This is a genomic window from Collinsella stercoris DSM 13279, from assembly GCF_020735465.1.
Taxonomy (GTDB): Bacteria; Actinomycetota; Coriobacteriia; order Coriobacteriales; family Coriobacteriaceae; genus Collinsella; species Collinsella stercoris.
The window spans coordinates 286,358-517,043 of sequence record NZ_CP085935.1; the positions used below are offsets into that span (position 1 = coordinate 286,358).

The 230,686-nt window shown below is 63.6% G+C and carries 186 protein-coding genes, 3 tRNA genes, 1 other RNA gene and 3 pseudogenes (2 of these 193 cut by a window edge); 134 read left to right on the top strand and 59 right to left on the bottom strand.

Annotation, left to right across the window (positions count from 1 at the left end; translation table 11 throughout):
- Positions 1-323, top strand: the 3' portion of a protein-coding gene (locus LK434_RS01250) for an RrF2 family transcriptional regulator (protein ID WP_040361935.1). The gene continues 118 nt to the left of window position 1, outside the view; the window shows 323 of its 441 coding nt (coding positions 119-441); its start codon lies beyond the left edge, outside the window; its stop codon occupies positions 321-323.
- 169 nt (positions 324-492) lie between these two features.
- Here the strand turns inward: LK434_RS01250 and LK434_RS01255 are convergent, their stop codons facing one another.
- A complete protein-coding gene (locus LK434_RS01255) occupies positions 493-858 on the bottom strand; it encodes a phage holin family protein (protein WP_006722048.1) in 366 nt (121 codons plus the stop codon).
- 158 nt (positions 859-1,016) lie between these two features.
- Here LK434_RS01255 and LK434_RS01260 point away from each other — a divergent pair, with 158 nt between their 5' ends.
- From LK434_RS01260 to ruvB, 12 genes are all read left to right on the top strand, one after another.
- Entirely contained in the window at positions 1,017-2,207 is a 1,191-nt protein-coding gene (locus LK434_RS01260; protein WP_227917780.1) for an FAD:protein FMN transferase, read from the top strand.
- 200 nt (positions 2,208-2,407) lie between these two features.
- On the top strand, positions 2,408-2,707 hold the full coding sequence (locus tag LK434_RS01265) for a YerC/YecD family TrpR-related protein (protein WP_040361930.1): 300 nt from the start codon (positions 2,408-2,410) through the stop codon (positions 2,705-2,707).
- Between the two features lie 374 nt (positions 2,708-3,081).
- Entirely contained in the window at positions 3,082-6,267 is a 3,186-nt protein-coding gene (locus LK434_RS01270; RefSeq protein WP_227917781.1) for a PD-(D/E)XK nuclease family protein, read from the top strand.
- On the top strand, positions 6,268-9,861 hold the full coding sequence (locus LK434_RS01275; RefSeq protein WP_006722041.1) for a UvrD-helicase domain-containing protein: 3,594 nt from the start codon (positions 6,268-6,270) through the stop codon (positions 9,859-9,861).
- 124 nt (positions 9,862-9,985) lie between these two features.
- Entirely contained in the window at positions 9,986-10,276 is a 291-nt protein-coding gene (locus LK434_RS01280; RefSeq protein WP_006722040.1) for a nucleotidyltransferase family protein, read from the top strand.
- Positions 10,260-10,679 carry an HI0074 family nucleotidyltransferase substrate-binding subunit gene (locus LK434_RS01285; protein ID WP_006722039.1) on the top strand — a complete coding sequence of 140 codons (420 nt, stop codon included), beginning with the start codon at positions 10,260-10,262 and terminating at the stop codon, positions 10,677-10,679. Before LK434_RS01280 ends, LK434_RS01285 begins: the two co-directional genes overlap by 17 nt.
- Positions 10,680-10,862: 183 nt before the next feature.
- Positions 10,863-14,666, top strand: a complete 3,804-nt coding sequence (gene dnaE / locus LK434_RS01290; protein WP_006722038.1) for a DNA polymerase III subunit alpha — start codon at positions 10,863-10,865, stop codon at positions 14,664-14,666.
- A 266-nt stretch (positions 14,667-14,932) separates the two neighbouring features.
- Positions 14,933-15,298, top strand: coding sequence for a desulfoferrodoxin family protein (locus LK434_RS01295; RefSeq protein WP_006722037.1), 366 nt, complete (start codon positions 14,933-14,935; stop codon positions 15,296-15,298).
- A 202-nt stretch (positions 15,299-15,500) separates the two neighbouring features.
- The gene (locus LK434_RS01300) at positions 15,501-17,483 is read left to right on the top strand and encodes a hypothetical protein (protein WP_006722036.1); all 1,983 of its coding nucleotides are present in this window, start codon (positions 15,501-15,503) and stop codon (positions 17,481-17,483) included.
- Positions 17,484-17,562: 79 nt separating this feature from the next.
- Entirely contained in the window at positions 17,563-18,087 is a 525-nt protein-coding gene (ruvC, locus tag LK434_RS01305; RefSeq protein WP_006722035.1) for a crossover junction endodeoxyribonuclease RuvC, read from the top strand.
- On the top strand, positions 18,084-18,710 hold the full coding sequence (ruvA, locus tag LK434_RS01310; RefSeq protein ID WP_006722034.1) for a Holliday junction branch migration protein RuvA: 627 nt from the start codon (positions 18,084-18,086) through the stop codon (positions 18,708-18,710). Before ruvC ends, ruvA begins: the two co-directional genes overlap by 4 nt.
- A complete protein-coding gene (gene ruvB / locus LK434_RS01315) occupies positions 18,710-19,777 on the top strand; it encodes a Holliday junction branch migration DNA helicase RuvB (RefSeq protein WP_040361887.1) in 1,068 nt (355 codons plus the stop codon). Before ruvA ends, ruvB begins: the two co-directional genes overlap by 1 nt.
- Positions 19,778-19,780: 3 nt before the next feature.
- Here the strand turns inward: ruvB and brxL are convergent, their stop codons facing one another.
- The 3 genes from brxL to LK434_RS01330 are packed head-to-tail and all read right to left on the bottom strand — an operon-like array spanning position 19,781 to position 25,581.
- A complete protein-coding gene (gene brxL / locus LK434_RS01320; RefSeq protein WP_006722032.1) occupies positions 19,781-21,964 on the bottom strand; it encodes a BREX system Lon protease-like protein BrxL in 2,184 nt (727 codons plus the stop codon).
- A 3-nt stretch (positions 21,965-21,967) separates the two neighbouring features.
- Positions 21,968-24,562: a BREX-1 system phosphatase PglZ type A gene (pglZ, locus tag LK434_RS01325; RefSeq protein ID WP_006722031.1), complete on the bottom strand. Its 2,595-nt coding sequence runs from the start codon at positions 24,560-24,562 to the stop codon at positions 21,968-21,970.
- Positions 24,563-24,606: 44 nt separating this feature from the next.
- Positions 24,607-25,581, bottom strand: a complete 975-nt coding sequence (locus tag LK434_RS01330; RefSeq protein ID WP_006722030.1) for a BREX-1 system adenine-specific DNA-methyltransferase PglX — start codon at positions 25,579-25,581, stop codon at positions 24,607-24,609.
- Positions 25,582-25,767: 186 nt separating this feature from the next.
- Between LK434_RS01330 and LK434_RS01335 the strand changes: the two genes are divergently transcribed.
- Together LK434_RS01335 and LK434_RS01340 are read left to right on the top strand one after the other, a co-directional pair.
- Positions 25,768-26,439: a DUF3800 domain-containing protein gene (locus LK434_RS01335; RefSeq protein WP_006722029.1), complete on the top strand. Its 672-nt coding sequence runs from the start codon at positions 25,768-25,770 to the stop codon at positions 26,437-26,439.
- A gap of 2 nt (positions 26,440-26,441) precedes the next feature.
- Complete coding sequence (locus LK434_RS01340) at positions 26,442-26,651, top strand: hypothetical protein (protein ID WP_006722028.1); 210 nt, start codon at positions 26,442-26,444, stop codon at positions 26,649-26,651.
- A gap of 339 nt (positions 26,652-26,990) precedes the next feature.
- Here the strand turns inward: LK434_RS01340 and LK434_RS01345 are convergent, their stop codons facing one another.
- Positions 26,991-27,353, bottom strand: a complete 363-nt coding sequence (locus tag LK434_RS01345; RefSeq protein WP_148334674.1) for a hypothetical protein — start codon at positions 27,351-27,353, stop codon at positions 26,991-26,993.
- A gap of 58 nt (positions 27,354-27,411) precedes the next feature.
- Between LK434_RS01345 and LK434_RS01350 the strand changes: the two genes are divergently transcribed.
- A complete protein-coding gene (locus tag LK434_RS01350) occupies positions 27,412-28,113 on the top strand; it encodes an IS1595 family transposase (protein WP_227917782.1) in 702 nt (233 codons plus the stop codon).
- Here LK434_RS01350 and pglX read toward each other — a convergent pair.
- From pglX to LK434_RS01370, 4 genes are all read right to left on the bottom strand, one after another.
- Positions 28,076-30,751 (bottom strand): BREX-1 system adenine-specific DNA-methyltransferase PglX, encoded by a 2,676-nt coding sequence (gene pglX, locus LK434_RS01355; protein ID WP_227917783.1) that lies wholly within the window; start codon positions 30,749-30,751, stop codon positions 28,076-28,078. The genes LK434_RS01350 and pglX overlap by 38 nt on opposite strands.
- A gap of 9 nt (positions 30,752-30,760) precedes the next feature.
- Positions 30,761-34,315 (bottom strand): BREX system P-loop protein BrxC, encoded by a 3,555-nt coding sequence (gene brxC / locus LK434_RS01360; protein WP_006722026.1) that lies wholly within the window; start codon positions 34,313-34,315, stop codon positions 30,761-30,763.
- A gap of 74 nt (positions 34,316-34,389) precedes the next feature.
- Positions 34,390-34,992, bottom strand: coding sequence for a DUF1788 domain-containing protein (locus LK434_RS01365; RefSeq protein ID WP_006722025.1), 603 nt, complete (start codon positions 34,990-34,992; stop codon positions 34,390-34,392).
- Between the two features lie 11 nt (positions 34,993-35,003).
- Positions 35,004-35,630: a DUF1819 family protein gene (locus LK434_RS01370; protein ID WP_040361884.1), complete on the bottom strand. Its 627-nt coding sequence runs from the start codon at positions 35,628-35,630 to the stop codon at positions 35,004-35,006.
- A 454-nt stretch (positions 35,631-36,084) separates the two neighbouring features.
- Here LK434_RS01370 and LK434_RS01375 point away from each other — a divergent pair, with 454 nt between their 5' ends.
- From LK434_RS01375 to LK434_RS01395, 5 genes are all read left to right on the top strand, one after another.
- Positions 36,085-37,752 (top strand): formate--tetrahydrofolate ligase, encoded by a 1,668-nt coding sequence (locus LK434_RS01375; protein ID WP_006722022.1) that lies wholly within the window; start codon positions 36,085-36,087, stop codon positions 37,750-37,752.
- Between the two features lie 8 nt (positions 37,753-37,760).
- On the top strand, positions 37,761-38,621 hold the full coding sequence (gene folD, locus LK434_RS01380; protein WP_006722021.1) for a bifunctional methylenetetrahydrofolate dehydrogenase/methenyltetrahydrofolate cyclohydrolase FolD: 861 nt from the start codon (positions 37,761-37,763) through the stop codon (positions 38,619-38,621).
- Between the two features lie 174 nt (positions 38,622-38,795).
- Complete coding sequence (locus LK434_RS01385) at positions 38,796-40,448, top strand: C69 family dipeptidase (RefSeq protein ID WP_006722020.1); 1,653 nt, start codon at positions 38,796-38,798, stop codon at positions 40,446-40,448.
- Between the two features lie 140 nt (positions 40,449-40,588).
- Entirely contained in the window at positions 40,589-41,047 is a 459-nt protein-coding gene (locus LK434_RS01390; RefSeq protein ID WP_006722019.1) for a hypothetical protein, read from the top strand.
- A 15-nt stretch (positions 41,048-41,062) separates the two neighbouring features.
- The gene (locus tag LK434_RS01395; RefSeq protein WP_006722018.1) at positions 41,063-42,856 is read left to right on the top strand and encodes an ABC1 kinase family protein; all 1,794 of its coding nucleotides are present in this window, start codon (positions 41,063-41,065) and stop codon (positions 42,854-42,856) included.
- Between the two features lie 345 nt (positions 42,857-43,201).
- Here the strand turns inward: LK434_RS01395 and LK434_RS01400 are convergent, their stop codons facing one another.
- The 3 genes from LK434_RS01400 to LK434_RS01410 form a co-directional block, all read right to left on the bottom strand.
- On the bottom strand, positions 43,202-44,047 hold the full coding sequence (locus tag LK434_RS01400; RefSeq protein ID WP_006722017.1) for a methyltransferase domain-containing protein: 846 nt from the start codon (positions 44,045-44,047) through the stop codon (positions 43,202-43,204).
- A 3-nt stretch (positions 44,048-44,050) separates the two neighbouring features.
- Positions 44,051-44,587, bottom strand: coding sequence for a GNAT family N-acetyltransferase (locus tag LK434_RS01405; protein ID WP_006722016.1), 537 nt, complete (start codon positions 44,585-44,587; stop codon positions 44,051-44,053).
- Between the two features lie 340 nt (positions 44,588-44,927).
- Positions 44,928-47,093 carry a class I tRNA ligase family protein gene (locus LK434_RS01410; protein WP_006722014.1) on the bottom strand — a complete coding sequence of 722 codons (2,166 nt, stop codon included), beginning with the start codon at positions 47,091-47,093 and terminating at the stop codon, positions 44,928-44,930.
- A 177-nt stretch (positions 47,094-47,270) separates the two neighbouring features.
- On the opposite strand from LK434_RS01410, the gene LK434_RS01415 reads away from it, so the two are divergent.
- From LK434_RS01415 to LK434_RS01435, 5 genes and pseudogenes are all read left to right on the top strand, one after another.
- On the top strand, positions 47,271-48,278 hold the full coding sequence (locus LK434_RS01415) for a DUF3267 domain-containing protein (RefSeq protein WP_050755023.1): 1,008 nt from the start codon (positions 47,271-47,273) through the stop codon (positions 48,276-48,278).
- Positions 48,275-48,871 carry an epoxyqueuosine reductase QueH gene (locus LK434_RS01420; protein WP_006722012.1) on the top strand — a complete coding sequence of 199 codons (597 nt, stop codon included), beginning with the start codon at positions 48,275-48,277 and terminating at the stop codon, positions 48,869-48,871. Before LK434_RS01415 ends, LK434_RS01420 begins: the two co-directional genes overlap by 4 nt.
- Positions 48,872-48,933: 62 nt before the next feature.
- Positions 48,934-50,160, top strand: coding sequence for a tRNA preQ1(34) S-adenosylmethionine ribosyltransferase-isomerase QueA (gene queA / locus LK434_RS01425; protein ID WP_040361879.1), 1,227 nt, complete (start codon positions 48,934-48,936; stop codon positions 50,158-50,160).
- Between the two features lie 746 nt (positions 50,161-50,906).
- Positions 50,907-52,153, top strand: a pseudogene (gene glyA / locus LK434_RS01430) (serine hydroxymethyltransferase).
- 408 nt (positions 52,154-52,561) lie between these two features.
- Positions 52,562-54,007: an MDR family MFS transporter gene (locus LK434_RS01435; protein WP_006722007.1), complete on the top strand. Its 1,446-nt coding sequence runs from the start codon at positions 52,562-52,564 to the stop codon at positions 54,005-54,007.
- 358 nt (positions 54,008-54,365) lie between these two features.
- Here LK434_RS01435 and LK434_RS01440 read toward each other — a convergent pair whose 3' ends face one another.
- From LK434_RS01440 to LK434_RS01455, 4 genes are all read right to left on the bottom strand, one after another.
- Positions 54,366-56,270, bottom strand: a complete 1,905-nt coding sequence (locus LK434_RS01440; protein WP_006722006.1) for a heavy metal translocating P-type ATPase — start codon at positions 56,268-56,270, stop codon at positions 54,366-54,368.
- A 125-nt stretch (positions 56,271-56,395) separates the two neighbouring features.
- The gene (locus LK434_RS01445; RefSeq protein WP_006722005.1) at positions 56,396-56,614 is read right to left on the bottom strand and encodes a cation transporter; all 219 of its coding nucleotides are present in this window, start codon (positions 56,612-56,614) and stop codon (positions 56,396-56,398) included.
- Between the two features lie 159 nt (positions 56,615-56,773).
- Positions 56,774-57,172, bottom strand: a complete 399-nt coding sequence (locus LK434_RS01450; protein ID WP_006722004.1) for an ArsR/SmtB family transcription factor — start codon at positions 57,170-57,172, stop codon at positions 56,774-56,776.
- A 476-nt stretch (positions 57,173-57,648) separates the two neighbouring features.
- Positions 57,649-58,614, bottom strand: coding sequence for a 3'-5' exonuclease (locus LK434_RS01455; protein WP_006722002.1), 966 nt, complete (start codon positions 58,612-58,614; stop codon positions 57,649-57,651).
- Positions 58,615-58,943: 329 nt separating this feature from the next.
- Between LK434_RS01455 and ucpA the strand changes: the two genes are divergently transcribed.
- Positions 58,944-59,741: an SDR family oxidoreductase UcpA gene (ucpA, locus tag LK434_RS01460; protein ID WP_040361876.1), complete on the top strand. Its 798-nt coding sequence runs from the start codon at positions 58,944-58,946 to the stop codon at positions 59,739-59,741.
- A 241-nt stretch (positions 59,742-59,982) separates the two neighbouring features.
- Positions 59,983-61,077 carry a putative manganese transporter gene (locus LK434_RS01465; protein WP_006722000.1) on the top strand — a complete coding sequence of 365 codons (1,095 nt, stop codon included), beginning with the start codon at positions 59,983-59,985 and terminating at the stop codon, positions 61,075-61,077.
- A gap of 20 nt (positions 61,078-61,097) precedes the next feature.
- Here the strand turns inward: LK434_RS01465 and LK434_RS01470 are convergent, their stop codons facing one another.
- Complete coding sequence (locus LK434_RS01470) at positions 61,098-61,610, bottom strand: YaiI/YqxD family protein (RefSeq protein ID WP_040361875.1); 513 nt, start codon at positions 61,608-61,610, stop codon at positions 61,098-61,100.
- Positions 61,611-62,011: 401 nt separating this feature from the next.
- Between LK434_RS01470 and LK434_RS01475 the strand changes: the two genes are divergently transcribed.
- The gene (locus tag LK434_RS01475) at positions 62,012-62,725 is read left to right on the top strand and encodes a DUF1287 domain-containing protein (protein ID WP_040361920.1); all 714 of its coding nucleotides are present in this window, start codon (positions 62,012-62,014) and stop codon (positions 62,723-62,725) included.
- A 127-nt stretch (positions 62,726-62,852) separates the two neighbouring features.
- On the opposite strand, the gene LK434_RS01480 is transcribed toward LK434_RS01475, so the two are convergent.
- Both LK434_RS01480 and LK434_RS01485 read right to left on the bottom strand, forming a co-directional pair.
- Positions 62,853-63,620: a MerR family transcriptional regulator gene (locus LK434_RS01480; protein WP_006721996.1), complete on the bottom strand. Its 768-nt coding sequence runs from the start codon at positions 63,618-63,620 to the stop codon at positions 62,853-62,855.
- Positions 63,621-63,796: 176 nt separating this feature from the next.
- The gene (locus LK434_RS01485) at positions 63,797-64,405 is read right to left on the bottom strand and encodes an HdeD family acid-resistance protein (RefSeq protein WP_006721994.1); all 609 of its coding nucleotides are present in this window, start codon (positions 64,403-64,405) and stop codon (positions 63,797-63,799) included.
- A 276-nt stretch (positions 64,406-64,681) separates the two neighbouring features.
- Here LK434_RS01485 and LK434_RS01490 point away from each other — a divergent pair, with 276 nt between their 5' ends.
- Positions 64,682-65,383: an IS1595 family transposase gene (locus LK434_RS01490; protein WP_227917784.1), complete on the top strand. Its 702-nt coding sequence runs from the start codon at positions 64,682-64,684 to the stop codon at positions 65,381-65,383.
- 242 nt (positions 65,384-65,625) lie between these two features.
- Here LK434_RS01490 and LK434_RS01495 read toward each other — a convergent pair whose 3' ends face one another.
- From LK434_RS01495 to LK434_RS01505, 3 genes are read right to left on the bottom strand one after another with little or no spacing between them, the layout of a single operon-like run.
- Positions 65,626-66,045: a TipAS antibiotic-recognition domain-containing protein gene (locus tag LK434_RS01495; protein ID WP_006721991.1), complete on the bottom strand. Its 420-nt coding sequence runs from the start codon at positions 66,043-66,045 to the stop codon at positions 65,626-65,628.
- Between the two features lie 59 nt (positions 66,046-66,104).
- Positions 66,105-66,809, bottom strand: coding sequence for a response regulator (locus LK434_RS01500; RefSeq protein WP_227917785.1), 705 nt, complete (start codon positions 66,807-66,809; stop codon positions 66,105-66,107).
- Positions 66,802-69,537 carry a sensor histidine kinase gene (locus tag LK434_RS01505; protein WP_227917786.1) on the bottom strand — a complete coding sequence of 912 codons (2,736 nt, stop codon included), beginning with the start codon at positions 69,535-69,537 and terminating at the stop codon, positions 66,802-66,804. The genes LK434_RS01500 and LK434_RS01505 overlap by 8 nt, the downstream gene beginning before the upstream one ends.
- A 565-nt stretch (positions 69,538-70,102) precedes the next feature.
- Between LK434_RS01505 and kdpA the strand changes: the two genes are divergently transcribed.
- The 7 genes from kdpA (at position 70,103) to LK434_RS01540 (ending at position 80,019) form a co-directional block, all read left to right on the top strand.
- Positions 70,103-71,926, top strand: a complete 1,824-nt coding sequence (gene kdpA / locus LK434_RS01510) for a potassium-transporting ATPase subunit KdpA (RefSeq protein ID WP_006721664.1) — start codon at positions 70,103-70,105, stop codon at positions 71,924-71,926.
- Between the two features lie 16 nt (positions 71,927-71,942).
- A complete protein-coding gene (gene kdpB / locus LK434_RS01515) occupies positions 71,943-73,997 on the top strand; it encodes a potassium-transporting ATPase subunit KdpB (RefSeq protein ID WP_227917787.1) in 2,055 nt (684 codons plus the stop codon).
- A 12-nt stretch (positions 73,998-74,009) separates the two neighbouring features.
- A complete protein-coding gene (gene kdpC / locus LK434_RS01520) occupies positions 74,010-74,600 on the top strand; it encodes a potassium-transporting ATPase subunit KdpC (RefSeq protein ID WP_006721667.1) in 591 nt (196 codons plus the stop codon).
- Between the two features lie 184 nt (positions 74,601-74,784).
- A complete protein-coding gene (locus tag LK434_RS01525; protein WP_006721659.1) occupies positions 74,785-75,840 on the top strand; it encodes a helix-turn-helix domain-containing protein in 1,056 nt (351 codons plus the stop codon).
- Between the two features lie 171 nt (positions 75,841-76,011).
- Positions 76,012-77,397 carry an FtsX-like permease family protein gene (locus LK434_RS01530; RefSeq protein WP_227917788.1) on the top strand — a complete coding sequence of 462 codons (1,386 nt, stop codon included), beginning with the start codon at positions 76,012-76,014 and terminating at the stop codon, positions 77,395-77,397.
- A 41-nt stretch (positions 77,398-77,438) separates the two neighbouring features.
- A complete protein-coding gene (locus LK434_RS01535) occupies positions 77,439-78,158 on the top strand; it encodes a metallophosphoesterase family protein (protein ID WP_227917789.1) in 720 nt (239 codons plus the stop codon).
- A gap of 223 nt (positions 78,159-78,381) precedes the next feature.
- On the top strand, positions 78,382-80,019 hold the full coding sequence (locus LK434_RS01540; protein ID WP_006721654.1) for a CTP synthase: 1,638 nt from the start codon (positions 78,382-78,384) through the stop codon (positions 80,017-80,019).
- Between the two features lie 261 nt (positions 80,020-80,280).
- Here LK434_RS01540 and LK434_RS01545 read toward each other — a convergent pair whose 3' ends face one another.
- The 4 genes from LK434_RS01545 to LK434_RS01560 all read right to left on the bottom strand — a co-directional run bounded on the left by LK434_RS01545 (position 80,281) and on the right by LK434_RS01560 (position 85,302).
- On the bottom strand, positions 80,281-80,901 hold the full coding sequence (locus LK434_RS01545) for a helix-turn-helix transcriptional regulator (protein WP_006721653.1): 621 nt from the start codon (positions 80,899-80,901) through the stop codon (positions 80,281-80,283).
- Positions 80,902-81,743: 842 nt separating this feature from the next.
- Positions 81,744-82,937, bottom strand: a complete 1,194-nt coding sequence (locus tag LK434_RS01550) for an ABC transporter permease (protein ID WP_006721650.1) — start codon at positions 82,935-82,937, stop codon at positions 81,744-81,746.
- On the bottom strand, positions 82,924-84,306 hold the full coding sequence (locus tag LK434_RS01555) for an ABC transporter permease (RefSeq protein WP_006721649.1): 1,383 nt from the start codon (positions 84,304-84,306) through the stop codon (positions 82,924-82,926). Before LK434_RS01555 ends, LK434_RS01550 begins: the two co-directional genes overlap by 14 nt.
- Positions 84,307-84,315: 9 nt before the next feature.
- Positions 84,316-85,302 carry an ABC transporter ATP-binding protein gene (locus LK434_RS01560; protein ID WP_006721648.1) on the bottom strand — a complete coding sequence of 329 codons (987 nt, stop codon included), beginning with the start codon at positions 85,300-85,302 and terminating at the stop codon, positions 84,316-84,318.
- Positions 85,303-85,464: 162 nt separating this feature from the next.
- Between LK434_RS01560 and LK434_RS01565 the strand changes: the two genes are divergently transcribed.
- The 3 genes from LK434_RS01565 to LK434_RS01575 all read left to right on the top strand — a co-directional run bounded on the left by LK434_RS01565 (position 85,465) and on the right by LK434_RS01575 (position 87,804).
- A complete protein-coding gene (locus LK434_RS01565; RefSeq protein WP_006721646.1) occupies positions 85,465-86,388 on the top strand; it encodes a helix-turn-helix transcriptional regulator in 924 nt (307 codons plus the stop codon).
- Positions 86,389-86,668: 280 nt separating this feature from the next.
- Positions 86,669-86,995: a hypothetical protein gene (locus LK434_RS01570; RefSeq protein ID WP_227917790.1), complete on the top strand. Its 327-nt coding sequence runs from the start codon at positions 86,669-86,671 to the stop codon at positions 86,993-86,995.
- 398 nt (positions 86,996-87,393) lie between these two features.
- A complete protein-coding gene (locus LK434_RS01575; protein WP_040361376.1) occupies positions 87,394-87,804 on the top strand; it encodes a helix-turn-helix domain-containing protein in 411 nt (136 codons plus the stop codon).
- Between the two features lie 142 nt (positions 87,805-87,946).
- Here the strand turns inward: LK434_RS01575 and LK434_RS01580 are convergent, their stop codons facing one another.
- From LK434_RS01580 to LK434_RS01600, 5 genes are all read right to left on the bottom strand, one after another.
- Positions 87,947-88,900 (bottom strand): DUF4097 family beta strand repeat-containing protein, encoded by a 954-nt coding sequence (locus LK434_RS01580; protein ID WP_006721640.1) that lies wholly within the window; start codon positions 88,898-88,900, stop codon positions 87,947-87,949.
- A complete protein-coding gene (locus LK434_RS01585) occupies positions 88,893-89,696 on the bottom strand; it encodes a DUF1700 domain-containing protein (RefSeq protein WP_006721639.1) in 804 nt (267 codons plus the stop codon). Before LK434_RS01585 ends, LK434_RS01580 begins: the two co-directional genes overlap by 8 nt.
- Complete coding sequence (locus LK434_RS01590; protein WP_006721638.1) at positions 89,693-90,007, bottom strand: PadR family transcriptional regulator; 315 nt, start codon at positions 90,005-90,007, stop codon at positions 89,693-89,695. Before LK434_RS01590 ends, LK434_RS01585 begins: the two co-directional genes overlap by 4 nt.
- A gap of 272 nt (positions 90,008-90,279) precedes the next feature.
- Positions 90,280-91,482, bottom strand: coding sequence for a DUF4179 domain-containing protein (locus tag LK434_RS01595; protein ID WP_006721637.1), 1,203 nt, complete (start codon positions 91,480-91,482; stop codon positions 90,280-90,282).
- Complete coding sequence (locus LK434_RS01600; RefSeq protein ID WP_227917791.1) at positions 91,466-92,140, bottom strand: RNA polymerase sigma factor; 675 nt, start codon at positions 92,138-92,140, stop codon at positions 91,466-91,468. The genes LK434_RS01595 and LK434_RS01600 overlap by 17 nt, the downstream gene beginning before the upstream one ends.
- 188 nt (positions 92,141-92,328) lie before the next feature.
- Here LK434_RS01600 and LK434_RS01605 point away from each other — a divergent pair, with 188 nt between their 5' ends.
- Both LK434_RS01605 and LK434_RS01610 read left to right on the top strand, forming a co-directional pair.
- Positions 92,329-93,234 (top strand): hypothetical protein, encoded by a 906-nt coding sequence (locus tag LK434_RS01605; RefSeq protein ID WP_040361373.1) that lies wholly within the window; start codon positions 92,329-92,331, stop codon positions 93,232-93,234.
- Positions 93,231-93,551: a hypothetical protein gene (locus LK434_RS01610; protein WP_006721634.1), complete on the top strand. Its 321-nt coding sequence runs from the start codon at positions 93,231-93,233 to the stop codon at positions 93,549-93,551. The genes LK434_RS01605 and LK434_RS01610 overlap by 4 nt, the downstream gene beginning before the upstream one ends.
- Positions 93,552-93,585: 34 nt before the next feature.
- On the opposite strand, the gene LK434_RS01615 is transcribed toward LK434_RS01610, so the two are convergent.
- Positions 93,586-94,020: a hypothetical protein gene (locus LK434_RS01615; RefSeq protein ID WP_006721633.1), complete on the bottom strand. Its 435-nt coding sequence runs from the start codon at positions 94,018-94,020 to the stop codon at positions 93,586-93,588.
- A 184-nt stretch (positions 94,021-94,204) separates the two neighbouring features.
- On the opposite strand from LK434_RS01615, the gene LK434_RS01620 reads away from it, so the two are divergent.
- The 6 genes from LK434_RS01620 to LK434_RS01645 all read left to right on the top strand — a co-directional run bounded on the left by LK434_RS01620 (position 94,205) and on the right by LK434_RS01645 (position 100,822).
- On the top strand, positions 94,205-94,981 hold the full coding sequence (locus LK434_RS01620) for a class I SAM-dependent methyltransferase (RefSeq protein ID WP_006721632.1): 777 nt from the start codon (positions 94,205-94,207) through the stop codon (positions 94,979-94,981).
- Positions 94,982-95,072: 91 nt separating this feature from the next.
- Positions 95,073-95,705 carry a GyrI-like domain-containing protein gene (locus LK434_RS01625; protein ID WP_006721631.1) on the top strand — a complete coding sequence of 211 codons (633 nt, stop codon included), beginning with the start codon at positions 95,073-95,075 and terminating at the stop codon, positions 95,703-95,705.
- A gap of 185 nt (positions 95,706-95,890) precedes the next feature.
- A complete protein-coding gene (locus LK434_RS01630; RefSeq protein WP_040361371.1) occupies positions 95,891-96,778 on the top strand; it encodes an AraC family transcriptional regulator in 888 nt (295 codons plus the stop codon).
- A gap of 72 nt (positions 96,779-96,850) precedes the next feature.
- Entirely contained in the window at positions 96,851-98,206 is a 1,356-nt protein-coding gene (locus tag LK434_RS01635) for an MFS transporter (protein WP_148334635.1), read from the top strand.
- 710 nt (positions 98,207-98,916) lie between these two features.
- On the top strand, positions 98,917-100,167 hold the full coding sequence (locus tag LK434_RS01640) for an IS256 family transposase (RefSeq protein ID WP_227917792.1): 1,251 nt from the start codon (positions 98,917-98,919) through the stop codon (positions 100,165-100,167).
- Positions 100,168-100,390: 223 nt separating this feature from the next.
- Complete coding sequence (locus LK434_RS01645; protein WP_006721625.1) at positions 100,391-100,822, top strand: YjdF family protein; 432 nt, start codon at positions 100,391-100,393, stop codon at positions 100,820-100,822.
- A 17-nt stretch (positions 100,823-100,839) separates the two neighbouring features.
- Here the strand turns inward: LK434_RS01645 and LK434_RS01650 are convergent, their stop codons facing one another.
- The 3 genes from LK434_RS01650 to LK434_RS01660 all read right to left on the bottom strand — a co-directional run bounded on the left by LK434_RS01650 (position 100,840) and on the right by LK434_RS01660 (position 101,930).
- Positions 100,840-101,046: a helix-turn-helix transcriptional regulator gene (locus LK434_RS01650; protein WP_006721624.1), complete on the bottom strand. Its 207-nt coding sequence runs from the start codon at positions 101,044-101,046 to the stop codon at positions 100,840-100,842.
- Between the two features lie 7 nt (positions 101,047-101,053).
- A complete protein-coding gene (locus tag LK434_RS01655) occupies positions 101,054-101,374 on the bottom strand; it encodes a DUF6442 family protein (protein ID WP_006721623.1) in 321 nt (106 codons plus the stop codon).
- A 97-nt stretch (positions 101,375-101,471) separates the two neighbouring features.
- Positions 101,472-101,930: a zinc ribbon domain-containing protein gene (locus tag LK434_RS01660; protein WP_006721622.1), complete on the bottom strand. Its 459-nt coding sequence runs from the start codon at positions 101,928-101,930 to the stop codon at positions 101,472-101,474.
- Between the two features lie 303 nt (positions 101,931-102,233).
- Between LK434_RS01660 and LK434_RS01665 the strand changes: the two genes are divergently transcribed.
- The 3 genes from LK434_RS01665 to LK434_RS01675 all read left to right on the top strand — a co-directional run bounded on the left by LK434_RS01665 (position 102,234) and on the right by LK434_RS01675 (position 103,407).
- A complete protein-coding gene (locus LK434_RS01665) occupies positions 102,234-102,545 on the top strand; it encodes a helix-turn-helix domain-containing protein (RefSeq protein ID WP_006721621.1) in 312 nt (103 codons plus the stop codon).
- 300 nt (positions 102,546-102,845) lie between these two features.
- A complete protein-coding gene (locus LK434_RS01670; protein ID WP_006721620.1) occupies positions 102,846-103,112 on the top strand; it encodes a hypothetical protein in 267 nt (88 codons plus the stop codon).
- A complete protein-coding gene (locus tag LK434_RS01675; RefSeq protein WP_006721619.1) occupies positions 103,102-103,407 on the top strand; it encodes a type II toxin-antitoxin system RelE/ParE family toxin in 306 nt (101 codons plus the stop codon). The genes LK434_RS01670 and LK434_RS01675 overlap by 11 nt, the downstream gene beginning before the upstream one ends.
- Positions 103,408-103,595: 188 nt before the next feature.
- Here LK434_RS01675 and LK434_RS01680 read toward each other — a convergent pair whose 3' ends face one another.
- Both LK434_RS01680 and LK434_RS01685 read right to left on the bottom strand, forming a co-directional pair.
- Complete coding sequence (locus LK434_RS01680; RefSeq protein WP_006721618.1) at positions 103,596-104,216, bottom strand: helix-turn-helix transcriptional regulator; 621 nt, start codon at positions 104,214-104,216, stop codon at positions 103,596-103,598.
- Between the two features lie 224 nt (positions 104,217-104,440).
- Entirely contained in the window at positions 104,441-104,662 is a 222-nt protein-coding gene (locus tag LK434_RS01685) for a hypothetical protein (protein WP_148334628.1), read from the bottom strand.
- A 462-nt stretch (positions 104,663-105,124) separates the two neighbouring features.
- Between LK434_RS01685 and LK434_RS01690 the strand changes: the two genes are divergently transcribed.
- On the top strand, positions 105,125-106,231 hold the full coding sequence (locus LK434_RS01690) for a hypothetical protein (protein ID WP_006721616.1): 1,107 nt from the start codon (positions 105,125-105,127) through the stop codon (positions 106,229-106,231).
- Between the two features lie 716 nt (positions 106,232-106,947).
- Here the strand turns inward: LK434_RS01690 and LK434_RS01695 are convergent.
- From LK434_RS01695 to LK434_RS01705, 3 genes are all read right to left on the bottom strand, one after another.
- Positions 106,948-107,778 carry an HAD-IIB family hydrolase gene (locus tag LK434_RS01695; RefSeq protein ID WP_227917793.1) on the bottom strand — a complete coding sequence of 277 codons (831 nt, stop codon included), beginning with the start codon at positions 107,776-107,778 and terminating at the stop codon, positions 106,948-106,950.
- 143 nt (positions 107,779-107,921) lie between these two features.
- The gene (trpS, locus tag LK434_RS01700; protein ID WP_040361369.1) at positions 107,922-108,971 is read right to left on the bottom strand and encodes a tryptophan--tRNA ligase; all 1,050 of its coding nucleotides are present in this window, start codon (positions 108,969-108,971) and stop codon (positions 107,922-107,924) included.
- A gap of 175 nt (positions 108,972-109,146) precedes the next feature.
- A complete protein-coding gene (locus tag LK434_RS01705) occupies positions 109,147-110,391 on the bottom strand; it encodes an MraY family glycosyltransferase (RefSeq protein ID WP_232212178.1) in 1,245 nt (414 codons plus the stop codon).
- 293 nt (positions 110,392-110,684) lie between these two features.
- Here LK434_RS01705 and LK434_RS01710 point away from each other — a divergent pair, with 293 nt between their 5' ends.
- From LK434_RS01710 to LK434_RS01850, 29 genes and pseudogenes are all read left to right on the top strand, one after another.
- Positions 110,685-112,172 carry a YfcC family protein gene (locus tag LK434_RS01710; RefSeq protein WP_006721612.1) on the top strand — a complete coding sequence of 496 codons (1,488 nt, stop codon included), beginning with the start codon at positions 110,685-110,687 and terminating at the stop codon, positions 112,170-112,172.
- Between the two features lie 625 nt (positions 112,173-112,797).
- The gene (gene arcA / locus LK434_RS01715; RefSeq protein ID WP_006721609.1) at positions 112,798-114,039 is read left to right on the top strand and encodes an arginine deiminase; all 1,242 of its coding nucleotides are present in this window, start codon (positions 112,798-112,800) and stop codon (positions 114,037-114,039) included.
- Positions 114,040-114,293: 254 nt separating this feature from the next.
- The gene (gene argF / locus LK434_RS01720; protein ID WP_006721607.1) at positions 114,294-115,289 is read left to right on the top strand and encodes an ornithine carbamoyltransferase; all 996 of its coding nucleotides are present in this window, start codon (positions 114,294-114,296) and stop codon (positions 115,287-115,289) included.
- Positions 115,290-115,424: 135 nt separating this feature from the next.
- Positions 115,425-116,909, top strand: a complete 1,485-nt coding sequence (locus LK434_RS01725; protein ID WP_006721606.1) for a YfcC family protein — start codon at positions 115,425-115,427, stop codon at positions 116,907-116,909.
- 422 nt (positions 116,910-117,331) lie between these two features.
- A complete protein-coding gene (locus LK434_RS01730; protein WP_006721605.1) occupies positions 117,332-118,456 on the top strand; it encodes an aminotransferase in 1,125 nt (374 codons plus the stop codon).
- Positions 118,457-118,556: 100 nt separating this feature from the next.
- Positions 118,557-119,315, top strand: a pseudogene (locus LK434_RS01735) (DDE-type integrase/transposase/recombinase); the annotation flags it as partial.
- Between the two features lie 144 nt (positions 119,316-119,459).
- A complete protein-coding gene (locus LK434_RS01740) occupies positions 119,460-120,941 on the top strand; it encodes a DUF1846 domain-containing protein (protein ID WP_040361620.1) in 1,482 nt (493 codons plus the stop codon).
- Between the two features lie 2 nt (positions 120,942-120,943).
- Positions 120,944-121,852, top strand: a complete 909-nt coding sequence (locus LK434_RS01745; protein ID WP_006721602.1) for a site-specific tyrosine recombinase — start codon at positions 120,944-120,946, stop codon at positions 121,850-121,852.
- A gap of 513 nt (positions 121,853-122,365) precedes the next feature.
- Positions 122,366-122,800, top strand: a complete 435-nt coding sequence (locus LK434_RS01750) for a division/cell wall cluster transcriptional repressor MraZ (protein WP_006721601.1) — start codon at positions 122,366-122,368, stop codon at positions 122,798-122,800.
- Positions 122,801-122,813: 13 nt separating this feature from the next.
- Positions 122,814-123,791, top strand: a complete 978-nt coding sequence (rsmH, locus tag LK434_RS01755; protein WP_083784235.1) for a 16S rRNA (cytosine(1402)-N(4))-methyltransferase RsmH — start codon at positions 122,814-122,816, stop codon at positions 123,789-123,791.
- 75 nt (positions 123,792-123,866) lie between these two features.
- The gene (locus LK434_RS01760; protein ID WP_040361364.1) at positions 123,867-124,346 is read left to right on the top strand and encodes an FtsB/FtsL family cell division protein; all 480 of its coding nucleotides are present in this window, start codon (positions 123,867-123,869) and stop codon (positions 124,344-124,346) included.
- Between the two features lie 18 nt (positions 124,347-124,364).
- Positions 124,365-126,266 (top strand): peptidoglycan D,D-transpeptidase FtsI family protein, encoded by a 1,902-nt coding sequence (locus tag LK434_RS01765; RefSeq protein ID WP_317134233.1) that lies wholly within the window; start codon positions 124,365-124,367, stop codon positions 126,264-126,266.
- An 87-nt stretch (positions 126,267-126,353) separates the two neighbouring features.
- Positions 126,354-127,802 (top strand): UDP-N-acetylmuramoyl-tripeptide--D-alanyl-D-alanine ligase, encoded by a 1,449-nt coding sequence (locus LK434_RS01770; RefSeq protein ID WP_006721597.1) that lies wholly within the window; start codon positions 126,354-126,356, stop codon positions 127,800-127,802.
- The gene (mraY, locus tag LK434_RS01775) at positions 127,792-128,823 is read left to right on the top strand and encodes a phospho-N-acetylmuramoyl-pentapeptide-transferase (RefSeq protein ID WP_006721596.1); all 1,032 of its coding nucleotides are present in this window, start codon (positions 127,792-127,794) and stop codon (positions 128,821-128,823) included. The genes LK434_RS01770 and mraY overlap by 11 nt, the downstream gene beginning before the upstream one ends.
- A 9-nt stretch (positions 128,824-128,832) precedes the next feature.
- Positions 128,833-130,230, top strand: coding sequence for a UDP-N-acetylmuramoyl-L-alanine--D-glutamate ligase (murD, locus tag LK434_RS01780; RefSeq protein ID WP_227917794.1), 1,398 nt, complete (start codon positions 128,833-128,835; stop codon positions 130,228-130,230).
- Between the two features lie 6 nt (positions 130,231-130,236).
- Positions 130,237-132,144 carry a putative lipid II flippase FtsW gene (ftsW, locus tag LK434_RS01785; RefSeq protein WP_227917795.1) on the top strand — a complete coding sequence of 636 codons (1,908 nt, stop codon included), beginning with the start codon at positions 130,237-130,239 and terminating at the stop codon, positions 132,142-132,144.
- On the top strand, positions 132,134-133,270 hold the full coding sequence (locus tag LK434_RS01790; RefSeq protein ID WP_227917796.1) for a UDP-N-acetylglucosamine--N-acetylmuramyl-(pentapeptide) pyrophosphoryl-undecaprenol N-acetylglucosamine transferase: 1,137 nt from the start codon (positions 132,134-132,136) through the stop codon (positions 133,268-133,270). The genes ftsW and LK434_RS01790 overlap by 11 nt, the downstream gene beginning before the upstream one ends.
- Complete coding sequence (locus LK434_RS01795) at positions 133,263-133,640, top strand: hypothetical protein (RefSeq protein ID WP_006721591.1); 378 nt, start codon at positions 133,263-133,265, stop codon at positions 133,638-133,640. The genes LK434_RS01790 and LK434_RS01795 overlap by 8 nt, the downstream gene beginning before the upstream one ends.
- 271 nt (positions 133,641-133,911) lie before the next feature.
- A complete protein-coding gene (murC, locus tag LK434_RS01800) occupies positions 133,912-135,336 on the top strand; it encodes a UDP-N-acetylmuramate--L-alanine ligase (protein ID WP_006721590.1) in 1,425 nt (474 codons plus the stop codon).
- Positions 135,337-135,339: 3 nt separating this feature from the next.
- The gene (gene murB, locus LK434_RS01805) at positions 135,340-136,251 is read left to right on the top strand and encodes a UDP-N-acetylmuramate dehydrogenase (RefSeq protein WP_006721589.1); all 912 of its coding nucleotides are present in this window, start codon (positions 135,340-135,342) and stop codon (positions 136,249-136,251) included.
- Positions 136,252-136,546: 295 nt separating this feature from the next.
- Positions 136,547-137,716 carry a cell division protein FtsQ/DivIB gene (locus LK434_RS01810; protein WP_227917797.1) on the top strand — a complete coding sequence of 390 codons (1,170 nt, stop codon included), beginning with the start codon at positions 136,547-136,549 and terminating at the stop codon, positions 137,714-137,716.
- 329 nt (positions 137,717-138,045) lie between these two features.
- Positions 138,046-139,176, top strand: a complete 1,131-nt coding sequence (gene ftsZ / locus LK434_RS01815; RefSeq protein WP_006721586.1) for a cell division protein FtsZ — start codon at positions 138,046-138,048, stop codon at positions 139,174-139,176.
- 299 nt (positions 139,177-139,475) lie between these two features.
- Complete coding sequence (locus tag LK434_RS01820) at positions 139,476-140,258, top strand: polyphenol oxidase family protein (RefSeq protein WP_316245547.1); 783 nt, start codon at positions 139,476-139,478, stop codon at positions 140,256-140,258.
- A 297-nt stretch (positions 140,259-140,555) separates the two neighbouring features.
- Positions 140,556-141,383: a phosphate signaling complex PhoU family protein gene (locus tag LK434_RS01825; RefSeq protein ID WP_040361359.1), complete on the top strand. Its 828-nt coding sequence runs from the start codon at positions 140,556-140,558 to the stop codon at positions 141,381-141,383.
- A 94-nt stretch (positions 141,384-141,477) separates the two neighbouring features.
- Positions 141,478-142,314 (top strand): phosphate signaling complex PhoU family protein, encoded by an 837-nt coding sequence (locus LK434_RS01830; protein WP_006721583.1) that lies wholly within the window; start codon positions 141,478-141,480, stop codon positions 142,312-142,314.
- A gap of 162 nt (positions 142,315-142,476) precedes the next feature.
- Positions 142,477-143,214, top strand: coding sequence for a YggS family pyridoxal phosphate-dependent enzyme (locus LK434_RS01835; RefSeq protein WP_040361358.1), 738 nt, complete (start codon positions 142,477-142,479; stop codon positions 143,212-143,214).
- 39 nt (positions 143,215-143,253) lie between these two features.
- Positions 143,254-143,994, top strand: coding sequence for a cell division protein SepF (gene sepF, locus LK434_RS01840; RefSeq protein ID WP_006721580.1), 741 nt, complete (start codon positions 143,254-143,256; stop codon positions 143,992-143,994).
- Between the two features lie 12 nt (positions 143,995-144,006).
- Positions 144,007-144,285, top strand: coding sequence for a YggT family protein (locus tag LK434_RS01845; protein WP_006721579.1), 279 nt, complete (start codon positions 144,007-144,009; stop codon positions 144,283-144,285).
- A 60-nt stretch (positions 144,286-144,345) separates the two neighbouring features.
- A complete protein-coding gene (locus LK434_RS01850) occupies positions 144,346-145,011 on the top strand; it encodes a DivIVA domain-containing protein (protein WP_006721578.1) in 666 nt (221 codons plus the stop codon).
- Positions 145,012-145,553: 542 nt separating this feature from the next.
- Here LK434_RS01850 and LK434_RS01855 read toward each other — a convergent pair.
- From LK434_RS01855 to rnpB, 3 genes are all read right to left on the bottom strand, one after another.
- Entirely contained in the window at positions 145,554-146,177 is a 624-nt protein-coding gene (locus LK434_RS01855; protein WP_006721576.1) for a DUF47 domain-containing protein, read from the bottom strand.
- A gap of 45 nt (positions 146,178-146,222) precedes the next feature.
- Positions 146,223-147,272: an inorganic phosphate transporter gene (locus LK434_RS01860; RefSeq protein ID WP_040361609.1), complete on the bottom strand. Its 1,050-nt coding sequence runs from the start codon at positions 147,270-147,272 to the stop codon at positions 146,223-146,225.
- A 188-nt stretch (positions 147,273-147,460) separates the two neighbouring features.
- Positions 147,461-147,826, bottom strand: an RNA gene (gene rnpB, locus LK434_RS01865) — RNase P RNA component class A.
- Positions 147,827-148,365: 539 nt separating this feature from the next.
- Between rnpB and LK434_RS01870 the strand changes: the two genes are divergently transcribed.
- Positions 148,366-149,004: an IMPACT family protein gene (locus tag LK434_RS01870; protein WP_006721574.1), complete on the top strand. Its 639-nt coding sequence runs from the start codon at positions 148,366-148,368 to the stop codon at positions 149,002-149,004.
- Between the two features lie 926 nt (positions 149,005-149,930).
- Here LK434_RS01870 and LK434_RS01875 read toward each other — a convergent pair.
- Entirely contained in the window at positions 149,931-150,371 is a 441-nt protein-coding gene (locus tag LK434_RS01875) for a C-GCAxxG-C-C family protein (protein ID WP_006721572.1), read from the bottom strand.
- A 96-nt stretch (positions 150,372-150,467) separates the two neighbouring features.
- On the opposite strand from LK434_RS01875, the gene LK434_RS01880 reads away from it, so the two are divergent.
- The 7 genes and pseudogenes from LK434_RS01880 to LK434_RS01910 all read left to right on the top strand — a co-directional run.
- The gene (locus LK434_RS01880; RefSeq protein WP_006721571.1) at positions 150,468-151,748 is read left to right on the top strand and encodes an O-acetylhomoserine aminocarboxypropyltransferase/cysteine synthase family protein; all 1,281 of its coding nucleotides are present in this window, start codon (positions 150,468-150,470) and stop codon (positions 151,746-151,748) included.
- A gap of 12 nt (positions 151,749-151,760) precedes the next feature.
- The gene (locus tag LK434_RS01885; protein ID WP_006721570.1) at positions 151,761-152,684 is read left to right on the top strand and encodes a TIGR02452 family protein; all 924 of its coding nucleotides are present in this window, start codon (positions 151,761-151,763) and stop codon (positions 152,682-152,684) included.
- 78 nt (positions 152,685-152,762) lie between these two features.
- On the top strand, positions 152,763-153,296 hold the full coding sequence (locus tag LK434_RS01890) for a nitroreductase family protein (RefSeq protein ID WP_006721569.1): 534 nt from the start codon (positions 152,763-152,765) through the stop codon (positions 153,294-153,296).
- Between the two features lie 179 nt (positions 153,297-153,475).
- Positions 153,476-154,447, top strand: coding sequence for an alpha/beta fold hydrolase (locus LK434_RS01895; RefSeq protein WP_006721568.1), 972 nt, complete (start codon positions 153,476-153,478; stop codon positions 154,445-154,447).
- A 55-nt stretch (positions 154,448-154,502) separates the two neighbouring features.
- Complete coding sequence (locus LK434_RS01900; protein WP_040361354.1) at positions 154,503-155,081, top strand: xanthine phosphoribosyltransferase; 579 nt, start codon at positions 154,503-154,505, stop codon at positions 155,079-155,081.
- 363 nt (positions 155,082-155,444) lie between these two features.
- On the top strand, positions 155,445-155,636 hold the full coding sequence (locus tag LK434_RS01905; RefSeq protein WP_148334624.1) for a hypothetical protein: 192 nt from the start codon (positions 155,445-155,447) through the stop codon (positions 155,634-155,636).
- A gap of 73 nt (positions 155,637-155,709) precedes the next feature.
- A pseudogene (locus LK434_RS01910) lies at positions 155,710-156,018 on the top strand (peptide chain release factor-like protein); the annotation flags it as partial.
- 28 nt (positions 156,019-156,046) lie between these two features.
- Here the strand turns inward: LK434_RS01910 and LK434_RS01915 are convergent.
- From LK434_RS01915 to LK434_RS01925, 3 genes are all read right to left on the bottom strand, one after another.
- Entirely contained in the window at positions 156,047-156,310 is a 264-nt protein-coding gene (locus tag LK434_RS01915) for a hypothetical protein (RefSeq protein ID WP_006721562.1), read from the bottom strand.
- A gap of 259 nt (positions 156,311-156,569) precedes the next feature.
- The gene (locus tag LK434_RS01920; protein WP_006721561.1) at positions 156,570-157,589 is read right to left on the bottom strand and encodes a diacylglycerol/lipid kinase family protein; all 1,020 of its coding nucleotides are present in this window, start codon (positions 157,587-157,589) and stop codon (positions 156,570-156,572) included.
- Entirely contained in the window at positions 157,590-158,963 is a 1,374-nt protein-coding gene (locus LK434_RS01925) for a chloride channel protein (RefSeq protein WP_006721560.1), read from the bottom strand.
- A 283-nt stretch (positions 158,964-159,246) separates the two neighbouring features.
- Between LK434_RS01925 and LK434_RS01930 the strand changes: the two genes are divergently transcribed.
- The 13 genes from LK434_RS01930 to LK434_RS01990 all read left to right on the top strand — a co-directional run bounded on the left by LK434_RS01930 (position 159,247) and on the right by LK434_RS01990 (position 172,409).
- A complete protein-coding gene (locus LK434_RS01930; protein WP_227917798.1) occupies positions 159,247-160,527 on the top strand; it encodes a molybdopterin molybdotransferase MoeA in 1,281 nt (426 codons plus the stop codon).
- Positions 160,528-160,710: 183 nt separating this feature from the next.
- On the top strand, positions 160,711-161,217 hold the full coding sequence (locus LK434_RS01935) for a MogA/MoaB family molybdenum cofactor biosynthesis protein (RefSeq protein WP_006721556.1): 507 nt from the start codon (positions 160,711-160,713) through the stop codon (positions 161,215-161,217).
- Positions 161,218-161,343: 126 nt separating this feature from the next.
- The gene (gene modA / locus LK434_RS01940) at positions 161,344-162,243 is read left to right on the top strand and encodes a molybdate ABC transporter substrate-binding protein (RefSeq protein ID WP_006721554.1); all 900 of its coding nucleotides are present in this window, start codon (positions 161,344-161,346) and stop codon (positions 162,241-162,243) included.
- Positions 162,244-162,246: 3 nt separating this feature from the next.
- Positions 162,247-163,968, top strand: coding sequence for a molybdate ABC transporter permease subunit (gene modB / locus LK434_RS01945; protein WP_006721553.1), 1,722 nt, complete (start codon positions 162,247-162,249; stop codon positions 163,966-163,968).
- Between the two features lie 7 nt (positions 163,969-163,975).
- Positions 163,976-165,076, top strand: a complete 1,101-nt coding sequence (locus tag LK434_RS01950; RefSeq protein ID WP_006721552.1) for a sulfate/molybdate ABC transporter ATP-binding protein — start codon at positions 163,976-163,978, stop codon at positions 165,074-165,076.
- Between the two features lie 237 nt (positions 165,077-165,313).
- A tRNA-Pro gene (locus LK434_RS01955) sits at positions 165,314-165,390 on the top strand.
- A gap of 6 nt (positions 165,391-165,396) precedes the next feature.
- Positions 165,397-165,470 (top strand) — tRNA-Gly (locus LK434_RS01960).
- Between the two features lie 959 nt (positions 165,471-166,429).
- The gene (gdhA, locus tag LK434_RS01965) at positions 166,430-167,785 is read left to right on the top strand and encodes an NADP-specific glutamate dehydrogenase (protein WP_006721548.1); all 1,356 of its coding nucleotides are present in this window, start codon (positions 166,430-166,432) and stop codon (positions 167,783-167,785) included.
- 120 nt (positions 167,786-167,905) lie between these two features.
- Positions 167,906-167,990, top strand: a tRNA-Leu gene (locus LK434_RS01970).
- Positions 167,991-168,063: 73 nt separating this feature from the next.
- Positions 168,064-169,359: a trigger factor gene (gene tig / locus LK434_RS01975; protein ID WP_006721547.1), complete on the top strand. Its 1,296-nt coding sequence runs from the start codon at positions 168,064-168,066 to the stop codon at positions 169,357-169,359.
- A 225-nt stretch (positions 169,360-169,584) separates the two neighbouring features.
- Positions 169,585-170,205: an ATP-dependent Clp protease proteolytic subunit gene (locus LK434_RS01980; protein ID WP_006721545.1), complete on the top strand. Its 621-nt coding sequence runs from the start codon at positions 169,585-169,587 to the stop codon at positions 170,203-170,205.
- Positions 170,205-171,620 carry an ATP-dependent Clp protease ATP-binding subunit ClpX gene (gene clpX / locus LK434_RS01985; protein ID WP_006721544.1) on the top strand — a complete coding sequence of 472 codons (1,416 nt, stop codon included), beginning with the start codon at positions 170,205-170,207 and terminating at the stop codon, positions 171,618-171,620. The genes LK434_RS01980 and clpX overlap by 1 nt, the downstream gene beginning before the upstream one ends.
- A gap of 45 nt (positions 171,621-171,665) precedes the next feature.
- Positions 171,666-172,409, top strand: a complete 744-nt coding sequence (locus LK434_RS01990) for a GntR family transcriptional regulator (protein WP_050754989.1) — start codon at positions 171,666-171,668, stop codon at positions 172,407-172,409.
- A 92-nt stretch (positions 172,410-172,501) separates the two neighbouring features.
- Here LK434_RS01990 and LK434_RS01995 read toward each other — a convergent pair whose 3' ends face one another.
- The 5 genes from LK434_RS01995 to LK434_RS02015 all read right to left on the bottom strand — a co-directional run bounded on the left by LK434_RS01995 (position 172,502) and on the right by LK434_RS02015 (position 176,972).
- The gene (locus LK434_RS01995; protein ID WP_083784232.1) at positions 172,502-173,980 is read right to left on the bottom strand and encodes an arylsulfatase; all 1,479 of its coding nucleotides are present in this window, start codon (positions 173,978-173,980) and stop codon (positions 172,502-172,504) included.
- A gap of 86 nt (positions 173,981-174,066) precedes the next feature.
- Positions 174,067-174,924, bottom strand: a complete 858-nt coding sequence (locus LK434_RS02000) for a PTS system mannose/fructose/sorbose family transporter subunit IID (protein WP_227917799.1) — start codon at positions 174,922-174,924, stop codon at positions 174,067-174,069.
- On the bottom strand, positions 174,914-175,783 hold the full coding sequence (locus LK434_RS02005; protein WP_006721540.1) for a PTS mannose/fructose/sorbose/N-acetylgalactosamine transporter subunit IIC: 870 nt from the start codon (positions 175,781-175,783) through the stop codon (positions 174,914-174,916). The genes LK434_RS02000 and LK434_RS02005 overlap by 11 nt, the downstream gene beginning before the upstream one ends.
- 395 nt (positions 175,784-176,178) lie before the next feature.
- On the bottom strand, positions 176,179-176,661 hold the full coding sequence (locus LK434_RS02010; protein ID WP_006721539.1) for a PIN domain-containing protein: 483 nt from the start codon (positions 176,659-176,661) through the stop codon (positions 176,179-176,181).
- Entirely contained in the window at positions 176,661-176,972 is a 312-nt protein-coding gene (locus tag LK434_RS02015; protein ID WP_040361350.1) for a type II toxin-antitoxin system RelB/DinJ family antitoxin, read from the bottom strand. Before LK434_RS02015 ends, LK434_RS02010 begins: the two co-directional genes overlap by 1 nt.
- A gap of 172 nt (positions 176,973-177,144) precedes the next feature.
- Between LK434_RS02015 and LK434_RS02020 the strand changes: the two genes are divergently transcribed.
- From LK434_RS02020 to LK434_RS02035, 4 genes are all read left to right on the top strand, one after another.
- The gene (locus LK434_RS02020; protein ID WP_006721536.1) at positions 177,145-179,859 is read left to right on the top strand and encodes a valine--tRNA ligase; all 2,715 of its coding nucleotides are present in this window, start codon (positions 177,145-177,147) and stop codon (positions 179,857-179,859) included.
- Positions 179,860-179,940: 81 nt separating this feature from the next.
- The gene (locus LK434_RS02025) at positions 179,941-180,750 is read left to right on the top strand and encodes a formate/nitrite transporter family protein (RefSeq protein WP_040361348.1); all 810 of its coding nucleotides are present in this window, start codon (positions 179,941-179,943) and stop codon (positions 180,748-180,750) included.
- 9 nt (positions 180,751-180,759) lie between these two features.
- On the top strand, positions 180,760-182,130 hold the full coding sequence (locus tag LK434_RS02030) for a bifunctional folylpolyglutamate synthase/dihydrofolate synthase (RefSeq protein ID WP_006721534.1): 1,371 nt from the start codon (positions 180,760-180,762) through the stop codon (positions 182,128-182,130).
- 212 nt (positions 182,131-182,342) lie between these two features.
- The gene (locus LK434_RS02035) at positions 182,343-183,143 is read left to right on the top strand and encodes a sulfite exporter TauE/SafE family protein (protein ID WP_006721533.1); all 801 of its coding nucleotides are present in this window, start codon (positions 182,343-182,345) and stop codon (positions 183,141-183,143) included.
- A gap of 310 nt (positions 183,144-183,453) precedes the next feature.
- On the opposite strand, the gene LK434_RS02040 is transcribed toward LK434_RS02035, so the two are convergent.
- Positions 183,454-184,542: a radical SAM/SPASM domain-containing protein gene (locus LK434_RS02040; protein WP_006721531.1), complete on the bottom strand. Its 1,089-nt coding sequence runs from the start codon at positions 184,540-184,542 to the stop codon at positions 183,454-183,456.
- A 116-nt stretch (positions 184,543-184,658) separates the two neighbouring features.
- Between LK434_RS02040 and LK434_RS02045 the strand changes: the two genes are divergently transcribed.
- From LK434_RS02045 to LK434_RS02080, 8 genes are all read left to right on the top strand, one after another.
- Positions 184,659-185,426, top strand: coding sequence for a MurR/RpiR family transcriptional regulator (locus LK434_RS02045; protein ID WP_040361344.1), 768 nt, complete (start codon positions 184,659-184,661; stop codon positions 185,424-185,426).
- A 201-nt stretch (positions 185,427-185,627) separates the two neighbouring features.
- On the top strand, positions 185,628-186,905 hold the full coding sequence (locus LK434_RS02050; protein WP_227917800.1) for a PTS sugar transporter subunit IIC: 1,278 nt from the start codon (positions 185,628-185,630) through the stop codon (positions 186,903-186,905).
- 6 nt (positions 186,906-186,911) lie between these two features.
- Positions 186,912-188,402 (top strand): sulfatase-like hydrolase/transferase, encoded by a 1,491-nt coding sequence (locus LK434_RS02055; RefSeq protein ID WP_006721528.1) that lies wholly within the window; start codon positions 186,912-186,914, stop codon positions 188,400-188,402.
- Positions 188,403-188,410: 8 nt separating this feature from the next.
- A complete protein-coding gene (locus tag LK434_RS02060) occupies positions 188,411-188,743 on the top strand; it encodes a PTS lactose/cellobiose transporter subunit IIA (RefSeq protein WP_006721527.1) in 333 nt (110 codons plus the stop codon).
- Positions 188,736-189,038, top strand: coding sequence for a PTS sugar transporter subunit IIB (locus tag LK434_RS02065; RefSeq protein ID WP_006721526.1), 303 nt, complete (start codon positions 188,736-188,738; stop codon positions 189,036-189,038). Before LK434_RS02060 ends, LK434_RS02065 begins: the two co-directional genes overlap by 8 nt.
- A gap of 328 nt (positions 189,039-189,366) precedes the next feature.
- Complete coding sequence (locus LK434_RS02070; protein ID WP_040361342.1) at positions 189,367-190,200, top strand: PRD domain-containing protein; 834 nt, start codon at positions 189,367-189,369, stop codon at positions 190,198-190,200.
- A gap of 15 nt (positions 190,201-190,215) precedes the next feature.
- Complete coding sequence (locus LK434_RS02075) at positions 190,216-192,141, top strand: beta-glucoside-specific PTS transporter subunit IIABC (RefSeq protein WP_006721524.1); 1,926 nt, start codon at positions 190,216-190,218, stop codon at positions 192,139-192,141.
- A gap of 78 nt (positions 192,142-192,219) precedes the next feature.
- Positions 192,220-193,683, top strand: coding sequence for a sulfatase (locus tag LK434_RS02080; RefSeq protein ID WP_006721523.1), 1,464 nt, complete (start codon positions 192,220-192,222; stop codon positions 193,681-193,683).
- A 529-nt stretch (positions 193,684-194,212) separates the two neighbouring features.
- On the opposite strand, the gene LK434_RS02085 is transcribed toward LK434_RS02080, so the two are convergent.
- The 5 genes from LK434_RS02085 to LK434_RS02105 form a co-directional block, all read right to left on the bottom strand.
- On the bottom strand, positions 194,213-195,379 hold the full coding sequence (locus tag LK434_RS02085) for a septal ring lytic transglycosylase RlpA family protein (protein WP_006721521.1): 1,167 nt from the start codon (positions 195,377-195,379) through the stop codon (positions 194,213-194,215).
- A gap of 468 nt (positions 195,380-195,847) precedes the next feature.
- Entirely contained in the window at positions 195,848-196,513 is a 666-nt protein-coding gene (locus tag LK434_RS02090) for a DUF1667 domain-containing protein (protein WP_006721520.1), read from the bottom strand.
- A gap of 3 nt (positions 196,514-196,516) precedes the next feature.
- A complete protein-coding gene (locus tag LK434_RS02095) occupies positions 196,517-198,103 on the bottom strand; it encodes an NAD(P)/FAD-dependent oxidoreductase (protein ID WP_006721519.1) in 1,587 nt (528 codons plus the stop codon).
- Complete coding sequence (locus tag LK434_RS02100) at positions 198,104-199,594, bottom strand: NAD(P)/FAD-dependent oxidoreductase (RefSeq protein ID WP_006721518.1); 1,491 nt, start codon at positions 199,592-199,594, stop codon at positions 198,104-198,106.
- Positions 199,595-200,052: 458 nt separating this feature from the next.
- Positions 200,053-200,691, bottom strand: a complete 639-nt coding sequence (locus tag LK434_RS02105) for a PDDEXK family nuclease (protein WP_148334622.1) — start codon at positions 200,689-200,691, stop codon at positions 200,053-200,055.
- A gap of 951 nt (positions 200,692-201,642) precedes the next feature.
- On the opposite strand from LK434_RS02105, the gene LK434_RS02110 reads away from it, so the two are divergent.
- The 8 genes from LK434_RS02110 (at position 201,643) to LK434_RS02145 (ending at position 212,134) form a co-directional block, all read left to right on the top strand.
- Positions 201,643-202,482: a PRD domain-containing protein gene (locus LK434_RS02110; RefSeq protein ID WP_006721516.1), complete on the top strand. Its 840-nt coding sequence runs from the start codon at positions 201,643-201,645 to the stop codon at positions 202,480-202,482.
- A gap of 38 nt (positions 202,483-202,520) precedes the next feature.
- Positions 202,521-203,897 (top strand): PTS transporter subunit EIIC, encoded by a 1,377-nt coding sequence (locus LK434_RS02115; protein ID WP_006721515.1) that lies wholly within the window; start codon positions 202,521-202,523, stop codon positions 203,895-203,897.
- A gap of 4 nt (positions 203,898-203,901) precedes the next feature.
- On the top strand, positions 203,902-205,344 hold the full coding sequence (locus LK434_RS02120; RefSeq protein WP_269546201.1) for a glycoside hydrolase family 1 protein: 1,443 nt from the start codon (positions 203,902-203,904) through the stop codon (positions 205,342-205,344).
- A 451-nt stretch (positions 205,345-205,795) separates the two neighbouring features.
- Positions 205,796-207,229, top strand: coding sequence for a UPF0236 family transposase-like protein (locus LK434_RS02125; protein WP_227917801.1), 1,434 nt, complete (start codon positions 205,796-205,798; stop codon positions 207,227-207,229).
- Positions 207,230-207,307: 78 nt separating this feature from the next.
- Positions 207,308-207,739, top strand: a complete 432-nt coding sequence (locus LK434_RS02130) for a double zinc ribbon domain-containing protein (protein ID WP_006721510.1) — start codon at positions 207,308-207,310, stop codon at positions 207,737-207,739.
- A 167-nt stretch (positions 207,740-207,906) separates the two neighbouring features.
- Entirely contained in the window at positions 207,907-209,670 is a 1,764-nt protein-coding gene (gene thrS / locus LK434_RS02135) for a threonine--tRNA ligase (RefSeq protein ID WP_006721509.1), read from the top strand.
- 468 nt (positions 209,671-210,138) lie between these two features.
- Positions 210,139-210,963: a PLP-dependent transferase gene (locus tag LK434_RS02140; RefSeq protein WP_006721507.1), complete on the top strand. Its 825-nt coding sequence runs from the start codon at positions 210,139-210,141 to the stop codon at positions 210,961-210,963.
- 595 nt (positions 210,964-211,558) lie between these two features.
- Positions 211,559-212,134, top strand: a complete 576-nt coding sequence (locus tag LK434_RS02145; RefSeq protein WP_006721505.1) for a manganese efflux pump MntP — start codon at positions 211,559-211,561, stop codon at positions 212,132-212,134.
- Positions 212,135-212,233: 99 nt separating this feature from the next.
- Here the strand turns inward: LK434_RS02145 and LK434_RS02150 are convergent, their stop codons facing one another.
- Positions 212,234-212,566, bottom strand: coding sequence for a winged helix-turn-helix domain-containing protein (locus LK434_RS02150; protein WP_006721504.1), 333 nt, complete (start codon positions 212,564-212,566; stop codon positions 212,234-212,236).
- Positions 212,567-212,913: 347 nt separating this feature from the next.
- Here LK434_RS02150 and LK434_RS02155 point away from each other — a divergent pair, with 347 nt between their 5' ends.
- From LK434_RS02155 to dnaG, 12 genes are all read left to right on the top strand, one after another.
- Positions 212,914-214,425 carry an IMP dehydrogenase gene (locus tag LK434_RS02155; protein WP_006721501.1) on the top strand — a complete coding sequence of 504 codons (1,512 nt, stop codon included), beginning with the start codon at positions 212,914-212,916 and terminating at the stop codon, positions 214,423-214,425.
- Between the two features lie 260 nt (positions 214,426-214,685).
- Positions 214,686-215,837, top strand: a complete 1,152-nt coding sequence (locus LK434_RS02160; protein WP_227917802.1) for an LEM-3-like GIY-YIG domain-containing protein — start codon at positions 214,686-214,688, stop codon at positions 215,835-215,837.
- A gap of 223 nt (positions 215,838-216,060) precedes the next feature.
- Positions 216,061-217,137 (top strand): hypothetical protein, encoded by a 1,077-nt coding sequence (locus tag LK434_RS02165; protein ID WP_227917803.1) that lies wholly within the window; start codon positions 216,061-216,063, stop codon positions 217,135-217,137.
- 662 nt (positions 217,138-217,799) lie between these two features.
- Positions 217,800-220,388, top strand: a complete 2,589-nt coding sequence (gene leuS, locus LK434_RS02170) for a leucine--tRNA ligase (RefSeq protein WP_006721498.1) — start codon at positions 217,800-217,802, stop codon at positions 220,386-220,388.
- 137 nt (positions 220,389-220,525) lie between these two features.
- The gene (locus tag LK434_RS02175; RefSeq protein ID WP_006721497.1) at positions 220,526-221,020 is read left to right on the top strand and encodes a ribosome maturation factor RimP; all 495 of its coding nucleotides are present in this window, start codon (positions 220,526-220,528) and stop codon (positions 221,018-221,020) included.
- A 2-nt stretch (positions 221,021-221,022) separates the two neighbouring features.
- Entirely contained in the window at positions 221,023-222,306 is a 1,284-nt protein-coding gene (nusA, locus tag LK434_RS02180) for a transcription termination factor NusA (RefSeq protein WP_006721496.1), read from the top strand.
- 80 nt (positions 222,307-222,386) lie between these two features.
- A complete protein-coding gene (infB, locus tag LK434_RS02185) occupies positions 222,387-225,080 on the top strand; it encodes a translation initiation factor IF-2 (protein WP_227917804.1) in 2,694 nt (897 codons plus the stop codon).
- A gap of 365 nt (positions 225,081-225,445) precedes the next feature.
- On the top strand, positions 225,446-225,865 hold the full coding sequence (rbfA, locus tag LK434_RS02190) for a 30S ribosome-binding factor RbfA (RefSeq protein WP_006721492.1): 420 nt from the start codon (positions 225,446-225,448) through the stop codon (positions 225,863-225,865).
- A gap of 37 nt (positions 225,866-225,902) precedes the next feature.
- Entirely contained in the window at positions 225,903-226,871 is a 969-nt protein-coding gene (locus tag LK434_RS02195) for a DHH family phosphoesterase (protein WP_006721491.1), read from the top strand.
- Between the two features lie 87 nt (positions 226,872-226,958).
- Positions 226,959-227,909 (top strand): tRNA pseudouridine(55) synthase TruB, encoded by a 951-nt coding sequence (gene truB / locus LK434_RS02200; protein ID WP_006721490.1) that lies wholly within the window; start codon positions 226,959-226,961, stop codon positions 227,907-227,909.
- Positions 227,906-228,994 (top strand): riboflavin biosynthesis protein RibF, encoded by a 1,089-nt coding sequence (gene ribF / locus LK434_RS02205; RefSeq protein WP_227917805.1) that lies wholly within the window; start codon positions 227,906-227,908, stop codon positions 228,992-228,994. The genes truB and ribF overlap by 4 nt, the downstream gene beginning before the upstream one ends.
- A protein-coding gene (dnaG, locus tag LK434_RS02210) for a DNA primase (protein ID WP_227917806.1) crosses the window boundary here: on the top strand, positions 228,991-230,686 show its 5' portion. The gene runs 410 nt beyond the window's last position; 1,696 of the gene's 2,106 nt are visible here — the first part of the coding sequence; the start codon lies at positions 228,991-228,993; its stop codon lies off the right edge, out of view. Before ribF ends, dnaG begins: the two co-directional genes overlap by 4 nt.

Sequence of the window (230,686 nt, forward strand, 5' to 3'; positions counted from 1 at the left end):
AATATCTTGAGAACATCCTCTCCACGTTGGTGCGCCATGGCATGCTTTCCGGCCTGCGAGGGAAGGGCGGCGGGTATTGCCTGACGCGCGAGCCCGAGGAGTTCACGTTGGGCGAGATCCTGCGTCTGACCGAGGGGTCGCTTTCGCCTGTTTCCTGCCTGAACGGCCCGCACAACACCTGCGAGCGGGCGGCGACATGCCGGACGGTCCGCGTGTGGACGGAGCTCGACCGCATGATCCAGGAGTATCTCGATGGCGTCACCATCGCCGATCTGATGTGTGAGGACGTTCTTGCAAAGGACAAGGGTCCTCAGCAGGCGTAGCTCAAGGACGAAGGTCCCCGGTCAGTGTGTCGCGGTCAGCGTGTCGCGCGATATGCGGTCCTGCGTGCCGCGTGCCTGCGCGTCTATGCGTCTGTACGTTTGCTGTTCGCGGCTCTGCTGGTCGAGGCCCCATCGGTCGGGGTCCCGTGGGCCGAGGTGTGGCGGCATGCTAGTCGCTCGTGGCCACGCCCAAGATGGTGCACATGATGCTCACGATGATGCTACCCATGAGGGCCGCGCCAAAGCCGCTGATGGAAATGCCGGAGCCGAGCAGGTTGACCGAGAGCCAGCTGGCGAGCTCGAGCATGAAGCTGTTCACCACCAGTTGGAAGAGCCCCACGGTAAGGCAGGTGAGCGGCAGCGAAATGACCGTGATGAGGGGCTTGACCAGCGAATTGACCAAGCCGAGGAACAGCCCGACAAAGGCGAAGCTCAGCCAGGGGTCCGCCGGGCCGAACGGGGCGATGCCGGGGACGATGAACGTCGCGATGGCGATTGCGATGGCGGTCAAAAGCCAGTTGAGGAAAAAGCGCATGACGGGCCTTTCGGTTCACATGTCCTTTGCGTGGCGCCGTGCCGCGTGGGCTGGGCGGGGTCGCACGCTAAGATGGTACAGGGAGCGGCCGGGGTTCTCGGCCGTTCAGGTCATTCTACCCAAAGGCCGGTCATTTCCAACGAGGGCGCGGGGGCGGTATGCAGCACTACACATATGGAAACATCGAGGACGCCGAGCCGTATGCCGGTGAGGATGGGTCGCGCGTCATCTCGTTCTTCATCTTCAACACCGACGTGCATCTCCATGCCTATCCTTTGGGGAGAGACGCGGCGGGGCCAGATGGCCCTGGTGCGCGCGGCGTCGCGGGCGCGGCCGACGCGGCTGCGGCGGGCGGCGACATGGCTGCGGCGGGCGCGGTCACGGCGGCGGGCGGCGACATGTGTGCGGGTGGAGATGCATCGAATCCCACCGAGCGCGCGGCCGATCTCGACGCGGCCTTGCTCGCCTGTCGCGACCGGTGCCGGTATTTCGAGCTCCGCCTCTCCCGAACGCGCGAAGATTCGGATGTGTCGCGCGCCCACGCCGCCTCTCCGCGTCCGGTCGAGGTGGCGCCCGAGACCGCCGAGCTCGTGGACGTCGCGCGTGCGTATTGCGCCGCGAGCCGCGGGTGCTTTGACATAACCATGGGCACCGTCACACGCTTATGGGATTTTCACGAGGGGGTCGTGCCGAGCTCCTTGGAGCTCGCCCGCGCCTTGCCGCATGTGGGGGTCGACAACATCGAGGTCGATCGCGCTGGCGAGGTGCCGACGCTTGCGATAGCGGATCCCGCATGTGTGCTGGACCTGGGCGGTGTCGCCAAGGGATACATCGCCGACGACCTCGCCGGGCTGCTGGAGCGCCACGGCGTGGGGCGATTTGTGATCAACCTGGGTGGCAACGTGGTGGTGCGGGGCGGCAGACCGGGCGATGGGGCCTCGCGTCCCCCCGTGCGCGCGGGCGACCCATGGAAGATTGGCGTGGTCAATCCGCGCAATCCTGCCCACTATCGCGCGATTGTGGACATCGCCGACGGGTCGGTGGTGACGAGCGGCCTGCACGAGCGGCGGTTCTCGCGCGGCGGGCGCACGTACCACCACATCCTGAGCCCGCAAGACGGCATGCCGGCACGTACCGATGTGGCGAGCGCCACCATCATCGCGAGTCGCTCGCTCGATTGCGATGGCTACTCGACGACGGCGCTCATGCTCGGCATGGACGAGGGGCTCGCGTTTGCGGAGGGGCTGGAAGGCGTCGAGGCGGTGCTGATAGGCGAGGATGATGAGGTGCGCTGGACCTCGGGTATCGCCGAGCGCCTCTCCCTGGTCCCCACCCTCCCACGCTGGTAACCTCAAAAAAGGGACTGTCCCCAATTTGAGGTGTGTCCCTCATTTGAGGTGGGGCTGGCTGGTGGGTATGGAGTACTTTAGCGTGATGGTGTGTTAAACTCTACTACGGTGGTGCGTGCGCTGCCGTTTGTATAAAATCGGCGCTTAAGGGAATACGGGCGCCGTTTCTTGTGTGAACCTAGGGATGTATGGTGGTTACCGTGAATATAGAAAAGATGTTCGAGCGCCCCGACGTCGATCAGCTCGTCGAGGCCTTTCAGCTGGTGGACGGTGCGGACGAGATCCGGGCCTTCCTCACCGATCTGTGCACGCCGCGCGAGATCTGCGATTTTGCCCAGCGCCTGCAGGTCGCCCGGTATTTGGACGAGGGAGAGCCCTATGTTGAGGTGCAGGCTCGCACCGGCGCCTCATCGACCACGGTGAGCCGCGTGTCCAAGGCCCTCAACGGCGAATACGGCGGGTATCGCAGTGTGCTCGTCAAGCTCGGGGGCACCGAATAGCGAGGGCGAGCAGGGGCGGCCGCGCCGAGGGCGCGCTGCGTTCGTCACCGCAACGTGTATGCAGGGCGGTCGGCCGTGGTGCCGGCCGCTTTTTCGTGTCCAAACAGGCGCCGTTCGGTCGCCGGGCCGTTGTTCGACGTGTGTACGGGGACATGCGCGCGCAAGTTCGATGCGCGGGCGCCGGACATGTACGCGACCGTCCGCACGTGCCTGACCCGTCGGATGTCGCACGTGGCATCACGCATTCGCCTGGCCCGTCGGATGTCGCGCACGGCATCACGTGCGCGCCTCCGCGCCATGTGTTTGACACCTGTTGTCCGGACGGGCGTGTAGGATAATTCCCACAGGAGATTTGACGCGAGAAGCGAGGCGCTATGGCGGGGTCCATTCACATTACGCATGCGGGGACGGAGCTGCTTCCGGCGGAGGTCGAGCTCGTGCGCTCGATGGCGCGGCGGCATGGGCGCGCCACCTTGCTGGTGCCGAGCTTTGCCGAGATGGAGGTCTGCCGGCAAGGCCTGGCGAACGCCGGGGCGGGAACGTCCGTCGATGTGCTCACGCCCGCTGCCTGGGTTGAGGGCTTGTGGCGCTTGCTGGGCGATGGTTCCCGTCTGGTGACCTCGACCGACCGCCTTCTGCTGTGCTCGTATGTGCTCGGATCGACGATCGACGCCGGGGAGGGGGACAGTTGCCCCGTCGCGCTGACGGACAATCCGGGTACGGTGCACATGCTTGCCGAGGCGGCACGGACCTGCCTGCCCGCAGCCTGCCGTGCAGACGAGCGTGTTCGCGCAGCCCTCTCGGATTCCGAGCGCCGCGTGCTCGGGATGCTCGCATGCTATGAGGGCGCCCTGCGTTCCCGGGATCTCAGTGAGCCCGCGTCGGCGGCGTTCGAGCTGGCGAGCCAATTCGAGACGCGCGTGCCGCCCTGCGCGCGCGCCGTCGCGGTGCGCGGGGTCGCGGAGCTGCCCGAGCACCTGCTGCGCCTGCTGGGCGCCATCGCGCAGGAGGGTGAGGTCGCGATGCTGCTGAACGGGCGCCAACGCTCGCTTGCCCGCGACCTCGCAAAGCGTTTTGCGTGGCGCTGCGCCGAACTCGATGGAGCGGGCCCCCGCATGCCGGACCTTGCGTTTGCCGAGGTGAGCGGTCCTACGGCGCGTGCCTCCTCCTACGTGCGACTGCTTGACGGCATGATGGTCGGTTCTGCGGGCGCGGCCCCTCGCGAGGGCGCCTCGCCGGCTCCCGGCAATGCTGCACCGCGCGTTGGATCGTCGTGCCCAGACGCGCCGGGCGCTCCCGCCAAGCCCGCGGCGCTCGCCGCGGCGGAGACCTCGCCCGACTCTGAACGTTTTGCCGCCCCCGCCGAGCTCGCCATCGGCGCTCCGGATGCGATCGGGTTGTTCCGCACGCTTGCCCCGCGCCTCGCCGTCCGGGGAGTCGCGGCGAGCACCGAGGCGTTCGTGCCGTTTACCGAGACGCGCGCGGGCGAGGAGTTCTTCATGCTCATCGACTTCCTCGATCGCCTGAACGGGCGCGAGGTGAGCTCGTGGTGGCCGGCCCCGGAGATCGTCGACTGGCTGCGCTCGCCCTTTTCGGGCACGGGCGGCAATCCGTTCGTCGCGCTCTCGCTTGACACCTACCTGCGCAAGACGCGCTCAATCGACAAGGAACGCCTGTTCGCCGAGCTGGATAGCAGGCAGAGCCGCGAGGCCAACCGCGAGCGCAAGGCCGCCCAGGCCCAGGAGCGCGCGGCGCGCCCCGTGGTATTCAAGGCGGTCATCGACGCGCTCGACGCCGGGGCGTACGTGCGCGCGTTGACGCTCATGCGCGATGCGTGCTCCGCCGCCGCGCCGTTTTTGTTTGGCGAGGAGGGGCAGGCGGCTCAGCAGATCGAGTTCGCGGCCCTTCAGCGCGCCATCGAGGTGCTCGAGCGCGCGGCCGAGCTTGGCGTGCGTCCCGAGCGCGCGCTGGTTGCCCTGCGCGCCGCGAAGGTCTTTGCTTCCATCGCGACGCAGGTGGGAGAGGGTGCGCCGCGCGCGGCGGTGCGTATCGCGCGCGTCGAATCCGTCGCCTGTAGCGAGGCGGGTTCGTATGCGGCGGTCCTGGTGGCCGACGCCGGCGCCGATGCTTACCCGCTCGCCGTGCGGGAGACCCCCGCGTCCGTGCTCGCGGAAAAGCTGGGGTGCGAAGGCGCGAGCCTGTCGCCGGCGGAGCGCCAGCGCGATCAGTTCGCCCGCGCGCTTCAGGCCGCCGGCCATGCGGCCGCGCTCGCCTACGTGGGGCGCGACAACGCATCCGAGGAGTTGTACCCCGCGCTCGCGTACGCCGAGTTGCGTGCGGCCGCCCGCGAGGCGGGGGCCGCGACGGACGTGGCCGGCCTGCCGGGCGAGGGGGAGCTGTTTGCCAACGCCGACGCGGCGGGAGGCGTGGGCGCGCACATCGATGACGTGCCGCGTCTGCCCGAGCACGCCTTGCCGCGGGAATTGCGTCCGTACGTGCTGCTGCCTCAGCGCTGCATCAACGGGCGGCCCCTCACCCGCACGCTTTCCGCCTCCCAGGTGGAGAACTACCTCGCCTGCCCGTATCGCTGGTTCGTGAACAGCCGCGTGGTCACGCGCCGGCTGGATGTGGAGTTCGGCCCCATCGAGCGCGGTAACTTTTCCCACGACGTCATGCAGCGCTTTTACGAGCGCCTGGCGGAGTGCGGCCTGGTCCGCGTGCGCCCCCAGACGGTCGACGCGTGCATCGAGCAGATGGACATCGCCTTTGACGAGGTTCGCGCGGACCACCTGCGCGGCAAGTACACGCACGGCAAGTACGCCGCCGAGGAGCGTCCCCGCGCCATCCGCGGCGCGCTCGTGCCGCTCGACGAGCTCGAGCGCATGCGCGTGGACGCCATGCGCGAGCAGTTCCACGAGGTGGTGCGCCACGAGGCCGACCTGCTGCCCATCTACGAGCCCGCGCGCTTCGAGTACTCCTTCGACAAGCAGGGCGTTACGTACGCCGGCAGGCCCTTGGGCGGCCGCATCGACCGTATCGACGTGGCGCCCGATGCGGGCAGTGGCAAGCGGTTCGTGGTCATCGACTACAAGACGGGCGCGAACGTCGATGCGATGGCGTGCCCCGATCCGACCATGCAGCTGGACGAGGGCGAGCAGCTCGCCGCCGACTGGCTGCCCGGGCGTGACCGCGACAAGGCCCCCAAGGTGCAGACGCTCATGTACGCCACGGCGCTCGAGCGCATGACGGGCGGCTCGGCCCAGGGCGCGGTGTACTACGGCCTGCGTGGGCCGAGTATCGCAGGCGCGGTCTCGAGCGCGCTGACGGAGTGCGAGCCCTCGGCGTTTCCGCTCGACAAGAAGGCGTGCCCCTATCCGGGCGTGAAGGGCCGCTCACGCGTCAAGCGCGATGGGGACATGGAGTTCCCCGAGCTGCTTGAGCGCGTCGAGCGGGGCATCGCGCGCGAGCTCGACGCCCTGGAGTCCGGCGCGATCGCCCCGCGTCCCGCATCCGATTCCTGCTCGTTTTGTCCGCTCACCATGTGCGAAAAGAGGCGTTAAATGGCCGCGATCAAACTGGATGCCAAACAGGAGCGCATCGTCAAGACGCTCGAGGGGCCGCTCTTCGTCTCCGCGGGCGCGGGGTCGGGCAAGACGTTCACCCTCACGCAGAGGATCATGTACGCGCTGCGCCCCGGGTCGAAGCCTCAGGGTCAATGGGCCGACCCGCAGGTGCCGGAGCCGTTTTTGGATAGCATCGACCAGGTGCTCGCCATCACGTTCACCGAGAAGGCCGCCGAGGAGCTCAAGGAGCGCATCCGCGCCGCGCTGATCGACGAGGGGATGGATGCGGAGGCCGCCAAGGTCGACAACGCCTGGATCTCGACCATCCACGGCATGTGCTCGCGCATCATCCGGGCCCATGCGCTCGACCTCGGCCTCGACCCCGCGTTCGGCGTGGCGGAGTACGCCGAGGACCTCAAGCGCGCCGCCGTCGAGCACGTGCTGCGCCGCGCGATCGCCGAGGACGCGACGGGCGCCGGCGCGTATGACGACCTGCTCGCGGTCTTTGCCCTGGAGAACGAGAGCGGCTCCTACAGCGCCCGGAGCCTCATGGCGATTCTGTTCAAGGTGCTCTCCGCCGCGTCTGCCTCGGTGGGCGGCCTGGGCGCGTTTTGCCAGGTGCGGCCGGCCCCCTCGCATGTCGCGCTCATGGAGGCGTACCGCGAGATCGCGCTCGCCCCCAGCTACGCCAACGCCGAGGCTGCCCAGCGCGCCCTCGACGCGCTTGACGCCTATGTGGGCTCCGCGCGCGACATGGAGGCGCTGCGCACGTGCTTCGCCTCCTGCGACGCGCTCTCCCTGCGCGGGCGCGGTATGGGCAAGGACGAGAAGGCCGCCGTCGCCGAGGTGCGCCGCGAACGGACCCTGTTCTTTGCGGAGAGCTACCTGGGCATGAAGGGCGACGCGCTGTCCCAGCTGATGGACCTCGCTGCCGACGTCCAGGCGGAGTACGAGGCCCTCAAGGCGGAGAAGTCGCTGCTCGACAACGACGACCTGCTCACCCGCGCCTACGATGCGCTCAAGGACAACCCGCTCGTGCGCGACGAGTTCGCGGGCAAGTTCAAGATGGTGATGGTGGACGAGTTCCAGGACACCGCGCAGCAGCAGGTAGAGCTGGTGCGCCTGCTGTGCAGCGCGGACGGCCGCGAGCTGTGCACCGTGGGCGATGCCCAGCAGTCCATCTACCGGTTCCGCGGGGCGGACGTCTCGGTCTTTCGCCGCAAGAAGAAGGAGGTCGAGCTGTCTGGCAAAGGTGTGAGCTGCAGCCTCGACGTGAACTTCCGCAGCCATGCGGACATCTTGGCCTATGCGGACAAGATCTTCGAGGGAGGGGAGGGCAACCCGCTCGGGCGCGACTTTTTGCATCTCGATTCCTGCGGCGAGGCGACGCGCAAGGGCGCCCGCGCACTCGTGGATCCCACGACCGCGCGCCGGCAGGCGGTGCTCGTCGCGGGCGGTAGCTCGCAGGAGCGCGCGCAGCACAAGGCTCGGGCCATTGCGGAGCGCTTCGCGCGGTTGCGTGCGCGCGAGGGGTTCGCGCCGGGGGACATGGTCATCCTCATGAAGCGCCTGACCGACGCCGACGTGTACGCCCGCGCGGTCCGCGCCGCGGGCATGCCGTGCGTGGTCGCGGGGGGCACCTCGGTGTTTCGCCAGGCCCCCGAGGTGGGCGCCATCACGGCGCTGCTCGCCTTCCTGGCCAATCCCGACGACGGGCAAAAGGGCCTGATGCCGCTGCTCACCTCGCCCATGTTCTGCCTGGGTGCCACGGAGCTGCTCGCCCTGGCGACGCACATCGATCCGCAGGCGGGCATCGTCGACTCGCGGACGCTCACCGGCCAGGTGTTCCTCTCCGGTGAGATCATGGAGGAATTCGGCGAGTTGCCGCTGCTCACGCGTGCTCGCGAGGTGCTCGGGCGCGCCGTGCGACGCGTCGGCAACGACCGCGTGGCGGATATCGTGCGCGACGTGGTGAACGAGTCGGGATGGCTGTTCCGGCTGGAGCGCAGCGGCCAGGCGCAGGACCGCGCCGTCGCCGCCAACGTGCTCAAGGCTCTCGACATCGTGGAGCGCGAGAGCGCCGGCCGCGCGTTCGCCCCGCGTCTGGTGGCGCGCGCGTACGAGAGCCACATCGCGCACATCAAGGAGTCGCCGGCGGCGCTCAACGGCGCCGACGAGGACGCCGTGCGCATCATGACGGTGCATGCGTCCAAGGGCTTGGAGTTCCCCGTGGTCGCCGTGGCGGAGTGCGACGGCATCTCGAATGACGGCGACGCGCTGCAGGCGGTCGAGCGCGAGGGGCGCACCTATTGGTCCGCGCTGCCCAACCGCTTTGACCTTGCAGGGGACGCGGACATGCTCACGGTGCCGGAGCTCGATGAGGACAATGTCACGCACGAGGTGCCCGAGCGCGCCGCCGAGGCTTTTGCGTACATGAAGCGCGAGAACCGGCTGTTCGACTATGAGGAGGCGGCGCGCCTGCTGTACGTGGCAATCACCCGCGCCCGGGAGGTGGCGATCATCGCCTTTGGCGTCCGCTTTGCCACGGAGCTCGTTCCCGAGCACCCCACTTCGCTGGTGGGCGAGGTCCTGAGCCGCATCCTGCCCGTCGACCAGGGCAACGACGGCCTGCCCGACTTGGGCGCGGGTCGTTTGGACTTCTCCGATTCCAAGGAGGGTGATTTCCAGCTCATAGCGCTCTCCGAGCTCAACTACCCCGCCAAGAAGGGCGTGCACCGTACGTATTCCATCGAGGAGTTCGGACCAGATGCGGGCGTGGATGCGAATGGCGCAGCGCCGGAGGACGGTGGCCTTTCTGCAGGCGGCGAGGGTGCGGGGCCTCGCCACGTCGCCATCGTGACGCCCGCCGCGGTTGACTACCGCCTGGTGCCCGCCGAGCGCTCCTCGCGCGCGTCGTACAGCTACTCCTCGATTTCGCGTGAGCTGCACGCCGAGGCGGAGGACCGCGATGTGGCTGTGCGCACCCCGCAGGGGGAGGGCGCCGACGTCGCGGATTCCGGCTCGCGCGAGCCCGGTTCTTCACAGGCGGCTCACGCGGGCGACGCCACCGATGCCACGAATCTGGGTTCGGTGGTGCACGATGCGTGCCAGTGGATGATCGAGACGGGCTCTGACGAGGTTCCCGTGGAGCGGGTCGACGCCTTGTGCCGGTATTGGGGCTGCACGTCCGAGCAGCGCGTGCGCATCGATGCGGCGATCGAACGTTGGCGCGGCTCGAAGGTGCGCGCCGAGGTTCTGAGGTGGCCGTGCGTGCGCGCCGAGGTTCCGTTCTACAGCCGCGGCATGGAGGAGCTCGGCGACCGGTTCGGCGCATATGCCGAGGGCGCCATCGACCTGCTGTGCACCGATCCGTCAGATTCCGGCCATGCGTTGGTGATCGACTACAAGACGGGTGGACATGCGGACGAGACGCCCGAGCAGCTGCGCGAAAAGCACGCGCTGCAGGCCCGGGTGTACGTCGACGTCCTGCACAAGCAGGGCTACGGCCACGTGACGCTCAAGTTCGTGCGCGTCGAGCAACCCGACCCGGCGGACCCCACCCAGCCCCAAGTGGTGACCTACAACCTCTAACCGCACCTCAATTTAGGGACAGCCCCTAAATTGAGGTCGGGCATGAGCGTGGTGTGACTGCATGTGGTTACAATGGTCGTGCGTCCGTCAAGACGGCGCGATGCCGTGAGGATGGGGGCGAACGATGGTCGCAGTTGAAGATATATACGAGCAGATGCGCGCCATCGCCAAGGAGGAGGGCGCCGAGCGCCTCGTGCTCTTTGGCTCGCGAGCGCGAGGGACGAATTTCCCCAAGAGCGATTTCGATATCGCCGTCGGCGGCTGCCCATCGTTCAATCGCCTGGCCGATCGCTTCGAGAACGAGCTGTGGACGTTGCTCGATGTGGATGTGGTCAATTTGGATGCCGGTATTTCGCCCGAGCTGCGAGCGGAAATCGAGCGTGACGGGAAGGTCCTCTATGAGAAAGTACGATAACTTCGCGTCGGCTCTCAAGACGCTTGCGCTGTCAGGTTGCCAAGACCTCGAAAACGAGTTCGTCCAAGGCGGCATCATCGCGAAGTTTTCCCTTCAGTTCGAGTTGAGCTGGAAGCTCATGAAGGAGCTTTTGAGGTACGAGGGCGACCGCGTTGCGGACATGGGGTCCCCGCGTGAAATCATCAAGGCTGCCTACCGGTACTACGACTGCATGGACGAGCAAATATGGTTGCAGATGCTCCGTGACCGCAACGATACGACGCATATATACGATGCGGCGCTTGCGAGTCGCTTGGTCCAGGTCGTTATCGAGACGTACATTCCCGAGTTCCAGAAATTCGATGCGGAAGTGCGCGAACGGTACGGCGCGCTCATCGGCGAAGGCGAACCGAACACGCTGTGAGCCTTTGAACGAGTCATGTGCGCACACGCGTTCTGTCCGCACGCTCGGTTAGAATCGTTAGCGTTCGAAAGGACCCCGTTCCGGTGCCCGTCCCAAACCTCAATTTAGGGACTGTCCCTAAATTGAGGTTTGGGACGGGCCGGGGTTGCGTACTCTTAGCACATCAAATGGGAGATTCAGCACATGGCATTCGTTCACCTGCACAACCACACCGTCTACTCCATGCTGGACGGCGCCACGCGCATCAAAGACATGGTCCAGCGCGCTGTCGACCTGGGGCAGCCCGCTGTGGCCATCACCGACCACGGTTACATGTACGGCGTACCCGAGCTCGGCCTCGCCTGCGACGCCGTGAACCACGGCACGCCCGAGTACAAGGTCTGGAGCCACGACAAGTCATTCCTCGAGAAGGGCCGTCGCGACGAGCTCGAGTGCCCGGATAAGGACGCCGACCCGCGCGGTTACGAGCAGCACATGAAGGACCTGGCGATGTGGGACGCCCAGGGCAACATCGACGAGCTCAAGCCTCCACTGGTCATCAAGCCCATCTTCGGTTGCGAGGTGTATTTCACCCCCGATGACACGCTTGCGCGCGACCGCAAGCCCGAGCTCTATCATATGGTTCTCTTCGCCCAGAACGAGAAGGGCTACGTCAACCTCATGCAGACGGTCTCCGAGGCCGCCGTGCAGGGTTTCTACTACAAGCCGCGCGTGACGCTGGACAACCTGCGTCGTCATCGCGAGGGCCTCATCGCCAGCTCCGCTTGCATCGCCGGCATCATCCCCAAGTGCATTGACCGCGGCGAGATGGATAAGGCCATCGAGTGGGCCGAGACCTTCCGCGACACGTTCGAGCCGGGCAATTTCTACATCGAGATTCAGGAGCACGGCATCACCACCGACTCCGGCATCACCGACGAGGAGCTCTCCAAGACCCTCATCGAGATCGCCCGCCAGGTGGGGGTCAAGGTCATCGCCACCAACGACTTCCATTACCTCACGCGCGACGACGCGCCCGTCCAGGACGTTATCATGTGCATCGGCACCGGCTCCAAGATCGACGACCCCAACCGCATCCGCATGGAGGGTTCGGAGTTCTACATGAAGACCGAGGACGAGATGCGCGCGCTGTTCCCGTACTGCCCCGAGGCGTGCGACAACACGCTCGAGATCGCCGAGAAGTGCAACGTCGAGCTCGACTGGGACAGCATCATCCTGCCCAACTACCCGCTGCTCGACCCGGGCGAGACGCACGAGAGCCAGTTCAGGCGCGAGTGCGAGGAGGGCCTGGCAAAGCGCTACGGCGCGGACTGGGACGGCAAGGAGATCGGCGGCGTCGACATCCGCGAGCGCTTTGAGTTCGAGTACAAGGTCATCTGCGACAAGGGCTTTGCCGCTTACTTCCTCATCGTCGCCGAGTACGTGCGCTGGGCCAAGCAAAACGGCATCGGCGTCGGCCCGGGCCGTGGATCGGCCGCGGGCGCGCTCGTCGCGTACGCTATGGACATCACCACCTTCGACCCGCTATCGAACGGCCTCATGTTCGAGAGGTTCCTCTCTCCCGAACGTACCGAGATGCCCGATATCGATATGGACTTCGACGATGAGCGGCGCCTGGAGGTGGTGGAGCACGTCCGCCAGCTCTACGGCCCCGAGAAGGTCACGCACGTCATCACCTACTCGACCATCAAGGCCAAGCAGGCCATCAACGACGCCGCGCGCGTGCTCGACTACCCCGTCTACATGGGCCAGCGCCTTTCCAAGATGGTGCCGGGCGACCCGGGCGTCAAGCTCAAGCAGGTCCTCGAGAAGATCCCCGGCAAGGAGGACATGTACAACCCCGACCTGGTCGAGGCCTATCAGAAGGACGAGGACGCCCGTCGCATCATCGACACGGCGCTGTCCATCGAGGGCCTTACCCGTGGCGAGGGTGTGCACGCCTGCGCCGTGCTCATCTGCCGTGACGCGGTGAACGAGCACGTGCCCACCAAGCTCGACACCAAGGGCGGCGTGGAGATCACCCAGTACGAAGGCCATACGGTGGCCGACATGGGCCTGCTCAAGATGGACTTCCTGGGCCTGCGCACCCTCACGGTCATCTCCAAGGCAAAGGCCAACATCAAGAAGAACTTCGGCATCGACATCGACGTGGACGCGATTCCCTTCGACGACCCCAAGATCTTCGAGCTCATGAGCTCCGGCCGCACCGCCGGCGTGTTCCAGGTCGAGTCCGCCGGCATGACGGCCACCATCAAGAACATGAAGCCCACCGAGTACAAGCATGTGGTCGCTCTGATCGCCCTGTACCGCCCGGGCCCCCTGGGCGCCGGCATGGTCACGAGCTACATCAATCGCATGAACGGCAAGGAGCCGGCGGTCTCGTACGACCCGCGCCTCGACGGCATCTTGGGCGAGACCTACGGCACCATGGTCTACCAGGAGCAGGTCATGCTCATCTCGGTCGAGATGTGCGGCTTCTCCAAGGGCGAGTCCGACTCGCGCATCCGCAAGCCCGTGGCCAAGAAGAAGATCAAGATGTTGACCGACCAGGTCTTCAAGTGGTCGGACGGCGAGGACGAGACCATCTACGACCACTGGATGAACGGCGCCGAGAAGAACGGCTACAAGCGCGAGGTCGCCCAGAAGATCTGGGACGACGTTCTGGAGTTCGCGTCCTACGCGTTCAACAAGTCGCACTCGGCCGGCTACGCCATCTTGGTCATGCAGACCGCCTGGCTCAAGGCCCATTACCCCAACGAGTACATGGCGGCCGTGCTCACCTCCTACACGGGCAAGACCGACAAGATCGTGCACTACGTCTCGGCCTGCCGTCACGACGGCATCGCCGTGCTGCCGCCTGACATCAACGAGAGCGGTACCGAGTTCACGGCGACTGCCGAGGGCGTGCGCTTTGGCCTTGCCGGCATCCGCGGCGTGGGCGAGGGCGTGACCGAGGCCATCATCGCCGAGCGCGAGAAGGGCGGGCCCTTCAAGAACCTGCACGACTTCGTGGAGCGCGTGGACGCCAGCCAGGCGAACCGCCGCGTGATCGAGGCGCTCATCAAGGGTGGTGCCTTCGACTCGACCGGGTATCCGCGCCGCCAGCTCATGCATTTTGTGGATCGCGACAACCCCGAGAACATCATCGACGCCGCGGTGAAGCGTCAAAAGGACCGCGCCGCGGGCCAGACCTCGCTGTTCGATGTGTTCGGCGATGTCGAGGGCTCCGGTTTCGAGGTCATCGTTCCCGAGCCCGACGGTCAGGAGTGGGACCGCCACATGAAGCTCTCCTTCGAGAAGGAGGTGCTGGGCATCTACGTCTCCGACCACCCGCTGCGCCCGTACGAGTACGCGCTCGCCAAGGCGCGCGAGTTCACCTTGTCGCAGATCGACACGGGCTTTGAGACGATGGGTCCTGCCGGCAACGCGGTGAACCAGGAGATTCCCGAGGGCAAGCCGTACTGGTGGGCCGGCATGGTGTCGAGCGTGAGCAAGCGCGTGACCAAGAACGGCGACCCCATGGCCATCGTGACGCTCGAGGACATGGAAGGCGAGGCGACGGTCGTCATCTTCCCCAAGACGTACAAGCAGTGCGAGGGGTATCTGTACGGCGAGGTCGACCCCGAGACGGGCGCGCAGCTTTCCGACGCGTTCATTCGCGTGAAGGGCAAGCTCGAGCGCTCCGACCGCGGCGATCAGATCATCGCGCAGGAGATCGAGCCGCTCGTGCTGAACGAGGAGAGCAATCGCCCCAAGGTGTTCGAGGTCATGATCCCCAGCTCGCGGTTCTCGCAGTCGAACATGGCGCGCTTGGCCACGGTGCTCAACACCAACCCCGGCGGCGACCGCGTCGAGCTCTTCATCGAGCAGGCCGACGGTCAGACGATGCGCGCCGAGATCCCCACGCGCGTCAACGCGCGCTCCATTCCGCTCATCGCCGAGGTCAAGGGCATCGTGGGCAACAAGGGCCGCGTGACCGTGATCTAGCGTGTCCGCCGTCGGGTGCCGGTGCCGCCCGCGCCGGGGCGTATCATCCCGTGCTCGGACAGTCCTGGCTCGCACGAAGGCCCCACAGGGGCCTTCGGCTCGTGCGGAACTGCGCGCGGGACGATACGTCCCGGCCCGGGCGGTACCGGCACTCGGCTGCACGCTTATCCAGCCAAGGTCGGCGGAGCCCCGCGTTACGACAGCGCTGAATTGGGCATACTGATGCTTAGTTGTATCTGCAACGAAGTCTGAAAGGATTGATTGATATGGCAACGTTTTTCAAGAATGACGAGACGGGCAAGTTCCTCGCCGCCGTCGACGCCGACATGGTGGCTCCGGCCGGTTACACCGAGGTCGCCGCCAATTCTGTGGACGCCGCAACCGAAAAGCACGTCCCCGTCATCGACCTGCAGCGCGACGGTCATGTGCTCAACGTGACCGTGGGCGAGGTCGAGCACCCCATGGAGCCCGAGCACTACATCGAGTGGATCGCGCTCGAGGCGGCCGGTCGCCTGGAGATCCATTACCTCAAGCCCGGCCAGGCTCCCACCACCTTCTTCGCCGGTGGCGCCAAGACCGGCATCGCCTACGCCTACTGCAACCTCCACGGCCTGTGGAAGGCCGAGTTCTAAGGCGCGCACCTTCCATTCTTAGCGCAAGACAGGGGCCTGACTCCCGCAACGCGCCGCCGTCGCTGCAGGCGGCGACATGCTGTTGGGGTCGGGCCCCTGTTGCATGGAGGGGCGCCGTGTTGCGAGGGGGTATACTCGAACGACGATGCACCGACTCCATGGTTCGGCTGCGGTACGCGATCAAGAAGGCTGGGACCCATCGATGAAACTCGCCCTTGCTCAGATAGACGCACGTCTTGGCGATTTTGACGGAATTTGCTCGCGCGTGGAGCGGCAGCTGCATGTCGCGCACGATGCGGGGGCCGACCTGCTCTGCCTGCCGGCGCCGCTCTTGTGCGGGGTGACGCCCGGGGCGCTTGTCGAGAGCGGCGACTTTGAGCACGACATGCTCAAGAGCCTTCATCGCATTTCGAAGGTTGCCGAGGAGCTGGGCATCGCGTGCCTGATGCCGGCGGTCCTGTCGCTCGAGGCGGGGCAGCTGTTCGAGGTGTTCCTGCTCAGGGGCGGGCGCGTCGTTCCCTTGCGCCTCACGATGGTGCGCCACGGCGAGTCCATGCCCGTCTCTCCTTGGAGCCCTCCCGTATTCGAGGTCTCGGGTACCAGGATCGCCGTGACGTTCGACGTCGCGCGGGATATGGGCGCGATTCCAAACGGCTGCGATCTGGTCCTGTATTGCGCCGTCAACGGGTTCGACGTGACCAACGAGCAGACGGCCGGCGTCGCCGCCGTGCCCGGTGGGGCCTTTAGATCGGAGGTCGAGCGCGCCGGCGTGTGGCTTGCCTGCATGGAGCCCGTGGGCGGGTTCGATGACGCCGTGTACACCGGCGGCTCCTTTGTGATGGACGACGGCGGTCGCGTGGTGGCGCAGGCACCGTGCTTTGAGGAGGTGCTGCTCATTCAAGACGTCCGACGCGGGATGATGGTCGATGCGCTGGAGATGCACGAGGTGCCCTCCTTTAGGCGCGATAGGTGGCTGTGGGAGGCCCTGCGGTTGCACCTGCGCGACGCCGTCGAGGCGAACGGGTCCAGGCGCGTTCTGGTCCCGCTTCGGGGCGATCTGCCGAGCAGTCTGCTCGCGGCGTTGGCCGTCGATGCGCTCGGCTCCCGCAACGTGCTCGGCCTTCTGGTGGGGCATGAGGATGCCCTCACCGCCGCGGATGAGGCTCTCGAGACCGAACGCGCCGCATGCGCGCGCGAGGTCGCCTCGTCCCTTCACATGCGCCTGGTCGAGCGGGCCGCGCCGAGCTCGGCGCTTCTGGCCGACAGCGACAGGCCCGCTCGCGTCTCGCCATCGCTGCGGGCCGGCATCGACGCGCTGCTGGTGGCCGATACGTCCCGTGAGCTCGCGGCGATGCCCCTCGCCCCGCTTACCAAAACCGATTACGCCTTGCGTGCCAACGCGATCGCCGCTTCGCCAGCGGGCGCTTTGTCGCCCTTCGGCGACGTGTACCTGTCGGGCCTCGAGTGGCTCGCCAAGGCGCGCGCGTGCGCCTCGGGCACGATGCCCGAGCGCTTGGTGGGGCTCGACGCCGTCAAATCGGCCTATGCGGAGGTGATACGCGACGCCATCGCCCAGCTCGACGTGGATGACGTGTTGGGGCAGCGCGCGTGTCGGCTTTTGCAGACGGTCGAGCCCGCTGTGCTCGACGCGACCCTCGAGGCGCACGTCGATCGCAACGCCGACATCGACGACCTTCCGCTTTCGGGGGTTTCGCCCGAGGCGTCCGCTCTGTTCCTCATGCTCGTACGCCAAAACGAGCGCGGTCGGCGCATGCTGCCACCGGCGCCCATCGTCTCCGCCCGGGGATTCGCGGAGCGCCTGTGGCCCATGCAGCTGGCCTGGTCGGACATGGGCCTGCGGGGCGAGGAGCGTTTGCATGCGGCCGATTTGGCCGATGCGGAGTTCCATCGGTTGGAGCGGAAGGGGTCCGAGCGCACCGAACAGGCCCGCGGCGAGATCCTGGGCATGCTCGGCGAGATGCTGGGGCTGACTCCCGAGCAGCAGGCGGAGCTGATGAGCGATGAGGGCCAGGAGCGGATGCGCGAGGAGATGCGCGAGATGGAGGGCGATCTTCGCGAGCTGTTTCGGCGCATGGCCGAGGCGGATGGCGGGCAGTCTGCCCCGGGCGGCCCGGACGCGGGCATGGGGCCGCACGCCGGCTTCACATTCTTTTCCGTGAACTGACGCGAGCGCAGATTCGCGCCGCCGTCCGTCCGGTCTCGTGATATAGTAGAACAAACGTTCGAATTTCGAGAGGGGGCGTATGGTCATTTTGGGGATCGACCCCGGTCTGGCGCATACGGGCTGGGGCATCGTCGAGGAGCGTCACGGCGAGGTCCGCTGTCGTGCCTACGGCTGCATCGAGACCTCTGCGGGTTCGGACCTCGCCGCCCGCCTGCGGCGCATCGCCAACGAGCTCACGACGGTCGTCGACAGGTATCATCCTCAGGAGGCTGCCGTTGAGGGCATCTACTTCGGTGCGAACGTCCGCTCGGCGATTCCCACGGCGCATGCGCGCGGGGCGGCGCTCGTCGCCTGCTCCCTGTGCAGCGTGGAGGTGGGAGAGTACACGCCCATGCAGATCAAGCAGGCCGTGGTGGGTACGGGGTCGGCGGACAAGGCCCAGGTGACGTATATGGTTCGGACCCTGCTGCACCTCGACCACGACCCCAAGCCCGATCACGCGGCAGACGCGCTCGCGTGCGCGGTCTGCCATGCGCACCTGCGCCGTACCCATGCGCTCACCAACGGAGCATACGCCCAGCAGAAGGGAAACCCGTACGCATGATTTCTCAGCTTCACGGCACGGTGGCCGAGGCAACGCCGAGCATGGCGGTCATCGATGTCAACGGTGTAGGTTTCGAGCTCGGCATATCGGGCACGACCGCCGCGGGACTGCCGCAGGTGGGCGGTAAGGTCCTTTTGTACACGCGCATGGTCGTGCGCGAGGACTCGTGCACGCTCTTTGGGTTCGCCAGCAAGGACGAGCGCACGATGTTCGATAAATTGGTGGCGGTGAGCGGCGTGGGGGCGAAGCTCGCCTTGGCGATCCTCACCACGTTCAGCGTCCCCCAGCTGTATGCCGTCGTCATGGCCGAGGACGACAAGGGCATGGCGACGGTCCCCGGCGTGGGCAAGAAGACCGCGCAGCGTTTGATCCTGGAGCTCAAGGGCGCTTTTTCCAAGGACAGGAGTCTTGCGGGATCGGCCGTCGCGGCCTCCATTCCGCTGCCGCTCGATGTCGCCCGGCCGGTTGCGCCCAATGCCATGGACGACGCGAGCGCGGCGCTGCTCTCCATGGGTTTCACGCCCGCAGAGGTCTCCCTCGCGTTGTCCGGGTATGACGGCGCGGACATGCGCGTCGAGGATCTTTTGGCAGCCGCCCTCAAGCGCCTGGGAATGGATGCATGATGTGGGAAGTAGACGAATCGACCGACCTGTGGGCGGATGCACCCGCGGCACGTGGATCGCATGGGGACAACGAACGGTTTGTGACGGGGGAGCTGACCTCGGACGACCTTGACGTCGAGCGGAGCCTGCGCCCGCAGCGACTCGACGATTATTGCGGTCAGGACCATATCAAGCAGAGCCTCAAGATCCTTATCGAGGCCGCTCAGAGCCGTGGGGAGAGCCTCGACCACGTGATCTTTTCCGGTCCCCCCGGCTTGGGAAAAACCACGCTCGCGACGGTGGTCGCCAACGAGATGGGGGCCCAGATCAAGACGACCTCCGGTCCCGCCATCGCGCGGACGGGGGATCTCGCCGCGATCTTGACGAACCTGCAGCCGGGCGACGTGCTGTTCATCGACGAGATCCACCGGCTCAACCGTCAGGTCGAGGAGATCCTCTATCCGGCGATGGAGGACTTCTCGCTCGACATCGTGATCGGCAAGGGGCCCGCCGCGCGTTCCATCCGCCTGGACATCCCGCACTTCACGCTCGTGGGGGCAACCACGCGCTCGGGCATGCTCACCGGCCCTCTGCGCGACCGCTTTGGCATATCGTTCAGGCTCGACTACTACGGTATCGAGGACCTTGCCGATATCGTGTGCCGCTCCGCCGCCATACTCGGCGTGGAGATCGACCGCGAGTCCGCCAAGGAGGTGGCCTCGCGTTCGCGTGGCACGCCGCGTCTCGCCAACCGCCTGCTCAAGCGCGTCCGGGATTACGCCCAAGTGAAGGGTGAGGGCTCCATCGAGCTGGGCATCGCGCAGGAGGCCATGGCGTTCTTCGAGATCGACGAGCTGGGCCTCGACTGGATGGACATCCGCATTCTCGAGACGCTGTGCAAGACGTTCCGTGGCCGTGCCGTGGGCCTGTCTACCTTGGCGAGTGCTACGGGGGAAGACGCCAACACGCTGGAAGATGTCTACGAGCCCTATCTGTTGCAGTGCGGCCTCATTGTCCGTACGCCCCAGGGCCGCATGGCAACGCCCGCGGCCTTTGAGCATCTTGGAATGGAGCCGGCGGCGCGGTAGGCCTTACAGTCCAAGGGCTCGCCGCGCCGCAGCCACGGCGTCGCCGGTCTCGTAGAACTCGGGGCTCACGGCTCCGATCAGCTCGGGGGCGACGCCCTGCAGGTCCGCGATGGAGCTCATCGGCAGCAGGATGCGCTTGGCGCCTGCGTTCTTCGCGACGCGCAGGACATCCGCTAAGTTGCTGATGGGCTCCAGTGACCCAGAGAGGCGCAGGATGCCGGGAATCACCAGTCCCGCTATCACGGGGCGTCCCGATGCGGCGGAGCACAGACCGATGAACTCGGCCAGCGACACCTCCGCAGAGGGTCCCTTCGCCTGCAGGTCGTTGCAGAAGAGCAGATAATCCCTGCTTGTCACGTGCATGCCGGCTGCCAGCCACGGAGCGCAGTTCTTGAATTGCTCGAACGCGGCATTCAGCGCATCACGCACCTCGCGGTTCGGCCCAACGCCCTCCATCCTAAACGCGGCGTTGCCGCTCACGGCCTTGTTTTCGAGCTTGTATATGGCCATCTCGTCGGCAACCGAGCGACCCACGCCAAAGACGTGGCCTGCCTGCGGCGTGGTGTCGGGAATGAGCGCGTCGTCGGTTTGTTCCAGCACGCCAACTACGTGCATCTCCACGGGGTTCTCCACATCCGTATATCCCAGCTTCACATCGATGAACTCGATGCCCGCCATGGTCTTGAGCTGTTCTTTAACGCGTCTGCGCCCCTCGATGGCGTATTCCAGCAGCATGCGCACGTCCTCACGATCCATTTTGCCGTCGGGGAAAATGAGCTTGGCGAGCCCGCTAAAGGTCTTGCGCACCCCGATCTCGTCGCGGCGGTTGAAATCGCTGTTCAGGCGGAAGTATCGGTCGATGTGGTGCGTGAAGTCGCGCCTGCGCATGGCGTGGAGGAATTCGCCCAGGCAATCGGTGATGAGGCTGTAGCGCTCGCAGATGAGGTCCGAGCGCATCTTGGGCACCTCCCAGCCGGGTAGGTAGCAGTGGATGCGGTCGAAGAACGCGCTGTCGTTGTTGAACTCGGGCGGGAACGGGTCGAACAGGTGTGTGGTCTTGAGCACGTTTGCCACGGAGTCGTTGATGTTGCCCTCGAACACCATGGACGCCTCGGCGTTAAACGACTCGGTGCCGCGGCCGAAGGTGCCGTTCGCCATGTAGCCCTTCATGATCTGGATGGCGTTTTGATCGCGAAAGTTCATGCCCGCGACCTCGTCGAACGCGATGCAATCCCAATGCCCCACCAGCCCGATGCGCTGCCCCGCGCGCGCCGCGTTGTTGGCGAAGAGCTTTGCCGTGGTGGTCTGCCCGCCGGAGAGCAGGTAGGAGTAGGGCGAGACCTCGGTGTAGATGTGGGACTTGCCCGTCCCGCGGGGCCCCAGCTCGCACAGGTTGTAGTTGAGCTCCACAAGCGGCACCATGCGCGTGAGGAAGTGCATGCGCTCGCGCGGCGTGAGGGCGGACGGTTCATATCCGGCCGAGCGGAGCAGCAGCGCAATCCACTCGTCGGTGCTGAACGCCTCTCGATGGCTCACGAACTCGGGCAGGTCGAGGCTGGGCATCTGGATGGGTGTGAGGCTCGCGATTTTGAAAGGGGAGTCCTCGGGCCCGCGCTTGCCCTTGCCCGAGGTTCGCCCTTTGCGCGCCCGCCCGCGCTGTTCGGCGGGGTCATCGCCGAAGATATCGGCAAGCGGGTCCTCCGCGATGTCCTCGGGCCGCAGGTATTGGATGCGCATGATGCACCATATGCCACCCGTGAGGATCTTTGTGTGCTGGCGGACGTATTCGTCGGGCATGACGAACGGCTCGATGTTGAGATTGGTGAACTGCGCGATGTAGAGATCGCGGTATTCGTCCAGGCGGGCGCTCACCTTATCGATCACGGTGTATTGCCCCAGCTCGCGGATGCGGCTCTTGATCTTCTCGCTTTCCTCGGGGCGAACGTAGTTCTCGGCGAGGATTTTTCGGATACGCGCCATGCCATCGGCGATCGCCGCCTCGTCATCGGTGGCGCAATACATGCCCAGCAGGTACTCCAGCACGTACGTGGGGATGCCCGCGCTGCGCTTCATGAGGGAGGTGAGGTCCTTGCGCACGATCTTGCCGGGGAAATGCTCGATGATCTTGCGGTCGAGCTCATCTGCTTCATATGCGGGCACGCCGCAGGTGCCGAAACTTGAATCCATGGGTTACCATCCAAAATCAAACGAAGGGGCGAAGGCAATTCGCATGCGCAGCTCGCGCAAGGTGTCCACGGTGCCGATGTCGCAGTTGCGCGCGTAGAGGAAATACGGCTCCTGCTCGCTCACGGTTACACCTGGTTTGATATTGAGCGTGATGGGGATGACGCGCTCATCTGCGGAGTCTTGCGTGCGGTCGGCTGCGACATGCGCGATGTCGGTTACGGGTTCGCGCGATGCGTTCCCCACGAACACGTCGTACGAGGCGGGGAGAACCTTGCCGCCCACGGGCTTGTCTTGCAGCAGGTCCAGCTTGAAGATGCTGTTCGAGATCGTGTCGACGGTGGTGATGAGCGAGAGCGTTGCCTGTTCGCTTTCCACATAACCCTTGCTGCCCGCTCGCTTGTTGGTGAACGTGAGCACGGGCACGCAGAGCTCCTGCAGGGAGATGCCTCCGTGCACGTAATTCTCGCCCGCGCCTGCCCGGGCGATGCGCGTGCAGCGCCGAGGCGCGAAGCCCTTGAGCTTGCCTTCCGCGTGCGGCAGGGCGATGGGCATGAGGACGTCGGAGCGCGCGCTGCCCTCGGCGATGGCGTAGCGGCGCCCGACGACGATCGTGTCTCCGTCGATCTCGGCCGCGACGGTGTGCTCCGAGGTGCTGAGCGGCTCGTCGGTATAGAGAAAGCCGTGGTCGGCGGTGACGACGACCTGGCTTGCGATTCGCTCGCGACAGATGAGCTGCACCAAGCCGAAGATCTCCTTCACCGTATCGTCGCAGGCTGAGAACACCTTGCGCTCGGTGGGTGCTTTGTCGCCCATCGCATCGATGATGTTGTGATAGACGTAGACGACCTGCGCGTCCTTGACGAGGTCCTTGCGTTGGCTCGCGCTCATCTCGTTGACGAGTGAGTCGTAGGTGATGGCGACGGCGTGCGGGTCGCTGCGGCGCAGTTGCTCTTGGCGCGCGGCGGTCGTAGCCACCTCCGAGCCGTCGAGCAGCACGCGCAGCCGCCCGGGCTCGCTCGCATCCATGGTGAGGTGTCCGCAGGGCAGCAGCGACGCCATGCCGCACGAGGTTATGCTGGGGAATGTGGCCTGCATGGAAGCGAGCTCGCATGTCCCCTTGGTGTTTTGCTCGAGCGTTTCCGCCAGCTCCGCGGCGACTTCGTAGCGCAAGGCATCAGAGACGATGACGCAGGCGCGCTTGCCCGCACGAACAATCGGCTCGACGGAGCTCATGAAGAAATCGATTTGACGTGGGATGCCGTCAACATAGCCGTTTCGAGACAGCCCGTCCTCGGCGGCGTCCTCCCACCGGCGCGAAATGCCGGCGAAAAACCAGTTCTTGTAGAGGTTCTCGATCTGATCGCTGCATGCGCGGAAGTCCTCGTCGAGCCCGTATGGTGCACTGATGAGGGCGCGCCCGAGTGCGAGGTGCATCTGGCGGTACCACGTGTCGAGGCGGTATAGCTCGCCGGTGTAGAGGCCCCAGACACGCTCTGCAGAAAGAGCGTCGATGCCGCCCGGGTGCTCATTGCGGAACCGCTGCATGCGCGCGGCCGCCTCAAGCCCGTCATAGCAAAGGGAGAACTCCCGATACCAGGCCGTGCTGTGGCGTGCTTGGGCGAGTGCGAGCGCAGCGGGTGCGTTTTCGGGCGACGCTGCGACGTCATGGAACAGGTGGCGCAAGATGAGCGCATCGATGCAGGGGAACACATCGATATCGCCTAGGTTTTCGAGTGGCACCTGGGCGAGCATCTGCTCGACGGGCGCGACCTCCTCCACGAGCTGCGCGAGCTCGAACAGGGAGTCCCGCTCGGCGCTCTGACACCAGCCACGCACGATATCCTGACAGAGCGCGGTGCTGCCCGAGGTCACGTCTGCGGGCAGCACCGAGGCGGCGTCGTTGGGCAAAGCGCCGGCGAGTGCACACAGGAGCACGTGCCGCCCGAGCGCGATGAAGTCGCTCGCGTCGCCTGTATAGCCAATCCATGCGGAGATTGCCGCCTGGAACTCGTCGGTGCAGCCCATGCGCTCAACCTGGGCGAGCGCCTCGGCTCCATCCGATGCCAGCGCCGCGATGAGGTATGCGCGTACGATGGCCTGCGCGTCGGGAGAGGGCGCGTCGAGCGCGATGGCCATGAGGCCGCAGGCGAGCTGCTGCGGCTGCTCAAAAGAGGCGCTTAAGCGCGTGAGTTTGCGCAGCACGGTCTTTTTTGCGAGCTGCGCCTTGTGGGCGGCCAGCACCTCGCGCATCTCGTGGGTGTCGACTGCGTTGAGTTCACGCAGCTGCATGGAGGTGTAGTCGGCGGCGAAGCTGGTGGAGCGAGCCTCAACGTCGGCGAGCCAGTCGCCCTCCAGGCGGCGGGGGCGCGGTCGGTAGAGCAGGATGCGATGGCCCGCGAGGTCGCCGTTCAGCGTGCGCTTGAGCGAGAACAGCTCGTGCTCCTCCTCGCGCATCACGTCGACGCCCGGCAGATCGAGCGCGTCGAGGGATTCGGCAAACGCGCCATCCGGGTCGTGCCACACCACGACGGTGCCAGCCGATGCGTCTTGTTCGTCAAAGAGCCTGATTAGCTCCTGCTGTATATCGGATAGCTTCATGTCTCACTCATCCATGTCGTTGGGGAACCGGCCAAAGAGCATGGCTACTTGACCTTTGCGAGTACGTCTTGGAAGGTGGCGTAATTGGTCTTCACGCCGTCGTCCAGGTCGATGGCGATCATTTGGTCGGCGAAGCGGTGGATCTTCTCCTCATACGCGATGAGCTCAGTTTCCTGGTCGCGCAGCTGCTTGAGCTTCTTGTTGAGCGCTGCCTTGCGGCGCGGCTCGCAGTGGATGAGCTCCTCCTCGGCGTCTGCGATGCGCCCGCGTAGGCGCTCCTGCTGCGGGTGGACGTAGTCGGTGCGGATGCAGGCCATGAGGTCGGGACGGTAGCGGTGCATATAGAAGAGCGCCTTGAAGCTGTTCTTCTTACCGGCGTCGAGCAGCCAGTAGATGGGGCGCTTCTTGTAGGTGGAGCAGTGGTCGGCGTAGAACTCCTTGAGGAAGTACGCTCGGATCACCTCGAGCGGGGCCGCCTTGGCGGCGGGGGAGAGGGCGTCGGCGATGAAGGCGAGGTTATCGTTGAGCGTCTCGGCGCCGTAGACGGTGCGGACGAAGTCCACCAGGCGCGCCACGATGTCGTCCTTGAAGTACTCGTCGTCGGTGATGGGTAGCACGTTGTCGGCGTCGGGCATGAAGGTCACATGTGTCGGGTCGGGCATCTTGGCGAGGTAGTCCTCCACCGTGTCGCCCGCGTCGGCCAGCACCAGGCCCTCGACGTCGAGCGAGTAGCGGCCGAACATGCAGCCCACGGCGTAGGAGATGAGCGAGATGATCTCGTCGCGCTTGGTCCGCACGTAGCGGTTGCCCTTGAACGATTCCGGGACATCTTCGGCGGTGTCGAAGATGCGCGCCACCGAGACGTACTTGTCCTCGACCTCGATGGGCACCTCGCCCTCCATGTCGTAGATCTTGGCGAAGATGCGGTTGAGCTCCTCCTCGTTAGCCCGAAGCTGATCAAATCGGGCGTTGACCTCGGCTTTGTGCGCCTCGTACTTGTCGCGGATGAGGGTTGCCATGTTAAGCTGCCTTTCTATATGGAGAACAAATGTTCGTATCAATAGTGTAGAACATGTGTTCTACTTTGGGTAGAATTGAATAGACGTTCCGGTTCGTGGTATAAATACGACAGGTTTCCACATAAGGAGATCTGCCAAGGGCCGGGGGATACCCCCCGGCATTTTTTGTTTAGGGGCGATCTCCGTATGTATGAGCTTTCTGTTTTCGTTGATGAGTCCGGAAACATGGGAGAGGATTCCAGGTACTACCTTCTGACGCTCCTGTTCCATGACCAATCCGACGACATCTCTGGCATTGTCGCCTCCTATGAGCGCTCGCTTGCGAACAGGGGGCTCAAGGACATTCCGATGCATTTCGCTCCGCTCATCAGAGGTAATGGCCCATATGAGGGACTCGATACCCCTGGGCGCAATGGTCTTCTGATGAGCTTTACCGTCTTTTGTTCTATAGCTCCCGTTCGCTACACAACGTTTTTGTATCGCAAGGACCAGTTTGAGGACGCGGCGGCGCTTAGGGTCAAGATGAAGCGTGACCTGATTGCCTTTCTTTTCGAGCATCTCGCGTGGCTGCAGGGCTATGACCGCATCAAGATTTACTACGACGATGGACAGCGCATCATCACGCACGTGCTCCACCATGCGTTTGAGTATGCCGTGAGTAGGCAGACGATCATGTATAAGGAGGCAAGTCCTACGGACTATCGCCTTGCTCAGATGGCAGATTTTATCTGCGGGGTTGAGCTTGCGGCAGCAAAGTACCGGACTGGAGAAATTGGTCCATCTGAAACCAGATTTTTGGGTCAGTGGTGCGACTTCAAAAGGACCTTTCTCAGGAAAATACGAAAGAAGGCGATGTAGGTATGTTTCCAGATTTTGACTCGCTGCCTGTGGTGCAAGCCAAGGACGACGCGCTATCGCGAGACTATAAAGAGGCCGGAGGACCGTTCTTCGTACGGGTTCCATCTGGTGAGTTCTTCCTTGTGATGAGCGAGGAAGACTACAAGAACATTGACTCTTGGCGCGACGAAGCGCTTGAATCCCTACGCGATTATTTCGAGAAAGCAGATTAGCGCCCGGCTGTATCAATGTGGCATAATTGAGTGGGGTCCTTCGAAAGAAGCCAAGTGCCGGGGACGTTTTCCCCGGCTTTTTTTCGGGTTTATCGGCTCCCCAATGCACCCGTGTGACGCAATCGACAGCAAAGGCTTGGCCGCATGCTGGGGTGAGGCACGTCTGCCCTGCGCACAGTTTTGGCAGAGTGGGCTCTCGGGGCTCTGTTTTCGATTGGCGGTAGGATGCCTCCCGGATGGGCAACGCCATCAGCGCCTTGGTAGGACCCGCGATGCAGCACGTTGCTCGCGCGTTCTGCGATTTATACTTAGCAGGTGAGGCGACGACAGCTCGGATGGTCATGAAGTAATCCCTTTGAAGAAGAAAGAGCGCTCGTCTTCGGAATATGCAATTGAGTAGTAGGAGGGTGCAGAACTACTTGCAGTTCCTTTTATCATTATGGTTTGCTTGCAGAGCCATGAGATAATTCCGATGCCATTTAACTTGCTGCCAGGAATTACTAGATTGCATCTGTATGCCTCGTTTTTGTGACAGTATTCTTCGTTGTAGGGGGAATATGTCCACGCTCCTGAGAGGGTATCCGCCTCTCCAGAAATGGGATCTTTTTTCGTTTTTAGGTACAGTTGAGGAATTCCATCGAGGATATCGTCATCTCGACGGTGATCTCTGCTGCCATGGGAAGTCTTGACATCAATGGTCACGGTATATGATTTAGGGGCTTGCCTAGTTTAGGGGCCGGAAAGGCTCTAGAATTAGGCCATGAGCAGCAAGAAGGCACCGAAGAACAAGTACGTCAAAAACTCGCACCTCTCGGAGCGCAAGTTCAGGGAGCTGCTGAGGCTCTTCTGCGCCGATGTCACGGCGCTCTCGGCGGCCTCCCTGACGGGCCTCAACCGCAACACGGTCAACCGCTACTACGGCATGCTCCGCGTCCGGATCGCCGAGATTTGCGAGGCCGACAGCCCCTTCGATGGCGAGGTGGAGGCCGACGAGAGCTACTTCGGGGCCAGGCGGGTGAGGGGCGTCCGGGGGCGCGGGGCGCGCGGCAAGACCATCGTCTTCGGGCTGCTCAAGCGCGGCGGCAGGGTCTACACGCGGATCGTGCCGGACGTCACCAGAAGGACGTTGATGCAGGTCATCGAGGGGAAGGTGTCCAAGGACTCGACCATGTACACCGACGGGTTCGCGTCCTACGACGGCCTGGTGGACTGGGGCTACCGCCACCACTACCGCGTGCGCCACCGCGAGAACGAGTTCGTCGAGAGGGGCAACCCGGGAAACCACATCAACGGCATCGAGAGCTTCTGGGGCTACGCCAAGAACAGGCTGGTAAAATACCAGGGGATACCCAAGGAGGACTTCTACCTCCATCTGAAGGAATGCGAGTTCAGGTTCAACATGCGGGGGCGGGACATGTACAAGTTCATGCTTCGAGAGCTCCGCGAGAGGCCCCTAAACTAGGCAAGCCCCATGATTTATCCCCCGGATTCTCAGTAATTTTGGCAGAAACCGGCATGAGGTGGTAAGACAGTCCGGCCTTAGGGTGTGGGGCAGCCTCAGCATCGGAGTTAGGAATAAGGGGGCTGCGCTTGAAATCCCAAGCAGCTTCCCTGTCGTTCCAATCAAGTTGGCTGAGGTCAATGCAATCATACGCAAGAGGCATGACTAACTTAATAGAGGAGTCTTCCTCGATGATAGGGTATTGTGCAATCTGGCCGGGTTGAAAATCAAGGCTTGCAGACATGAAGCGAGCAACGTACATGGATGTTGAGCTATTAAGAAATGCAGTACGCCATATTAAATCAGAGTGATTTCCGAAGGCGCCGGGCCCAGTCATGTCAAACAGGTAGCCAGGTTTTTTGTATCGAACGGCGAGCATGCCACTTGATACGCGGCTCCATGAGGTCATTTCTTGAAAACGAAGGGATTCTTTTACCATTACCGCGCCGCATGAGTTGATGTATCGCCCGCTGTCTTTCCAATCGACAACGTATTCGTCATTGCCCGACCATTTTCTATAGATGCCTCCCTTGTTGTAGGGGGCCCATCGACGTTGTGAAGATCCCTTAGAGAAATCGTCAGGGGTTCCAACTAATTCGTTGCTCGGTTCCCACCAATATCTGAGAAAGCGTTCGTTATTGCAGGTTGCCATTCCAAGATGGGTTGGAGTGTCATTACCAAGAGGCTCGCCGTATTCGAAAACTCGACGCACGGCGTCGCTAGCCCAGTAGGCGATGGGGGAGCCGGGGATGTCGTGGAAGGTCGAGGCATCGGCGCGGTAGAACCAGCCGCAGTCGGGGTTCTGGATGGCCTCGAGCGTCTTTGGCCCCTGAACCGCAGCCCCGACAAAATCGGACAGTCGTACATAGCCGCCCATGTAGCCGTCGACATGTGAGTTGTGGAACGTGAATGTACAGATGGGAACGGTCGCCCCTGAGAAGCCCGAGTACTCGAGCTGGACGAGTGATGTGAGGGTCTTCTCGTCGATCATCACGTTACGCAGTTTCTCGTAGCTGCCGATGAACATCCAGACGAAGGGTGACATGATGCCCGCTTCGCCATGAGTGGCGCAGAGGCTGCCGATGCGGGAGATGAATGCGGCGAACAGATCGCTCTTGAAATCGGGGTAGTTCTTCTTCATCCACTTGCTCATGAACGGGTTGAAGCTGCTCGATCCCATGTAGGGCGGGTTTGCCACGACGACATCGAAGGTGCGGGAGAGGGTCTCGCAGAGCTCTGCCGCCCGCTCGATGCCAGCCTGCGTGTGGGAGACGAACAGGTCGCCTGAGAGGCCCCGCATGAGCTCGCTCTTGAGGGCACCCAGGTCTTCGGGCGAGGGCGCGAGCAGGCTGCCGACCTCGCCCAGGTGCGCCAAGGCCTCGATGAGCTTGGGGCGCTGGCGCAACGCGCTCGCGGGGTCGAGGGCGTCGACGTCGATGTCGACGCCGCCCAGCACGCGGACGTCCGCCTTCACGCCGCGCGTGAAGAACCGGCGGTCGTGCTCGCGGGCGCACATGGCGAGCACCAGGCTCGCGATCTGGGCGGCGCGCTCGTCGATCTCCATGCCGGAGAGGTTCTTCGTGAGGATGAGCCGCGGGACATCGCGCTCGCGGTACCCGCGCTCGGCGTACATCCTGAAAAGCAGCTCGAAGGCGTAGACCAGGATGTGGCCGCTTCCGCACGCCGGATCGCAGAAGGTGATGTCCTCGGGCCCCTCGATGTGGATGAAGTCCTCGTGTCCCGCATCGGGCTCGATGTAGTACGCCATGCCCTCGCGCAGGCGGCTGCCGGGGTTGTTCAGCATCCACAGGCGCCCGAGTGAGTTCTCCACCATGTAGCGCACGATCCAGTCGGGCGTGAACAGCTGCGTGGCGGGTGCCAGGTCCTCCACCGCGGCCTTGCGCTTGGATTTGAAGAAGTCATCCTTGAGCTCGGAGTTGTAGAACTGGTACATCCAGCCCAGGACCTCGACGTCGTCCCACGCCTCCTCGGGAATATCCGCAACCAGGTGGAACAGCACGTCGTGCTCGCCGTGGGCCAGCAGGTTGTCGGGCAGGGTGAGGGCGTCGGCGTCGTCCACGTGGCCGAACACGGTGGGCAGGCAGTCGGCGAGCTCGTTCATCTGCGCCACGAGGATGCGGCGGAAGAGCGCCTCGTCGTCGCCTGCGGTGATGAGGTCGAGCACCTCCGCGAGCTCGAGCCCGGGCAGGTCGAGCTCGCTCGCCATGCGCAGGCACTCGGGTTCAAACGCCCCGCTGCCCGCGGAAAGCATGCGCACGTTGTTGCTCAGGTACCCGTGCAGCTCCATGAAGCGGATGGCGGCGAAGCGGTTGAACCAGCTGTACGCCTGCTGTTCGCAAAACGCGGCGTAGCCCTTGCCGCCGCGTTCCTCGTTCAGGCGCTCGATGCGCTCGAACAGCGCGGCGCGCTGCGTCTTCTCGGAAGGGGTCAGCACGGTGCCGCCAATTACGTCCGCATCGGCGGGGTGGGCGGCGCGCCCGGCGTCGTCCAGCGCGTAGCGCACACAGCGCAAGTGCACGGCGTCGATGAGCTCGATGCGAGCCCAGGGGCAGAACTTCTCGAGTGCCTTGGTGTCCATGGAGTCCTCCTATTTGAGCGAGATGGCGTCGTTGCCGGCGAGCTGTTCGAGCAGGTACGCGCGGGCATTCTCCAAATACGCGTCGATGTCCTCTTTGCTTGATAGGTTGCTTTTGGGCTTGAATGCCAGTGCGCGACGCACCTCTTTGACCCTGCGTTCCGGGCGCCTGGGTGTAGGGTGCTCGGTGGCGACTGTGACACCCTCGCATGCGGGGCCCGGGCGATGAATGCGCTCATGCTCCTCATCGAGCTTTTGGAACAGGCTCGTCTGGTCGGAGCCGAGCCGGGAGGCCAGGGCGTCGAGCTGCGTGAGGGTGTCTGCGCGGCTGATGGCCTCGCGGCGTGCGAGTTCGGTCTGCTCGATCAGGCTGAGGGACACGTCGAGTTCCCGCCCGTGCTCGTGGATGCTCGCAAAGATGTCCTGAGCCTGCGTGCTCACGTCCGCGCGCTTGGACTCGAGCAGCTCGGCGTGCGCGCTTTCGATCGCCTGCATGGCCGGGCCGAGGTCGGTGATCTGCCTATACGGCCGCTCGCTGCCCAGGATGCGCTCGATATCCCCGATCGCCTTGGTCGCCTCCTCGTGGGCGGCAAGGTAACTGCGGTCTTGATCGAGGCGCTTGAGCAGGTTGGAGGCGTTGTCGTAGATGCGCTGCATATCGGGGAAGAACCCGTCGACGTCCTCCAAGTCCTCGCCTGCGTCACGCAGAGCGTTTTCCTCCTTGGCGATGGCGCGCAGCAAATCGCCGGAGTCCCCGCGAATGGCGAGCAGCTCATTGATGAGGGCTGCGGCGTCTGCCACCGTGCCATAGCCCGGGTAGTTGGGATTGCGGTTGTACGCTCCGGTGATGAGGCCGTTTAGACCATTCAGGCGCTCCTGCAGGGCGCTGCGGCAGGCGGCGGCAAGCGGTTCCTCCTCGGTGGGGAGGTCGTGAACGCGGCAGAGCGTCTCGATCGCGCGACGGGCACGGGTCATATCTCCCGCCGAGGCGCGCACGCGCATCTCAACCACAGTGCGCTGCGTCATGCTCAGCTTGCGCAGATAGTCGATCATCTTGGCGTCGTGCGCGTCCACGACCTGCCCGGCGTAGCTTACGCGCGCCTCGCCGGCGGTGATGAGCTCGGCGACCACGGCGGCGATGTCGCGCTCGCGCCATCCATAGGGGGCCGCCTGGTAGCGCTTCTGCAGGTCGTCCATGGACACGCTCACCGCGCGCATGGCCTGGGCGCCAAGGAACGTGCGCACGTCGTCGATGGCGCGCTTGTTGGGCTCGATGCCCTCGAGCGCGGGTGCGGCACCGTTCAGGATCTGCCTGATCTGGGCATCGTCGTCGTAATTGCGGTCGATGTAGCCGAGTTTGGTGTAGACGGCATCCACCAGCTTTGCCGTGCATTGCTCGATGAGCTTCTTGGCGGAGTTGGTGCCCGTGATGGTGACCTGGGACCCGCCGGCGTAGAACTCGCCGCGGCGCACCGCCTCCTCCATGAGCGCCTGCGCCTTGGTCTCGAGTGCGGTGCGCTCCTGCTGCTTGGCGCGGATCACGTCCTGCTGGTTGGCGGGCAGGTTGGCGATGATGGTCGCGCTCGCGAACTGCTGGATGCGCGCCGCCTCCATAAGGCAGCTGTAAAAATCGACCTCGCTGGAGAGCAGCACGATCGCCTCACCGCGGCTCGAGCGCAAGATGAGCTCGTCGCGGCCGGGGGCGTCGTTGCCGTCCATGCGGGCGAGCACGCGCAGGGTGAGGCCGGCCGCGTTGTTCACACGGGTCTCGTCCAGCCATTCCGCCACGGGGAAGTTGTTCTTGCCCACGGTGATCTTGGGCGTCTCGAAAATCTGGCCGAACACAATCTCGGCGGCCTTCTTGGTGAGCTTTGCCGCGTCCACCTGCGTGCGGGCGATCTGGCGCGCGATTTCCTGCTCGTCGTCGGTGAGGAACAGGTAGCACTCGCCGTTGCGCGTGATGTAGTTCTCGCGCTCCAGGCGCTCGAGCGCGGCCTGCACCCGCTCGCGCACCTCGGCGCGGTTGGCGCGCAGGTCGTCTGCCATGAGGGTGGCGATGTTGTCCACGTTGCCCGGCATCTCCTGGCTCACCCATTTGATGAGGAACAGCAGCTTGAGCACGGCGACGTCGTATTCCTCAAGGCCGGCGCCGTCGCGCGCGGCGGCCGCGGCGCGGTCGATCACGCGGCGATGGTAGCCCTCGAGGAAGGACTGCACGGTGTTGTAGAACATCCATAAGGGCGCCAGGGCGTGCTCGTCGCGGTCCTCGAGCGCCTGGGCGACTTCCTGGAAGCCCGAGAGCATGGAGCGCTCGGCGCTCAGGTGCTTGCCCGAGCTGCCCTGGTTGCGCAGGCCGTTGATGACGTCCTGCATGAGCTTGAACTGGTAGTTCACGAACGGGAACGCGTCCGCGAAGCTCTCCGCGCCGTCATAGCCGCCCAGGTCGTTGCGCGCCCCCTTGAAGGTGAACAGGTTTTTGAGCACGGTGGCGTTCTTGCCGTACTCAACGGTAAGCAGGTCGTGCGCGTGCTCGTTCTTGGAGAGAATGCGCCGGCGGATGACCTCGCCCGCGCCGGTGCTCGAAAGCGACAGGCGGGTGTTGAACCGTCCCTGGATCTTGGAGAAGTCCTGCCCCGCCACGGTGGTGATCTCGTCGATGGCCTCTTGGCTCGTCACGACCACCCACACGCGGCCGGCGCACTGCGCGCCCAAGTCCTCGACGATGGTCTGGAGGTTGAGCATGAGGCTCGTGTCGGTGCCGATGTATTGGCCCACCTCGTCCACCATGAACAACAGGCGAAACTCGCCGCCTTCCTGCTCGGCGCGCTCGGTCACGTATTGGTTGATCTGGCGCACGAGCCAATCGATGGTGAATTCGAACTCCTCGGTGTTGTTGAACCAGCGCTCCGCGGCTTCGCGACTCATGGCGCCCGCCTGCTCGAGCGCGTCGATGACGGCGTCGCTGTTGAGGTCGTAGGCGTCGCGCTCGTCGAGCCATTCGGTGCCCGTGATCTTGCGATACGCGGCGCGGAACGCCTCGGTCTTGCCCTTCTGGTCGATGTCGCGTTCCAGTCGCGCGAGCTTGAGATCCTCGCCGTAGAACCCGAGGTGCTCGAAGAACACGCGGGCGAAGATGCGCAGGATGGCGGTCTTGTCCTTGTTGGATGGCCCCTTGGAGTCGATGTTGAACAGGATGGTCTCGGTGGGGACGTCCACGGCGCGTCGCGCCTTGACCTCGATCATGGGGTCTTCGAAGCGCGGCGCGATGATGTCGATGGCCGCGCGCCCGTTTGCCGTCTGCCCCGAGAGCAGGTACGAGAGCATCTTGAGGAAGTGCGATTTACCGGAGCCGAAGAAGCCCGAGATCCATACGCCGATCTTGTCGGTGGGGGCGTCGAGCGCGCGCTCGTAGGCATCGAAGAACGTTGAGAAGTGCCCGCGCAGCTCGTTGGTCACCACGTATTCGGCGAGCTCCTGCTCGATGACCTCCTCGTCGTTCTGCTCGATCTTGATGACGCCGTTGATGTTGCGGTCGATGTCGCGTTCGAACATGTCCTGGATGCGCATGGGGTGTCCTTTCTGGAGAGTGCCTGACCTGACGGAGTGGCGAGGGTTCACAGGGATGATGAGTCTAGAGGGGGTTATAAAATGTTGAACGCTCGGTAGTAGTTGCCGTCGTTTATCGAGCCGAAGAGCCTGAGCGTCTGCCCGTCGTACACGCCCGGGTAGAACAGGACGACGGGGATGTGCGAGAAGATGGGCTGCGCGCACTCGAGAATCTGGTGCGCCCGCGTGATGGGGTAGGCGCGCCCCACGCCCGAGATGAGCAGCACGTCGCGGCCCGGCTGCGGCTCGCCGTACTCCGCCGCGAGGCGCTCGCGCATGTGATCGACGAGCTTTGCCGGCGAGGCGATGGCCTGCAGGCGCGCGAGCAGGGCGTCAGATCCGCGCTTGCGCTCGAAGGCGGGGAGTTTCTCCATGAGCCCGCGCCGCTCGCACAGATCGCAGATCAGCTCCCACAAGTCGACGTGGATGATGCGCACGGGCTCGAGGCGGGCGGGGTCCTCGCTCAAAAGGTCGCGCAGGCGCGCGCGGACCTCCGGCTCGTCGGCGGCGTCGTAGGGAAAGACGTGGAAGGGGACCTCGTTGCCCAGCCCGCGGCAGGCGAGGAACTCTGGGTCGCGGAGTTTGGACCGGATGACCTCGAAGCTCTGGGCGAGGGTGGGGGAGTTTGTTGCGTTCATGCGGGCTCCTCCTATCGCGTGAGGCCGAACGCGGGCAGGATGCCGGCGTCGCCGTTCTCGCGTATGAGGTTTTCCAGGTCGTAGTCGAGCAGAAGCGTGCTCAGCTGCTCCGTCTTGCGGTCGTACATCCCGCATTGCTCAAGGCATTGCGCGAGCACCTGCCGGATCTTGTTGAGGGTGGCGGGGCTCCAGGTGGCGACGCGCTCATCTTGGGCGCGCAGGCCCTCGAGGAACGCGGCGATCTCCGCCTTTCCCAGGCGCATGTCGAGCATGGAGAATTTGCCCGCCACGGCGCAGGTCATGAAGTCCCAAACCAGGCGGTTGTCGCACATGAGGGCGTAGAGGTTCGCCTGCCTGAGCTGCTCGGTGGTGCCGCGCGCGATGAGGTGGGTCAGGCGGTCGCGCCGATCCGGGTCGCTCGAGAGCGCGTCGAGCCTGCGCGCGCAGGCACGCGCGATGGAGCCGACCTCGCGCTCGGTGGGGTATTGGAACAGGTTGTTTTCGAGGATATGCGCGGCGAGGACGCGGGTGTCGAGGAGCGCAGGGTCCTCGAGGCGCAGGCGCGCGACCGTGCGGGTCTCGTCGACGAGCCACTGCTCGCGCGTGATGGAGCCGCGGTAGGTGATGGGGGCACTCATGGGCGGCCCCCGCTCGTGCATGCCGCGCCGCGGGCGCGAAGGGTCTTGCCTGCGGGAGGCGTGCCGCCCGCCGCCGTGCTAGTTAGGCGTGCTGGGGGGGGGTTCTCAGAAACGAGGTATCAAACGTTCGCATGATGATGGTCACGCTGCGCACCCCAATCGTTGGTCGTCGGCATACATGGGTATCAGTGTAGCCCAAACGGCATTCGCATCGGCCCCACTGCTCGGAGCAAGAGGCTAACGGTTCGTCCGGACAAAATATCGACCTTCATCCCCGATGCCCTCCATGCGGATGACAAATATTGCACCCGTCCCCAGATTAACCATGGCAAGAACGGGGACGGGTGCAATATTTGTCATGCGAACAATTGGTTGACGGTTTGCAGGCTGCGGCGGGGCCTTCTGCGCACGTGCTATTCTGGATTGGTTATTCCTCAACACGAAGGGACTCGCTATGTTGACCGATATCGAGATCGCGCATTCCGTCGAGCCGTGGCCGATCCAGCAGGTGGCCGAGGCCGCCGGCGTGGATGCCAAGCACCTGATCCCCTACGGTTTCGACAAGGCGAAGGTCGACTACTCGCTGCTCAATGAGCCTTCCGATCACGAGGCCAAACTCGTCCTCGTCACCGCAATCAACCCCACGCCTGCCGGCGAGGGCAAGACTACGACCACCATCGGCCTCGCCGACGCGCTTCGCCGTCGCGGCGTGAAGAGCGCCGTCGCCCTGCGCGAGCCCTCGCTCGGTCCGGTGTTTGGCGTCAAGGGTGGCGCCGCGGGCGGCGGGTATGCACAGGTCATCCCGATGGAAGACATCAACCTGCACTTCACCGGCGATTTCCACGCCATCGGCGCCGCCAACAACCTGCTCGCGGCAATGCTGGACAACCACATCCAGCAGGGCAACGCGTTGGGCATCGACGTCAAGCGCATCACGTGGAAGCGCGCGGTCGACATGAACGACCGCCAGCTCCGTCACGTGATCGACGGCATCGGCGGCAAGGCCCAGGGCGTTCCGCGCGAGGACGGCTTCGACATCACCGTCGCCTCCGAGGTCATGGCCATCCTTTGCCTGTCCACCTCCATCTCCGACCTCAAGCAGCGCCTGGGTGAGATCGTGGTCGGGTACACCTACGCCGGCGAGCCGGTGCGCGCCCGCCAGCTCAAGGCCCAGGGTGCCATGGCCGCGCTGCTCAAGGACGCTCTCAAGCCCAACCTGGTGCAGACGCTCGAGCACACGCCCGCCTTCGTCCACGGAGGCCCGTTCGCGAACATCGCCCACGGGTGCAATTCCGTCATGGCGACCCGCATGGCCATGCGTTTTGGCGATGTGGCCATTACCGAGGCGGGCTTTGGCGCCGACCTGGGTGCGGAGAAGTTCCTCGATATCAAGTGCCGCATGACGGGCATCCGTCCGAGCGCCGTCGTGGTCGTCGCTACCGCACGCGCGCTCAAGTACAACGGAGGCGTCACAAAGGCCGATCTCAACGAGGAGAACCTCGAGGCGCTCAAGGCCGGCATGCCCAACCTGCTCCGTCATGTGGATAACATCCAGAGCGTCTACGGCCTGCCCTGCGTGGTCGCCATCAATCGCTTCCCCTCCGACACCCAGGCGGAGCTCGACCTGATCGCCTCCGAGTGCGAGAAGCTCGGCGTGAACGTCCGTTTGTCCGAGGTATGGGCCAAGGGCGGCGAGGGCGCGCTCGAGCTGGCCGACGAGGTCATGCGCCTGGTCGAGGAGCCGAGCGACCTGCGTTTTGCGTACGAGGACGGCGCGGATATCGCCGATGCCCTGGAGGCGGTTGCGACCAAGGTGTACCGTGCCGATGGCGTCGATTTCACTCCGGCCGCCAAGCGTCAGCTGGCCGAGCTGCGCGCCAACGGCTTTGGCAATCTGCCCGTCTGCGTGGCGAAGACCCAGTACTCCTTCACGGATCAGGACAAGCTGCTCGGTGCGCCCGAGGGGTTCCGCATCACCGTCCGCGAACTCAAGGTGAGCGCCGGCGCGCATTTCGTGGTCGCGCTCACGGGCAACGTGCTCACCATGCCGGGGCTTCCCAAGGTGCCCGCAGCCGAGAATATCGATGTGGATGACGACGGCGTCATCACCGGCCTCTTCTAAGGATCTCTATGGCATTGCGTATCGATGGAAAACGTCTGGCCGCCGATGTGCGTGCTCGCGCCGCGGCGGAGGTTGCGGAGCTTGCCGCCCGGGGGATTCCCTGCGGGCTCGCCGTGGTGTTGGTGGGAGACGACCAGGGCTCCGCAACCTACGTCCGCGCCAAGTTGCGCGACTGCGAGCAGTGCGGCATACCGTCGCGCGACTTCAAGCTTCCCGAGCAGACGACGCAAGACGAGCTCATGGAGCTCGTGCGCACGCTGAATGACGACCCGGGCATCGCCGGCATCCTCGTCCAGATGCCCTTGCCGCGCCACCTGGACGCGGAGGCGGTCGTCGCCGCGATCGACCCCACCAAGGACGTCGACGGTTTCCACCCCGAGAACCTCGGCAGGCTCGTTCGCGGCCTGCCGGGCCTGCGGCCCTGCACCCCCGCGGGCATCATGGAGATGCTCGACGCGTACGGCATCGACGTCTCGGGGAAGAACGCCGTCATCGTGGGACGGTCCTCCATCGTTGGCAAGCCCATGTCCCTCATGCTGCTCGCCCAAAACGCGACGATCTCCGTGGCGCACTCGCACACCGATCCGCGAGAGCTCGCCCGCATCTGCCAGAGCGCGGACATTCTCGTAGCCGCTTGCGGCATCCCCAAGATGATCAAGGGTCCGTGGATCAAGCCCGGCGCCGCGGTCATCGACGTCGGAATGGATCGCGATGAGGACGGCAAGCTGTGCGGCGATGTCGATTTCGACTCGGCGGAGCTCGTCGCCGGCGCCATCACGCCCGTTCCCGGCGGCGTCGGGCCCATGACGCGCGCGATGCTCATGAGCAACGTCGTCATGGCGGCAAAAATGCAGCATGGGCTGATGTAGCGGTCCCCGGGCGATCCCGGCGGCGGGCGTTCGAGTAGTCGGCAACCGCTCTTTGCCCCAGCCGCTCGCCGCGGCTTGCTCGCGACCGCGCGCCGCGCCGGTTCGCCTCGCGTCTTGAGTCCGCTCGGCTGGGTACACTGCCCTTAATGGATATTCGTCTTCAAAGGAGGATGCATGGCCTGCACGACGATATTGGTGGGAAAGAACGCGAGCTACGACGGGTCGACGATCGTGGCGCGCAACGAGGACTCGCCGAACGGTCAATTCGAGCCGAAGAAGATGCAGGTGGTGCATCCCGAGGATCAGCCGAAGACCTACACGAGCGTGTTGTCGCACGTGACGTTCGAGTTGCCCGACAACCCCATGCGCTATTCGAGCGTTCCCGATGCCCTGTCCGGTCATGGCATCTGGGCTGCCGCCGGCTTCAACACGGCGAACGTGGGCATGAGCGCGACGGAGACCATCACGAGCAACGAGCGCGTGCTCGGTGCCGACCCGCTTGTGGAGTACGTTCCCGCCAAGGGCGTCGAGGGCGAGGAGGGCTACGTCCCTGCCATTCCCGGCGGCCTGGGCGAGGAGGACTTCGTGACGGTGGTCCTGCCGTACGTGCGCACCGCGCGCGAGGGCGTGCAGCGCCTTGGCGCCCTGCTCGAGCAGTACGGCACCTACGAGATGAACGGCATCGCGTTCTCCGACGAGGACGAGATCTGGTGGCTCGAGACCATCGGCGGCCACCATTGGATCGCCAAGCGCGTGCCCGACGATGCCTACGTGACCATGCCCAACCAGCTCGGTATCGACTATTTCGACCTGCTGGATGCCGAGGGCGAGCAGGTCGAGCACATGGCGAGTCCCGATTTGCGCCAGTGGATGGCCGAGAACCACCTGAACCTCACCAACACGAGCCGTCTCGAGCCCGAGGACATCTTGGACGAGGAGTTCTTCGACGACGACCTCGACGATATGGATGAGGAGGAGGCCGATGCGTACGAGGAGTACATGGCCGACCTCATGGATCTCATCGCGGACGTGCGCGAGGGCATGCTCTCGGGTGAGATCTTCAACCCGCGCGAGGCCTTTGGCTCCCATTCCGACTCCGACCACGTGTACAACACGCCGCGCGCGTGGTATATGCAGCGCTGCCTCAACCCGCATGACGGCTGGGACGGGGAGGACGCCGCATTCGGCCCGGAGGATGACGATATCCCGTGGAGCCGTGTACCCGAGCGCAAGGTGACCATCGAGGACGTCAAATACGTGCTCTCCGCCCACTATCAGGGAACGGCATTCGATTGCTACGGCTCCAAGGGCACCGCGGCCAGCCGCAACGCCTATCGACCCATCGGCATCAACCGCAACAGCCAGCTCGCGGTGCTGCAGATTCGCCCGTACGTGCCCGAGCCCCTGCGCTGCATCCAGTGGATGGCGTTCGGCTCCAATGTGTTCAATGCGCTTGTGGGGCTCTACGCCAACGTCGATGCGTTCCCCGAGTACCTCTCCAACACCACCGACCGCGTGACCACCGAGAACTTCTATTGGGCCAACCGCGTCATCGCGGCACTTGCCGACGCGCGCTTCCATGAGACGGGCGCCAAGGTCGAGTCCTATCAGGAGAAGATCGGCGCGCTCGGCCATAAGATGTTGCGCGAAACGGATCGAGCGGTCGCGGGCCTTGCCGAGGCGGATATCCCCGCGGCGCTTGCCAAGGCCAACGACGACCTGTGTGCCGAGCTCAAGGACCAGACGGAAAAGCTGCTCGCAAGCGTGCTCTACACCACGAGCTGCGCCATGAGGAACGGCTTTGCCATGTCCGACAACGAGCGGTAGTCGTTGCCGGACGAACGAGGGGCTTACGGCGCGGGCGACTGCTGCCATTTTGCTGCGCCGCGCGCCGCTTGCACCCACGCGGGTACAAGGGGTTCATCGAGGGGCGCCCACGGCGCCGCATAAGAACAAGGAGGGTCAGCATGACCACAAAATTCGAAGAGCTCGTCAACGGCATGGTGAATGTCAGCTTTGGCGCCGCGGCGATGACGGCGGAGCGCGGCAAGGAGATCCTGGACGGCCTGAATGCCCGCGGTGAAGAGGTCCTGCGCGACCTCAACGCTCGCGGCGAGCAGGTTCGCCACGACCGTCAGACTCCTGATTTCGCGCGTTCCATGTCCGATATCTTCGAGCAGGCCGGGGGAACGTTCTCCGAGGTGACCGAGCGCTTGAGCGAGCAGGGTGCCACGGCCGCCGAGCGCGTGCTCGATGAGCTCATCCTGGCGCGCGTGCGCCTGCTCACCAAGACGGAGCGCGTCAACTTCATGGCCCATGTTCGCGATCTGGTCGATTCCGTCGACGATGACACGGTGACCGTCGAGGTTGAGGATGCGGTCGTGGTGGATGCGGAGCCCACCACCGATGAGGCTCAGGGCGAGTAGGGACGAACGGCACGCATGACGAACGAAACGGAGCAGGAACGGGTATCGCGCGGAACCACCGCGTCCAAGGCGGCATCACGGCCCTTGAGCCCTGAGGACACGGTGAACCTGGAGGGCGTCGAAGAGGCCCTGCGCACGTCGTGGCGCGCCCCGCGAGCCGTCGACCTGTTCCCTGAGGAGCCTGAGGCCATGGCGCCCTCCGAGGAATTCAAGCTGTCCTCGGAGGGGCGCCGCAAGCGCATAGGGGAGATCTTCAATATCGCGCGGAGGTACGAGGCGTGGCACAATATCACGCCCCGGCGCTTGCGTTGCATGCTCGAGGATCTCGGTCCCATGTTCGTCAAGATGGGCCAGATCCTGGCGAATCGTTCGGAGATTTTGCCGCAGGAGTATTGCGATGAGCTGCGACGCCTGCGCTCCGATGTCGAACCGGTTCCGTTTGCCGTGGTGAACGAGTGCCTGGTCGCCGAGTATGGCAGGCCGCTCAACGAGATCTTCTCCCATATCGACCGCAAGCCCCTGGGCAGCGCCTCGCTCGCCCAGGTGCATCGCGCCACGCTCGTGACCGGCGAGGACGTCGCCATCAAGGTGCAGCGCCCCGGAGCCCAGCAGGTTATGGCGCAGGACATCGACATCATGCGCTCGATCGTGCGCCATGCATCGCGCTTTGTCAAAACCGATCAGTTCATCGACCTCAAGGGCGTGGTGGAGGAGCTGTGGCAATCGTTTCGCGAGGAGACGAACTTCCTCATGGAGGCGCGCAACCTCGACGACTTCCACCGGTTCCACGAGGGTTCCTCGTCCATCTCGTGCCCGCGGTCGTATTTGCCGTATTGCACCGAGCACATCGTGGTCATGGACTACGTCGACGGCATTTCCATCGCCGATCCCGAGGCCCTCGAAGAAGCGGGGTACAACCTTAAGAAGGTCGGCGCCGCCATCGTGGACGACTACGCCACGCAGGTTCTCGACGACGGCTTTTTCCATGCCGACCCTCATGCGGGCAATATCATCGTCAAGGACGGAGTGGTGTACTTCATCGACCTCGGCATGGTGGGGCGCATGTCCAGCCACGACCGCGGCATCGTGAAGGACATGGTGTACGCCGTCGCATCGGGTGATGTCCCCAAGCTCAAGGACTCCCTCATGCGCTTCGCCGTGACGCGCGGCGACTCGTCCGAGCTCGATCACTCGACGTTCCTCACCGACCTCGACTTCATCATCGCGGATTTCGCCTGCCTCGACTTGGGCGACTTGGACATCGGCGAGTTCCTCACCTCGCTCATCAACTTGGCGCGTAAAAACGATGTCGAGCTGCCGAGCGTGGTGACTATGTTCGCGCGCGGCATGGTAACGCTCGAGGGCCTGCTCACCGAGTACATGCCCGATGTGAACATGATCGAGATCATCACCGACCACATCAAGCATGAGAAGAGCTCATATCAACGGGCGCGCGAGGCGTCCAAGGAGCTTGCCGGCGCGTCATATCGTGCGCTCAAGGGGCATTTGGAAATGGCAGAGCAGCTGGGCCTGGCGTCGCGGATGCTCACGCGCGGGCAGCTCAAGATGAATATGCAGGTGCTCGGCAGCGAGCAGGTCCTGCGCCATGTGGGCGGCATCGTGGACCGTCTGTCCATGTCGATCGTCATCGCCGGCCTGTTCATCGGTTCCTCGGTGGTGTATTACGCCAAGATCGAGCCGGTCATCTTTGGCATCCCGGTTATCGGGTTCTTGGGGTATGCGAGCGCCCTGTTCCTGGCGCTTGGGCTGGGACGTGAGATTTGGCGCAACGGGCACGGGAAGAAGTGATACGCGGGGCTGTAGCTCGCCCGATCCGGGTGTGAGGTCCGGCGCTCGGACAGTCCTGCTCGCACGAAGAGCCCGCGTCTTCGACCCAACAAATGGGTGCGGTGCATGGAGCTTGCGGTGGGTCTCACATCCGGTTCGGCCGTCCGAGATGGCGGGTATAAAGGCCCATGCGAGTTCCGCATGAGCCGAAGGCCCCAGTGGGGCCTTCGTGCGAGCAGGACTGCCCGAGCAGGGGTCTTTATACCCGCCCTCTCGGACTGCGGTAACCGGGTTGACGAAGGGGTGCTTGGGTGGCTGAGCGCCTTTCATGTCCCTTGCGGTTGCGTTGTTGAAGGCGCTGCAGGGCTACTGCTTTAGTGGACGTGCGGTGAGGATCTCGGCGTCTACGGTTATGTGGGTGAGGACATCGAGGTCGAGAGAGTGGGCGTCCATGCCAAAGGTCACGGGACTCATACGGGCGAGGTCGCGTGCGAGTTCACGCGTGACGGCGCTTGTTTGAGTCGTTCGCGTGCGTCCGGCGAGGTCCATGTGACGCGTGAGATGCTCGGCGACGCCGTGGTCCTGCACGTCGACGTGAGAGAGGTTGCACCCGGCGAGTTGACGGAGCTCATGCATGTGACCAGGCGCGGGAACGACCTTTACCAGTGCGCCGTTCGGCTTGAGAACGCGCTGGAACTCGGCGTAATTTGCGGGCGTGAAGACGTTCAGGATGACGTCCACGGAATGGTCTTGCATCGGCATGTTCGCCAAGTCTGCCACAAGCCAGCGCTCGGCACCGCCACCGCGGGCGGCGCAACGGACGGCGTCCTTGGCGATGTCGATGCCGATGCACGTGCCGCCCAGCCTCGAAGCGACGGCTTTGAGGTGGGAGCCCTCTCCGCACCCCGCATCGATGATAACGTGGTTCTCTGACAGGTTGAGATCCTCAAGTGCGTGGATGAGCGCCTCGTTCAGGGCGCGGTAGTACCCGGCCTCCATGACGCGCTGGCGACTCGCGAAGAACGCCTCGTCGTATCCCTTGAGAGCTCCTTGCTGGGGGATGAGGTTGAGAAAGCCCTTAGACGAGATCGCGAAGTCGTGGCCGCGCGTGCAGCGCACGGAGCACGCCGTTGCATGCAGGGGTTCACCGCAAAGCGGGCAGCGCAGCAGACGGGCGATGTCCAGGTGTTTTTGAATGCCGGGGCGCGCCATGGTCTACAGCAGCTTCTCGAACGCGACGCGCAGCGGGTCCGCCTCTCCCTCGTAGGGGAGCGCGATGACGCCGCAGCGCTGGTAGCCGAGCTTCTGCGCAAGCCCCTGCAGCGGAAGGTTGCGCTCGTGCGTGTCGATGCGCATGCTCTTGGCGCCGTGCTCGCGCGCGATACGCTCGCACTCCTCGAACATGAAGGACATGACGCCCTGATGCGCCGCGGCTTTGCTCACCGCGCAGCGATGAATCACACCGTACGTCGGGGAGCTCGATGAGGAATCGGTGAGCCATGCGCCGTCGATCGCGTCGTAGGTCTCATCGCCGGTAAAGGAAAGCGCCAATGTGCCCACGAGGGCTCCATCGGCAGACTCGGCAACGTAGGCCGCACCGTGCTCGATGTCCTCCGTGATGTCGATGCGGTTGGGGTATTCCCCCTGCCATTGCGGGATGTCGAGCTCCGCAAGCGCGGCCTTGCCGTCGGTCAGGCATGTCTCGGCGGCAGCGACGTCCGCTTTTGTTGTGGGGCGAACAACCAGCTTCATACGATGCTCCCATTTCTGTCGCGATCTACATGCTGTAAACGCGTATACTCTCTTGTAGTACGCGAAGTGTGCCCATCGCCCTCATCCAAAAGGAAGGGGGTGGTCGTAGTGTCTGAAGCGATTGTACTTCTCGCGATCGTTACCATCCTGGTGATTGTCGCTAAAGCCTCATTGTCTTCTTGCATAAAAAGACTCCGGGCCGCCCTGCCAGACGACCCGGAGTCTGAGTGCGAGACGCTTAGCGTTTCCACCGGCCCCTGTTGTTAGCGTTAAAGAGGGTGAGCCTCGCGTACTGTCACCACATCATAGCACATCGCCGTTCATGCCATTGGGCGGTCTGTTAGAACTGCGACGGGTGCTTATCGAAGAAGTCGAAGCGCGGCGGCAGTGCCTTGACGGCATGTTCGCCCGGCTGCTCGCCCAGCTCGACCACGAGCTCGTCGTTCGTCTTGAAGATGTTGTCCCAGCTAAAGAACACCTCGGGCGTGATGGCAAAGTGCTCGCAGATCTTCTCGCAGCCCGTCGGCACGATGCCGTGCATGAGGACGGTGGCCGCGCGCAGCTGGTGGAACGCGTCGACAAGCGCCTGCGTCATGGCTGCGTCTGCCTCGGCGCCCTCGGCGTTCTTGGCGGCCTTGGAGGCGTCGCTCCAGCGCTTGTTGGCGGCGCGCAGGAACTCGTCGCAAACGCCGAGGGCGTGGTGCAGCTCAAAGGTGTGCATGGCCTGCTCGAACGCGATGATGGCCTGCTCAGTTTCGGCAACGACGGCCTCGCTCGGGGCACCGGTGGGAATGCGGCCGGTGCGGTAAGCGGCCTCGTCGCCCTCCTTGACGGCCACGCCGTAGAAGCACGAGCGCGCCAGGCGGTTGAACACGCCGGTGAGCAGCGCACCCTCCTTGAGGGCAGGGTCGATCACGCGCTTATCGTTGCGGGCGAGGACGGGATTGCCGTCCTTGTCCTTGCCGGTCACGCGCGTGTCGAACGCCTTGGGCGAGAAGCTCACCGGCTTTTCGCCCAAACCGAGCGACAGCCAGTGGGCGCGTAGCTGCTCGGGCGTGTAGTGCTCGAGCATCTCGTGCGCGAGCGGCGGCGGCGTCTGGGAGCTGGAGCTCGCCTTTTTGCCCATGTAGAGGATGTGGTAGTTGGCCGCCACGCAGGACTGCTGCATGTTCCAGTCGAGCGCCTCCCACATGCCGGTCTGCGCGATGCAGTAGAAGTAGATGTTGTCCTGACCGATGAACTGGTAGACGCGGGCGTCCTCGCTCGCCCACCAGTCGCGCCAGTCGAGGCTCGCATGCGTGTAGGCGGGCTCATCCATGATCATGGCCGGGGCGTCGCCCGTGAGCTCGGCATCCTCGACGGCAGTCGGGGCGAGTTCGGAGGGGTCCGCGCCCTCGTTCTCGAGCTTGGCGGCGTCGCGCGCGAGCACGGCGCGGGTGAAGCTGATGGGCGCCCACAGGCTCTCCGGCCACACCCAAGCCGTGAGGTCGCGGCAGCCCTCGACCTCGGGCAGCGGCACGCCCCATTCGACGTTGCCGGAAATGCGGAACGGCACGAGCGCCTTGCCGGAGCGGAAGCGCACGCCGGCGCGGTTGAGGACCTCATGCGCCTCGTCGCGCTCACGCCAAGTGGGGAAGACCACCGTGAAGGAGCCTTTGTTGCCCTCGGCCTCGATGACCTCATGGGTGGGGAGCTCGGAGCGCACCGCCTCGAACTCATCGCGGAACTTGACCTGGATGAACAGACGCGGGGCGTCGAGCCATTCCTGCATGGTCTTGGAGACCACGGAGCGGACCGTGGGGTCGGTGGCGAGGCGTTCGGTGTGCTCGCGCATGAACTCCGTGTAGGAGGGCAGGTCGAAGTACAGGTTGTCGACGGGCACGAGCTCGGGGGTCTCGCCCGTGAGCGCGCTCTTGGGGGCGATGAGCTCCTCGGGCTCGAACTGGTGACCGAGGTCGCACTCGTCGGCGTAGGCCTTCTCGGACTTGCAGCCTTGGATGGGGCAGCGGCCGAGCACCTGGCGGCCGTTCAGGAACTGGCCGGCGGCCGGGTCAAAGAACTGTTTGGTGGTGAGCTTGGTGAGCTTGCCCTGCTCGTGGAGGCGCTCGACGATCTCGGCGGTCACGCGCTCATGGATGTGCACGGCGGGCTCCAGGGCGCTGCCGGCGTACAGGTCGCAGGACACGCCGAAGCTCGCCAGGTCGGTCTCCTGGCTGTCGTGGTTCTCGCGGACGTAATCGGAGATGTGCTTGTCATAGCCGTCCGTCTCGCGGCGCTTGCGGAAGCCCTCCATGATGGGGGAGCCGTAGCAGTCCGTGCCCGAGACGAAGATCACGTTCTCGCGGCCCAGGCGGTCGCGCAGGAAGCGGGCGTAGAAGTCCGCAGGCACGAACACGCCGCCGACGTGGCCGAAGTGCAGGCCCTTGTTGCCGTAGGGCATGCCTGCGGTGACGACGGCGCGGCGGGGCCAAGAGGGGCGGTCGGCGCGGGTGAGCTGTGCTGTCATAGCTATCCTTCTTTCGGCTGCGATCCCAGTCGTTGATGCGTGTGTTGCGGCGGGCGGGTCGGTGCCATCGTGAGGCGGTTTCCGGCACCCGCTGTCCAAATGTAACCTCACATTATCGCACAGGTGTCCGCTCGAGACGCTACACTTGGGTGCATGAGAAAAATAGGGGACATACACGTGTTTGAGGACGAGCCGTTCTTGCGTTTTGCGCGCAGGGCCTCGGGCCTCGTTGTGCTTGGCGGGGTGCTCGCGGCGGCGCTGTGGGGCGCGGCCATGAGCGCGCTGCACGCCGTGGCGGGCGCACCCGTCGTGCCCTTTGAGCTGGGGGCCATGTTTGGCGAGTGGGGCAATCGCCTCTTGGGGGTCGAAGGGGGTCAGGGCTTCACCGTGTGGTGGTGGGTCCTGCTCGTCGCCGTGTCGGCGGCGTCGTTCGCGCTCCACGAATTGGTGCACGCGTTCTTCTTTAAGCAGTACGCGCCTCCCGGCACGCGCGTGACGTTCGGCTCCAATCTGGGGATGGGAATGCTGTACGCGAGCGCGGAGGGCGTCGTGTACGGGCGCGTCCAGTATCTGACGATCGCGCTCGCCCCGAGCGTCGTGGTGACCTTGCTGCTCATGGCGGTGGGCCTGGGGCTCAGGTGGCCGCTTTGGACCATCCTCGTGGTCGTTGTGCACCTTTCCGGATGTACGGGCGACTGGGGGTATGTGCGGGCGATCGTTCGCAATCCGGCCATCGCCTTTTGCGAAGACACGTCCTATGGCGTGGCGTTCTATGCGGAAGGGCGCGCCGATGCGGATCGCGGGCCCGGCGCGCACCTCGATCTCGTCGACGGCGGCGCGACCGTCGCGCCCCTCGGTCCCACCGGCGATTGCAGGCCCGCCGGGCACGTCGGTTGCTCCATCGATGACTGCGGTCCACAATCCGCGAGCGAGCGCGGATGTGCCTTGGGGCTTGATCGCGCCGGCGCCGCCGGGGCTGTCGACGTTGCTGCCATCGATCCCGCTGATTCCGTTTGCGCTGCCACTGATGCTGCGTCCGCCACCGGCGCTGCCGATGTTGACGCCACCGCCGATGCCACCGCCGCAAACGTCGGCGCTACCGCCGCCGCTGCCGGCGCCGCCGATCCTTCCGCATCGTGCGGCGCTCACGGCTTTACCGTTGTTGAAGGAGGACGTCGCCCATGACGCCATTGTTGCTGCATGCGTGCTGCGCCCCGTGCTCGCTCGAGCCGGTGCGGCTGCTGGTCGAGGAGGGCTTTGCACCCACCATCTGCTGGACCAATCCGAACATCCAGCCCGTTGCCGAGCATGATCGCCGCCTGGAGGAGCTGCGCCGCTGGACGGCGGACATGCACCTGCCCCTCATCGAGGCGGGCGACGATCGCGCCCGTTGGGACGCTGCCGTGGCGCCGCTTGGGGCCGATCGCGAGCGGCGATGTCGAGCCTGCTACGCGCTTCGCCTTGCCGAGGCGTGCCGCGTGGCCGAGCGCGAGGGCTTCTCCCATATCGCCACCACGCTCGCCGTCTCGCCCTACCAGCTGTTCGACACATGCAACGACGTGTTGGAGAGGCTCGCGGCGGCCCATGGCCTCACGCCCGTCGTGCGCGATTTTCGCCCGTGGTATCCGCAGGCCACGCAGCGCTCCCGCGAGCTCGGCATGTACCGGCAGAATTACTGCGGCTGTCGCTTCTCCGCGGCGGAGGCGGCGCTCGACCGCGCTCGATTGCGCGAGGAGCGCAAGGCGGCAAAAGAGGCCGCCCGCAAGTCGAAGGCATAGCCTCCACGGGGCTGCGCTATCATGGACGGCGGCTGTTCTGCGTTGATATGAAAGGTGGCACCATGCGCACCGACGATTTCGATTACAACCTGCCCGACGAGCTGATCGCCCAGGCGCCCGCGGAGCCCCGCGATTCGTGTCGGCTGCTCGTGCTCAATCGCGAGCTCGAGGGCGGCCCCGCCCGTGCCGTGGACGCCGTCGCGCTGGCGCACGGCGGATCGGTCGAGCATCGCCATTTTTACGACATCATCGATTACCTGGAGCCCGGCGACCTGCTCGTGGCCAACCAGACGCGCGTCATGCCCGCCCGCCTGATCGGCAAAAAGCCCACGGGCGGCGTCGCCGAGACGCTGTTGCTCCGTCGCCGCGAGGACATCGACGCCCTCGGGCACGTGTGGGAGTGCCTGGTGAATCCCGGCAAGCGCCTCAAGCCGGGCAATGTGGTCGAGTATCGCGCCGGCGGCTTGTTGGCCCCCGAGGGCTCGCCGGTGGTCCTGCGCGCCGAGATCGTCGACTTTGTGGACGACTCCAAGGGCGGACGCCTCGTGCGCTTCGAGCCCGTGGGCGCCAACGAGCAGGGCGAGCCCCGCACGCTCGACGAGGCCATTCACGCCGCCGGCCATGTGCCGCTGCCTCCGTACATCACCGGGTACGAGGGCGATCCCGAGAAGTACCAGACCGTGTACGCCATGAGCGAGGAGCACTCCGCCGCCGCCCCCACCGCTGGCCTGCACTTCACGCCCGAGCTGATCGAGCGCATCAAGGCCAAGGGCTGCGGTTGGGCGACCGTCGAGCTGGAGGTGGGCATCGACACCTTCCGCCTGGTGGAGGAGGACGATCCCACCGAGCACGTCATGCACACCGAGCGCTATCACGTGCCGGCGGAGGTCGTCGAGGCCGTGCATGCCGCCAAGGCCGCCGGTCGCCGCGTGATCGCCGTGGGCACCACCGCCGTGCGCTCGCTCGAGAGCGCGTGGGACGCGAATGCCGCGGCGAGCGTGCCCCCCGTGACCGCCCGTGGGTTCGAGGGCCGCGAGGACGGTGCCGATATGTGCGGTGCGGGCGACATCGTGACTCGCGAGGACGCGACCACCAATCTCTATCTCATGCCGGGATCGACCTATCACGTGGTCGATGCGCTCATCACGAACTTCCACGTCCCGCGCTCCACGCTCATGATGCTCGTCTCCGCGCTTGCCACCCGCGACCAGGTGATCGACGCCTATGAGGAGGCCGTGCGCGAGCGCTATCGCTTCTTTAGCTTTGGCGACGCGATGCTGATCGAGTAGCCTCGCCGCGTGGCATGCGCCGATCTATGGGCGATTGCCATCCGGTGTCGCAGCGCGGTGCAGCTGTCCCCATGGCGGCGCGTGCTGCGTCCTGTCGACCGAATGCTACCGTCTGCCGGATAAAACATGCCGTCTACCGGATAGTGGCATGCCACGTGCCAGACCAGTGCGCATGCGGGCATAAGCGGGATGTACTAAAAGAGTCGCAACGTTACCGCGACCGAGACGGGAGGTGTGTCCGATGGGTTGTGAGGATATAGCAGCGTTCGGGCCCGCCGCTTGCGATACCGAGATCGGTTAGATGCGCAAACGAGCGAGTACTCCGTTGTAGTTCCACCGGTTGGTTGGTAAGACGATCGTTGAGGGAACGCACCGGCGGGCTCGATGAATTGGATAGCCCCATCCCAGCGGAAAGAGAAAGTGGGCGAGTCCACCGTAGGATTTGAAAAGGCGGCGGCATCGCGAGGAGCGGTGCCGCCGCCTTTGTTGCTTTTGAGGTGCCGGGCATCGCGCGCGTTGGCCATGGGGCACGGGTGAATAAGGGTTGTAGGGGCTGGGGAACGTTGGCGGTTATGGGCGCAGGAGTCATGGGGTGAATGCGCCCTTGCTGGTCGATTGGGCGTCTCGACGCCCCGCCCGCCGAAGGCGGGGAATCTGACAGGTCTCTTTCGGGTGCGCTAGCCTTGTCAGCAAAAGATGGCTTACAGGTGCCATTTACAGAATGGAGCCCCATGACCGATACGCCCATGAACCACCTCGCTGCTTCCGACCCGGCTGTCGCCTCTGCCATAGCCGGGGAGCTCGCCCGTCAGCGTGACACCATCGAGCTCATCGCCTCCGAAAACTTCACGAGTCCCGCGGTGCTCGAAGCCGTGGGCAGCGTGCTCACGAACAAGTATGCAGAGGGCTACCCTCGTCGTCGCTACTACGGCGGGTGCGAGCGCGTCGATGTGGTCGAGGACCTTGCCCGCCAGCGCGCGTGCGAGCTGTTCGGGTGTCGCTTTGCGAACGTGCAGCCGCATTCGGGGGCAAATGCCAACCTCGCCGCCTACGCCGCCCTCGTCGAGCCGGGAGACACGATCCTGGGCATGAGCTTGGATCAGGGCGGTCATCTCACGCACGGCATCCCGGTCAACTTCTCGGGCAAGCTGTACCGCTTTGTGCCCTACGGCCTTGACCTTGAGACCGAGGTCATCGACTGCGAGGCCGTCGAGCGCCTCGCCCGTGCGGAGCGCCCCGCGCTGATCGTCGCGGGCGCCTCGGCGTACCCGCGCGTCATCGACTTTGAGCGCATGGCCGCCATCGCCACGGCGTGGGCGCGCGTTTCATGGTGGACATGGCCCATATCGCCGGCCTGGTGGCCACGGGGGCCCACCCTTCGCCCGTGCCGCATGCGGACGTCGTGACCTCCACGAGCCATAAGACGCTGCGCGGCCCGCGCAGCGGGTTCATCCTCACCGACGATGAGGATCTTGCCCGCGCCATCGACAAGGCGGTGTTTCCGGGGACACAGGGCGGGCCGCTCATGCACGTGATCGCGGGCAAGGCGGTGGCGTTTGGGGAGGCGCTGACCCCGAGCTTCTCCGTGTACATCGACCGTGTGGTCGAGAACGCGGCGGCGCTGGGCGATGGCCTGGTCGAGGGCGGCTTGCGCTTGGTGTCGGGCGGAACGGACAACCATCTGTGCCTGGTCGACCTCACCCCCGCGGACGTGACGGGCAAAGATGCTGAGCGCCTGCTTGACGAGGTCGGCCTCACGGTGAACAAGAACGCGATTCCCGGCGAGCCCCGCTCCCCGTTCGTGACGAGCGGTATTCGCGTGGGATCCGCGGCGGGCACCACGCGTGGCTTTTCCGCCGAGGAGTTCCGCGAGATCGGCGGGCTTATCGCGCAGGTTGTGTTCCATGCGGATGACGAGGCGGTCGGCGCTCGCGTGCGCGCGCGTGTCGAGGAGCTGCTCGCCGCGCACCCGCTCTATCCCGAGCTCGGCTGACGTCTCGAGCGAATCGACATGTTCATCTGGAGTGTGTCGATTCGCTCCTGTCAAGAAAAATTCTGTTGACGTTGCCATTTTGACGGCTGTATGGTTTATAACATGTTCAATCACTGCCGACATATCTTTTGGCTTGTGGTGCGTCGCGACCTCCATGCGTTCCGCGGGGAGGCCGTGCGGCCGGGTGCCACGCCCACCATGCGGTCGTGTTCGCTGATTTGATGCGAGCGCCGGTGATGTCCGGCTGGCGGGGGCATCGCGCCTCGTCGCATCTGGGGCTTTAAACCCTGTACCCATAGTAAGAATCCAATTAAACGCAGATCGCCATCGCGTGCACCGCCTTTGCCCGGTGCACGCGACGGCGTGTGCACCGCGCGCATCGCCGCGGGGGAGAGGAGTGCGCCGCATATGTCGCAAGCTGTATCAAAACCGCGCGTCGAGAGGGACGCGGTGGTCATCGTGGGGGTCATCACCCTCGGCGCGTTCGTGTCGCTGTTCAACCAGACCGTCATGGCGCCGGCGTTGCCCGCGCTCATGCGCGAGTTCGAGGTCACGGCCGGCACCGCTCAATGGGTGACGACCATCTACATGCTCATCTCGGGCATCATGGTGCCGATCTCGGGGTACTTCATGGACAAATACCCCACGCGCAAGCTGTTCTTCTTGTCCATGGGCCTGTTCGTGGCGGGAACGGTGCTGTGCGCCCTGTGCCCGAGCTACTGGTTCCTCATCGCCGGTCGCGTGGCGCAGGCTGCGGGCGCGGGCATTCTCATGCCGCTCGTGGGTACCGTCCCGCTGCTGGTGTTCCCGGTCGAGCTGCGCGGCACGGCCATGGGCGTGGCCGGCATCGTCATGGCGGCGGGTCCCGCCGTGGGCCCGGTGCTCGGCGGGCTGGTGATCGACGCATGGGGCTGGCGCCCGATGTTCCTGATCATCGCCGCCCTGGCGTTCGCGATCATGGCGCTTGGCATCCCGCTCATGAAAAACGTGGGAACGTTGAAGGACCCCAAGCTCGATATCGTCTCGGTGGTGCTTTCCACCATCGCCTTCGGCGGCCTGCTGTTCGGCTTTTCCAGCGCGTCTGACGCCGGTTGGACGAGCCCGATGGTCATCGTACCCGCGCTGGTGGGCGTCGTTGCGCTCGTCATGTTCGTGCGCCGTCAGCTCGCGCTCGAGGTCCCCATGCTCGAGCTGCGCTGCCTCAAGACCCGCAACTTCCTCATCGCCGCGCTCATGGTGACGCTCATCAACGCCGCCGTCGCCGCGACGAATGTCATCCTGCCGCTGCTCGTGCAAAACGGCATGGGCGCCTCGGCCACCACGACCGGCATGGTCATGCTGCCCGCGTCGATTGCCGGCATCGTGCTGTCGCCCATTTCGGGCATGCTGTTCGACCGCATGGGGCCGCGCCTCGTGACGGTGGGCGGCATGGTTGTCATCGCCGGCTCGCTTCTGGGCTTTGGTTTTATGGGCGCCGGCCTCACGGTCGGTCTTGCGGCGACGCTCTGCGCCCTGCAGGCGTGCGGTCAGGGCCTGGCGAACATGCCGGTGAACACCTGGGGTGTCAACGCCCTGCCCGACGAGTTGATCGCGCACGGCAACGCCATCGCGAACACGGGCCGTCAGGTGTTCGGGGCGATTTCCACCGCGCTGCTCGTGACCGTGATGTCCAGCGTCCAGGCCAGCGCGCTCGCCGGCGGTGCCAGCGCCGCCGAGGCGACGGTCGCGGGCGTCGGCGCCGCATACTTTGGCTGCGCTGTCGTGGCGATCGTGGGCTTGGTCGTCGCCGTGCTCTTCGTTTTCGAGAACAAGCGCGGTACCGCCGCTCCCGCCAAGGTGAGCAAGGTTAAATAGGCGCGCATATAATAAATAGCCGAGCGTGCAAAAAAGCCGAGCGTGCAACGATAGACGCGCGCACAACAACAGCTGGCTGCGAACGCACAATGGCAAAAGGCAGGGGCTCGTTCCGCTAGGAACGGCCCCTGCCTCCTTTTAAGTGAGCCTATCAAGTGCGGGCTTTGAGCTCTCGACAAAGTGAGCTGTGCTCTCCCAACATTCGAGTCGCGACTCGATTTTCACGGCCAAAGGCCCGTGCAACAACGTCTGGCCCCGGGACCCCCGCGGGCTGTATGTCCCGAGCGATTTCTGAGCGAAGCGAAGCTGAGCGAGGGATATACAGCCCGCGGGGGTCCCGGGGCCAACCCGGCGTTCGTTACACCCTTTTCACATCCATGGCGCGCATGGCGTTCAGAATCGCGATGACCGCCACACCCACATCACCAAAGACCGCGAGCCACATGCCCGCGATGCCGAATGCGGCGAGCACGAGAATGAGCACCTTGACGCCGATGGCGAACACGATGTTCTGCCACACGATGGCCATCGTCCGTCGAGCCAGGCGAACGGCGCGGGCGATGTTGCTCGGCTTGTCGTCCATGAGCACCACGTCGGCGGCCTCGATGGCGGCGTCCGATCCCATCGCGCCCATGGCGATGCCCACATCGGCGCGGGTGAGTACGGGCGCGTCGTTGATGCCGTCGCCCACAAAGGCAAGGTTGCCGCGCGCGGTGTCGAGCAGCTCCTCGACCTTGCCGACCTTGTCCTGGGGCAGCAGCTGCGCCTCGACCTCGTCGATGCCGAGCTCGCGTGCGACTGCCTGGGCCACCTCGGCACGGTCACCGGTGAGCATGACGCAGCGTTCGACACCTGCGGCGTGCAGGTCCCTGATGGCGCTTGCGGCATCGTCTTTCACCGTGTCGGCGATGACGATGTGCCCCAAGTAGCGGCCATCGGCTGCCACATGCAAGATCGTGCCGGTAAGCTCGCACGCGTCGCAGGTGATCCCGTGCGCTGCCATGAGCTTCGCGTTTCCCACACAGACCGTGCGCCCCTGGACGGTGGCGACGACGCCGTGCCCGGATTCCTCGCGCGCGTCCTCGACGTCCGCTTGGTCGATCCGCCCGGTGTACGCCTGCTTGATCGAGACGGCGATGGGGTGGTCGGAAAAGGCCTCCGCGTGGGCGGCGAGCGCCAGCAGCTCCTCTGCGCTCGTGCCATCTTGCGGGTGGATGCCCGTCACGCTGAACGTGCCCGAGGTGAGGGTGCCCGTCTTGTCAAAGACCACGGTATCCACCTCGGCCAGCGCCTCAAGGTAGTTAGAGCCCTTGACGAGCACGCCGATCTTGGATGCCCCGCCGATACCCCCAAAGAACGACAGCGGAACGCTGATGACGAGGGCGCACGGGCAGCTCACCACCAAAAACGTCAGGCCGCGCAAGATCCAATCGGACCACGCGCCCATACCGGCGAGCGGCGGGATGACGGCGAGCGCGACGGCCGCCAACGTGACGACGGGGGTGTAGACGCGGGCGAAGCGCGTGATGAAGTTCTCCGTGTGGGCCTTCTTCTCGCTCGCGTTTTCAACGAGCTCCAGGATGCGGCTGACGGTCGACTCGCCAAAGGGCTTGGTGGTGCGCACGCGCAGGACGCCCGTCATGTTCACGCAGCCCGAGATGACCTCAGCGCCCACCTCGACATGGCGCGGGACGGACTCGCCGGTGAGGGCGGCGGTGTCGAGCTGTGAAGTGCCATCGACGATTACGCCGTCGATGGGCACGCGCTCGCCGGGCTTGATCACGATCTCGTCGCCCACGGCGACCTCGTCCGGGCCCACCTGCACGAGTTCGCCGTCCCGCTCGACGTTGGCGTAATCGGGCGCGATGTCCATCATCGCGGCGATGGATTTGCGGCTCTTGCCCACGGCGTAGCTCTGGAACAGCTCGCCCACCTGGTAAAAGAGCATAACGGCGGCGCCCTCTGCCATATGGGGCTCGGCCCCGGGGAACGCGACCATGGCGAACGCGCCGATGGTCGCGACCGTCATGAGGAAGCTCTCATCAAACGCATCGCCGCGGCGGATGTTGCGCCAGGCTTTGAGCAGGACGTCGTGGCCGGCGATGAGGTAGGGGATAAGGTAGAGGGCGAAGCTCGCATACAGCGCACCCGGCTCGCCGAAGATCGCGGCGAGTACGCCGAGCTCCTCGAGCGCCATCACGGCAAAGAAGATGGCGAGTGCGATGAGGATGCGCTTGAGCCATTTTTTCTGTTTCTTGTTCATGGGAATACTCCTGTGGCGATGCCGCCAGCATACGGGAAATCGGGCTTGCGCAGAGGACGTTATGACCCGCCGCTTTCCTGCGCGCCTGTTTGAGGGCGGACCGGGCCTACGCGCGCGACTGGTTTCTAGACGAGGATCTCGCAGTCGGGCTCGATGCTCGCGGTGAGCTTGACCACGGCGTCGAGGACGGTGTCGAAGTCGGCGTCATCGGCAACGAGGGTGAGCTTTTGGGTGAGGAAGTTGATCTTGGCGTCTTCCACGCCGTCGAGCTTTTTGATGGCGTCCTCGAGTTTGCCGGCGCACACGGCGCAGTCGATCTCGTCGAGCTTGAAAACCTTACGCATGATTGCTGTCCTTTCGGTTCGACCTCAAATGAGGGACTTCAAATGAGGAGCAGGCACCAATTTGAGGTGGGTTGGGGGCGGGGTGGTGTAGGCCATCGGTTGATGTAGCCTCGGAGCCAACCTCAAATCGGTGCCTGTCCCCAATTTGAGGTTGGAGGGCTACTCGCAGATGTGAGTGAGGCCTTGGTCCAGGATGGTCAGGACGTGGTCGTCCGCCAGCGAATAGTGGATATTGCGGCCGTCGCGGCGGAATTTGACCAAGTGCGCCTGCTTAAGGATGCGCAGCTGATGCGACACGGCCGACTGAGACGTGCCCGTTGCTTCGGCGATCTCGTTGACGCTGCGTTCGACGTCTATGAGCGCGTACAAGATCTTGATGCGCGTGGTGTCGGAGAACACCTTGAACAGGTCGGCGAGGTCGTAGAGCAGCTCTTCTTCGGGAAGCGCGTCCGCGGTGTCGTCGAAAGAGCCTTGCTGAGCGGGAGCCTTCGAATCGCTCGGATTATCATGGGCTGCGAAGTCGTCTGAACTGCCTCCCATTTCTTGGACATGAGACATGGGAGGCAATTCACCGCCTGAAGGGGCCTTCATGCTGGGTTTATTGTCTAATGAATCCATGTTTCCTCCTCTCATATGAACACATGCTCATATATCAACTAAGCATTATTATATGAACGTATGCTCATATGTCAACAGGTAAGGTGACATTGCTTTCCGCCAAAGCCCTCTCAGGCTATTCCTGTCATGTTTTCGATTCCGGATCCGCGAAGCTTCTGCGTTTCTGCCGGCATGGCAAGCCATAAGGGCGTCTAATAATAAAATGTGTGGGGTTTAGCGTGGAGGGGTTGAGTAGACGTACGTTTCGCGCAATCGCCAGCTGGGAAAACGTTTGATTCTGCGGCGGGCTACTCGGATCTTTCGAATAAACCCCACACATTTTGATGAATAAGCCCCCAGAACCAGAAATCGGTGCTGGGGGCGCATGGGCGCGCCGAGTTGTGGGTGAATGAAAGCCGCGTTGGAGGGCGCGGTGCCTACTCCTTGAACATGTTCTTGCCGTTAAACTCCGCCTGAACGGTGCGGAGCATGAGGTCGGTGTCGTCGAGGCCCAGGTGCAGCTCGTTCTCGTCCGCGGCGAGCGTACCGCGGCGGCGCGCCCAGTTCTGCAGGCTCGCGGGGGCGCTTTCGCGCGGCAGCGCGCGGACCTCGCCGTCGATGGAGCGGCAGATGTGGCGCGAGTCGATCACGATGATTTTGCCCGCGCGGCGCGCCTCGGCGTAGCCGGGCAGGTGCAGCATGAACCAGCTGTCTTCAAAAGCGGCGTTGTGGGCCATGATGGGGTAGCGCTTCATGAGCTTGAGCAGCTCTTTTTGCAGCTTGACGTCCTGGCGGAAGGGCGTTTTGCCCTCAAGGTCGGACCACTGGATGTGGTGGATGTCGGCCAGCGGCACGCCGGTCTCGCGGTACATCTCGGGGATGCCGCAGTAGAAGGCCCGCGGGTCGCGCGGGACCGCGTCGCTCTTCAGGTCCATGAGCTCCCAGCCCACGTTGATGATGTAGCCGCGCTCTGGCGCGCGGCCGGTGGTCTCGATGTCGATGCCCAGCACGGTGCCCTTGATGGGCTTGCGGACGTAGGCGACGGAGTAGGCGTCGCGGTCGCCGCGGACCTCGCGCGCCACGCCGGCGGCGGTACGGCCCTGCATCTTTGCGATGCCGGCGCACAGGTCGGCGTCGGAGAGGTTGCGGGCGAGCAGCGGGCTGGACAGGTTGCGCAGTCGGCCCTCGCCGATCTGGTCGCAAAGCTCGCGGTTTTGGTCGGCGATGGTGAGGACGACGTCGAAATCGAAGCCCGGCTCATCGGTGGCGCGCCACTCGTCGAGCAGCGCCTTCATGGCCTCCTCGCCTCGCTGGCGCTCGGACTCCATGGCGTCGTAGTCGCCGTAGATGAACATGGGGATGAAGGGCTGCATCGAGTATTCGAGGGCCTGTTGGACGTTCATATGGTCTGTGCTCCTATCGTGGTGCGCTGCACTCCGTGCGCGGGGCCGTGACGCCCGCGGCGGGCCCGCGGGGAATGCGCGGCGGTCGAAGATTCCGCTCAAGAGTATAGAGGGTCATCGAAGGGTCGAAGTGTTTAGGGTGTGAAACTTTTAGGCCGGCGGACTGCCGGTGCCGCGCGTGCCCGGTTGCCCGCGGCGCCTTGCCGCTCGCCCGCCGATCCCATGGGGCCGCGCGGTCGGGTCTTCGGAGGGGCTCGGCGGCGCCCGCGCGCCGGCGGTACAATCGAGGGGTAGGCACCCACAAGCTGTCGAAGAAAAGGAGACTGCAGATGGCTAAATTGGATGGAAAAGTCGCGCTGATCACCGGCGCCGCCGCGGGCCTGGGCGAGGGAATCGCCATGGCTTATGCCAAGTACGGCGCAAAGCTCATCATGGTCGACCTGTCCCCCTCGGTGGAGGAGACCGCCGCGAGGCTGCGTGAGGAGTACGGTTCCGAGATTATCACCGTGGTGGCAAACGTGGCCGACCGAGCCCAGATGGACGAGGCCGCGGCGAAGGGCGTCGAGGCCTTTGGCGAGATCAACGTCGCCTGCTGCAACGCGGGTGTGTGTCGTCTCGCCCCGTTCGAGGAGATGGACGACGCCACGCGCGACTTCCACATCGACGTGAACATCAAGGGCGTGTGGAACACCTGCAAGGCCGTGGTTCCCTACATGCTCAAGCAGGGCGGCGGCAACATCGTGATCGCGTCCTCCGTCACGGGCGACATCGTGGCGGACGCTGGCGAGGCGGCCTACGCCATGACCAAGGCCGCGCTCGTGGGTCTCACCAAGTGCCTGGCGGTGGAGTACGCCGATCGCAATATCCGTGTGAACTGCTCGCAGCTGGGCTACGCCCGCACCCCGATGGTCGAGAAGATGGCGCTCGAGTCCAACCCCGACGACCCCGAGTCCGCCATCGCCGACATCGCCGTGGGCGTGCCTATGAAGCGTCTCGCCAACCCCATCGAGGTGGGTGAGCTTTTCGCATTCCTCGGCAGCGATGAGTCCAGCTATCTCACCGGCTCGCAGATCGTCATCGACGGCGGCAGTACCCTGCCCGAGACGATGTCTATCGGCACCAACTAGTGCCTAGCGGCTGAACGGCGAACCACCGAGTGCAACTGTCGCCCGATTGCGCGGTGCTGCGGTCGGGCAGATTTTTTATAGTTGTGAAGTGCTGTCTGTCGTTATGAGTTATCCAAAGGAAACTATTGGTATACTGGTTCACCCGCATATCGCGTGTTTGCCAGGTGGCGCACGGGGTATGTAAACAGCTACCCTCGGGGCGTCGGGTCCCGTTGGATGTTCCCGTTGAGGAGAGTCGTTCGTGGATCTGCTACTGCATTTCTTTGAGCATGCGCTCGAGGACACCCTCGCGCTCGTGCCGTTTCTGTTTGTGACCTACATCGCGCTCGAAGCGCTCGAACATGCCGCGGGTGCCCGCGCGAACGCGGTTGTGCGCCGAGCGGGCGCCGCCGGCCCAGTTGTCGGTGCGCTGTTGGGCGTGGTTCCGCAGTGTGGCTTCTCGGCCATGGCGGCTACGCTCTACGCTGGACGCGTGGCGACGCTCGGTACGCTCGTGGCGGTGTTTCTCTCCACGTCCGACGAGATGCTGCCCATGTTGGTTGCCGAGCGTGTCGAGCCGGGTCTGTTGCTCCGCGTATTGGGGCTGAAGGTGCTGGTCGCGCTCATCACGGGCGTGCTTGCCGACTTCGCTATCCGTGCGCTGCGCAGGAACGTCCGCGTGCATGCGTTTTTGTGCCGCACCGTGCTTTCCGTGCACCGCGACGGCGTGGAGGCTGACGTGGTGGACCAGATGGCCGAGGGCGGGGAGACCGCCGAGCACATCTGCCGTTTGTGCGAACAGGATCATTGCGGCTGCGGCCACGATCACTCGCATACGCATGGAGGCGAGCACGGCCATGAGCACGGCAATGATCGCGGCCATGAGCACGCCGACGAACATGTTGCGGGTTGTGACCATGGCCACGGCCACGACCACAGCCACGCCGGCGGGCGCTTCGGAATCGTCGGGTCAATCGTGATGAGCGCCGTCTCGCATACCGTGCAGGTGAGTCTCTTCATTTTCCTGGTGACGTTCGCGCTGGTGCTCGTTCTGGAAACGGTGGGTGAGGACGCGTTGGCCGCGTTCCTTTCGGGCAACCAGCTACTCGCGGTATTCGCCTCGGCGCTGGTGGGCCTGGTGCCCAACTGCTCGGCGAGCGTGGTGATCACGCAACTGTATTTGGAAGGTGTGTTGGGCTTCGCACCCCTCATGGCGGGCCTGCTCACATCTGCCGGCGTGGGCTACCTGGTGCTGTTCCGCACCAACCGCCATCCGCGCGAGAACACCGTGATCGTGGTCGGGTTGTTCTTGGTTGCATGCGTTTGGGGTCTGGTGTTTGCCGCGCTGGGGTTGTAGCGCTGGGGTTGTAGCGCGATTTAGCTTTCGAGAGCCTCGCGCAGGAGCTGGGCGAGGTTGCGCTGGAAGCGCTCGCGGTCGTCGTCGGTGAAGGCTGCCGGTCCCTGCGTACGACCGCCCGCGCGGCGGACCTTTTTCTCCTCGTGGCGGATGAACAGCTGCATGTCGATGGTTGCCTTGTTGTAGACGTGCCCGCGCACGCCGATGGCCGCGGCGCCGCGGCCGAGCACCATGCTGGCAAGGCCGATGTCCTGCGTGACCACCACGTCGCCGGGCTCCAGGCGCTCGATGATGGCGAAGTCCGCGCTGTCGGCGCCGCAGGAGACGTCGAGCGTCTCGGCCCAAAAGCCGGGGTGCGTGGCGTCGCGCCCGCGGGTGTGTTCGGCGTCGCGCGGGTCGTCGCGGCGGATGCGCCGTGCGAGGTTCTGTGTGGAGTTGCCGGCTATGAGCACGGGGATGCGTGCCGAGCGCGCGCAGGCGAGGGCCTCGCGCGTGACGGGGCATGCGTCGGCGTCGATGATGAGGGTGGGCATGGGGAAGATCCTAACGTTATGAAGCGGCAAATGATCAAAACCTGATTCCACCTGTATCATAATCTGCCGCGTGGGATCCGTGTGAGGTGCTACATCGAGGACAACGGAATTAGAACCCATCGCATGGGCGGCGCGGTGTGCCAAACGTACGACTTCGCCCGGGGACGCTGGGTCCACAGCACAGAGATCATGGATGTGTTCATCGGTGAGCCATGGGCCGACGAGGTGAGCGAAGCCGAGGCAAATAGCGTCACTCCGCGTGTCGCAGCAGAATCTATTCCCTGCGATAATGATATCGATTCGTCCGGACAAAAATCGATGCCGGCGGCTAGGGGCGAGCGTCAAAGTCACATAGGGACCCTGAGCGCCGCCGCATAACGGGGAAGGATGGAGGGATGGAAATGGGTGCGAGGAGAAGCGGGTCGCGCATTTCCATCGTCGTGCTCGCAATACTTGCGTTCACGTTAATCGCCGCCGGTGCGGTGCTTATCGCGACGGGGCGCCTTTGCATCACATCTTCGCATCGCCCCGCCGATCGCTACGAAGGGGTCTCCGGGATGAACGGCGTTGACGTTGACGGTGCGGACGCCGACGCCGATGGCATTGCCGACAACGACGATGTCCTTGCCGCTGCCCTCGCCTACATCCAGACCCGCCCGCACTACAAGAGCGTCTATTACCCTTCGGGCTATCCCGATGACGAGCACGGCGTCTGCACCGATGTGGTTGCCATCGCGTGCCGGGAGGCGGGCCACGACCTTCAGGCGCTCGTTGCGGCCGACGTTGCGCAGCGTCCAGAGGCCTATGATATCGAGATTCCGGATCCGGCGATCGATTTCCGCCGCACGCCCAATCTCAAGGTCTTTTTCGACGCCCATGCGCAGCGCCTCACGTCCGACGCGTGCAACATTTCTGAATGGCGCGGTGGGGACATAGTGCTGTATGAGGGGCACATCGGGATTGTCTCCGACCGTCGCAATGAGCGCGGCGTTCCGTATCTCATTCATCATTCCGGGCCGTTTCAGTTGCGCTATGAGGAAGACAGGCTGCAAAGCTATGGACACATCGTCGGGCATTATCGCCTGGATCCCACATGCCTCGCGCTGCTGTCATAGGGCGTAGATTCGCATGATTCCGTTACCCGGCTTGGGCAGCTCTTCAAAGGTGGTGCCGCAGTGAAAATCAAGGGTCTCATTTTTTCGACATCGATGGGACGCTTACGCGCGGTGTGAATTCGGCCCGCTATCGCGCGTGCGCGGTTATCGCATCCCGCAGCCAAGCGGCGCAGCCGGCGACGTTGCCATCGTAATAGGTGGTGAAGCGCTCATCTGCGACGTACATCTCCGCGAGACCCCTGTGCGCTTCGGGCGTGTAGAAGTTCCAGGTGAATCCGAGCCACTCTCGGTGGAGGCGATAGATGCGTTCTCCCTCGTCGCCTGTGGGGTCGGCATTCGCGCTTACGGCCGCTTCGAGCGATTCGTTGATTGCGCGCCCCAGCTCCTGGAAGCGCTCGAACTCGTTTTCGCTCAGGTTGAGCATCTTGCGGTTTGCCTCGTCCGCGGCGGTGTCGCCCCAGCGCTCACGCACCTCGGCACCGTGCTTGCGCTCGTTTTGCTCCACGAGGTCGCGCTTCATGCCCTCGAACTTTGCCTTATCGTCCATGGGGACTCCCTTCTCGATGTGCTCGATTGTGTTCTCGACGGTGCGGATGAGGGCATCGAGTCGCTCTCGTTCGGCCCTGAGTGTTTCGAGGTGGCGCGCGAGCGTTCGCCGGCGCTCATCTTCCGTTGCGCTCAAGGCGCTTGGAATCTCCGCCACGCTCATTCCCATGTGGCGCAAGAGCAGGATTTCCTGCAAGCGGTCGAGATCCGCAGGGGTGTAGCGGCGATATCCGTTGGCTGTTCGCGCGGGTACGAGCAGTCCCGCCTCTTCGTAGTATCTGAGCGTTCGGGTCGAGATCCCCGCGATGTCGGAGACCTCTCCGATGCCATAGCCCCTGTTCGCGCTCACATGCCCCTCCCGTTCCGTTTCGCTCGTAGGATAAACCTTCTCGTAGCGTGAAGGTCAAGAGGTCGTTTTTGGGAGTTCAGGGAGACAAAACCGCCCGGGCCTTTTGCGGGTCCCGGGCGGCGAGTATCGGTGTTGGATTGCGGGCGATGCGCAAACGGGGCGCGTCGCGAACGCCGCTAGCGTGAGATCTTTCCAAAGGTGAACGCACGGGCGAGCAGCACGCCGCCCAGCACCGCGAGCGCGATGCCAGAGAAGACGATCATCAGGTCGACCGATTCGAGCGGGAACATGAACACGGCGATGCCCGCGACAATCGACAGTACGCCGGAGAGAATGGAGAGACCGCGGTTGTGCACCATGCCCGTCTCGACGAGGGTTACCACGCCCTCGATAATCCAGCCGAATCCGATTGCGATGGCTGCGAGCGTTGCGAGGGCCGCGGCGGATGCGGTCTGGTTTTTCAGCATGATGATGCCGCAGAAGAGCAGCAAGAGGCTGGAGAGAATATTGAGCGCGCGCCAGCCCGCAGGCATGAAGGGCGTGCCCACGGCCACGCCGATGCGCACGACGCTTGCGATAATGAAGTATGCTCCGAGGATGACGGCGAGCACCACGAGTGTCTTCACGGGCCAGATGAGCAGGGCGGCGCCGCCGATGAGCCCGACTGCTCCGGTTACGCCGTATAGGAACCTGATCGCCTTGACACCGCGGTCGATCATTCCGAACTCGTCAAAGCAGAAGGGATCGATGTGCCGTTCGCCCTCGTCGTCGATGAATTCTCTCATGGCCACTCCAATCGACAGAAGTTAGATAACGTACATATGTAATCTTACCCATGCAAAAGGAAAGGGATACCTTGGGGTCCTGCGAGCGCTGTCAGTTTATCGATTGATACAATCGGGACACATTGATATGAGCGAATGCGACATCCGTAAACATGATGTCGCATCGAGTGGGGGCTTCGATGAGCGGTGATATGTATCTGGTTCGACACGGCCAGACCATGTTCAACGAAAGGGGCTTGCCTAGTTTGGGGGCCGGAAATGCCCTAGAATTAGGCCATGAGCAGCAAGAAGGCACCGAAGAACAAGTACATCACAAAATCGCACCTCTCGGAGCGCAAGTTCAGGGAGCTGCCGAGGCTGTTCTGCGCCGACGTGACGGCGCTCTCCGCGGCCTCCCCGACGGGCCTCGACCGCGACACGGCCAACCGCTGCCACGGCATGCCGAGGGCGCGCATAGCCGAGATCCGCGAGGCCGACAGCCCCTTCGACGGCGAGGTCGAGGCCGACGAGAGCCACTTCGGCGCGAGGCGCGCGAGGGGCGCCCGGGGCCGCGGAGCGCGGGGCAAGACGAACGCCTTCGGCCCGCCCGAGCGCGGCGGCAAGGTCTACACGAGGACCGTGCCGGACGCCACCCGCGGGACGTCGATGCGGGTCATCGAGGGCAAGGTGTCCAAGGACCCCATCATGTGCACCGACGGGTTCGCCTCCTGCGACGGCCTGGTCGACTGGGGTTGCAAGCGCCATTACAGGGTGAGCCACGGCGAGAACGGGTTCGTCGAGCGGGGGAACCCGGGCAGCCGCATCGACGGCATCGAGAGCTTCTGGGGCTACGCGAAGAGCAGGCTGGTGAAATACCAGGGTGTACCCAAGGAGGACTTCTACCTCCACTTGAGGGAATGCGAGTTCAGGTTCAACATGCGGGGGCGGGACATGTACAGATTCATGCTTCGGGAACTCCGGGAAAGGCCCCTAAACTAGGCAAGCCCCAAAGCGAATTGCGGCCCGTCTTGCCTCTCTCACCTCAAATTAGGGGCAGGCACCATTTTGAGGCGGTGGATCGCCATGGCGGTGAGGCGAACGGCGTTTCGGATGATGACGTTCCTGTCCCTGAGTTTGTCTGCGTTCAATCTCGCCTGTGTTGGAAAAGCGCGCCGCACCTGCTATCCCGACGATCGGTGTGGTGACTGCGCAGACGCGTTGTCTTTCTCTCGCCGCTTGGGTTACTTGGTGTGGGCCACAATCGCATCGCGCAGCCATGCGGCGCACCCTGCAACGTTGCCGTCGTAGTACGCGGTGAAACGCTCGTCCGCAACGTACATTTCTGCCAGCCCGCAGTGGGCCTCGGGCGTATAAAAATTCCAGGTGAAGCCGAGCCACTCCCTGTGCAGCTCGTACATGTGCCTGCCTTCTTCGCCTGCAGGGTCCGCCGCCGCCTGCACGGCGGCCTCAAGCGCGCTGCCGATCTCTCTTTCAAGCGATTGGAAGCGGTCGAACTGCGCCTTGCTGAGCTTGAGCATCTTGCGGTTGGCGTCCTCGGCGGCCGCGTTGCCCCATCGATCGCGCACCTCGGCACCGTATTTTCGCTCGTTGTTTTCGACGAGCCCACGCTTCATGCCTTCGAATTTCTCTTTGTTGCTCATGGGACTCCTCGCCGAAAGAAGAGCGTCGCGAGGCGAGGTCATGCCTCCCGTCTTGCTCGTTATAGGCGCTGCATGCGGTACCCCACGCCCACGTGGGTTTGGATGAGCTGCGGGTGCGCGGGATCGGCCTCGACCTTCTTGCGCAGCGTCCGCATGAACACGCGCAGGCTCGCGATGTCGCTGTCCCAGCTCGTCCCCCAGATCTCATGGGTGATGAACGTGTGGGTGAGCACCTTGCCCACGTTCTTGGCGAGCAGGGCGAGCAGCTTGTACTCGGTGGGGGTGAGCTGGAGCTCCTCGCCGGCCAAGGTCGCGCATCCGGCGGCGAAGTCGATGTGCAGCGGCCCGTTGTCGAACGTGCTCGACTCCGCCGCACCCGCGCCCGCCATCCCCGAGCGCCGCAGGCTCGCGCGGACGCGGGCGAGCAGCTCCTCGACGGAGAACGGCTTGGTGAGGTAGTCGTCCGCACCGGCGTCGAGCGCGCCGATCTTGTCGGAGTCCTCGGTGCGCGCGGAGATGACGATGATGGGCACCGCCGACCAGCCGCGGACCTTGGAGATGACCTCGACGCCGTCGATATCGGGCAGGCCGAGGTCGAGCATGATGAGGTCCGGGTTGCGCGAGGCGGCCTCCATGACGGCGAGCTCCCCGGTCTCGGCCCGCTCGACATCGTAGCCGTGAAGGTCGAGCGCCGTCGTGACGAGGTTGCGGACAGCCGGGTCGTCCTCTACCACCAAAATACGCTGCCGCGATGCATCACTCATGTATCTCTACCTCCTCGGCGGGAAGGGTGAACTTGAAGACGGCCCCATGGGGCTGATTATCTCCGACCTCGATGATACCCCCGTGCGCCTCGACGATCGCGCGGCAGAGCGACAGCCCCAGCCCGAAGCTGCGGTGCGAATCGACCGGCCTGTTCCTATCGGCGATGAAGAAGCGGTCGAAGACGTGCGGTTTGTCGCAGTCGGCCACGCCCGGCCCGTCGTCGGCGACCTCGACGACGACGAAGGCCCCGTCCCTTCGCGCGCCCACCGTCACGGTGGAGCCCTCGGGCGTGTACTTGAACGCGTTCACGATGAGGTTCGTGAGGACCTGCATGATGAGGTGGACGTCGATCCGTGCCAGCAAGATGTCGTCGGTGTGCTCCACCACGAGATGGTGCCCGTGCGCCTCGCGCGCCACATGGGCCACCGCGCCCGCGATGACCTCGTCCATGAGCTCCGTCGTGAGGTTGAGATGCAGGTCGCCGTCCTCGACGCGCGTGATGGCGAGCAGGTTCTCCACGGTGTCGATGAGCCAGAGCGAGTCGTCGTAGATGGCGTCGGCGAGTTCGCGGCGCTTTGCCGGCGGCAGCTGATCGCCGCTCTCGCGCAGGACGGCGGCCGACCCCGAGATGGCGGTGAGGGGCGTGCGCAGGTCGTGCCCGAGCGAGCGCAGCAGGTTGGCGCGGAGCTGCTCGTTCTTGGCGAGCACGGCCGCCTCCTCGCGCTCGCGCGCCGCCTGGTCGCTCTGGAGCGCGAGCGCGCACTCGCCCACGATGGACAGCACGATCGAGTTCTCGAATGCCTCGAGCTCGCGTCCCTCCAGCGCGATGCCGATGACGCCGAACACCTCCTTTCCCGCGCGGACGGCCAGATAGAGGCACTGCGCCTCGGGCAGGGTGCGGGTGCTCGCGCCCGCGTGCTTGTTGTTGGTGAAGGTCCAGGTGGCGACCGCGCGCTCGTACTCCGTGAGAATGCTCGCAGATCGGTCCTGCGTCCCGGCGGGCTCGTAGAGCGCGTCTCCCAGCAGGTCTCCGCTTGCCGGGTAGAAGACGATGTCGAGCCGCAGGAGCTTGATGAGCTGGCTCATGGCCACGCGGGCGCGGGCCTCCATACCCTCGGCCTGCTGAAGGAGCTGGTTCGTCTCGAGCAGCACGCGGGTGCGGAACGCGTTCTTGGCGCTCGCGCGGGCGTTGTTGGTGAGGCGCGCGGTGAGCTCGGCCGCCACCATGGCGGTTACGAACATGATGGCGAAGGTCACGAGGTAGCTTCGGTCGTAGCTGTCGAGCGAGAACAGCGGCGTGACGAAGCAGAAGTTGTAGAGCACCACGGAGAGCACGCTCGACAACAGGGTGCAGGCGCGCCCCTCGGTGGTGACGGCGGTGAGCAGGGCCGTGAGGATGTAGAGCGAGATGATGCTCGAGTCGGCGAAGCCGAGATGCCTGAAGTACGTCCCGATGGCGGTGGCGAGAAGGGAGAGGCCGAGGGTCCGCGCCATGTCGCGCCCTCTCGGCGGGCGAAAGCCGCCGTGCTCGCGACGGTCCCGCCGTCGCGCATCGGGTGCCGCCTGGTCGGGGATGATGTAGATGTCGAGGTTTGGCGCGATGGCGATGAGCTGCTCGACGAGCGATTTGCGCCCGAAGAGGACGTTATGAGCACCCTTCAGCTCGCCAGTCCGCCCCATGACGATCTTGGAGATGCCGGAGAGTCGCGCGAACTCGGCGATCTGGAAGGCGATGTCGTCCCCGTAGACGGTCTCCATGTGCGCGCCGAGCTGCTCGGCGAGCGCGATGTTGCCCGACAGCTTACCGCGTTCCTGCTCGCTCATCGCCTGCGTGCGCGGGCTTTCCACGAAAAGGGCGACCAGCTCTCCGCGAAACGCCTTCGCCATGCGCGCGGCTGCCCGGACGATGCGGGGATTGGTGGGAGCGGGGGAGACGCACACGAGGATGCGCTCGCTCGTGTAATAGTCGCGGTTGCCCATCACGCGCGCGGCGTCTGCCAGGTGCCCCATGCGGTCGGCGCACTTGCGCAGGGCGATCTCGCGCAGGGCGGTGAGGTTCTCGACGGTGAAGAAGTGGTCTTGCGCGCGTTCCGCCTGGGCCTCTCGGTAGACGAGCCCCGCTTGCAGGCGCTCGAGGAGGTCGGCGGGCTCGATGTCCACGAGCTCGACCTGGTCGGCGTCGTCGAAGACGCGGTCGGGGATGCGCTCGCGCACGACGACGCCGGTGATGGAGGCCACCATGTCGTTCAGGCTCTCGATGTGCTGGACGTTGACGGTGGTGTACACGTCTATCCCTGCGCGCAGGAGCTCCTCGACGTCCTGGTAGCGCTTCTCATGCCGGCAGCCCGGGGCGTTCGTGTGGGCGAGCTCGTCGACGAGGATGAGCTGCGGCGCGCGCACGATCGCGGCGTCCAAATCGAACTCGGTGAGGGTGATGCCGTTGTGCTCGACGAGCTCGTGCGGCACCTGCTCGAGGCCCCGCACGAGGCGCGCCGTCGCCGGCCGCTCGTGGGGCTCGATGTAGCCGGCCACCACGTCCACGCCGCGTCGTTTCGCGGCGTGGGCCGCCTGCAGCATGGCATAGGTCTTGCCCACGCCGGCCGCATAGCCGAAGAAGATCTTGAGATGCCCGCGCCGTGCATGCTCCTCGTCGCCGTCGGCATCGTGCTCGATGGCCTTGAGAAGCGCATCGGGATCGACGCGGCCATCGGTTGTGTCACGTGGCATGAGACTCCCTTCCGTGGGTTCCCTCGGCGGGCCCGCAACGTCCGCTGCTCGGACAGTCCCGCGCAAGACGGAGCGCCCGCCGGACGCTCCTTTGCGTGCGGAACTCGCGACGGACCTTGCATGCCGCTCGGGGGAACAGCTCGCTATAGAGTGCTGCGATCAAGTGCGTCGCGCCAGCCCGTGGGCCATATCGTTCCGCGCGCAGTTCCGCGCGAGCCGAAGGACCCGGCGGGTCCTTCGCGCGAGCGGGACGGTTCGGGCGCGGGATGATATGGCCCACGGGCTTGCGCATGGGACGAGTATAGCCGTCGAAAGCGGGTTCTCATGTACGTCTACCTGCATCTTTACGTCATCTTAATGCGTGGGCGCGCAACCCTAACACCGCTTTAATGCGCACGGGCGTTTACTGTTCTCATGCCGCGTCCCCCTCGGGCGCAGCGTGAGGGAAAGAGGCTTCTTCGAAAGGAGCGGGCGCATGGACGTCCTCATTCCGATCATCGGAATCACATGCATCGGACTTCTCATCTACTACATCTACATTCTCATGAGGAGTGATTCGTAAAGCATGAGTGCCATCATTCAGTACGCTCTGTACTTTGCCGTCCTCATCGCGCTCGCCATCCCCCTGGGGAAGTTCATGGCGCGCGTCATGGACGGTGAGCGCACGGTCTTGTCGCCCGTGCTCGCACCGGTCGAGCGAGGCGTCTATCGCCTGCTCCGCATTGACGCGGGGGAGCAGATGGGCTGGAAGCGCTATCTGGCGAGCGTGCTCGCCTTCTCGGGTATCGGGCTCGCGGCGCTCGTCGCGCTCCAGATGCTCCAGGCCGTCCTGCCGGGCAACCCGCAGCACCTGCCGGGCGTGCCGTGGGACCTGTCGTTCAACACGGCGGCCTCCTTCGTCACCAACACCAACTGGCAGTCCTACTCCGGTGAGACCACCCTGTCCTACCTCGTGCAGTTCATGGGCCTCACCGTGCAGAACTTCGTCTCCGCCGGTACCGGCATCGCGGTCATGTTCGCTCTGATCCGCGGTTTCCGTCAGGTCAAGGAGCAGGGTCTGGGCTCCTTCTGGGTCGACCTCACCCGCACCGTCCTGTACGTGCTCATCCCGCTGAACCTCGTGTTCGGCGTCTGCCTGGCCGCCGGCGGCGTCATCTCCAACTTCCAGCCGGCCCAGAGGGCCGAGCTCGTCGAGCCCGTCGCCGTCCAGCCCAACGCCGACGGCGGCTGGAGCGTCATCGACGGCGCCCGGATCGAGGGCGACACCGTCAAGGTCGACGGCAAGGTCGTCGAGGACGCGCGCGTGGTCACCGAGCAGTTCCTGCCCCAGGGCCCCGCGGCCCCCCAGGTCGCCATCAAGCAGTCCGGCACCAACGGCGGCGGCTTCTTCGGCGTGAACTCCGCCCATCCGTACGAGAACCCCAACGCCTTCACCAACATCATCGAGATGACCGGCCTGCTGCTGATCCCGGCCGCCTGCTGCTTCACCTTCGGCATCGGCGTCAAGAACACCAAGCAGGGCAAGGCCATCTTCGCCGCCATGCTCGTCCTGCTGGTGATCTTCACCGGCGTCATCGCCGTCAACGAGCATGCGGGCACCCCGCAGCTGGCCGATGGCGGCGCGGTCGATATCGAGATGACCGACGGCCAGGCCGGCGGCAACATGGAGGGCAAGGAGAGCCGCTTCGGCATCGCCGCCTCCTCCACGTGGTCGGCTTACACCACCGCCGCCTCCAACGGCTCGGTCAACTCCATGCACGACTCCTACACCCCGCTGGGCGGTTTCGTCCAGATGCTCCAGATGGCCCTGGGCGAGGTCGTCTTCGGCGGCGTGGGCTGCGGCCTGTACGGCATGATCGGCTTCGCCATCCTCACGGTGTTCATCGCCGGCCTCATGGTCGGACGCACGCCCGAGTTCCTGGGCAAGAAGATCGAGCCGGGCGAGATGCGCTGGGCGGTCGTGCTGTGCCTGGCGACCCCGTTCGCCATCCTGGTGTGCTCGGCCATCGCCTGCATGGTGCCCGGCCTTGCCGACCAGCTCAACAACGGCGGCGCGCACGGCTTCTCCGAGGTGCTGTACGCCTTCACCTCGTGCGGCGGCAACAACGGCTCGGCGTTCGCGGGCATGAACTGCAACATTCCCTGGATCAACGTCATACTCGGCCTCGAGATGCTGTTCGCCCGCTTCATGCCCATCGCCGGCACGCTGGCCATCGCCGGCTCGCTGGCCGGGAAGGGCAAGGTCGCCGAGAGCGCCGGCACCCTGTCCACCACCAACGGCATGTTCGTGTTCCTGCTCGTGTTCATCGTTCTGCTGATCGGTGCCCTGAGCTTCTTCCCGGCCCTGGCGCTCGGCCCCGTCGCCGAGTTCTTCCAGATGATTGCGTAAAGGAGGGCGCAGATTTATGGCTATGCAAAAAGACATGATGGGCCGCGCGGTCCGCGACTCGTTCGCCAAGCTGGATCCCCGCGTCCAGATTCAAAACCCGGTCATGTTCCTGGTGTGGCTCTCCGCCGTCATGACCTCCGTCCTGGCCGTCGCCTCCGTCCTCGGTGCGCGGGACGCGGGCGTGCCCACCTACTATGTGGTCGCCATCGCGGTCATCCTGTGGCTCACCGATTTGTTCTCGAACTTCGCCGAGGCGCTCGCCGAGGGCCGCGGCAAGGCCCAGGCCGATTCCCTGCGTGCGGCCAAGAAGGACGTCGAGGCCCATCGCATCGAGTCCGTCGAGGACAAGGAGCGCTTCACCGTCGTCCCCGGCGCCGAGCTCACGCGCGGCGACCTGGTGGTCGTGCGCGCCGGCGAGCAGATCCCGGGCGACGGCGACGTCATCGAGGGCGCCGCCTCCGTCGACGAGTCCGCCATCACCGGCGAGTCCGCCCCCGTGGTCCGCGAGGCCGGCGGCGACCGCTCCGCCGTCACCGGCGGCACCACGGTGCTGTCCGACTGGATCGTCGTCGAGATCTCCAGCGAGCCCGGCCAGAGCTTCCTGGACAAGATGATCGCGATGGTCGAGGGCGCCGCGCGCAAGAAGACCCCTAACGAGATCGCCCTGGAGATCTTCCTGGTGGCCCTCTCCATCGTCTTTATCTTGGTCACGCTGGCCCTCTATTGTTACTCCTGCTTCTCGGCCGGCCTTAACGACATGGCCAACCCCACGTCCGTGACCACGCTCGTGGCGCTGCTCGTGTGCCTGGCTCCCACTACCATCGGCGCGTTGCTGTCCGCCATCGGCATCGCCGGCATGAGCCGTCTGAACGAGGCCAACGTGCTGGCCATGTCCGGCCGCGCCATCGAGGCCGCCGGCGACGTCGACATCCTCATGCTCGACAAGACCGGCACCATCACCCTGGGTAATCGCCAGGCGTCTGAGTTCATCCCGGTCGACGGCGTCGATCCCGCGGAGCTCGCCGACGCCGCGCAGCTCTCCTCGCTGGCCGACGAGACCCCCGAGGGCAGGTCCATCGTCGTGCTCGCCAAGGAGCAGTTCGGCCTGCGCGGACGCACGCTCGAGGACAAGGGCATGGAGTTCATCCCGTTCACCGCGGCGACGCGCATGTCGGGCGTGAACTACGAGGGCAATGAGATCCGCAAGGGCGCCGCCGACTCCGTGCGCGCCTACGTGGAGGCAGCCGGCGGCGTGTTCTCCGCCGAGTGCGACGAGGTCGTCGAGCGCATCGCCAAGGCCGGCGGCACCCCGCTGGTCGTGACCAAGAACTGCCGCGTGCTGGGCGTCGTGTACCTCAAGGACATCATCAAGTCCGGCGTTAAGGAGAAGTTCGCCGACCTGCGCAAGATGGGCATCAAGACCATCATGGTGACAGGCGACAACCCGCTCACCGCCGCGGCAATCGCCGCCGAGGCGGGCGTGGACGACTTCCTGGCCGAGGCCACCCCCGAGGGCAAGCTCGCGAAGATCCGCGAGTTCCAGCGCGAGGGCCATCTGGTCGCCATGACCGGCGACGGCACCAACGACGCGCCCGCTCTGGCCCAGGCCGACGTCGCCGTGGCCATGAACACGGGCACCCAGGCCGCCAAGGAGGCCGGCAACATGGTCGACCTCGACTCCAGCCCCACCAAGCTCATCGATATCGTGCGCATCGGCAAGCAGCTGCTCATGACCCGCGGTTCGCTCACGACCTTCTCGGTGGCCAACGACGTGGCGAAGTACTTCGCCATCATCCCGGCCCTGTTCTCGCCGATCTACCCGGGCCTTGGCGCGCTCAACATCCTCGGTCTGGCAAGCCCGCTGTCCGCGGTTCTTTCGGCCATCATCTACAACGCGCTCGTTATCGTCGCGCTGATCCCGGCCGCGCTGAAGGGCGTCAAGTACCGCGAGGTCCCGTCCGGACAGCTGCTGACCCACAACCTGCTCGTGTGGGGTCTGGGCGGCATCGTTGCCCCGTTCGTGTTCATCAAGCTCATCGACATGCTGCTCGCGCTCTGCGGCATTATGTAAGTGGAGGTTTGTATGTTCAAAGGTGTTGCATCGCGTGCGCTGGGTGTGTTCGCGCTGTTTACCGTCGTCTGCGGCCTGGGCTATACGCTCGTCGTGACCGGCATCGCCCAGGTCGCGTTCCCGTATCAGGCGAACGGCTCGCTCATCAAGATCGACGGCAAGATCGTGGGCTCCGAGCTGATCGGCCAGGACTTCGAGGATGAGGACCACATGTGGGGCCGCATTCAGAACGTCTCCATCGTCGAGGGGGATGACGGCGAGCTCATGGCCTACGGCGCCCCGTCCAACCTCTCCCCGGCGAGCGAGGAGTACCGGCAGCTCGTGGACGAGCGCGTGGAGAAGATCCGCGCCGCCAACCCCGATGCCGATATGGACGCCGTGCCCGTCGACCTGGTGACGTGCTCCGGCTCCGGCCTCGACCCCGAGATCTCCCCCGATGCCGCCGAGTACCAGGTGCCGCGCCTGGCAAAGGCCACGGGCAAGAGCGAAGGCGAGGTGCGCGACATCATCGCCCAGTGCACCAAGGGCCGATTCCTGGGCGTCTTCGGCGAGCCCACGGTCAACGTGCTCAAGGTGAACCTCATGCTGGACGGCGTGCTGTAGGCGTCGTTTCCGACTAGAGATGCTTGCATGCCCCGGTGCGGCCGCGCCGGGGCATGATTGTTTTAACCAGCGGTTAGATTTCCTGCCGAAAACATGAGGGCGCGTCAATTGTGCTGGCGGTCGCCAGCTGATGAAATAGATGCTAAGCAGCTGCGGTATATCGTCCTTAGGTGAAAGGAAAGACATGCACATCTCAGAGATAATTCGCTCTCGCCGTCGCGAGCTCGGTATGACTCAGGAGCAAGTGGCGCAGCGTCTTGGTGTTTCGGCTCCGGCGGTCAACAAATGGGAGCGCGGGATATGCTATCCGGATATCACGCTCATCCCTTCGCTCGCTCGCCTGTTCGAAACGGATGCAAATACGCTGCTGTCGTTCGAGCCGGAGTTGAGAGAGGAGGAGAGTTTGGCAATACAGCGCGAGGTCGATCGACTGGTGCGTGAAGAGGGATACGAGGCGGGCTTCGATTACGCGCAGGAGAAGATGCGCCTATATCCGACGAGCGATGAGCTGGCCATCGTTCTTACGCAGTATCTCGACGGTTCGCTCGTGCTTCGGCAAATACCGGGTGCCGAGGGGTATCGGCCAGTGCTTGACGATGCGTATGCGCGTTTGGCGAAGAGCGTTGTGCCGGCGGTAAGGGATCAGGCGTCCGCAATGCTCATTGCGAAAGCCATGCAGGAAGAACGGTATGAGGATGCCCAGCGTATCCTTGACGACATTCCCGACCGCACGGTGGATAAGGAGGAGCGCCAGGCGATCTTGTATGCGCGCGAAGGAAAGGACGAGGATGCTGCTCGCACTTGGGAGGCTCGCGTGATTCGGATTGCCGCCGATTTGATGGGAGCGATCGTCGGGTTGATCGAAATCGCTTTGAGAGACGGCCGCGAAGACGACGCGCTCGAGTGCGCGCACCGCGCTCAGCTGGCATTCGAGGCACTTGGTCAGCCTGCATGGATGAGTCTGATGCCGCGGCTGGCGGCCGTGACGGCATCGGGCGATTCTGGTGAGGCGATTGAGCTTCTTGACGCCGTCATGACCTCGTTGCATGGGGGCGACTCCGCGGCACTTCAGGGTCCGCTTTACCGCTATTCGGACCTGAATGACTTGACCGACTTGACGTCCAGGATGGGTGCGCTGCTGCTTTCGGAAGTCGAGAATGAAGACGAGTATGTTTTTGTGCGTGCAGTCCCTGCCTACCGTTCGTTCGTGGAGAAATGGAAGGCCGTGGGCTCGGTATAGGGAACTCGGTCCGGTCATCCAAAGTGCGGGTGTTTGCGGCCGTGAACGGAGCGGATATCTTTACTTTGGTTCGCTTCGAGGATGAGAGCCTTACATTTTCGTATGCCGCGCGTAAGCCGAATCGATGGCACGGGAGGGACGAGTTCACGAGAATGGGTGCGGTAATAACCCTTGGAAGGACTCGCCATACAGCTATATCTCAAGCTCGCCCTCGGCAACGTGCGTCGCGGCACGCGTGACTACTCGGTGTATTTCGCGACGCTCGGGTTCGCGGCATGCCTGCTGTACTCGTTCGTCGCCTCGACCGACCACCTGCGCGCCATGGGGCTCTCGCCCGAGCAGCTGGGCGTGCTGGGGAGCGCGGGCGATATCCTGCAGGCGTTCTCCGTCTTCACGGTGCTCGTGTTCCTCTTCCTGGTACGGTATGCTAATCGGTTCCTGCTCCGCCGGCGCAAGCGCGAGTTCGCCCTCTACGAGCTGTGCGGCATGGGGCGCAGCGCGGTATCGGTCGTGCTCGTGGCCGAGACGGCACTCGTGGGCGCCGGCGCGCTGGCGTGCGGTTTGGCGGCGGGCGCGGCACTGTCGCCCGCGTTCGGCGCGGTCGCGGCCTTCGTGTTCGACGCTCCCTGGCGGCTCGCGTTCTCCTTCTCGCCCGACTCCGCGGCATGGACCGCCGGATGCTTTGCCGTGGTGTTCGCGGTGAACGCTGTGGACGGCGCGCGCGATATCGCGCGGCGCCCGCTGATCGAGCTCATGTCCGCCGAGTGCGCGCCGGAGCGCATGCGCCTCGGCGGCCGGGCCGCTCGGGGCGGCCAGGCGGTGCTCGCCGCGGCCCTGCTCGCGGTCGTATGGGGCTCGTGCGTGTTCCAGCCGGTGTACTTCATCGCGTTCATCATCCCCATGGGCCTCGCCGCCTGCTTCGCCACGTCGCTCGTCGCGCGCCTGGGCGTGGCCGCATGGAGTGAGCGGGCGCGCGGGCGCTCCGAGCGGTACTGGGACGGGCTCACCGCCTTCACGGTGCGGCAGGTCGAGGCGCGCGTTTCCAGCACCTCGATGGCGCTCGCCTGCGTATGCGTGCTCGTCGCCGTCGCCGTGTGCATGATGGTCGCGGGATTCGTTTTCAGCATCGGGCTGCGCACGCCCGAGATGGTCTCGGCCGGCATCGCGGCGTCGATGGCGCCGATCGGCTACATCGGCATCTTCTACGGGGCGGTGTTCCTGCTGAGCGCCGTCGCGGTGCTCGCGCTCCAGCAGCTCTCGGGTGCGGAGGACGCGCGTCGGGCGTATCGTGTGCTCATGCAACTCGGGTGCGAGCATGCGGGCATGCGTCGTTCGTTGCGGTCGCAAGTTCGGCTGTATTTCGTCGCGCCTCTCGTCGGCGCGCTCATCCACGACGTGTTCGGTTTGTTCCTCGTGGGATTCCTCGCGTTCGCGCTCGGTGCCGAGGGCCTGTTCGCGATCGTTGCGGGTGTGCTCGCCTTCACGGTCGGCCTCATGGCGGCGTACGGGGCGATCACCGCCCGCGCCGTCGAGCGGGTGGTGCTGCCGAGGGTATGATTGTCGGACTATGTCACTCCGCGTGACGGGAGGTCCGTCTCATGATCTGGTTCACATCGGATACGCACTTCGGCCATGCCAACGTGCTGCATTTCACCGACCGTCCGTTCGGCGATATTGCGCATATGAACCGCGCGCTCATCAACGCCATCAACGAGCGCGTGGCGCCAACCGACGACCTGTATATCCTCGGTGATTTCTCGTATCAGATGACCGCGGTCGAGGCGGCGGCGCTGCGCTCGAAGATCAATTGCCGCAAGGTGCACATCGTGCCGGGCAATCACGATAAGGACTGGACGCACAAGGACGTGGCGGGGACGTTCATCGTCGACTCGCCCATCGTGCGCATCAACATTCATGGGCAGAAGATCGTGCTGTCGCACTATCCGCTCATGGAGTGGCAGTCCATGTCGCGCGGGTCCTGGCATTTGCATGGGCACATCCACAGCGCGGGCAGCGTGTATAACGAGCTCAACCGCAAGCAGGGCCTCATGCGCTACGACGTGGGTGTGGATGCGAACGACCTGGCGCCGGTGAGCCTGGACGAGATTCGCGCCTGGTTCGAGGGCGTGGAGTTCTACGGCCGTGCCCGCTGGTGGGAGTGGGTGAACGGAACGGGTGACCCCGCGGTGGCAGAGGATTGCGGGGCGGTCCGCGAGCTCATGGTCGAGGTGGATCGCGACCATGCCACCGCGCAGGAGTCTGCGGAGGCGTCGCGGCGTTGCGCCTCGGCGCTGCGGGATCTCGGCCTCGGACGCTAGCACCACGCGGAGCATCGGCCTTCACCGCGGCCTTCGCTTCGAATGCATGGGACTTCAACCTCAAATTAGGGACAGTCCCTCATTTGAGGTTGAGAGGGGCAATCGTTTCAAGTTCATGAATTCGCCATACTCCCCATCGTCATGGTAGGCAGGTGGTACACTGAAATCCCGTGGAAGCGCCGGACTCCGGTGCAGATTTCGACGGGAAGCGCAGGTAAACACCATGACAAAGCATATATTCGTGACCGGCGGCGTGGTCAGCTCGCTGGGCAAGGGCATCACCGCGGCGTCGCTGGGGCGTCTGCTCAAGTCGCGCGGCTACCGGGTGACCATGCAGAAGGCCGATCCGTATCTCAACGTGGACCCGGGTACCATGAGCCCGTTCCAGCACGGCGAGGTGTTCGTCACCGAGGACGGCTACGAAAGCGATCTCGACCTCGGTCATTACGAGCGCTTCATCGACGAGAACCTCACGCGCGACTCCAACTTCACCACGGGCGCCATCTACCAGGACCTCATCGCGCGCGAGCGTCGCGGCGACTTCCTCGGCGGCACGGTGCAGGTCATCCCGCATGTGACGAACGCCATCAAGGCCAAGTTCCGCGGCGTCGAGGAGCAGACGGACGCCGACGTGGTCATCACCGAGCTCGGCGGCACGGTCGGCGACATCGAGGGTCAGCCGTTCGTCGAGGCCATCCGCCAGTACAAGAAGGATGCCGGCGCCGAGAACGTCTGCTACATCCACGTCTCGCTCGTGCCCTATATTGCGGCGGCCCACGAGGTGAAGACCAAGCCCACGCAGCACTCCGTCAAGGAGCTGCGGAGCTTCGGCATCCAGCCCGACATCATCGTGCTGCGCAGCGACCACCACATCGACGACGACGTGCGCGCCAAGATCGCCTCGTTCACCGACGTGGACGTGGATTGCGTGTTCACGTGCGAGGACGCGCCGTCCATCTACGACGTGCCGCGCATGATGGCCGAGCAGGACTTCGACCTGCGCGTCTGCGAGCGCCTGGGGCTCGACCCGCGCGAGCGCGACATGGCGGATTGGGAGGGGTTCCTCTCCGCGAAGGACCATGCGGAAAACGAGGGCTACCCCGTGAAGATCGCGCTCGTGGGCAAGTACACCCAGCTTCCCGACGCGTATCTCTCCGTCATCGAGGCGCTGCATCACGCGGGAACGCACCTGGGCAAGCACGTGGAGGTCGAGCTCGTCGACGGCGAGGTGCTTTCCGACGGCAACGCCGATCAGGTACTGGGTGGTGCGTCGGGCATCCTCGTGCCGGGCGGCTTCGGCAAGCGCGCCTTCGACGGCAAGATCGCCGCGGCCCGCTACGCGCGCGAGCACCAGGTGCCGTATCTGGGCATCTGCCTGGGGATGCAGGTCGCCGTGTGCGAGTTCGCGCGCGATGTGCTGGGCTATGCGGACGCGAGCTCGTCCGAGTTCGACCCGCAGTGCGCGCACGCCGTGATCGACTTGCTCGACGAGCAGGAGGGTGTGACCGAGAAGGGCGGCACCATGCGCCTGGGCGCCTACCCGTGCGCGCTGGTCGCAGGCACGCTCGCGGCGGAGGCGTACGGCGAGCCGCTGGTGCACGAGCGGCATCGTCATCGCTACGAGTTCAACAACGCGTACCGCGAGGAGCTGGAGGCGGCGGGCTTGGTCGTGTCCGGCACGAGCCCCGATGGCGAGCTGGTCGAGATGGTCGAGCTGCGCCGTGACCTGCACCCGTGGTTCGTCGCCACGCAGGCGCATCCCGAGTTCAAGAGCCGCCCCACGCGTCCGCACCCGCTGTTCCGTGAATTCGTTCGTGCTGCTGCGAACCTCGAGATGGGGGCAGGCGCCAATCTGAGCTGACGTGCCAATTTGAGGTGGGTATCAGCGGGGGGGCGAGCCGTTCGTTTTGTGCGCAGCGGCAACTCATCTCAAACGGGGAGTCTCGAAATAGGGCAGGGGCTAATTTGAGGCGCGGGCGAACCTCGGATTGGAGGCGGGCGCTACTTTTGGATGGGCGCCAACTGGGGTGAGCTGTCGGGAACGATGGTAAGCGCGAGACCGGCCCGGCCGCGTGTTGCGGCCGGGCCGGTTGATGCCGTGTTGTTCGATACTCCCTTGGCGTTAGCTCAACATCTTGGCAAGCATGCCGATGCCGATGCCGACCAAGCCGCCGACGATGGTGCCGAGTATGATTTGCGCGCCGTTGCGCATGCCCTTTACCCAGGGGTTCATCTCGCGCTCGCGACGCCCCTCGAGCGTATCGCGATCAACCTGCTTGCCGCGGCTGAACGCAAGCACCTCGCGGTACGTGGCGAGGTCGTGCTGCTTCTTCATGCGCTCCATGTAGGTGAAGGCGATGAGCATCACGAGCAGGGCGATCGCCGCGAACACGGCGGTGGGGGCGATGTGGACGCCCCAGCCCCATTCGAATTGGAAGGCAGCCCACGCGCTGAGCGCCAAAAACACGACCGCGCTTACCACCGTGATAGTCGAGAGGGCGTTGTACTTCTTCACCGCTGCGTCCATTACCTGTGCCATGGTTTCCACATCTCCTTTGATGAGGGAGTCCACGGTCACCCCGAACACGTTCGACAACAGCAAAAGACTCTGAACGTCCGGATAGGTGCGGCCCACTTCCCAGTTGCTGATCGTTTGGCGCGAGACGTAGATCTTCGCCGCCAGATCGTCCTGAGAAAGCCCGAGCTCCTTGCGGTGCTCTTTGATATGGGCGCCCAGTTCCATGCGGTTCGTCCTTTCGGTTCGCGGTGACCCTTGTCGAGATTCACCATGGCATCACCGCGGCAATCGTACCATCAAAGGGCTTTATAGCGGGCGATTTTAGGTCGGATGCAGGATGCCAAAAGGCTTTATACACGCATCTGAGCTGGTGTTTTGATGCTTGGGCTCGAAGCGATGGCTTGCGAGTCATCAGATGGTTTTCAATGCGCGAGCGCTTGGTTTCTTGGCTTGAATGGGCTGCGGGATGAAGGTTGAAGGGGTCTGAAGGGGGTCGCTAAATAAAATGTGTGGGGTTTATTGAAGGGGCGCTGAGTAGACTGCGGAAAAGGAGACAAGAAACCGCTGGAAACAGGTTTCTGAAAGGCAGGTCTACTTGGGGCATCCAATTAAACCCCACACATTTTAATGAATGACCCCTCGTTCTGTCTTCGAATGATGGGGCGAGGTGGAAAACCTGCCCGGATGTGTTTCCCCGCCCGATTGGTGCTGCCGACCAACTGGTGCCGCCGCGCGCCGGTGCTGCCGTGTGACGTGCGTTGCGGTGCAACCGGCGTTGCTGTGCTGCCGGTACTGTCGTCCGGCCGGCGATGGCGCACGATTGGCGCTGGCGCCCGGCAAGCGTCGCTGTGCGGTCGACGCCGCCCGGCTGTCGCAAGCCGCGCGGTCGGTGCTGGCGTCCGGCCGGCGAGGGCGAGTGTCCGGAGGAATCGTGCGGCAGGCGCCGCTGTACGGTCGGGGCCGCCCAGTTGGCACAAGCTGCATGCCGGTGCTGGCGCGCGGCTTGCGTTGACGTTTTTGAGGAGGCCGGCTGCCGCGCGGTCGGCACCTCAAATTAGTGCCTGTCCCTAATTTGAGGTGGTGCGCAGACGGGCGGCCACAAGGCCCGCGGACGCGATCGCGACAGCGAAGAGCGCGATGATACCCAAGTCGATACCGACGGTGGCCAGAACGCGCGCATTCACCTCTTGGGCGCCGAGCGCGCAGGTCACGGCATCGTACATCCAGAAAGTGGGCGTGAAGCGCGCGACCGCTTGCACATTCGCGCCCATGAGCGACAGCGGTACCCACGCCCCGCCCAAAAACGACATGACCATGCCGCCCAAGTTGGCGATCGCGTTGAGTGCCTCCTCCCTAAAGCCGCATTGCGCGAGCGTGTAGGCGAGCGAGAGCGGGACGAGTGCGAACGCGCAAAGCGACGCGATGGCGAGCGCCACCTGTGCACCTGCGCTCGAAAGCAGTGCGCCTGCCCCGGAGGCGCCGATGCCGACGAGTGCGACCCATGCGCACACGCCGAGCGCCAGCACCGCGCATCCGGCGATGCTCTCGAATCCCATGCGCCAGCTGCTCACGGGCGCGGCGAGCTGTCGCCGCCGCACGTCGGGCTTGTTGAGCGTGGAGAGCACCACGCCGGCGACCACGACGATGGACGAGGTGACGGTGTACGAGCTAAAGGTGAGGTAGAACGCCAGGCGCGATGCCGCGGTGCTTTCCTCGGTCGTTTCAATAGTGTCGACGGCGGGTGCGATGTCGGAAAGCTTGCGCACGCCGTCCAACACCTGCTCGGCGCTTGCGTGGGACGTGAGCGCGGCGCGGCTCGCGATGAGCGATGCCGTGCGGCTTGCGCGCTGGGATGCCAGCGCCGCCGCCTGCATGTCGCCGCCGGTCGCCGCCTCGAGCTCGGGTAGGTCGCCTCCCGTTTTCGCGGCATCCATGAGGGCATCGCCAAAGCCCGCGGGAATAACGAGCACGGCGTCGGCCTTGCCGGTCGCGAGCGCATCCTGCAGGGCGATGGGCTCGTCGGCAACGGTTATGAGCTCGTCCGTCTGGGAGAGCACCTCCTCGAGTGATTGTGCTACGGCTGATCCGTCGCGATCGACGAGTGCGATGCGGGCGCGGGGAACCTCGGTGGCCTCCCGCGCGCCGCTTCCGCCCGCCTCTCCCATGAGCACAACGCCCATGCTCGATAAAAAGCCGATGTAGATGATGAGGTAGAGCGGGTGGCGAAGCGCGATGGTGAGCGCCCGTTTACAGATGTTCATGCGCGGACCTCCTCATGCAAGCGGCCGATACGGCAAGCAGCACGGCTGCGATGCCGGCGCACGCCGCTAGGCGAAGGGAGAACGGGACGAGTGTGTCGTAGTAGTAGACGGTGTAGAACAGGTCGCGGATCAGGCAGACCGGGTTGAGCCACGTCGCAGCGGGGAAGACATGTGCGACGGTATCGGCGAGCTCCATCGTGGGCTCTCCGTAGAGGCCGGCAAAAAGCGACAGCAGGCAGGTGAGCGCCGTGAGGATGCCCCTGCGCGAGTCTGAGCCCATACGTCCGGGCAACGCGCCCACCAGGGTTCCGATGCCGCAAGAAAGCAAGCTCGACGCCGCGATTCCAACGAGGCAGAGTCCCTCGCGCCCCGAGAAGTCGATGTGCGCGGTCAGGCAGATGTAACCAAAGGCGATGGCCAAAAATGTGGTGGAGACCGCCCAGCAGGCGCCGATGGTGGGGATGAGCAGGCGCATGCGGCTCGTGCCCGAAACGGCGCGCCGCGCGCCGGCGGCGGACGAGGCGGGCTGCAGGCGCCAGACGCTTTCCTCGGCGAGCTGCGCGGCAAAGATCGAGGCCATGCCGAGCAGCGCGTAGTAGAAGCGCACCATGCTGTCGGGCTGGGCATGCGTGAGCGAGACTTCCCGCACAGAGACGCCGAGACCGAGCGCGTCTTCGAGGGCGATAGGGTCGCTCAGCGCCACGGGGTCATGTGTGGCGACGTCTTCGATGAGCGCTTTGCTTTGCAGATAGCTGGTCGCGACCGATTCGACGATGGCGCGATTGACATCGTAGGAGGCGTCGCTGCCCGTGCCGGACCCGGCGGGAGCGAGGATGATGCGGGGCGCGCCCATGCTGCCGGCGGAGGGCGTGCCCTCGCTGGTAGTGGAGGACGTGATGGCCGACACGTCTGAGGAGCCCGCTGCGGTACCAGAGCCGCTTGCGGCTCCTGTCGCATCGGCGGTGGTCGGGTCGCCTGCGGAGCCTGCCGCATCGACGGCATCGAGCTCATCCGACCCGCTTTGCTTCGCGTTCCCCTCATTGCTCGCGGCGTCGACGATATACGCCCCCGCCACGGATCCCTCGGCGATCAGCTCGCGCGCCTCCTGTTCGGTGGCCACGGGATGAACGGCGAGAAAGGGTTCGTCTGCCTCGCTCAAAGTATCGACTACCTGCGAGAAGGGAGAATCCTCCCAGGCGTCGTCGGCGACGACGGCGACGTCCACCGCCTCGACGGAGCCCGTGGAGCGCATGGGCTCGAACATGAAGTTGAACACCGTGGCAAGCACGATGGGGAAGATGAGCGTCCATACGACGGCGCTCGGCGTGAGCAGCAGCGTGCGCACGGTCGCTTTGAAGGTGGTCCACATGGCGCTCTCCTAATCGCGCAGCTCGCGGCCGGTGATCTCGAGGAACACGTCGTTGAGGGTGGGCGGCGCGCAAGTGATGCGGCCCAGGCGCGCGTTGCCCGCGCGCAGCGACGCGAGGACGTCGGTGAGGTTGTGCTCGCTTGCCTCGCAGGACACGGCGAGCAGGTTGCCGGCGAGCGAGACGCCGAGGACGTGGGGCAACGCGCGCAGGCGGTCGAGCTCGCGGGCAGGGAGGGCGGCACCGGGGCTCGCGTGCGAGCGCGATCTTGCGCGTGGGCCCGAGGGACCTTCGAGTTCAATGACGATGCGCTCACCCGTGCGGATCGAGCGCTTGAGCTCGTCGGGCGTGCCCTGCGCGAGCGCGCGGCCGTGGTCCATGATCATCACGCGGTCGCAGATCTGCTCGACCTCCTCCATGTAATGGCTGGTGTAGACCACCGTCGCCCCCTCGGCGCGCAGGCGCTGGATGCCGCTGAGGATGGCGTTGCGGCTCTGCGGGTCCACGGCCACAGTGGGCTCGTCGAAGAAGATGAGCTCCGGCTTGTGGGCGATGCCGCAGGCGATGTTGAGGCGGCGCAGCAGTCCGCCCGAGAGCTTGCCGGGGCGAAAGCGGACGAATTCCTCAAGTTCCACGAACTCGATCGCCTCGCCCACGAGCGCGCGACGGCGGGCGCGGTCGCTCACGTAGAGCGAGCAGAAGTAGTCGATGTTTTCACGCACGGTGAGCTCGTCGATGACCGCCACCTGCTGCGGCACGATGCCGATCCGGCGCTTGAGGTCGTAGCGCGTGGGCGCCATGGGCTCGCCGAAGAGCTCGATGCTGCCGCGGTCGTAGGTGAGCAGGGCGAGCATGCAGTTGATGCTCGTGGTCTTGCCCGAGCCGTTGGGTCCCAGCAGGCCGAAGATCTCGCCTTGGGCGACGTTCAGGTCGAAGTGGTCGAGGGCGAGCAGCTCGTCGTAGCGTTTGACGAGTCCCTCGATCGCGATGACGTCCATGGTTCCTCCGCTCCACCTCAATTTGGGGACAGTCCCTAAATTGAGGTTTTCGATTCCGTGCTTGCTGCGAACATGGTGCCCGACGCCCTCGCAACGCGGTAGTGACAATTGTCACGACTTGGTTTTTTAGCGAGAATGCCGCTTTTGCTACCATGTGAGGCTATGGAGAGAATCACTGACATAGTACTGGTGCTCGTCGCGTGCGTGCTGTTCCGCGTTGCCGCCGGGGTCGCGAGCACGGCATCGGCCGTTGCGGGACTCGCGGGGGATGCACTCGCTGTCCCGACGGTCGTCTGCCTGCTTGTGGCGATCATCGCGGTGCTGACATGCGAGTGGGCGCGGGGGAAGTGGCGCGTGCTCGGCCCGGTGGCGTATTGCGTTGTGAGTTCGTTTGTTCCCGAGGGGCTATTTCTGCTTTCCGCCGTTGTGTACGAGTTGCTCCAATTCGCGCGGGAGCCGCTGCCGTGGCGCGCGGCGCCGATTGCTTTGCTATTGCCCGCCGCGCGCATGGTGGTCGCGCCGTGTGTTTCTGGGACGGAGCTTGCGTGCGTGGGCGCTCTGTCTGCGTTGGCGGGGCTGTTGTCCTGGCGGACGAGCATGCTGCTTGCCCAGCGCGACTTGCGGCATCGGACCCGGGACGAGTTTCGCGCGCACGAGCTGTTCGGCGCGGGGGAGCGGGGCGCCTCTGCGGTTGCGACTGGTTGCGTGATGTCCGAGGGCGCCGACGCGGGTGCCGGTGCGGGCTCGCCGTCTGGGCGGGTCGGAGCTGGCGCGGTGCTTGCCGCGGACGCGTCGACCGGTACGGATGCGGTGTCAGGTCGTGTCGATGCGTGCCCGGGTGCAGATGCGGGTCTCGCTGCGCATTCGCCCGAAGGCCGCTGCCGTTCTACGTTTTCCGAGTTGACCGATCGCGAGTACGAGGTGGTTCGTCTGGTCGCCGAGGGCCTGGACAACCACGAGATTTCCGCCGCTGCGTTCATCAGCGAGGGCACGGTGCGCAATCGGATCAGCTCCGTTCTGCAAAAGACCGGGTACAAAAATCGGACCCAGCTCGCCGTCGCCTGGTGGCAAGCCCGTGCGCGCTAACCCCAGATTGGGGACAGGCACTAATCTGAGGTGTGCGCCGCAGTCCCTGTGGGCACCTCAGATTGGGGGCCGTCTCAAATTGGGAGCCACTTTAGATTGGGGCAGGCGCCTTTGTGAGGTGACGATCCGGCGCGTTCTAGATTATCGTTCGGCTTCAAACCTCAGATTAGTGCCTGCCCCCAATCTGGGGTCGGCGATAATGGTGCATGACCCGTCGCCTCGCAGGTTGGAGGACGAATATGGCAGGCCTATAGTTTCGAGGCTCGAGCGCGACATGCGCATGGACATCGAGAGGTCGCGCTATAGCGAAATGGAGCTTGAGGGAATCCGTTGCATCCTGCAGCGCACGGTCGATGCGCGTGGCAAGGCGGCACGGATCGCGGCGGCGGTGCTCGTCGCGTTTGACGCGTTTTACGTGTGGGCCGAGTTCTTCGCCAATCCCAATCACGTGATGGGCGCGTTCTCGTTCTCCATGACCGTGTTGGTGGTTCTTGAGGTGCTCATCTGGTGGTTCGTGTGGTTCATCCAGATTGGCTTGCTCAAACGTGACTTCAATCGGGCCGTCGAACGCGGGTATCCGCAGCTCTTCACATGCCGCCTACGGTGAGGCGCGGTGAAGTTCGGAAGGCTCTCGCCTTCGTTTGGTATTTCGAGCGGGCCGTTTGCCGGCATATTTGCCGCTTTTCCGTTAAAGGGCTTGCAGACAGCCTGCTCGATGTTGTGCCATCGCGCTTTTCTGTTTGCACATGACCCGCTCGTCGCAATCCTGCTCGGAAAGCTTCGCAAAACCTCGACCATTCCTTGTTGTCGCGCCCCCGCAACGGTGCGTGGCGCATATGCAACGACATGTTGCGGAAATTGACGTGCCCAATTGGTGGTGTGCAACCGCAGGTGCGCGGATAGTTGATGCCGCGGGTCAGCTGGAGCCGGGACGAGCCGACCGCTCGGGCTCCGATGCTGACGTGCCGCTATCATGGTTTCATAGCTACCAAGGAGGCATTTGTCATGGACGACGCCATGGATGAGGCAACGAAGTTCGCGGATCGTCTGCTCGATTTGCGCCGCAAGGCGGGATACTCGCAGGAGCAGCTCGCGGATCTGCTGGGCGTGTCCCGGCAGGCGATCTCGAAGTGGGAGGGCGCTCAGGGGCGCCCCGAGGTCGACAACGTGGTCAAGTTGTCGCAAATCTACCGAGTGAGCACCGATTTTATTCTCACGGGGTCCGCAAGCGTGCCCTCGGTATGCGAGGCGCCATCTGCCCCCGCACCGCGCGAGCTGTCGCGCGAGTACCGCTTTGCCCTCAGCGCCCTCATGGTCATTGCGGGGACGGCGCTCGTGTTCGTATTGGTGGTCTCGATCTTGGCCATTCTTTCGATGGTACTTACCGGCGGCGCGGACATCCCGGGATGGAAATAGCGGATGCGCGGTCGTTCGCATGGGGCGACGAACCTCAAATCAGGGACTGTCCCTATTTTGAGCAGGGGCGGCGTGAAGATGGGCGCCGCCCCTGCTCAACCTGGTGGGACCTCAGAAAAGTGCCTGTCCCTCATTTGAGGTGTTAGCTGAACGCGATGTGGATGTCGCCGTTCTTGTTCTCGGCGCGCAGGGTGCGGGTGGCGTCGAAATTGCCGCGCGGGGCATCGACGTCGCCGTTGTCGCTGTAGGCGTCGATGCGGTAGTCGCCCTCGCTTCCGACACACGACAGGTCGATGTCGCCGTTGCTGCTCGAGAACGCGCCGCCGGCGAGAGCGAGGTCCTGCGCGAAGATCTCGCCGTTCTTGTTCTCGCAGGTCATCAGCTCGGACGCGGAGACGTCCGCCAAGATCACGTCGCCGTTCTTGTTGCCGACGTTCGCCACGCGCGCATCCACACCGCCGAGGGAGATCTCGCCGTTTTTGCTGGTGACGGTGAGCGCGTCCGCTTCGACGGCAGAAAGAAGGCTCTCGCCGTTCTTGTTGCGCGAAACGATCTCGCGTGCGGACACGTCGTTCAGCGTGGTGCTGCCGTTTCCGTTGGACAGGGACACGTTCGAGAGGCCGTGTAGCCTGTCGAGGAACACTTCGCTCGAGGCGCTTTCGACTTCAATCGCGCCGGTAAACGACGCCGGCACGCGAATGACGGTGGTCGTATCGGATACGCCGCCCGCCTCGGCGGGGGAGAGGTCGAGCATGACGCCGTCCATGGGCGTGCTCTTCACGTCGACGGTCAGCGTGCCGTCCGCGTCGTCGACGCCAACGCGCTGCGCGTTGCCGGTCCAATACTCGAGTTCGATGGCGTTGCCGGATGCCTGCTCAAACCGCACGCCCTCGCAGTCAGATCGAACCACGATGCGGCTGTGCGGAGCCGTCGCCTCGCTATCGAGCTCGCGCACGGTTTGTTCCCAGTCGTAATCCACGGTGGACAGTCGGCTCAGGTCGAATCCCGCCGCGGCCCACGTGCCGCCTGCGAGGAGCGCGCCCGTGCCGATGAGCGCGGCGGCGGTGATGAGCACGACTTTTGGAGCCTTACGCATGATGAGCACCTTCTTCCGAGGTGAGGGAACCGTTGTTGGCGCGAGCGCTGACGCGTGGATCTGTCGGCGCGGTGCCAGCGTCCGGACGCGGGTCAACCGGGATGCGGTCGGAATCCAGCCGCGGATCAATCGGGGCATGGTCGGCATGGTCGCTTGGGCCAGCTGTTGCGCCGTCGTGGGGACGAGCGTCACGATGCGCAGGCTCTTGGCCGCTCACGCGCACAAAGAGGCTGGCGATCCAGCGCGCGAACGAGCGTGTGGCGCGGAAGAGCAGCCTGCTTGCCCAAAAGACGCCAAAGGAGGCGAGAAGGCCGATCCCGCTCGCGATGAGCGTGATGCCCAGGGCGAAGATTCCGGATGGGATGGAGCCCTCCATGCCGAGCGAGGCGAGTGAGACGAGCCCCGCGATGGGCATGAGCACCACGGCCGCGTCGGTCGCCCACAGGGCGAGGATGACGGCCCATATCGCGACATACACGGCGAGCGCGGCCGCCGCAAGCGCGAGCGCGACGGGCACCCAGATGGGGGAGAACACGGCGAGCAGCACGATGTTGAGGGTGCGGCTGCCGGTGTTCGCGCGGGCGATGGCGCGCGGGATGGGCGGGGTCTCCGCGGCGATCTGCGCCGCGATCTCGTCGATCGAACCCAGGTCTGCCACCGCCTCGGCCTCGGAAAGGCCGTCTTCCATGCGGTCGCTGATAGCCTCGTCGTAGAACGCGAGCGCCTGCTCGACTTCGGCGTGCGGCAGCTTGCCCAGCGCCCGTTCGAGTTTGGATAGGAATTCCTGCTTGGTCATCGTTGCGCACCTCGCTTTACAAAGTTATAGATCGACATGATGTCCGCCTGCTCGGATAGGAACTCGGCGATGCGCTCCTCGCCGGTCGGCGTGAGCCGGTAATACTTTCGCAGCCGTCCGTTGTGCTCCACGGAGTAGGCGGTCAGGCACTCGGCCTTCTCGAGGCGCTTGAGTAGCGGGTAGAGCGTCGACTCGGTGAGGCCCAGGATGTCGGGCACGTCCTTGACGATCTGGTAGCCGTAGGAGTCCCGTCCCCGGAGCGACGCGAGCACGCATATCTCGAGGAAGCCGCGCTTCATCTGAGCATCCATGATACCTCCCTTCGAACGATACTATACTGCGCATAGTATAAGGCGTCAACTACCTCAATTTAGGGACTGTCCCTAAATTGAGGTAGGGGGATACGGCGGAGGCCGCGCTCGGCTCCCTCGGGGGGGTGCCGAGCGCGGCCTCGTTCTGCGCGCTGTTGCGGTGTTCGCTGGCGTGATGGGTTATTTCTGTGGTGCCCGCACCTCAAATGAGTGCCTGTCCCCATATTGAGGCGCGGCGGACGCCGTGGGTGTCCGCCGCGCGTTCGTGGCCGTTACTGGATGGGGACCGTCAGGTTGCCGACGGTGATGCTCTGAATGTCATCGAGCTCGTGGATCTGATCGAAGAACCAGGTCTTCTGCACGACGGTCTTGCCGTCTTGCGGCCATGAGCTGTAGCCGCTGCCAAGCTCCTGTACGGTGCCGTCCGTGAACGTCACGGTGAGGTCGCCATGGCCGGCGCGACGCTCCGGGTTGGTTTCGAGTCCGCTCGGCTCCGAGGGTCCGTCGACGGCATCGACCGTGTAGGTGATGGTCGCGCCGAGCGGCGAGATCGCAAGCTCGTCAACGACGGCGTTGTTGCCGTTGACGGTGAACTGCTGCCCGCTGGGCAGGTCGACGGAGAGGTCCTTGTAGTCGATCTTGAACGACATATCCCAGTTGCCCGTGGCGAGGGTCACGCGGGGGAGGTCCCGTTGCCCGTCCTCACTGGTAGGGATGTAGGCAAGTTCGGTGGCGCTGAAATGCAGCGTCTCGCCAACAAGGGCGGAATTCGATTCGCCGATGCTCATTAGTTCGACGTATTGGAGCGCATTGTCTGATGGATCGGCGTCAAAGGTGAAGCTTGTGCCTCCCATGCCCTTCATTCCGAGTCGCACTGCTGTTAGGGCATTAATGCTGCCGCCACCTTCGATTTTAAGATTGTATGAGTCGTTCTTATTCACCGTCAGCTCATCAAACGCGGTCCCGTCGTCCTTCTCGACGGTGTAAATCACCGCGTAGGCGTGGCGCATGCCGATGATGGCGTCTGCCGTGATGGTGATGCCGTTGCTCGTGCAGCTGGCGCCGATCGGCCGGCCAATGCGATTGATGAGTTCGGTTTGGGCGGGGCCCGCGCCAAAAACGGAGGCGAGAGAGTCGGCGGCACGGGCGAGCGTTCCCGTGGCGTACGCGGCTCCTCCGCCAAGGGTCAGCATGGCCACGATGCCGAGCACGGCGGCGATGCGGGAGACCTTGCCCCGGCGCCGCGCAGTGCGAGTGGCATTCGCGGTGCGCCCGGGACGCGAGGCGCGGCGGGTCGAGCTGCGAGCGCCCATGGCGTCGTTCATCTCCAAGATCGCGGCGGGCCGAGCATCAGATGTGGGTGCTGATTCCGCCTCCTTGGCAAGGCGCTGTGCCATGCGGGATTTTTGCTCGGTGGAAAAAGAGAGCTTGTCGAGTTCCGATCGATACCCGGATGCGTCAAACGTCGAGCTCATGGTGAACTCCTTCCAGTATGGGGCGAAGTTTGGACCGTCCGCGGCTGAGTCGCGTCGCCACGGCGGATTCGGATGCGTGCACCATCTCCGCGATCTGCTTGATGGAGTACCCCTCGTAGTAATGCAGGTAGATTGCCTCGCGGTATTCCAGGGGCAGCGCCATGACGCTCTGCAGAACACGCGCGTCGCGCGCCTCGATCGCACGCTCCGATGCATGATGGGGCGCGGTGGGCTCGGGTATGTCGTCGAGCGCGATGGTGCTTCTGACCTCCTGGCGTCGCAGGAGGTCCTTCGCCGCGTTGATGGCGGTGCGCACGACCCAGGCCCGCTCGTGCTCCGCGGAGTCGAAGCCGTCGGCGTGGCGGAGGGTTTTGAGCAGGACGTCTTGGCAGATGTCCTCGGCGTCTTGCGTGCTGTGCAGGTAGGTGTAGCTCACCCGAAGTATGGTGTCCGCGTACGTCGCGACAAGCCGCTGAGCCTCTGCCTCGATCGCGTCTCGCCTCGCGTCGTACGACGTTTTTGCTCCGAGCCTGCTTTGCCCCGAGGCGCACGTTGCTGCCGTCTCGGCCGCGCTGCGCCTCGGACTGCTCTCCGCTGCGCCTGGCGCGTCTTGACCGCCGCGTGCCAAGCGCCATGCCGATGCAATCCAACCCGTCATGTCCTCACCTCGCTTTCTTTCGTGGACCGTGATGTGCGAGGGACCGGTTCTCGATATCTCCCTCTATCAACAATACGCATGAGGTCGCAAAAGTTGGCAAGGGGGATGGAGAGTTTTTGACGGGGGCGGATGTCCGCTCCAGGATGGCTGGGGTAGAATTGCCGCAACCGACGCAAGGAGATGGTCTTATGAGCCATGCCCCCACACCACCGGCCCCCGCACCTGAGCCCAATAGCCTGGGCAGCGTGCCTCCTGCGGGGGGCAAGCACTCCGCATATTGGGACATGGATGCGCAGGAGACGGCCGTCGCGTACCTCAAACGGCTCCGTGCGGTGAGGGTCCAGTCGATCGCGCTGATCATCGCGAACCTCGTGGCGACCATCTGGTTTGTCGAGGCGGGAAATCTCCTGCTGTACGGCATCGGTCTTGCGCTCGTGTTCGTCATCGCGCTCGTGGCGCGCGTGCGCATGGGGATGCTGTTTATCAATCTTGGCGAGGTGGTCTCGCAGGATTGCGACCCGGTGCGCTATCGTGCGGTGCTCGACGTGCTGGCCGAGCGCGACCGTTTTGGCCGCTCCGTCAACACTATCGCCATTGAGCGCGCGTACTGCGACTACCTGGAGCTCGATAGCGCCGGGGCGCTGCGGCGCTTGGGAACCGTCACCTTTAAGCGCAAGGACAACCTCAGATGGTTTCGCGCCCTGCAGATCGAGTTTTTGAGTCGTGTCGATTTGGGCGACATCGAGGGCGCCCGCGACACGCTCGCCCGACTCTCTGCCTTTCGCCAGAACTTCAAAGCGGGCTCGCGCAATCGCACTTCCGCCGATATGCAGGTCGCGGACTACGCCGTCCTGGTTCGTCCGCCTGCCGAGCGCGATGCCGCGGACGCCGCTCGCATGCGCGAGCGCATGATGCTCGCCGATTGTCATCAGCAACGCGCCAACTGGCAGCTCTATCTGGCCGAGTACGAGCTTTTGCACGGTTCGCCCGAGGAGGCCGCGCGTCTCGCGAGCGACCCGACGCTCAACCCACTCACCCCGCGCATGGAGCGCCTGCACTCCGAGATCCTGGTGGGGCTGGAGGCGCGTCGATGACAAGGGACCTCATATGCGGCGGCTGTGGCCGCGCGATTCCCGTCAAGTTCGGCGTCATGCCGAGACGGTGCGCTTGCGGCGCGGAGTTCGAATGGGCGTCGATGGGCGGGGCGGGGAGGGCCGTCGCTGTCCTAGCGGCGCTCGTCCTTCTTATGTCGCCGCTCTTCATGCTCATATGGATGGCGAGATCGCTTCTGCAGGATTCGATCGCCCTGTACGTCGTTGCGCTCGTCATAGGCCTCTACTGGTTCCGCGTGTGCGAGACGCTGCTCGTGCGCTTCGGCCTGCTGCGCATGGAGGGCGTCGAGGTCAAGTAGATGCGTGCCAGCCCCTCGCAACGCGGATGGCGCGTTAATAGCCCCAGCCGACGACTTCCCACGGCGCATGTTTCGAGGGCCTGGTGAGTATCCATTGCCAGTCTTCATAGCTGTCGTTTGGCGAGAATCCCTCGTCGGCGGCCTGCCAGTTGGTCGTGAATTCGGATAGCACGACGATGCGGTCTCCAGCGTCCTCCTGCTTGTGCTCAGGAGTTTCGTCCAGATATTGAGCTTCAATCTCATCGTCATAGCGGAGTTCTTTGAGCGTGCAGCCCTTGAACCCCGATGCGAACTCCGATTCGATGGCGTCGAACGCGGCTTCGATGTCCTCTTTGGTGTAAAGGTCCGTGGCGTGTGCGATGCGCTTGGCTGATTGCACGTTCCCGCCAGATGGGAGGAGGAGTGCCATGAGGATGCCGAGGGCGACAAGTGAGCTTGCCGCTGCGATAAGGACTTTCTTCCTGTTCATGCGCCCTCCTGTGAGCGATGGTTCGAAAGATTGGGCGTCGAACCCAGCTGCACCTAGTGGTTAGATTATAGTGGGGCGAGGAGGTTAGTTCGCGCTGATGATTGTGCGGACTCGTGCGGGGTTTAATCCGCGGGGCTTTTGGATGCACGCGATTGAATCAAGTTGAATACAGGAGGCCCAGCGTATGCCGGAAATAACGAGAGATACCTACGTCGACGTGAACGCGCGTGCCATCGACGGGTGGAACGCAAAGGGTTGGGAGTGGGGTACGCCCTTGAGCCATGAGGAGTATCTCAAGGCTAGACAGGGCGAGTGGCGCATGTTGTTGACTCCCACCAAGCCCGTTCCGCTCGAATGGTATCCGAGCGACCTGTCCGGCCTGCGCGTGCTGGGACTCGCCAGCGGCGGAGGTCAGCAGATGCCCGTCTTCGCCGCCCTCGGAGCGCGATGCACCGTGTTCGATTACACGCCTAGTCAGCTGGAATCCGAGCGGATGGTCGCCGATCGCGAGGGGTATGAGATCGAGGCCGTGCGGGGCGACATGTCCAAGCCGCTTCCCTTTGGGGATGGTGAGTTCGACCTTATCTTCCATCCCGTTTCGAACTGTTACACAGAGGAGGTCAAGCCGCTTTGGCGCGAGTGCTATCGCATTCTGAAGCCTGGTGGTCGCCTGTTGGCGGGCATGGACAACGGCTTTGGGTACGTGTTCGACTACCCCGCGGAGGAACGGGCGATATACAGCCTGCCGTTCAACCCGTTGAGGAATCCCGACCACATGGCGGCGCTCGACCCCGTGGAGGACGGCATCCTGTTCTCGCATACGCTGGAGGAGCAGATTCGAGGCCAGTTGCAAGCTGGTTTCCAGCTGATTGACTGCTATGAAGACACCTCTGGCAAGGGTCGTCTGCATGATCTGAACATTCCGGTTTTCTGGGCGACCTACGCCGTGAAATCGCGTTAGGCGAATCGACCTAAACTGCCCTGGAAACTCATTGACAAGAACATATGTTCGATTATCATTAATTCAATGATGTTCGCGAGAGGGGATTGCGATGGCATTCGACTACAAGAAGGAATACAAGGAGTTCTACCTGCCGCCGAAGAAGCCGACGATCATCGAGGTCCCGGAGATGACGTTTTTGGCGGTTCGCGGCCACGGCGACCCCAACGAGGAGGGCGGGGCGTACAAGGACGCACTCGAGGCGCTCTACGGTGTGGCGTACACCATCAAGATGTCCAAGAAGGGTGACCATCGCATCGAGGGCTACTTCGACTTCGTGGTTCCGCCGTTGGAGGGCTTTTGGTGGCAGGACGGTGTTCTGGGCGTGGATTACGCTCGCAAGGAGGATTTCAACTGGATCTCGGTCATTCGCGTGCCCGAGTTCGTGACGCGCGGGGATTTTGATTGGGCCGTTGCCGAGGCGACCGCCAAGAAGAAGCGCGACTTCTCGATGGTGGAGCTTCTCACCATCGAAGAGGGTCTCTGTGTCCAGTGTCTGCACGTGGGCGCTTATGACGACGAGCCGGTGACGGTTGAGGCTATGCGCGCGTTTGCCGAGGAAAACGGCTACATCGAGGATTTTAGTGACGAGCGCCTGCATCATGAGATCTACCTCAACGACGCTCGCCGCACCGCGCCCGAGAAGCTCAAGACCGTGATTCGGCATCCGGTCCGCAAGGTGTAAGGCGAACGGCGTTGTTGGCGTCAGCGCGGTGCATAATCGAGGGCCTTTTCTGACGTATTGCTGGCGGAACTGTATATTAAGGTTTGAAACGCCCTAGCTACCAACCTTTCATTTTTTGTACCGTCAATGCGAGGACAGGCCGATCGATGTGCCCCATGCTGTCCTGTTGGAAGGATGGTGACTTCATGGGCTGGATTGAAGGCCTGAACGCCTCGATGGAGTATATAGAAAAGCATCTCGATGACGATATCGATGTTGTTGAGGCGGCGCGTCTCGCGACATGCAGCGAGGGACAGTTTCGCAGAATGTTTTCCTATGTCGCTGGCGTGGGATTGACTGAGTATATACGCCGTCGTCGTCTATCGTGCGCAGCACTCGCCCTGTCGAGAGGAGAGCGGGTGATCGATGTGGCGATTCGTTGCGGTTACGCGTCTTCCACAGCATTCACGAGGGCGTTCAGGGAGGCGTTCGGTGTCTCTCCGAGTGACGCAAGGCGTCCAGGTACCACTCTCTGCGTGTTTCCACAACTCACGTTTTCCTTGGCGGTTGTGGGTTCAGAGCCCCTTTCATGGAGGATCGTTACGCATGACGAGATGCGCTTGATTGGAATAGCGTTTCCATGTGATGCGGCGATGGATGCCCCTCTGATTCAAATGGCCGACGAGGGACGGGAGGAATTGCGCCATTTCTGGGGTAGTGCATCGCAGGCTGGAGATATCGAACGCTTATTTTCCTTGGCGGATGATGGCGGTCCTCGGAGAATCTTTGGAGTTAACTCCGTGAGAAGAGGAGATCTGACATATCACATTGCCGTTTCCTCTTCTGAGGAGGCTCCCGCTTGGACGGATGAAATTCGCGTATCTCGGGGGTCATGGGCCGTTTTCGAGTGCGTCGGTCCGTGTGAAGTTGCGACTGCGGAGCACTATCACAGGATTTATGCCGAGTGGCTGCCGGCATCGGGGTACGAGCTGGCTCACGATGTGAGCCTTGAGGTGTATCCGAGTGGAGATTTCTCCTCGACGGGGTATCGCAGTGAGATTTGGATACCCGTGGTCGAGCGAAACGAAGTGTGACCATCCTTCCTTCTGTTCATTGCCGATTCGTCGGCATCGCCCTCAATGGGCGTAGAAGGGAAGGAAGCCAACATGAGAGAACTGAGTGCTTCGGGCCGTGGTGCCATTGGCAGGCCGATGACTATCGGCCTGATGCTTGCTCTGTTTATTGCGGCGTTAGATTCCACAGTAGTTGCCACGGCGATGCCTGTGATTTCTACTTCGCTGGGAGGCGCGGCGCATTATGCTTGGCCGATGACGGCGTATTTGCTATCGAGCACAATGTCGATGCTGTTGTGTGGCGGCATTTCATTTAGTTTTGGCCTTAGGCGCGTGTACGCGGTGGGACTTGTGTTGTTCGCCGCCTCTTCTGCACTTTGTGCCGGTGCTTCCACTGTTGAGATGCTTGCTGCGTTTCGCTTTTTGCAGGGCATCGGAGGAGGCATTCTCGAGGCAGGCGTCTTCATAGCTGCTGCCGTGATGATGCCTCCCAGAGATAGAGGCCCCTACTTGGGTGCTGCCTCTGCTATGTACGGCGTGGCGAATGTGGTCGGACCAGTCTTTGGTGGGGCGGTTGCGCAAGGTCTTTCCTGGCACGTGATCTTTTTGGTGAATGTTCCCGTTGCAGCCGGTGCGTTTGTCTTGACGACAAAGTTCTTGCCGAAAAGGAACGTCAACGACGGCACTTTTACGTTCGATACGTTGGGAAGCTTCGCTGCTGCAGTGTGCGTGGTGAGCTTGACGGGCACATTCAGCTTGGCGAAGAACGTGCTTTCGTTCGTTGCATGTATGGTGCTGTGTGTAGTGTCGGCATGTGTGCTTGTGCATATTGAAAACGGTAAAGACGCGCCAGTTGTTCCGATGGGGTTGTTTTGCCGAAGCGGGGTCGTTGCAGGCTTCCTGTCGGGATTCTGCATCCAATTCGCACTCATGACGTGTGTAACGTATCTTCCAAGGGTGTTTCAGGAGATGCTTGGAATGGCCGCTTCATCTTCTGGCGCCGCGCTGATTCCCATGACGCTTTTGCTTGTGGCTGGAAGCAACATTTCGGGAGCGGTGTTCCGGGCAACGGGTCGCTTGCGCGCCATTGCCGGTGTGTCGTCGTTGATCGTTCTGGGAGCATCTGTCGCATTTGTTGTCGCGTTTTCGACCTTGACGCCCTCATCGATTATTGCGTTTTCGGCAGTAATGGGACTTGGGGTTGGTGTGGGCATGCCCATTTCCAATCTTGCAGCGCAAACCGGTTCGGCGAAGAGAGACGCCGGACGAGCAACGTCTATGGCGATGTTTTTCAGGGGGCTTGGAGGTACGGTGTCAACAGCCGTGTGCGGAATGCTGGCCCCTGCTGCGTCGGAAACCGGTACGTTCACAGTGTTTTGTGTGGCATGCGTAGTTGTGTTGTCCGGGCTCTTCGGATCGCGATGGATTGCTCGTGAGATAGCGCCCTAATCTCATCTTGCGATTAATGTCTTGAGAGGTTCAATGCGAGAACGATGCATGAGTCTGCTGTGAGGCCCGCTATGAGAAGAAGCGTTGCAAGCAATGTTGCGGTGCGAAGGGGAGTGTAACAGTCTCTGCCCTTCAATGGGCAATTTTGATTGGCGAAAAACGGTACCGAGCTCGCGTAGCTCGGTGCCGCCCAAGAGAACCCGCGCATGGCGTACAGGGGCTCCGTAAAACGGGTATACTGGTGACGACTCGGGAGGCGTACGCCCTCCTGGATTTAGCTGGTGGGGTAAAACCCGCACGAACAGCCGCTCCTGCCAGGGCGGCTGTTCCCTTATCTGGCGAGTCTCACCCCTTGGCCGTTAGAAAACGGCAAGATAAAGTAGCGCGATCGATAAAACGAGCACGGCAGCTGCGAGAAGCAGCGCGGTGATTTTCGCCATGGGAACCCTCCTAACCCCCTGCAAGGACTTGGAGGGCACCGCCCATGTCGCTGATTCTATTGTAGCATAAATACGAACTAATGTTCTATTTTGACAGGATTGTATTGGGAATGCAGTGTGCATCGAAGCAGAATGTTGTGGCCTTGCGCTCAGGAGGCTAAGAGGGATCACGTCGAAAATGTTGGTGTAAGCAAGGTCGATGAAGGGACGGCCGCTGCCTAGAATTCATTACAACCACGAAATGGATTCAAGAGAAAGGCAACGGCCGCAATGGACACTTCACGGCAACTTCCAACCCACGGCGACGGGCTCCTCGACATGAGGGAGCTGGCCCGGACCCTGCTCGAGTCCATGGTCAACGAGTTGATGGACGCGCAGGCCGACATGCTGTGCGAGGACGGCGCCAACGCCCGCAACGGGTACCGAGAGCGGGGCCTGGCGACCCCCGTCGGCGACATCACCCTGCGCATACCCAAGCTGAGGGCCGGCACCTACTTCCCAGAGGGCATAATCGAGCGCTGCTCGCGCGCCGACCGGGCGGTGGCCGCGGCCGTCGCGGAGTCGTGGGCGAACGGCGTCTCGACGAGGAAGATGGAGCGGATCGCCCGCGAGATGGGCATGGAGAGGCTCTCGAGGGACCAGGTCAGCGCCATGTGCAGGTCGCTCGACGCCGAGGTCGGCGAGCTGGCGTCCCGCGACCTGGGCGGGATCGAGGTGCCGTACCTGTTCCTCGACGCCACGTACGTCAAGTGCAGGAGGGACGGCCGCGTGCGGTCGACCGCGGTCGTCACCGCGATCGGCGTCGGGTCCGACGGCGTGCGCCGCATGCTCGGGATCGCGGCGATCGACACCGAGACCTACGCGGGTTGGCTCGGCTTCCTGCGCGGGCTGCGCGAGCGAGGGCTCGACGGCGTGCGCCTCGTCGTCAGCGACGCCCACGCCGGCCTCGTCCGCGCGGTCTCGGAGTGCCTGCCGGGCGCCGGCTGGCAGCGCTGCGTCGTCCACCTCGAGCGCGACGTTTGCTCCCTGCTGCCCTCCAAGCGCCATAGGGCGATGGCGGCCAAGGCGATGCAGGCGGTCTTCCGCGAGTCGGACCCCGCCACCGTGAGGTCGGCGTACCGCGCGGCGATCGACGCGGTCGGCGCGCTGTCCGCCGCCGCGGGTGCGCTGCTCGAGGACGCGGAGGCCGACGCGCTCGCGTACCTGGACTACCCCGCCGAGCACAGGCGCCGCATCCGCACCAACAACGTGCAGGAGCGCATGAACAGGGAGATAAAGCGCAGGTCGCGGGTGGTCCAGGTGTTCCCGAGCCCGGAGTCGATGCTGCGCCTGGTGGGCGCCGTGTGCGCCGAGCAGGACGAGGACTGGTCGAGTAGGCGCTACATCTCGCCCGAGTCCATGCTCAGACTGGCCGAGCCCGCGGGGCCCGAGCCCGTCGAGAGCGAGGCGTCGCGCAGGAGGGGCCTCATGATCGTCGAGACGGCGATGGAGCTCGCCGGCACGGGGAGGAGGGCGGCGTGATGCTATGATGCAGATGGATTCTGGCGGCGGCCCGTTCCCGAACGACGGGTTACACCAACTTTTTCGACACTACCCTAAGAGGGAGCGGGACTATACTGATGTGCATCGAAGATAAAAACACGGTGCCCGTCGGGTAGTCGGGCCGTGGGCGTTCGCCCGCCAGTAACCTGCCTCCTTGGTTGTCCCTTCTTCGCGTAGCCCTACATAGAAGGAGGTCGCGGCTATGCGGAAGCGGGAAGTCTCATCGACGCTGACGGTTTATCACGATGGTCAGTTTTGGGTGGGCATGGTTGAGCATGTCGAACGGGGCGAGTTGAGCGTGGCGCACGTGGTGTTTGGCGCGGAGCCATCGAACGAAGAAATCTATGCATGGGTGCTTGGGCATTGGGAGAGCCTGCAATTAAGCGAAGCCTGCGTACCCGTCGATTCGCGTTCGGAGCGCATGGCTGGTAATCCCAAGCGCCGTGCGCGTGAGGTCGCGAAAGCCATGAAGGCACGCGGAGCCTCGACGGCATCCCAGTTGGCCCTGGCGCGTGAGCGGGAGCGGGCGAAAGGGGAGGCACGCTCCACCAGGCGGTTTTCGCATGAACGGGACGAGCGTGAGCGGTGGGAGCTCCGCTGCGAGAAGCGCCGCCGGAAGCATCGCGGGAAATGACCGACGATTCCGGGTCTCTAGAAATAGAACAGTTCCTCGAATTTCTTGTCGAGCGCGATACAGAGGACAAGCGCAAGCTTCGCCGTGGGGTTGAACTGTCCCGTTTCGATCGAGCTGATGGTGTTTCGGGACACTCCCGTCATCTCGGCAAGCTGTGCCTGCGAGAGTCCCCGTTCTTTGCGAGCCGCCCTCAGCGAGTTCTTAAGGGTTAGCGATTCCTTCACGGCGGTATCAGCCCAACAGTGCGTAGGCGCATAGCAAGGCAGCGGCGCCGACGGTGTATGCAACGGCTGTTATGAGCGTCCATCGCGACCTGCTTTTGCTCCATGTATAGGCATGCGCGGCGGCGAGGTACGCGAACAAGATGGCAAGCAGGTCGTACGGGTTTCCACCCTTCGTGAGCAAGCGGATAAGGAAGATTGCGGCAGCGGAGATTGCCATGGACACCGCTCCCCAGGTGCACGCTTTGTCGGTCACCCTGCGTTCCCGTTCGTCACGATGCTGGTTATCCATGCGGCTTCTTGCAAGGACTTCGCTCCTATCCATGCTCATCCCCTCTCTTGCCAAGCTTTATTGTCATTGACAGTATATCGATGCAAATAAAACTTGGCAAGAAATTTCAAATGCAGGAATAGATGAATGGGCGCGGCTACGCGTCCTTGCTGCTCCACCGGCGCAGCGTGGGCAGGATGGCACCGAGCAGCGAGGCACATTCATCCACGGACCAATCCATATGCTCGGCCATGCGCGGGGCGCAGTCCTCGATCATCTCTTCCATCGTGGTTTCGTACGTGTAGGCGCCCTGGTCGTAGCACCAACGGCAAAAGTCCTCGGTTTCGGTTCCGTCGGCCTCGTGGCCGTGCTGGTCGGGGACGGTGAACATCATGCCGCAGCTTTGGCAGTAGTGTTCCGGCATGTCGAGCAGGCGCATCACGGGGACGTCGAGTTCTCGGGCGATGAGTTTGATCATGTCGATGCCGGGTTCCGTTGCGCCGGTTTCCCAGCGGCTGACCGCCTGACGCGTGATGTAGAGCCGCGAGGCGAGCTCTTCCTGGGTGAGGCCGCGCTCATGGCGGAGTTGAACGAGGACGTCTTTGAGCAGAATCATGGTGGTGCTCCTTTGGTTGGGTTAGCGGGTGTCGTGCGGGTCGCCCGTGCAGGTCGCCCGCGCGGGCCTTCGCTGAGATTATCTCGTGTCTGTTTGGTCGGGTCGAGCAACGGACTGTTGCGCCTATGTTGACTCGTGCGGCCTGCGATGAAGCTTTATGCCGTTGGCTATGTATGTGGATGTACCGAAGCTTGGGGACTTTGCGGCGATACCGCTCCGATTTCTAGTTGTGGAACTCGTTAATGCCTAACATCTGTGACATTAACTAGTATAATGTCTCAGATATGAGACATTGGAGTTTATATGAAGCGTCCGACATCGATATCGATCAAGCTCGCGTCTAAACGATTTGGCGAGCACGTTGCCACATCGCGCAGGCTTCAGGAAATGACCTCGCAGGAATTGGCGGGTCGTGCGAACATTTCGCGAGCCACCTTGTCCCGCTTGGAAAAAGGAGACCCCTCCGTAGGATTCGAAGCGGTGCTGGGCGTATGTCGAGTGCTTGGAGCTCTTGATGTGCTTGTCGACTCGATCGATCCGTACGAGACGGACCTGGGTCGCGCTCGTGCGGACTGGTTGCTTCCCCAGCGAGTGAGGCATAAGAGGGCATGCTAGCCGTTGTTCGGCACAAGGCCGATGGGCTGCGGAAATCATTCAAGTTGTTGACCTCAATTTAGGGACAGGCGCCAATTTGAGGTAGGACGGCAGCGGAGAACCCCGTGTGTTCCACGTGGTCATCTTCTCAAAGAACTCCCCTCGCGAGCATTCGCCATATCGGGTGGGGCAGGGCTTCGGACTTCCTGCGTGGCCTTCTTCGTATGTAACGCCCTCTCTCCTCATGCTTGGAAAGAGGGCGTTTCCATGACCTTTCTTGCATGTGGTATAGTTGGGCCACATTTGAGAAAGGGGCGAAGCATGGCGGTCGTGGTTCCCGTGCGCGATATGAAGGATACGGCGGCTTTCACGTCGCTTGTGGAACGCGAGCGCAGCGTCACCGTCACGCGCAACGGTTACGAGGCCTTCCACTGCCTTTCTTCCGAAGAGTGGGCCGCTCAGCGCGATGAGGTCGCAAAGGCCAAGCTGTTCTCTCGCATCCTGCTCGCGGAGCAGGAGATCGAACGGGGCGAATACACCGACTTCGACGAGTTCGCCACGGCCCTCAAGGCCGAATATGGCCTATAGGCTCTCCATTTCCCGCGAGGCCCAGCGGGAGTATCGCGATATCGTTTCGTATTTGGTGGATGTGCTGAGGGGCCCGCAGGCGGCGCGACATTTCATGTCGGAGTTTGAGCGGCAGGTTTCTATCGTGCGGGATCAACCGGAGGCGTTCGAACTGTGCCATCTGCCCGAGTTGGCAGCGAGGGGCTATCGCTCTGTTGCGGTCATGAGATATACCGTTCTGTACAAGGTTATTGCCGACCGGGTGGTCATCGCGCACATCTTCCACCAATCGCAGGATTACGCCTGCCTGGTGTAAGTGGCATGACGGTCCATGTGCGGGACTGCCTTCTCGCACTCGATCTACCTGCGGATTGCAACCATAGGGTGCCTCAGATTTTCGTAAAATGAAGCCTCAAGTTGGTGGTGCCCGCCGCCTGGCTACCGTAGTGTTGGAGTCGCCGGCAGAGGAACACCAAGTGCCCGATGCCCGTGTACGCACATCTGCTAATGTAGCAGCCCCCAGGCCACGTAGCCAATTGCCCCGCCGATCGCCGCGGCAACGAGGAACATGAGCATGTCGTACGCCAAGCGATGGCGCGCTGCCCAGCCGCGGCGGGGGAGTGCGCGTGGATTGCGCTCGATTTCGCCCTCACCGTTCATGAAGGCGAGAATCTCCTTGTACGTCACCAGGTCGTTCTTGCGCTTAATGTTGTCGATGACTGCCGCGACGACCAGTCCTGCCACCGCTGGCAGGACGGCGATGGCGTACGACACCTTGGTGCCCCAGATGCTCTCCATCCAGTCGAATGCCGGCGTCAGCATCAGCACGAGCGTCAGCGCCAACAGTCCGAGCATCAGCACGGCCAGCCACTGCATCTGCGCTCCCATTCGCTTGCGGTCCCGCTCGACGGCCTCTTCCATAATGGTCACGTCTCCCTTCACGAGCGTGTCTATGGAGGTGTCGAACAGGATGCTCAGCATGAGCAGGCTCTGTACGTCCGGGTACGTCTTGTTCCGCTCCCAATTCGAGATCGTCTGGCGCGATACGTAGAGTTTCTCGGCGAGCTGCTCCTGTGAGATCCCCATCGCCTCACGCCTCGTCTTGATTTGGTTGCTGATGTCCATCGTCACCTCCCGGTCGTGAAGGAGCGTCCCGCAGAAGTGCCAGGTGCGCTATCGAATCTGTTGTACATCTTACGCAAAAGGTTGAGTTCGGCGCTGCAAAATTTGTTGTACACGCCTGTGAACTGGGGATATGTACGGGGTCGGTGACTTTCGAGGCGTGTTGGAGCCGGGCGTCTCGTTGGGGTCTTCGCGGTGCGACGGTCTGAGCGTCCGGTGCTGCATCCTCAGTGCGCTTCCTGAGGCCCGATGCGGTTCTTGAGACCTGATGCGCTTTTTGAGGCCTGGCGCACTTTTTGAAGCCCGATGCGCCCCGTGAGGATCGATGCGCTTTTGAAGCTCAATGCACTTCTCGAGGCTTGATGCGTTTCGCGGGGCCCGATACGTTTCGTGAAGCCCGATGCGGTTCCTGAGACCTGATGCGCTTCTTGAGGCTTGATGCACTTCATGAAATTCGGTGCACTTCTCGAAGTTCAATGCACTTTTTAAAACTCGGTGCACCTGACGACCGTTTGACGCTGCAATCATGGTCGTAAAGTGCATCGAAGATATAAAAGTGCATCGAAACTGAACGGGCGCATCGAAGTTGAGCAGGTGCATCGAAGTTGAGCGGATGCACCATGGTTGAGCGGGTGTACCAAGGTTGAGCGGGTGCATCGAAGCTGCAGAAGCACATTAAAGTTCTAGAAACGCACCAAGGTTGAGCGGCTTGTTGAGGCAAACATGCCTTGCCGACGTCAGGTGTGCGCGGGACGAGTCGCATGCCACTTACCGAAGTGGCCCTTGCCCTACTTGCCGACGCCAGACGGCCGGGTCGGGTCGCATGCCGCTCGCCGAAGCGACAGACGTCACAGCCCATCGGAATGGTAGGGTGTGGTGCACCCGGTAGCGGCTGCAACGGAGGACACCTCATGGGCGATCTGTTCGAATCGTTTCTACGCGTGGCGATGCTCGTGCTCATTGTCGGGCCGCTCACGGCGTGGATTGCTCGCCGCGCCGCTCGCGAGCGCAAGGAGGCCACTGACAGCCTTGAGCACTTTACCGTGCGGATGCCCGCCGCCCCGCGTGTGATCCTTGCCGCATGTGCCGTTTTGTTCGAGCTGATCATGCTCGCGGTCTATGTGTGGCAGGGTCTTTCGCTGGGCATTTGGGACCATGCACTCGTGTGGTTCGGCCATGCCATGGCGCTCGCCGGCATGGGTATATGGGCCCTGGTGAGCCTGCCTCGCTTGGACGTCGATGGCGAGCACATCGCCATTCGCACGGCTCTCGGTAGGCGCAAGCGCGCAACGTTTTCCCAGATCACCCGCGCAACTCTCCACACGCAGATGATGTCGGTCGTGCTGTATGCGGGCGATTGCGGGGGCGAGCGCAAACTCGCCACGGTCAACTTGGAAGGTACGTGCGCCACCAACTTGCTGGCCCGTTTGGCGCAAGAAGGCATCGAGGTCGCCGACGCCGTTCAGGCTCCCATGACCAAGGCCCGCCTATGTTGGGCGGCCATCAAGCCGCTCACGCTCGTGTTCGTTGGCATGGCGGTGGTGTTCTCCCTGGTCATCGCATTCATGGCGCTGTTCACCGATGAAGGTGCAGGGTTGCTGGTCATCATTCCGTTCCTGTTTATCCTCATCGGCGGCCTGTTGCCCCTCATCATGCTGAGCATGCCCATCCGCGGCGCGTACGAGATCACCCTGCAGGAGCGTGAGCTCGGGTTCTCGTTCGCGCAGGAGATGGCGGAGCACGGCGCCACCGGCACGGAGTTCGAGGACGATGACTGGTTCGTGTCGATCAGCAACGCGCGCATCGTGGCGTTCAGGCGCGATTACATCAAGAGGCTTTCCGCCGTCGAGGGAACCGAGAGCGGCGACCGCTGCGTGGTGACTGCGAAGAACGGCAAGAGGCACAAGGTCTACGCGGCGGGCAGCACCCTTGAGGACTTGCGCACATGGTATCGGCGCGGTCCGCGTCAACGGTCGATGGCCGATCGCGCCGTGGATGCGCTCGAGACTCTCGTCTAGTCGAGTGCTCGTCTAGGTAAAACGCGCGCGCCTCATCCGGGGCCTCGCGGGGTTCGCGGACCCTTGCTACACAATGAGGACCGCAGGTACATGCGGCCCTCGGGTAGTGAACAGGCCACGCAGAGGGGAGGGAAGACGCGGCCTCGTATGTTGTGAAGGCGTCCGTATCGCCTGTGCCTTCGACAAGTTAACTATATAAAACTCTTTTGCAGCTATGAGCGCTGAAAGAGCCCCACACGGTATTTCCATAAGTTAACCAACGGTTACAATGGCAGAGCCTTTTGCATTTGGGTGCGTGTGCGAGGGTGTTTGCCCAAGGGTACGTGCCCGAGGGTGCATGCGCGAGGGTGTTTGGCCAAGGGTGCGCGCTCAAGGGTGTATCCCCATGCCTCTTCATCTTTTGGCGATCCTTTGCCCTAGGGTTTTCCGTCTTTTGTCGGCGCGCTGCCTCAGGGCGCTCCGTCTTTTAGTGATCCTTCGCCCTGGGGCCTTTTCCCGTGTAGCCTCAGGGCTCCTTAGCACCTTGCCCCTTTAGGTTCCATAGCGGCATAGCCCCAAATCCTATCGGCTTTGTAGTCCTGTGCGCTTGGCTTTGCCGTTTCCGTTGCCCTAAAGTCCCAATGCTCCATAACCCCATGGCCCTTTGCCCATATGACCCTATGGCACCACGGCCCCATGGCTTCATGGCACTATATGGGCAATGGGGGCAAACGGGCTCAGCGCTCCAAGAACCGCTCGACGAGCTCCTCGAATGCACCGTCCATGCCGGTCGTGTTGAGCACCACATCGCAGGAGGGGCGCACGTCGTCCGTCACGTTGGCCACGCCCACGCCCAGGCCCGCGGCTTGGATCATCGAAAGGTCGTTGGCCGAGTCGCCCACAGCGATGACCTCGGATAGGGGGATCTCAAGCATCTCCGCCAGGCGCGCCAGGCCCGTCCCCTTGTTCACGCCGGCTGGCATGAGCTCCAGGTAGCGCTTGGACGAGAACGTGATCTCCACACCCAGGCGCTCAGCCACGGGGGCAAGCGAGGCCCCGAGCTCCTGCAACGCGTCGAAATCGCGGTTGACGTAGAGGATCTTGACGATGTCGCGCCCTTCGAGGAAGGACAGGTCGGGGTGGTCCTTGCTGTTCACGTGGGTCACGCCCGAGATCGAGGCGAGGTACGCGCGCTCGTCGTCGTCCGCGTCGGGGACGAACACGTGCCCGTCGGCCACGTTGATGTGCATCGCCAGGCCCAGCTCGCGTCCACGGGCGTAGAGCTCCTCGGCGCATGTGCGCGAGAGCCCGTAGGTCGTGAGGGGTTCAGGGTCGCCCACGCGGTTGATGAAGCCGCCGTTGTACGACAGCACGTAGCTTCCCTCGAGCAGCTCGCGCGCCTCGCCCGGGAAGTTGTCCATGATGGAGGAGTACCAACGTCCGCTTGAAGGGACGAACAAAACGCCGAGCTCCCTCATGCGGCGCAGCGCGCGCAGGTTGGCCGGAGGGATGGCATGGTTCGAATCGAGAAACGTCTCGTCCATATCGCTGGCAACAAGTCGGTACACGCGGACCCCCTTCGTTTGGAAAAATGAGGTGGGCACATTATCGCCCACCTCATACTCAAATTGAATGGCTCTGTTTATGCGCGGTCTGCGAGCTGCGAATTGCGCGTGCGCCGGCCCTACGGGCCGCTGGGAGCGAATAGGCGTTAGTACACCATGCCCATGGCCTCGCGGACCTCGGCAAGCGTCGCCTCGGCGACCTCGTTGGCGCGGCGATTGCCCTCGTGCAGCACATCCTTCACGTAGTCCAGGTCGCGCTCGAGCTCGGCGCGGCGCTCGCGGATGGGGGCGAAGTACTCGTTCACGCTCTCGGTCACGTACTTCTTGAGCTGACCGGAGCCGCCCATGCCGATCTCCTCGGCGATCTCGACCTCGGAGCGGCCGGTGCAGATGGCGGCGGTGGAGAGCAGGCCGGACACGCCGGGGCGCGCCTCGGGGTCGAACGTGATCATGCGCTCGCCGTCGGTCTGGCTTTTCTTAATGCGCTTGGCGGTCTCCTCGGCGGTCATGGAGATGTTGATGGCGTTGCCGTAGGACTTGCTCATCTTGCGGCCGTCCAGGCCCGGCAGCAGCGGCGTGTCGGACAGCAGCGCATCGACCTCGGGGAACACGTTGCCAAAGCGGTTGTTGAACTTGCGCGCGATGGTGCGGGTGAGCTCGATGTGCGGCAGCTGGTCGCGGCCCACGGGCACCACGTTGCCCTTGCAGAACAGGATGTCGCAGGCCTGGTGCACCGGGTAGGTGAGAAGCAGGCCCGTGAGCTCGTGGTTGCTCGCCTCCATCTCGGCCTTGACCGTGGGGTTGCGCTGCAGCAGGGCCTCGCTCACGAGCGAGAGGAACGGCAGCATGAGCTGGTTGCAGGCCGGCACGGCGGAGTGGGTGTAGATCATGGTCTTGTCGGGATCCAGGCCGCAGGCCAGGTAGTCGATGACCATGTTGTAGACGTTGTCCTGGATGTTCTCGGTGGAGTCGCGGTCGGTGATGACCTGGTAGTCGGCGATGAGCACGTTGGTGTGGACGCCCAGCTCCTGCAGCTCGACGCGGCTCTTGAGGGTGCCGAAGTAGTGGCCCAGGTGCAGGCGGCCGGTGGGGCGGTCGCCCGTGAGCATGGTGTACTTCTCGGGGTGCAGGGGCAGGTCGGCGCGGATCTCGTTGCTGCGCTTGAGGCTCACGTCGTAGCTGAGTTCGTTGGGCATGGTCTCTCCTTTACATGTGCCCGTGCGGGCCTTGATGTGGACGGGTGCGTGCGGACGGGTGCGCTGTGCGCGCTGCGCGGCAAACGCGCGGGCGCGGGGGATGGGCAGGGTCTCACGTCGCGCGGAGTTCGCAAGGCGGATGGGCGCGCGGCGTGCTCTCGCGGACGGGGCGGGGTCAGTCGTCCTCGCGGGCGTGCGCATCGCGACTGCGGTGCGGCCCCTTGCCCGGCAGGAGCTCCCCGAGCCGCTCGATGCGCTCCTCGTGCGCCTCGGCCGCCGCGCGCTTCTCGTCGGCAAAACCGGGGTCTTCGGGCGTGACGATCTCATCGCGCTTGGTCTTGGGGTTGTAATGGTGCCGCAAGACCGGCTCGAACAGATGCAAGCGCGTCGCGAACAGCGCCGAGCATGCGAGCAGCACGAGGAAGATGACGATGCGGGGACCCACGGAGACCTGGTTGATGATCACCGCGCCGAGCGAGAGCAGCAGGCACCAGCCGTAGATGAGCAGCACCGCCTGCCGCTGGTCGTAGCCCTCTTGGATGAGGCGATGGTGGATGTGCCCCTTGTCGGCCTGGCCGATGCTTACGTGCGCGCGGCGGCGGCGCACGATGGCGGACAGGGTGTCGAGGATGGGCACGCCGGCCACGATGAGCGGGATGATGAGCGAGGTGAGCGCGGCGGTGCGGCTCACGTTGAGCAGCGAGATGGTACCCAGCCCAAAGCCCAAAAGCAGCGAGCCGGAGTCGCCCAAAAAGATGGTGGCGGGGTGGAAGTTGTACCGCAGGAACGCGAGGCAGGCGCCAAAGAGCGCGATGGAGAGCGTGGCGGCGTCCAAGCGGCCGGAAAGGACGGCGAAGGAGAACATGGAGAGCGACGCGATGCCGGAGATGCCCGCGGCGAGCCCGTCGAGCCCGTCGATGAGGTTGATGATGTTGGTGAACGCCACCAGGTAGATGACCGTGATGGGGTAGGCGATGAGCCCCAAGTCGATCTCGGTGCCCGGGACGAGCGGGTTGACGACCCGGCCTATGAGCAGGCCCGCCGAGGCGGCGACGCATGCGGCGAGCACCTGACCGAGGAGCTTCTTCTTGGGGCTGAGGGAGCGCACGTCGTCCACGGCACCCGTCGCGACGACGATGAGGAAGGCGACGCCGAGCAGGGGATAGTTGATGCTCATGCTGGGGTGGGGAATCAGGATGGGCGGCCAGCCCAGCAGCTTGATGCCCGCGATCTCGACGATGAGCGCGCAGCAGAGCCCCGCAAAGACGGCGAGTCCCCCCAGGCGCGGGATGGGCGTGGTGTTGATGCGGCGCTTGGAGGGGTAGTCGATGGCCCCCCAGCGCTGCGCGAGGCGCTTTGCGATGGGAACGCACAGGTAGGTGGCAAGGAAGGCCGCGGCAGCCACAAAGAGGTATGGCATCGCATGTTCCATAGGTGCACCACCGTCTGCTCGTGAATCTTCATGCGTCGAGGACGCGAAATCTCACCCATGATACCGGAAGGCCCCCTGGTGCCGCTCCCTCGTTCGCATAAGGGCACGTTTCGCGCACAAGGCCGGAAACGCCATGCGCATGGAGCCTTGCGGGCGCGGGCGCGGGGTGCCCGCAAGGCCGTCTTTGGTTTGAGGTTCGGGCGGGCGCGCGGTACCCTTTGGTCGGACCCCGGCGCGGCTGCGGCGTTCCGGGGAGTCGGTCTATCGAATGGAGGCATTCCATGTCAGAAACGTCAGGGGGAAAGACCGCAAAAGAAAAGGTCATGATCTCCTCCTACACCATCCTGATCGCCATCACGCTGCTCGTCGGGTTGGCGACGATCGTCCTCGCGCAGTTCGTCCCGGGCGTGACTGCTGCGAGCGTGAGCGACATCCTCGCCTCGCCCGTGCTGGGCTTCTTGGACGGCATCGAGGTGTCGCTCTTCCTGCTGATCTTGGGCGGGTGCTTGGGCATCGTCAATAAGCTGGGAGCCCTCGACGCGGGCATCGCTGCCCTCGTGCGCAGGCTCCACGGACGCGAGACGGTGCTCATCGCCGTGATCATGGCGATCTTTGCGTTGCTCGGCTCTACGTACGGCTTTTGCGAGGAGACGATTCCGTTTTACGGCCTGCTCGCCGCGACCATGTTCGCCGCGGGCTTCGACACCATGGTCGCCGCCGCAACGGTGCTGCTCGGCGCTGGTGTGGGATGCCTGGGTTCCACGGTGAACCCGTTTGCGTGCGGTGTGGCCACCGACTCGCTCGCCAGCGTGGGCATCGAGGTCAACCAGGGCATCGTGATCGCCCTCGGCGCGATCCTGACCGTCGTGAGCTACGCTATCTCGCTATTCTTCATCCTGCGCTACGCCAACCGCGTGCGCCGCGACAAGGGTTCCACCATCTTGTCCCTGCAGGAGCGCCATGCGGCGGAGGAGGCATACGGCGAGGGTGCCGCCTCCGCGGCGGACGGCCCGGCCGCCCTGGAGTTCACCGCCAAGCGCAAGGTCGCCCTGGCGCTGTTCGGCGTCTCCTTCGTCATCATGATCTGCGGCTTTATCCCCTGGGCCGATTTTGGCGTCGACATCTTCACGGCGGGCGGCGTGTACGACGAGGCCGCCGAGGCGTGGACCGTCATGCCCTGGAGCGGCCTGCTCACGGGCAACCCGCTGGGCGAGTGGTACTTCAACGACGCGTCCATCTGGTTCTTCCTCATGGCCATCGTGATCGGCGTGTTCGGCGGCCTGCGCGAGAACGAGATCGTCGACGGTTTCCTCGACGGTGCCGCGGACATGATCGGCGTCGCGCTCATGGTGGGCCTCTCGCGCGCCATCTCGATCCTCATGGGGCAGACCGGCCTCGACATGGTCATCCTCGATTCCGCGTCCACCGCGCTCGAGGGAACCTCCGCCCTGGCGTTCGGGCCCATCAGCTATCTGGTGTATCTGGGCCTGTCGGTGGTCATCACCTCGACCTCCGCGCTCGCGACCATCTCCATGCCCATCCTGGGGCCGCTGGCGGCGAATCTGGGCTTTGCGCCCGAGGTCGTCATCACGATCTTCTGCGCCGCGAACGGTCTCGCCAACCTGTTCAGCCCCACCGCCGTGTTCCTGCCCGGTCTGCTGCTCGCGCGCGTCCAATATCCCACGTGGCTCAAATGGGCGCTGGTTCCCATCATCGCGATCGCGGTGGCGAGCGTGGTCGTGTGCACGGGGGCGCTGCTCGTCCTATAGGCCTTGGCGTGGGCGCCCGGGCCTTCTCGCCCAAGCGCCCGCGTTTGCATGCATGGCGACCATGTGCAGGCGTCTTCTTCTCCTTTTTGGGGAGAGGGCGCTCGATTCGAGTTCGATAACCTGCGATTCCAACGACGCCGTCCGGGCGATTTGCGTCCGGGCGGCGCCGCTGCGTTGCGGGGACGCTCCACGGTTTGCACAAAAATACGCGCAGGCGGTCGCTTACTAGCGATAAACGGCGTGTTTTCACATCAAGATGCATAAACTGCGTTAGTAGTTGCATATTGACAGATGTTCAAAAAGCCCTGCTCAAGTCCGTAAGAATATACAGAAACGGTACAAGATTATTCAATTCTAGGTATGCTTTTATGCGTTTATACCAAGGTACCCATCTTGCCAGCAGCAGTATTCACCCATGTAAAACGCTTTATTCCGAAAAAGCACTGAGCTGCAGGGTTACAGGCAATATACCGTTCCCCACTCATTTTCGACCGTTTGGCGGTGCCGGGGATATGAGGGGCAAAATTGGATATAACGGTAAATGTTGAACGGAGCCCCGCGGATGGGGCTTAAAGCGGGACCGCGGCGTGCGCGCGTGCGGCCCAAAAAAGAAAGGTAGGAGGCAATGACGAAAGGCTTGCATGTCTCGAGCGAGATTGGGCAGCTTAAGAAGGTCTGCCTGCATCGTCCCGGCGAGGAGCTGCTGAATCTTCCGCCGTTCGAGCTGGAGCGTCTGCTCTTTGACGATGTCCCGTTCCTCGAGGTCGCTCAGGAGGAGCACGACACCTTTGCCCAGATCCTTCGCGACCAGGGCGTTGAGGTTCTGTATCTCGAGAAGCTCGTCGCCGAGGTCTTTGACGCGGTGCCCAGCGCTCGCGATGAGTTCCTCGATCAGTACATCGCCGAGGCCGGCATCAAGGGCCAGGAGATGCCCAAGGTCGTCCGCGAGAAGCTCGACTCCATCAAGGACAACCTCGAGTTCGTCCAGAAGACCATGGCCGGTCTGACCAAGGCCGAGGTCGAGCTGCCCCTGGTGAGCTCCACCACCCTCGACTCCCTGGTGAACACCGAGTCCGAGTCCGACCTCATCATCGACCCGATGCCGAACCTGTACTTCACCCGCGACCCGTTCGCGGTCATCGGCAACGGCGTGAACCTCAACCGCATGTACTCCGTCACCCGCAACCGCGAGACCCTGTACGGCAAGTACATCTTCAAGTATCACCCGGATTACAAGGACGTCTCCCTGTACTTCCGCCGCGACGCCGCGTTCCACACCGAGGGTGGCGACGTGCTCAACATCAACGAGCACACCCTGGCCGTGGGCATCTCCCAGCGCACCCAGGCTGCCGCCATCGACGTCATGGCCCAGAACATCTTCTGGAACAGCGATTCCAAGGTCGACCGCATCCTCGCCTTCGACATCCCCAACAACCGCGCCATGATGCACCTCGACACCGTGTTCACCCAGATCGACGTGGATAAGTTCACCATCCACCCGGCCATCATGGGCACCCTCAAGGTCTACGAGCTCACCCCTGGCGCCAACCCCGGCGACGTCAAGATCCGCGAGATCTGCGACACGCTCGAGCACATCCTCGAGGACGCCACCGGCGTCGACCAGATCAAGCTGATCAAGTGCGGCGGCGGCGACCCCATCGCGGCTGCTCGCGAGCAGTGGAACGACGGCTCCAACACGCTGGCCGTCGCCCCCGGCAAGATCTGCGTCTACGCTCGCAACACCGTCACCAACGACGTGCTCTACAAGGAGGGCCTCGACCTCCTCGTCGTGCCGTCCGCCGAGCTCTCCCGTGGCCGTGGCGGCCCGCGCTGCATGAGCATGCCCTTCTGGCGCGAGGACATTTAACTCGGCTTTCCCAGGCGCTCGACCTTGGTCTTCAATCGTCGGGCGCCGCACGCCAGGCGTGCGCCCTCCTCTTTCAGGCCAATCTCGGGCACCTGGAAAACCCGATGGCGTGGCAGAGCGGTGAGGGATTGCATGTTTGCGTTCCCGCTCACGTTTAAGAAGGTTCGTTCGAAAACGCGATCCGGGTTTGCTCGCCCGCGGGCGCGATTCCCGCGGGCGGCGTTTCGTTTTCTCTCCGACTGAAAGGAGCCCACATGGGCGTCAACCTCTCCGGCCGCAGCTTCCTGCGTCTGCTCGACTTCTCCACCGAGGAGATCGAGTACCTGCTCCAGCTTTCCAAGAACTTCAAGGACCTCAAGCGCACGGGCACCCCGCACAAGTATCTTGAGGGCAAGAACATCGTCCTGCTCTTCCAGAAGACCTCCACGCGCACCCGTTGCTCCTTCGAGGTCGGCGCCATGGACCTGGGCATGGGCGTGACCTACCTCGATCCCGGTTCGTCCCAGATGGGCAAGAAGGAGTCCATCGAGGACACCGCCCGCGTGCTCGGCCGTATGTATGACGGCATCGAGTTCCGCGGCTTCGACCAGGAGGACGTCGAGGAGCTCGCCGCCAAGTCCGGCGTTCCGGTGTGGAACGGCCTCACCGACCTGTGGCACCCCACCCAGATGCTCGCCGACATCCTGACCGTCCAGGAGAACTTCAACTACGACATCAAGGGCAAGACCCTCGTCTTCATGGGCGACGCCAAGAACAACGTCGCTCGCTCCCTCATGGTCGTGTGCGCCAAGCTCGGCATGAACTTCGTGGCCTGCGGCCCCAAGGAGTGCATGCCCACCGATGACGTTATCGACGCCTGCAAGCCCATCGCCGAGGCCAACGGCTGCACCATCACCCTCACCGAGGATCCCAAGGAGGCCTGCACCGGCGCTCACGTGATCTACACCGACGTGTGGGTTTCCATGGGCGAGCCCGACGAGGTCTGGACCGAGCGCATCAAGCAGCTCGAGCCCTACCGCGTCACCACCGAGCTCATGGCCATGGCCGATCCTTCCGCCATCTTCCTGCACTGCCTGCCGGCCTTCCACGACACCAACACCACCACCGGTGCCGAGATCGCCGAGAAGTTCGGCGTGACCGAGATGGAGGTCGAGGACGCCGTCTTCGAGGGTCCGCAGTCCAAGGTCTTTGACGAGGCCGAGAACCGCATGCACACCATCAAGGCGATCATGTACGCCACGCTCAAGTAGCATCCCTTTTCGCCGCGGGCGCCTCGCTGCGCGCCCGCGGCGTCGCTGTTCTTTGGCATTTACCCGCACGCGTGGGCGCGCACGGCACGGAAGGCCTGCGCCGGGCGGGTGCACAACACATATATAGAAGGGGGGATGAGAACCATGACCGAAACCGCGAAGAAAAAGCGTGGTATGCCTTCATCGTTCACAATTCTTCTTGCGTTGCTGCTTATCGTAGCCGTCATCACCGCAATCGTCGCCGGCGTGTCCGGTGGCGCGGTCACGGCTGCCAAGCCGAGTGACTTCTTCACCGCTCCCGTCAAGGGCTTTGCCGACGCATTGCCCGTCTGCCTCTTCGTGATGATCCTCGGCGGCTTCCTCGGCATGATGACCGAGACCGGCGCCCTGGATAACGGCATCGCCGTGCTCGTGAAGAAGCTCAAGGGCCGCGAGATCTGGATCATTCCTGTCCTCATGTTCATCTTCGCCCTGGGCGGCACCTCCTACGGCATGTGCGAGGAGACCGTTCCGTTCTACGCCCTGCTCGCCGCCACGATGATGGCCGCCGGCTTCGACCCGCTGGTCGGCGCCGCGACCGTCCTTCTGGGCGCCGGCTGCGGCTGCCTGGGCTCCACCGTCAACCCGTTCGCCGTCGGTGCCGCCGTTGACGCTCTGAGCTCCAAGGGCATCGAGGTCAACCAGACGATCATCATCGCCCTCGGCCTGATCCTCACGGTCGTCACCACCGCGATCTCCGCCGTCTTCGTGATGAACTATGCCAAGAAGGTCAAGGCCGACAAGGGCTCCACCTTCCTGTCCCTGCAGGAGCAGAAGGACGCCGAGGAGGCTCACGGCGCAGCTGCCGCCGAGGCCACCAAGGACGTCAAGCTCACCGGTCGCCAGAAGGCCGTCCTGTGGATCTTCGCCTTCACGTTCGTCGTCATGATCGTCGGTTTCATCCCGCTCGCCGACCTGAATGCCGACGTCGCCGGGTTCTTCGACAACGGCGTGTACGACGCCGACGGCAACGTCATCTCGCAGGCGTGGTCCGCGGTCATCACCGGCCTCCCCATTGGCCAGTGGTACTTCGATGAGGCTTCCACGTGGTTCTTCATCATGGCCATCGTCATCGGTATCGTAGGTGGCCTGTCCGAGAAGAAGATCGTCGACACCTTCATCTCCGGTGCCGCCGACATGATGTCCGTCGTGCTGATCATCGCCCTCGCCCGCGGTATCTCCGTGCTCATGGCCGCGACCGGTCTGGACATGTACGTGCTCGACGCCGCCGCCAACATGCTCTCCGGCGTCCCGAGCTTCATCTTCGCCCCCGTCGCCTTCCTGGTGTACTTCGGCCTGTCCTTCCTGATCCCGTCCACCTCCGGTATGGCCACCGTGTCCATGCCCATCATGGGCCCGCTGGCCGTCAAGCTCGGCTTCTCGCCTGAGGTCATGGTCATGATCTTCTCCGCCGCCATCGGTGTCGTGAACCTGTTCACGCCGACGTCCGGCGCCATCATGGGTGGCCTGTCGCTCGCCAAGATCGAGTGGACCACGTGGGTCAAGTTCGCGCTCAAGCTCATCGTGATCCTCACGCTTGTGAGCATGGTCATCACCACCGTCGCCTGCATGATCCTCTAGCGGTCACGTTCGCGACTGCCGCGCGGCGTTGCGGCTGACGTCAACGCCGCGCGGCAGTGAATCGTCGTCCTTCCGGATGAGCGCGCCGCGTCCATTCGGTTGCGACCTACCTTTCTGCCCCCTCCCGTTTCCGTGCGCGGGAGGGGGCGCTTTTTGTTTCGACCCCTTCGGTCGGGCAAGCCGACTCGGGGACGGGGCGTATCATCCGGCGCTCGGACAGTCCTGCTCACGACGGAGGCCCGTTAAGGGGCCTCCTGTTCGTGCGGAACTCGCGGCGGACGATACGCCCCGTCCCCGAGTCGGCTTGCCCGACCGGGTACTGCGGATAGCCCTCAGACGTAAAATGGGACTGCAGCGGAAGCGCGCGCTGTTGAGGCACCGTTGGTGGGGCGGTGCCAAGTCGTGGGCGGGAAGGAGAGCGGATGGATATTCCGGTCATCGGCGTCGAGGACTGGCTGAACGTGCACGAGATAGACGCCACCTGGGACATCGCCCAGTCGACCATCGCGTCGCTCACCATGGGCGAGCTGCGGGCGCTCGACGGGGAGGAGGGCGCCTCGTTTTACGAGATGCTCGATGCGCAGAAGATGAACTACGGATGGATCGAGGGCTCACCGGAGTTCAAATCTGAGGTCGCAAAGCTGTACGAACGCGAGGTCGATCCCAGGAACATCTTGCAGACGAACGGATGCACGGGCGCCAACCTCAATGCGCTCATGGCCGTGGTGCGCCCCGGCGACCATGTGATCGCCGAGTGGCCCACCTACGCGCCGCTCTACGAGATCCCGCGCACGCTCGGCGCAGAGGTCGAGTACTGGCAGATCCACGAGGAGCTCGGCTGGATGCCCAGCATCGACGAGCTTCGCGCGCTCGTGCGCCCCAATACGCGCCTGATTTGCATCAACAATGCGTCGAACCCGGTGGGCGCGGTGCTCGATGCCAAGATGCTCGAGCAGATCGCCGAGGTTGCGGCGAGTGTGGGCGCCTATGTGCTGTGCGATGAGGTGTACCTGCCGCTCGAGAACACCGACGATTTCAAGTCTATGGTCGACGTGTACGACCGCGCCATAGTGACCAACTCGGTCTCGAAGACCTATTCGGTGCCGGCGGCGCGCTGCGGATGGGTCATTGCCAACGACGAGGTGTCCGATGCGATTCGCACGTATCGCGACTACACGATGATCTGCGGCGGCGTGTTCAACGATGCGCTCGCCACGTACGTGCTGCGTCATCGCGACAAGATCCTGGAGCGAAACCGCGCGATCGTGTTCGGCAACCGCTCCATCGCGCAAGAGTGGATCGACGGGCAGTCGCGCGTGAGTTGGTTGGCCCCCAAGGGCGTGCCCACCTCGTTCATCCGTTTGGATATTTCCGAGGACGACGAGGCGTTTTGCCTGCGTCTGCTTGAGGAGCGCGGCGTGCTGCTCGTGCCCGGCAGTCGCTTTGAGCTGCCGTGCGGAGCGCGCTTGGGCTACTGCGCCCAACCCGATGTGCTCAAGCGGGGCCTTGAGCTGCTGGGCGAGGCCCTGGCGGAGTTCGACCGCTAGCTGTTAAGTGCCAAGACGTTGTTTACATCCGGATGGTGACAAATGGGGAGGGCTCCCGCATGCTGTGAGTTGTCTAGATTCATAGCGAAGGGGCCCTCCCATGGAGCAACATCCTAACGCAAGGCTCACCCCGAGGGGGCGGGAGACCCTGGTCTCCCGCATAGAGTCCGGCATCGGCGTCGCCGAGGCCGCCCGCCAGATGGGCGTCAGCCGCCAGACCGCGAGCAAATGGCTCGCCCGCGCGCGCCGCGGCGAGCCGATGGCGGACCGGAGCAGCAGGCCGCGCAGGCTCGCGAGGTCCACCCCGCGCGACGTCGAGGACCGTGTCTGCGAGGCGCGCTCCTCGATGCTGCTCGCCCCGCTCGGGCTGGCCGCCGCGACGGGCGTGCCCGCCCGCACCTGCGCCAGGATCGTGGCGAGGCGCGGGATGCCCAGGCTCGCCGACGTCGACCGCGTGACCGGCGAGGCCCGGCGGCGCGGCCCCGTCACCCCCGTGCGGTACGAGCGCGAGAGGCCCGGGGAGCTGGTCCACGTCGACGTCAAGAAGGTCGCCCGCATCCCCGACGGGGGCGGCTGGCGCGCGCTCGGGCGGGGTAACGACCGCTCGAGGGGGCACTCGGGGGCGGGGTCGTCCTGCCTGCACGTCGCGGTCGACGACTTCAGCCGCGTCGCCTACGCCGGGCTGCTCCCCGACGAGCGGAAGGGCACCTGCGCGGCGTTCATGCGGCGGGCCCTGCGCTTCTACGCGGGCCTCGGCCTGACGGTCGAGCGCGTCATGACCGACAACGGCCCGGGCTACCGCAGCGGCGAGTTCAACGAGCTGCTCGCCGCCGCCGGCGCCCGGCACGTCTACACGAGGCCCTACAGCCCGTGGCAGAACGGCAAGGTGGAGCGGTTGCCCCCTCAAGGTCGTTTGCGTGAAAAGTTCGCGTCCGCACCAGATGCGCGCCGTCCTCGGATAGACTATCTGGGTACCGCCGTGAACAACGCAAGGAGCCGCCGCATGCGCCAGGGTTTCGATAACGAGAAGTACATCGCCAGCCAGGCCGAGCACATCAAGGAGCGCATCGCCCAGTTCGGCGGCAAGCTCTACCTCGAGTTCGGCGGCAAGCTCTTCGACGATTACCATGCGAGCCGCGTACTTCCCGGCTTTGAGCCCGACAGCAAGTTCCGCATGCTCAAGAGCCTGGCGGACGACGTCGAGATCATCATCGCGATCAACGCCAACCACATCGAGAAGAACAAGGCCCGCGGCGACCTCGGCATCACCTATGACGAGGACGTGCTGCGCCTGGCGGACATCTTCCGCTCCAACGGCTTTTTGGTCGGCGCCGTGGTGCTCACCCAGTACTCCGGCCAGCCGGCGGCAGATCAGTTCCGCCGTCGCCTCTCGATGCTCGGCATCACGTGCAAGCTGCACTATCCCATCGAGGACTATCCGCACGACATCGACCTCATCGTGAGCGAGGACGGCTACGGCAAGAACGAGTTCGTCGAGACCACGCGCCCGCTCGTCGTGGTGACGGCGCCGGGCCCGGGCTCGGGCAAGCTCGCCACCTGCCTGTCGCAGCTCTACCATGAGCATAGGCGCGGCGTGGCGGCCGGCTACGCCAAGTTCGAGACCTTCCCCGTGTGGAACCTGCCGCTCAACCACCCGGTGAACATCGCCTACGAGGCCGCCACGGTCGACCTCGACGACGCCAACATCATCGATCCCTTCCACCTCGAGGCGCACGGCGTCACCACGGTGAACTACAACCGCGACGTCGAGGCGTTCCCCGTGGTCAAGGCCCTCATGGAGAAGATCCTGGGCGAGAGCCCCTATATGAGCCCCACCGACATGGGCGTCAACATGGTGGGCTACGCCATCTGCGACGACGAGGCGTGCCGCGAGGCGGCCAACATGGAGATCGTCCGCCGCTACTTCACCGCCGCCGTCAACGTCAAGCGCACGGGCTGCGGCTCGGAGCAGGTGGACAAGCTCAAGGCCATCATGCAGAAGGTCGGCGTCAACAAGGACCTGTCCCCGGCCCGCTCCGCGGCGCTGCTCAAGGAGGAGACCACCGGTTCTCCCGCTGGCGCCATGGTGCTGCCCGACGGCTCGGTCGTCACGGGCAAGACCTCCACGCGCCTGGGCGCGGCGAGCTCGCTCATGATGAACGCGCTCAAGGCCGTCACCGGCGTGGACATGGAGCTCGAGGTCATCTCGAACGACGCCATCGAGCCCATCAGCCGCCTCAAGACGAGCCAGCTCGGCAGCGTGAACCCGCGCCTGCACCCGGACGAGACGCTCATCGCGCTCTCCATCACCTCCGCCACGAGCGAGGTGGCCGCCCACGTGCTCGCCGGCCTGCCCCTCCTGCGCGGTTGCGACGCGTTCTTCTCGGTGATCATCTCCAGCTCCGATGAGGCGCTGTTCAAGAAGCTCGGCATCAACGTCTGCTGCGAGCCCAAGTTCGAGCGCAGCGGGTACTATCACCGCTAGGTATGACCGAGCTGGAGCGGTGCTGCCGGGAGTACCTGGGGCACCTGTCGGTGGAACGCAACCTCTCGCCCTACACGGTCGCGGCGTATCGGCGTGACCTTGAGGCCTACCGCGCATTCTTGGCGGAGCGCGGGGTGACGGGTCCGGACAGCGTGACCCGCCGCGATGTCGAGGATTTTGTCGCGCATCGCCGCGAGACGGGGGCGGCCGACGCGTCGGTCAACCGCGCGCTGTCCGCCGTCAAGGGCCTCCATCGCTTCCTCGTGCGCGAGGGTATCTCCACGACGTACCCGACTTCCGCCATCCGCACGCCCAAGGCGGCCAAGCACCTGCCCGATGTCATATCGATAGACCAGGCGTGCGCCCTGCTCGACCAGCCGTTTCCCGCAACGGCGGCGGGCGCGCGCGACCACGCGGCCCTCGAGGTCCTGTACGGTTGCGGCCTGCGCGTGAGTGAGCTCACGGGGCTCGACGTGCGCGACCTTCATCTCGATGAGGAGTTCCTGCTCGTGATGGGCAAGGGCTCGAAGGAGCGCTTGGCGCCCATAACCGGCTCGGCGCTGCGGGCCCTCGAAGCGTACCTCACGCTCGGCGCGCGCGATGAGCTCATGGGGCATGCGCGCGCCGCGGGTGTGAGCCCGGCGGTCTTTCTCAATGCACGGGGGACGCGCCTTTCCCGTCAAAGCGTCCATGCCATATGCGAGCGCTACGGCCGCATGGTGGGCATCGAGGGCCTGCATCCGCACACGCTGCGGCACTCGTTCGCCACGCACATGCTCGCGGGCGGCGCCGACCTGCGCGTATTGCAGGAGATCCTTGGGCATGCGGATATCGCCACCACGCAAATCTACACGCATGTGGACCAAACGCAGCTGCGCGAGGTCTATCTCGCGGCGCACCCGCGCGCATAGCCGCCGCGCATCGTCGCTCCGCTCGACCACCCGAGCTGCACGTATTACTTTCATGGGGCGGCCCGTTCGCGCGCGTCGTTCGGGCACCCATGTCGTGACCGGTCATCACCGGACCCCGCCGTGCTCCTTCGCCCTGTCCCTGGCTGCCCCGTGGGGTATCCGCGCGCAAGCCCTCGCGTGGTGTCCGGGTGCTTTAGGGGTGGGAGCCCCACCCATAGCTCGCCCACAAGTCGGGCACAAATCAAAAATCGGTTCAACCTCAACTAGAAGGTTTAAGCTGCGGGAACGGTTCCGACCCGTGGTGGCCACGTATGGGCAAAACACAACATCTTGTGTGGGCACAAACGCCTGTTCGAGCTGATTGCGGGGGAGGCCTGAGCGCCCGGGGGAGCTGTGGGGGAGAAAGTGGGAAAAAGTGTTGCGAAAGGGGGGAGCCCCCCATAGAATGAAAAGCGTCGACGGCGGGGTGGCTCCCGCACATGCCCACGAGTAAGCCTAAGGGGGTGCGCGCCAGTGTATTTCAACGGGACCTACGATCGAAATCTCGATGCAAAGGGTCGTTTGTCACTGCCGCCCGCCTTTAAAAAGCAGCTCGAGGGCCTTGTGCGCGTCCTTCCCGCTCCTGAGAAGGAAGTCGACGCCCTGTACGTGTTCACCGAGGACACGTTCAAGGTCTGGGTTGACTCTGTGTTTGAGGCGAAAGGCGGGTTCGATCCCACCAATCGCTCCCATCGCATGGTCAAGGAGGCTCTGTACGGTGCGGCAACCACACTTGAAATAGACTCTGCCGCCCGCATCAGCCTTCCCGAGCACGACCGCAAGAAGGCTCATCTGGATCGCGAGGTCACGGTTGTCGGTGGCGACGACCGCCTGGTGATCTGGGATCGCGAGACCTATGCGGCACGTCAGGCCGAGACCGAGGACATCCTCGCGGACTTCTTCGATTAAGGGAGACGCCCCCATGGACACGAACGAGGGAGCAGGTACGTTGACACCTGAATATCGGCATGAACCTGTCATGCTCCAAGAAGTGCTCGAGCAGCTTCAGCTCTCCGCGGGATCCGTCGCGTGCGACTGCACGCTCGGCGGTGCGGGCCATTCCGTCAGGATGGCCGCCCAGGTTGGGACCGAGGGGCTGTTGCTGGGAATCGACCAGGACGACATGGCGCTCGAGGCGGCGGGGAAGCGGCTTGACGCCGAGGCTCCGGGAACGCCGCATAAGCTCCTCAAGGGCAACTTTGGGGACTTGGACGAGCTCTTGTGCTCGGCGCAGGTGCCGGGCGTGGATGGATTCCTCTTCGACCTGGGCGTCTCGAGCCCCCAACTCGATATCCCTGGTAGGGGTTTCTCGTACAACGAGGACGCCCCACTCGACATGCGTATGGATCCGGGAACCAACACCTTAAACGCAGCTGAGGTCTTGAACACCTATACCGAAGCCGACCTCGCCCGGATTCTCCGCATCTACGGAGAGGAGAAGTTCGCCCGCCAGATCGCGCGCGAGATCGTGCGCAGAAGGCAGGTGGCTCCTCTTGCCACCACGGGAGATTTCGTCGATGTCATCAAGGCCGGCATTCCGGCCGCCGCGCGCCGGCACGGGGGTCATCCCGCCAAGCGCAGCTTCCAGGCCATCCGCATCGAGGTCAACCATGAGCTCGATGTCCTCGAGCGCGGGCTCGAGGCGGCGGTGCGCTGGCTCAACCCGTCCGGGCGCGTGTGCGTGATCTCGTACCACTCGCTTGAGGACCGCATCGTCAAGCGCCTGTTCCAGGAGCTCTCGCAGGGGTGCACCTGCCCGCCGGATATCCCGGTGTGCGTGTGCGGCAACGTGCCGATAGTCAAGGTCACCACCCGCAAACCACTGGTTGCCACGGCCGAGGAGGTCGCGCGCAACCCACGAGCGCGATCGGCCAAGATCCGCTGCGCCGAACGCCTCTAGTCGTTTGGTGCCCGCGAATCCGCCCCGCGCCATTTGTTTCGCTTTCTACTTTTCCGGGACGGAGGGTCGCATATCATGGGTTACCACACCTCAAATGCAGCATATGCCTATGATATGCGGCCCCAAACCCATGCCGGCTACGCTCCGGCCCCGACTCCGGCGGAGAACGCGCGCCCGCGCCTCGACGTCGTTGCGGGCGCCGGCCGCGAGGCGAGCCAGGACGTAAGCCCCCAGTTCACGCATTGCGTCAAGGTCTTCGCGGTGCTCGCGGTGCTGTTCGTGGCCCTGGGCCTGTTCCGCGTGACCCTCGCCGGCCTCACCACGTCGACGCTCAACAGCGCGGCGACGCTGTCCAACGAACTTACCGAAGAGCAGGAGCAGAGCTCCGACCTCGAGGTCATGCGCGCCGTCTACGGCTCCTCCACGCGCATTCGCGACCTTGCGGAGGGCTATGGCATGGTGGCCGCCGAGAGCGGCGTCACCCTCGACTTCACCGAGTACACCGATTCGTCCGTCAGCGCCGATGCGGGTGCGTCGCCCGCGCTCGGCGAGTAGGCGGCAGGGCGGCTGCGCATGTCGTCTGATAGGAACGGAAATCGCGGTTTTGACCGCAGGGGAGGCGCGCGCGGCGACGTGCGTCGCGGCCGTTACGCGGGCCGCGAGGACGCCTCGACGCGCGTCGGCTCGGACCGTCGCGCGGGCGCTGACCGCATGGCTCCCGGTGCCCGAGACCCTCGCTCGCGCGGGGGCCGCACCTCGGGCGAGCGCCGTCGCGTCCAGACCGACTGGCTGCATTCCGACCTCGCCAACGAGCCCATTTCGCGCCACGGGTTCCTCATGGCGGGCCTGGGCCTCGCCGGCCTCGCCATCACCGCGCGCCTCGCCGATTTCCAGCTGGTGAACGCAGACCGGTACCAGGCCGAGGCAGATGCCCGCAGGCTCACCAGCCAGGTGCTCTACGCCAAGCGCGGCACGATCTACGATCGCAACGGCACCGTGCTCGCCTCGAGCGTCGAGTGCAAGAACGTCTACGTCAATCCGCAGCTCATCGAGAAGAAGCAGCGCAAAAAGGCGATCAAGGCCCTCGTCGAGGTGTTGGACGTGGAGGAGGATTTCGTCTCCGACCTGATCGACCAGGACACCACGTTCGCGTATGTCAAGCGCCAGGTCGACGAGGCGGACGCCGAGATCCTGGAAAAGAAAAACATCACGGGCATCGAGTTCGAGCCCGCCATCAAACGCGTGTATCCCAACGGGGCGCTCGCCTCGCAGGTGCTGGGCATCGTCAACGTGGACAACGTGGGCGTGTCCGGCCTGGAAAAGCAATACGACGAGATCCTCACGGGCGTCAACGGGTCGTTGGCGCGCGAGCGTGCGCTCGACGGCTCGTTCATCGCCGGCGGAGCGTACAAAAAGGTGCCGGCGCAGGACGGCATGGACATCGTGCTGGGCCTCGACGCCAACATCCAGCGCGTCGCGGAGGACGCCCTGGCCGAGGTCGTCGAGCGGGTGGGGGCCAAGAACGGCTCGGTCATGGTGAGCGACCCCACCACGGGCGAGATCATCTGCTGCTGCTCGTATCCCACCTTCGACCCCACGGACCTCGCCTCCGCCTCCAGCGCGGACCTCAACCTGCGCATGGTGACCGACGTTTACGAGCCGGGCTCCGTGTTCAAGTCGTTCGTGGCGGCCGCCGCCATCGAGCACGAGGGCATGACGCCCGACACCGAGTTCTCGGTGCCCGCGGTGGTCCAGGTGGGCGACGACCAGGTGCGCGACGCCGACAAGCGCGATTACGGCATGACCATGACGCTGCGGGAGATGATGCGCCGCTCCTCGAACACGGGCTTTGTGCTCGTGGGGCAACAGGTGGGGGCCGACGACTTCGACGCCCACGTGATCGGCGATTTTGGGTTCGGCGCGTCCACGGGAATCGATTTTCCGGGCGAGTCGCTCGGCATCATCAAGGACCGCGACGAGTACGACGGCGCGACGCTGGGATCCATGTCCTTTGGCCAGGCGCTCGCGGTGGAGCCCGTGCAGATGGTCCGCGCCATGAGCGCCATCGCCAACAAGGGCGTCATGACCACGCCGCATTTTCTCAAGACCCGTGCCGGCCAGGAGGTCGATTGGACGGACGGCGAGACGCGCGTGGTGTCGGAGGAGACCGCGCGCGCCGTGGCGGACATGATGCGCACCGTGGTGGATGAGGGCACGGGCAAGCTCGCGCAGGTCGTCGGCTATGAGGTCTCGGGCAAGACCGGCACGGCGGAGCGCGCGGCGGAGGGCCAGAACGGCTATCTGGAGGATAACTACATGTCCTCGTTCATGGGCTTCGTCTCGACGAGCGACCCGCGCGCCATGTGCTATATCACGCTCGACGGCACGGCGGCGGGCTCCGATGCGGCGACGCCCGTGTTCAGGACGATCATGGAGACGGCCCTGCCGGCGCTGGGCATCAAGCCCACGCGGTAGGGTTCACATGGCCTGCACCACCATGCGGGTGAGTCGAGGTACCATCAATAGGTTGTATGGTGCCGCAGTGGAAAGGTTGCCACTCATATGGTTGAGATCGCAGTCAAGTATCTCGAGAGCACGACGGGCGCGCGCCTTGCGGCGGGGGACCCCGACCGCATGTGCCGGGGCGTGACCATCGACTCGCGCGTCGTCGAGCCGGACGCCATCTTCGTGGCCTTTCCCGGCGAGCGCGTGGACGGCAACGACTTCGCGCTCAAGGCGATCGAGCTGGGCGCGGGCGCGGTCGTGATGACGCGCGACCCGGAGGACGAGGTCGTCGCCATGGCCCGCGACCGCGGGTGCGCCGTCCTTACCTGCGACGACCCCACCGAGTTCTTGCTGCGCCTGGCCCAGGGCTACCGCGCCCGCCTGCGCTGCACGGTCATCGGCGTGACCGGATCGATCGGCAAGACCACGACCAAGGACGTCCTGGCGGCGTGCCTTTCCAAGCGCTACCGCGTGCACGCCACGGCGGGCAACTACAACAACCTCATCGGGCTGCCGCTCACCATCCTGTCGGCCCCGGCGGACACGCAGATGCTCGTGCTCGAGATGGGCATGAACGACTTTGGCGAGATCAGCCGCCTCACGGCGTGCGCCCAGCCCACCTTTGGCATCATCACCAAGGTGGGGACCTCGCATATCGGCATGCTCGGCAGCCGGGAGGGGATCGCCCGCGCCAAGGCGGAGATCGTCGAGGGCATGCCCCCCAGCGCGGAGAACTTCGAGGGCCATCACTCGGCCCTGGTGCTGCACGGCGAGGACGACTTCACGCCGTACATCATCGAGCGCTATGCCCGTCCCGCGGGGATCGACGTGGTGCTGGCCGGGACCTCGACCGACGACGACGTATGCGCGACCCATATCGAGCTCGACGAGGACGGACGTGCCCACTTCGACATCACGTTCGAGGACGGTTCGAGCTTTAAGACCCACCTGTCGATCCCCGGTGCGCAGTCGGTCCCCAACGCGCTGTTCGCCGCGGCCGTGGCGCATCGCCTGGGCGTCCCCGCCTTCGAGATCGACGAGGCGTTCGCCTCGCTCGAGATGACCGGTCGCCGCGCGCAGGTCCGCCATGCCGCATGCGGCGCCCGCGTGATCGACGACTCGTACAACGCGAGCCCGGAGTCCATGGCCGCGGGCCTCGACCTGCTGGGCAGCCTGCCGTGCTCCGGCACGCGCATCGCCGTGCTGGGCGAGATGGGCGAGATGGGCGACGAGGCGCCGCGCCTGCATGCGCTCACGGGCGCCTATGCCGCAGCGAAGCGGCCCGGGCTGCTCATCTGCGTGGGCGGGGAGCTCGCCGACGAGATGGCCGCCGCCGCGCGCCTCATGGGCATGGACGAGGGCGACGTCCAGGTGGTGCCGTCCTGCGATGTGCTCATCAAGCGTTTTGCCGGCGTGCTCGGCGTGCGCGACCTCGTGTTGGTGAAGGGCTCGCGCTTTGTCGGGCTCGACCGTTTTGTGGAAGAGGTGTGCGCCGATGCTCGGTAACCCCGCGTATCCCACCTACCAGGTTTTTCTGGCCATCTTCATATCTGCGATGATCGCCGGGCTCATCATGCCCCTGTGGATCCGCTTTCTCAAAAAAGACGGCATCGGGCAGCAGATTCGCGCCGACGGCCCCCAGTCGCACCTGGTCAAGGCCGGCACGCCCACCATGGGCGGCGTGATCATCCTGCTCGCCGTCTGCCTCACCTGCCTGATCATGGCCCGTCCCACCGTCGAGCTGCTGCTCGCCGTGGGCGCGATGCTCGCCACCGGCGCGCTCGGCCTGTTCGACGACGTCACCAAAGTGGTGCAGAAGCGCTCGCTGGGCCTCACGCCCACGGGCAAGATGATCGGCCTCACCTTGATCGTCCTCGTGTTCTTTATCATCGCGGTGAACTATTGCGACGTGGCGTCGGTCATCCGCTTTCCGGGCGGCTTCACCATCGACCTGGGCGTGCTCACCACCACCCTCACCGTGGGCGGGACGGACATCCGGATCCCCTGGCTCTATCTCGTCTTCGTGTTCCTGCTGCTGGCGGGCATGTCCAACGCCGTCAACCTCACCGACGGCCTCGACGGCCTGGCGGGTGGCACGGTGATGATCTCCATGATCGTCATGGCCGCCATCTGCTTCGTCCGCCACGACGCGAACCTCGCCATCTTCTGCGCCGCCTGCGCCGGCGGCTGCATCGGCTTCTTGTGGTTCAACGCCTATCCCGCGCAGATCTTCATGGGCGATACCGGTTCCCTCGCGCTGGGCGGCGCGCTTGCCGCCGTGGCGGTGCTCACCAACACCGAGGTCGTGTCGCTCGTCGTGGGCGGGCTGTTCATCGCCGAGACCCTCTCGGTGATGATCCAGGTCGTGAGCTTTAAGGCCACCGGCAAGCGCGTGTTCCTCATGGCCCCCATTCACCATCATTTCGAAAAGAAGGGCTGGGCGGAGACCAAGGTCGTCATTCGCTTTTGGATCGTCTCCGCCGCCTTTGGCGCGCTGGGCCTCGCCCTGTTCTTCCAGCTCGGATAGGATGCTCATATGCCGTTACCGCAACGTTTTAGTCTGCTCGTCCTCGGCCAGGGCTCGACGGGCCTCGAGGTCGTCTCGTGGGCCGTCGATCACCTGGGCGACCGCGTGACCTCCGTCACCGTCTACGGGGGCGCCCAGTCCGCCCCCACCGAGCGGACGCGGGAGCTCGAGGGTGCTGGCGTGCGCTTTGCGTATGGCACCGAGGACATCGAGGGCGCATACGATATCTGCGTGGCGAGCCCGGGCATCTCGGAGTTCTCCGAGTTCTTCCGCAACGCCTCTGCCGCGTGCGGCGAGATCATGGGCGAGCCCGAGTTCGCATGGCGCCTGTCGCCCGAGCGCTGGTGCGCCATCACCGGCACGAACGGCAAGACCACCGTCACCAGCCTCACCAACGAGCTCCTGCGCGCCTCGGGCCTCGCGAGCGTCGCGGTGGGCAACATCGGCAACGCCGCGATCCACGAGGTCGATCGGCGCGCCGAGGGCGAGTGGTTCGTCGCGGAGCTCTCCAGCTACCAGATCGCGACGACCGCCGAGCTGCACCCGCGCGTCGCCATCCTGCTGAACATCACGCCCGACCACCTGGCGTGGCATCGCACGCACGAGAACTACGCCTTGGCCAAGATCGACTTGTTCCGCAACATGGACGAGTCCGACCTCGCCATCGTGAACGTCGAGGACGAGGGCATCGCCGCCTTCGCCGATCGCGTGTACGTCCCCGGCCGCCGCGTGCTCAAGCTCGGCCTTGCCGATGCGGGCGGCGCGCACGCCGCCTTTGTGCGCGATGGGCACCTGGTGGTGCGCATCGATGGGCGGGAGACGGCGCTCGTGCGCGCCGACGAGCTCAAGATCGCCGGCGACCACAACGTGCTGAACGCCCTCGCCGCCGCCGCGGCCGCGTTGGCTTGCGGGGCGTCGCCCGAGGGCGTCCGTGCCGGGCTCGCGGCCTTCGCGCCGTTGCCGCATCGCGTCGAGCCCGTGGGCGAGGTCGAGGGCGTGCGCTACATCAACGACTCCAAGGCGACGAACACCGACGCGGTGGAAAAGGCGCTCTCGGCGTTTTCCGACACCCGCGTGATACTGCTGCTGGGCGGCTCCGACAAGGGGACGCCGCTTACGGACTTCATGGAGGTCGTGGCCGCCCGTGCCGCCGCCGTGGTGTGCTTTGGCGCGGCGCGCGAGCGCTTCCGTTCCGCGCTCTCCGAGGCGAGCGGCGCCGCCGAGATCGATATCGCCGAGGCGGACGACCTGCGCGACGCGGTGGACGTCGCGCGCTCGCTCGCGCAGCGCGGCGACGTGGTCCTGCTCTCGCCGGCGTGCGCCTCCTTTGACGAGTTCTCCGGATTCGAGGAGCGCGGCGACGCGTTCCGTGCGTACGTGGCGGAGCTTTCCGCCCAGGAGGCGTAGCGCATCGTGGGTGAGCGCGGCGCCGGGATGGGCGAGGACAACAAGAAGGGATTCCGTCTGCCGCTCGGCGCTTCTCGGCGTGCGAAGGCGGACGGCGCCGACGATCCGACGCCCGGGCGGTCCGAGGGGGCGGGCGCCAAGGCGTCCGGGACGCGCGGCGATGCCGAGCCCTCCAAACCCGTCAAGCGCACGAGGCGCAAGGCGACCGCGACTAGTCACTCCGAGCTGGGCGAGAAGCTGATCGCCGGCGTGCCGGCGCGCATCATGCGCCCGCGCCTGGTCTTTGTGTGCTGCCTGGTCGCCATCTGCGCGTTCGGCCTGCTCATGGTGTACTCCGCCTCGTCGGTGGAGGCGCTCAAGGAGCAGGGCAGCTCGTGGTACTTCCTCTTTCGCCAGGCCATCTTCATGGCCATCGGGTTCGTGGCGTTCGCGGTGATCGGCACCCGTGCCGTCATTCCCTGGCGCGCGTTCAGGTCGAGCGCCTCCAAGGTGATGTGGGCCGCCGTCGTCGTCTTGCTGCTCGTCGTGCTCGCCGTCGGCGCCGGCGGCGATACCTGGGGCGCCTCACGCTGGATCCCCTTGGGCTTTTTCAACCTGCAGCCTGCCGAGCTCGCCAAGCCCGCCGTGATCGTGCTGGCCGCCAAGATCCTGTCCGACTATTACGAGGACGGCGCAACCGACACGTTCTCGTTTTTGGTGTCGATGGCCATCTGCCTGGGCGTGCCGGCGATTCTCATCTTCGCCGAGCCCGACCTGGGCACGACGATCATCATCGCCGTGACGGTGTTCGCCATGGCGTATATCTGCGGCATCTCGTACCGCTTGATCGGCGCGCTCTTCGCCGTGTTCGTGGTGGCTGCCGTGGGGCTTGCCATCACCTCGTCGTACCGCTTCACGCGCCTGCTCGTGTTCCTCGATCCGTGGAGCGACCCCTTTGGCGACGGCTATCAGGCGACGCTGGCGATCATGGCATTCGCCTCGGGCGGTCCGTTCGGGCGCGGCATCGGCAACTCCACCATGAAGTACAACTACCTGCCGGAGGCGCATAACGACTACATCCTCGCCATCATCGGCGAGGAGCTCGGCTTTGTGGGGACGGCCATATTCGTCTTGGTGTTCCTGTCCATGATCGCCGCCGGGTTCTACATCGCGCGCCGCTCCGCTTCGCTGCACGGGCAGCTCATCGCCTCGGGCTGCTCGTTCGTGCTGCTCATCCAGTTCATCATCAACACCTTTGGCATCCTGGGCCTGCTGCCCATGACGGGCAAGCCCCTGCCGTTCATCAGCTACGGCGGCTCATCGGTGCTGACCTCGCTCATCCTCGCCGGGCTGATCTTTCGCGTCTCGGTTGAGAGCAACGTCCAGACTGCCGCCGACCGCCGCCGTGCCGGCCTGGCCGTGCTGGGGTCCGCCTCCGGTGACGAAGAGGTCGCGGGCCGCGAACGCCCCTCGATGCGTCGGGGCTCCATGCGCACGGCGCGCCTGAGCGAGCGCGAGCAGCAGGACATCTCCACGCATATGGGCAGGAGCACCGCCGGTCCCGCGCGGACGAGGTCTTCGCGGCGCGGGCAGGGCGATGCCGGTCCTCTGCCCGGCGAGGGGCGCGCGCCTCGTTCCACGGGGTATCGCGGTCAGGGCCTGAGCGTCTATGACGGCGGCCGCAGCGCCGCCCGCTCGCGGGGAGCGGCGGGCGGATACCGCACCGCACGCGGCATGCGCGATGAGGGCGGTCGCGGGTCGGGATATGAGCGCATCGACTTGGGCGGCAGCGCGCAGGACCGCCTGCGCCCGCGCGTCGACCGCCCGCGCGTCGACTACGGGGATGTGCCGCCTTCGCCCCGCCCGCGCCGTTCGGGTGAGGCGAGGCGCTATGATGATGGGCGATCGACGGGGAGGAGCCGTTATGACCGATAAGAGGCGCCTGGTGGTTGCCATCGCGGCGGGGGGGACCGCCGGACACGTGAATCCGGCGCTCGCGCTGGCCGACGAGCTGCGCCGCCGTGGCCACGACGTCCACTTCTTTGGCGAGACGCGCCGCCTGGAGGGCACGCTCGTCCCGCAGGCGGGCTTTCCGTTCCATCCCGTCCACGTGACGGGCTTTGACCGCCAGCGCCCTTGGACCCTCGTCACGGCGCTCGTGCACCTCGCCCGCGAGGAGCGCCGCCTGCTCAAGGAGTTCCGCGAGGGCGAGATTCCGCAGCCCGACGTCGCGATCGGCTTTGGCGCGTATCTCGAGCTGCCGCTCGTGCGCGCCGCCGCCAAGCTCGGCGTACCGGTCGCCCTGCATGAGCAGAACTCGGTTTCCGGCCTGGCGAACAAGCAATCCGCCAAGCTGGCGAGTCTCATCGCCTTGGGGCAGCCCGGGGCGGAGGGCGTGCTGCGCGACCACGCGGCTGCCTCGACGCGCATCGTGTTCACCGGCAACCCGGTGCGCCGCAGCGTGCTCGAGGGCGATCGCTCCCGCGGCCGCGCCGCGCTGGGCATCCCCGAGGACGCGACCATGCTCTTGGTCTTTGGCGGCTCGTTGGGTGCCAAGCACCTGAACGAGCGCCTCGCCGCGCTCAAGGGCGATGTGCTGGGCATCGAGGGCGTGTACGTGGTGCAGTCGACGGGCGAGAAGGGCTACGACGAGGCGTGCGAGCTGCTTTGTCTGAGCGATGCCGAGGCGAAGCGCTGGCAGGTCCGAGCCTACATCGACGACATGGGCGATGTGCTCGCCGCCGCCGACGTCGTGCTGTCGCGCGCCGGGGCCTCCTCGGTCGCCGAGATCGCGGCGCTCGCCGTGCCCTCGATCCTCGTCCCGTACCCCTTTGCCACGGCGGATCACCAGACCGTGAACGCGCGCCTGCTGGTTGACGCCGGGGCCGCGACGGTCCACGCCGACGCCGACATCGACGGCGAGGCGTTCGCGCGCGACCTGCTGGATGCGCTGACCAACCCCGCCCGTCGCGAGGGCATGCGCGCCGCCGCCAAGGGCCTGGCGCAGGACAGGGCCGCCCAGCACCTCGCCGACGAGCTGGAGTCCCTCACCCATGCGTGATGGGGAGCCGGATTCCCCCTCACGTGGCGGTGTGCTGGGTACAGGTGTGCTGCTGTTCGCCCTGTGCGTGATCGCGATTCTCGCGGTCTGCTTCAACATGTCGGGCCAAAGCTCATCGAGCTATCCCTCGAGCGCATCCGGTGTGATCCGCTCCATTGACGAGGCATCTTCTATCGTGTCGATTGAGCTTTCCGATCACGACCCGTCCCAGTTCCCCTTTCATGAGGGACCCGTATCGTTTGAGCTGCATGACGGGCTTTTGCATCAGGACGAGTTTGAGATCGGCTCCGTCGTCGAGGTGACGTACTTCTACACCCTTCCGTTCGAGGAACCGCTGGAGTGCTGCGCGATGAAGATAAAGCCTGCGTAGGGGTAGTGTTCAGGCCGCTTTTCGAATAACCATGCGTATCGGCCTTATTGCCCAGATGGACGACCGTAGCCTCGGGGCGGGGCGCATTGTCCCGCGCGCAGTTCCGCACGAGCAGAAGGCCCCGGTGGGGCCTTCGCGCGAGTCAGGACCGTCCGAGCACGGGACAATGCGCCCCGCCCCGAGGCGTTCGGTGGTTGTGCCAATCTGGGGATGACCATGAGAATGGCTTATACTTAGATAGTTTACGCATACGATTACGCGAGGAGACGTCATGTCGACCATTGCAGTCCCCGAGGCGACCACCGCCCCGACGTTCAAGAGCGCCCACTTCATCGGTGTGGGCGGTGCCGGCATGAGCGGCATCGCGCTGGTGCTGCACGAGCGGGGCTTCAAGGTGACGGGCTCCGACCTCAAGACCTCCCGCTACGTCCGCCAGCTCACGCGCGCCGGCGTCGAGGTCCATGTGGGCCACGAGGCCGCCACGATCGACGCGGTGCAGCCCGACGTCGTCGTGGTCTCCACCGCCATCCCCGAGACGAACCCGGAGCTCATGCGCGCTCGCGAGCTCGGCATTCCCGTGTGGCACCGCGCCAAGATGCTCTCCGCGCTCGGCTACGGCCGCACGACGGTCGCCGCCGCCGGCACGCACGGCAAGACCACCACGTCCTCGATGGTGGCCACCATGCTCGATCGCATGGGGCTCGACCCGAGCTTCCTCATCGGCGGCGTCGTTGAGGGCTACGGCACCAACGGCAAGAACGGCGACGGCGAGTACTTCGTCGTGGAGGCCGACGAGTCGGACAGCTCCTTCCTCTACCTCAACCCCCATGTGGTCATCGTGACCAATGTGGAGGCCGACCACATGGACCATTACAGCTCGCTCGAGGAGATCGAGGACACGTTCTGCGCGTTCATGAACCTCGTGGGCGAGGACGGCACGGTCATCGTGTGCGGCGAGGACCCGCATCTGGTCGAGCTCGCCCGCTCGACGGGGCGTGCGGTGCTCACCTACGGTGAGGGCGAGGGCTTCGACGTGTCCTGCGCGCCCATGGCCTCGAGCCACACCTTCGGCACCGATTTTAGTGTCACCCTGCCCGACGGCGCGGTGCGCACGGTCGCCATCAAGAACAACCCCGGCCGCCACAACATGCTCAACGCCACGGCCGCCCTTGCCTCCGCCTATGTGCTCGGTCTTGACACCGAGGACGCGGCACGCGCCCTGTCCACCTTCGAGGGTGCGCGCCGCCGCTTCACGCACGTGGGCGAGACGCGCGGCGTCATGCTCGTGGATGACTACGGTCACCACCCCACCGAGGTCAAGGCGACGCTCCATGCCGCCAAATCCCTCGACTTCGCCAAGGTCGCCGTTGTGTTCCAGCCGCATCGCTACACACGCCTCCAGGCGCTCTGCGATGACTTCGTCGACGCGTTCGCCGATGCCGACACCGTGGTGCTCATCGACGTGTTCCCCGCCGGCGAGATGCCCATCCCTGGCGTCACGAGCAAGATGCTCGCCGACAAGATCCGCGCCGCGCACCCCGACAAGCAGGTGCGCTACGTGGCCGACCACCAGGCGCTCATGACGTGCCTGGACGAGGTGGTCCAGGCGGGCGACCTGCTCATCACCATGGGCGCCGGCGACGTCACGACCGTGGGTCCGGAGTACCTCGCGCACGTCGCGGACAAGGACAGCTGATCCATGGGCGTGTTCAATGCCGTCATGTCGCTTTCCGGCATGATCGATACGGATGTCATCGAGCAGGAAAAGCTGGCTCGCCACACGAGCTACCGCATTGGCGGCAAGGCCGATCTCTTCATCACCTGCCACAGCTACCACTCCTTGCGCCGCACCATCGAGGTGCTCGCCCGCGAGCGCGTGCCGTGGGTCATCATCGGCAAGGGCTCCAATCTGCTCGTCGCCGACGAGGGCTATCGCGGCGCGGTCATCACGCTCGGCAGTGAGTTCTCCCGCTTCGTGCTGGGGGAGGACGGCCGCACCATCACCGTGGGCGCCGGCGCCATTCTCGCGCGGCTGGTCAACGAGGCGCTCTCCAAGGAGCTCTCGGGCCTCGAGTTCGCCGTGGGCATTCCCGGTACGGTGGGCGGCGCGATCTCCATGAACGCCGGCTCGCGCACCGAGTGGATCGGCTCACTCGTGTGCGACGTGGTGACGTACAAGCCCGGCGAGGGCATTCGCCATTACGGGCGCGATGACGTGACGTGGGGGTATCGCACCTGCGGGCTGCCGCGCGACGAGATCGTCCTCGAGGTCACGCTCGAGCTCGCGCAGGGCGTCAAGGACGAGATCCGCGCGCGCATGGAGCGCTCGCTCACCCGGCGGCGCCGCACCCAGCCCCTGGGTGTGCCCTCGTGCGGGTCGGTGTTCCGCAACCCGCCCGACCGGGCGGTGGGGGCCCTGATCGAGGAGTGCGGATTAAAGGGTTTTTCGCAGGGAGGGGCGGAAGTCTCGCCCGTTCACGCTAACTTTATCGTTAACAAGGGAACCGCTTCCGCGGCCGATGTCGCGGCGGTCATACGGCACGTGCACAAGACGGTAAGGGAGAGGTATGGCGTCGAGCTTCAACCCGAAGTCAAATTCCTCGGCTTCTAGGGCGCCAAAGCCTACCTATCGTCGTGCCTCGGCCGCAAGGTCCGCCTCCGCATCCAAGCCGGCGGGGCCTGCCGGTTCGCGTCGCTCCGCCGCTTCGTCCCGCGCTGCCGTTGGCGGCGCGTCCAAGCCCGCCGTCAAGCCGGCTGCTCACTCCGGATCCAAGCTAACCGCCAAGCCAGTTGCCCGCTCCAGCTCCAGGCCGGTCGTACGTCCCGCCGCGCGACCCGGCGCGGGGGCCAACCGACCGTCCGTGCGCAAGCAGGGCCTCGCGCCCGGAGGGGTCCGGCAAAAGGCCATGCCCCACGGCACGCGCCCCGTGGCCTCGCCCGCGGCCGTCCGCGCCGCGGCTCGGCGCGCGGTCGGACCCGCGGGGGCTTCGTCTCCCAGCGGCGGCGTCAAGATCCCCAAGGCAAAGATGCCCGGCGGCGCCAAGCGCATGAGTGCCGGGGGCGTCAAGCTCCCCCCGAACGCCAAGGGCCTTCCCAAGGGCGGGTCAAAGCCCCTGCGGGTCAAGGCGGGCGCTCCCAAGGTCAAGCCCCAGGCGTCCGGCGGCGTGCTCAAGCGCGCGCTCAGCCCGCTTGCGGGCGTGGCGTCCGCGATCGGGTCCTTCTTCTCCGGCTTGGCGTCGCGCCTCAACATCCCCACGCCCAGCCGCAGCGTCGTGTTCGTGGCGGCGGGCGGCTTCATCGTGGTCATCCTGCTCGCCGTCGTCATCGCGAACTCCTCGCTGCTGGCGGCGACCGAGGTGCGCGTGATGGGCAGCGACCACATGGACCAGGCCACGGCGGAGGCGCTCGTCGACGTCCCCGACGGCACCACGCTGCTCAACGTGGACGAGGACGCCATCCTCGAGCAGCTGCAGGCCAGCCCCTGGATCAAGGACGTCGAGATCGAGCGCGCATGGCCCCACACCCTCGTCATCACGCCCGTCGAGCGCAAGATGACCGCCATCGCCTACGTGACGGCGGACGAGGTGGCTTGGGCGATCGGCGACGACGGGACGTGGATCGCGCCTGTCACGCTTCTCGCCGCCGTTGACGCGGAGGGCAACGAGGTCGAGGTGGGCGAGGACGGGTCCGTGCCCGAGGGCGCAACGCTGCTCTCCGGCCAGGACGCCGCCCTTCGCGTCGCACAGGACGCGGGGTGCCTGCTGCTCACCGACGTCCCGAGCGACGTGTCGCCCAAGAGCGGCGAGAGCGTGAACTCCAAGGTCGTGCTCGCCGGGCTCGAGTACGCCAACGGGTTCTCACCCGAGTTCGTGGCGCAGATTAAGAGCATGTCGGTCGCCTCGGTCGAGGCGATCTCGGCCAACCTGCTCTCGGGCGTCGAGGTGTCGCTGGGCGCCCCGGACAATATCGTCGAGAAGGAGCGCGTGGTCACCAAACTCCTCGCCGAACAGACCGGCGTGACGTACATCAACGTGCGCGAGCCCGGAGCATATACGTTCCGTAGCGCGCCTCAGTAGGGGGATCGCAACTGCGTTCGATGCGTTCACGCGACGCGTGCGATCGTCCGCGAGGGGGCGTTTCCCGTGCGTCTTTGCGGGTGCGAGCACTGCCCGACGAGGTGCTCCACGGCGCGAGGTCCGCGCTGCCGTTCGCGCTCCGCCGAACGGTCTTTGTGAATACCTGCGGAAATGCCGTATACTTCACAATATGCGCAGGTCGGGTTTGACTTGACGGCGCATTTTGTGCAAACATAACACGGTTTACCTCGACTTTTAATCTCTAGTTGAGGGTTAACGTGGTGACGTTCGCCCAAAGGGCTTGCAACATAGTGTTCGGAGGACCGCACATGCACGAGAACGAGATCAACAACTACCTTGCTGTCATCAAGGTCGTCGGCGTGGGCGGTGGCGGTACGAACGCCGTGAACCGCATGATCGAGGAGGGCATCCGCGGCGTCGAGTTCGTCGCCATCAACACGGACGCCCAGGCCCTCGCTATCTCCGACGCCGACATCAAGGTGCACATCGGCACCGACATCACCCGCGGTCTGGGTGCCGGCGCCAACCCCGAGGTCGGTCGCAAGGCCGCCGAGGAGAGCCGTGACGACATCGCCGAGGCGCTCGCCGGCGCCGACATGGTGTTCATCACCTGCGGCGAGGGCGGCGGCACCGGCACGGGCGCCGCTCCCATCGTGGCCGACATCGCCATGAACGACGTGGGCGCGCTGACCGTCGCCGTCGTGACCAAGCCCTTCACCTTCGAGGGCCGCAAGCGCAAGAACTCCGCCGAGGAGGGCATCAAGACCCTCGCCGAGTCCGTCGACACCATGATCGTCATCCCCAACGACCGTCTGCTCGACATCGCCGAGAAGAAGACCACCATGCTCGAGGCCTTCACCACGGCCGACGGCGTGCTATCCCAGGGCACCCAGGGCATCACGGACCTCATCACCGTCCCGGGCGTCATCAACCTCGACTTCGCCGACGTCAAGACCATCATGAAACAGGCCGGCACCGCCATGATGGGCATCGGCGTCGCCTCCGGTGACACGCGTGCCGTCGACGCCGCGCAGCAGGCGATCTCCAGCCCGCTGCTCGAGAGCTCCGTTGACGGCGCCACGCGCGTCCTGCTCTCCATCGCCGGTTCCAAGGACCTGGGCATCCAGGAGATCAACGACGCCGCCGACCTCGTCGCCAACGCCGTCGACCCCGACGCCAACATCATCTTCGGTACCGTTGTGGACGAGTCCCTGGGCGACCAGGTACGCATCACCGTCATCGCCACGGGCTTTTCCGACTCCAACGTCAACCGCCAGGACGAGCTGTTCGCGGCCTCCAAGGCCCCTCGTTCCGAGCGCTCGTCTGAGCCCGCTTCCGCCCCCGCTGCGCCCACGCGCAACATCGGCGGGACCGAGCTGCCGAACTTTGGCAACGACCAGTTCGAGCTGCCCGACTTCCTCAAGCGCGGCAACTTCTAGCGCGAGGTAACGGACCTGACGGAGGGGCCCGGTGCTTGCACGCAAACGTCCTCGGCCGACGAGCTTTGCTCGGCGGCCTGCGGAATGTTTGCTTAGCAAGCACCGGGCACCTCCTTGTGTTGACGTTGTTGGCGCTGGAAGGTGCCTCAAGCTTGATGGCTTCGCAGCTCTCACACGAGAAGAAGGGCGCGCGGGGTTGTCTGGGTGTGCGACGGGTACGGATTTCCCCGTGCACGACTTCAAAGGCGGCGTGTGCCGGGATGGGTTCCTTTGGCACGGGGAGCAGAAAGGGGATGGATATGGAGCGTGTACAGGTTGATGACGTGACGCTGATCGCGTCGCATGACTATGGCGTGCGGTTCGGGTTCACGGAGCGTACGGGTGGCGTTTCCGGCGCGCCGTTCGCCTCTCTGAATCTGGGGTCCCACGTGGGGGACGATATCGCCTGCGTTGAGGAGAACCGCCGTCGTGCGCTTGCGGCGCTCGGGTGCGCGGGCGCCCTCGAGCGGTTGCTGGTGCCCAATCAGGTGCATGGGGATCACGTCGCCGTGGTGCGCTCTGCCTGCGCGGACGAGCTCGAACGAGTGCGGTCCCAGATCGCGGAAGGGGCCGACGCCATCGTTTGTACCGCGGTAGACGTTCCCGTCATGCTCTGCTTCGCCGATTGCGTTCCCGTGGTCCTCACGGCACCGCAGGGCTTTGCCGTCGTCCACTCCGGTTGGAAGGGGACGTATGCCCGCATCGCCGCCAAGGCGGCCCGCGTGCTCATGGCGGAGACGGGCTGCGCGCCCGAGGAGATACGCGCCTACATCGGCCCGCATATCCAGGGTGATGAGTACGAGGTGTCCGAGGACCTCATCGAGAAGTTCGACGCCGAATTCGGCTGGGAAAACGCCGGCAAGACGCGCCTGCTGAGCCTGTCCCACGCAATTCAGCAGGCTCTCGTCGAAGCGGGGGTTCCGGATGGGCAGATCGAGGATCTGCGCCTTTCCACGGTCCGCGAAAACGACCGGTTCTTCTCCTACCGAGCCGAGAACGGCAAGACCGGGCGCCATGCCGCTTTGGCGTATATGACTGAGTAGTCGCACGGGATACATCGTTTAAGGCCTGTCGTAGATCCGTTGGGTGCATAGCACGTTCGATCTATGTGCTCGCTGCAGCAAAGGGCCCTTTCTAGAGACACGCTGTCGCTTCGGCGAGTGCCAAGCGGTCCTGTGTGGTGCAGCGGCTGCTGCCGGCAGCGCACGCAAAGCGTCGCGCACCCCCGCCCGCACCGATGGGCGTAGACCCCTGACAGACCCCTGACACGCCCTTTACCGAGTCGATGGTCGCGCGCGCCTACACTGGCAGGGATTACCCGCACCGTCCTAAGGATGCCCATGCGCAAGCTCTTCTCCCGCCAGCTCATCGAGGCGCGCCACGAGATGCTCTCCATCTTCGAGGCCATCGACCTCTCCCTGCATGACGCCGTGACCGCGTTCGTCACCAACGACAAGGGCCTGGCCAAAAAGATCCAGGCGGCCACGATGCAGATCGACGCGCGGAGCGCAAACCTCGAGGCGGTGTGCTACAACCTCATCGCCACGCAGTCGCCCGTCGCGTCGGACTTCCGCCTGCTCCAGACGATCATCTACGTGAATTTCAACCTGCAGCGCATGAGCGACAAGGTGCGTCGCGTCGCGCGCGCCGCACGTCATAAGGTCACGTTCGAGATCGAGCTGCCGGCTGAGCTCACCGACCTTATCCAGCGCGAGGCGGATTGCGTCTATCGCGTGCTGGGGGCCTCGGTGTCTGCGCTCGTGAGCAACGACCTGGGATCCATGATGAGCCTGATGGATCAGGACGAGGCGGTGCACGACATCTACGAGCAGTTCTTCCGCACCTTCAACCGCATGAACGCCGAGGAGATGGCGGACGACTCGGCGCTGGACGACCTGCGCCGCGTGGTCATGGTGTCGCGTTATCTGGACCGCATCGCCGCCATCTCGATCGATGCGGCATTTCGGTTGACCTTCCTGCTCACCGGTCAGCGCCTGAGCGCGGCCGACCTTGCGGATATCGACGAGGACGAGCTGGAGAGCATGCGCGTGCCCGCCGGCGAGGGCGTGACGCTCGATCCGGAGCGCGATGCTCGTTACGTGGCGGCGCTCGCCCCCGACGAGGTGGGGGAGGCCCTCTCCTCGCTCATCGCCAAAGCCGAGTCGTAACCTCAAATGAGGGGACCTCAAATTAGGGACTGTCCCTGATGTGTCATTTGGGGTCAGACCCCAAATGACACATCAGATCAGTTAGGAGTCGCACATGCGCAAGCTCTTCTCCCGCCAGCTCATCGAGGCGCGCCACGAGATGCTCTCCATCTTCGAGGCCATCGACCTCACCCTGCACGACGCCGTCACCGCCTTTGTGACCGACGACATGGAGCTGGCCCGTCGTGCCAAGAAAAAGACCTATAAGATCGACGCCCGCTGCGCCAACCTCGAGGCCGTGTGCTACAACCTCATCGCCACGCAGTCGCCCGTCGCGTCGGACTTCCGCCTGCTCCAGACCATCATCTACATCGACTTCAACCTGCAGCGCATGAGCGACAAGGTGCGCCGCATCGCCCGCGCCGCCAAGCGCAAGGTCAACAACGACATCGAGTTCCCGCCGCAGATGGTCGCGCTCATCGAGCAGGAGGCGGCGAGCGTCTACCAGGTGCTGGGCTCCACCGCCGCCGCGCTCGTGAACAACGACCTCGCTGCAGTGCTTGCGCTCTCCGAGGAGGACGAGGCCGTGCACGGCGCCTACCAGGAGTTCTTCCGCGTCTTCAACCGCACCGAAACGATGGAGGTCGCCGACGACGCCCAGATGGACGACTTCCGCCGCACCGTCATGGTGTCGCGCTACCTCGACCGCATCGCGGGCATCTCCATGGAGTGCGCTTACCGCCTGGTGTTCCTGCTCACCGGTCAGCGCCTGAGCGCCGACGACATCGCCGAGGCCGACGAGGAGGAGCTCGAGGGCATGCGCATCCCCTCCGGCGAGGGCGTGACGCTCGATCCCGCGAGCGACGCCCGTTACGTCGCGGCACTCGCCCCGGACGAGGTGGGCGCGGAGCTCGCGGCGCTCATCGCCGACGCCACCGCGGAGGGCGAGTAGGGTCAAAGCGCTCGATATAGCGATTGTCTTGGGATGCGGTGCCCGCTCGGCGGGGCCGCATCCGTTGCGTTAGTATGACGGCGTGCCGGGCCGCGCGCGTGCGCTCGGCGTCTTTGTATCTCAAAAGGCGGCGTGATGGCCGCGGGTGTCGAGGAGTGCCGAATGGACGAGAGGTATGCCGCTCGGATCGCCGAGCGTCGCGAGGAGATACTCGGTCGCATGGACGCCGCGCTGACGGCGAGCGGCCGTGCGCGCGAGGACGCGACGCTCGTGGCGGTCTCCAAGACCGTGCGCGTAGATGAGGTCGTGACAGCCATCGATGCCGGGTACCGCGTCTTTGGCGAGAATCGCCCGCAGGAGCTCAACCGCAAGCTCGAGGGGCTTTCCCTGCGGCCCGATGTGCCCCCGGTGCGCTTCGATATGATCGGGAACCTCCAAACCAACAAGATCAACGCGGTGCTCGGTCGTGTGGAGCTCGTCCATTCCATCGGCTCGCTGCATCTCGCCCGCGCCCTCGCCGCGCGCGCCGAACGATGGCTCGAGGCAGGCGAGCTCGTGGCCCCGCAATCCATCCTCATCGAGGTCAACGTGAGCGGTGAGGAGACCAAGGGCGGTTTTGCCCCCAGCGAGCTGCGCGCCGCCTTTGGTGAGCTGCAGAGTCTTTGTGGAGTCCGCATCGAGGGGCTTATGACGATGGCCCCGCGAGGGGATAAGGACAGGGCGCGTGCGTGCTTTTCCGGCTTGCGCGAGTTGCGCGACGAGCTCTCGCGTGAGAGCGGCCTGCCCTTGCGGGAACTCTCCTGCGGGATGAGCGAGGATTTCGAGGTCGCGCTGGAGGAGGGTTCGACTATCGTTCGCCTAGGGCGTGTGGTTTTTGACCCATCCTTTGCAGTAAGATAGGCGAGTACGCCCATACACGGCGCAAAGAGAGGTACGAACGTGAGCTTTTTGGACGATATCAAGAGCCGTTTTGGCGCTGGCCGCGATGTTGCGCCCGAACCCTACGGCGACGAGCCATACGACGACTATTTTGGCGAGGGCGATGACGCCGGCTACGACGATTATCCCGCCGGTTACGGACAGTCCGCCCACGACAGCTATCGTGGATATGAGCCGAGCGATTCCGGCAACGGCATGCTCGGTCAGACCCGCCGCGGGGAGGCCGAATCCGTCGCCGTCTACACGCGTTCCGGCCAGCTGGTCGGAGAGGCCGACCGGCACGCGAGCTCATACGGTGGCGCGACGGCCGCCGCGCGCGACACCGCCTACCGTCCCGGCGCGTACGACACGCCTTCGAGCTATGCCCAGGCCCAGTCGCAGCGCGCGGTCCCAAGTGCCGTGCCCTCTCCTGCCGCCCCGACCTCGACGGAGGCCCGCGTCAGCGCCGTGCTCGAGGGCACGCCGCAGCTGCCCGCGTACGTACTGCGCCCCGAGAGCTACGACGACGTGGAGACGGTCGTGCGCCGCGTCCGCACGCGTCAGCCCGTCGCGCTCGTGTTCGCCGGCGTGCGCACGGAGGTCGCCAAGCGCGTGCTGGACTTCAGCTACGGCTTTGCCTGCGGCCTGGGCGCCAGCGTGCGCGAGGTGGGCGATCGCGTGTTCATGGTGTTGCCGCAGGGCTGCGAGATCAAGGAGACCGATCTTGCCAAGCTCCGCAAAGACGGCTATCTCAAGCAGTAGGAGCTGCCCGACGTGGATTTGATAAACGCTTATTCCCTTGCCCGTCTCGTGCAGACGCTCTTCAACTTCTACAGCTTTCTGGTGTTGGCGTATTGCCTGCTCAGCTGGTTTCCCATGCGCTCCGGTAGCCTCATGGAGGACATCGGCGCCGTGCTTGAGAGCATCGTCGGGCCGTACCTGAACATCTTCCGTCGTTTCATGCCTCCCATGGGCGGCATCGACTGGTCCCCGGTTCTTGCGATACTTGTGTTGAATCTGCTCGAAAACCTTATTTTGCGGTTACTATTGTAGGGATTGACGCCGAGTTCAACGCATCCAAGCGGTGCATCTCGCGTATGAAAGGATTATATCATGGCCATTACTCCCGCTGACATTCAGGCGCAGACCTTCTCCGAGGCCAAGCGCGGCTACGATCCGGCCGAGGTCGATGTCTTCCTCGAGAGGCTCGCCTCCGAGGTCGACGCCATGCTCAACAAGATCGTCGACCTCAAGACCCGCCTGACCGCCACCGAGCAGGAGCTCGCTTCCGCCCAGGCCCAGGTGCAGCAGGCCCAGGCCGCTCCGGCCCCGGCGCCCGCGCCAGCTCCCGCCCCCGCTGCGAACCCTGAGTACACCGCGACCGCAAGCCAGATCTCCGCGGCCCTCATCGCCGCCCAGCAGTCCGCCGACAACATCGTCGCCGAGGCGCGCGAGAACGCCGACCGCATCCGCGCCGAGGCCGATGCGAAGGCGCGCGAGGTCATTCGCCAGGCGCTCGCCGAGAAGCAGAACGAGCTCGCCGAGATCGACCGCCTCAAGGCCTCTCGCGAGGAGTTCAAGGCCGAGTACCTCAAGCTCATCCAGCACTTCATGGACGATGCCCAGAACGAGTTTCCCGCCGACCTGCTCGTGAGCACCCCGACGGGCTCCGAGGCCGTTGCCACCCCCGCGCCCGCTTCGGCTCCCATGCCCGAGCCCATGCCGGTTGCCGACCCGTTCGCCCCGCTCCCGAACTTCGGCGCCGACGATCTGGACTAGGTTCCGTGCCTCCTGCCTTCGCGTAAAAAAGCACCATGCTAGCGTGATCAGCCTCCCGTTTCTTTAACAAGAGAAACGGGAGGTTTTTTATGCCGGGAGACGTGAGGTTGCAGCGCGACGAAGGCGCGTGCCGCGTAAAGGAAAGAATATCGTTCAAGGGGGGGGTGCCGCGAAGCGGCCATCCGGAGCGGTCGGTCGGCGACCATCGATACGACTTAATCTTAATGCCTTGAGAGCGAAAGAGCCGCCCTTATGGACGGCTCAAACTGTAATGGGCGAATGACCAGGGAAAGCTACGTCGCCCCAATCGATCCGAGATGACAAGCACAAGCGTTACCGCGCCGACCACAAGCGTTGCCGCACCGACCCGGTTATCCTTGCAGTCCATCCTTCGTCTCCCGTGACCCACAAGCCGCAAAACGCAGGGCCCCCTCGGGCCTCCCCGTCACATCTGGCGCGATTTCCGAGCTTTAGCGAAGCTGAGCGTCAGATGTGACGGGGAGGCCCGAGGGGGACCGACGGGAGTGAACGGCTTGTTCGTCCTAGCTGTTCTTCATCACGATGTTCTCGACCATCTCGGCCACCGTCTCGCAGGAGTCGGCGCAGATCTCGAGGAACGTGTAGACATCGCGCCAGGCGATGACGGCCATCGGGTCGGTCTCGGTGGTGTGCAGCTCGCGCATGGACTCGATAAAGAGCGTGTCGCAGTCGCCCTCGACCGTGTTGATGGCGATGATGGCCTCGTGCAGGCCCTTGGACTGCTTGAACTGCGGCAGACGGCGGATGAGCTCGGCCATGCTGTCGCAGGCGTCGACGATCTTGGTGGACATCTTGAGGGCGCTCGGGCGCATCTCCTGGACGTTCGTGAAGTAGATGCGGTGCAGCACGCCCTCGATGTGGTCGACTACGGCGTCCAGGCAGTCGCTCAGCATGGCGATGTCCTCGCGCTCGATGGGGGTGATGAACGCGCTCACGAGCGCGTCGGAGATCTCGTGGTTCTTCTCGTCCGCAGTCTGCTCGATCTCGTGCATCGCGTTCACGGCCTCCTCGATCTTGGAGGGGTCGAAGTTGCGCATGATCTCGTCGAGCAGGCGCGCGGCGTCGCAGGCGGCCTTGGCGCAGACGGAGAAGTTATCCCAGTAGAACGAGTCGTTTTTCTTTGCCATGATCGGTCCTTTCCGATTCTTTGCGCCACGGCGGCGCCTAAGCGTTTACAGGAACAGCAGGAACAGCTTTGCCATCACGAAACTGATGAGGCCGCAGCCCGGGAACGTGAATACCCAGGTGAGCATCATGTTCTTGACCACGCCGAAGTTGATGGCCGAGAGGCGCTTGACCGCGCCCACGCCCATGATGGCGCTCGTCTTGACATGCGTGGTGGAAACCGGGATGCCGGTGAGCGTGGCGAGCAGGATGCACAGGGAGCTGGAGAGGTCGGCGGAAAAGCCCTGGTACTTCTCGAGTTTGACCATGTCCATGCCCACGGACTTGATGATCTTCTCGCCGCCCACGGAGGTGCCCACGCCCATGACCACGGAGCAGAGCAGCATGAGCCACACGGGGATGACCATGTTCTCCACGCTGGGCTGGCCGTTGCAGAACGCCACGCCCAGGAACAGCACGCCGATGAACTTCTGTCCGTCCTGCGCACCGTGCATAAAGCTCATGCCCGCCGCGCCGGCGATCTGCGCCCATTTGAAGAAGGTGTTCGAGCGCCTGCGGTCCGTGCCGGCAAACAGCAGGGTCACGCCCTTGCAGATGATCCAGCCCATGCCAAAGCCCATGGCAAGCGACAGCACGAGGCCGTAGAGCACTTTGACCCATTCGTCCATGTTGACGCCGTCGGCGCCGCCCAGCGCGATTGCGGCGCCGGTGAGGCCCGCGATCAGGCTGTGGCTTTCGCTCGTGGGGATGCCAAAGATGCTCGCGCCAACGGAGTAGACCACGATGGAGAAGAGCGCGGCGCACAGCGCGATGAGCGCGATGTCGGTGTTCGCGCCAAAGTCGACCATGTTGGAGATGGTCGATGCCACGCTCGCATTGATGTGCGTCATGATGAACACGCCGAGGAAGTTGAAGATGGCGCTCATGATGATGGCAGTCTTGGGCGGCAGGCAGCGCGTCGTCACGCAGGTCGCGATGGCGTTGGGCGCGTCGGTCCAGCCGTTGACGAAGATGACGCCCAGCGTGAGCAGGACCGTCATGGCAAGTATTGGATTGGAAAAAACTTGCGCAATGAAATAGGAGAAGGATACGTCCACGGATACCACATTCCCGTTTGGCGCGCGCACGCGCCGTTTTTACACAGCCTTAATATTCTACTCCTTACAAACATTTGATTTTGAGGCGAAGTGTGTGCGCTGTGTAAGGAACGTGTAAGGGAATGCGCAAATGGGGGAGGTATAGCTTCCCTGGCGGCGGGAGCTGCAGCATCTTAGGGTATGTGGAGAGGCGAAGACGGGCCGATAAGCCGGGTTCTGTCGTGGACGATCATTTATCTTGCCTGCACGTCGCCGTGCAGTTCCTCGCACGCTACCCGAGCGCGGGCCGGGCCGGCCCATGGCGCTCCTATTCGCGCTTGCTCCGGAAGGGGCTTGCCAAGCCGCCGTGTTGCCACGACGCTGGTGGTCTCTTACACCACCGTTTCAGCTTTTCTCTCACCCGCACGAGTGCGGGCAGCGGGAGTCTTCTTTTCTGCGGCGCTAATCCGTCGGGTCGCCCCGCCTGGCCGTTAACCAGCTTCCTGCCCTGTGGAGCCCGGACTTTCCTCACGTCGGCGGTTTCCCGCCGGTCGCGCGATCGTCTGGCCCGCTTCGCGAGGAGGTATTGTACCACGAGACCCGCCCTCCAGTCCGGCGCGCTTGCATATCCTCCCTTCTTGGTTAAGCAAGCGATCGATACGAGACCCACCCTTCAGTCCGGCGCTCTCGCATATCTTGCTGCCACCGCTCCGGTGCGACCGCATGTCTTGCTGCCCCCCCAGTCCGGCGCACTCGCATATCAATCCCGTGCTCAAACACCGCCGCGCGAGCTGTGCGTGGAGCGACGCGCCCGCGCGCCGGGCTGAGGGGGCGGGTGGTTGTGTCGCGTCGAATACGCAGGCAAGGATGAGCCTCCTCCAAACGGGTTCAGGTTGGGAACCCGTGGCGTTGCGTCAAATACGCAGGTCGGAATGCTTCGCCGCCGCCTCGTGAGGGCTGCGCAGGGATGAAAGCGAGGGGCTGGGCGCCGGGGAACCGAAGCCGCAGCGGCGGGGCTCTCGCCATGGCCGGGGTGCTGTGGTTCAATACCAGGGGAAAGGATGATTGTCTGCCGCGCGCGTGCTGCGGATGCGGTGGGAGTTTGCGAGGGGTCATGGCCGAGTCGTATTTCACGCTGCGTGGTGGTGTCGAGGCGGTTGGGGAGTTTGTGGACCGCAAGAGCCGGTTCATTGCGCAGCTCGTGCATGTGGAGTCGGCGGACGAAGCGCAGGCGCACCAGGCGGCGATGCGCGTCATGCACTATGACGCCCGCCACAACGTCCCTGCGTTTATTCTTGTGGATGGGACGGAACGGGCGAGTGACGATGGCGAGCCGCAGCGTACGAGCGGCATGCCCACGCTCGAGGTGCTGCGCGGCGCGGGGCTCAAGGACGTGTGCTGCGTCACTACGCGCTACTTTGGCGGAACGCTGCTTGGCCCGGGTGGCCTCGTGCGCGCCTACACTGCGGCGGCGCAGGCGGCGATTGAGGCGGCGCGCTCGGCGGGGAACATCATTGAGATGACGAGCGTGGTGACGGTCGATGTGACGGTTGCATATCCCCAGTACGAGCAAACGGCGCGCATGGTTGCCGATACGGGCGGTAAGATCGTTGCGACCGATTACACCAATGAGGTGGTCATTCACGCTGTGTATCGTGCGGGTGAGGAGCTGGCGTTGCTGCCCAAGCTCACCGAGCTCATGGCGGGCCGTGAGCGAATCGAGGTCGGATCGCCGCAGTTCTCAGAGTTTTAGCCGCTCGCATGGGTGCCTACGCAGGCTATCCAGATGATTGTTGGACAAGCCGTGTAGGTGCCCATGCTTGGACAAGCCGTGTAGGTTCCCATGCACGGCACGCGGGCATTTGTGCTGGCAGTACATATGGCATGGGCAAAACCCCATACTGATAAAACCGTCACGCAACTCACGGCTGTCCCACGCCCATGTCCTTTCAATTAAAGCGAGGAGAAGGTGGAAGCTTTCATAGGGGGCGGTTTACAAAAATGTGTGGGGTTTAATCCGCTTCCCTCGAGTAGCGTTCGTGTTTGGGAGATCGCGACCTGCGGTTTTCTCCGTTCAGGCAGTGTGCGTACTTTGGATTTCCGTATAAAGGGCGCACATTTTAAAAACTAACCCCCTATAATATCCGGCAAGACGCGGTCGGAGCTCCCACGGGGCGCGTTGGATCGCTTTTGATTTCTGCGTTTTACTAGTTTCGAGTCCCTTGAGAAGCGAAAAGCCCGGCTGCCCGCGTGGTGGCGCGGGCAGCCGGGCTCGGGTGTCGGCGTTATGGAGGGCACTCATCGCACCATCATGGGGTTTCGACGCGCGATTGTCGAGATGGCGCGTTAGGGATGAGGACCCTACCACCACGCCCGGCCTTTCATTCCGGAGGGCGTTGGGGAATGAGGAGTCTACTGCAAAGCTCGCTGCATCATTCCAGAGAACGTTGGGGATGAAAGAGCTTGCTGCAGTGCCCGGACTTCCGTTCCGAAGATTGGTGGCGATGAGGAGTCCACTGCAAGCTCGGATCCTCGTTCCGCCGAAGAGCGTTGGGGATGAGGGGCCAGCTACGGCGTTCGGCCTCTCGTTCCGCCTGAGAGTGTTGGCGATGAGGGACCTGCTGCAGCATCTGGGCTTTCACTCCGGGGCGCGGGGCGACTCTAGGCTACGTGCGTGCCCTACTTGTTCATGATGTCGCAGAACAGGTCGATCGCGTCATCGATGCAGCCCGCGCAGCTGCGCAGGGGACCGGACGCGGCGTCCACGCCCTTGAGCTCGCGACACACGGTGGAGCCGTTCTTCTCCCGGAATGCATCGCAATACGCACGTGCGCGGCGATACGTCGCGCCCTTGCTGCCCGGCGCATCGAATCCCGAGCTTTCGACCTGGCCGAGAGCCATGATGCCACCGGAAATGGCGCCGCAGGTCTCGGTCATGCCGCCCATGCCGGCGCCGAAGCCCTCGGCGATGGAGAATGCCGTTTTGGGGTCGAGCCCTACATGCGGCGCCAGCGCGCAGATGACGGATTGAGCGCAGTTGAAGCCGCGGCCGTGATAGCCCGCGGCCGTCCTTTTGAGCTCTTCGCGGTCGAGCGACATTTCGGATTTGTTGATTGCCATGCTTCTCCTTAATCGTGTCGGGCGAACGGTATACCATCTTACCCATGTGGAGCGCGGCGCGGCGCCGTCGCGCGTCAATCGACCAAAGGAGACCCCATGGCAGAGCATATCGGAACCACCTGCGTGCAGGGCGGCTATCGCCCGGGCGATGCCGAGCCGCGTCAGGTGCCGATCTACCAGTCCACGACGTGGAAATACGACACCTCCGAGCATATGGGTCGCCTGTTCGACCTTGAGGAGTCTGGCTACTTCTATACCCGCCTGCAGAACCCCACCAACGACTACGTGGCCGCAAAGATCGCGGAGCTCGAAGGCGGCACCGCCGCCATGCTGACGAGCTCCGGCCAGGCCGCGAACTTCTTCGCCGTCTTCAACATCGCCGGCGCCGGTGACCACGTGGTGGCAAGCTCCGCCATCTACGGCGGCACCTACAACCTGCTCGCCCACACCATGCGCCGCATGGGCCTGGAGTGCACGTTCGTCGCGCCCGATGCGAGCGACGAGGAGCTCGAAGCGGCATTCCGCCCCAACACCAAGTGCGTGTTCGGCGAGACCATCGCCAACCCGGCGCTCGCGGTGCTCGACATCGAGCGCTTCGCCGCCGCGGCTCATGCGCACGGCGTGCCGCTGATCGTGGACAACACGTTCCCCACGCCCATCAACTGCCGTCCCATCGAGTGGGGCGCCGACATCGTGACCCACTCCACCACCAAGTACATGGACGGCCACGGCGCCGCGGTGGGCGGCGCCATTGTGGACTCGGGCAACTTCGACTGGATGGCGCATGCCGACAAGTTCCCGGGCCTCACCACCCCCGACGAGACCTATCACGGCGTGACCTACGCTGAGAAGTTCGGCCAGGGCGGGGCCTTCATCACCAAGGCGACGGCCCAGCTCATGCGCGACTTCGGCTGCATCCAGAGCCCGCAGAACGCCTTCCTGCTCAACCTGGGCCTGGAGAGCCTGCACGTGCGCATGCCGCAGCACTGCAAGAACGGCCAGGCCATGGCGGAGTTCCTCGCCGGCCACCCGGCGGTCCGCTTTGTGCGCTACCCGGGCCTTCCCAGCGACTCCTGCTACGACCTCGCTCAGAAGTATCTGCCGAACGGCTCCTGCGGCGTGGTGAGCTTTGGCTTCAACGGCGGTCGCGCGGCGGCCGAGCAGTTCATGAAGAGCCTCAAGATCGCCCAGATCGCCACGCACGTGGCCGACGCACGCACCTGCTGCCTGCACCCGGCAAACGCCACGCATCGCCAGATGAACGACGCCGAGCTCGAGGCGTGCGGCATCGCGCCGGACATGGTGCGACTGTCTTGCGGCATCGAGTCAACGGAGGACCTGATCGCCGACGTCGAGCAGGCCTTGGCCGGGCTGTAGGAGGGGATATCCATGGCAGAAGGAAGGTCGGGTCAGCGCTCCAACCCGCGCAAGCTCGCGCGCGCCAACGAGGCGAAGCGCCACACCGAGCAGATGGCGTCGCGCTATGGCAGGGAGATCGAGCGGAGCCTTGCCGGCGTGCGCCGCGTCGAGGCGCCGGTGAGGTCGGAGGTCGAGGGCTGCGTGCCCGAGGTGACGGTGATGGCGGCGGACGCCGTGGCCGCCATCCTCGAGACGGGGCGAGGTCGTGCGGAGTTCTGCGACCTCGCCGTACTGGACTTTGCGTCCTTTGTGAACCCGGGCGGCGGGTACATCCGCGGCGCCTGGGCGCAGGAGGAGGCTCTGTGCGCCGAGTCGTTCCTCTACAACGTGCTCGAAAAGCAGGGGGACTGGTACGGCGAGAATCGCCGACGCAACATAAACTGCGAGCTGTACCGCAACCGCGGCCTGGTGGTTCCCAAGGTGCGCTTTACCCGCGAGAAGCTCCACGCGTACGCCGACGTCCTGGTGGTCGCGGCGCCCAACGCCCGTCGCTCCCGCCAGGAGTACCACGTCAAGGACGAGGTGCTCGTGCGCGCCATGCGCGAGCGAATCCGCTTTGCGCTCGACGTGGTGGACGCGCTCGGGCATAAGAAGGTCGTTTTGGGCGCATGGGGCTGCGGCGTGTTCGGCTGGGAGGCCGATGTGGTCGCCGAGTTGTTCCGCGAGGAGCTGGCGGCCGGCGCGCACGGCGTCGAGCAGGTGGTCTTTGCCGTTCCGCGCGACCGCTTCAACGACAACCTCGCTCAGTTCGAGCACGCCTTCGCCGCGTTTCCCGACAAGAATCCCGTGAGCTTTGCGCAGGTCGCCGCCGAGCGGGCCGCCGCGGCTGAGCGCGAGGCCGCTGCCGCCGCGCAAAACGATGAGGATGAGGACGACTGGCGCAAGTACCTGTAACGCGTCTGCGCGGTCGTCGCGGTTCCACGCACCCGCGGCGCGCCGATGGGTGCGCCATGTGATCAAGGAGGCTTATTCATGTCGTATGCAGAGCTTGCTCGCGCACGGTATTCCTGCCGAGCCTATGAGGACCGTCCGGTCGAGGCCGAAAAGCTCGCCGCCATTCTCGAGGCGGGCCGCATCGCCCCGTCCGCGTGCAACAAGCACCCAACGCGGGTGTTGGTGTGCGACACGCCGCGCCTGCGCGAGAAGGCCGCGACGGCGGCTCATCATTTTGCCAAGAAAGGCAGCGTGTTCGGCGCGCCGCTCGTGCTGGTGGTGTGCGATAAGATGGGCGCCGCGTGGCTTCGCTCGTACGACCAGATGAACTCGGGCGATATCGACTCGAGCATCGTGGTCGACCAGATGATGATGCAGGCGGAGGACCTGGGCCTTTCCACCTGCTGGGTATGTCATTTTGACCCGCGCGTCGCCATCGATGAGCTCGGCTTGCCGTCGGATCTGTACCCGGTGCACATGTTGACGGTGGGCTATGCGGCCGATCGCATCGCCGACCCGGAGGCGCGCGAGGCCCGGACGATTCCCATGAGCGAGTTCCGCCTCACGGTGTAGGCGCGTGCCGCTTCCGTGCCGCATGCGCATCGCGCCATGTGCCGTCCTGCTTGCCGCCCTCTCCCAGCTCAACGGGGGAGGGCGGTAGTGTTAGCGGGCAGTGCCGTCGGGGTACAAGGTGGGTGTTGCGCGCAAACGGGCGCGCCGTATCCCCAACCGAAGCACCGGGAGCCAGGACCATGAAGACGACCACCCTCACCTACGAAAGCCGCGATGCCGCCTCCACGGTCCACGCCCTCATGTGGGAGCCCGACGAGGTTGCCTCCGGCGGTGAGGCGCCGCGTGGGTTGGTGCAGATCGTCCATGGGATGTCCGAGCACGTCGAGCGCTACGCCGAATTTGCCGCTTTTTTATGCGAGCAGGGCTTCGCCGTGTGCGCCAACGACCATATCGGTCACGGTAAGACCGCCGCTAGCGCCTCCGACCTGGGCCACATGCCGCTTGAGGCGGGGGAGGACGTGCTCGTCGCCGACGTGCAGGCGTTGCACGAGATCGCCCTCGAGCGCCTGTCCACCCAATGCGACATGCGCGTGAGCGGCATACCCTATGTCATTTTCGGTCACTCCATGGGCAGTTTTATCACGCGCGTGTTCCTCACGCGCCATGCATTCGGCGTCCGCGCGGCCATCCTGTGCGGAACGGGGCATCAGGCGCGCGCGTTGTCGAGCGCGGGCAAGGCCCTCACGAGCGCCCTCGCAAAACGGCATGGCGAGCGTTACGTGAGTGAACTGGTGGACGGTTTGGGTGCGGGCTCATACGCCAAGGCCATCAGGGACGCCAAGACCGATGTCGACTGGCTGGCAACCGATCCGGAGGTCGTTGCCGAGTATCAGCGCGACCCCTTGTGCGGGCAGCCCTTTACGGTCGGCGCCTATCATACGCTTGCGAGTCTTGTGTCCGACGCGACCGATCCGCGTTTGGCCCGCAAGGTGCCGCATGCCTTGCCGCTGCTCTTCATCGCGGGTGATCAGGACCCGGTCGGCGAGTGCGGCGCCGGCGTGCACCGCGCTGCCGAGATGTACCGCAAGGCCGGTGTTGAGCGCGTGAGCGAAAAGCTGTATCCGGGCATGCGTCATGAGATTTTGAACGATCCCGTCAGGGGTGAGGTCCACTGCGACGTCCTCGCTTGGCTGGAGCGTCAGGGCCTGTAGGGCCGACCCCTCGTGGTATCCTGCTGCCAAATCTGCGGATTACGGGAGGATGTGCATGAGGGAGCTTGAGGAGCGCATTGCGCGCGACGGCGTGGTCAAAGCGGGGAACGTGCTCAAGGTCGATGCGTTTTTGAATCACCAGTGCGACGTCGAGCTGTTCGACCATATGGGTGCCGAGTGGGCGCGCCTGTTCTCGGGCGAGGCGATCACCAAGATCTTGACCATCGAGGCGAGCGGCATTGGGATCGCGTGCGTGGCGGCGCGTCATTTTGGCGGCGTGCCGGTTGTGTTTGCCAAAAAGGCGCAGTCCATCAACTTGGACGGCGAGCAGTACGCAACCACCATCTATTCCTACACCAAGCAGAAGGAATACCCGGTCATCGTGGGTGCGCGCTTTTTGAACAAGGGCGACCGTGTGCTCATCATCGACGACTTCCTTGCGAACGGCTGCGCGCTCGAAGGCCTGATCGAGCTGTGCCGTCAGGCCGGGGCCGAGGTCGCGGGCATCGGTATCGCCATCGAGAAGGTGCATCAGGGCGGCGGCGATCGTTTGCGCGAGCGGGGTTTCCGCGTGGAGAGCCTCGCGCGCATCGCCGCGATGGACGACGAGACGGGCGAGATCGCGTTCGCGTAAACAGATGCGCGTACACGGTCGCCTATGCAAGGCTGGAACCGTTTGGCTCGGATCGTTTAACTTGGATCGTTTGACTGGGGCCGTTTAGCTGGGTGGTTTTCTCTGTCTCGAAACATGTCGGCTCAGATCGGATGTGCCAAGACGTCTTTCGATCGAGATGGAGGACGCGCATCCAAAGAGCCCTCTCGAAGGCCTCGTCCTCGTTGAGTGAATGTGCGCTTCGTGCATCATTGCGCGGGGTGCTCGTGCTTATGCGTCTTATGGACTTTATGCGTCTTATGCGTCTTATGGATTTTATGCATCTTATGCAGATGCCAAACGGGGTACGTTTCAAAAAGCTTGGCGATGAGCGAGGAGCGCGATGTGGTTGCCATGTCTGCAATTGCCGAGCGCTTGGGTAAGACGACGGGCTATTTGAGCCCGTATCGGCGCCAGCTCATAGCTCGCCAGGTGATCGAGCAGACGGCGCCCGGATACGTTACGTTCTCCATTCCGTTTATGCGGGAGTTTTTGCAAGAGCGCCGTGGGGCGATTCTGGCGCGGTACGGTGAGTAGCATGGACGTTTCCAATATGGGACATCGCGACTACGCGGTGTGGGCATCTCTGACGGCCGAGGAGCTTGCGCGCGAATGCGAAGTGCAGGTGTTTCGCGCGTCGGGCCCTGGTGGCCAGGGCGTGAACACGACCGATTCGGCGGTTCGCATGCGTCATGTGCCGAGCGGCATCGTGGTGACCGCGCGCGAGAGCCGCAGTCAGTTCCAGAATCGCGCAAGTTGCCTGCGCAAGTTGAAGGCGGAGCTGGAGCGTCGGGCGAGGCCGCCCAAGCAGCGAAAGCCGACCAAGCCGAGTAAGGCCGCCAAGGCGCGTCGTTTGGCGAACAAGCGTCATCGCGCTCAAGTGAAGGCATGCAGGAGGCGCCCTGGAGCGGAGGAGTGAGGGCGACCAAAGGTGAAAACCTGCGGCATTACGCGGTCAGCCTCTCATCGTACGGGGCCTCGGAAAGCTCGAAGATGAGAGGGGCGTTGTCACGAAGGAACTCTTTGAGGTCGGCAAGCTCGTTATCCGTAAAGCCGTCTACGTTCGCCCAGCGGTATGCGGGTATGAGGCACCGTGCCGTGTCGAACCCGCCATCCCGGGGGCGTTCAACGGCGATCCTGATGGTTCCATCGTCTTGGAGATCCGAATATGCAATGCACGTTCCATCGGGAAACTCGGCGTAGTTCCACATACGCTTCGACCTCCGTTTTCCTCTTCGTCTCAATAGGAACATTGTACCCAACGGGCTTTAACGCCAGATAGGCTCTCTCATGGAATTCAAGTTCAGCGACTTTGAGTGTCACGTGCAGGCGACTGATGCCACCTACGATGAGCTGCTCAACAAGGTGATGCGGTAGGGCACATCCCGTGTTGTGTCCGGACGGATTGGCGCCTTCGGATAGTTGGACAATCGCGGGTTTGCGCGAGGCGTTAGGCCCCCGTCCTGTGCGTTAGCGTCCCGCTCCCATCGGCTTGAGGACCGTGAGGGCCGCGGGCACCACCTCGATGACGAGGCGCGTGGCCTCGAGGCGCTCGCCGTCCACCTGGATGGGGTAGCCCGCCTCGGCAAACGTGAAGGAGGCGCTCCGGACCCTCTGCATGTGGATGCGCCTGTTGCCCACGTGCCCGCCATTCTTGGCGGAGAGGAACACCGGCAGCGCGATCGCGCGCGGTGCCGGCCCTTGGGCATAGCAGACGTCGAGCAGCCCATCGGCGGGGTTCGCATCGGGGCAGATGCGAAAGCCCGATCCGTACGTGGGGCCGTTTTGCACGGCGAACGTGATGGTGCGCAGGTGCTCGGCCCGCTTTCCGTCAAAAGACACGAACGAGTCGAAGCAGCGGTAGTCGCGTCCGAACGCCCGCATGCCGCTCGCGGTGTAGAGCGCCGCCCCGGTGAGGCCGGTGATCTTGCGCAGGTCGTGCGTGCCCAGGCCGATGGCGGCATCCAGCCCCATGGAGAACGTCTCGACGGCGTAGGTGGTGCCGCGTCGCACGGGCGTGCCCGCGGCGACGGCATCGGGTCGGGGATCGGCCGCGCCGCTCTCCCAGTCGATGCGCATGAGGTCGATCGGGGTGGGGTGGCAGCTGAACAACGCGGAAAAATCGGTGCCGCGCACGTTGGCGACGTCGGTGAGCCCGAGCGTGCGCGCAAAGTCGTTGCCCGATCCCACGGGCACCACGCCGAGCGTGGGCCGCGAGCCCCTCTCGATGCGCATGAGTCCGTTTGCCACCTCATGCACCACGCCGTCGCCGCCCAGCGCGAGCACGGTGTCGTACGCGCCCGCCGCGGCCGCGAGCTCGATGGCATGGCGCGGGCGCTCGGTGCGAGCGACCTCGAACGTGTCGCGATGGCAGTACAGGGTCAAAAAGCGCTGCAACCGGTCAGCCGCCGCAGCTGCGGCCCCGCTTTGCGCCGCCGGGTTCACGATGATGAGCGCCCGCCCCAGGGCGGAAAGGTTCGGCTGGGCCATTTAGCAGTCCTCCTCGTTCGCGTCGACCATCTTGGCGATTTCGGCGCGCCGTTGCTCGAGCGCGTGCTCCACGCTCAGCTCGGCATCGCCCTTGAGGCTGCGCCGCTTGGGCGTCACGATGCGCTGCGCGGGGTACACCGCCTGGTGACCCGCAACGAGGTAGCTCACGAACGTGACGATGACGAAGTACGCGCTGGCGCTGGCGCCAAACATGTCGATGCCGAGCATGATGGTGGTGACCGGCACGTTGAGGGCCGCGCCGAACACGCCGAGCATGCCGAGGGCCGCCATAAAGCTCGGGTCGCCGAGCATCGTTGCGCCTATCCAGCCGCCGAGTGACGCCCCTATGCCAAAGAGCGGCGTGACTTCGCCACCCTGGAGGCCCGCGCCCACCGTGAGCGCGGTCATCCCCAGCTTTGCCAGCGGGTCCGCCAGGGTGGTCTTGCCGGTAAACGCGGCGGGCACGAGCCATTCGGAAAGGCCGCCGTATGCGTGCAGGCCGCAGCCGAGGAACAGGACGGCCAGCAAGAGTCCGCCCATGGCGGCGGCGACCAGGTAATTCGTGAAGAACCGCGCGTAGAGTCGCTTGACCGTGCGGATGCAGAAGGTGAAGAGCTGGGCCGTGAGGCCGAATGCCACCGCCGCCGCCAGAACGACGGCGAGGGTCAACGGGCTCATGGCGGGCACGGCGGCGATCTGCTCGAAGGCGAACGGACTGCCGAGCGCCCGACTCACGGCATTGCCCACGAAGGACCCGGTGAGGCAGTACAGGGCAGCGCTGTAGTCGAGCTTGCCGATAAAGCACATCTCCATGCCAAAGAACGCCCCGGCGAGCGGCGTGCCGAACGCGGCGCCAAATGCCGCCGAGATGCCCGCCATCATGAGGTCGCGCCGGTCGTGGCCCTCGACGTGGAACAAGCTGGCGACGTTGCTGGCGATGGTGCCTCCCATCTGCACCGCCGCGCCCTCGCGGCCTGCCGAGCCGCCCGCCAGATGGGTGGCGGTCGAGCATGCGAAGGTGAGGAGCGCCATGCGCTTGTGGATGGGCGTGCCGGTGATGGTGCTGTCGATCACGAGGTTGTTGCCGCGCTGCGCCCGCAGGCCGTGGTTGCGGTACAGCCATGCGGTCGCCATGTTGACCGCCGGCAGCAGCAGGAACAGCCATAGGTGGGCTTCGCGTACGCCGGTCGCCAAGCGCAGTGCCGCGAGGAAGGCCCACCCAGCGGCGCCCATGAGCGCGGCGATCACTACGCTCAACGCGAATACGCGAAGGCTCGCGCGGGCGTTGCCCATATCGCGCCGGGCGTCGATGGCGAGCTCCCGGGACTCTCGCCGCAGCCCCTCGCGCGCCGATTCGATCACCTGCTTGGGCATAGGGCCTCCTCATCCAATCGTGAATTCAAATAGATACCAGTATACGCTCCCGGTCGCATGCCCGCCCGCGCATCCCATGGGGCTCGCCTGGGCGCCGTCATTTTCTTGCAGGGTGGGCGTGCCGTGGGGGCGTACACTATTCTCGCATGAGAATATATTCTGCCGACTGTCCTTTGGCTCGCACGCTTCCATGCGGTCGCGTGCATCGACTGCGCCGTCGACCGCGTGGCGAGCGTCTAGAGTTCAGGGCGACAGCGGCAACCACATCGAGAGGGGATGCTCCATGGCTCAGAACAACAATCCCGACGCGCACATGATCTTGGTCGAGGAGGCGCTCGATATCATCATGGGCCATGTGGCCGAGACGCCCGTCGAGGAGGTCGTGTCTTGGCGCGCGGTTGGGCGCCCGTTGGCGCGGGACGTGGCGACCGACATCGATCTCGCCCCGTTTGCCAATAGCGCCATGGACGGGTACGCGGTGCACGCGCGCGATCTTGCGGAGGCCGACGATGGGCATCCCGTGGTCCTCGAGGTCGTTGGGCACGAGGCCGCGGGCCATGTGTTCGAGGGCTCGGTCGGGGAGGGCCAAACGGTGCGCATCATGACCGGCGCCCCTGTGCCGGAGGGCATCGACGCCGTGGTCAAGTACGAGATCGTCGAGGTGCTCGACGGGGATGGGAATGAGGGCTCCCACGTGGCGTTTCGCAAGCCCGCATGCGTGGGCGAGAATATTCGCGAGGCGGGGCTCGAGGCGCGTCGCGGCGATGTGGTCATGCGGGCGGGCGAGGTCGTTACGCCCGCCGGCGCCGGCCTGCTCGCGAACGCCGGGGCGCACACCGTGGCGGTGCATCGGGCGCCGCGCGTGGGCATCATCTCGCTGGGCACGGAGCTCGTGGACGGCTCCGTCGTGCCCGCGCGCGGCCAGATTCGCGACGTGAACGCGCCGGCCCTCATGGCGTCCGCGTGCGACGCGGGCGCCGAGCCGACGCTGTACGGCATCGCGCCCGACGATGAGGACCGAATCTGCGAGCTCGTTCGCCGCGCCGCCCGTGAATGCGACGTCGTGGTGACCTCGGGCGGTGCCTCTGCGGGCGACTACGACTACGTGACGGCCCTCGTGCAGCGCGAGGGCGAGGTCCTGTTCGACCGTATCTCCATGCGCCCCGGCAAGGCCGTCACGTTCGGCATGCTCGACGGCACGCCCTTCTTTGGGCTCTCGGGCAATCCCGCCGGCGCGTTCATTGGGTTCGAGCTGTTCGTGCGCCCGGCGATTCGCAAGATGCTCGGCCATAGCGAGCTCTTCCGCCCCGTGCAGACCGCGCGCGTCACGCACGACGTCAAAAAGCGCCAAGCGCGTCGGTTTTACAACCGTGCCCGCGTGGAGCGCGATGCGCAGACGGGTGAGCTCGAGGTCACCCAGGCGCCTACGCAGAACTCCGCGATGCTCGTCGACCTGCATCGCGGCAACTGCCTGCTCGTGATGCCCGACGGCGAGGGCGGTGCCCAAGCGGGCGACGAGGTGTCCGTGCTTCGCTACGACCTGCCCGAGGGCACCGTCCTGTAACATGCCAAAGAGGGCGCGGGCCGCCGTGGCGCATCGCGCGTCCGGCGATGCGGGGCGCATGGGCGAAGGCGCGCGATACCCGTCCCCGGCATGGCTCCTTGGGCGCGCAGGGCGGCATGCGATGAGTGGTTGTCCCCATGCGCATGTCGCGAGGCTGCCCAACCAACATGAGAGGAACCCGGTATGGATATTTCATTTGCCATCGTCACCTGTTCGGACACGCGCGGCCTTGCCGAGGATGAGGCCGGCGCCGCGCTCACCTCGCTCATCGAGGGGGCCGGCTGGTCGGTCTGCTCGCGCGTCGTCGTGCCGGACGACACGCGCGAGATCTCCCTCGCCATCCGCGCCGCCACCGACGAGCGGGGCGTCGACATCGTGCTCACCTGCGGGGGCACCGGCCTTTCGCCGCGCGATGTGACGCCCGAGGCGACGGCGGCCGTGTGCGAGCGCGACGTGCCGGGCATCGCCGAGGCGATCCGTGCGTACTCGCTCGCCAAGACGAGGCGCGCCATGCTCTCGCGCGCCCGGTGCATGCAGCGCGCGGTGCGCGGCGAGGATGGCCTGCCCATGGGCAAGCTCGCGCTGGTGATCAACTTCCCCGGATCGACCAAGGCGGCGCGCGAATGCTGGGACGCCATTGCCGACCAGCTCGAGCACGCCATGCAGATGTCACGTGGGGGAGGCCATTGACGCGCTGTGGCGTGGGGAGCCATATTATTCTCGTTTGAGTATTATTCTTCTGCAAATATAATAGAGACGACTCGGGCGGGCGTGCCGGAAGGCGCGTCCGTCTCCATATGAACGGGGGGAGCCCACATGAAGACGACTCAGCACGGCGCGTCCGCGGCCGCCTCGACACCCGCGTGTGCGCTGACGCGCCGCTCGGTTATCGCCCTGGGCGTATCGCCGCTCATGGCGGGGGTCCTCGCTGGCTGCGGGGGCGGCGGGGACGCGGTCGCCCCGGGCTCGGGTGCCACCGCCGGCGATTCGGTCGAGCTCCAGATATTCGCCGCCAACTCGCTTGAGAAGGCACTGCCGGAGGTCCAGGCGCTCTATACCGAGCGGACCGGCGTCACGTTTGCGGACACGCAGTTCAAGGCGTCGGGCGACCTCATCGAGCAGATGCGCGCGGGCGCTCCGGCGGATGTGCTCATCACCGCCTCGACCGGCACGATGGACACCGCCACCCAGGCCGAGCTCGTCGACGCGTCGACGAGGTTGGACATGTTCGCCAACGACCTGGTGATCGTGCGCGCTGAGGGATCGAACATCCAGGTGGGCTCCCTGGAGGACGTGGCGAACGTCGACGGCAAGATCGCCATTGGCGACGCCGTCACCGTGCCCGCGGGCAAGTACGCTAACCAGGCGCTGAATTCCGTGGGGCTTTACACGGGCGCCGCCGGTGACGATGGCGAATACGCGCCCGTGCTCGCCGATCGCGTGGCGCTGGCTGACAAGGTGGGCACCGCTGCGGCGTACGTGCGCACGGGGGACGCGGCCATCGGTTTTGTATACAGTTCGGACATCTTCCGCTACGACGGCATCGAGCAGGTGCTCGTATGTCCGGAGAGCTCGCATAAGCCCATCGTGTACCCGGGTGCGGTTTCCGCGTCTTCCCAGGAGAAGGAGGCCGCGGAGGAGTTCCTCGCGTTTTGCATGGATGATCCAGAGGCGCAGAAGATCTGGGCCCGCTACGGCTTTGAGCTGATGGGCTAGGCCATGGCGCGACGGTTGCTGGTCGCCTGCTGGGTCGCGGTGTGCCTCGCGTGCGCGCCGGCTCTCGCATGGGCGAACGGGACGGATACGACGAATGCGACGGGTCCGGCGAGCGGGGTGAGTGCGGCGAGTTCGTCGGATGCGGCGAATGCCCCTTCATCGGGATCCTCGGATGTCCCGGCGACATCCTCCTCCGCTGACGAGGCGACCGTCCCTGTGGGCGGCTCGACGTCACTCGGGTCTACGTACGAGGGTTGGCGATATACGCCCGCTGACGTCGAGATCGTCTTGGGTGACGCCGCGCGCATCGAGGGGGTCTCCTTTGGCGTGGGCGCGTTCGAGCGCGTGGCCAAGGGCACCCAGCGCGCCGGGGAGGGCATGCCGTTGGGATATCGCGTGCCCATCCAGCGCGATGCGAGCCTCGTGGTGGTGGCAACGTCGAAGCGCACGCTCGTGCATGTGGATGCCCGCGCTGCGGGAATGGACGAGGCGCAGTTCGCCGGCAACGTGGACGGCCAGATGGCGCTGTGGTCGCTTGTCCTGGCGTTGGACGAGCAAGCGAGTGCCGGTATGCCGTCGCTCGAGCAGGCGGCGCCGGTTCCCCTCTTTTGGACGGGGGACACCTTCGACGACGGCACGTACCGCTATCGCTTCAATGCCCAAGACGATCAGGGCAATCGCTACGTGACCGTCACGCCCGCCTCGGCGCCCGAGGGCGAGCTGACGCAGGAGGCGGTGGAGGCGTCCGGTCTCGACCTGAGCGCCGTCGTGCAGTGGGTCGACAGCGGGCGCGTCGTCGACGCGGCGCAGGTCGCGAACCCGCCCGCGCCCTCCGCGCTCGACCGCCTGGGGGCGTTTTTCTCCGGCGTCGACTACCGGCCCTTGTGGGTTTCCCTTAAGACAGGGCTGTTCGCGCTCGGCATCTCCGGTGTGCTGGGATTGCTCGCCGCATGGCGCGTGATGGGCACCACGAGCCGGCTCAAGGGCCTGCTCGATTCCGTGTTCACCATCCCCATGGTGCTGCCTCCCACGGTGTGCGGCTTTTTGCTGCTCGTGCTCTTTGGCCAATCGAGCGCGGTGGGTCGTTGGCTCATCGATCACGGCATCGAGATCGTGTTCTCGTGGCCCGCGGCGGTGATCGCCGCCGTTGTGGTGAGCTTTCCGCTCGTGTACCGCACGGCGCTCGGCGCCTTTGAGGCGCTCGATGCGCGCATGCTCGACGCCGCTCGCACGCTGGGGTGGTCCGAGTGGCGGATCTTCCGGTTTATCATGCTGCCGCTCGCTTGGCCCTCCATTGCGGCCGGCGCGGTGCTCGCGTTCGCCCGCGCCATGGGCGAGTTCGGATGCACCCTGTTTTTCGCGGGCAATTACGCGGGCGTGACGCAGACCATCCCCATAGCCATTTACTTTGAGTGGATGGGCGGCAACACGGACGTGGCGCTCTTTTGGGTTGTCGTGGTGATCTTGTTCAGCCTCGCGGTGGTTGTGGGCATCAACGTCTGCACCGCGCGCCAGCAACGGTACCGCAGGGGGTCCGCGTCGGGCACCAGTTCCGTGGCGCATGCGCGCGGCGGCCTGCTTCGCCGTGGCGCTGCGCGCAAGGGGCGCGGGGCCTCCGGGTCCCGCGACGAGATCGATGCGGCGGGGGGCGATGCGATTCGCATCGACCAGGACAAGCTGCGCGCGCTGCTCGTGAGCAGCGACCGGCAAGCGCGGAAGGGGTGAGCGGGCCGTGTCACTCGACGTGGATATTCGCAAGCGCTACGACGATTTCGAACTGGACGTGCAGCTCCAGGCGGGTTCTGAGCGTGTGGCGCTGCTGGGCGCCTCAGGGTGCGGCAAGAGCCTCACGCTGCGTTGCATCGCGGGCGTGGAGACCCCAGATGAGGGGCGCATCGTGGTGGACGGCATCACGTTTTTCGACTCGTGCGCGGGCGTGAACCTCTCCCCGCAGGAGCGCGCCTGCGCCCTGCTCTTCCAGAATTACCAGCTGTTCCTGCATATGACCGCCGAGGAGAACGTGTGCGCCGGCATGCGCGACGTCCAGAGCGGCTGGGGTATGCGCGGCCCGGCGCATGACGCGCGCCGCCGCGCCCGCTCCTTTTTGCAGATCTTCGGCGTGGCCGAGCTTGCGGAGCGCTACCCGGCACAGATGTCGGGCGGCCAGCAGCAGCGCGTGGCGCTCGCCCGCATGCTGGCGGCGGGCCCCCAAATCCTCATGTTCGATGAGCCCTTCTCGGCGTTGGATTCCTATCTCAAAAGCGCTTTGGAGCAGACCCTGCTCGACGTGTTCTCGGTCATCGACCGCAACGTCTTGTATGTGAGCCACGACATCGACGAGGCGTGCCGGCTGTGCGACCGCATTTGCGTGATGCACAACGGTCGCATCGAGGAGAGCGGGACGGCGCATGAGCTCCTGGCGCGTCCGCAGACCCTTGCGGGCATGCGGCTGACGGGCTGCAAGAACACCTCTCGGGCGCGCAGGGTCTCTGCCACCGAGGTCGAGGCGCTGGACTGGGGCATGACGTTCGACGTGGGCAGGGAGGTCCCGAGCGACGTCGCCTATGTGGGTGTGCGCGCTCGGCACATCCATCGCGACCACGAGCGCCGTGTTGGCGAGCGCGGCCGCAACAGCTTCGACGTGCGCGTTGCGCGGGTGAGCGACTCGAGGTTCGAGCGCCTGGTCCTGCTCGATCCGCCCTTGGGGGATGCGCGCAGCAGGATTCAGTGGAAGGTGGATATGGTTGACGTTTCGCGAGACGAGCTTCCCCGTGAGGGCGAGACGCTGCGACTGCATTTCGACGCGAGCAAGATCTTGCTGGTGAGCAGGTAGGATGCCTGTGAGCACAGACAGGTGAGTTCAAGCCAAATGGGCAGGATGAATTCGATTGATTGCCATGCCTGCGAGCAGATGACAATCGGCGGGGAGCTCGGGGCTGCGGGCGGTGCGCTCATCGGGTACTTTTCAAATCACAGCCCCGAGCTGGTCATTTGCTACAAAAGAGCGATTCCTCTATAATCGCTAGCGCCTTGGGATGCACGGGCATTCGAACCCGGCTGCCCGAGCCTTCGGGACGTGGCGCAGTCTGGTAGCGCGCCTGCTTTGGGAGCAGGATGTCGCAGGTTCGAATCCTGTCGTCCCGACCACATAACGCGGGCGTAGTTCATCGGTAGAACCTCAGCCTTCCAAGCTGATGAGGCGGGTTCGACTCCCGTCGCCCGCTCCAGAATATGATAGGAGGCCGGTACCATGCGAGGTAGCGGCCTCTTTTCCTATTAAGAGGCGACGAGAGTCGAACCCGGTTACGGGTGCGGAGCTGAGGACATGCGAAAGCATGTTCCAGCGAAGCACGCAAGGCGCGCGAGCGCCGCAGCGGAATGAGCGTGCGACAGCACGCGGCGACTCCCGTCGCCCGGTCCAGTAAAACCGCAGGTCAGAGCATATATGCCACTGGCCTGTTTTCGCATTTCGTTACTCGGGATACGAAACGGGATACGGATTTCTCCATGATTTCTGAATTAACGTGTCGCATACGGAGCGCGCTTGCAGATCCTCGGCAGCTTCGCTTGGGCCTATCGCGTTCGGCCCTCATTCCATGGTTGCGGCTATCCCGCCTTTGCAGCTATCCCGTGGTTGCGGCTATTCCGCCTTTGCAGCTATCCCGTGGTTGCGGCTATCCCGCTTTTGTAGCCACTCCGTGTCCATGCCTGAGCCAATGGCATCCACGCGACGATGTGCGAAATCAGCCGTTTGAAAACATCTCGTTCGTTTCAAACCATTGATAAAGCACATTACCAAGGCCATTTCTGTGCGTAACCAGCCTTTTGAAATAACGCGGCCGTTTCAAAAGGCGATTTACGCACATTTCGAGGTAGCCGGGTCGCCTGCGGTTGCGCTCGGGGCTTCTGCGCACCGTGCTCGCCGCCTCTTCAGCCCTGCGTGACGCTCTCGACGTGAAGATGAACCGCACACCGTGCACCATGTGCGCCGCCTTTTCAGCTTCATGTCTTGCGTGCACGACCTCTGAGGACCGCCCGCCGTGCACCATGCGCCCCGCTTGTTCAGCGCCCCTGCCGATACACTCCCGAAACGAACGGGAAACCTCAGGCGCTTCTCCATAATCGCTTTATTGGAGCGTAGTACTATAAGCCCGCACCAACGTTCTCATTTCTTTGGAGGCATACCATGACCTATACCGAGAGGGTCATCGCCGAGCTGCACGAGCGCTACGCCGATCAGCCCGAGTTCATCCAGGCGGCGGACGAGGTCCTCACCTCAATCGCGCCTGCGGTCGACAACGAGCCCGCCTATGAGGAGGCCTCGCTGCTCGAGCGCCTGGTCGAGCCCGAGCGCGTCATCTTGTTCCGCGTGCCGTGGGTCGACGATTCCGGCAAATGCCAGGTCAATCGCGGCTACCGCGTTGAGTTCAACTCCGCCATCGGCCCTTACAAGGGCGGCCTGCGCTTCAACCCCACGGTGACTCTGGGCATGCTCAAGTTCCTGGGTTTTGAGCAGATCTTCAAGAACTCCCTTACCACGCTCCCCATGGGCGGCGGCAAGGGCGGCTCCGACTTCGACCCCAAGGGCAAGTCCAACAACGAGATCATGCGTTTTTGCCAGTCCTTCATGACCGAGCTGTATCGCCACATCGGCCCCAACACCGACGTCCCCGCCGGCGACCTGGGCGTGGGCGGCCGCGAGATCGGCTACATGTTCGGCCAGTACAAGCGCCTGCGCAACGAGTGGACCGGCGTGCTCACGGGCAAGGGCCTGTCCTTTGGCGGCTCCCTCGCGCGCACCGAGGCGACCGGCTACGGCCTCGTGTACTTTGTGGACGAGTACCTCAAGTGCCATGGCGAGTCCTTCGAGGGCAAGACCGTGGTCGTGCACGGCTCCGGCAACGTCGCCATCTACGCCATCCAGAAGGTCTCCCAGCTGGGCGGCAAGGTCATCGCCGCTTCCGACACCAAGGGTTGGGTCGAGGACCCGGAGGGCGTCGATTATCAGGTGCTCGAGGACATCTACAACAAGAAGCGCTCCGGCAACGACCGCGGCGTGAGTCTTGCCATGTACGTCGACGCGCGCCCGGGCGCCACGTGGCACGCCGAGGACGGCCGCGGCGTGTGGCAGCTTCCCTGCGATATCGCGTTGCCGTGCGCTCGTGAGAACACGCTGCTGCTCGAGGACGCCGAGGCGCTCGTGGCCAACGGCTGCAAGGTGGTGGGCGAGGGCGCAAACATGCCCACGACCACCGATGCGACCAATTACCTCATCGAGCACGGTGTGGCGTTCATGCCGGGCAAGGCGGCGAACGCGGGCGGCGTGGCGACCTCCGGTCTGGAGATGAGCCAGAACGCCGAGCATCTCTCCTGGACCTTCGAGGAGGTCGACGCCAAGCTCGAGGGCATCATGCGCGGCATCTACCATGCGTGCGACGACGCCGCGACCGAGTACGGCTTTGAGGGCAACTACATGGTGGGCGCCAACATCGCCGGCTTCAAGAAGGTCGCCGACGCCATGATGGCCCAGGGCATCGTGTAGTTCGACGGACGCGCATGCGCGTGGTGGCGCGAGCCCGCGTGTATGGAAACTGGATAGGGAAGGGGTGTGCGCTGCGGCGTGCGCCCCTTTTTGTTATCATGTTCGCCTGTGTGACCAGCTGCGGGCGTGGCGGAATTGGTAGACGCGCTGGATTTAGGTTCCAGTGGGCTTTCCCGTGAAGGTTCGAGTCCTTTCGCCCGCACCACTCACACGAGTACAAGGTACCAAAGGGGCCCCGGCGCCCACGTATAAGCCGGGCATGTTCTAGAGGAGGAACGTTGAACATCACTTCTGAGGTGAAGGACGCCAAGCTCACCGCTACGGTCACCATTCCTGCCGCCGACGTCGACGCGGTTATCAAGAAGGCCTACAAGGAGGCCGCCAAGAAGTACCGCTTCCCGGGCTTCCGTGCCGGCAAGGCTCCGCGTCCCGTGATCGACTCCGCTCTGGGCAAGGAGGCCGTGCTCGCGCAGGCCACCAACGAGCTGATCGGCTCCAACGAGGGCAACGTCCTCAACGAGCTCGACATCGTCCCGGTCAAGGAGGGCGATTACCAGCAGATCGACCTGTGCGCCGACGGTACCGACTACACCTACACCGTCGAGTTCACCCTGCGTCCAGCCCCCGCGCTGTCCTCCTACGACGCTGTTGAGATCGAGATGCCCCCGGCGGAGGTCACCGAGGCCGAGATCGACCAGCAGGTCGACATGCTCATGGGCTACCACGCCACCTTCGAGGACGTCGAGCGCGCCGTCGAGGGCTCCGACTACGTGACCGTCGACATCAAGAACGTCAAGGGCGCCGAGGCGCTCGCTGGCGAGGGCCGCATGATCGCCATGGGTTCCGGTAACCTGCCCAAGGAGTTCGACGAGGGCCTGCTGGGCATGAACGTCGACGAGACCAAGACCATCTCCTGGACCCCCGAGGTCGAGGGTGCCGAGGAGGCCTCCGTCGAGGTCACCGTCAAGGGCGTCAAGGAGCGCAAGCTCCCCGAGCTCACCGACGAGTTCGCAAAGACCAACTTCGGCTTCGACGGCATCGACGCCATGCGCGACGCCGTCAAGCTCGAGATCGAGTCCGACAAGTCCTCCCAGCTGCCCCAGCTCAAGGAGAACCGCGCCGTCTCCAAGCTCGCCGAGCGTCTCGAGCTCGACGAGATGGACGAGGATTACGAGCAGTCCGTGTTCCAGGAGCTCGGCCAGAACTTCCTGCAGAGCCTCTCCGCTCGCGGCATGAGCCTCGACGGCTGGCTGCAGGCCAACCGCATCAGCTCCGATGAGTTCATCTCCGACCTGCACCGTCAGGCCAACGACGTCGCCCGCGAGTCCCTCGCCCTCGACGCCCTCGCCCGCGAGCTCAAGGTCGAGGTCACTGAGGAGGACGTTGACGGCGAGTTCGAGCGCGCCGGCGTCGAGAACGTCGAGGCCTCCAAGGCTCAGTTCCTCGCCGATGGCCGCATGCCTGCCATTCGCGATTCCATCCGTCGCTCCAAGGCTGTCGACTGGCTGGTCGAGAACGCCAAGGTCACCGAGGTGGACGAGGCCGCCCGCGCTGCCGAGGCCAAGGCTGAGTAGCAGACCCTTATAACGCCGGCCGCACCTTGGGCCCTCTTCGAACGAGGTGCGCGCAAAATGGCGTATCATAAACGGCTGGTACGGCTGATGTGCGTACGGTGCTCCATCGCGTTTGACGGGATTGGGCACCGTACGTTTCTATCGGGGCGCGTCAACGCCCTCGGCTGGAGCCATTTCGTGTAACACCCGCGTCGCACGTTCGGCGCATCATGTGAAAGGAGCCATATGATCAACCGCATCGACTCCGCGCTCGTGCCTTACGTCATCGAGCAGACCCCGCGCGGCGAGCGCAGTTACGACATTTACTCGCGCCTGCTCAACGACCGCATCGTCTTTTTGGGCGAGGAGGTAAACTCCGTCACTGCCAACCTCGTGATCGCGCAGCTGCTGCACCTTGAGAGCCAGGACGCCGAGAAGGACATCTCGCTCTACATCAACTCGCCCGGCGGCGAGGTCTATTCCGGCCTGGCGATTCTGGACACCATGAACTACATCAAGCCCGACGTGTCCACCATCTGCGTGGGCATGGCCGCCTCCATGGCCGCCGTGCTTTTGGCCGGTGGTGCCAAGGGCAAGCGCTTCAGCCTCCCGCACTCCAAGATCATGATCCACCAGCCGAGCGGCGGCGCCCAGGGTCAGCAGACCGAGATCGAGATCGCCGCGCGTGAGATCCGCGAGACGCGCACGACGCTCAACCAGATTTTGGCGGATGCCACGGGCAAGCCGTTCGATCAGGTCGAGCGCGACACCGAGCGCGACAACTACCTGCGCGCCGAGCAGGCGCTCGAGTACGGCCTGATCGACCGCATCGTCAGCTCCCGCAGCGATTCCGGGAGTGAGCGCTAATGGCGGGGGAGGACTTTGGCCACACGCCCGGTGCGGACGGCGAGGGTCCGGTCCGCTGCTCGTTCTGCGGTAAGACGCAGGATCAGGTTCGCAAGCTCGTGCGGGGTCATGACGGCATGTTCATCTGCGATGAGTGCGTCGAGGCGTGCAACGAGATCTTGGAGCAGTCATTTGCCCAGGACGAGATGATGCGCGCGTTCGGCGCCGCATATGCCGCCCAGCACGAGGGCGCCGATGAGCAGCCCGCCGAGGTCGAGGACGCGCCCGCGCCCACCATGCGCGAGACGGCCGCCAAGCTCATCACGCGCGTGCCCACGCCTCACGAGATCTACGATGCCCTGTCCCTGTACGTGATGGGCCAGGAGGACGCCAAGCGCGCCATGTCCGTGGCCGTCTACAACCATTACCGCCGCGTGCTCGAGGGCGATGACGCCGATAAGGCCCACGGCGCCCATGCCGCCTCCTTTGAGGAGGACGTGGAGCTTGCCAAGAGCAACATCCTTTTGCTCGGTCCCACGGGTACCGGTAAGACCCTGCTTGCCCAGACGCTTGCTCGCGTGCTCGAGGTCCCGTTCGCCATCGCCGATGCCACCGCGCTCACCGAGGCGGGCTACGTGGGCGAGGACGTCGAGAACATCCTGCTCAAGCTCATCAATGCCGCCGACGGCGACATCGACCGCGCGCAGATCGGCATCATCTACGTGGACGAGATCGACAAGATCGCGCGCAAGGCCGAGAACCTCTCCATCACGCGCGACGTTTCCGGCGAGGGCGTGCAGCAGGCCCTGCTCAAGATTCTCGAGGGCACGGTCGCGAGCGTGCCGCCCACCGGCGGACGCAAGCACCCGCAGCAGGAGCTCTTACAGATCGACACCACGAACATCCTGTTCATCTGCGGTGGCGCCTTTGTTGGGCTCGACAAGATCATCTCCGACCGCGTGGGCAACCAGGGCGTCGGGTTCAACTCCGAGATCGCCGGCCCCACCTCCAAGGACGAGAACATCCTGCTCAAGCAGGTGCTGCCCGAGGATCTCAACAACTTTGGCATGATCCCCGAGTTCATCGGCCGTACGCCGGTCATCACGCAGACCCAGGCGCTCACCGAGGACGACTTGGTGATGATCCTCACCGAGCCGCGCAACGCCGTGGTCAAGCAGTACCGCCGCATGTTCGCCATGGAGAACGTCGAGCTCGTGTTTGAGGACGAGGCCCTGCACGAGATCGCCAAGAAGGCCCTCGCCCGCAAGACGGGCGCGCGCGGTCTGCGCTCCATCTGCGAGGAGGTGCTCCAGCAGACGATGTTCGATCTGCCCAGCGAGGAGGGTGTGTCGAAGGTGGTCGTGACGGCCGCAGCCGCGCGAGGCGAGGAGCAGCCTCGCCGCGAGTATGCAATCAACCCCGTGGATCTAGACTAACGTAATGTGCTATGTGCCGCTGGGCGCCTATGGATGCCCGGCGGCATGCTGAAAGTGGTTGTGTTCATGAGTGCCCCCAAGTACCTGCAGATCGAGAATCAGCTGAGGGCTGAGATCGAACATGGTGACTTTGAACCTGGAGAACGGTTTTACAGCAATAGCGATCTGATCGAGCGCTTCGGAGCCAGTTCCATCACGGTCATCCGTGCGCTCAACGATCTTGCGGCGGAGGGGTTCTTGGTTCGGCACCAGGGTAAGGGCACGTTCGTGAGCCGGTCCCGCCGCCGCCGACCCGTGCTCATCAGCGAGGTCGAGAAATTCGATGGGGAGGGGACTCGTGAGAAAACCGAGGTTTTGGGCCTGGAGTTTTTCGAGGACGTCCGCCGTGAACCCGTTATCGTCGACCGTCTGCAGCTCGCCGGGGACGCGGGCTACGGTCTGGTGACCCGTTTGCGTTCCTGGGAGGGCGTCTCCTATCAGCTGCAGCTTTCGTACATCCCGGCGCGTTTTCTCAAGCGCGATGTCGACCCGTCATACTATGAGTCCGTGTACTACCGTTTTGCCGAAGATCTCGGCCTGCATCTATCGCGTGAGGCATCTGAGGAACGGGTTCGAGGGTTGCTCGATCCACCGGTCTTCGTCAGCGAGCGCCTGGGCCTTCCATCCGGGGTTCCCTGTATACAGCGCGAGCGCACCACCAGTCTGATGGACGGTTCGGTTGCCGAGTATATAGTTATGTATAAGCGCTTGGATTATTTCGAGCTCAAGATAGAGGAACAGGCTCGCTAACGCTTTGCTCGCTATTGAACAAAGAGATGACGCGGGGCCGATGTGGATGTCTTCCGTATCGGCCCCGCGGTGTTTCACGTCAGTCGCGCGTTCTAATCCAATGGATGCTCGAGCACATTTTTGAGCGCCGCGCCGGCGACGAGTCGACCGTTCTTCACAAATCCTTCCTCACGCGGTTTGAGTTCGCGGATGAGTATGTTGCGAAGATGGTTGATTCGCTCCTGGTACGAGGTATCGTCGATGGCGTCATGTGATTCGAACGGATCGTGTGCAAGGTCGAAGTATCGTTCGACGCCGGTTTGCGAGAACCATATGTACTTATCGGAGTCGGTCACGATGTAATGGTGGGACTGTTCTTCCGTGAACGCATGCTCCCCGTGCACGTAGGGACGCTCGAACGGCTTTCCGTCGACACATCCTGCAAAAGATAGACCATCGATGCCTCTTGGTGTCGGTACGCCTGCAAGATCGAGCAACGTGGGCATCACGTCCATGAGCTCCACCGTTGAAGAGCACCTATGCGCGCTCGTTGCGCGGACGTGTTTGCCAACGCGCAGGATCAAGGGGATGTGCGCTGCGCCCTCGTAAGGCAGCAGCTTGCGGAAACTCGCATGGTCGAACAGCATCTCGCCGTGGTCGGAGAGGAAGATCACGACCGTGTCCTCGAGCGAGCCGTCGCGTTTGAGCGCGTTGATGAGGCGGCCGACTTGATTGTCCACATGGGCGATGGCGGCGTAGTATCCGGCCATGGCCTGGTGACGCAACTCGGGGTCGATGCATCCATGTATGCCGGCAACGAGACGCCCGTCGCGTTCGAGCAGCTCGGTGTCATCCCAGTCCCCTTGGGCGGGCTCTCGCAGGTCTTTATCGGCATACATGTCGTAGTAGGAGTGCGGGGCATCGAAGGGTGGATGGGGACGGACGTAGCTCGCCATGGCGAAGAACGGGCGCGTCCTGTCCCGTGTCTCCAAAAATCGCAGGGTCTCATCGGTCACCCAGTTGGTGGGGTGAAGCCGCTCTTCGAACATCCAGGGATGATAGGTCCACGAGTTGCAGTCGGGGCCGCAGCTGTCCAGATAGGCGCGCTCGCCGAGGTTGTCGCGAAGGAAATGCAGGTAGTCGTCGTGGACATCTTGATGCATCCAATGGGGGATATCGTTTCGCTGATAGCAGCCCAGATATCCATCGTGCAGGCGCAGGGTTTCGAACCCGCATGCCAGGCGCGGCGGATGCACGTGAAGCTTGCCCAGGCAGGCGGTCTGGTAGCCGGCATCGCGGAAGACTTGGGGCATCATGTTGTCGAAGTCCCACGTGACGCCGTCCTCATACCCCACGCGTCCGTGATGGGCGGGCGTCTGCCCGGTAAACAGCGAGACGCGGGCGGGAATGCAGGTCGGGCATGCGCTGTAGGCATGGTCGAATAGGGTGCCCTGGCAGGCGAGCGTATCGAGGTTGGGCGTCTTAACGTCCGGATGCCCGGCAATGCCCAGGCAGTCGCCGCGCATCTGGTCGCACATGATCAGCATGACGTTTGGCCGCGAGGGGGTTTGCGGCATATCAAGGCGTGCCATGTTGCTCCTTTGGCTCGAGCTTTTGAGAAACGGGTGCCCCGGCGTGCGGTTGCACGGCCGGGGCGGGGAGATGGAAAAAAGAGTGGTTATCCCTTTGCGATGATGCCGAGGGCGGAGAGCGCCACGGCGCAGATGAGCGTGATGAAGATCATCTTGGTCGACGTCATGCCCTTCTTGCCCAGGCCCCAGTAGATAAGGGCCACGATGCCTGCGGGCAGCAGACCGGGAAGCACCGTGTTGAGCGTGTTCTGCAGGTTGATCGACGCACCCGCGATAGAGGGGTTGACGGTGAAGATCACGTTGATGTTGGAGGCGATAAGCGAGCCGACCATGTAGATGCCCAGGACGCTGGCCGAGGCGGTGATAGCCGAGAGCTTGTCCTTCATTGTGGTCACCAGCGACGCGCCGGTCTGGTAGGCGAAGCTCGTTTCCCAATAGCGCAGGATGCCGGTGAGGATGCACTCGACGGACCACAGGATGATGCCCAGCGGGTTGCCCGCCACGGCGAGCGATGCCGCCAGGGCACCGAGGATGGTGGGGAGCAGCGATCCGAAGATGGCGTCGCCCACGCTCGCCATGGGACCCATCAGGCTCGTTTTGATGCCGGCAACGGCGGGTTCGCTATCGGTCCCGCCTTCCTCCTGCAGGGCCACATCCAGGCCGATGATGATGTTGTTGAGGAAGTTCGAGGTGTTGAAGAACTGGTTCTCGGTGCGCATCATACGCTTGAGCTCGGGCGTGTTGTCGCCGTACATGCGGCGCATGAGCGGCAGCATTGTGAACAGGTACCCCGAGCCCTGCATGCGCTCGTAGTTCCAGCCAAGCTGGAAGCCGAACACGCTGCGACGGCTGATCTGACGAAGGTCCTTTTTGGTAACGGTGTAGCGCTTCTCGGGCGCGACCTCGGTGGCGGGAGAGGCCATGGTTGCGGAATTAGAGCTCATCTTCATCATCCTCACTGGCGAATGGATCGGGACTTGCGGCTTTGACGGCGTTCGTCTTGTAGTGGCTCACGGCCACGAAAACACCTACGAGGGCGATGCCGAGCATGGGCAGGCCGATGAAGTTGCCCGTGAAGCCGTCGACGGAGGTGGCGACGGCGCCGCCGATGGCCTTGACGTTGTTGAACAGATAGTTGAACAGGATGGTCACCACGAAGCCGAGGATGAGGTAGTGCCAGTTCTCCCTGACGGGAAGATAGCGCAGGAGGATGGCGAAGCCGACGGCGGGCAGGACCGCGCCCGCAACGGTCAGGCCGGTGCCGAGCCATGCCAAGGGTCCGTTGAGAAGGGCCATGAGCTGGTTGACCACGCCCTGACCGAAGCCCAGCGCGAGTCCGACGGGAAGCGCGCGGGAAAGGGCCCAGGGGACGATTCCATACAGATAGTTGCGTTCGATACCCTTGTAATCGTCATTCTCGATCATGGCGTCGATGCGATGCTGGAAGAAGGTGTTGCAGAAACGCCCCAGTACATCCACGGTGGTGAGGATGGCCGCAACGGGAACGGCGATCGCGGCGAGCGCCTGCGTGGGCTCCATATCCAGTGCGACGGAGAATGCGGTCGCGATGACGGCGCCGCTGTTTGCATCGATGTGGCTTGAGCCGCCGAAGGTCCCGATGCCCAGAACCGTGAGCTGCATGCTGCCACCGATGAAAAGTCCGGTAACCGGGTCTCCCATGATGATGCCGGCCATCATGCCCACGAATACGGGCTGGTTTGCCGTCTGCCACCAATTCTGGCCGCATACCACGGTGAATGCGGCCAAGAGGGACAGCAGGATGATTTGCGCGATTCCAATCATGCGTCTTCCTTTCTGTGCACTGCCGTCTAACACTGTATAAATATATATACAGTTGGAAGAGCGGAGGGCATTCTCAGGTGAACGGTAGGATTTGGTCCGCGGGCGGCCCGGGAAGATGTTCTGAACGAAGCGGCATATACCTTGTGTTGGGGCGTTCCGTGCGGTGCGCCGTGTGATACCCTAAATTAATGCGAATTCTTATCTCTATATCCTGTGGAGGTATATATGGCAGTCTGGACTAGCGCGATGCAGTAGCGCGCCTTCGACGCGTGCGGATCCGCTCAACCTGTGTTTGCCGTTGCCCGGGCGCCTCGAGTGTCCGGGCTTTTCCATGGCGAGCGGGGGTTTGCCTCCCTGCCTGCTATTTAACTTCACTAGATGTTAGGGGTTGCATCCTAGGAATTTATGACTGATTCGCGAAGCGTAGTAATTGCCTCCCTGTCCTCCGACGCGATAATCTCAAGATACGTTTCGCAGGTAATCGAGCGCACCGTGGAATGATTGAACGCTTTGACGTCCCTCGTGAGAATGAAATCGACGTCGTTCAATTCCGCTGCGGCGCGAATCATGCCGTCCTCAAAATCCGGTTCATTGGAATCTGCAGATATGATGCACTCTTCAGGGCCGAAGGGGAGAACAACGAGAAGGTCGAGCAGCAACTTGATTGCCTTTCGCGCCCAAGGTTCCCCATATTGTTTTCGTAGCACGTAGTAGGCGTCGTTGAGAGACGAGGGCGAAACGATGCCCATATCTCCGCCACCATTGCAGTATTCGAGCGCCCGACATGCGGCTTCCGAGTGCGCGCGGGTGGAATCCACGGCGTCAATGAGGGTGTTCGTATCGAAAAGGACACGGTGTCCCATACCTCTCATGCTCATCACAGCGCCTCATAGTCTTTCATTCGCTCAGAAGCGAGATAATCCTTAAGCTCATCGCTGCTCATCTCGGGAATCCCCGTCACTCCACTGATGGCCACGAGTTCATTACGCAGCTGCAAAAAGCGTTCAAATGCAGGTGGTTGCTCTGTTTGCGCCTTTTCAAGGAACCCTGTTGCATCTCCCGTGGCGGCAATGTACTCCCACAGCCTGTTGATGACGTCCCCGACGGTGAGGCCCGCTGCGTGGATGTAGGCGCCGGCGCGCTCCTTCACCGCCTCATCGACGCGACCCGAAACGATTGCGGTTGCCATGATGTACTCCAATCGCTACACTGTAAACGCGTATACAAATAGTATACCACTGATTCTTAGGAGGTGGTAGGGGTGCGCCAACACGGTCGAATCCGCAGGCCGCGCTGTGCTATCCTTTTGAACCAAGTATGACGAGATACCTTCGCATCGCTCGAACGAGGAAGGAACGCCCATGGCAGAAGAGATGTCCAAGAACTACGATCCGGCGGTCAACGAGCCGGCCATCCTGCAAAAGTGGCTCGACGGCGATTACTACAAGCGCCGCGAGGGCGTAGGCGACTGCACGGTCACCATTCCGCCGCCCAACGTCACGGGCATTCTTCACATGGGCCACGCCACCGACGACTCCATCCAGGACGCCATCGTGCGCATGGCGCGCATGCGCGGCCGTTCGACCCGTTGGATTCTGGGTACGGACCATGCGGGCATCGCCACGCAGACCAAGGTCGATAAGAAGCTGAAGAGCGAGGGCATTTCCCGCTTGGAGATCGGCCGCGACAAGTTCATCGATGCGTGCTGGGACTGGACGCACGAGTACGGTGGCACCATCGTCGAGCAGATCAAGCGCATGGGCTGCTCGGTCGACTTCGAGGGCGAGCGCTTCACCATGGACCCCGAGTACGCCGAGGCGGTCCGCAAGGTGTTCTGCGACTGGTACCATGATGGTCTCATCTATCGCGGCAAGCGCATCGTCAACTGGTGTCCCAGCTGCACCACCGCCATCTCCGACGACGAGGCGGAGTACAAGGAGGAGAAGGGTCATCTTTGGCACCTGCGCTACCCGCTCACCGAGCCGGTGAACGGTCAGGAGTACATCGTGGTGGCCACCACGCGCCCCGAGACCATGCTCGGCGACACCGGCGTCGCCGTGAGCTCCAAGGACCCCGAGAAGGCGGCCTTCGTGGGCAAGACGGTCAAGCTCCCCATCGTGGACCGCGAGATCCCGATCTTCGACGACTGGCACGTCGATCCCAACTTCGGCTCCGGCTTCGTCAAGGTCACCCCGGCCCACGACCCCAACGACTACGCGATGGGCGAGGCCCACGGCCTTGAGAAGATCAACATCTTCGACGAGCACGCCGTCGTGGTCGAGGGCTACGGCGAGTTCACCGGCATGACGCGCGACGAGTGCCGCGAGGCCGTGGTGGCGTGGTTCGAGGAGCACGGCCTGCTCGACCACATCGACGAGCACGAGCACTCCGTCATGCACTGCTACCGCTGCGACAACACGCTTGAGCCCTGGCTTTCCGAGCAGTGGTTCGTTGCCGTCGACAAGCTCAAGCAGCCCGCGCTCGACGCGGTCAAGGACGGCCGCGTGACCTTCCACCCGGCGCGCTGGACCGACACCTACACCACGTGGATGGAGAACCTCAAGGACTGGTGCATCTCCCGCCAGCTGTGGTGGGGCCACCGCATCCCGGTCTTCTACTGCGAGGATTGCGGCTGGGAGGATGCCTGCATGGACGACGTGCACGTGTGCCCCACGTGCGGCGGCACCCATGTGCACCAGGACGAGAACGTGCTCGACACCTGGTTCTCCTCGCAGCTGTGGACCTTCGCCACGCAGGGTTGGCCGCAAAAGCCCGAGATGCTCGAGGGCCATCATCCCACCACCGCGCTCGTCACCGCGCGCGACATCATCGCGCTGTGGGTTGCCCGCATGGTCATGAGCTCGCTGTACTTCCTGGACGAGGTTCCGTTCAAGGACGTGGTGATCTACCCCACGATCCTTGCCAAGGACGGCAGCCGCATGTCCAAGTCCAAGGGCAACGGCGTCGACCCCATGGATCTCATCGACATGTACGGCGCGGATGCCATGCGCTTCAACCTGCTCACGCTGTGCACCAACAACCAGGACGTCAAGTTCGACGCCGACATCGACAAGAAGACCAAGAAGCTCAAGGGCAGCCCGCGCACCGAGCAGGCCCGCGCGTTTGTCACCAAGATCTGGAACGCGAGCCGCTTCCTGCTCATGAACATGGACGGCTACACCCCGGGCGAGCCGGTGGCCAAGACCGCCGCGGACGCATGGATGTTCAGCCGTCTGGCAAAGGCCGTCAAGTTGGTGACCGAGGGCATTGAGCACTACACCTTTGGCGAGATGGCCCGCGGCGTGCAGAACTTCTTCTGGAACGAGGTCTGCGACTGGTACGTCGAGGTCACCAAGACCCGCCTTAAGGACGATGAGGACCGTCTGCAAGCGCAGCGCAACCTGATCTTCGTGCTCGATACGTCCCTGCGCATCATGCACCCGCTCATGCCGTTCGTGACCGAGGCCATTTGGGACACCATGCCCGCGAGCTGGCTCGACATGAAGGCCGACGGTACGTGCGAGCGCGCCGAGGCCCTTATGGTCGCCGCATGGCCCGAGCCCGCGGACTTCGAGCGCTTCATCGACGAGCCCGCCGAGCGTTCCTTCGAGCTCGCGCGCGCCGTGGTGTCCGATGCTCGCTCCACGCGCGCCCGCTACCGCATCTCGCCCAAGCAGGCGCTGCCGGTGGTTGTGGCCGCTCACTCCGCCGAGGCCGCCGAGGCTCTCGAGGGCATGTCGTCGTTCATCTGCGGTTTGGCCAACATCCCCGAGATGACGGTCGCCATCGATGCCGGGTTTGCCGGTAAGCCCGAGGCGTCCATCGCGCTGGCCGGTCCGGACTTCGATGCCTACGTGGTCGTGGGCGACCTGGTGGACTTCGCCGCCGAGAAGGCCCGTCTGGAGAAGGAGCTCGCAGCCTCTGAGAAGGAGCTCGCAGCCGCCGAGCGCACGCTCTCCAACGAGGGTTTTGTGGCCAAGGCGGCCCCCGAGGTGGTTGCCAAGAAGCGCGAGCGCGCCGCCGAGCTCACCGACACCATTGCCGCGATCAAGGCCCAACTGGTCGATTTCGCGTAAACGGTCGAACGAAACAACGAGCCCCGCTGCAGTACTTGCGGCGGGGTTCGTGCTGAAGGTTGCATGGGAGAAGGGATGGACATGGCAGAGAACGAGTCGGGCACGGTGATGTTGCCACCGGCAAAGACGCAAGAGGCGTTCGTGCATATTGGATTCGCGAAGGCCCGCCTGACGCGCGGCCGTGCGTTCGTGCTGGCGATTCTCGCCGGCGCGTTCGTGGCCCTCGGCGCTTCGTTCATGCTCATGGTCCGCTCCGACGCCTCGCTGGCGCCTTCGATCTCGCTCATTCTGGGTGGACTGGCATTTTGTCTGGGACTGTTTCTCGTGCTCGTGGCCGGCGCCGAGCTGTTCACGGGCAACTGCCTCATGGTCATCGGCGCGCTCGATGGCCGATATCCGCTTGTGCGTATGCTGCGTAAATGGGCGGTCGTGTATGCGGGCAATGCCGTGGGCGCGTTGCTGGTGGTGGCGCTTTTACTCATCGCTGGTTTTCCGCAGATGCAGGGCGGTTCGGTCGGCGAGCTTGCCTGCTCGGTCGCTGCTTCCAAGGCGGCGTTGAGCCCCATGGTCGCGTTTGCGCGCGGCATCCTGTGCAACGTGCTCGTTTGCCTGGCTGTGTGGATGGGAAGCGCAGGCAAGACGGTGTGCGACAAGCTTGCCGCTGCCATTCTGCCCGTGGTTGCATTCGTGGTGCTTGGTTTTGAGCACTCGGTCGCGAACATGTTCTTCTTGCCGCTTGGTCTTGCCATTGAGGCTGTTTTTGGCGGGGCGACCGTCGCTCTTGTTGGCGTTGCGTCCAACCTCGTGTTCGTGACGCTTGGCAACATCGTGGGCGGTGTGGCTGTTGCGGCGGCGTATTGGTTTGTCTATGGCCGCGAGGACCGCAACTAGGAGGCGCGCATGAAGCGTGAGGGACTGTACCGCGTTCCGTTCGAGGTCGTTGAGCTGCCATACGAAGACGCGGTCATCATCGCTGCGGACACGGGCAAGATCTCCGGGGACGCCGGTCCGCTGCTCGAGACCGTGGTGGACATGCTTGACGAGCTCGAGCGCCCGGACGAGCACTTTGATTGCATTCAGGTCGCAGGTACGAACGGCAAGACGTCCACGACCCGTTTTACCGCTGCGATCCTGCGCGGCGAGGGGCTGCACACGGCGCTCTACACATCTCCGCAGCTGGTTCGCTATGAGGAGCGTATGGAGGTCGACGGCAAGGTCGTAAGCCCCGAGCAGTTCGCGCACGGCGTTTCAGCTGCGGCGGAGGCGGGGCGTCGCGTCAATGCGCGTCGTGCCGCCATGGGGGAGCCCTCCTACACCATCACGCCCTTCGACTTGCTGACGGTTGCCGCCATGGTCGTCTTCGCAGAGGCTCGCATCGACGTGGCGGTCCTCGAGGTCGGTTTGGGCGGTCGCTGGGATGCAACGAGTGCCACCGATCCGGTGGCGGTTGCCATTACCGGCATCGGCCTCGACCACACGCGCATCCTCGGCGATACGCTTGCTCAAATCGCCGGTGAAAAGGCCGCCGTCATCAAGCCGGGCCGATTTGTGGTGCTCGGAGAGGGCACGCACGAGCCCTCTGTCCAGCGCGTCATTGAAGATCGTTGCGCCGAATGCGGCGTTTCGCCTTGGGTCGCCGCCCATGAGGTTCTTCGTGAACCCGATCGGATCTGCGGCGCCGTGTCCTTTTGCACGACGACTGCACGAGCGGAATATCGTGTAGAGTTGCACAAGCCTGCGTATCAGCCGCAAAACGCCGCGTGCGCCATCGCGCTCGCCGAGGGTTACGTGGGCCGTGCGCTCGACGCCGCGGTTTTAGAGCAGAGCTTGGATGCTTGCCCCATACCCGGACGTTTTGATGTGGTGCGTGCCGATCCGCTCGTGCTCGTTGACGCGTGCCATAACCCGCAGAGCTGCGAGAACTTCGTTGCCGCGCTGGATGATGCCGAGCCAGATGTTTGCCGCCGCCCTGCACTTCTTATCGCTGCGCTCTCGGATAAAGATGTTTCGGGCATCGTTGACGTGCTGGTCCCCGCGTTTCCGCGCGTTATGGTGACCGCGACGCAGAGCGACCGCGCGTTGCCTGTGCTCGAACTTGCCAAATTGGTTCGCGAGAAGCTGCGGCTCCTGGGCCGTGATGAGGAAGACGCTCTCGAGGTGTTCGACAGCGTTTCCGATGCGCTCGATTGGTGCACCGCGAACGATGCTCCCGTCATCGCCGCGGGCACGATCACCTTGGCGGGAGAGGTCGCCGGTTTGTTGCGCGGATAGGTTGCCGTAAGGGTCGCGCCGCAGTGCGATGCGCGTGCGCACGACCCTGCGGACCATTGCGCTGTCAATCGCATTGTTGTTCGGCTTGCACAATGCCTGATGAACCTTATTGTCCTGGTAAAATCGCAGGTCGGTTGCGCCCAAGCGTGGTACCATCAGTCTACTGTTCGATTTTGTGAGAAATGTTCACTTGTGCGTCTCGGAGGTACGGTATGACGCTTGTATACATCGCGGTGTTCGCCGTCTGCTTTTTCTCGTCGATCATCGGCGCGGTTTGCGGCATCGGCGGCGGCGTCATCATCAAGCCTGTCCTCGACGCGCTTGGGGCGTTTCCGGTTTCGACCATCAACTTCCTTTCGGGCTGCACGGTCTTGTCCATGACGGCGTACTCCGTTTTGCGTTCGCGCATTTCCGGGGCCTCGCAGATCGATTTCAAGACGGCGACGCCGCTGGCAATCGGCGCGGCTATTGGCGGCCTGGTGGGAAAGGACCTGTTCAGCCTGGTCGAGGGCCTCTTCGACACGCCGAACACCGCCGGGGCGGTGCAGGCGGCAACGCTCATGGTCATCACCATCGGCACGCTCGTATACACCATCAATAAGGACAAGGTGGCGACCAAGCGGGTTTCGAGTGCCGTGGCTTGCGCTCTGATCGGTCTGATTCTCGGCATCATGTCGAGTTTTCTTGGTATTGGCGGCGGCCCCATCAACTTGGTGGTGCTCTATTACTTCTTTAGCATGGAGACCAAGGAGGCTGCGCAAAACTCCCTGTACATCATCCTGTTCTCGCAGGCGGCGAGCACGATCCGCAGCGTGCTGACTATGGATTTGGCCCAGGTGAGCGTGGCTCTCATCATCGGAATGGTCGTGTGCGGCATATGCGGCGGCATCGCGGGTCGCTCCATCAACAAGCATATTGATAGCGAACGCGTCGACAAGCTGTTCATCGGTCTTATGGTGGTCATCATCTGCATCAACATCTACAACATCGCCAAGTACACGGGCCTCGTGTAGCCGCGTTGCAAGTAGTGCCGTGTATGTAAAAATGGACTCGCCCTCTTGATGAACTGCCTCCCATTTCTTGGACTCAGAAGTAAAGTCCTTGAGATGGGAGGTTTTCCCATGACGATCTACGACGGTTCGGCGAGGGGGCTCGCCTGCGACCTCTTCGATCGCGGGCTCGGCTACAGGGTCGTGGCAGGGCGGATATCGTTGGCTGGGTGGAGATCGGTGCCTCGCTCGTGAGAAGGCGCATCCTATTGTTGCGGGACGCGCCCTATCGTCCTGGAGAGCGCGTGTCCCGTCGTCGCAGAGAAGGATCGTCCTATTGCAGGGTGCGTGCGATAGCGACCATATCGGGCGCAGCGTATTCGAGGAAGTCGCGATAGCCGCAATAGTCCTCGCGATAGTAGCACGTGTTGAGGCGCTTGCAGTTCTTGTGGCAGATGCGCTCGAAGGGGCAGGACGCGCACTGCGAGCAATCGCGCCGGGGCTCAGCCAAAAAGGCACGGAGTGCATCGCAGGTCGCCATGGACTCGAGTGAATCCTCTCGAATGTTGCCCAAACGGTAGCGGTCGAGCACGTAGAAATCGCATGGGTAGACATCGCCGTTGCCCTCGACAACAAACTGGGGCGCACACGATCCCAACATGCCGCACTGCTGCGGACGAATGCCTACGAACAGGGGGATCACGTTGTCAAAGAGGGTGATGCTCATGTGACCGCCGCGCTTGAAGTCCTCCAGCCACAGGCGGAAGAATGTCTTGTAGAAGCTTGCGAAGCTTTCTGGCTCCAGTGAGAACTCGTCGCTCGTCTTATCGAGTCCCGGAAGGCAGGGGATGAGCTGGACGAAGTCAAATTTATGCTGCCTATAGAAGCGGTAGAGCTTTTGCGGGTGATGGGCGAGCTGGTCGGTGAGGACGGTGAGGATGTTGAAATCCGCGCCCGCCCGCCGCAGCGCCGCGATGGCGTCAAGGACGCGGGCCATGGTGCCCTCGCCGCGCGCGTCCGGTCGCAGCCAGTCGTGCATCTCGGGGTAGCCGTCGATGGAGACGCCTACGAGGAAGTTGTGCTGAGCGAGAAATGCCGCCCAGGTGTCGTCGATGACGTAGCCGTTCGTTTGAATGGCGAGGTGGATCGTTTGCCTGGTGCGGTGCTCATCGACGTATGCGCAGAAAGACCGGAAGAAATCGAGTCCCGCGCACGTGGGTTCGCCGCCCTGGAACGCAAAGGTCACCTCGGTATCGTCTCCAAGCCCAAAAGCGCGGTCGACGATTGCCTGATAGGTTGCTGCATCCATGATGCCATGGTTTGGCGTCTCTCGATGCTCTGCCACGTCGGCGTAAAAGCAGTAACGGCACCGCATATTGCAGGTGGAACTGGCGGGTTTGATAAGAAACGAGATGCGCTTCATGGATCCTCGCAGCCGGTCGACGTTGCTTGCGTCGAGTCTAGCATGTTGATCGTTGGTGCGATTTGGATATCGACGGAGTACACTGTTTGGAGAGATGTCCAAAATGAGGAGCGATGATGAATCCCATAGATGAGTTGCGCCGTGCGTTGCCCACGCTCACCAAATCGGAGTCCAAGGTTGCAGGGCAAATCTTAAAAGACCCAAATATCATGTTGGGGAATAGTATCACCAATCTGGCAAAGGTGACCGGTGCCTCTAATTCCGCGATTATTCGCATGTGCCAGAAACTTGGATACGATGGTTTCGCCGAGTTTCGTTTTTCGTTCAATCGCGCCATGATGGCCGCTGAAAGTCCAAGCGTGGGAACGCCCGATGATGATTCACGACGACTTCTCGAGACTTATTCGCGCTACATGAACATGATTCCCCAGCGAGTGTCTATCGATCAATTCGATCGGCTTGCCGGGGCAATTGTTGGAGCGAAGCGATTGGTGATTTGGGGATGCAACAGAACGTTTCAGAGCGCCATGCAGCTCTCGCATCGTCTTACTCGTCTCGGCATATTCAATAAGCCGACTAACGATGTCATTGTTATGTCCGACGACGCCGCCATTTTGGAGAAAGGCGACGTGTGCATTGTTTTTAGCATGCAAGGCAGGGGCAATGCCAGATATTCCGAAGACATGGACTTGATGCGTGAGCGGGGTGTGGATGTGCACCTTGTTACAATGGATCGCCATTCGTGCATGTTGTCTCACGCCGATACTGCCTACGTGCTGCCCTGGATCAGCCATGACGATTCAATCAATTTCTTTGAAGACCAGATTATCGTATATATGTTCATCGAGATGCTGCTCTTGAACGTATCCAAAAGGTTCGAGTAGGTCCAAGCGGCAAATGGATATAAATCCAGATAATGCCGTTTACAGTGAAAAACAATCCATTCACGGACTAATATCCAGATAGTTATGGATATACATCCAGATTAACGTATCCTCCTTCTCAAGAAACGGTGCAGGGCCCGGGCCGTTTCGTTTGACAGCATTCGAGAGAAGAGGGAAGAGATGGAGAAATTCCAAGCTCTCATGGAGAAGTCGCTGGTGCCATTTGCGACTAAGCTCTCCAACAACAGGGTGTTGAAGGCGATTTCCGGAGGCTTCGGCATGTTGCTGCCCATCATTATGGTGGGTGCCGTTGCATCGCTACTCTCTGGATTGAGCATCACGCCGTATCAGGATTTCATCACCGCGAACGGCCTTAAGACGATTTTCACCTATGTGACGACGTACACCACTAACATGCTGTCGCTGTATGCGGCATTCGCCATTGGCAAGTGCATGGCCGAGCAGCTCGACTGTGAGGGTCAGTCCTCCATCATTGGTATCGCCTCACTCTTCGTGTTCCTGCTGCTTATTCCCGCTGGTGTTGCTGCGGACGGTACGGCAGTGACGAACATGATCGATATGACCTACTTTGGTTCTGCCGGCCTGTTCTCCGCCATGATTATCGGCGTCGTTGTCCCTGCGATCTATTCCGTCTTCATCAAGAAAAACATCACCATCAAGATGCCCGATGGCGTTCCCCCGTTTGTTTCCAAGGGATTTGCCGGCATCATCCCAGTGCTGTGCATCACCGTCCTGTTCGTCGTCGTTCGTCAGCTTTGCTGCCTCACCCCGTTCGGCTCTTTTGATGGCATGATTTACGGCCTGCTTAAGGCGCCGCTCGCTTCGCTGAGCGAAAGCCCGCTCACTTTTGGTCTGCTGGTGCTCCTGTGTAACCTTCTGTGGTTCTTCGGCATTCATGGCGGTATGGTCACCATGCCTTTTATCACCATGCTTTACATGCCTGCCGCGCTTGAGAACCTCGATGCCTTCGCCGCGGGCACAGCCGCCCTGCCCAATATCCTCACGAACACCTGGTGGTTCACGTTTGTCCAGCTCGGCGGTTCTGGCGGTATCATTGGTCTCGTCCTGTGTATGCTCTTCGTCGCCAAGAGCGAGCGCTACAAGTCTCTTGGCAAGATGGCCATTGCCCCGGCGCTCTGCGGTGTTTCCGAGCCCGTTGTGTTCGGCATGCCCCTCATGCTCAACGTCATGATGTTTATCCCCATGATTTTGACCCCGTTGCTGAGCTTTGTTCTCTCTTATGCTGTGACCTCGTTTGGCCTCGTCCCGGTGCTCAACGGCATGCAACTCCAGGCTGGCACTCCCGTGTTGCTCTCAGGCTTCCTCACCGGCGGTTGGCAGGCCGCGGTGTGGCAGGTGGTGATCGTCGCTCTTCAGTTCGCTATCTACCTCCCGTTCTTCAAGATACTTGACCAACAGGCGTACGCCGACGAGCGGGCAGCTGCCAAGGAGGCGTAATCGCTCATGGATAATCGCTCCAACATCGTGTGGTTCGTTGCGGATCAGATGCGCGCGGATTCGATGGCCCATTTGGGCAACCCGGCGGCGAGTACCCCCAATCTCGACGCCATGGCGCAAGAGGGCGTTTCCTTTGCGGACGCATATTGCCAAAATCCTGTATGTGTTCCCAGCCGCTGCAGTTTCCTTACCGGCCTGTACCCCCACACGCTCGGCCATCGCACGATGCACTTCATGATGCATCGCGAGGACCCCAATATCCTCAAGACCATGAAGGAGGCCGGGTATGAGGTCGTGTGGATCGGACGCAATGACTTCATCCCGGGCTCGTGGAGCAAGGAGCGGTATTGCGATCACTTCTTCGATGGGACTGACCTAGTCGACAAGGTGGACGTTGAGGGCCTTAAGATGCATTTCGGCGGGAAGAACCTGCCTGAACCCGAGGTCCCGGAAGTATACGATGGCTTTGACTTAAAGTACTCGTTCTTCCAAGGCAGGTATCCCGAAGGCTCGCTCGATCATGACCTCGATTGGAATTGCGTGAACGCCGCCTTGGCCTTTCTGGATTCCATCAATTCGGAGAAGCAGGAGAAGCCGTTTTTCATCTACTGCACGCTCTCGTTCCCTCATCCTCCATACGGCTGTGAAGAGCCCTGGTATTCGCTCATCGACCGTGCGGCCCTTCCTCAGCGTCGTCCCGATGTGGAGAAGCTGAAGGGCAAGGCGAGCATACTTACCGCCATTCGCGAGCGTCAGGATATGAAGGGCTGGGGCGAGCCTCAATATGATGAGATGCGCGCGGTGTACCTCGGCATGGTTGCTCGTTGGGACCATATGCTCGGTCTCGTTCTCGACAAACTGCGCGAGCGCGGGCTGTACGACGATACGACTGTTTTCGCCTTTAGCGACCACGGCGACCTCACGGGCGATTACGGAATCGCCGAGAAATGTCAGAACTCGTTCGAGGATCCTTTGACGAACGTGCCGCTTGTGGTCAAGCCCGCTGCGTCTTTGAAGGTTGAATCTGGTGTGCGCCAAGGGACGGTCGGGCTCATCGATCTCCCCGCCACGGTAGCCGATATCGCGGGTATCGATCTTGGCTATGTACAGTTTGGCAATTCTCTGTTGGATGTCATTGCCGGCGGAAAGACTCCGCATGACGCGATCTTTTGCGAGGGTGGCCGAATTCACGGGGAGTGGCAGGCGATGGAACCTGAACATGGTCCCGAGTCTGCCTATTGGCCGCGGATTTCGGTCCAGCATGAAGAAGGGCCGGCACACACGAAGGGCGCCATGGTCCGCATGGACAACTTCAAGTACGTTATGCGTCTTTATGAAAACGACCAGCTTTATGACCTTGAGGCTGACCCAATGGAGCTCGTCAACCTGGTCGATGACCCCGCGTACGCCCCTACGGTCATCAAGCTGCGCGAGCGGCTCTTGAGGTTCTATATGGAGACTGCGGACTATGTTCCGCCGAAATTTGATAAACGTTAGGAGTGACTATGGCAGTGTCGGAAGAGGTCCAGCTGGTCAGCTTTCAGATCATAGCAAGTGTGGGAACTGCGCGTTCTTGTTATATCCAGGCGATTGATTGCGCTGAGCGGGGTGATTTCGAGGGTGCCGAGAAGCTAATAAAGGAGGGCGAGGAACAGTTCCGCGCCGGTCATGACGCACATTTTGGGTTGATTCAGAAAGAGGCGGCGGGGGAGTCGAGTGAGTTCGCGCTCATCCTCATGCACGCCGAGGACCAGCTCATGAGCGCCGAGGCTTTTGGGATCCTTGCCCGTAAGATTGTGAGCGTTTACAAGAAGATGGAGGATTGTATCCATGCGTAACATCAAGTTGTTCTGTGCCGCGGGCATGTCCACAAGTATGCTGGTAGAGCGTATGAAAGCGGCTGCCGCTGACCAGGGTTATGAGGTCGAGATTGCGGCCTATGCCGTCTCTGAGTCGTCCAAGCTCGGCGGGGATGCGGATTTCATCTTGCTTGGCCCGCAGGTTCGCTTCGAGGTCGACCGTATCAAGGCCTTGTTCCCGGATAAGCCGGTTGAGGCGATAGATGCGGTCATGTACGGCACCATGAACGGCGTCGGCGTGATCAATCATGTCCGCGAGGTCCTTGGGGACTAGCGACGAGGGCGGCCTGCGTTTACCCGGGTCAATTGCTTTCCAGGGTCATTGGCCCGGTTTCGCGTTCCAGATTTCTTCGCCTTTCCAGCTCACCGCTCGTCGGGTCGATTTGACCGTTGGCCGCAATACTACCGTCTGTCCTTGCGAATCATTGAGCCAAAGGTGTAAAAAAGAAACGTTCAATCGCATATCACGCGTCAACAGGGCGTGTAACTGTTTCGAGCAGGCAGGACCCGGGTTGATAGAATCATTCCTCACAGGGATTGTTCTATCAACTCGGGTTTTTCGTTTTGAAGACCGTGATATCGAGCTGGGGAGGAGTTTGCTCGTGAAGCTCACCAAGACGCTCAACAATAACGTCGCCGTCGCACAGGATAACAATGGCTGCGAGTTCGTAGTTATCGGACTGGGCGTCGGCTACGTTGAGCGTGGTGCCGAGATTCCCCAGGAAAAGGTCGAACGCGTCTTTTCGTCCGTCGAGCAGCAGAGCCAGCTCTATCAGCTCGTCGAGTCGATTCCGCAACGCTATTTCGACCTTGCCCGGGAAATCGTTGACTACGCTCAGAGCACGCTCAGCGTTCGTCTTGCCGACTCCATCTACATCGCGCTCACCGATCATATTGCCTACGTGCATGAGCGCGCGCAGAAGGGGCTCCTTCCCAAGAATTCGCTGACCTGGGAGATCAGCCAGTACTACCGTCGAGAGTTCGAGGTGGGCAAGAAGGTCGTCGAGCTCCTTGAGGATGAGCTTGACGGAACGAGCGCGTTGCTCGGCGATGCCGAGGCGGCCTCCATCGCGTTGCATCTTATCAATGCAGAGCAAGAGGAGGCAGGTTCTCGGCAGGGAATCGAAGAGCTCAAGCTCATGAACCAGGTCATGCAAATCATTCGGTATCAGGCGCATCTCGTGTACAGCGAGGGCGATCTTGACTATCAGCGTTTGGTCGTGCACGTGCGCTTCTTTGTGCAGCGCGTATTGGGTGGGGAGCGGTCCCAAGTGCCCGGCGCGTTGTCCAAGATGGTGCGGGAGAGCTATCCGGAGGCGTATTCCGTAGCCGAGCATGTGCGCGCATTCGTTGAGGGGAAGCTCGCGCGCTCGATTGGCGATGAGGAGATCACCTATCTCATCATCCATATCGCACGTCTGCTCAATAGAGCATGAGGCTAGGAGGAACCCGTGGCTAAAAAAGACTACGATGCCCTCGCCAAGTTCATCTTGGATCACGTGGGTGGCAGCGAGAACGTGGTGTCGTTGCGGCATTGTGTCACGCGCTTGCGTTTCAAGCTTAAGGATGAGAGCCGCGCCGACACCGAGGCACTCAAAAACCATGAATGGATTATCGATGTCATTCAGAAGGGCGGCCAGTACCAGGTCGTTATCGGCAACGACGTCGAGGACGCATTCGATGCAGTCATGAAGCTCGGCAAGTTCGCGGGCGCTTCTGAGGACGCCAAGGTGGCCGACGACGAGGGTAAGAGCCTGTTTGATCGTCTGGTCGACATGATCTCGTCCATCCTGACTCCCGTGATTCCCTTGCTGGCAGGTTGTGGCATCATCAAGGGTCTTCTTGCGTTCTGCACGGCGCTCAAATGGATCGACCCGACTTCGGGCTTTGCGCAGATCTTGTCTGCAGCCGGTGACAGCCTGTTTTACTTCTTCCCGGTCTTTTTGGGATACACCTCGGCCGAGAAGTTTGGCATGAACAAACTCCTTGGCATGGCGATTGGTGCCACCCTCGTGCACCCCACCATCGTGAACCTGAAGGCCGCCGAGCCCCTGTTCACGCTCTTTGAGGGTTCCCCCATCGCGACGAACGTGACGACGACGTTCCTGGGAATTCCGGTGCTGATGGTGAGCTATACGTCGAGTGTTATGCCCATCATCGCCGCCACTTTCTTTGGTGCGCGCGTTGAGAAATTCTTCAAGAAGATCGTGCCCGATGTCGTCAAGATGTTCGTCGTGCCTGCTGCCACGCTTGCGATAACGGTCGTTCTCACCCTACTCCTTGTCGGTCCTGTTGTTACGTGGGCGAGCCAGCTCATCGCTGCGGGCATTACCGCGGTTCAAAAGTTCAGCCCCGTTCTCACGGGTGTGCTGGTGGGCGGTCTTTGGCAGGTTCTTGTTGTGTTCGGCCTACACCATGCGTTTACGCCCATTGCTCTCAATAGCTTGATGGTTCAGGGGTACGAGAACCTTACATGCTACATGGCCGCCGTTCCGTTCACGACCATGGCGGTGGTGCTTGCCGTGTACCTGCGCACGAAGGATAAAAAGCTCAAGTCCGTTGCTCTGCCCGCTGCCATCTCGAGCTTCTTTGGCGTGTCCGAGCCTTCCATCTATGGCGTTACGCTTCCTCTCAAGCGTCCCTTCGCCTTCACTCTCGTGTCTTCCGCTGTGGGCGGTGCCATCCTTGGCATGTTTGGCTGCATGCGTTACACGCAGGGTGGTCTTGGGTTCTTCAATATTCCTGCCTTCATCAATCCCGCCGCTCCCGAACTCGATATGACGTTCTACGGCGTGTTCATCGCTATCGGCGTTGCCATGGCAATGGGCTTCCTGCTCACGTTCTTCTTTGGCGTTCCTGCTCATGCTACGGCTCGCAATGTCGCCGATGCCACGTCTGACGTGGGGGCCGACGGCCAGATCAAGCAGGAGGTCTTCGTGGCGCCGGTGGCGGGCGAGGTCGTCGCGCTCGAGGACGTCGATGACGAGGTGTTCGCATCGGGATCCGTTGGAAAGGGCGTTGCCGTCAAGCCGTCCGAGGGCACCGTTGTGGCGCCTGCCGATGGCGAGGTGACGATGCTCTTCAAGACCGGTCATGCCGTGGGCATCACGACCGCCTCTGGCGCCGAGCTGCTCATCCACATTGGCATCGATACGGTTCAGCTCAACGGCCGCGGGTTCACGCCTCAGGTCAAGGCGGGCGATGTGGTCAAGAAGGGCCAGCCCCTCGTGACGTTCGACCGCGCCCTCTTGACCTCCGAGGGTTATGACGACACCGTTATCTTTGTGGTGTCCAATGCCGGAAACTTCCAGGATGTCGTGCGTTCGCAGGAGGCTGCTGCGCGCACCGATCGCGAGCTGCTCGCGGTGCTCGTCTAGATCAAAATAGTTGGGCGGGGTCGCCGGCTTTGTACCGTCGGCCCCGCATGCCACAGGCGGCTGAAAGGAGTCCCACGCATGCGTGCGGTTATGCTCATGTTCGATACCCTGTCTCGGGCGTATGTGTCTCCATACGGCTCGGACGCTGCGCTCACGCCAAATTTCGCGCGGCTTGCAGAGCACTGTTGCACGTTCGATCGCTTCTACGGCGGCTCCATGCCGTGCATGCCGGCCCGCCGCGAGCTCCATACCGGGCGCTATAACTTTTTGCACCGCAGCTGGGGACCGCTTGAGCCGTTCGACTATTCGTGTTTCCAGGCGCTCAACGCTGCCGGCGTGTATGCGCACCTCATCACCGACCATTCTCACTATTGGGAGGACGGGGGCGCCACGTACCACAATCGTTATAGCTCCTGGGAGGGATTTAGAGGCCAAGAGGGTGATCGGTGGGCTCCGCGCGATGTGGTTGAGGGACTTCCGGTGCATATGTCCCCGCTGCAAAAGGTCAAGGGGCCCAGCCCCATTCAGCATGAGGCGAATAAGCGTCGTCAGCCCCGTGAGGAAGATATGTCGACGGTGCGAACAGTGACGGCGGGGCTGGAGTTCCTTTCTTCCCACGCACAGCGCGACAACTGGTTCGTTCAGATAGAGTGCTTCGATCCCCATGAGCCGTTTGACGTGCCGCAGGAGTATCGCGCTGCCGCAGGCTTGTCCGATGCGCCTCGGCTCAACTGGCCGGCGTATGGGGCCGTGGATGTGGACGCCCATGTCGAGGAGCTCGATGAATGCCGTCGTGAGTATGCGGCATTGGTCGCCCTGTGCGATGCGCAGCTCGGCCGTGTGCTCGATGCGTTTGATGAGTACGGCCTATGGGAAGACACGCTTCTTATCGTGAATACCGATCACGGGTTTTTGCTGGGTGAACATGGGTATTTGGGTAAGAACTTTTGGCCCATGCACCAGGAGATCATTCACACGCCGTTCTTTTTGCACGTGCCCGGGGTTGATGGGGGCACTCGTTGCTCGGCGCTCTGCCAGACGATCGACCTTGCGCCGACATTGCTCGACTGGTTCGGCGTCGATGCGGATGTCGAGATGGACGGTCGCTCTTTGCTTCCTGTAGTGCGAGATGGCGCGGCGGGCCATGCATATGCCCTGTTCGGGGCCCACGGAAATCACGTGTGCGTTACCGACGGCGACTACGTGTACATGCGCGCCGCCGCGCGCGAGGACAATGAGCCCTTCGTGGAGTGCACGCTCATGCCAACGAACATACGCGGGTTTTTTTCACGCGAGCAGCTTAACTCTGCCGAGTTGGTGACAGGTGGCCGCTTTACCAACGGCTGGCCATACCTAAAATGCCGTTCGCGCACGTATATGAATTCGTATACGTTCGGTAGCTCCCTTTGGGACGTGCGCTCAGGGGAGGAATGCATCGAGGACGCTGAGATTGAGTCGCGTTTGCTCTCTGCGCTCGTTGAGGAAATGAGAAGGGTCGAGGCGCCGGAGGAGGAGTTCGCGAGGCTTGGGCTCGGCGTGTAAGGCGGTTGCCCGCGGGGGTCGCGGGCTCACCGGATGGGGCGCCTGCGTGTGCGTGACTCGCTGCGACTTGCGGAGTTTGCCATATAGCGGCCTACTTGTATGCACGCGACTCGTTGTGACTCGCGAGATTCTTCGCATGGTGGCCCGCCTGTACGTGCACGGTTCGCGGCGTTCTCCATATAGCTGAGTTCCTGCGCATGCGCGGCTTGCGGGGCGCTTCGCATGGCAGCGCATCTGCGCGCGTGCGGCTTGCGCGCTTGTGACGCCTGGGTGATCGAGGGTTCGCTTGGCTTCCAGTTCTTCTGATCCTCGGCATTCGGACGCAGCCACATGAAAAAGCGCCAATGGGAATATCTTTCGATTCTCCCATTGGCGCGAGGCTTTTTATGCGTTTTTGGACCACGCATACCGTTGGTTTGCGTGGCCCCGGATTGTGTGCACCGTTGGTTTGCGTGCGGCTGAACTGTGCGTGTCGCTGATTTGGCTGCGACCGGACCGTGCACGTCGCTGATTGGTGTCCTGCTTTCCCTTACAGGAAACGGTATTGGACCGTACCCACACCGACGCTCACAAAATTCAGGGCGCGTGCGACGGCGGGCTGCATGTCGATCACGCGGCCGTGCGCATAGGGTCCACGGTCGTTCACATAGGCGATGACCGAGCGTCCCCCGTAACGAATCTCGACACGCGTGCCAAGGGGCACGTTGAGCATGGCGATGCCCATCGAGGTCTCGGTGACCTTCTCGCCGCTGGCGGTGGTTCCGCCCATAAACCCGTCGCCGATGCCGTAGTAGGATGCGACGCCCGTCAGCCAGCCTCCGGTCGACTCGGATGAGCCCGAGTTGGACGAGCCCGAGTTCCCGCTGTCACCCGAACCGTTAGAGTTGTTCGAATTGCCGGACCCATTGCCCTGGGCATTGGTTCCGCCGTTCTGCTCGCTTTGCGATCCATTGCCGGACCCGCCGTTCTCAGGCTGAGTTGTGGACTCGCCGTTGGGGTTGGCGGCATTCTGTTGAGCGTCTTGCTGGGCTTGGAGTTGCGCTGCCTGCTCGGCGGCCTTGCGAGCGATCTCCGCCTCGGCGGCGTCCTCCGCATTCGCTTTTGCCTGCACTTTTGCGGCGGCGCTTTGCGCTTGCGCATACGCTTCGGAAGCGCGTGCGAGTTCGGCATCCGCCTGGTCCTTGGCTCGTCCCAATTCGTCAAGCTTGCCGTTCAGCTCATCCTCGAGCTTGTTGAGCTCATTGAGGGCAGAGACATTTGCGTTCTGAACAGTGCCCAGGTATTTGGAAAGGTTGATGAAGTCGGCAAATGACTCGGCATTCAACAGCAGGCTGATGGTGCCTCCGTTTGAGGAGTGCGTCTTATACAGGTCGCTCGCTGCGTCCGCCGCGCGTTGTTGGCGCGCGGGGAGCAGGTCCTGCTCGATGTGAAGGATCTCGTCCGCGATTTCGGCAACCTGTGCGTTGAGTTCGGCGGCGTTCGAGGTCGCCTCGCTGTAGGTGGATGAGGCGCTCGATAGCTGCCCTTGCAGACGATTGAGCTCGGCGAGCGTCTCGGAGGACGCGGCGTACGCGGGGGTGGGGGAGAGGGTGAGCGCCTGTGTGGCGCCGGACATCACAAGTGCGCCCGTCAGACCGATGGTGCATGCAAGGCGCGCAGCGTGCGCGCGTTTGTGCCGATGCGTATCGAGAGCCATGTAAAACCGCCTTAGGTTGCTGACGGCATTCAGTATAGTTCAAGTCTCACCTTAAAGTTGAGCTTCAAGGTTTCCGCATATGCGGAGATGAGGTTCGGGGGATAGGGTTCGTGCGCGCAAGCGATATTTGAGGATATGAACGGTTTTAGGATATGAACGACTCCATGTTGAGAGCGATTCTTCTCGGCACTATTTCCGCAGGTAAATGCCTATAACGTTGATGGAGGATATGAACGATTCATTCATATCCTCCAGTTGCGCCAAGGAAATCGCTCATATCCTCACACCGTTCATATCCTCAGATCGCCCGCATCCTCACGTCACACATATCATTAGGCTGACCGTTACTCCGGGTCGTTCATATCCTCAGACCGAGCTTTACTCCAGGTCGTTCATATCCTCAGGCAGACTTTCACCCCAGACCGACCTTCACTCCAAGCCGTTCATATCTTCCGATCGTTCATTTCCTCAACAACTGGCAAGCTTCTGCGCGTCAACGTTCATGCTGGCCACAAGGTCGACGCCTGTACCCAAAAGATCGCTCATCACAACGTCTTCCATGCGCACAGGTGCGGTGACGCTCGCATGGCGAATATCTTGCATGGCGCGCAGGTGAAGGTCTCGGGGAATGGGGCGCGCGGTTCGCACGGGAAGCAGCTTTTCATCGCCTCCGCGGACCACAATGGTCGTCGCGAGAATACGCATGGGTCGGATAACTTCTTGCTCGGCAAACTTACGCCCTCTTGCGCAACGGTTGCCCTGGACAGAGAGGACGTGTTCAACCCCGTTTTCATCAATGCAAGTCTCTATGGTGAGGGCACATTCTGAGGGGCAGGTGGTGCAGTGAAAGTGGCGCGTCGTACACGCGGCGGTAGTCGTTCCGATTACAGCGCCATCGGGGTTAATGCTGGTTGCGATGCCATCGGGGTTCATGCGGGCTGCGATGCCATTGTGGTTAACCCCGGCTGCGGTGCCTTCGGAGCTAACGCCGCTTGCGATGCGGCCATGTTTAACGCCGCTTGCGCATGCGCCTTGTGTATGCTCCTCGTAAGCTTGCTCGCACGCACCCGCCGTGTTGTTTGCGCTCTTTATGTCAGGCTTCTCTTCGCTCGTCATATCAGCCTTCTCTTCCATGTTTTACATCTCCTCAACGGGGTCGACGGAAAGAGTGATGCTGCCCGTAGCTCGCTCGATCATTCGCCGGGTGAGGGGCACTGATTCCATAATGCTTGGCTTGAACGAGCGGGGCTTTCCCGCAAAAAGAACCTCGTCTCCGCTGGAAATCACAATGCGCGCGGTGCCAACGGGGCGTTTGACGCGGAAGAACAGCTTGGTGTTGGTGCATGCGGAGATGCGAGCGGGAACAACGTAGCCCGCCATCCCCGCCGCCTCAACAGTCAATGGTGAACGGAGCTCGTCGTGCTTGGTCGGCGTGGTCGCCCTCTCGCTTGCCGTGCGAGATTGCTCTTCTATGGGCGCAGAATCGGTCGATGCACGCCGGTCCGCCTGCTCCACACGAATCGCGCAGGGCTCTGCATCCGTGTTCGTGCCCTGCGCTTCCGCGCATGCTGCCGCCCAGGCTGCGGCGGCAGCTCCCGCGCGTTCCGCTTCGGCGGTCACATTGTCCGCAAGGTCGTGGACATGCAGGACGTTTCCGCAGGAGAAGATGCCCGGGACGTTCGTCTGCAGGTTCTGGTCCACGCGCGCGCCGCGGGTGTGCGGGTCGAGCTCAACGCCTGCGGCACAGGCGATCTCATTTTCGGGAATGAGGCCCACCGAGAGCAGTAGCGTATCGCATGCGACGATGCGCTCCGTGCCCGGGATAGGGGCGAGGTTCTCATCAACGCGCGTCACTTCGACGCCCTCCACGCGGTTGCGCCCGATGACGCGCGTGACGGTGGTGGAGAGGTGCAGGGGTATATCGAAGTCCTCGAGGCAGTTTTTGACGTTGCGGTGCAAGCCGTTGGCGTAGGGCATGAGCTCGTAGACGCCTTCGACCTCGATGCCCTCGAGGGCGCATCGGCGTGCCATGATGAGGCCGATGTCGCCCGATCCCAAAATGACCACGCGATGCCCGGGCCGCAGGTTCTCGATGTTGATGTAACGCTGGGCGAGGCCCGCGGTGAACACGCCCGCCGGACGGCTGCCGGGAATCTTGATTTCCGAGCGCGTGCGTTCGCGGCAGCCCATGGCAAGCACCACAGAGCGGCAACGCACGTCGACCATACCCGATTCGGTCATGACGCGGACAGTGTGCCCGGTGGTGCGCATGAGTTCGCTTGCATCGGCCTCTGCGCAGGTCGCGTCTAACGCGGTTGTCCCGTGGGCGTCCACGCTGCACGTCGGCTTCCCTGCGCGGGTATCGCCCTCGCGCGGGTTTCGGCTGCTGCATGTGGGCGCCTCGCAGTCAGATGTCCCGGGCATTGGAGCCTCGGAGGTTCCATCAATCGATAGCACCATGCTGCCGAGCATGACTTCGATATCCGTTTGAGAGACTTGGTCGATAAAGCGCTGTGCATATTCGGGCCCGGTGAGTTCCTCTTTGAAGTGCGTGAGTCCAAAACCGGGGTGGATGCACTGGCGCAAGATGCCGCCGAGATGATCATTGCGCTCGATGATGACGACGTCGGCTCCCGTTTTGTGCGCTGCGAGTGCGGCTCCCATGCCTGCGGGGCCTCCTCCGATGACAGCGACGTCAAAGTCGCGCGCTGGGATGCTTCCCATCTATCGGCCCTCCTTGAGTGTGCCGTCGACAATCCATGAGCCGCGGTCCTCCAGAGGCACGGCGCTCGGTTCGCATCCGAGTTCCCGTGCGAGGATGTGGACCACGCGGCTTTGGCAAAAACCGCTCTGGCACCTGCCCATTCCTGCACGGCACCGGCGTTTGACGCCTTCCACCGAGACAGCTCCGGGTGAGCGGTGGATAGCTTGCACGATTTCCGCCTCGGGGACGGTTTCGCACCGGCAAACGATGCGCCCCCATGCGGGGTCGTGCTCGATAAGCTCCGCTTGGTGCTGAGGGCTCGACCGGTCAAAATCCTCGGGCGCGCGGCGCATGGGGTTCCAATCCGGGCGTTTCTCAAGGTCAAGGCCCGTGTCATGCAGGACGCGATCCATGCGCTCCGCGATGGCCGGCGCGCTGGCGACGCCGGGGGATTGAATGCCCGCGGCATGGAACATACCGGGAAGGACGGCGGAGGGGCCGATCATGAAATCGTTCAGCCCCTCGATGACCGCACGGCCACCTGCGAACGTGCGCACGACTCGTCGGGTATCAAGGTCGGGCACGAGCTTGCGGGCTCCGTTGAGCAACGTCTCGACATCCGCCGCGTAGGTGTCGCGGTCGCCGGGCTCGCGCAGCGCCGCCGTCGCGGTGATGACGGTGTTACCATGTACGGTTCCCGTGACGATGACGCCCTTCGAGATGGGTGTGGGCACGGGGTAGAGGGGCATGAGGGCGCGCGGTTCCTTGTCGAGCACGGCGATGTTGCCCTGGCGCCACGCGAGCTTGAATTCCTCCGCTCCCGCCATGTGCGAGATCAAGGCAGCTCCGTTGCCCGCGGCGTTGACGAGGATGCGACAGCGCACGGTTCCCTTGGGCGTGTGAATGGCAAAGCGCTCGGGCTGGTCGGACAGGCGGCGCGACCCTACGGGTAAGGGGGCGTTGCCCAAAAGCGTGTCGATGGCCTGTACGGGGGCCTCGCGTAGGAATGTCACGCCGTTTGCCGTGGCGTTTTCCGCGCATGCGATTGCGACGTCGAATGGATCGACGTATCCGGTTGACGGGCACCAGAGGGCGCACGTTGCCTGCTCGTTAGCGCGTGGCTCCAGATGGCGAATGTGCTCGGGGCCCACGATCTCGAGCTCGGGGACGCCGTTGGCGCGGCCGTTTTGCATGAGGCGCTCGAGCGCGGCGTGGTCATCGGCGGAAAAACCCAGGACCATGGAGCCGGTGCGGTTAAAGAGGAAGCCCAGCTCGTTAGACCACTGCGAGTAGAGTTCGCAGCCACGTGCGTTTACCTGTGCCTTTACCGTTCCTGGTGCGGGGTCATATCCAGCGTGAACAAGTCCGCCATTGGCTTTTGAAGCGCCGAGGGCGACGTCGTTTCCTGCCTCGATGACACAGATCGAGTTTTCATAGCGTGCGAGTTGCCGTGCGATGGCGCAGCCGGTGATGCCCGCGCCCACGATGGCGATGTCAAAGCTCTCTGCCATGGTGCCTACTCCTATCACGTGCCAGCGCTCGGTCGATTACGGTTGTTTTCGACGATGCTTGGTCGGCTTTGTAGACAAAGCGTCAACAGCAATGCTACGCCTGTCGTTTTTCTTTGCCACATCCAATCGGTCGAACGCTCCGAACACCCCGCCAACGGCGCAGGGCAGAGCTTTGGGGGAAGGGATTACGGTGGGTTGGGCTGCAGGTGAGGATTGCATGGCAATTATGGGATGACTGCGGTGTGTGACCGGACGGCGCTTCTGCTCCGGCCTTCACTTTTGAAGCACGAGAGTTAACTTTCGCCGCAGTTTTGGCGTCGTTTGCGCCGAACATCGCTTCGAGAGTTAACTTTCGAAGCGATTTTGTGGTGGACTCGATGGTCGGGGGATGGGCCGTACGGTTCGCAGATGCTTGCAATCGGTGCGGCAAAATTGGCATCAGTGGATGAACAGGCCTGTCATCCCATTCCGATTCGGTTTGGGTCAAAGGAGAAGACTTGTTTGCGTAGAGCTTTTTCGATGTTTCCATAGTTCTCAATGCGTGCGGTCCTATCCGCTCTGTTCATCTTTGCAAGGAGGGCATCTGTGACGACGGAAAAATCCTCAACAGAGGATAGCTGGTGATTGGTGAGCGTGATTACGGAAAAGCCCTCCCTTTGAAGCTCTGCTCGACGCGCGCTATCTAAACCCAGTCTATCTTTCGATGCATGAAATGCGTCGCTGTCGTATTCAAGAATGAGGTTCCAGGTCCTCCAGAGGAAGTCCGCATATCGTAGAGTCGTTTTTCTGCATCCCTCTTTGCCTTGTTCGCTTATTGCTAAAGGGTCATGAAGGGGTATTGCGGCATTGGCCTCGGGTAGGGGGAGGCCTTTGCCACCCCATTTTGCAGGAAGGGTGAGAAGGGCAGCGACTTGCGCCTCTGCAGGAGAAGCCGTGTCAGGAACTGCGTATGCAAGGGCACTCCTTACAATTTTAACCCCGCGTTCGCCTTTGGATGCGGTAAGTCGATTTACGAGCTGGGTTTTCGTTGTCAGGGGTCGAGCCCTTACAATCACGCCATTGCTTATGCGGTAGCCACTCAAGAGCTGATTGAGCATGACAGCAAGCTCCCCCTGTTTTAGCCGAGCGGCCATTCTGATTGCTGTAGCTCCAGGCGACTCGACGTATACGTCCTTGCTGAGTCGCACAAAGGAATATGGCGCAGGCGAGTGTAAAACGTGCGCCGTTATGCCTGACTGATGATGTCTCATCGAATGACTTGGCACGGCAACGTGGAGCTGGCCGCAAAGTCCGAGTTGCTTTATTTGATTGAGCGGTAAATCCGCCCTGTCAGACGTGGCGAATGCGAAGTCATCGACACGGGCAAGTGGGGCGCCCGTGCGAACGACTCCTTGATCGCCAAACCAGAGTTGAAATGCCGATATGTCTACAAGAAATGCTTTCATGCAGTTAGCGTAGGCTTTTGCCGGGCGAGAGCTAGTAAAAAAGTCAGATTCGCTTTTTCGATCTGTTGAGGGCTCTGGCCGTCGATTGACAGGTGATGCTTGATATGTGTTCGTTTTGGCGCGCTTGGGTGTCATCTAGTGCGAGTGGGCGCATGGGCCGATCGTGGCCGGTCCGGCTAATCCTGGTCGTTTGGCGCTTCGAGAGTTAACCCTCGAAGCAATATTGACGCCATTTTGGCGCAGGGTCGCCTCGAAAGTTAACTCTCGAGGCGGAACTCGCTTCAGGCCCCTCGTCTAAACACTTCGTGCATTTGGCGGCTGTCTTGAATCCACTGGCGGAGCGATACAAACCGTTTGTCGGGTGTGGCCCCATGTTTTAAGGAGGTCGTTCTATACTCGTAATCGTTCGAGAGGTTACCTGTTTGGGCCTGCACCGAGCACCTGCTTACAGTTGCATATGAAGCCGGGATGTTACTCTTCGAGGCATACACCGTTTGAGCCGCGCAAGTGCGCGGGGCGGTTGCTTCGGAGAGTTTTTCATTTTGAGCGTACGTAGGAATGAGTCCGTTCATATGCACGGGAGGGAATTGAGGGGAGGCCGGTATGCAAGCCATTCGCAGCATCAACAACAATATTGCCGTGTGCGTAGATAGCGCAGGGCAAGAGTGCATCGCCATGGGAAAGGGGATTGGCTACGGTAAGATGCCGCATGAGGTTGAGCTCTCGAAGGTGACTCATACCTATTACTGCGTAGATGAACGTCAACTTGAGGGAGTCAAGGATATTCCCCAAGAGGTTCTTGCTTTTGCGGCATCTGCGGTCGATAGGGTTCGTGGACAGCTTCCATATCAGCTGAGCCCCAATCTCACGTTCACTCTTGCGGACCACATAGCGTTTGCCATTAGACGCGCGGAGCAGGGTATCCAGGTTCGGATGCCACTCGCCTATGACGTTGAGCAGAGCTATCCAGACGAATTTCGGTTGGGCCGTCAGCTGGTTCGTAGGATATGTCGTGAGTTCGGCGTGACACTTCGCGATGATGAAGCGAGTGGTATAGCAATGAGCTTGGTTAACGCACGCGCATGTGCTGCGACCGAGGAGGAGCTGACGAGGGCGCGTCAAGATGAAGACATGCTCGAGGACATTACTGAGATTGTTGAGAACCACTTTGGCGTAACAGTCGATCGAGCTTCATTTGCGTTCTCTCGCTATGCGACACATCTCCATTACCTCTTTGCTCGAATTCATAGTGACGAGGTGCTGCCCGCTGAGGGTCTCAGTGGATATCAGGGCGTGGACGACCAATTTCCCGAGGGGGTCGCATGTGTTCGGAAGATTTGCGACCACATTCACGATGCATGGGGTGCCGATCTGACTGATGAGGAGCGTTTGTATCTCGTGATCCATGTAAGCAGGATTTGCATTAAGGGGACGGGACGGTAAGGCTGCCTGTCTCCAGGTTTCGAACAAGGGAGCTTGGAATGGGTTCGAAAAAGTACGACGAGCTCGCCAATCGAGTTATCGATTTGGTGGGTGGCAAGGACAACATCAGCTACTTTACTCACTGTGTTACGCGGTTGCGTTTCAACCTTAAGGATAAGGGTCTGGCGAATAAGGGCGAGCTTGATGGCCTTTCGGGTGTAATTGGCACTCAGTGGTCGGGCGACCAGCTTCAAATTATTGTCGGCCAGCAGGTCGGCGAGGTCTATGCTGCGATTTGCGATCGCAGCGGCCTGGCGCGCGAGGACGCAATCGACGAGAATCTCGACTCGAATCTCACTGGCAAGCGTGATTTTTCGCCGAGGCATATGTTCGATCTTTTTTTCGATACGCTATCAGGCATTTTTGCCCCGTTTATTCCAGCAATAGTTTCTTGTGGCCTGCTCCAGGGAGTTTTGTACTCCATCCAGACATTTGGTTGGATTAGCGCTGATTCGGTTGAATATAATTTCTTTTATACCTGCGCAAATACCGCTTTCTATTTCATGCCGGTACTGATCGCATTTTCGGCTGGAAAGAGATTTAAGTGTAACCCTTATGTGGCAGCGGCGCTTGGCGCAGTTCTTATTCATCCTACGTTTACCGGAATGTCCGGCGAGACCATTGAGCTGTTTGGGGTTATACCTATCACGTTCGCGAATTACTCCTCTACGGTCGTTCCTGCAATTTTGACCGTGTATGTTGCCTCGTGGATTGAGCGTGCTTGCAAGAAGGTGGTCCCGGCAATGCTGGACATCATCGTTACCCCGTTCGTAACGTTTTTGGTCGCAGCAATTATTGGCTTCTCGCTCCTTGCGCCTGCGGGCAATTTCTTGGGAACCTTTGTCGCTGAGGGAATACTTTGGCTCTACACTTCGCTCGGCCCCGTTGGCGGTGCAATTTGTGCTGCCGTCTACCCCTTCATGCTTGCGACTGGTATGCAAGTCGCAATGTCTCCCATTACCGTGCAGAATCTGGCTACGCTCGGATACGACTTCATCTATCCCTGCACGGCTGCTTCTAATGCCGCTATGGCAGCTTGCGCACTGTATATTTTCTTTACTGCAAAGAACAAAAACATCAAGTCGATTGGCTCCTCCACTGGTGTCACCGCTCTGATTGGCGTGACTGAGCCGGTTTTCTTTGGACTCATTGCGAAGTATCGCAAGGCGATGATTGCAACGATTATTGGCGGTGCCGCCGGTGGCGTTGTGATGGGCTTATTTACCGTGCAGTATCTTTCATTTGGATTTGTCCCATTTGGCACGCTTCCTCTGGCGATGACCGAGACATTCCCGTACTACATGATTGGCGTATGCCTCTCGATGGTCGTCGCGGTTATTTCTATGCGCGTCTTGAATTTTACGGATGAGGAGTAATCTGATGGGATTCAAAGAAGGTTTTTTGTGGGGTGGTGCAACATCTGCGAGTCAGTGCGAGGGCTCCTTTGATCTCGATGGAAAGGGCCTGAGCGTCTCGGATGTCGTATCTAGCGGCTCTCATCACAGCCCGCGTCGGATTTGTCTTGACAGAGATCCGGCTTATGCATTTCCTTCGGAATGGGGATCGGACTGCTACCGTCGTTTTGAGGAAGATATAGAGCTATTTACGGAAATGGGGTTCAAGGCTTATAGATTTTCGATCGATTGGAGTCGCATCTTTCCACATGGTGACGATGCCGAGCCAAATGAAGCTGGTCTTGACCACTATGAACGTTTGCTCAGCGCGCTTCGCGAACATGATATTGAGCCGGTGGTAACGCTTTCGCACAGCGAAATGCCGCTTAACCTTGTGAAAAAATATGGAGGGTGGAGAAATAAGCGGGTAATAGAGTTTTACGTACGTTATTGCTCGGCCGTTTTTTTTCGATATCGAGGGCTGGTAAAGTACTGGCTTCCGTTCAATGAAGTTAATGACATGCTGCTCCCGATGAGCGCATTCGGTCAGGGCGGTATCTATCATGATGGGACGGAATCTTTCACTGAGCAGCCAGATTATCCAAATGAACGCATGAATGCTCTCAACAACATCCTTATTGCCTCCGCCCGAGCGGTGAAGATTGGTCGAGATATTAACCGTGATTTCAGTTTTGGCACGATGATTTGCCATATCACGCAGTATCCGCGCACGTGTTGTCCAGAGGACCAACTTCTCGTTCAGATGGACGATCTCTATCGCAATTGCATGTGCTCTGACGTGATGTTGCGGGGCGAGTACCCGTACTATGCCTGGACTTATTTCCGCAGGCACGGTATCGAGCTCGAACTCACTGACAAGGAGCGCGCGGATCTCAAAGCAGGCACGTGCGATTTCTACACGTTTTCGTATTACCAGAGCATCTGTCAGACAACGCGTGCTGAGGAGTTTGGAGATCAGACGGGTGGCAACATCATGGGAGGTGTCCGCAACCCGTACCTGGAGCTTACGGATTGGGATTGGCCCATTGATCCGGTTGGCTTGCGCTATACGTTGAATAAGGTGTACGACCGGTATCGAGTTCCCGTAATGATCACGGAAAACGGTCTTGGCGCTGTTGATGTCTTTGAGGCTGATGGGTCGATTCACGATCAATATCGCATTGACTATCTTCGTCGTCACATTGAGGAGATGAGGAAAGCTGTTGATGATGGAGTGGACCTTATTGGCTATACGCCGTGGGGTTGCATCGATCTTGTGAGCATGTCGACAGGTGAGATGAAAAAGCGATACGGGTTTATTTACGTTGATGCGGATGATGAAGGAAACGGCACATTCGATCGTTTTCGTAAAGACAGTTTCTATTGGTATAAGCGCGTCATTGCGACTAACGGCGAGGATTTGAGCTAGGCACCTTGCTGTTTCTGGGGCGTTGACGCTGTATGTCTTCGATACGTACTGTCAAGGCTGGCTCGTTGTGCCTTGGCGTTGCCGCGTAGGGCCTCTTTCCTCAAAGGTGTGCCACTTCTTGGTGGTCACAATGGGCGGTGAGGGCATTCGGCTCCGAGAGTTAACTTTCGGAGCCGAATTTCACTGAGCTGACGTCTATTTCTCTTCGAGAGTTAACTCTCGAGGTGCATTTGCGGGATTAAAGAAGGGCGAGGTATTGAGAGCGCCGCATATGGGGTTGCCATTGTATTCGGGCAATCAACGTTACGTTGGTGTTCCGGCTCGTTCGCTATGTCATTAACGTGCGAGACGTTACGCGGCGTTAGACGGCATAAAGTTTTTGTTGGTTTGAAAAGAGAGCGGGTCTCCCTTACCTTCGGATTGCCTAGATTCGAGGAAGAGGAGACCCGAGATGAATCTTACCGCACCGGCCGCCGTGGCGGCGCTGGAGACCGCGTTCCTGGACATGCTGAGGGCGGAGCCCGGCGGCTTCGGGGCGTTCGAGTCCGAGGCGAGGTCGGTCGCGCTGTCCTGCTGCGCCGAGGCCATGTCCCGCGCGCTCGAGGAGCGCGACCGCGAGCTCGCGGCGTCCCGGCCGGCGGGCCTCCGCGTGCACTCGCGCAGGCCGCGCACCCTCGCCACGATGTGCGGCGACGTCCGCTTCCGCCGCACCGTGCTCGTCGACGGCGCCGGCCTCACCCGCTACCCGCTCGACGAGGAGCTGGACCTGCCCGCCGGCGACCACGTGAGCCCGTCGGCGCGCTCGTTCCTGGTCACCTGCGGGGCCGACGTTCCGTTCGCCCGCACGGCCGGGCTGATGGCCATCGCGGGCGGCTCGTCCGTGTCGGCGACGACGGTGATGGATTCGGTGAGGTCGGCCGGGGAGGCCATAGCCGGGATCGAGCGGGCCCGGGCGCGCGACCTGTTCCGCGACGGGGTGGCGCCCGGGGCCGACTCGGCGGCCGAGGAGGTGCTCGTGGAGGCCGACGGCACGTGGGTGCGCATGCGCGACGGGTCGATGGCCGAGGTGAAGGCCGTGGTCGCCTACGCCGGCAAGGAGGAGGGGCGCCGGCTCGAGCCGGTGAGGCTGGGCTGCGTGGGCGAGGCGCCCGGCGACTTCTGGGAGCAGGCCTTGGCGCAGGTGGGCTCGCGCTTCGACCTGGCCGCCGTAGAGCGCGTGCGCCTCGGGACCGACGGCGAGGCGCAGTACGTCAACGGCGCCGACTCCATGCCCTTCGCCGACGTCGCCGGCTTCATCGACCCGTTCCACGTCTTCAGGGCGGTGGGGCGCTGCGCGCCCGTCGCCCGACGGGTCGCGGCTGGTATCGGTCCTGAGGTCGGAGGGGGCGGAGGCGTGCGCCGGCGCCATCGAGGCGATGGTCGGGGCCGGGACGGCGGCGCCCGGCGCCGAGGGGGTCGCCGCCTACCTGCGGCGGCACGCCGCCGAGATCGGGGGCGGCCCGTCGATGGGCACCATGGAGGCCGAGCAGCAGCACATGTACAAGGTGCGCATGGGCTCGTTCCCGTGCGCGTGGTCGCCCGAGGGCGCCGACGCGATGGCGCGGCTGCGCAGCTGGCTGGGGTCGGGGTTCGCGCTGCCTCCCCGCACCCGCGAGTCGGGGCAGTCCCCGCGACGCCGAGAGCGGCGGGAGCGCAAGCTCGCGAGGCACCTTGCCCGGCAGGCGGGCGGGCGCGTACAATCCGAGGGGAAGGGCTGGGAGTACCCGCTCGCCGCCTCCCTCGGGGGCTTCAGGGCCGACGTCCGCTACGAGGCGGCCGGCGCCCCGCTGGGGTGGTGACCAACATTTGCTTTATGCCGACGCGGCGTTATCCGAAGGGTGCATGAAACTGAGCATGGGTATACAATACCGAACGATTGTGACCAGCTTTGCGCCGTGCGCAACCGGCTGAAAGGTACGTTCGTATGTCCAAGTACATCGAGGAGCTTATGTCGCCTCAGCTGATGATCGCCGTCTACGGCTTCATCGCCTTTATCGTCGCCCTTTACCTGCTTTCGGTCGTCTACGTGTTCATCGACGCCAAGCGCCGCGGCATTCAGGCGTTTTGGGCTTGGGGCCTGCTCGCCCTCGTGCCGTTCGTGGGCCTTATCGCCTACATCGTGATGCGCCCCGGCTCCTATGCGCTCGACCGCGAGGAGCAGGAGCTCGACATGGCCCTGCGCGAGCGTCAGCTCGCCCAGTACGGCAGCTGCCCCAACTGCGGTACCACCATCGAGAAGGACTTCATCGTGTGCCCCGTGTGCAACACGCAGGTCCGCAACGTCTGCCCCACGTGCAAAAAGCCGCTGGAGGCCCACTGGAAGGTGTGTCCGTACTGCCGAACTCACATTCAATAGGCGCGCCTGCGCCCCGCGTGACGCACGGGGCCTCCCGCAGCGCGCCCATTCGCACCCGTCATCGCATCTCGATGGCGGGTGCTTCGTTAATTTTGCTCATCTGGGCAGATAAACGGGTACACTAAGACAGCTACTCAGGTAATACACCTCATAAGGAAGGTAATCATATGAAGGCACTGTACAACGACGGCTCGGTGGCCGAGGTCGAGAGCGCCGAGGAGGCCCTCCACATCATCCGCCACTCCGCCGCGCACATCATGGCGCAGGCCATCAAGCGCCTGTACCCCGAGGCCGACTTCGCCTACGGCCCCGCCACCGACAACGGCTTCTACTACGATGTCGACCTGGGCGACGCGACCCTTTCCGAGGACGACCTGCCCGCCATCGAGGCCGAGATGAAGAAGATCGCCAAGGAGAATCTCAAGTTTTCTGTCTTCGAGCTGCCTCGCGCCGAGGCAATCGCCCTCATGGAGGAGCGAGGCGAGAAGTACAAGGTCGAGCACATCGGCGATCTGCCCGAGGACGCCCGCATCACCTTCTTCCAGCAGGGCGACTACATCGACATGTGCGTTGGCCCGCACCTCACCTACACCAAGGCGCTCAAGGCCTTCAAGCTCACGGGCGTGTCCGGCGCCTATTGGAAGGCCGATGCCAACAACAAGATGCTCACCCGCGTGAACGGCACCGCGTTCGCCACCAAGGATGAGCTCGACGCGCACCTCACCATGCTCGAGGAGGCCAAGAAGCGCGATCACCGCCGTATCGGCCGCGAGATGGACCTGTTCATGATGCGCGACGAGGCCCCGGGCTTCCCGTTCTTCCTGCCCAACGGCATGATCCTCAAGAACACGCTGCTCGACTACTGGCGCGAGATCCATCACAAGGCGGGCTACGTCGAGATCTCCACGCCGCAGATCATGAACAGCCAGCTGTGGAAGACGTCCGGCCATTGGGACCACTACAAGGACAACATGTACTCCACCATGATCGATGGCGAGGAGTACTGCATCAAGCCCATGAACTGCCCCGGTGGTGTGCTCGTGTACGCCTCCAAGCCGCACAGTTACCGCGAGCTGCCCATTCGCGCCGGCGAGATCGGCCTAGTGCATCGCCATGAGCTCAAGGGTGCCCTGCACGGCCTGTTCCGCGTGCGCTGCTTCAACCAGGACGACGCGCACCTGTTCGTCACCCCCGAGCAGCTCACCGACGAGATCGTGGGCGTGGTGAACCTCATCACGAGCGTGTACGACAAGTTCGGCTTCACCTACCACCTCGAGCTTTCCACCCGCCCCGAGGACTCCATGGGCTCCGACGAGGATTGGGAGCGCGCCGAGGCGGGCCTCAAGACGGCGCTCGAGCGCCTGGGCATGGAGTACGTGGTCAACGAGGGCGACGGCGCTTTCTACGGCCCCAAGATCGACTTCCACCTGGAGGACTCTCTCGGCCGCACCTGGCAGTGCGGCACCGTGCAGCTCGACTTCCAGATGCCGCAGAACTTCGACCTCGAGTACGTCGACGCTGACGGCACCAAGAAGCGTCCCATCATGCTGCACCGCGTGTGCTTCGGTTCCATCGAGCGCTTCATCGGCATCCTCATCGAGCACTTCGCCGGCAAGTTCCCCGTGTGGCTCGCGCCCATGCAGGTCAAGGTCCTGCCCGTCTCCGAGAAGAGCCGCGACTACGCGCACGAGGTCACGGCCAAGCTCGAGGCCGCCGGCATCCGCGTGGTGTGCGACGACCGCGACGAGAAGATCGGCTACAAGATCCGCGAGGCCCGCGGCACCGACCGCGTGCCCTACATGCTCATCCTCGGTGAGAAGGAGGTCGAGGCCGGTAACATCTCCGTCCGCGACCGCACGAACGAGACCGTGCCCATGGGCGTGGACGAGTTCATCGCCAAGGTTCGCGAGGAGATCGACACCCGCGCGTAGGCGTTGAGGTTCATGTAAGCGAGCTTGCTGGAGGCGAGCTCGCTGGGCGCTCGGTGGATGTGGGTCCGCCGAGCGCCTTTTTGTGTAAGGGGCGCATCGGGTGTGCTTGGGCGAGATGGGGCGCGCTTCTAGCGATAAAGAAGCACGTGGGCGTAAGCGCGCACGTGGATGAGGATGCTGTTGGGATATGCAAGTCCGCACGGGAGGATCACGGGGTCGCCGCGGCGTGCGGGCTGCTGCGGTGCGCAAGCATGTTGCTGCGTGCAGCCGCCGCGTGCAGCCGCTGCGTGCAGGCGCCGCATGCGAGATGCGTTTTCCAGATCGACTGGGCGCGTGTCCGGGTTCCAGTTCGGATGCTCGCCATTTTCGCTTCTGGGCCCCTAGGCACCCATTCGCTCAAAAGGGTGGGGTATACTCCCGTTCTGCTTCGTATTCGTGTTTGCAGTCGATGAAAAGGCGGTTGCGCGTATGGTCGAACAACAAGAGCTCGAGGCTCGGTACGCACGGCGCACTTCGGCCAAGACCGCCGTCTTTGTCTATGCCGGCCACGTGGCGGATGCGTGCGCGCGTCCCGGCGTGATGGCCGAGGGCGATGTGCTGCTCGACATGGTGGGTGGCAGAGGGCTGCGCGTGGCCGATATTCGTGCCCGCGCGAGCGAGGCGCGAGGTACGGCCGGCAGGCTGCTCGTCGATATCACCGTGCCGTCTCATTTTGGATGCCATGCATTTGAGCTGGGGGCCGACGTTCAACTCGAGGCGCTCGACCGCGTTGCCGCGGGGATGTTGCGTCGCAAGGTGGTTGCCATTTCTTCCCGTACCGACCTGACCGTCGCGGGAGACGCCCTTGATCCGGATGACCTGGCCGCGATTACCCAGGGCCTCGATTCTCTTCATGAACGCATGCAGCGTCATTTCGATCACGCTCGCGCCCTTGCGGAGTACCTCTCTTGCTGCGATAGCCCCATTTCGGGCGGTCGTGTTGCGGTTTCCTATCCGGGCCTGGCCAGCCATCCCGATCATGACCTGGCGACTCGGGTTCTCGTGCACGGCTTCGGGCCTGCGGTGGATTTCGAACTCCCGGATGCGTGGGGCGCCACGGCGGGGGAGTTTATTCGCCGCTGCCGCCTGAACGGTCGGTCGCAGCCCGCCGGTGGCTTCAACACACGGCTCCATGCTCGCGACGGATCCGATGGACGGGCGGTTCGCATCTTCGCCGGTCTCGATAATCCGCTTGAGATTGCCGACGACCTCGATCAGGCCATGCGCTGGTTGCGCAATCCGCCTGCACCGTGACGTGGGGAGTTGAGAGCGGCGCCCGCACGACTCGTTCGAAGCATCTGCAACGGTTGGATATCTGCTCCGATTGGGCAGCCCTGATCCGTGATGGCCGACTTGGCGCTGACGTTGTCAGTTGGACGTGTGCTCCGATTGAGCAGTCCTGATTCCGTACTAAGCGGCTGATGTATGTGACGAGGATTGGACGTGTTCCGATTGAGCGCCCCGACCCACGAGCCGGCAGCACGCTCACGACGCCAGCAGTCGGGCATGCGTTCCGGCTGAGCGGTCCTGCCCCTCCTGGGCAAGGCGTCGGGAATGTCGGTCGGGCAAGTGCTTCGATCGAGCGGCTTCGGCCTGCGGCCCTATATTCGTGCCGCAGCACGCATGCGGGGCATATGTTTCGACCGAGCAGTCCCGGCCCTTACCGTGCTTTCCAATGAGCCGGCCGCGCGGAACCACGAGAAACAAGCTGAGTCCCTCTCCATCTTCACTGCCGCTTGCCATTTGGTCGCATAACTGGAAAAACTTTGTGATTCCGCGAAGTTTTTCCAGCTATGCGACCAGTTGAACGCTCGATACCCGTCCCTCTCCAAAATACCCGGAGGAATTCATGTCTACCATCACGCTCGCCGCCCTTGCCGAGAGCATCGTGCTCGGCATCGCCCTCGCCATGGACGCCATGGCGGTCACGTTGTCCAACAGCCTGTGCGAGCCCGATATGCCGCTGTCCAAAAAGCTCGGCATGCCCATCGCGTTCGCTGCGTTTCAGATGGGCATGCCCGTGTTGGGGTATCTTGGCGGCACGTGCATCGCCGAGTACATCGAGCGGTACGCCGGTATCGTCTCGCTCGTGATTCTCGCTTTTGTGGGCAGCAAGATGATCGTGGAGGCCGTGCGCGAGCTTCGCGAGCCCGAAGCCTGCCCCGCCACGCGTCTTACCTGGGGCACAATCGGCATGGAGGCAATCGCCACGGCGATCGATGCGTTTGTGGTGGGTGTGAGTTTTGCCGCCGAGGGCAAGGACGTCGTGCTGTATTGCGGCATGATCGGCGTGACCACGCTGCTGTGCTGCCTGCTCATTTTGGCGCTCGGGCGAAAGCTGGGCAGCCGCTTTGGTCCGCGCGCCGAGGTTGTGGGCGGTGTGGTGCTCATCCTCATCGGCCTCAAGGCGTTTCTGGGTTTATAACGCGAGTGCGTGTCTGCAGGTCCGCAACAGCTCGCTTGGGAGGGGCTCCCCTAGGCGAGAGGCCCGTTTAGAAACAGGACACGCTTGGAAGGAGCTCGTCTAGGGGAGGAGCTCGCGTAGACGGCGGGCGATGAGCTCGTCGACCTCCCTTTGGAGTTCCCGGTACCCCTTGAGAGCCCGTTCGCCTTCGGGCGTGAGCCTCGACCCGCGGGCTCCGTCGCGCGTCAGCAGTTCGCAGTCCAGGTGCGCTTCGGCCTCCCGAACGATGCGCCACGCCTTGGAGTACGCCATGCCCATGCGCTTCGCCGCACGATTGAGCGAGCCCTCATCGGCGACTCCCTCGAGGAGCGCGGCGCAGCCGCCGCCGAACGCGCCGGGAAGATCGCGCGTGTCGTCGGAGATGGTCAGTCGAGCGTGGGCGGATAACGGCATGAAGCCTCCTGTGTCGTTTGCGCTAGAGGCCTACCTGCGGCAGCTCTGCGTCCCGTGGTGGCGAGGCCCCGGAGAGTCGTCGTTCGCTGCGTGGCGAGCGCGTACGGGGCGGAGCTTCGACGCCCACTCACTTTAGCGGGCCGTAGGGCTCCGCCGCCATCGCGATAGGTCGAGAGGCACCGTCATCGTGTCGCCCGCGCCGCGCCGGAATGGGCAGACCCTTTGAAGTCTTGCAACGACAGCCATTGTAACAGTGCCGGCGCGCTACAATACCTCCACTTGTATAGAGCGCCATCGGCGGGGTTCGTGAGCCTACCTCGTCGGCAGCAGAGAGTCGAAGGAGCGACATGGCAACGTTTTTCCCTGGTGAGTCCCACACTTTCTCTGAGTATCTGCTCGTCCCCGGGTACTCATCCTCGGAGTGCATTCCCAATAATGTTTCCCTCAAGACCCCGCTGACGCGCTTTAAGCGCGGCGAGGAGCCCGAGATCTCCCTTAACATCCCGATGGTGTCCGCTATCATGCAGTCCGTCTCCGGCGTGGACATGGGCGTCGCCCTTGCCACCGAGGGCGGCATCTCCTTCATCTACGGCTCCCAGACCCCCGAGTCCGAGGCCGCCATGGTCAAAGCGGTCAAGGACCACAAGGCGGGTTTCGTCGAGTCCGATTCCACCCTCACGCCCGACATGACCATGGAGCAGGTCATCGCCCTCAAGGACAAGACGGGCCACTCCACCATGCCCGTGACCGACGACGGCACCCCGCGCGGCAAGCTGCTCGGCATCGTGACGAGCCGCGATTATCGCCCCAGCCGTGACGACCACTCCAAGAAGGTCGCCGAGTTCATGACGCCCCGCGCCGAGCTCATCGTGGGCGATAAGGACATCACCCTCAAGGATGCGAACGACCTCATCTGGGACAAGAAACTCAACGCCCTGCCCGTCGTGGACGACAACGACCATCTCGTCGGCATCGTGTTCCGCAAGGACTACGATTCCCACAAGACCAACCCCAACGAGCTGCTTGATGCCAACAAGCGCTACATGGTCGGCGCCGGCATTAACACCCGCGACTACGCCGAGCGCGTGCCGCTGCTCGTCGAGGCCGGTGCGGACGTCCTGTGCATCGACTCCTCCGAGGGTTACTCCGAGTGGCAGAAGCGCACCATCGAGTGGATTCGCGCCAACTACGGCGATTCCGTCAAAGTCGGTGCCGGCAACGTCGTCGACGCCGACGGCTTCCGTTTCTTGGCGGATTGCGGTGCCGACTTCATCAAGGTCGGCATCGGCGGCGGCTCCATCTGCATCACGCGCGAGACCAAGGGCATCGGTCGTGGTCAGGCTACCGCGTTGATCGACGTGTGCCGTGCGCGCGACGAGTACTTCGAGGAGACCGGCGTCTACGTGCCCGTGTGCTCCGACGGCGGCATCGTGTATGACTACCACATGACGCTCGCCCTTGCGATGGGTGCCGACTTCCTCATGCTCGGCCGCTATTTCGCGCGCTTCGACGAGTCCCCGACGTCTCGCGTGAACGTCAACGGTCAGTACATGAAGGAGTACTGGGGCGAGGGCTCTGCGCGCGCCCGCAACTGGCAGCGCTACGACCTGGGCGGTGCCCAGAAGCTGTCCTTCGTCGAGGGCGTCGACTCCTACGTGCCCTATGCCGGCTCCCTCAAGGACGGCGTGAACGGCACCCTGTACAAGGTGAAGTCCACCATGTGCAACTGCGGCGCGCTCTCCATTCCCGAGCTACAGGAGAAGGCTCGCCTCACGCTCGTGTCCGCCACCTCCATCGTCGAGGGCGGCGCCCACGACGTCGTGGTCAAGGACTCCCAGCAAACGGTGAGCTATAACTAAACGGTTCTTAATCATCCTACAGGCTAATGCTCAGAAGGCTCGCGTGCGCTCGCATGCGAGCCTTCTGTTATTTTTGGTACGAAGGATTTGTCAGTATTTAATGTGAAGCTGGTTTGACGGCGTTCTGCTAAATTGACGTGGGTGCAGCCCGCGTTTCAAAGCTGCCTGTCATCGCCTCGTTGCTCGTTCGCTACTATCTGCAATCGCTTGTCGTAGTTCGCTGGTCATGGTCGCCTCTTTTCGAATGAATCGAGTTCAGAGTGGATAAGTTTTCTCCAAAAACAATCGAAGCGCTTGGGTATTACGTCTATATATATTCTGATCCCGTGACTAAAGTTCCTTTTTATGTCGGCAAGGGAAAGGGCAATAGGGCATTCGCTCATTTGCACGACGGTTCCGAAAGCGATAAGGCACACAAGATTGCTGAGATACAAGCGCGTGGCAGGCAACCTCTCATCGAAATTTTGGCTTTCGGCCTTGATGAGAAGGCCGCATATAAAGTCGAGGCGGCGGCAATTGACTTACTTGGACTGAAGAATCTGACGAACAAGCAGGCGGGCCATGAATCGAGCCTATATGGACGGATAGAGGTTTCGGAGCTCGATGCGAGGTTTGATCACGGAGAACTGACCGAGTCGGATTTTCTCGAAGATGCGGTCTTGGTCAAGGTCAACCAGCTCTATCGAAACGGAATGTCCGATTTTGAGTTGTATGAGGTAACACGAGGGTTTTGGCGTGTGGACAAAAGTAAGATTGAAGGAATCCATCTTGCTCTGGCGGTCTATGACGGCATGGTTCTTGAAGCCTATGAAATCGCGGCATGGTTGCCGGCGGGTTCGGGCATGTGTGCGGCTCGCTCGGTCAGTCAAGCCGAGTCGGCTCATCGCATGGAGTTCGTGGGGCGCGTTGCCGATCAGTGTATTAGAGATCGCTATGTCGGAAAGGGCGTTTCGGGGCTGTACGCGCCGGGGGGCGCAAATCCCATCCGCTATGTGAGGGCCGCTTATTCGCGTAAGGCGCTTGTGGAGATCAACAGGGTTCTCGAGGATATCGAGCTGACAGGGGAGAAGAGAGAGTGGTGCTCAAACTTCAGCTTCTATGACCCACAGCAGGATGATCCCTACGGCCTTGAAAACAGCTTGAATGATTTGCTGGATTTGGCCTACCGAGGAGGATTTGTCCCCGTTGACTACGGGGTTGTATATCAATCGATAGGAAAAGAAGATATAGCGGTCAGAAAGGCATCCAAGAAGGAGCTTTTGGAGTTGAGCGACTGCCAATTGGTTTCGATTCTGGGCTATCAGTTCAGGGGCGATCACTTTGACAACGGCTCGTGGATCAGAACGTATGTGGCAAATGGATTGGCTTATCACTACTTCCATGAGCTGGCCGTGCGTTGGGGTTGCGCGTAATCTATTTTCGGAAACTCTAGTTGTTGCAAAAATCCCTTGTCGGAATTACCAGAAACCGCATCTCAATTCCTGCCCTGAATATCTTGGCGTTTCTGCAGGTCGTACTCTGTTGAGGCGCAGCAATTATCAGGTTCTTGCACAGTGCTCTACCTTAAAGGGATTATTGCAGCATTCTTTGGGAACAATGGCCAACACTCAAATCCATGGTAGGGGGGGATGGTGAATGAGGGCCTTTGTTCTTTCTCATTTTTCGGCATTGTGGTGGTTTTTGAGTCATCGTGACCCCCGTGTAGACAGCAATGTGCCAAATCTTGTTATTCCAAAGTCGGCCGATGCTCCCGATGTCTTGTTGGTTGAGCAGCTGCGCTGGTCCATCGGCCTTGACGGGCCCCTCGATTTCTTGGTTCTGGGTGATGGTGCGTTCCGAAGGAGTGCTTCGGTTCGGCCGCATGGCTGCACGCAGGATTTGCCGTCCGGCAGCCTGATTCCCATAGCGTGCCATGCGAGCGACGCGGAGCTGCTCGTATGCAGTCCCGAACTTGCCTTTTTGCAGATATGCCAAATTGTCGACACGACCGAGGCGATCTATTTTGGCATGTGCGCCTGTTCGGATTTTCGGTTCGACCCCTTCGCCCAGGGTGGCGTCGTGTATCGAGCAGAAGGTTCGCACTCGATTGCGAGCTTGCGTTCAATGGAGGCGTTCCTGGATAGCGCGAAGGGGATCAGGGGCGTCAAGCGGGCACGTTCGGCCTTGGTGCACGTCTGCGAGCATGCGCGGTCTCCAAAAGAGTGCGCTTTGGGAATGCTCTTCTGTCTTCCATCTAGGCTCGGCGGTTTTGATTTAGGGCAGCTTTCCTTTAACGAGGGGGTGCGAGTTTTCGATGGGCGCGATCGATGGGGCAGGTCGAAATGCATAACGCGCTACCCTGACATCGTTATTCGTTCTAAGACCTGCAAAGGTGAGCGGCGCATGGTGTTTGTTGACTACGATCCCGTGAGTACGCACGCGGGCGACGAGAAGGCCCTGCTCGACTCTCGGCGCAGGAACGATATCGCTACCATTCGCGACGCATCGCATTTTTCCATCACCTCTGACGATGCGGGAAGCTTTGACTATTTGGAAATGTTTGCAGACCGGATAAGGAGGATGCTGGGGAGGAGGGCACGACCGTTGCTGCGCGGGTCGAAGGACTCCGCGTCGAATAGGGAAGTGCTTCGCAGCGCGCGAGAGCAAAGACATCTTTTGTGGTCGCAATTCGTGGTCAAGTCGTTCGACTTAGTGATTTACGACATGAGATGATGACTTGTTTGCTGTTGCGCGGCGCACGGCGCACTGCGGCACGCCCCTGGCGCATCAATCGATGATGGGTTTTACCTGGGGGCGTCTCGAAATGGGCAGCGCTTGCGATTGTGTCATGCAGGAATGTTGATACTTGGAATGCGGCTGTGAACCGGGTTGCCGCACAATTCCCTTGATATTAATTGCGGTCACTACACTTACACTTCCAAGCACGTCTAAGATTTGCAATTCCTGCGCCTTTGGCAATTCAGCCATCCAACTGTCCTGTCATCTCCTTTGTAACATTTTGTGTCAAGGGAATTATGCGGCAACCCATCTAGCCGTTGCGGATTCAGCAGGGTGCCGTGCACAATCACGCCCGCCCGTACACGGCAGTGCTCACCCAATAACGGTGATCCGACGCTTGCGCGTGGGCGCGCCCGCTTACGCATGGCAGCCTTCTTGTTCACGCACAATGGAGCCATTGGCATAGAGAGGCCTCCCGAGACGCGTGATGGCCTCTGGCTGCGTACGATCTGTCTAAGTTGCTGGGGGAACTATCATCCCCTCCCTCACAAGATCGGTCACCTGCTCTATAGGCAGACCTGCTAAACTCTTGAACGTTACCGACGCGGCGCGGCGGCCCCCGAGCGGCCCCGGCGCTTGAACGATAGGAGCCAAGCATGTGCGATTGCCACGAGCATAGCGATGCCGAGCGTGCGGCTGGGCAGATTCCGGCCTACGACGCGCAGGCCATCGAGACCAAGTGGATGAAGTCCTGGGAGGAGCAGAACCTCTTCGCCGTGGATACCGATTCCACGAAGCCGAAGAAGTACGTCCTCGAGATGTTCCCGTATCCTTCCGGCGACCTGCACATGGGTCACGCGCGCAATTACACCATCGGCGACGCCATGGCGCGCCAGGCGCGTATGCGCGGCTTTGACGTGCTGCACCCCATCGGCTTTGACGCCTTCGGTCTGCCCGCCGAGAACGCGGCCATCAAGCACAACACCCAGGCTGCTGCGTGGACGTACAAGAACATGGACCAGGCTCTCGCCACCATGAAGCGCATGGGCTTCTCCTACGACATGGACCGTCTGGTCAAGACCTGCAGTCCGGATTACTACCGCTGGGGTCAGTGGATCTTCGAGAAGCTCTGGGAGCGCGGGCTGGTCTACCGCAAGAAGAACCCGGTAAACTGGTGCCCCAAGTGCGAGACCGTGCTTGCCAACGAGCAGGTGACGGAGGGCCGCTGCTGGCGTTGCGACTCCGAGGTGGAGAAGCGCGACCTCGAGCAGTGGTACATCAAGATCACCGAGTACGCGCAGGAGCTGCTCGACGATCTGGAGAAGCTGCCGGGTTGGCCCGAGCGCGTCAAGCAGATGCAGGCCAACTGGATCGGCCGTTCCGAGGGCGCCGAGGTCGACTTCACGCTCTGCGACGTCGACGGCAACCCGATCGCCGGCGACGAGGGCAAGATCACCGTTTTCACCACGCGTGCCGATACGCTGTACGGCAACACGTTCTTCCTGCTCGCGCCTGAGTACAAGGGCCTTATGGAGCTCGTCGAGGGTACCGAGTACGAGGCCGCCGTCCGCGAGGTCGTCGAGGGCGCCAAGCACATCTCCGCCGTCGAGCGCGCGCAGGGCACGCTCGAGAAGCACGGCGCATTTACGGGCCGTTACGTGATCAACCCCGTCTCGGGCGCGAAGGTGCCCGTATGGGTTGCCGACTACGTCATTTCCGACTACGGCACCGGCGCGGTCATGGCCGTCCCGTGCGGCGACGCGCGCGACTTCGAGTTTGCCAAGAAGTACGATCTGCCCATCGTCCCGATTATCCTGTCTGAGGATGATCCGCTCTTTGAGCAGCTCAAGGACGAGCAGGGCACGCGCATCACGTCCGTCGATTGGGAGGAGGCGCTCACCTGCGAGGGCGTGCTCGTGCAGTCCGGTAAGTACACCGGCATGACCGGCGGCAAGCACTCCGAGGGCGAGGCTGCCATCGTCGCGGATCTCGAGGCCGCCGGAACCGGACGCCGCTCCGTGCAGTACCGCCTGCGCGACTGGCTCATCTCCCGCCAGCGCTACTGGGGTAATCCCATTCCGGCCATCCACTGCGAGCACTGCGGCATCGTCCCCGTGCCCGAGGACCAGCTGCCGGTGACCCTGCCCGAGAACCTCGACCTCGGCGCAGGTGAGACGCTCGCCGAGTGCCGCGAGTTTTACGAGACCACCTGCCCCGTGTGCGGAGCCCCGGCTCGCCGCGAGACTGACACCATGGACACCTTCACGTGCTCCAGCTGGTACTACCTGCGCTACACCGACCCGCACAACACCGAGCTGCCCTTCTCGCGCGAGGCTGCGAACCGCTTCATGCCGGTCGATAACTACATCGGTGGCATCGAGCATGCTATCCTGCACCTGCTGTACAGCCGCTTCTTCACCAAGGCTCTGCGCGACATGGGGCTGCTCGACGTCGATGAGCCCTTCACTAACCTGCTGTGCCAGGGCATGGTGAAGGACGAGAACGGTGACACCATGTCTAAGTCCAAGGGCAACGTCGTCCCGCCGAGCTCGGTCATCGAGCCCTTTGGCGCCGATACGATGCGCCTGGCGATCCTGTTCATCGCCCCGCCGGAGAAGGACTTCGACTGGGACCCCAACGCCGTCGAGGGTGCGAACCGCTTCATCAAGCGCGCGTGGCGCACCGTCTGGCAGCTCGTGCAGACCGCGGGCGACGCCTCGATGCTCGATAAGGCCAGCCTTTTCAAGCCCGCACTCGAGCTGTACCGCGAGCGTCACCGCACGCTTGCCAAGTGCACTGAGGACTTCGACCGCGGCCAGTTCAACACGGCGATTTCCGCCATGATGGAGCTTGTGAACGCGGCGAACGCCTACCTGAACGCCGTTCCCGCAGATGAGCGCGACGCGGCGCTCACCGCGCTGGTCGCCACCGACATCGTGTCGGTTCTCGCGCCTATCTGCCCGTTCGTCTGCGAGGAGCTGTGGCATGAGGCGCTCGGTCGCGAGGGGAGCGTCTACACCGCGCCCTGGCCCGAGTTTGATGCCGCCGAGGCCGCCGCGGATGAGGTCGAGATCGCCGTCCAGGTGCTCGGCAAGATGCGCGCCCGCGTGATGGTCCCCGCAAACGCGGACGCCGCCACCATGCAGGCCGCCGCGGAGCAGGCCGTCGCCAAGCACATCGAGGGCAAAACGGTCGTCAAGGCCATCTGCGTCCCGGGCAAACTTGTAAATCTTGTGGTGAAGTAGGGCTGCTCCACGTGTCGCAAGGTGGGTAATTTGCCTACTGAGCTGGGAATGTGTTACAGTGCCTAGGCAAATGAAGTTGTTATGTGAAGGGAGTGCGGGTTCGCCCGCGCTCCCTTTTCATGAAAGAGAGGTGTTGCATGGTCAAGAGCAAGCTCGAGCAGGACATCATCGACGCCCTGGAGGCTCAGGCTCCCCTGCATGGCGTCGACGTGGTCGATGTCGAGGTCGTGGGTGCCACCAAGGCCCCCTGCATCCGCGTGCGCCTGGACAAGCTCGAGGGCGATCCCATCAACCTCGACGAGGTCACGGCGCAGACCGCCTGGGTGTCCGATACGGTTGAGGCGCTGGACCCCATCGCGGGCGCCTACACGCTCGAGGTCAGCTCCCCGGGCATGAAGCGCCCCCTGCGCCGCCCGTCCGATTTCGCGCGCTTTGCGGGCGAGGAGGTCGAGCTCACGACGACCGCTATGGAGGGCCGTCGCTCGTACAAGGGCGTCATCGCCGAGACCACCGACACCGCGGTGACCATCCAGCCCGAGGGCGAGGAGGCCGTCACCATCTCGTTTGACGACGTGAAGAAGTGCACCTTGAAGCCGGTTTACGACTTCAAGGGCGTGAAGGAAGGGAAGTAGCCATGGCAGACGCCGATATGACCATGATGGAAGCGCTCATGCTTCTGTGCCAGGAGAAGCACATCGACCAGCTCTACCTGCTCGACCGCCTCGAGGCCGCCCTCGCCGAGACCTACGCCAAGGTCCTCAAGCTCGACTGGGGCGCCAAGGTCACCATCGACCGCGCCTCGGGCAAGATCTACGTGTATCGCCTCGAGCCCATCGACGACTCCATGGACGAGGAGGGCAACTTCACCGAGTACGAGGAGATCGACGTCACGCCCAAGGACGTGAGCCGCCTGGCCGCGCAGACCGCCAAGGCCGAGATCAACGCCATCGTGCGCAACGCCGCCCGTGAGCAGATCTACGAGGAGTTCTCCGGCCGCGTGGGCGACCTCATCAACGGCACCGTGCTGCAGTCCACGCCCGACTTCACGATCGTCAAGATCCGCGACGGCGTCGAGGCCGAGCTGCCCCACTTTGACCAGCGCCGCTACCCCGACGAGCGCAACGAGCGCCCCAACGGCGAGCGTTACCTGCACAACCAGCACCTCAAGGCCGTCATCGTGGACGTGCGCGACCCCAACTCCACGCTCCCGCCCGTGCGCGGCGAGCACTCCCGCCCGCCGATCGTGATCTCGCGCACCCACGCCGAGCTCATGCGCCGTCTGTTCGAGCAGGAGGTTCCGGAGGTCTACGAGGGCACCGTCGAGCTCAAGTCCATCGCCCGTGAGCCGGGCATGCGCTCCAAGGTGGCCGTCCATTCCCTCGACGACCGCCTCGACCCCGTGGGCGCCTGCGTGGGCCCCAAGGGCAGCCGCGTCCGCGCCGTCGTGGGCGAGCTGCGCGGCGAGCGCGTCGACGTCATCCTGTGGGATGAGGACCCGGCCGTCTACGTGGCCAACGCCCTTTCGCCCGCCAAGGTGACGCGCGTGCTCATCGATCCCGAGAAGAACTATGCCGGCGTGATCGTGCCCGACGACCAGCTCTCGCTCGCCATCGGCAAGGAGGGCCAGAACGCCCGCCTGGCCGCCCGCCTCACCGGTTGGCACATCGACATCAAGAGCGAGACGCTCGCCGCCGACATCCTCAAAAACGTGCCGCTCGCACCCGAGCCGGCCGTCGAGGACCTGCTTGACGAGGACACCGCCGACTTCGAGCCCGAGCGCTGCGCGCACGTGGGCGAGGACGGCACCCGTTGCCGCAACCAGGCGCGCCCCGGTTCCCGCTTCTGCGGCGTTCACGACGTCGATGCGTTCGACGGCGCCGACTCCGATGCCATCGCGAACGCCGAGGACCTCATCTAGTCCGCACGCGCCCGCGCACCCGAGTCCCGTTTGATTGAAGATGCGCACGCTTGCCCGTGCGTGAGAGGTAGGTGAAGGATATGGCGAAGGTCCGTATTTCCAGCCTGGCCAAGGAGTTCGGCATGACGTCCAAGGAACTCATGGGCCACCTTGAAGAGATGAAGATCCCGGCGAAGTCGCCGTCCTCGACGCTCGAGGACGCCTTCGTGTCCATGGTTAAGAAGCAGCTCGCCCCCGTGATCGAGGCGCGCGCCGCCGCGGTCGAGGCCGCTAAGCGCGCCGAGGAGGAGGCCGCCCGTGCCGCCGAGCGCGAAGCCGCCGCCAAGGAGGAGGCTGAGCGTCTCGCCGCCGAGGCCCGTCGCGAGGAGGAGCGCCGCCTGTCCCAGGAGGCCCAGGCTGCCGCCGAGGCCGCCCGCGCCGCCAAGGAGGAGGCCGAGCGCCGCGCCAAGGAGGAGGCCGAGAAGGCCGCCCGCGAGGCCGAGATGGAGGCCAAGCGCCGCGCCGTCCCCGCGAGCGACTCCGGCATGCGCTTCCGCTCCCTGCTCGACCAGATCGCCGAGCAGGAGGTCGTGCTCAAGGAGAAGAAGGCCGCCGAGGCCTCCAAGCCCGCGAACGATTCCCGCAACGAGCGCGGTGGCCGCCGCGGCAACCGCAACGGCGGCTCCGGTGCCAACGGCTCCGACGCTCCCGCCCGCAGCCGTCGCCGCAGCTCCGCACCGGCGGCCGCCCTGCCCGACAACTTCCCGCCCTCGCCCGACAAGGCCGCCAAGGGCGGTAAGAAGGGCCGCAAGGGCGCCGCGCACGAGAACCACGAGGGCGAGGACCGCTACGCCCGCATGGCGCGCGAGGCGGAGGAGTACAGCCGCGAGAAGGTGCTGGCCGACGCCCGCGCCGCCGTGGAGGAGGCCTCCCGCGAGTCCTCCGGCCGCCGCAAGAAGCGCAAGGAGAAGCGCCAGGCCGAGGCCGAGCGCATCGCCGAGGAGCGCAAGATCGAGGAGGCTCTGGCTCAGGGCATCAACCCCGAGGACCTCGACGCCGTCAAGGTCTCCGAGGGCGTGACCGTCGCCGAGCTCGCCGAGGCCCTCGACGTCTCCGCTAACGACATCATCAAGCGCCTGTTCCTGTTGGGTACGCCGCTCACCATGACGCAGACCATGAGCAACGACCTGGTCGAGCTCGTGGCCGACGACCTGGGCCGCCAGGTGCGCATCGTCACCCCCGAGGAGGAGAACTCCTTCAGCTTCTACGACGACCCCAAGGACCTCAAGCCCCGCCCGCCGGTGGTCACGGTCATGGGCCACGTCGACCACGGCAAGACGAGTCTGCTCGACGCCATCCGCCACACCAACGTGTGGAGCGGCGAGGCCGGCGGCATCACCCAGCACATCGGTGCCTCCGAGGTGCAGATCAACGGCCGTCAGATCACGTTCGTCGACACCCCGGGCCACGAGGCGTTCACCGCCATGCGTGCCCGCGGCGCCAAGATCACCGACGTCGTCGTGCTCGTGGTTGCCGCCGATGACGGCGTCATGCCCCAGACCATCGAGGCCATCAACCACTCCAAGGCCGCCGGCGTGCCCATCATCGTGGCCGTCAACAAGTGCGACAAGCCCGAGGCCAACCCCGACAAGGTGCGCCAGATGCTCACCGAGTACGGCATCATCCCCGAGGAGTGGGGCGGCCAGAACATGTTCGTCAACGTCTCGGCCAAGAAGGGCCAGGGCATCGACGAGCTGCTCGAGACCATCCTGCTCCAGGCCGACGTGCTCGAGCTCAAGGCGAACCCCGACACCTTCGCCTCGGGCAACATCATCGAGGCTAAGCTCGACCGCGGCCGCGGCCCGGTTGCCACGCTGCTCGTCACGCGCGGCACCCTGCACGTGGGCGACACCATCGTCGCCGGTCAGAGCTACGGCTCCGTGCGCGCCATGCTCGACCAGCATGGCGAGCACAAGAGCGAGGCGCGTCCCTCCGACGCCGTCGAGATCTTGGGCCTCAACTCCGTGCCGGCCGCCGGTGACGAGTTCCGCGTGTTCGAGGATGCCCGCGATGCCCGTGACCTCGCCGAGCAGCGCGCCCTCAAGGCCCGCATCGAGGAGCAGAACAAGGTCAAGCACGTCACGCTCGAGACCCTCTTCGACGAGATGAGCCAAAACGAGCTCAAGGAGCTCAACCTGGTGGTCAAGGCCGACGCCCAGGGCACCATCGAGGCCCTCGCGGACTCCATCGGCAAGATGGACCAGTCCGAGGTTCGCATCAACATCATCCACTCCGCCGTCGGCGCCATCTCCGAGACCGACGTCACGCTGGCCGCCGCCTCCAACGCCATCATCATCGGCTTTGGCGTGCGCCCGCAGGCCAAGGCTCGCGACGCCGCGGAGAAGGAGAACATCCAGATCAAGACCTACTCCATCATCTACAAGGCCATCGAGGACATCGACGCCGCCCGCATCGGTATGCTTGCGCCCACGGAGGAGGAGGTCCAGACCGGCTCCGCCGAGGTCCGCGACACGTTCCGCGTGCCCAAGGCCGGCCTCATCGCCGGCTGCATGGTCACCGAGGGCGAGATTAGCCGCGACGACAAGGTGCGCGTCGTGCGCGACGGCGTCGTGGTGTTCGACGGTGCCTTCGGCTCCATGCGCCGTTTCAAGGATGACGTCAATGTGGTCAAGAGGGGCTACGAGTGCGGTCTTGGCATCGAGAAGTTCCAGGACATCAAGGTCGGCGACATCCTCGAGGCCTACAAGATCGTCGAGGTCGCCCGTACTGAGTAGCGCTGGCTTCCTCAGGCACCGCACCTCGGGCTTCACTCGTCGGCCGCCGCACGTCAGGCGTGCGGCCTCCTCGTTCGGCCCGATTTGCGGCACCTGAGAAACCCAGTGTCCATGCTGACACCCCACCTTGGCGTTCAATCGTCGGGCGCCGCACGCAAGGCGCGGCACTCTTCTCTTTCACGCCAATCTGGGGCACCTGGACAACCCTTAGGGGCGTTCGGGCGCTTTAATCAAGCGACCTGTGTCCGGGCAACGCCGTATGGTATGTAACTGACGAAACCTTTGCGGGTATACGGAAGGGCAACGTGCGAACCCGCGCGTTGTCCTTTCGTGGCCCGTATCGATTGTTTGAAAGCTGGTGTCAGATGAAGCAGACGCCGATGACCCGCCGTTTGGGCGAGCAGCTGCGCGAGAAGCTCGGCTACATCCTGTTGTTCGAGATCTCCGACCCGCGTCTCGAGCTCGTGACGCTGACCGGCGTCGAGGTCTCGCAGGACCGTTCCTTCGCGCGCGTCTTTGTGAGTTGCGAGGGCGATCGCTACGAGGAGGTCCTCGAGGCGCTGAACACCGCCAAGGGCCGCATCCGCAGCCTGTTGGCGCGTAGCCTCGATTGGCGCGTCACGCCTGAGCTCGCGTTCAAGATCGACCGCTCCACCGACGAGGCGGAGGCTATCTCCCGCGCGCTCGAGAACGTGCCGGCCACCCTGTCCGTCGAAAAGGACGAGTTCGGCTACCCGCTGGTGCCGGATGAACGGGCGCAAGAAGAGGGTGTCGATGAGCAGTAGCACGTCGCCCTGCTCGGGCAGGAGCACGACGCCCGACATGTGGGAGGGCGCGATCGACTTTATCGAGGGCGCGCGGACCATCGCGATCTCGGGCCACACCAATCCCGATGGCGACGCCTTGGGCTCCGTTCTGGGGCTCGGTCTGTCCATCAGGGCGCAGTTCCCGGACAAGCGCGTCGATTTTCTCCTTGCCGACGACGGCGGCATCCCGCGTATTTACCGCTTTTTGCCCGGTGCGTCCGAGCTCGTTCCCGCGGTGAGGCATCCCGAGTCGTACGACCTGTTCATCTCGGTCGACGTGCCCACGCTCGAGCGCCTGGAGGATTCGGCTGCCGTCGCCAAGCGCGCCCGCGGCCGCGTGGTCATCGATCACCATCCCACGCGCGATGAGTTCGGCGATGTCACCGTGCGCGTGACCTCCGCCGCGGCGACCGCGGTGCTCGTGGCCGAGCTGCTCGACGCCGCCGGTTGGCCCATCACGCCCGACATCGCATCGTGCCTGCTCACCGGCATCGTGACCGACACGGGTCGCTTCCAGTACCAAAACGCCAACCCCTCGGCCTTTGCCTGTGCCTCGCGCCTGGTCGACGCGGGCGCCCAGCCGGCGACCATCGCGTTGGAGGTCTACCAGAGTCAGCGCCTTGAATACCTGCATCTCGAGTCGATCGTGATGAGCCGCATCGAGACCCGCTCCGGTGGCCGCGTGGCGTACAGCTACGCGTTCGCCGAGGATCTGGTCGAGTGCGGCGTCAAGCCCGCGGAGTGCGACGGGCTCGTCGACATCGTGCGCCAAGTGGCCGGCACGGAGCTCTGTCTCTTCTTGCGCGAGGTCGAGCCCGGGACGGTTCGCGGAAACCTTCGTTCCAAGGGCAAGCTCGACATCTCCCCGATCGCGGTGGAGCTCGGAGGCGGCGGTCACGCCGCGGCGGCCGGGTTTACGTTCCACGGCGCCGTTTCCGAGGCGGCGGCGGTCGTCCTGCCCAAGCTCGAGGCGCTCCTCGCGTAAACATCGCACGATGCGGGGCCTCCCGTTGCGCTACGGCGGGGGAGGCCCTGTCGTTTCATAAAGACATCAGTTAGGAATTGAGGGTGCATGGCCAAGCGCAAGCCCAGTGAACTCAATCTCTTGCTCGCGGTCGACAAGCCCGTGGGCATCACGTCCCATGACGTCGTATCGCGGGTGCGCCGCGCGCTCAACGAGCGACGCGTCGGCCATGCCGGCACGCTCGATCCGCTTGCGTCGGGCGTGATGATCGTGGGCGTCGGGCAGGCCACGCGCCTGCTCGGCCGCATCACCCTCGAGCGCAAGCGCTACCTGGCCCGTATCATGTTCGGCTGCGAAACCACGACCGACGATGCCGAGGGCGAGCCCACACGCATAGCCGACGTCAGCGACGACGTGCTGTCGCCCCTGTTCGCCAAAGGTGTTCTCAGGGAGTTCGTGGGCGAGCAGGAGCAGGTCCCGCCCGCGTATTCCGCCATCTCGGTCGACGGCGTGCGGTCGTACAAGCGTGCCCGCGCGGGCGAGGACGTCGAGCTGCCGGCGCGCACGATCGAGGTCTACGCGGCCGATTTGGTGGCGGTCGACGAGGTCGACGGCCGTGCCGTCTGGACCGCCTCGTTCGATGTGAGCAAGGGGACCTACATACGCTCCCTCGCGCGCGATATCGGCCGCGCGGCCGGCAGCGCGGCGCACGTCGCGGACCTGCGCCGTACGGCATCGGGTCCCGTGACCTCGGGTATGTGCGCGCGTATCGAGGACCTCTCGCCCGAGCACGCCCACGCCGCCGCGCTCGACCCCGCGCGGGTGCTGGGCATCCCCGTGCGCGAACTCACCGATGACGAGCTTGCCGCGGTGTTGAACGGTCGCGCGATCCCGTGCGGCTCGCCGCGCGCGGCGGGGGAGCCCTTCGTCCCGGGCGACGCGGCGTCAACCTATGCGCTGGTCAACGACGGGCGTCTGCGTGCCATCGCGGCGCGCGAGGGCGATTACCTGCGGATGGAGACGGTGTTCCCGCAGGGCATCGAGGGTGTTGTGCGATGACGTGCGCGGCCGATTCCCTATCCTCGCGCGCGGGCGGTGCCGCGGGTTCGCCCGCGGTTGCCGGGTGCGATCCGGCTTCTGCCATGCCTTCCGCCCGCGAGCTCGCCCGCGATTTCATCGTGGATCTTCCGGCATGTCCTGAGGCCCTGCGCGTTGGCGTCGACCCCGTTCCGGGCGCACCGGCCCCCTGCGCCATCGCGATCGGCGCTTTTGACGGAGTGCACCGCGGTCACCTCGACCTGCTCCAGCGCGCAAAGCGCGATGCCCGTGAACGGGGGCTCGCGGTGGTCGCCGTCACCTTCGACCCCGATCCCGACGAGGTGGTGAGCGCCCATCCCGCCCCCAAACTCACCTCGATGGCCGATCGCGTGCGCGCCCTGGCGTCCGCGGGTGCGGGCGTCGCGATCGTGCCGTTCACGCGCGAGCTCGCCGCCCTCGACCACATCGGGTTTTTCGAACGGGTCCTCGCTCCGTATCTCGAGGTTCGCGTCGTTCACGTGGGGGCCGATTTTCGCCTTGGTGCCCACGGCGCATCGACCGTCGACGTCATGCGCGCGTGGGGCGCCGCGCGCGGCATGGATGTGATGGGCCATGAGCTCCTCTCGGACGGCGACGCGCCCATCACGGCGACGCGCATCCGGTCCCTGATCGCCGCGGGCGACGTCTGCGCGGCGCGGCGCGAGCTCGGTCGTCGTCCCTTTGTGCGCGGCGTCGTCAAGCGGGGGAGGGGGCAGGGAACCGGCATGGGCTTCCCCACGGCCAACATCGAGGTGCCCGGCGGGATGCAGATGCCCGCCGACGGCGTATATGCCGGGTTCGCCCTGGTCGACGGTGCGGTGTGGCCCGCCGCCATCAATGCCGGCGTTCCGCCCATGTTCGCGGACTCCGCCGCATCGGCCCGCCTTGAGGCCAATCTCATCGGCTACCGGGGCGATTTATATGGCAAGACCGTCGCCATCGCCTTTGATCGGCTGGTTAGGCCCTCGCACTCCTTCGATTCCGTCGAGGAGCTCATCGCCGCCGTCAATCGCGATATCGCGACCATCAAGAAGGCCTATGGCGACGCATCGGTGAGGATCGCATGATTTCCGACGAAGACAAGAACAAGGTTCGCGATGCGACCGACCTGGTCGCGCTCGTTCAAGAGACCGTCGAGCTCAAGCCCCGCGGCAACACCGACCTGTGGGGCTGCTGCCCGTTCCACGGCGAGAAGACGCCGTCGTTCCACGTCATACCCGCCACGCAGGTGTGGCACTGCTTTGGCTGCGGCGAGGGCGGGGACGCCTTCACGTACGTGATGAAGCGCGAGGGGCTGAGCTTTCCCGAGTCCATCCGCTACCTGGCCGACCGCGCGGGCATCGAGCTTGAGGAGGACCGCTCGTTCAAACGGTCGGGCACCAAGCGCAACCGCTTGATCGAGGTGTGCGAGGAGACGTCCGAGTTCTACCACACGCTGCTCATGCGCGGTAAGGACGCCCGCGGCCGCGAGTACTGCAAGGGCCGTGAGCTCGATGCCGACACCTGCCGTAAGTACCGCCTGGGTTTCGCGCCCGGTCACGGCATGCTGGTGCGCCACCTGGGGTCCAAGGGCTTCACGCCGCAGGAGATGATCGACGCCAACGTGGCCTTCCGCAGCCGCAACGGCGGGCTGGTCGACCGCTTCTTCGACCGCGTCATGTTCCCCATCATGGACGAGCAGGGGCGCTGCATCGCATTTGGCGGGCGCGCGCTCGACAAGGAGAAGACGAACGCCAAGTACCTCAACTCGTCCGAGACGCCCATCTTCCACAAGGGCAAGAACCTCTACGGCTTCAATTGGGCCAAGGACCATATCGTCGCCCGCAACGAGGTCATCGTGGTGGAGGGCTACATCAGCGCCATGAGCTGCTGGAAGGCGGGCATCGAGAACATCGTCGCGGTCCTCGGCACCGCGCTCACCGAGGCCCACGTCAAGACGCTCACGCGCTTCACCAAAAAGATCATCTACATGTTCGACGGCGACGCCGCCGGCCAAAAGGCCGCGCGCCGCGCCATCCAGTTCATCGAGAAGGACGACATCGACCTTCGCTGCGTCATCCTGCCGGACGGCCAGGACCCCGATGACTTCGTGCGGGCGAACGGCGGTGACAAGCTCCGCGAGCTGCTCGATAACTCGATCCCGCTCATGGACTTCGTCTTTGGCAAGCTCGAGGAGGAAAGCGACATCTCCACGCCGGGTGGCCGCGCCAAGGCCATGAAGTCCGCGCTCGAGCTCATCTACCCGTTGCGCGCCAGCTACATGATCGACGGCTACTACATGCAGATCGCCGACCGCTTGGGGCTCGATGTCGAGATGATTCGATCGAACGCCGGGAAGGTGTTCCGAGAGGTCCAGCAGCGCGAGGAGACCAATCGTCGTCGTGAGCAGGAGCGCGAGCGCGCCCAGGCCGAGCGTGAGCGCGTCGCGGCGGACGGCGGGGGAGTGCGGGGCACGCGCGGCGAACGTCCCTCGCCGGGCGCCTCCCATGCGCCCGTTCGCGGCGTGCAGCCGAGCGCCCCGGCGGGTCCGGCGGTTCCCGCAGGCGACTACCCGCCGTATGATGAGCCCTTCTACGATGAGGTCCCCTACGATTACGCCCCCTCGTTCGACGTTCCCCACGAGGGGCGGGGAGCCGGCGGCGAGGGCTTTGCGCCCGCTGCGTCCGCGGGGGATGACCTGGGCCTCGCCGTGCTCACCGACCTTGAGCGCCGCCAGCTCATGTGCGAACGGGAGCTGCTCACCATGCTCACCACCTACC

Coding starts and splice junctions, on each gene's coding strand:
- LK434_RS01255 (WP_006722048.1), bottom strand. CDS start 858: ATGCGCTTTTTCCTCAACTGGCTTTTGACCGCCATCGCAATCGCCATC.
- LK434_RS01260 (WP_227917780.1), top strand. CDS start 1,017: ATGCAGCACTACACATATGGAAACATCGAGGACGCCGAGCCGTATGCC.
- LK434_RS01270 (WP_227917781.1), top strand. CDS start 3,082: ATGGCGGGGTCCATTCACATTACGCATGCGGGGACGGAGCTGCTTCCG.
- LK434_RS01275 (WP_006722041.1), top strand. CDS start 6,268: ATGGCCGCGATCAAACTGGATGCCAAACAGGAGCGCATCGTCAAGACG.
- LK434_RS01280 (WP_006722040.1), top strand. CDS start 9,986: ATGGTCGCAGTTGAAGATATATACGAGCAGATGCGCGCCATCGCCAAG.
- LK434_RS01285 (WP_006722039.1), top strand. CDS start 10,260: ATGAGAAAGTACGATAACTTCGCGTCGGCTCTCAAGACGCTTGCGCTG.
- dnaE (WP_006722038.1), top strand. CDS start 10,863: ATGGCATTCGTTCACCTGCACAACCACACCGTCTACTCCATGCTGGAC.
- LK434_RS01295 (WP_006722037.1), top strand. CDS start 14,933: ATGGCAACGTTTTTCAAGAATGACGAGACGGGCAAGTTCCTCGCCGCC.
- LK434_RS01300 (WP_006722036.1), top strand. CDS start 15,501: ATGAAACTCGCCCTTGCTCAGATAGACGCACGTCTTGGCGATTTTGAC.
- ruvC (WP_006722035.1), top strand. CDS start 17,563: ATGGTCATTTTGGGGATCGACCCCGGTCTGGCGCATACGGGCTGGGGC.
- ruvA (WP_006722034.1), top strand. CDS start 18,084: ATGATTTCTCAGCTTCACGGCACGGTGGCCGAGGCAACGCCGAGCATG.
- ruvB (WP_040361887.1), top strand. CDS start 18,710: ATGTGGGAAGTAGACGAATCGACCGACCTGTGGGCGGATGCACCCGCG.
- brxL (WP_006722032.1), bottom strand. CDS start 21,964: ATGGATTCAAGTTTCGGCACCTGCGGCGTGCCCGCATATGAAGCAGAT.
- pglZ (WP_006722031.1), bottom strand. CDS start 24,562: ATGAAGCTATCCGATATACAGCAGGAGCTAATCAGGCTCTTTGACGAA.
- LK434_RS01330 (WP_006722030.1), bottom strand. CDS start 25,581: ATGGCAACCCTCATCCGCGACAAGTACGAGGCGCACAAAGCCGAGGTC.
- LK434_RS01335 (WP_006722029.1), top strand. CDS start 25,768: ATGTATGAGCTTTCTGTTTTCGTTGATGAGTCCGGAAACATGGGAGAG.
- LK434_RS01340 (WP_006722028.1), top strand. CDS start 26,442: ATGTTTCCAGATTTTGACTCGCTGCCTGTGGTGCAAGCCAAGGACGAC.
- LK434_RS01350 (WP_227917782.1), top strand. CDS start 27,412: ATGAGCAGCAAGAAGGCACCGAAGAACAAGTACGTCAAAAACTCGCAC.
- pglX (WP_227917783.1), bottom strand. CDS start 30,751: ATGGACACCAAGGCACTCGAGAAGTTCTGCCCCTGGGCTCGCATCGAG.
- brxC (WP_006722026.1), bottom strand. CDS start 34,315: ATGCGCATCCAGGACATGTTCGAACGCGACATCGACCGCAACATCAAC.
- LK434_RS01365 (WP_006722025.1), bottom strand. CDS start 34,992: ATGAACGCAACAAACTCCCCCACCCTCGCCCAGAGCTTCGAGGTCATC.
- LK434_RS01370 (WP_040361884.1), bottom strand. CDS start 35,630: ATGAGTGCCCCCATCACCTACCGCGGCTCCATCACGCGCGAGCAGTGG.
- LK434_RS01375 (WP_006722022.1), top strand. CDS start 36,085: ATGTTGACCGATATCGAGATCGCGCATTCCGTCGAGCCGTGGCCGATC.
- folD (WP_006722021.1), top strand. CDS start 37,761: ATGGCATTGCGTATCGATGGAAAACGTCTGGCCGCCGATGTGCGTGCT.
- LK434_RS01385 (WP_006722020.1), top strand. CDS start 38,796: ATGGCCTGCACGACGATATTGGTGGGAAAGAACGCGAGCTACGACGGG.
- LK434_RS01390 (WP_006722019.1), top strand. CDS start 40,589: ATGACCACAAAATTCGAAGAGCTCGTCAACGGCATGGTGAATGTCAGC.
- LK434_RS01395 (WP_006722018.1), top strand. CDS start 41,063: ATGACGAACGAAACGGAGCAGGAACGGGTATCGCGCGGAACCACCGCG.
- LK434_RS01400 (WP_006722017.1), bottom strand. CDS start 44,047: ATGGCGCGCCCCGGCATTCAAAAACACCTGGACATCGCCCGTCTGCTG.
- LK434_RS01405 (WP_006722016.1), bottom strand. CDS start 44,587: ATGAAGCTGGTTGTTCGCCCCACAACAAAAGCGGACGTCGCTGCCGCC.
- LK434_RS01410 (WP_006722014.1), bottom strand. CDS start 47,093: ATGACAGCACAGCTCACCCGCGCCGACCGCCCCTCTTGGCCCCGCCGC.
- LK434_RS01420 (WP_006722012.1), top strand. CDS start 48,275: ATGACGCCATTGTTGCTGCATGCGTGCTGCGCCCCGTGCTCGCTCGAG.
- queA (WP_040361879.1), top strand. CDS start 48,934: ATGCGCACCGACGATTTCGATTACAACCTGCCCGACGAGCTGATCGCC.
- LK434_RS01435 (WP_006722007.1), top strand. CDS start 52,562: ATGTCGCAAGCTGTATCAAAACCGCGCGTCGAGAGGGACGCGGTGGTC.
- LK434_RS01440 (WP_006722006.1), bottom strand. CDS start 56,270: ATGAACAAGAAACAGAAAAAATGGCTCAAGCGCATCCTCATCGCACTC.
- LK434_RS01445 (WP_006722005.1), bottom strand. CDS start 56,614: ATGCGTAAGGTTTTCAAGCTCGACGAGATCGACTGCGCCGTGTGCGCC.
- LK434_RS01450 (WP_006722004.1), bottom strand. CDS start 57,172: ATGTCTCATGTCCAAGAAATGGGAGGCAGTTCAGACGACTTCGCAGCC.
- LK434_RS01455 (WP_006722002.1), bottom strand. CDS start 58,614: ATGAACGTCCAACAGGCCCTCGAATACTCGATGCAGCCCTTCATCCCC.
- ucpA (WP_040361876.1), top strand. CDS start 58,944: ATGGCTAAATTGGATGGAAAAGTCGCGCTGATCACCGGCGCCGCCGCG.
- LK434_RS01470 (WP_040361875.1), bottom strand. CDS start 61,610: ATGCCCACCCTCATCATCGACGCCGACGCATGCCCCGTCACGCGCGAG.
- LK434_RS01475 (WP_040361920.1), top strand. CDS start 62,012: ATGGGTGCGAGGAGAAGCGGGTCGCGCATTTCCATCGTCGTGCTCGCA.
- LK434_RS01485 (WP_006721994.1), bottom strand. CDS start 64,405: ATGAGAGAATTCATCGACGACGAGGGCGAACGGCACATCGATCCCTTC.
- LK434_RS01490 (WP_227917784.1), top strand. CDS start 64,682: ATGAGCAGCAAGAAGGCACCGAAGAACAAGTACATCACAAAATCGCAC.
- LK434_RS01495 (WP_006721991.1), bottom strand. CDS start 66,045: ATGAGCAACAAAGAGAAATTCGAAGGCATGAAGCGTGGGCTCGTCGAA.
- LK434_RS01500 (WP_227917785.1), bottom strand. CDS start 66,809: ATGAGTGATGCATCGCGGCAGCGTATTTTGGTGGTAGAGGACGACCCG.
- LK434_RS01505 (WP_227917786.1), bottom strand. CDS start 69,537: ATGCCACGTGACACAACCGATGGCCGCGTCGATCCCGATGCGCTTCTC.
- kdpA (WP_006721664.1), top strand. CDS start 70,103: ATGAGTGCCATCATTCAGTACGCTCTGTACTTTGCCGTCCTCATCGCG.
- kdpB (WP_227917787.1), top strand. CDS start 71,943: ATGGCTATGCAAAAAGACATGATGGGCCGCGCGGTCCGCGACTCGTTC.
- kdpC (WP_006721667.1), top strand. CDS start 74,010: ATGTTCAAAGGTGTTGCATCGCGTGCGCTGGGTGTGTTCGCGCTGTTT.
- LK434_RS01525 (WP_006721659.1), top strand. CDS start 74,785: ATGCACATCTCAGAGATAATTCGCTCTCGCCGTCGCGAGCTCGGTATG.
- LK434_RS01535 (WP_227917789.1), top strand. CDS start 77,439: ATGATCTGGTTCACATCGGATACGCACTTCGGCCATGCCAACGTGCTG.
- LK434_RS01540 (WP_006721654.1), top strand. CDS start 78,382: ATGACAAAGCATATATTCGTGACCGGCGGCGTGGTCAGCTCGCTGGGC.
- LK434_RS01545 (WP_006721653.1), bottom strand. CDS start 80,901: ATGGAACTGGGCGCCCATATCAAAGAGCACCGCAAGGAGCTCGGGCTT.
- LK434_RS01550 (WP_006721650.1), bottom strand. CDS start 82,937: ATGAACATCTGTAAACGGGCGCTCACCATCGCGCTTCGCCACCCGCTC.
- LK434_RS01555 (WP_006721649.1), bottom strand. CDS start 84,306: ATGTGGACCACCTTCAAAGCGACCGTGCGCACGCTGCTGCTCACGCCG.
- LK434_RS01560 (WP_006721648.1), bottom strand. CDS start 85,302: ATGGACGTCATCGCGATCGAGGGACTCGTCAAACGCTACGACGAGCTG.
- LK434_RS01565 (WP_006721646.1), top strand. CDS start 85,465: ATGGAGAGAATCACTGACATAGTACTGGTGCTCGTCGCGTGCGTGCTG.
- LK434_RS01570 (WP_227917790.1), top strand. CDS start 86,669: ATGGACATCGAGAGGTCGCGCTATAGCGAAATGGAGCTTGAGGGAATC.
- LK434_RS01575 (WP_040361376.1), top strand. CDS start 87,394: ATGGACGACGCCATGGATGAGGCAACGAAGTTCGCGGATCGTCTGCTC.
- LK434_RS01580 (WP_006721640.1), bottom strand. CDS start 88,900: ATGCGTAAGGCTCCAAAAGTCGTGCTCATCACCGCCGCCGCGCTCATC.
- LK434_RS01585 (WP_006721639.1), bottom strand. CDS start 89,696: ATGACCAAGCAGGAATTCCTATCCAAACTCGAACGGGCGCTGGGCAAG.
- LK434_RS01590 (WP_006721638.1), bottom strand. CDS start 90,007: ATGGATGCTCAGATGAAGCGCGGCTTCCTCGAGATATGCGTGCTCGCG.
- LK434_RS01595 (WP_006721637.1), bottom strand. CDS start 91,482: ATGAGCTCGACGTTTGACGCATCCGGGTATCGATCGGAACTCGACAAG.
- LK434_RS01600 (WP_227917791.1), bottom strand. CDS start 92,140: ATGACGGGTTGGATTGCATCGGCATGGCGCTTGGCACGCGGCGGTCAA.
- LK434_RS01605 (WP_040361373.1), top strand. CDS start 92,329: ATGAGCCATGCCCCCACACCACCGGCCCCCGCACCTGAGCCCAATAGC.
- LK434_RS01610 (WP_006721634.1), top strand. CDS start 93,231: ATGACAAGGGACCTCATATGCGGCGGCTGTGGCCGCGCGATTCCCGTC.
- LK434_RS01615 (WP_006721633.1), bottom strand. CDS start 94,020: ATGAACAGGAAGAAAGTCCTTATCGCAGCGGCAAGCTCACTTGTCGCC.
- LK434_RS01620 (WP_006721632.1), top strand. CDS start 94,205: ATGCCGGAAATAACGAGAGATACCTACGTCGACGTGAACGCGCGTGCC.
- LK434_RS01625 (WP_006721631.1), top strand. CDS start 95,073: ATGGCATTCGACTACAAGAAGGAATACAAGGAGTTCTACCTGCCGCCG.
- LK434_RS01630 (WP_040361371.1), top strand. CDS start 95,891: ATGGGCTGGATTGAAGGCCTGAACGCCTCGATGGAGTATATAGAAAAG.
- LK434_RS01635 (WP_148334635.1), top strand. CDS start 96,851: ATGAGAGAACTGAGTGCTTCGGGCCGTGGTGCCATTGGCAGGCCGATG.
- LK434_RS01640 (WP_227917792.1), top strand. CDS start 98,917: ATGGACACTTCACGGCAACTTCCAACCCACGGCGACGGGCTCCTCGAC.
- LK434_RS01645 (WP_006721625.1), top strand. CDS start 100,391: ATGCGGAAGCGGGAAGTCTCATCGACGCTGACGGTTTATCACGATGGT.
- LK434_RS01655 (WP_006721623.1), bottom strand. CDS start 101,374: ATGAGCATGGATAGGAGCGAAGTCCTTGCAAGAAGCCGCATGGATAAC.
- LK434_RS01660 (WP_006721622.1), bottom strand. CDS start 101,930: ATGATTCTGCTCAAAGACGTCCTCGTTCAACTCCGCCATGAGCGCGGC.
- LK434_RS01665 (WP_006721621.1), top strand. CDS start 102,234: ATGAAGCGTCCGACATCGATATCGATCAAGCTCGCGTCTAAACGATTT.
- LK434_RS01670 (WP_006721620.1), top strand. CDS start 102,846: ATGGCGGTCGTGGTTCCCGTGCGCGATATGAAGGATACGGCGGCTTTC.
- LK434_RS01675 (WP_006721619.1), top strand. CDS start 103,102: ATGGCCTATAGGCTCTCCATTTCCCGCGAGGCCCAGCGGGAGTATCGC.
- LK434_RS01680 (WP_006721618.1), bottom strand. CDS start 104,216: ATGGACATCAGCAACCAAATCAAGACGAGGCGTGAGGCGATGGGGATC.
- LK434_RS01685 (WP_148334628.1), bottom strand. CDS start 104,662: ATGAAGTGCATCAAGCCTCAAGAAGCGCATCAGGTCTCAGGAACCGCA.
- LK434_RS01690 (WP_006721616.1), top strand. CDS start 105,125: ATGGGCGATCTGTTCGAATCGTTTCTACGCGTGGCGATGCTCGTGCTC.
- trpS (WP_040361369.1), bottom strand. CDS start 108,971: ATGCCCAACGAACTCAGCTACGACGTGAGCCTCAAGCGCAGCAACGAG.
- LK434_RS01705 (WP_232212178.1), bottom strand. CDS start 110,391: ATGCCATACCTCTTTGTGGCTGCCGCGGCCTTCCTTGCCACCTACCTG.
- LK434_RS01710 (WP_006721612.1), top strand. CDS start 110,685: ATGTCAGAAACGTCAGGGGGAAAGACCGCAAAAGAAAAGGTCATGATC.
- arcA (WP_006721609.1), top strand. CDS start 112,798: ATGACGAAAGGCTTGCATGTCTCGAGCGAGATTGGGCAGCTTAAGAAG.
- argF (WP_006721607.1), top strand. CDS start 114,294: ATGGGCGTCAACCTCTCCGGCCGCAGCTTCCTGCGTCTGCTCGACTTC.
- LK434_RS01725 (WP_006721606.1), top strand. CDS start 115,425: ATGAGAACCATGACCGAAACCGCGAAGAAAAAGCGTGGTATGCCTTCA.
- LK434_RS01730 (WP_006721605.1), top strand. CDS start 117,332: ATGGATATTCCGGTCATCGGCGTCGAGGACTGGCTGAACGTGCACGAG.
- LK434_RS01740 (WP_040361620.1), top strand. CDS start 119,460: ATGCGCCAGGGTTTCGATAACGAGAAGTACATCGCCAGCCAGGCCGAG.
- LK434_RS01745 (WP_006721602.1), top strand. CDS start 120,944: ATGACCGAGCTGGAGCGGTGCTGCCGGGAGTACCTGGGGCACCTGTCG.
- rsmH (WP_083784235.1), top strand. CDS start 122,814: ATGGACACGAACGAGGGAGCAGGTACGTTGACACCTGAATATCGGCAT.
- LK434_RS01760 (WP_040361364.1), top strand. CDS start 123,867: ATGGGTTACCACACCTCAAATGCAGCATATGCCTATGATATGCGGCCC.
- LK434_RS01765 (WP_317134233.1), top strand. CDS start 124,365: ATGTCGTCTGATAGGAACGGAAATCGCGGTTTTGACCGCAGGGGAGGC.
- LK434_RS01770 (WP_006721597.1), top strand. CDS start 126,354: ATGGTTGAGATCGCAGTCAAGTATCTCGAGAGCACGACGGGCGCGCGC.
- mraY (WP_006721596.1), top strand. CDS start 127,792: ATGCTCGGTAACCCCGCGTATCCCACCTACCAGGTTTTTCTGGCCATC.
- murD (WP_227917794.1), top strand. CDS start 128,833: ATGCCGTTACCGCAACGTTTTAGTCTGCTCGTCCTCGGCCAGGGCTCG.
- LK434_RS01790 (WP_227917796.1), top strand. CDS start 132,134: ATGACCGATAAGAGGCGCCTGGTGGTTGCCATCGCGGCGGGGGGGACC.
- LK434_RS01795 (WP_006721591.1), top strand. CDS start 133,263: ATGCGTGATGGGGAGCCGGATTCCCCCTCACGTGGCGGTGTGCTGGGT.
- murC (WP_006721590.1), top strand. CDS start 133,912: ATGTCGACCATTGCAGTCCCCGAGGCGACCACCGCCCCGACGTTCAAG.
- murB (WP_006721589.1), top strand. CDS start 135,340: ATGGGCGTGTTCAATGCCGTCATGTCGCTTTCCGGCATGATCGATACG.
- LK434_RS01810 (WP_227917797.1), top strand. CDS start 136,547: ATGCCCCACGGCACGCGCCCCGTGGCCTCGCCCGCGGCCGTCCGCGCC.
- ftsZ (WP_006721586.1), top strand. CDS start 138,046: ATGCACGAGAACGAGATCAACAACTACCTTGCTGTCATCAAGGTCGTC.
- LK434_RS01820 (WP_316245547.1), top strand. CDS start 139,476: ATGGAGCGTGTACAGGTTGATGACGTGACGCTGATCGCGTCGCATGAC.
- LK434_RS01825 (WP_040361359.1), top strand. CDS start 140,556: ATGCGCAAGCTCTTCTCCCGCCAGCTCATCGAGGCGCGCCACGAGATG.
- LK434_RS01830 (WP_006721583.1), top strand. CDS start 141,478: ATGCGCAAGCTCTTCTCCCGCCAGCTCATCGAGGCGCGCCACGAGATG.
- LK434_RS01835 (WP_040361358.1), top strand. CDS start 142,477: ATGGACGAGAGGTATGCCGCTCGGATCGCCGAGCGTCGCGAGGAGATA.
- LK434_RS01850 (WP_006721578.1), top strand. CDS start 144,346: ATGGCCATTACTCCCGCTGACATTCAGGCGCAGACCTTCTCCGAGGCC.
- LK434_RS01855 (WP_006721576.1), bottom strand. CDS start 146,177: ATGGCAAAGAAAAACGACTCGTTCTACTGGGATAACTTCTCCGTCTGC.
- LK434_RS01870 (WP_006721574.1), top strand. CDS start 148,366: ATGGCCGAGTCGTATTTCACGCTGCGTGGTGGTGTCGAGGCGGTTGGG.
- LK434_RS01875 (WP_006721572.1), bottom strand. CDS start 150,371: ATGGCAATCAACAAATCCGAAATGTCGCTCGACCGCGAAGAGCTCAAA.
- LK434_RS01880 (WP_006721571.1), top strand. CDS start 150,468: ATGGCAGAGCATATCGGAACCACCTGCGTGCAGGGCGGCTATCGCCCG.
- LK434_RS01885 (WP_006721570.1), top strand. CDS start 151,761: ATGGCAGAAGGAAGGTCGGGTCAGCGCTCCAACCCGCGCAAGCTCGCG.
- LK434_RS01890 (WP_006721569.1), top strand. CDS start 152,763: ATGTCGTATGCAGAGCTTGCTCGCGCACGGTATTCCTGCCGAGCCTAT.
- LK434_RS01895 (WP_006721568.1), top strand. CDS start 153,476: ATGAAGACGACCACCCTCACCTACGAAAGCCGCGATGCCGCCTCCACG.
- LK434_RS01900 (WP_040361354.1), top strand. CDS start 154,503: ATGAGGGAGCTTGAGGAGCGCATTGCGCGCGACGGCGTGGTCAAAGCG.
- LK434_RS01915 (WP_006721562.1), bottom strand. CDS start 156,310: ATGTGGAACTACGCCGAGTTTCCCGATGGAACGTGCATTGCATATTCG.
- LK434_RS01920 (WP_006721561.1), bottom strand. CDS start 157,589: ATGGCCCAGCCGAACCTTTCCGCCCTGGGGCGGGCGCTCATCATCGTG.
- LK434_RS01925 (WP_006721560.1), bottom strand. CDS start 158,963: ATGCCCAAGCAGGTGATCGAATCGGCGCGCGAGGGGCTGCGGCGAGAG.
- LK434_RS01930 (WP_227917798.1), top strand. CDS start 159,247: ATGGCTCAGAACAACAATCCCGACGCGCACATGATCTTGGTCGAGGAG.
- LK434_RS01935 (WP_006721556.1), top strand. CDS start 160,711: ATGGATATTTCATTTGCCATCGTCACCTGTTCGGACACGCGCGGCCTT.
- modA (WP_006721554.1), top strand. CDS start 161,344: ATGAAGACGACTCAGCACGGCGCGTCCGCGGCCGCCTCGACACCCGCG.
- modB (WP_006721553.1), top strand. CDS start 162,247: ATGGCGCGACGGTTGCTGGTCGCCTGCTGGGTCGCGGTGTGCCTCGCG.
- gdhA (WP_006721548.1), top strand. CDS start 166,430: ATGACCTATACCGAGAGGGTCATCGCCGAGCTGCACGAGCGCTACGCC.
- LK434_RS01980 (WP_006721545.1), top strand. CDS start 169,585: ATGATCAACCGCATCGACTCCGCGCTCGTGCCTTACGTCATCGAGCAG.
- clpX (WP_006721544.1), top strand. CDS start 170,205: ATGGCGGGGGAGGACTTTGGCCACACGCCCGGTGCGGACGGCGAGGGT.
- LK434_RS01990 (WP_050754989.1), top strand. CDS start 171,666: ATGCTGAAAGTGGTTGTGTTCATGAGTGCCCCCAAGTACCTGCAGATC.
- LK434_RS01995 (WP_083784232.1), bottom strand. CDS start 173,980: ATGGCACGCCTTGATATGCCGCAAACCCCCTCGCGGCCAAACGTCATG.
- LK434_RS02000 (WP_227917799.1), bottom strand. CDS start 174,924: ATGAGCTCTAATTCCGCAACCATGGCCTCTCCCGCCACCGAGGTCGCG.
- LK434_RS02005 (WP_006721540.1), bottom strand. CDS start 175,783: ATGATTGGAATCGCGCAAATCATCCTGCTGTCCCTCTTGGCCGCATTC.
- LK434_RS02010 (WP_006721539.1), bottom strand. CDS start 176,661: ATGAGCATGAGAGGTATGGGACACCGTGTCCTTTTCGATACGAACACC.
- LK434_RS02015 (WP_040361350.1), bottom strand. CDS start 176,972: ATGGCAACCGCAATCGTTTCGGGTCGCGTCGATGAGGCGGTGAAGGAG.
- LK434_RS02020 (WP_006721536.1), top strand. CDS start 177,145: ATGGCAGAAGAGATGTCCAAGAACTACGATCCGGCGGTCAACGAGCCG.
- LK434_RS02025 (WP_040361348.1), top strand. CDS start 179,941: ATGGCAGAGAACGAGTCGGGCACGGTGATGTTGCCACCGGCAAAGACG.
- LK434_RS02030 (WP_006721534.1), top strand. CDS start 180,760: ATGAAGCGTGAGGGACTGTACCGCGTTCCGTTCGAGGTCGTTGAGCTG.
- LK434_RS02035 (WP_006721533.1), top strand. CDS start 182,343: ATGACGCTTGTATACATCGCGGTGTTCGCCGTCTGCTTTTTCTCGTCG.
- LK434_RS02040 (WP_006721531.1), bottom strand. CDS start 184,542: ATGAAGCGCATCTCGTTTCTTATCAAACCCGCCAGTTCCACCTGCAAT.
- LK434_RS02045 (WP_040361344.1), top strand. CDS start 184,659: ATGAATCCCATAGATGAGTTGCGCCGTGCGTTGCCCACGCTCACCAAA.
- LK434_RS02050 (WP_227917800.1), top strand. CDS start 185,628: ATGGAGAAGTCGCTGGTGCCATTTGCGACTAAGCTCTCCAACAACAGG.
- LK434_RS02055 (WP_006721528.1), top strand. CDS start 186,912: ATGGATAATCGCTCCAACATCGTGTGGTTCGTTGCGGATCAGATGCGC.
- LK434_RS02060 (WP_006721527.1), top strand. CDS start 188,411: ATGGCAGTGTCGGAAGAGGTCCAGCTGGTCAGCTTTCAGATCATAGCA.
- LK434_RS02065 (WP_006721526.1), top strand. CDS start 188,736: ATGCGTAACATCAAGTTGTTCTGTGCCGCGGGCATGTCCACAAGTATG.
- LK434_RS02080 (WP_006721523.1), top strand. CDS start 192,220: ATGCGTGCGGTTATGCTCATGTTCGATACCCTGTCTCGGGCGTATGTG.
- LK434_RS02085 (WP_006721521.1), bottom strand. CDS start 195,379: ATGGCTCTCGATACGCATCGGCACAAACGCGCGCACGCTGCGCGCCTT.
- LK434_RS02090 (WP_006721520.1), bottom strand. CDS start 196,513: ATGGAAGAGAAGGCTGATATGACGAGCGAAGAGAAGCCTGACATAAAG.
- LK434_RS02095 (WP_006721519.1), bottom strand. CDS start 198,103: ATGGGAAGCATCCCAGCGCGCGACTTTGACGTCGCTGTCATCGGAGGA.
- LK434_RS02100 (WP_006721518.1), bottom strand. CDS start 199,594: ATGGCAGAGAGCTTTGACATCGCCATCGTGGGCGCGGGCATCACCGGC.
- LK434_RS02105 (WP_148334622.1), bottom strand. CDS start 200,691: ATGCTCAATCAGCTCTTGAGTGGCTACCGCATAAGCAATGGCGTGATT.
- LK434_RS02110 (WP_006721516.1), top strand. CDS start 201,643: ATGCAAGCCATTCGCAGCATCAACAACAATATTGCCGTGTGCGTAGAT.
- LK434_RS02115 (WP_006721515.1), top strand. CDS start 202,521: ATGGGTTCGAAAAAGTACGACGAGCTCGCCAATCGAGTTATCGATTTG.
- LK434_RS02120 (WP_269546201.1), top strand. CDS start 203,902: ATGGGATTCAAAGAAGGTTTTTTGTGGGGTGGTGCAACATCTGCGAGT.
- LK434_RS02125 (WP_227917801.1), top strand. CDS start 205,796: ATGAATCTTACCGCACCGGCCGCCGTGGCGGCGCTGGAGACCGCGTTC.
- LK434_RS02130 (WP_006721510.1), top strand. CDS start 207,308: ATGTCCAAGTACATCGAGGAGCTTATGTCGCCTCAGCTGATGATCGCC.
- thrS (WP_006721509.1), top strand. CDS start 207,907: ATGAAGGCACTGTACAACGACGGCTCGGTGGCCGAGGTCGAGAGCGCC.
- LK434_RS02140 (WP_006721507.1), top strand. CDS start 210,139: ATGGTCGAACAACAAGAGCTCGAGGCTCGGTACGCACGGCGCACTTCG.
- LK434_RS02145 (WP_006721505.1), top strand. CDS start 211,559: ATGTCTACCATCACGCTCGCCGCCCTTGCCGAGAGCATCGTGCTCGGC.
- LK434_RS02150 (WP_006721504.1), bottom strand. CDS start 212,566: ATGCCGTTATCCGCCCACGCTCGACTGACCATCTCCGACGACACGCGC.
- LK434_RS02155 (WP_006721501.1), top strand. CDS start 212,914: ATGGCAACGTTTTTCCCTGGTGAGTCCCACACTTTCTCTGAGTATCTG.
- LK434_RS02165 (WP_227917803.1), top strand. CDS start 216,061: ATGAGGGCCTTTGTTCTTTCTCATTTTTCGGCATTGTGGTGGTTTTTG.
- leuS (WP_006721498.1), top strand. CDS start 217,800: ATGTGCGATTGCCACGAGCATAGCGATGCCGAGCGTGCGGCTGGGCAG.
- LK434_RS02175 (WP_006721497.1), top strand. CDS start 220,526: ATGGTCAAGAGCAAGCTCGAGCAGGACATCATCGACGCCCTGGAGGCT.
- nusA (WP_006721496.1), top strand. CDS start 221,023: ATGGCAGACGCCGATATGACCATGATGGAAGCGCTCATGCTTCTGTGC.
- infB (WP_227917804.1), top strand. CDS start 222,387: ATGGCGAAGGTCCGTATTTCCAGCCTGGCCAAGGAGTTCGGCATGACG.
- rbfA (WP_006721492.1), top strand. CDS start 225,446: ATGAAGCAGACGCCGATGACCCGCCGTTTGGGCGAGCAGCTGCGCGAG.
- LK434_RS02195 (WP_006721491.1), top strand. CDS start 225,903: ATGTGGGAGGGCGCGATCGACTTTATCGAGGGCGCGCGGACCATCGCG.
- truB (WP_006721490.1), top strand. CDS start 226,959: ATGGCCAAGCGCAAGCCCAGTGAACTCAATCTCTTGCTCGCGGTCGAC.
- ribF (WP_227917805.1), top strand. CDS start 227,906: ATGACGTGCGCGGCCGATTCCCTATCCTCGCGCGCGGGCGGTGCCGCG.